This is a genomic window from Amycolatopsis sp. cg9 (assembly GCF_041346945.1).
Taxonomy (GTDB): domain Bacteria; phylum Actinomycetota; class Actinomycetes; order Mycobacteriales; family Pseudonocardiaceae; genus Amycolatopsis.
In genome coordinates, this window is record NZ_CP166850.1 from 5050150 (window position 1) to 5276862 (window position 226713).

The 226713-nt window shown below is 71.9% G+C and carries 207 protein-coding genes and 1 pseudogene (1 of these 208 only partly in view); 122 read left to right on the forward strand and 86 right to left on the reverse strand.

Features of this window, described 5'->3' with window-relative positions; all coding sequences use genetic code 11:
• Positions 1 to 353: 353 nt before the first annotated feature.
• The 3 genes and pseudogenes from AB5J73_RS24210 to AB5J73_RS24220 form a co-directional block, all read left to right on the forward strand.
• Positions 354 to 452 (forward strand): annotated as a pseudogene (locus AB5J73_RS24210) (hypothetical protein); the annotation flags it as partial.
• Between the two features lie 164 nt (positions 453 to 616).
• Positions 617 to 1234, forward strand: a complete 618-nt coding sequence (locus tag AB5J73_RS24215) for an alpha/beta hydrolase (protein WP_370972512.1) — start codon at positions 617 to 619, stop codon at positions 1232 to 1234.
• Positions 1231 to 2622: a class II 3-deoxy-7-phosphoheptulonate synthase gene (locus AB5J73_RS24220; RefSeq protein WP_370972514.1), complete on the forward strand. Its 1392-nt coding sequence runs from the start codon at positions 1231 to 1233 to the stop codon at positions 2620 to 2622. The genes AB5J73_RS24215 and AB5J73_RS24220 overlap by 4 nt, the downstream gene beginning before the upstream one ends.
• A 3-nt stretch (positions 2623 to 2625) precedes the next feature.
• Here AB5J73_RS24220 and AB5J73_RS24225 read toward each other — a convergent pair whose 3' ends face one another.
• Positions 2626 to 3408 (reverse strand): SDR family NAD(P)-dependent oxidoreductase, encoded by a 783-nt coding sequence (locus AB5J73_RS24225; protein WP_370972516.1) that lies wholly within the window; start codon positions 3406 to 3408, stop codon positions 2626 to 2628.
• A gap of 86 nt (positions 3409 to 3494) precedes the next feature.
• Between AB5J73_RS24225 and AB5J73_RS24230 the strand changes: the two genes are divergently transcribed.
• Positions 3495 to 4340, forward strand: coding sequence for a helix-turn-helix transcriptional regulator (locus AB5J73_RS24230; RefSeq protein ID WP_370972518.1), 846 nt, complete (start codon positions 3495 to 3497; stop codon positions 4338 to 4340).
• A 103-nt stretch (positions 4341 to 4443) separates the two neighbouring features.
• On the opposite strand, the gene AB5J73_RS24235 is transcribed toward AB5J73_RS24230, so the two are convergent.
• The 5 genes from AB5J73_RS24235 to pknB form a co-directional block, all read right to left on the reverse strand.
• Positions 4444 to 5694 (reverse strand): wax ester/triacylglycerol synthase family O-acyltransferase, encoded by a 1251-nt coding sequence (locus AB5J73_RS24235; protein ID WP_370973298.1) that lies wholly within the window; start codon positions 5692 to 5694, stop codon positions 4444 to 4446.
• 248 nt (positions 5695 to 5942) lie between these two features.
• Positions 5943 to 6644, reverse strand: coding sequence for a hypothetical protein (locus tag AB5J73_RS24240; protein WP_370972520.1), 702 nt, complete (start codon positions 6642 to 6644; stop codon positions 5943 to 5945).
• Positions 6645 to 6780: 136 nt separating this feature from the next.
• Positions 6781 to 8286, reverse strand: a complete 1506-nt coding sequence (locus AB5J73_RS24245; protein ID WP_370972522.1) for an SPFH domain-containing protein — start codon at positions 8284 to 8286, stop codon at positions 6781 to 6783.
• A gap of 55 nt (positions 8287 to 8341) precedes the next feature.
• A complete protein-coding gene (locus AB5J73_RS24250) occupies positions 8342 to 8551 on the reverse strand; it encodes a hypothetical protein (protein WP_370972524.1) in 210 nt (69 codons plus the stop codon).
• Positions 8548 to 10572 carry a Stk1 family PASTA domain-containing Ser/Thr kinase gene (pknB, locus tag AB5J73_RS24255; protein ID WP_370972526.1) on the reverse strand — a complete coding sequence of 675 codons (2025 nt, stop codon included), beginning with the start codon at positions 10570 to 10572 and terminating at the stop codon, positions 8548 to 8550. Before pknB ends, AB5J73_RS24250 begins: the two co-directional genes overlap by 4 nt.
• Before the next feature lie 103 nt (positions 10573 to 10675).
• On the opposite strand from pknB, the gene AB5J73_RS24260 reads away from it, so the two are divergent.
• The 5 genes from AB5J73_RS24260 (at position 10676) to AB5J73_RS24280 (ending at position 13441) form a co-directional block, all read left to right on the forward strand.
• On the forward strand, positions 10676 to 11044 hold the full coding sequence (locus AB5J73_RS24260; RefSeq protein ID WP_158104421.1) for an Rv2175c family DNA-binding protein: 369 nt from the start codon (positions 10676 to 10678) through the stop codon (positions 11042 to 11044).
• A gap of 115 nt (positions 11045 to 11159) precedes the next feature.
• Positions 11160 to 11498, forward strand: coding sequence for a hypothetical protein (locus AB5J73_RS24265; protein ID WP_370972529.1), 339 nt, complete (start codon positions 11160 to 11162; stop codon positions 11496 to 11498).
• A 6-nt stretch (positions 11499 to 11504) separates the two neighbouring features.
• The gene (locus AB5J73_RS24270) at positions 11505 to 12131 is read left to right on the forward strand and encodes a hypothetical protein (protein WP_370972531.1); all 627 of its coding nucleotides are present in this window, start codon (positions 11505 to 11507) and stop codon (positions 12129 to 12131) included.
• Positions 12132 to 12164: 33 nt separating this feature from the next.
• Entirely contained in the window at positions 12165 to 12677 is a 513-nt protein-coding gene (locus AB5J73_RS24275) for a CGNR zinc finger domain-containing protein (RefSeq protein WP_370973300.1), read from the forward strand.
• A 128-nt stretch (positions 12678 to 12805) separates the two neighbouring features.
• The gene (locus tag AB5J73_RS24280) at positions 12806 to 13441 is read left to right on the forward strand and encodes a hypothetical protein (protein WP_370972533.1); all 636 of its coding nucleotides are present in this window, start codon (positions 12806 to 12808) and stop codon (positions 13439 to 13441) included.
• Positions 13442 to 13483: 42 nt separating this feature from the next.
• Here the strand turns inward: AB5J73_RS24280 and AB5J73_RS24285 are convergent, their stop codons facing one another.
• From AB5J73_RS24285 to merB, 5 genes are read right to left on the reverse strand one after another with little or no spacing between them, the layout of a single operon-like run.
• Positions 13484 to 14263 carry an LLM class F420-dependent oxidoreductase gene (locus AB5J73_RS24285; RefSeq protein ID WP_370972535.1) on the reverse strand — a complete coding sequence of 260 codons (780 nt, stop codon included), beginning with the start codon at positions 14261 to 14263 and terminating at the stop codon, positions 13484 to 13486.
• A complete protein-coding gene (locus AB5J73_RS24290; protein ID WP_370972537.1) occupies positions 14260 to 15186 on the reverse strand; it encodes a phytoene/squalene synthase family protein in 927 nt (308 codons plus the stop codon). Before AB5J73_RS24290 ends, AB5J73_RS24285 begins: the two co-directional genes overlap by 4 nt.
• Complete coding sequence (crtI, locus tag AB5J73_RS24295) at positions 15183 to 16655, reverse strand: phytoene desaturase family protein (RefSeq protein ID WP_370972539.1); 1473 nt, start codon at positions 16653 to 16655, stop codon at positions 15183 to 15185. The genes AB5J73_RS24290 and crtI overlap by 4 nt, the downstream gene beginning before the upstream one ends.
• Position 16656: 1 nt before the next feature.
• On the reverse strand, positions 16657 to 17745 hold the full coding sequence (locus AB5J73_RS24300; protein ID WP_370972541.1) for a polyprenyl synthetase family protein: 1089 nt from the start codon (positions 17743 to 17745) through the stop codon (positions 16657 to 16659).
• 60 nt (positions 17746 to 17805) lie between these two features.
• On the reverse strand, positions 17806 to 18492 hold the full coding sequence (gene merB, locus AB5J73_RS24305; protein WP_370972543.1) for an organomercurial lyase: 687 nt from the start codon (positions 18490 to 18492) through the stop codon (positions 17806 to 17808).
• A 106-nt stretch (positions 18493 to 18598) separates the two neighbouring features.
• Here merB and AB5J73_RS24310 point away from each other — a divergent pair, with 106 nt between their 5' ends.
• The 3 genes from AB5J73_RS24310 to AB5J73_RS24320 all read left to right on the forward strand — a co-directional run bounded on the left by AB5J73_RS24310 (position 18599) and on the right by AB5J73_RS24320 (position 22361).
• Positions 18599 to 19483 (forward strand): methylenetetrahydrofolate reductase, encoded by an 885-nt coding sequence (locus AB5J73_RS24310; protein ID WP_370972545.1) that lies wholly within the window; start codon positions 18599 to 18601, stop codon positions 19481 to 19483.
• 108 nt (positions 19484 to 19591) lie between these two features.
• Positions 19592 to 21277 carry a DUF885 domain-containing protein gene (locus AB5J73_RS24315; protein ID WP_370972547.1) on the forward strand — a complete coding sequence of 562 codons (1686 nt, stop codon included), beginning with the start codon at positions 19592 to 19594 and terminating at the stop codon, positions 21275 to 21277.
• Positions 21278 to 21491: 214 nt separating this feature from the next.
• Positions 21492 to 22361, forward strand: a complete 870-nt coding sequence (locus AB5J73_RS24320; protein WP_370972549.1) for a DMT family transporter — start codon at positions 21492 to 21494, stop codon at positions 22359 to 22361.
• 17 nt (positions 22362 to 22378) lie between these two features.
• Here the strand turns inward: AB5J73_RS24320 and AB5J73_RS24325 are convergent, their stop codons facing one another.
• From AB5J73_RS24325 to AB5J73_RS24335, 3 genes are all read right to left on the reverse strand, one after another.
• Positions 22379 to 22951, reverse strand: coding sequence for a GNAT family N-acetyltransferase (locus tag AB5J73_RS24325; protein WP_370972551.1), 573 nt, complete (start codon positions 22949 to 22951; stop codon positions 22379 to 22381).
• Complete coding sequence (locus AB5J73_RS24330; protein WP_370972553.1) at positions 22948 to 23460, reverse strand: YbaK/EbsC family protein; 513 nt, start codon at positions 23458 to 23460, stop codon at positions 22948 to 22950. The genes AB5J73_RS24325 and AB5J73_RS24330 overlap by 4 nt, the downstream gene beginning before the upstream one ends.
• A 78-nt stretch (positions 23461 to 23538) precedes the next feature.
• The gene (locus AB5J73_RS24335) at positions 23539 to 24576 is read right to left on the reverse strand and encodes a hypothetical protein (protein ID WP_370972555.1); all 1038 of its coding nucleotides are present in this window, start codon (positions 24574 to 24576) and stop codon (positions 23539 to 23541) included.
• Positions 24577 to 24640: 64 nt separating this feature from the next.
• Here AB5J73_RS24335 and AB5J73_RS24340 point away from each other — a divergent pair, with 64 nt between their 5' ends.
• The 5 genes from AB5J73_RS24340 to AB5J73_RS24360 all read left to right on the forward strand — a co-directional run bounded on the left by AB5J73_RS24340 (position 24641) and on the right by AB5J73_RS24360 (position 28658).
• Entirely contained in the window at positions 24641 to 25123 is a 483-nt protein-coding gene (locus tag AB5J73_RS24340; RefSeq protein ID WP_370973302.1) for an SAV_6107 family HEPN domain-containing protein, read from the forward strand.
• Entirely contained in the window at positions 25113 to 25880 is a 768-nt protein-coding gene (locus AB5J73_RS24345) for a maleylpyruvate isomerase family mycothiol-dependent enzyme (RefSeq protein ID WP_370972557.1), read from the forward strand. Before AB5J73_RS24340 ends, AB5J73_RS24345 begins: the two co-directional genes overlap by 11 nt.
• 58 nt (positions 25881 to 25938) lie before the next feature.
• Positions 25939 to 26670 (forward strand): VOC family protein, encoded by a 732-nt coding sequence (locus tag AB5J73_RS24350; RefSeq protein WP_370972559.1) that lies wholly within the window; start codon positions 25939 to 25941, stop codon positions 26668 to 26670.
• A gap of 15 nt (positions 26671 to 26685) precedes the next feature.
• Positions 26686 to 27522, forward strand: coding sequence for an alpha/beta fold hydrolase (locus tag AB5J73_RS24355; RefSeq protein WP_370972561.1), 837 nt, complete (start codon positions 26686 to 26688; stop codon positions 27520 to 27522).
• Between the two features lie 74 nt (positions 27523 to 27596).
• Positions 27597 to 28658, forward strand: a complete 1062-nt coding sequence (locus AB5J73_RS24360) for a GNAT family N-acetyltransferase (protein WP_370973304.1) — start codon at positions 27597 to 27599, stop codon at positions 28656 to 28658.
• Here AB5J73_RS24360 and def read toward each other — a convergent pair.
• The 6 genes from def to AB5J73_RS24390 form a co-directional block, all read right to left on the reverse strand.
• Positions 28655 to 29155 (reverse strand): peptide deformylase, encoded by a 501-nt coding sequence (gene def, locus AB5J73_RS24365; RefSeq protein WP_370972563.1) that lies wholly within the window; start codon positions 29153 to 29155, stop codon positions 28655 to 28657. The two genes, AB5J73_RS24360 and def, sit on opposite strands and share 4 nt — an antisense overlap.
• A gap of 63 nt (positions 29156 to 29218) precedes the next feature.
• On the reverse strand, positions 29219 to 33901 hold the full coding sequence (locus tag AB5J73_RS24370) for a DEAD/DEAH box helicase (protein WP_370972565.1): 4683 nt from the start codon (positions 33899 to 33901) through the stop codon (positions 29219 to 29221).
• Entirely contained in the window at positions 33879 to 34679 is an 801-nt protein-coding gene (locus AB5J73_RS24375) for a DeoR/GlpR family DNA-binding transcription regulator (protein ID WP_370972567.1), read from the reverse strand. Before AB5J73_RS24375 ends, AB5J73_RS24370 begins: the two co-directional genes overlap by 23 nt.
• Entirely contained in the window at positions 34651 to 35928 is a 1278-nt protein-coding gene (locus AB5J73_RS24380) for an MFS transporter (protein WP_370972569.1), read from the reverse strand. Before AB5J73_RS24380 ends, AB5J73_RS24375 begins: the two co-directional genes overlap by 29 nt.
• Positions 35925 to 36953, reverse strand: a complete 1029-nt coding sequence (pdxA, locus tag AB5J73_RS24385) for a 4-hydroxythreonine-4-phosphate dehydrogenase PdxA (protein ID WP_370972571.1) — start codon at positions 36951 to 36953, stop codon at positions 35925 to 35927. The genes AB5J73_RS24380 and pdxA overlap by 4 nt, the downstream gene beginning before the upstream one ends.
• Entirely contained in the window at positions 36950 to 38200 is a 1251-nt protein-coding gene (locus AB5J73_RS24390; RefSeq protein WP_370972573.1) for a four-carbon acid sugar kinase family protein, read from the reverse strand. Before AB5J73_RS24390 ends, pdxA begins: the two co-directional genes overlap by 4 nt.
• A gap of 182 nt (positions 38201 to 38382) precedes the next feature.
• Here AB5J73_RS24390 and AB5J73_RS24395 point away from each other — a divergent pair, with 182 nt between their 5' ends.
• The 4 genes from AB5J73_RS24395 (at position 38383) to AB5J73_RS24410 (ending at position 42398) form a co-directional block, all read left to right on the forward strand.
• Positions 38383 to 40227 carry an Hsp70 family protein gene (locus tag AB5J73_RS24395; protein ID WP_370972575.1) on the forward strand — a complete coding sequence of 615 codons (1845 nt, stop codon included), beginning with the start codon at positions 38383 to 38385 and terminating at the stop codon, positions 40225 to 40227.
• Positions 40228 to 40356: 129 nt separating this feature from the next.
• Entirely contained in the window at positions 40357 to 40551 is a 195-nt protein-coding gene (locus tag AB5J73_RS24400) for a DUF3046 domain-containing protein (protein ID WP_370972576.1), read from the forward strand.
• Between the two features lie 240 nt (positions 40552 to 40791).
• Entirely contained in the window at positions 40792 to 41838 is a 1047-nt protein-coding gene (gene recA, locus AB5J73_RS24405) for a recombinase RecA (protein ID WP_160699362.1), read from the forward strand.
• Between the two features lie 14 nt (positions 41839 to 41852).
• A complete protein-coding gene (locus AB5J73_RS24410; RefSeq protein WP_370972578.1) occupies positions 41853 to 42398 on the forward strand; it encodes a regulatory protein RecX in 546 nt (181 codons plus the stop codon).
• Between the two features lie 49 nt (positions 42399 to 42447).
• On the opposite strand, the gene AB5J73_RS24415 is transcribed toward AB5J73_RS24410, so the two are convergent.
• From AB5J73_RS24415 to edd, 5 genes are all read right to left on the reverse strand, one after another.
• Positions 42448 to 43683 carry a hypothetical protein gene (locus AB5J73_RS24415; protein WP_370972580.1) on the reverse strand — a complete coding sequence of 412 codons (1236 nt, stop codon included), beginning with the start codon at positions 43681 to 43683 and terminating at the stop codon, positions 42448 to 42450.
• A gap of 43 nt (positions 43684 to 43726) precedes the next feature.
• Positions 43727 to 45001, reverse strand: coding sequence for an MFS transporter (locus tag AB5J73_RS24420; protein WP_370972582.1), 1275 nt, complete (start codon positions 44999 to 45001; stop codon positions 43727 to 43729).
• A gap of 19 nt (positions 45002 to 45020) precedes the next feature.
• Positions 45021 to 47009, reverse strand: coding sequence for a PEP/pyruvate-binding domain-containing protein (locus tag AB5J73_RS24425; protein WP_370972584.1), 1989 nt, complete (start codon positions 47007 to 47009; stop codon positions 45021 to 45023).
• Positions 47010 to 47213: 204 nt separating this feature from the next.
• A complete protein-coding gene (gene eda, locus AB5J73_RS24430; RefSeq protein ID WP_370972586.1) occupies positions 47214 to 47819 on the reverse strand; it encodes a bifunctional 4-hydroxy-2-oxoglutarate aldolase/2-dehydro-3-deoxy-phosphogluconate aldolase in 606 nt (201 codons plus the stop codon).
• Positions 47816 to 49705 carry a phosphogluconate dehydratase gene (gene edd, locus AB5J73_RS24435; RefSeq protein WP_370972588.1) on the reverse strand — a complete coding sequence of 630 codons (1890 nt, stop codon included), beginning with the start codon at positions 49703 to 49705 and terminating at the stop codon, positions 47816 to 47818. Before edd ends, eda begins: the two co-directional genes overlap by 4 nt.
• 253 nt (positions 49706 to 49958) lie before the next feature.
• Here edd and AB5J73_RS24440 point away from each other — a divergent pair, with 253 nt between their 5' ends.
• The 5 genes from AB5J73_RS24440 to AB5J73_RS24460 all read left to right on the forward strand — a co-directional run bounded on the left by AB5J73_RS24440 (position 49959) and on the right by AB5J73_RS24460 (position 55112).
• On the forward strand, positions 49959 to 50246 hold the full coding sequence (locus AB5J73_RS24440; RefSeq protein WP_163046790.1) for a hypothetical protein: 288 nt from the start codon (positions 49959 to 49961) through the stop codon (positions 50244 to 50246).
• Positions 50243 to 51067 (forward strand): hypothetical protein, encoded by an 825-nt coding sequence (locus tag AB5J73_RS24445; protein WP_370972590.1) that lies wholly within the window; start codon positions 50243 to 50245, stop codon positions 51065 to 51067. Before AB5J73_RS24440 ends, AB5J73_RS24445 begins: the two co-directional genes overlap by 4 nt.
• Positions 51068 to 51120: 53 nt before the next feature.
• On the forward strand, positions 51121 to 53037 hold the full coding sequence (locus AB5J73_RS24450) for a fumarate reductase/succinate dehydrogenase flavoprotein subunit (protein WP_370972592.1): 1917 nt from the start codon (positions 51121 to 51123) through the stop codon (positions 53035 to 53037).
• Between the two features lie 73 nt (positions 53038 to 53110).
• Positions 53111 to 53863: a succinate dehydrogenase/fumarate reductase iron-sulfur subunit gene (locus tag AB5J73_RS24455; RefSeq protein WP_370972594.1), complete on the forward strand. Its 753-nt coding sequence runs from the start codon at positions 53111 to 53113 to the stop codon at positions 53861 to 53863.
• A gap of 115 nt (positions 53864 to 53978) precedes the next feature.
• Positions 53979 to 55112: an amidohydrolase family protein gene (locus tag AB5J73_RS24460; RefSeq protein WP_370972596.1), complete on the forward strand. Its 1134-nt coding sequence runs from the start codon at positions 53979 to 53981 to the stop codon at positions 55110 to 55112.
• Positions 55113 to 55397: 285 nt separating this feature from the next.
• Here AB5J73_RS24460 and AB5J73_RS24465 read toward each other — a convergent pair whose 3' ends face one another.
• A complete protein-coding gene (locus AB5J73_RS24465; RefSeq protein WP_370972598.1) occupies positions 55398 to 56249 on the reverse strand; it encodes a helix-turn-helix domain-containing protein in 852 nt (283 codons plus the stop codon).
• Between the two features lie 255 nt (positions 56250 to 56504).
• On the opposite strand from AB5J73_RS24465, the gene AB5J73_RS24470 reads away from it, so the two are divergent.
• Positions 56505 to 57200, forward strand: coding sequence for a YoaK family protein (locus AB5J73_RS24470; protein ID WP_370972600.1), 696 nt, complete (start codon positions 56505 to 56507; stop codon positions 57198 to 57200).
• Here AB5J73_RS24470 and AB5J73_RS24475 read toward each other — a convergent pair.
• The 5 genes from AB5J73_RS24475 to AB5J73_RS24495 all read right to left on the reverse strand — a co-directional run bounded on the left by AB5J73_RS24475 (position 57154) and on the right by AB5J73_RS24495 (position 61379).
• A complete protein-coding gene (locus AB5J73_RS24475) occupies positions 57154 to 57891 on the reverse strand; it encodes an SDR family NAD(P)-dependent oxidoreductase (RefSeq protein ID WP_370972602.1) in 738 nt (245 codons plus the stop codon). The genes AB5J73_RS24470 and AB5J73_RS24475 overlap by 47 nt on opposite strands.
• Positions 57892 to 57972: 81 nt before the next feature.
• A complete protein-coding gene (locus tag AB5J73_RS24480; RefSeq protein ID WP_370972604.1) occupies positions 57973 to 58851 on the reverse strand; it encodes an amino acid ABC transporter permease in 879 nt (292 codons plus the stop codon).
• Between the two features lie 73 nt (positions 58852 to 58924).
• Positions 58925 to 59572, reverse strand: a complete 648-nt coding sequence (locus tag AB5J73_RS24485) for an amino acid ABC transporter permease (RefSeq protein ID WP_086862425.1) — start codon at positions 59570 to 59572, stop codon at positions 58925 to 58927.
• A gap of 95 nt (positions 59573 to 59667) precedes the next feature.
• Positions 59668 to 60594: a glutamate ABC transporter substrate-binding protein gene (locus AB5J73_RS24490; RefSeq protein WP_370972606.1), complete on the reverse strand. Its 927-nt coding sequence runs from the start codon at positions 60592 to 60594 to the stop codon at positions 59668 to 59670.
• A gap of 56 nt (positions 60595 to 60650) precedes the next feature.
• A complete protein-coding gene (locus AB5J73_RS24495) occupies positions 60651 to 61379 on the reverse strand; it encodes an amino acid ABC transporter ATP-binding protein (RefSeq protein WP_003054447.1) in 729 nt (242 codons plus the stop codon).
• A gap of 228 nt (positions 61380 to 61607) precedes the next feature.
• Here AB5J73_RS24495 and AB5J73_RS24500 point away from each other — a divergent pair, with 228 nt between their 5' ends.
• Together AB5J73_RS24500 and AB5J73_RS24505 are read left to right on the forward strand one after the other, a co-directional pair.
• A complete protein-coding gene (locus AB5J73_RS24500) occupies positions 61608 to 62282 on the forward strand; it encodes a response regulator transcription factor (protein WP_370972608.1) in 675 nt (224 codons plus the stop codon).
• A 4-nt stretch (positions 62283 to 62286) separates the two neighbouring features.
• Positions 62287 to 63684, forward strand: a complete 1398-nt coding sequence (locus AB5J73_RS24505) for a sensor histidine kinase (RefSeq protein ID WP_370972610.1) — start codon at positions 62287 to 62289, stop codon at positions 63682 to 63684.
• Here the strand turns inward: AB5J73_RS24505 and AB5J73_RS24510 are convergent.
• Positions 63681 to 64601 carry a TAXI family TRAP transporter solute-binding subunit gene (locus tag AB5J73_RS24510; RefSeq protein WP_370972612.1) on the reverse strand — a complete coding sequence of 307 codons (921 nt, stop codon included), beginning with the start codon at positions 64599 to 64601 and terminating at the stop codon, positions 63681 to 63683. The genes AB5J73_RS24505 and AB5J73_RS24510 overlap by 4 nt on opposite strands.
• Positions 64602 to 64770: 169 nt before the next feature.
• Here AB5J73_RS24510 and AB5J73_RS24515 point away from each other — a divergent pair, with 169 nt between their 5' ends.
• Positions 64771 to 66219, forward strand: coding sequence for an MFS transporter (locus tag AB5J73_RS24515; RefSeq protein WP_370972614.1), 1449 nt, complete (start codon positions 64771 to 64773; stop codon positions 66217 to 66219).
• Here the strand turns inward: AB5J73_RS24515 and AB5J73_RS24520 are convergent.
• Positions 66216 to 66869: a TetR/AcrR family transcriptional regulator gene (locus tag AB5J73_RS24520; protein WP_370972616.1), complete on the reverse strand. Its 654-nt coding sequence runs from the start codon at positions 66867 to 66869 to the stop codon at positions 66216 to 66218. The genes AB5J73_RS24515 and AB5J73_RS24520 overlap by 4 nt on opposite strands.
• Positions 66870 to 66951: 82 nt before the next feature.
• On the opposite strand from AB5J73_RS24520, the gene AB5J73_RS24525 reads away from it, so the two are divergent.
• Positions 66952 to 68076, forward strand: a complete 1125-nt coding sequence (locus tag AB5J73_RS24525) for an FAD-dependent oxidoreductase (RefSeq protein WP_370972618.1) — start codon at positions 66952 to 66954, stop codon at positions 68074 to 68076.
• Here AB5J73_RS24525 and AB5J73_RS24530 read toward each other — a convergent pair.
• From AB5J73_RS24530 to AB5J73_RS24560, 7 genes are all read right to left on the reverse strand, one after another.
• Positions 68052 to 68891, reverse strand: coding sequence for a hypothetical protein (locus AB5J73_RS24530; RefSeq protein ID WP_370972620.1), 840 nt, complete (start codon positions 68889 to 68891; stop codon positions 68052 to 68054). The genes AB5J73_RS24525 and AB5J73_RS24530 overlap by 25 nt on opposite strands.
• Complete coding sequence (locus AB5J73_RS24535) at positions 68881 to 69474, reverse strand: HD domain-containing protein (protein WP_370972622.1); 594 nt, start codon at positions 69472 to 69474, stop codon at positions 68881 to 68883. The genes AB5J73_RS24530 and AB5J73_RS24535 overlap by 11 nt, the downstream gene beginning before the upstream one ends.
• Positions 69474 to 70502 (reverse strand): hypothetical protein, encoded by a 1029-nt coding sequence (locus AB5J73_RS24540; protein ID WP_370972624.1) that lies wholly within the window; start codon positions 70500 to 70502, stop codon positions 69474 to 69476. Before AB5J73_RS24540 ends, AB5J73_RS24535 begins: the two co-directional genes overlap by 1 nt.
• Entirely contained in the window at positions 70499 to 76846 is a 6348-nt protein-coding gene (locus AB5J73_RS24545) for a hypothetical protein (protein WP_370972626.1), read from the reverse strand. Before AB5J73_RS24545 ends, AB5J73_RS24540 begins: the two co-directional genes overlap by 4 nt.
• A gap of 137 nt (positions 76847 to 76983) precedes the next feature.
• Complete coding sequence (locus AB5J73_RS24550) at positions 76984 to 78141, reverse strand: hypothetical protein (protein WP_370972628.1); 1158 nt, start codon at positions 78139 to 78141, stop codon at positions 76984 to 76986.
• 524 nt (positions 78142 to 78665) lie between these two features.
• Positions 78666 to 79343: a hypothetical protein gene (locus AB5J73_RS24555; RefSeq protein ID WP_370972629.1), complete on the reverse strand. Its 678-nt coding sequence runs from the start codon at positions 79341 to 79343 to the stop codon at positions 78666 to 78668.
• A gap of 12 nt (positions 79344 to 79355) precedes the next feature.
• Positions 79356 to 80285, reverse strand: coding sequence for a radical SAM protein (locus AB5J73_RS24560; RefSeq protein WP_370972631.1), 930 nt, complete (start codon positions 80283 to 80285; stop codon positions 79356 to 79358).
• 831 nt (positions 80286 to 81116) lie between these two features.
• Here AB5J73_RS24560 and miaB point away from each other — a divergent pair.
• Positions 81117 to 82610 (forward strand): tRNA (N6-isopentenyl adenosine(37)-C2)-methylthiotransferase MiaB, encoded by a 1494-nt coding sequence (miaB, locus tag AB5J73_RS24565; protein WP_370972633.1) that lies wholly within the window; start codon positions 81117 to 81119, stop codon positions 82608 to 82610.
• Positions 82607 to 83080: a hypothetical protein gene (locus AB5J73_RS24570; RefSeq protein ID WP_370972634.1), complete on the forward strand. Its 474-nt coding sequence runs from the start codon at positions 82607 to 82609 to the stop codon at positions 83078 to 83080. The genes miaB and AB5J73_RS24570 overlap by 4 nt, the downstream gene beginning before the upstream one ends.
• On the opposite strand, the gene AB5J73_RS24575 is transcribed toward AB5J73_RS24570, so the two are convergent.
• Both AB5J73_RS24575 and AB5J73_RS24580 read right to left on the reverse strand, forming a co-directional pair.
• Positions 83077 to 83508, reverse strand: a complete 432-nt coding sequence (locus AB5J73_RS24575) for a hypothetical protein (protein WP_370972635.1) — start codon at positions 83506 to 83508, stop codon at positions 83077 to 83079. The two genes, AB5J73_RS24570 and AB5J73_RS24575, sit on opposite strands and share 4 nt — an antisense overlap.
• 262 nt (positions 83509 to 83770) lie before the next feature.
• The gene (locus tag AB5J73_RS24580; protein ID WP_370972636.1) at positions 83771 to 85084 is read right to left on the reverse strand and encodes a DUF349 domain-containing protein; all 1314 of its coding nucleotides are present in this window, start codon (positions 85082 to 85084) and stop codon (positions 83771 to 83773) included.
• 219 nt (positions 85085 to 85303) lie between these two features.
• On the opposite strand from AB5J73_RS24580, the gene miaA reads away from it, so the two are divergent.
• The 5 genes from miaA to AB5J73_RS24605 all read left to right on the forward strand — a co-directional run bounded on the left by miaA (position 85304) and on the right by AB5J73_RS24605 (position 92774).
• Complete coding sequence (miaA, locus tag AB5J73_RS24585; RefSeq protein WP_370972637.1) at positions 85304 to 86215, forward strand: tRNA (adenosine(37)-N6)-dimethylallyltransferase MiaA; 912 nt, start codon at positions 85304 to 85306, stop codon at positions 86213 to 86215.
• A gap of 10 nt (positions 86216 to 86225) precedes the next feature.
• The gene (gene dapF / locus AB5J73_RS24590) at positions 86226 to 87053 is read left to right on the forward strand and encodes a diaminopimelate epimerase (RefSeq protein WP_370972638.1); all 828 of its coding nucleotides are present in this window, start codon (positions 86226 to 86228) and stop codon (positions 87051 to 87053) included.
• Positions 87054 to 87133: 80 nt separating this feature from the next.
• Positions 87134 to 90829 (forward strand): CHAT domain-containing protein, encoded by a 3696-nt coding sequence (locus AB5J73_RS24595; protein WP_370972639.1) that lies wholly within the window; start codon positions 87134 to 87136, stop codon positions 90827 to 90829.
• A 62-nt stretch (positions 90830 to 90891) separates the two neighbouring features.
• Positions 90892 to 91215: a CATRA system-associated protein gene (locus tag AB5J73_RS24600; RefSeq protein ID WP_370972640.1), complete on the forward strand. Its 324-nt coding sequence runs from the start codon at positions 90892 to 90894 to the stop codon at positions 91213 to 91215.
• Positions 91212 to 92774, forward strand: coding sequence for a CATRA conflict system CASPASE/TPR repeat-associated protein (locus AB5J73_RS24605; protein WP_370972641.1), 1563 nt, complete (start codon positions 91212 to 91214; stop codon positions 92772 to 92774). Before AB5J73_RS24600 ends, AB5J73_RS24605 begins: the two co-directional genes overlap by 4 nt.
• A gap of 5 nt (positions 92775 to 92779) precedes the next feature.
• Here AB5J73_RS24605 and valS read toward each other — a convergent pair whose 3' ends face one another.
• Entirely contained in the window at positions 92780 to 95293 is a 2514-nt protein-coding gene (gene valS / locus AB5J73_RS24610) for a valine--tRNA ligase (protein ID WP_370972643.1), read from the reverse strand.
• 9 nt (positions 95294 to 95302) lie between these two features.
• A complete protein-coding gene (locus AB5J73_RS24615) occupies positions 95303 to 96556 on the reverse strand; it encodes an MFS transporter (protein ID WP_370972645.1) in 1254 nt (417 codons plus the stop codon).
• Positions 96557 to 96618: 62 nt separating this feature from the next.
• Between AB5J73_RS24615 and AB5J73_RS24620 the strand changes: the two genes are divergently transcribed.
• From AB5J73_RS24620 to AB5J73_RS24630, 3 genes are read left to right on the forward strand one after another with little or no spacing between them, the layout of a single operon-like run.
• Positions 96619 to 97122, forward strand: coding sequence for an ArsR/SmtB family transcription factor (locus AB5J73_RS24620; RefSeq protein WP_370972647.1), 504 nt, complete (start codon positions 96619 to 96621; stop codon positions 97120 to 97122).
• A gap of 42 nt (positions 97123 to 97164) precedes the next feature.
• Positions 97165 to 98613 carry a GTPase HflX gene (gene hflX, locus AB5J73_RS24625; RefSeq protein ID WP_370972649.1) on the forward strand — a complete coding sequence of 483 codons (1449 nt, stop codon included), beginning with the start codon at positions 97165 to 97167 and terminating at the stop codon, positions 98611 to 98613.
• 53 nt (positions 98614 to 98666) lie between these two features.
• Positions 98667 to 99680: a hypothetical protein gene (locus AB5J73_RS24630; protein WP_370972651.1), complete on the forward strand. Its 1014-nt coding sequence runs from the start codon at positions 98667 to 98669 to the stop codon at positions 99678 to 99680.
• A gap of 76 nt (positions 99681 to 99756) precedes the next feature.
• On the opposite strand, the gene lexA is transcribed toward AB5J73_RS24630, so the two are convergent.
• Positions 99757 to 100416, reverse strand: coding sequence for a transcriptional repressor LexA (lexA, locus tag AB5J73_RS24635; RefSeq protein ID WP_370972652.1), 660 nt, complete (start codon positions 100414 to 100416; stop codon positions 99757 to 99759).
• Positions 100417 to 100777: 361 nt separating this feature from the next.
• Here lexA and AB5J73_RS24640 point away from each other — a divergent pair, with 361 nt between their 5' ends.
• From AB5J73_RS24640 to AB5J73_RS24650, 3 genes are all read left to right on the forward strand, one after another.
• Entirely contained in the window at positions 100778 to 101236 is a 459-nt protein-coding gene (locus AB5J73_RS24640) for a LysM peptidoglycan-binding domain-containing protein (protein WP_370972654.1), read from the forward strand.
• Between the two features lie 503 nt (positions 101237 to 101739).
• A complete protein-coding gene (gene nrdR / locus AB5J73_RS24645; RefSeq protein ID WP_086676168.1) occupies positions 101740 to 102234 on the forward strand; it encodes a transcriptional regulator NrdR in 495 nt (164 codons plus the stop codon).
• Between the two features lie 31 nt (positions 102235 to 102265).
• Positions 102266 to 105082 (forward strand): vitamin B12-dependent ribonucleotide reductase, encoded by a 2817-nt coding sequence (locus AB5J73_RS24650; RefSeq protein ID WP_370972656.1) that lies wholly within the window; start codon positions 102266 to 102268, stop codon positions 105080 to 105082.
• Positions 105083 to 105223: 141 nt separating this feature from the next.
• Here AB5J73_RS24650 and AB5J73_RS24655 read toward each other — a convergent pair whose 3' ends face one another.
• The 3 genes from AB5J73_RS24655 to AB5J73_RS24665 all read right to left on the reverse strand — a co-directional run bounded on the left by AB5J73_RS24655 (position 105224) and on the right by AB5J73_RS24665 (position 107341).
• Positions 105224 to 106381: a hypothetical protein gene (locus tag AB5J73_RS24655; protein WP_370972658.1), complete on the reverse strand. Its 1158-nt coding sequence runs from the start codon at positions 106379 to 106381 to the stop codon at positions 105224 to 105226.
• Positions 106382 to 106389: 8 nt separating this feature from the next.
• Complete coding sequence (locus AB5J73_RS24660) at positions 106390 to 106698, reverse strand: hypothetical protein (protein WP_370972660.1); 309 nt, start codon at positions 106696 to 106698, stop codon at positions 106390 to 106392.
• 79 nt (positions 106699 to 106777) lie between these two features.
• Positions 106778 to 107341, reverse strand: coding sequence for a TetR/AcrR family transcriptional regulator (locus AB5J73_RS24665; protein ID WP_370972662.1), 564 nt, complete (start codon positions 107339 to 107341; stop codon positions 106778 to 106780).
• A gap of 78 nt (positions 107342 to 107419) precedes the next feature.
• Here AB5J73_RS24665 and AB5J73_RS24670 point away from each other — a divergent pair, with 78 nt between their 5' ends.
• Together AB5J73_RS24670 and AB5J73_RS24675 are read left to right on the forward strand one after the other, a co-directional pair.
• The gene (locus AB5J73_RS24670; protein ID WP_370972663.1) at positions 107420 to 108031 is read left to right on the forward strand and encodes an FMN-dependent NADH-azoreductase; all 612 of its coding nucleotides are present in this window, start codon (positions 107420 to 107422) and stop codon (positions 108029 to 108031) included.
• Positions 108031 to 108345 (forward strand): multidrug efflux SMR transporter, encoded by a 315-nt coding sequence (locus tag AB5J73_RS24675; RefSeq protein WP_370972665.1) that lies wholly within the window; start codon positions 108031 to 108033, stop codon positions 108343 to 108345. Before AB5J73_RS24670 ends, AB5J73_RS24675 begins: the two co-directional genes overlap by 1 nt.
• Here the strand turns inward: AB5J73_RS24675 and AB5J73_RS24680 are convergent.
• Entirely contained in the window at positions 108335 to 110347 is a 2013-nt protein-coding gene (locus AB5J73_RS24680) for a prolyl oligopeptidase family protein (protein ID WP_370972667.1), read from the reverse strand. The two genes, AB5J73_RS24675 and AB5J73_RS24680, sit on opposite strands and share 11 nt — an antisense overlap.
• A gap of 112 nt (positions 110348 to 110459) precedes the next feature.
• On the opposite strand from AB5J73_RS24680, the gene AB5J73_RS24685 reads away from it, so the two are divergent.
• On the forward strand, positions 110460 to 111443 hold the full coding sequence (locus AB5J73_RS24685; protein ID WP_370972669.1) for a neutral zinc metallopeptidase: 984 nt from the start codon (positions 110460 to 110462) through the stop codon (positions 111441 to 111443).
• Here AB5J73_RS24685 and AB5J73_RS24690 read toward each other — a convergent pair.
• Positions 111436 to 112008 (reverse strand): TIGR03086 family metal-binding protein, encoded by a 573-nt coding sequence (locus AB5J73_RS24690; protein WP_370972671.1) that lies wholly within the window; start codon positions 112006 to 112008, stop codon positions 111436 to 111438. The genes AB5J73_RS24685 and AB5J73_RS24690 overlap by 8 nt on opposite strands.
• An 83-nt stretch (positions 112009 to 112091) precedes the next feature.
• On the opposite strand from AB5J73_RS24690, the gene AB5J73_RS24695 reads away from it, so the two are divergent.
• The 4 genes from AB5J73_RS24695 (at position 112092) to AB5J73_RS24710 (ending at position 115465) form a co-directional block, all read left to right on the forward strand.
• Positions 112092 to 113501, forward strand: a complete 1410-nt coding sequence (locus AB5J73_RS24695) for a PLP-dependent aminotransferase family protein (protein WP_370972674.1) — start codon at positions 112092 to 112094, stop codon at positions 113499 to 113501.
• Positions 113498 to 113944, forward strand: coding sequence for a hypothetical protein (locus tag AB5J73_RS24700; protein WP_370972676.1), 447 nt, complete (start codon positions 113498 to 113500; stop codon positions 113942 to 113944). Before AB5J73_RS24695 ends, AB5J73_RS24700 begins: the two co-directional genes overlap by 4 nt.
• Positions 113945 to 114046: 102 nt before the next feature.
• Positions 114047 to 114478, forward strand: coding sequence for a CBS domain-containing protein (locus tag AB5J73_RS24705; RefSeq protein WP_370972679.1), 432 nt, complete (start codon positions 114047 to 114049; stop codon positions 114476 to 114478).
• Positions 114479 to 114577: 99 nt separating this feature from the next.
• The gene (locus tag AB5J73_RS24710) at positions 114578 to 115465 is read left to right on the forward strand and encodes an SLATT domain-containing protein (protein ID WP_370972681.1); all 888 of its coding nucleotides are present in this window, start codon (positions 114578 to 114580) and stop codon (positions 115463 to 115465) included.
• Between the two features lie 3 nt (positions 115466 to 115468).
• On the opposite strand, the gene AB5J73_RS24715 is transcribed toward AB5J73_RS24710, so the two are convergent.
• Complete coding sequence (locus AB5J73_RS24715) at positions 115469 to 117025, reverse strand: DUF4139 domain-containing protein (protein WP_370972683.1); 1557 nt, start codon at positions 117023 to 117025, stop codon at positions 115469 to 115471.
• Positions 117026 to 117109: 84 nt separating this feature from the next.
• Between AB5J73_RS24715 and AB5J73_RS24720 the strand changes: the two genes are divergently transcribed.
• Genes AB5J73_RS24720 through AB5J73_RS24730 form a run of 3 tightly spaced genes read left to right on the forward strand, consistent with a single transcriptional unit; the run spans position 117110 to position 121019 of the window.
• Complete coding sequence (locus AB5J73_RS24720; protein WP_370972686.1) at positions 117110 to 118909, forward strand: Xaa-Pro dipeptidyl-peptidase; 1800 nt, start codon at positions 117110 to 117112, stop codon at positions 118907 to 118909.
• On the forward strand, positions 118909 to 119571 hold the full coding sequence (locus AB5J73_RS24725; RefSeq protein ID WP_370972689.1) for a YdcF family protein: 663 nt from the start codon (positions 118909 to 118911) through the stop codon (positions 119569 to 119571). Before AB5J73_RS24720 ends, AB5J73_RS24725 begins: the two co-directional genes overlap by 1 nt.
• Before the next feature lie 50 nt (positions 119572 to 119621).
• Positions 119622 to 121019 (forward strand): FAD-binding oxidoreductase, encoded by a 1398-nt coding sequence (locus AB5J73_RS24730; RefSeq protein WP_370972692.1) that lies wholly within the window; start codon positions 119622 to 119624, stop codon positions 121017 to 121019.
• A 1-nt stretch (position 121020) separates the two neighbouring features.
• Here the strand turns inward: AB5J73_RS24730 and AB5J73_RS24735 are convergent, their stop codons facing one another.
• Together AB5J73_RS24735 and AB5J73_RS24740 are read right to left on the reverse strand one after the other, a co-directional pair.
• Positions 121021 to 121662: a response regulator gene (locus tag AB5J73_RS24735; protein ID WP_370973306.1), complete on the reverse strand. Its 642-nt coding sequence runs from the start codon at positions 121660 to 121662 to the stop codon at positions 121021 to 121023.
• Positions 121659 to 122774: a sensor histidine kinase gene (locus AB5J73_RS24740; protein ID WP_370972695.1), complete on the reverse strand. Its 1116-nt coding sequence runs from the start codon at positions 122772 to 122774 to the stop codon at positions 121659 to 121661. The genes AB5J73_RS24735 and AB5J73_RS24740 overlap by 4 nt, the downstream gene beginning before the upstream one ends.
• 96 nt (positions 122775 to 122870) lie before the next feature.
• Between AB5J73_RS24740 and AB5J73_RS24745 the strand changes: the two genes are divergently transcribed.
• Positions 122871 to 123725 (forward strand): M23 family metallopeptidase, encoded by an 855-nt coding sequence (locus AB5J73_RS24745; RefSeq protein WP_370972698.1) that lies wholly within the window; start codon positions 122871 to 122873, stop codon positions 123723 to 123725.
• A gap of 158 nt (positions 123726 to 123883) precedes the next feature.
• The gene (locus AB5J73_RS24750; protein ID WP_370972701.1) at positions 123884 to 124930 is read left to right on the forward strand and encodes a DUF4192 domain-containing protein; all 1047 of its coding nucleotides are present in this window, start codon (positions 123884 to 123886) and stop codon (positions 124928 to 124930) included.
• Between the two features lie 204 nt (positions 124931 to 125134).
• Here the strand turns inward: AB5J73_RS24750 and galE are convergent, their stop codons facing one another.
• From galE to AB5J73_RS24765, 3 genes are all read right to left on the reverse strand, one after another.
• On the reverse strand, positions 125135 to 126124 hold the full coding sequence (gene galE / locus AB5J73_RS24755) for a UDP-glucose 4-epimerase GalE (RefSeq protein ID WP_370972704.1): 990 nt from the start codon (positions 126122 to 126124) through the stop codon (positions 125135 to 125137).
• A 99-nt stretch (positions 126125 to 126223) separates the two neighbouring features.
• Positions 126224 to 127408: a galactokinase gene (galK, locus tag AB5J73_RS24760; protein ID WP_370972707.1), complete on the reverse strand. Its 1185-nt coding sequence runs from the start codon at positions 127406 to 127408 to the stop codon at positions 126224 to 126226.
• Complete coding sequence (locus AB5J73_RS24765) at positions 127405 to 128121, reverse strand: metal-dependent transcriptional regulator (RefSeq protein ID WP_086865273.1); 717 nt, start codon at positions 128119 to 128121, stop codon at positions 127405 to 127407. The genes galK and AB5J73_RS24765 overlap by 4 nt, the downstream gene beginning before the upstream one ends.
• A gap of 213 nt (positions 128122 to 128334) precedes the next feature.
• On the opposite strand from AB5J73_RS24765, the gene AB5J73_RS24770 reads away from it, so the two are divergent.
• The 4 genes from AB5J73_RS24770 (at position 128335) to AB5J73_RS24785 (ending at position 134906) form a co-directional block, all read left to right on the forward strand.
• The gene (locus AB5J73_RS24770) at positions 128335 to 129180 is read left to right on the forward strand and encodes a sulfurtransferase (protein WP_370972711.1); all 846 of its coding nucleotides are present in this window, start codon (positions 128335 to 128337) and stop codon (positions 129178 to 129180) included.
• Positions 129181 to 129380: 200 nt separating this feature from the next.
• Positions 129381 to 130550 carry an acetoin utilization protein AcuC gene (locus AB5J73_RS24775; RefSeq protein ID WP_370972715.1) on the forward strand — a complete coding sequence of 390 codons (1170 nt, stop codon included), beginning with the start codon at positions 129381 to 129383 and terminating at the stop codon, positions 130548 to 130550.
• Between the two features lie 2 nt (positions 130551 to 130552).
• On the forward strand, positions 130553 to 133234 hold the full coding sequence (locus tag AB5J73_RS24780; protein ID WP_370972718.1) for a GNAT family N-acetyltransferase: 2682 nt from the start codon (positions 130553 to 130555) through the stop codon (positions 133232 to 133234).
• A 562-nt stretch (positions 133235 to 133796) separates the two neighbouring features.
• Positions 133797 to 134906, forward strand: a complete 1110-nt coding sequence (locus tag AB5J73_RS24785) for a serine hydrolase domain-containing protein (RefSeq protein WP_370973308.1) — start codon at positions 133797 to 133799, stop codon at positions 134904 to 134906.
• Here the strand turns inward: AB5J73_RS24785 and AB5J73_RS24790 are convergent.
• Both AB5J73_RS24790 and AB5J73_RS24795 read right to left on the reverse strand, forming a co-directional pair.
• Positions 134903 to 135922 (reverse strand): acyl-CoA dehydrogenase family protein, encoded by a 1020-nt coding sequence (locus AB5J73_RS24790; RefSeq protein ID WP_370972720.1) that lies wholly within the window; start codon positions 135920 to 135922, stop codon positions 134903 to 134905. The genes AB5J73_RS24785 and AB5J73_RS24790 overlap by 4 nt on opposite strands.
• Positions 135923 to 135931: 9 nt before the next feature.
• Complete coding sequence (locus AB5J73_RS24795; protein ID WP_370972723.1) at positions 135932 to 137095, reverse strand: acyl-CoA dehydrogenase family protein; 1164 nt, start codon at positions 137093 to 137095, stop codon at positions 135932 to 135934.
• Positions 137096 to 137165: 70 nt separating this feature from the next.
• Between AB5J73_RS24795 and AB5J73_RS24800 the strand changes: the two genes are divergently transcribed.
• The 15 genes from AB5J73_RS24800 to AB5J73_RS24870 all read left to right on the forward strand — a co-directional run bounded on the left by AB5J73_RS24800 (position 137166) and on the right by AB5J73_RS24870 (position 151465).
• Positions 137166 to 137357 (forward strand): ferredoxin, encoded by a 192-nt coding sequence (locus tag AB5J73_RS24800; RefSeq protein WP_370972724.1) that lies wholly within the window; start codon positions 137166 to 137168, stop codon positions 137355 to 137357.
• Between the two features lie 84 nt (positions 137358 to 137441).
• A complete protein-coding gene (locus tag AB5J73_RS24805) occupies positions 137442 to 138299 on the forward strand; it encodes a 3-oxoacyl-ACP reductase (protein WP_370972727.1) in 858 nt (285 codons plus the stop codon).
• A complete protein-coding gene (locus tag AB5J73_RS24810) occupies positions 138296 to 139054 on the forward strand; it encodes a glucose 1-dehydrogenase (protein ID WP_370972730.1) in 759 nt (252 codons plus the stop codon). Before AB5J73_RS24805 ends, AB5J73_RS24810 begins: the two co-directional genes overlap by 4 nt.
• Before the next feature lie 80 nt (positions 139055 to 139134).
• Positions 139135 to 139923 (forward strand): ABC transporter permease, encoded by a 789-nt coding sequence (locus tag AB5J73_RS24815; protein WP_086859821.1) that lies wholly within the window; start codon positions 139135 to 139137, stop codon positions 139921 to 139923.
• Positions 139923 to 140774, forward strand: coding sequence for an ABC transporter permease (locus AB5J73_RS24820; protein ID WP_163046676.1), 852 nt, complete (start codon positions 139923 to 139925; stop codon positions 140772 to 140774). The genes AB5J73_RS24815 and AB5J73_RS24820 overlap by 1 nt, the downstream gene beginning before the upstream one ends.
• A complete protein-coding gene (locus AB5J73_RS24825) occupies positions 140771 to 142093 on the forward strand; it encodes an MCE family protein (RefSeq protein ID WP_370972734.1) in 1323 nt (440 codons plus the stop codon). Before AB5J73_RS24820 ends, AB5J73_RS24825 begins: the two co-directional genes overlap by 4 nt.
• A complete protein-coding gene (locus tag AB5J73_RS24830; RefSeq protein ID WP_370972737.1) occupies positions 142090 to 143127 on the forward strand; it encodes an MCE family protein in 1038 nt (345 codons plus the stop codon). Before AB5J73_RS24825 ends, AB5J73_RS24830 begins: the two co-directional genes overlap by 4 nt.
• Positions 143124 to 144155: an MlaD family protein gene (locus AB5J73_RS24835; protein ID WP_370972740.1), complete on the forward strand. Its 1032-nt coding sequence runs from the start codon at positions 143124 to 143126 to the stop codon at positions 144153 to 144155. Before AB5J73_RS24830 ends, AB5J73_RS24835 begins: the two co-directional genes overlap by 4 nt.
• Positions 144152 to 145348, forward strand: coding sequence for an MCE family protein (locus AB5J73_RS24840; RefSeq protein WP_370972742.1), 1197 nt, complete (start codon positions 144152 to 144154; stop codon positions 145346 to 145348). Before AB5J73_RS24835 ends, AB5J73_RS24840 begins: the two co-directional genes overlap by 4 nt.
• Positions 145345 to 146496, forward strand: a complete 1152-nt coding sequence (locus tag AB5J73_RS24845) for an MCE family protein (RefSeq protein ID WP_370972745.1) — start codon at positions 145345 to 145347, stop codon at positions 146494 to 146496. The genes AB5J73_RS24840 and AB5J73_RS24845 overlap by 4 nt, the downstream gene beginning before the upstream one ends.
• Positions 146493 to 147725, forward strand: a complete 1233-nt coding sequence (locus tag AB5J73_RS24850) for an MCE family protein (protein WP_370972748.1) — start codon at positions 146493 to 146495, stop codon at positions 147723 to 147725. Before AB5J73_RS24845 ends, AB5J73_RS24850 begins: the two co-directional genes overlap by 4 nt.
• Positions 147722 to 148210, forward strand: a complete 489-nt coding sequence (locus tag AB5J73_RS24855; protein WP_370972751.1) for a hypothetical protein — start codon at positions 147722 to 147724, stop codon at positions 148208 to 148210. Before AB5J73_RS24850 ends, AB5J73_RS24855 begins: the two co-directional genes overlap by 4 nt.
• On the forward strand, positions 148207 to 148686 hold the full coding sequence (locus tag AB5J73_RS24860; RefSeq protein ID WP_370972754.1) for a hypothetical protein: 480 nt from the start codon (positions 148207 to 148209) through the stop codon (positions 148684 to 148686). Before AB5J73_RS24855 ends, AB5J73_RS24860 begins: the two co-directional genes overlap by 4 nt.
• Positions 148687 to 148758: 72 nt before the next feature.
• Entirely contained in the window at positions 148759 to 150186 is a 1428-nt protein-coding gene (locus tag AB5J73_RS24865; RefSeq protein ID WP_370972757.1) for an IS66 family transposase, read from the forward strand.
• A 55-nt stretch (positions 150187 to 150241) separates the two neighbouring features.
• Positions 150242 to 151465, forward strand: a complete 1224-nt coding sequence (locus AB5J73_RS24870) for a DUF222 domain-containing protein (RefSeq protein WP_370972760.1) — start codon at positions 150242 to 150244, stop codon at positions 151463 to 151465.
• Positions 151466 to 151838: 373 nt separating this feature from the next.
• On the opposite strand, the gene AB5J73_RS24875 is transcribed toward AB5J73_RS24870, so the two are convergent.
• On the reverse strand, positions 151839 to 152315 hold the full coding sequence (locus AB5J73_RS24875) for a hypothetical protein (RefSeq protein WP_370972763.1): 477 nt from the start codon (positions 152313 to 152315) through the stop codon (positions 151839 to 151841).
• A gap of 63 nt (positions 152316 to 152378) precedes the next feature.
• Here AB5J73_RS24875 and AB5J73_RS24880 point away from each other — a divergent pair, with 63 nt between their 5' ends.
• From AB5J73_RS24880 to AB5J73_RS24895, 4 genes are all read left to right on the forward strand, one after another.
• Positions 152379 to 153620 carry an aminotransferase class I/II-fold pyridoxal phosphate-dependent enzyme gene (locus AB5J73_RS24880; protein WP_370972766.1) on the forward strand — a complete coding sequence of 414 codons (1242 nt, stop codon included), beginning with the start codon at positions 152379 to 152381 and terminating at the stop codon, positions 153618 to 153620.
• Between the two features lie 116 nt (positions 153621 to 153736).
• A complete protein-coding gene (locus AB5J73_RS24885; RefSeq protein ID WP_370973310.1) occupies positions 153737 to 154711 on the forward strand; it encodes a ferritin-like domain-containing protein in 975 nt (324 codons plus the stop codon).
• 67 nt (positions 154712 to 154778) lie between these two features.
• Complete coding sequence (locus AB5J73_RS24890; protein WP_370972769.1) at positions 154779 to 155888, forward strand: FAD-dependent monooxygenase; 1110 nt, start codon at positions 154779 to 154781, stop codon at positions 155886 to 155888.
• Positions 155885 to 156757 (forward strand): aminoglycoside phosphotransferase family protein, encoded by an 873-nt coding sequence (locus AB5J73_RS24895; protein WP_370972772.1) that lies wholly within the window; start codon positions 155885 to 155887, stop codon positions 156755 to 156757. The genes AB5J73_RS24890 and AB5J73_RS24895 overlap by 4 nt, the downstream gene beginning before the upstream one ends.
• 3 nt (positions 156758 to 156760) lie before the next feature.
• Here the strand turns inward: AB5J73_RS24895 and AB5J73_RS24900 are convergent, their stop codons facing one another.
• A complete protein-coding gene (locus AB5J73_RS24900) occupies positions 156761 to 157798 on the reverse strand; it encodes a LacI family DNA-binding transcriptional regulator (protein ID WP_370972775.1) in 1038 nt (345 codons plus the stop codon).
• Positions 157799 to 157958: 160 nt separating this feature from the next.
• On the opposite strand from AB5J73_RS24900, the gene AB5J73_RS24905 reads away from it, so the two are divergent.
• From AB5J73_RS24905 to AB5J73_RS24925, 5 genes are all read left to right on the forward strand, one after another.
• Entirely contained in the window at positions 157959 to 159224 is a 1266-nt protein-coding gene (locus tag AB5J73_RS24905; protein WP_370972777.1) for an extracellular solute-binding protein, read from the forward strand.
• On the forward strand, positions 159224 to 160144 hold the full coding sequence (locus AB5J73_RS24910) for a carbohydrate ABC transporter permease (RefSeq protein WP_370972780.1): 921 nt from the start codon (positions 159224 to 159226) through the stop codon (positions 160142 to 160144). Before AB5J73_RS24905 ends, AB5J73_RS24910 begins: the two co-directional genes overlap by 1 nt.
• Before the next feature lie 9 nt (positions 160145 to 160153).
• On the forward strand, positions 160154 to 161041 hold the full coding sequence (locus AB5J73_RS24915; protein ID WP_370972783.1) for a carbohydrate ABC transporter permease: 888 nt from the start codon (positions 160154 to 160156) through the stop codon (positions 161039 to 161041).
• Positions 161042 to 161057: 16 nt separating this feature from the next.
• Positions 161058 to 162425: a GH1 family beta-glucosidase gene (locus AB5J73_RS24920; RefSeq protein ID WP_370972786.1), complete on the forward strand. Its 1368-nt coding sequence runs from the start codon at positions 161058 to 161060 to the stop codon at positions 162423 to 162425.
• 155 nt (positions 162426 to 162580) lie between these two features.
• Positions 162581 to 162811: an antibiotic biosynthesis monooxygenase gene (locus AB5J73_RS24925; protein WP_370972789.1), complete on the forward strand. Its 231-nt coding sequence runs from the start codon at positions 162581 to 162583 to the stop codon at positions 162809 to 162811.
• A 60-nt stretch (positions 162812 to 162871) separates the two neighbouring features.
• On the opposite strand, the gene AB5J73_RS24930 is transcribed toward AB5J73_RS24925, so the two are convergent.
• The gene (locus AB5J73_RS24930; RefSeq protein WP_370972791.1) at positions 162872 to 164668 is read right to left on the reverse strand and encodes a long-chain fatty acid--CoA ligase; all 1797 of its coding nucleotides are present in this window, start codon (positions 164666 to 164668) and stop codon (positions 162872 to 162874) included.
• A 127-nt stretch (positions 164669 to 164795) separates the two neighbouring features.
• Here AB5J73_RS24930 and AB5J73_RS24935 point away from each other — a divergent pair, with 127 nt between their 5' ends.
• From AB5J73_RS24935 to AB5J73_RS24960, 6 genes are read left to right on the forward strand one after another with little or no spacing between them, the layout of a single operon-like run.
• On the forward strand, positions 164796 to 165206 hold the full coding sequence (locus AB5J73_RS24935) for a polyketide cyclase / dehydrase and lipid transport (protein WP_370972794.1): 411 nt from the start codon (positions 164796 to 164798) through the stop codon (positions 165204 to 165206).
• Positions 165207 to 165217: 11 nt separating this feature from the next.
• On the forward strand, positions 165218 to 166012 hold the full coding sequence (locus AB5J73_RS24940) for a metallophosphoesterase (protein WP_370972797.1): 795 nt from the start codon (positions 165218 to 165220) through the stop codon (positions 166010 to 166012).
• Positions 166013 to 166039: 27 nt separating this feature from the next.
• A complete protein-coding gene (locus AB5J73_RS24945) occupies positions 166040 to 166474 on the forward strand; it encodes an SRPBCC family protein (RefSeq protein ID WP_370972800.1) in 435 nt (144 codons plus the stop codon).
• 4 nt (positions 166475 to 166478) lie between these two features.
• On the forward strand, positions 166479 to 167606 hold the full coding sequence (locus AB5J73_RS24950) for an ArsA family ATPase (RefSeq protein ID WP_370972802.1): 1128 nt from the start codon (positions 166479 to 166481) through the stop codon (positions 167604 to 167606).
• Positions 167603 to 168007, forward strand: a complete 405-nt coding sequence (locus tag AB5J73_RS24955; protein ID WP_370972804.1) for a hypothetical protein — start codon at positions 167603 to 167605, stop codon at positions 168005 to 168007. The genes AB5J73_RS24950 and AB5J73_RS24955 overlap by 4 nt, the downstream gene beginning before the upstream one ends.
• Positions 168008 to 168022: 15 nt before the next feature.
• Entirely contained in the window at positions 168023 to 168961 is a 939-nt protein-coding gene (locus AB5J73_RS24960) for an ROK family protein (RefSeq protein WP_370973312.1), read from the forward strand.
• 463 nt (positions 168962 to 169424) lie between these two features.
• Here AB5J73_RS24960 and AB5J73_RS24965 read toward each other — a convergent pair whose 3' ends face one another.
• Positions 169425 to 169901, reverse strand: a complete 477-nt coding sequence (locus AB5J73_RS24965; RefSeq protein ID WP_370972807.1) for an SMI1/KNR4 family protein — start codon at positions 169899 to 169901, stop codon at positions 169425 to 169427.
• Positions 169902 to 169927: 26 nt separating this feature from the next.
• Here AB5J73_RS24965 and AB5J73_RS24970 point away from each other — a divergent pair, with 26 nt between their 5' ends.
• Positions 169928 to 170773: an NUDIX domain-containing protein gene (locus tag AB5J73_RS24970; RefSeq protein ID WP_370972809.1), complete on the forward strand. Its 846-nt coding sequence runs from the start codon at positions 169928 to 169930 to the stop codon at positions 170771 to 170773.
• Here AB5J73_RS24970 and AB5J73_RS24975 read toward each other — a convergent pair.
• The 3 genes from AB5J73_RS24975 to AB5J73_RS24985 are packed head-to-tail and all read right to left on the reverse strand — an operon-like array spanning position 170770 to position 173210.
• Positions 170770 to 171909 (reverse strand): glutamate--cysteine ligase, encoded by a 1140-nt coding sequence (locus AB5J73_RS24975; protein ID WP_370972812.1) that lies wholly within the window; start codon positions 171907 to 171909, stop codon positions 170770 to 170772. The genes AB5J73_RS24970 and AB5J73_RS24975 overlap by 4 nt on opposite strands.
• Positions 171910 to 171921: 12 nt before the next feature.
• Positions 171922 to 172446: a hypothetical protein gene (locus tag AB5J73_RS24980; RefSeq protein ID WP_370972815.1), complete on the reverse strand. Its 525-nt coding sequence runs from the start codon at positions 172444 to 172446 to the stop codon at positions 171922 to 171924.
• Entirely contained in the window at positions 172443 to 173210 is a 768-nt protein-coding gene (locus AB5J73_RS24985) for an alpha/beta hydrolase (RefSeq protein WP_370972817.1), read from the reverse strand. Before AB5J73_RS24985 ends, AB5J73_RS24980 begins: the two co-directional genes overlap by 4 nt.
• 209 nt (positions 173211 to 173419) lie before the next feature.
• On the opposite strand from AB5J73_RS24985, the gene AB5J73_RS24990 reads away from it, so the two are divergent.
• On the forward strand, positions 173420 to 174181 hold the full coding sequence (locus AB5J73_RS24990) for a lysophospholipid acyltransferase family protein (RefSeq protein WP_370972820.1): 762 nt from the start codon (positions 173420 to 173422) through the stop codon (positions 174179 to 174181).
• A 17-nt stretch (positions 174182 to 174198) separates the two neighbouring features.
• Positions 174199 to 174687 carry a polyadenylate-specific 3'-exoribonuclease AS gene (locus AB5J73_RS24995; RefSeq protein ID WP_370972823.1) on the forward strand — a complete coding sequence of 163 codons (489 nt, stop codon included), beginning with the start codon at positions 174199 to 174201 and terminating at the stop codon, positions 174685 to 174687.
• Positions 174688 to 174690: 3 nt separating this feature from the next.
• Here the strand turns inward: AB5J73_RS24995 and AB5J73_RS25000 are convergent, their stop codons facing one another.
• Entirely contained in the window at positions 174691 to 175137 is a 447-nt protein-coding gene (locus tag AB5J73_RS25000) for an Lrp/AsnC family transcriptional regulator (RefSeq protein WP_370973314.1), read from the reverse strand.
• A gap of 9 nt (positions 175138 to 175146) precedes the next feature.
• On the opposite strand from AB5J73_RS25000, the gene AB5J73_RS25005 reads away from it, so the two are divergent.
• Both AB5J73_RS25005 and AB5J73_RS25010 read left to right on the forward strand, forming a co-directional pair.
• Complete coding sequence (locus AB5J73_RS25005) at positions 175147 to 175965, forward strand: DMT family transporter (protein WP_370972826.1); 819 nt, start codon at positions 175147 to 175149, stop codon at positions 175963 to 175965.
• A gap of 1 nt (position 175966) precedes the next feature.
• A complete protein-coding gene (locus tag AB5J73_RS25010; RefSeq protein WP_370961114.1) occupies positions 175967 to 176248 on the forward strand; it encodes a DUF2000 family protein in 282 nt (93 codons plus the stop codon).
• 65 nt (positions 176249 to 176313) lie between these two features.
• On the opposite strand, the gene AB5J73_RS25015 is transcribed toward AB5J73_RS25010, so the two are convergent.
• Complete coding sequence (locus AB5J73_RS25015; RefSeq protein WP_370961115.1) at positions 176314 to 177396, reverse strand: 3-deoxy-7-phosphoheptulonate synthase; 1083 nt, start codon at positions 177394 to 177396, stop codon at positions 176314 to 176316.
• A gap of 281 nt (positions 177397 to 177677) precedes the next feature.
• Here AB5J73_RS25015 and AB5J73_RS25020 point away from each other — a divergent pair, with 281 nt between their 5' ends.
• Positions 177678 to 178703: a 6-phosphofructokinase gene (locus AB5J73_RS25020; protein WP_370961116.1), complete on the forward strand. Its 1026-nt coding sequence runs from the start codon at positions 177678 to 177680 to the stop codon at positions 178701 to 178703.
• 222 nt (positions 178704 to 178925) lie between these two features.
• On the opposite strand, the gene AB5J73_RS25025 is transcribed toward AB5J73_RS25020, so the two are convergent.
• Positions 178926 to 180362: an aromatic amino acid ammonia-lyase gene (locus tag AB5J73_RS25025; RefSeq protein WP_370961117.1), complete on the reverse strand. Its 1437-nt coding sequence runs from the start codon at positions 180360 to 180362 to the stop codon at positions 178926 to 178928.
• A gap of 34 nt (positions 180363 to 180396) precedes the next feature.
• Positions 180397 to 181035: a group II truncated hemoglobin gene (locus AB5J73_RS25030; RefSeq protein WP_370961118.1), complete on the reverse strand. Its 639-nt coding sequence runs from the start codon at positions 181033 to 181035 to the stop codon at positions 180397 to 180399.
• Between the two features lie 68 nt (positions 181036 to 181103).
• Between AB5J73_RS25030 and AB5J73_RS25035 the strand changes: the two genes are divergently transcribed.
• Positions 181104 to 181454, forward strand: a complete 351-nt coding sequence (locus AB5J73_RS25035) for a winged helix-turn-helix transcriptional regulator (RefSeq protein WP_370961119.1) — start codon at positions 181104 to 181106, stop codon at positions 181452 to 181454.
• Between the two features lie 280 nt (positions 181455 to 181734).
• Here the strand turns inward: AB5J73_RS25035 and AB5J73_RS25040 are convergent, their stop codons facing one another.
• Positions 181735 to 182043 (reverse strand): ArsR/SmtB family transcription factor, encoded by a 309-nt coding sequence (locus AB5J73_RS25040; protein ID WP_370973316.1) that lies wholly within the window; start codon positions 182041 to 182043, stop codon positions 181735 to 181737.
• Positions 182044 to 182211: 168 nt separating this feature from the next.
• On the opposite strand from AB5J73_RS25040, the gene AB5J73_RS25045 reads away from it, so the two are divergent.
• The 8 genes from AB5J73_RS25045 to AB5J73_RS25080 all read left to right on the forward strand — a co-directional run bounded on the left by AB5J73_RS25045 (position 182212) and on the right by AB5J73_RS25080 (position 191616).
• Complete coding sequence (locus AB5J73_RS25045) at positions 182212 to 183429, forward strand: glycoside hydrolase family 18 protein (protein WP_370961120.1); 1218 nt, start codon at positions 182212 to 182214, stop codon at positions 183427 to 183429.
• A gap of 54 nt (positions 183430 to 183483) precedes the next feature.
• Entirely contained in the window at positions 183484 to 184149 is a 666-nt protein-coding gene (locus AB5J73_RS25050; protein WP_370961121.1) for a DUF2461 domain-containing protein, read from the forward strand.
• A 92-nt stretch (positions 184150 to 184241) separates the two neighbouring features.
• Positions 184242 to 185666: a pyruvate kinase gene (pyk, locus tag AB5J73_RS25055; RefSeq protein WP_370961122.1), complete on the forward strand. Its 1425-nt coding sequence runs from the start codon at positions 184242 to 184244 to the stop codon at positions 185664 to 185666.
• Positions 185667 to 185702: 36 nt separating this feature from the next.
• Positions 185703 to 186599 carry an acyl-CoA thioesterase II gene (gene tesB, locus AB5J73_RS25060; protein ID WP_370961123.1) on the forward strand — a complete coding sequence of 299 codons (897 nt, stop codon included), beginning with the start codon at positions 185703 to 185705 and terminating at the stop codon, positions 186597 to 186599.
• Positions 186600 to 186978: 379 nt separating this feature from the next.
• Positions 186979 to 187881 (forward strand): helix-turn-helix transcriptional regulator, encoded by a 903-nt coding sequence (locus tag AB5J73_RS25065; RefSeq protein WP_086856869.1) that lies wholly within the window; start codon positions 186979 to 186981, stop codon positions 187879 to 187881.
• Positions 187882 to 187893: 12 nt separating this feature from the next.
• Positions 187894 to 188097: a DUF397 domain-containing protein gene (locus tag AB5J73_RS25070; protein WP_160700128.1), complete on the forward strand. Its 204-nt coding sequence runs from the start codon at positions 187894 to 187896 to the stop codon at positions 188095 to 188097.
• 161 nt (positions 188098 to 188258) lie between these two features.
• Positions 188259 to 188468: a hypothetical protein gene (locus AB5J73_RS25075; RefSeq protein WP_370961124.1), complete on the forward strand. Its 210-nt coding sequence runs from the start codon at positions 188259 to 188261 to the stop codon at positions 188466 to 188468.
• A gap of 124 nt (positions 188469 to 188592) precedes the next feature.
• A complete protein-coding gene (locus tag AB5J73_RS25080) occupies positions 188593 to 191616 on the forward strand; it encodes an AAA family ATPase (protein WP_370961125.1) in 3024 nt (1007 codons plus the stop codon).
• Between the two features lie 6 nt (positions 191617 to 191622).
• Here the strand turns inward: AB5J73_RS25080 and AB5J73_RS25085 are convergent, their stop codons facing one another.
• The 3 genes from AB5J73_RS25085 to AB5J73_RS25095 form a co-directional block, all read right to left on the reverse strand.
• The gene (locus AB5J73_RS25085) at positions 191623 to 193233 is read right to left on the reverse strand and encodes a succinic semialdehyde dehydrogenase (RefSeq protein ID WP_370961126.1); all 1611 of its coding nucleotides are present in this window, start codon (positions 193231 to 193233) and stop codon (positions 191623 to 191625) included.
• A gap of 109 nt (positions 193234 to 193342) precedes the next feature.
• Entirely contained in the window at positions 193343 to 194377 is a 1035-nt protein-coding gene (locus tag AB5J73_RS25090) for a hypothetical protein (protein WP_370961127.1), read from the reverse strand.
• A 61-nt stretch (positions 194378 to 194438) separates the two neighbouring features.
• The gene (locus AB5J73_RS25095; protein WP_125315643.1) at positions 194439 to 195056 is read right to left on the reverse strand and encodes a TetR/AcrR family transcriptional regulator; all 618 of its coding nucleotides are present in this window, start codon (positions 195054 to 195056) and stop codon (positions 194439 to 194441) included.
• A gap of 96 nt (positions 195057 to 195152) precedes the next feature.
• Between AB5J73_RS25095 and AB5J73_RS25100 the strand changes: the two genes are divergently transcribed.
• Positions 195153 to 196304: an acyl-CoA dehydrogenase family protein gene (locus AB5J73_RS25100; protein WP_370961128.1), complete on the forward strand. Its 1152-nt coding sequence runs from the start codon at positions 195153 to 195155 to the stop codon at positions 196302 to 196304.
• Between the two features lie 11 nt (positions 196305 to 196315).
• The gene (locus tag AB5J73_RS25105; RefSeq protein ID WP_370961129.1) at positions 196316 to 197452 is read left to right on the forward strand and encodes a CaiB/BaiF CoA transferase family protein; all 1137 of its coding nucleotides are present in this window, start codon (positions 196316 to 196318) and stop codon (positions 197450 to 197452) included.
• On the opposite strand, the gene AB5J73_RS25110 is transcribed toward AB5J73_RS25105, so the two are convergent.
• Together AB5J73_RS25110 and AB5J73_RS25115 are read right to left on the reverse strand one after the other, a co-directional pair.
• A complete protein-coding gene (locus tag AB5J73_RS25110; RefSeq protein WP_370961130.1) occupies positions 197449 to 197979 on the reverse strand; it encodes a GNAT family N-acetyltransferase in 531 nt (176 codons plus the stop codon). The two genes, AB5J73_RS25105 and AB5J73_RS25110, sit on opposite strands and share 4 nt — an antisense overlap.
• 100 nt (positions 197980 to 198079) lie before the next feature.
• Positions 198080 to 198853, reverse strand: coding sequence for a crotonase/enoyl-CoA hydratase family protein (locus AB5J73_RS25115; protein WP_370961131.1), 774 nt, complete (start codon positions 198851 to 198853; stop codon positions 198080 to 198082).
• Positions 198854 to 198956: 103 nt separating this feature from the next.
• Between AB5J73_RS25115 and AB5J73_RS25120 the strand changes: the two genes are divergently transcribed.
• The 5 genes from AB5J73_RS25120 to AB5J73_RS25140 all read left to right on the forward strand — a co-directional run bounded on the left by AB5J73_RS25120 (position 198957) and on the right by AB5J73_RS25140 (position 201966).
• Complete coding sequence (locus AB5J73_RS25120) at positions 198957 to 199124, forward strand: hypothetical protein (protein ID WP_166641399.1); 168 nt, start codon at positions 198957 to 198959, stop codon at positions 199122 to 199124.
• 359 nt (positions 199125 to 199483) lie between these two features.
• Complete coding sequence (locus AB5J73_RS25125; protein ID WP_247012056.1) at positions 199484 to 199966, forward strand: helix-turn-helix transcriptional regulator; 483 nt, start codon at positions 199484 to 199486, stop codon at positions 199964 to 199966.
• Between the two features lie 123 nt (positions 199967 to 200089).
• Entirely contained in the window at positions 200090 to 201004 is a 915-nt protein-coding gene (locus AB5J73_RS25130; RefSeq protein WP_370961132.1) for a lytic transglycosylase domain-containing protein, read from the forward strand.
• Positions 201005 to 201221: 217 nt separating this feature from the next.
• On the forward strand, positions 201222 to 201614 hold the full coding sequence (locus AB5J73_RS25135; RefSeq protein WP_370961133.1) for a hypothetical protein: 393 nt from the start codon (positions 201222 to 201224) through the stop codon (positions 201612 to 201614).
• Between the two features lie 10 nt (positions 201615 to 201624).
• Positions 201625 to 201966, forward strand: a complete 342-nt coding sequence (locus AB5J73_RS25140) for a DUF3817 domain-containing protein (protein ID WP_125315650.1) — start codon at positions 201625 to 201627, stop codon at positions 201964 to 201966.
• On the opposite strand, the gene AB5J73_RS25145 is transcribed toward AB5J73_RS25140, so the two are convergent.
• A complete protein-coding gene (locus AB5J73_RS25145) occupies positions 201944 to 203377 on the reverse strand; it encodes an MFS transporter (RefSeq protein ID WP_370961134.1) in 1434 nt (477 codons plus the stop codon). The two genes, AB5J73_RS25140 and AB5J73_RS25145, sit on opposite strands and share 23 nt — an antisense overlap.
• Before the next feature lie 135 nt (positions 203378 to 203512).
• Here AB5J73_RS25145 and AB5J73_RS25150 point away from each other — a divergent pair, with 135 nt between their 5' ends.
• Positions 203513 to 204079, forward strand: a complete 567-nt coding sequence (locus AB5J73_RS25150; protein ID WP_370961135.1) for a TetR/AcrR family transcriptional regulator — start codon at positions 203513 to 203515, stop codon at positions 204077 to 204079.
• 21 nt (positions 204080 to 204100) lie between these two features.
• On the opposite strand, the gene AB5J73_RS25155 is transcribed toward AB5J73_RS25150, so the two are convergent.
• Positions 204101 to 205693, reverse strand: a complete 1593-nt coding sequence (locus AB5J73_RS25155) for a cation acetate symporter (protein WP_370961136.1) — start codon at positions 205691 to 205693, stop codon at positions 204101 to 204103.
• Positions 205690 to 206127, reverse strand: a complete 438-nt coding sequence (locus tag AB5J73_RS25160) for a DUF485 domain-containing protein (RefSeq protein WP_370961137.1) — start codon at positions 206125 to 206127, stop codon at positions 205690 to 205692. Before AB5J73_RS25160 ends, AB5J73_RS25155 begins: the two co-directional genes overlap by 4 nt.
• A 1011-nt stretch (positions 206128 to 207138) precedes the next feature.
• Here AB5J73_RS25160 and AB5J73_RS25165 point away from each other — a divergent pair.
• From AB5J73_RS25165 to AB5J73_RS25180, 4 genes are read left to right on the forward strand one after another with little or no spacing between them, the layout of a single operon-like run.
• A complete protein-coding gene (locus AB5J73_RS25165) occupies positions 207139 to 211266 on the forward strand; it encodes a nitrate- and nitrite sensing domain-containing protein (RefSeq protein ID WP_370973318.1) in 4128 nt (1375 codons plus the stop codon).
• The gene (locus AB5J73_RS25170) at positions 211263 to 211715 is read left to right on the forward strand and encodes a roadblock/LC7 domain-containing protein (RefSeq protein ID WP_086861520.1); all 453 of its coding nucleotides are present in this window, start codon (positions 211263 to 211265) and stop codon (positions 211713 to 211715) included. Before AB5J73_RS25165 ends, AB5J73_RS25170 begins: the two co-directional genes overlap by 4 nt.
• 7 nt (positions 211716 to 211722) lie before the next feature.
• Complete coding sequence (locus AB5J73_RS25175; RefSeq protein ID WP_370961138.1) at positions 211723 to 212439, forward strand: DUF742 domain-containing protein; 717 nt, start codon at positions 211723 to 211725, stop codon at positions 212437 to 212439.
• Between the two features lie 28 nt (positions 212440 to 212467).
• Positions 212468 to 213031, forward strand: coding sequence for an ATP/GTP-binding protein (locus AB5J73_RS25180; protein WP_086861521.1), 564 nt, complete (start codon positions 212468 to 212470; stop codon positions 213029 to 213031).
• Between the two features lie 40 nt (positions 213032 to 213071).
• Here AB5J73_RS25180 and AB5J73_RS25185 read toward each other — a convergent pair whose 3' ends face one another.
• From AB5J73_RS25185 to AB5J73_RS25200, 4 genes are all read right to left on the reverse strand, one after another.
• Positions 213072 to 213632 (reverse strand): dihydrofolate reductase family protein, encoded by a 561-nt coding sequence (locus tag AB5J73_RS25185; RefSeq protein ID WP_370961139.1) that lies wholly within the window; start codon positions 213630 to 213632, stop codon positions 213072 to 213074.
• Positions 213633 to 213708: 76 nt separating this feature from the next.
• A complete protein-coding gene (locus AB5J73_RS25190; RefSeq protein WP_370961140.1) occupies positions 213709 to 214368 on the reverse strand; it encodes a DUF899 domain-containing protein in 660 nt (219 codons plus the stop codon).
• Positions 214365 to 214811, reverse strand: coding sequence for an SRPBCC domain-containing protein (locus AB5J73_RS25195; protein ID WP_370961141.1), 447 nt, complete (start codon positions 214809 to 214811; stop codon positions 214365 to 214367). Before AB5J73_RS25195 ends, AB5J73_RS25190 begins: the two co-directional genes overlap by 4 nt.
• A complete protein-coding gene (locus AB5J73_RS25200) occupies positions 214804 to 215148 on the reverse strand; it encodes an ArsR/SmtB family transcription factor (protein ID WP_370961142.1) in 345 nt (114 codons plus the stop codon). The genes AB5J73_RS25195 and AB5J73_RS25200 overlap by 8 nt, the downstream gene beginning before the upstream one ends.
• A gap of 138 nt (positions 215149 to 215286) precedes the next feature.
• Here AB5J73_RS25200 and icmF point away from each other — a divergent pair, with 138 nt between their 5' ends.
• Positions 215287 to 218520, forward strand: a complete 3234-nt coding sequence (gene icmF, locus AB5J73_RS25205; RefSeq protein ID WP_370961143.1) for a fused isobutyryl-CoA mutase/GTPase IcmF — start codon at positions 215287 to 215289, stop codon at positions 218518 to 218520.
• A gap of 155 nt (positions 218521 to 218675) precedes the next feature.
• A complete protein-coding gene (locus AB5J73_RS25210; protein WP_370961144.1) occupies positions 218676 to 219917 on the forward strand; it encodes a hypothetical protein in 1242 nt (413 codons plus the stop codon).
• On the opposite strand, the gene AB5J73_RS25215 is transcribed toward AB5J73_RS25210, so the two are convergent.
• Genes AB5J73_RS25215 through AB5J73_RS25225 form a run of 3 tightly spaced genes read right to left on the reverse strand, consistent with a single transcriptional unit; the run spans position 219904 to position 222021 of the window.
• Positions 219904 to 220704, reverse strand: coding sequence for a hypothetical protein (locus tag AB5J73_RS25215; RefSeq protein ID WP_370961145.1), 801 nt, complete (start codon positions 220702 to 220704; stop codon positions 219904 to 219906). The genes AB5J73_RS25210 and AB5J73_RS25215 overlap by 14 nt on opposite strands.
• A complete protein-coding gene (locus AB5J73_RS25220) occupies positions 220701 to 221267 on the reverse strand; it encodes a hypothetical protein (RefSeq protein WP_370961146.1) in 567 nt (188 codons plus the stop codon). Before AB5J73_RS25220 ends, AB5J73_RS25215 begins: the two co-directional genes overlap by 4 nt.
• Positions 221268 to 221319: 52 nt before the next feature.
• The gene (locus tag AB5J73_RS25225) at positions 221320 to 222021 is read right to left on the reverse strand and encodes a class I SAM-dependent methyltransferase (RefSeq protein ID WP_370961147.1); all 702 of its coding nucleotides are present in this window, start codon (positions 222019 to 222021) and stop codon (positions 221320 to 221322) included.
• A 76-nt stretch (positions 222022 to 222097) separates the two neighbouring features.
• Between AB5J73_RS25225 and AB5J73_RS25230 the strand changes: the two genes are divergently transcribed.
• Positions 222098 to 222928, forward strand: a complete 831-nt coding sequence (locus AB5J73_RS25230) for an LLM class F420-dependent oxidoreductase (protein WP_370961148.1) — start codon at positions 222098 to 222100, stop codon at positions 222926 to 222928.
• A 7-nt stretch (positions 222929 to 222935) separates the two neighbouring features.
• Here the strand turns inward: AB5J73_RS25230 and kstR are convergent, their stop codons facing one another.
• Positions 222936 to 223556, reverse strand: coding sequence for a cholesterol catabolism transcriptional regulator KstR (kstR, locus tag AB5J73_RS25235; RefSeq protein ID WP_370961149.1), 621 nt, complete (start codon positions 223554 to 223556; stop codon positions 222936 to 222938).
• Between the two features lie 146 nt (positions 223557 to 223702).
• Here kstR and AB5J73_RS25240 point away from each other — a divergent pair, with 146 nt between their 5' ends.
• Together AB5J73_RS25240 and AB5J73_RS25245 are read left to right on the forward strand one after the other, a co-directional pair.
• Positions 223703 to 225748, forward strand: coding sequence for an acyl-CoA dehydrogenase family protein (locus tag AB5J73_RS25240; protein ID WP_370961150.1), 2046 nt, complete (start codon positions 223703 to 223705; stop codon positions 225746 to 225748).
• 76 nt (positions 225749 to 225824) lie between these two features.
• Positions 225825 to 226713, forward strand: partial view of an SNF2-related protein gene (locus tag AB5J73_RS25245; protein ID WP_370961151.1) — the 5' portion only. It continues 2285 nt past the right edge of the window; only the first 889 of its 3174 coding nucleotides appear in the window; the start codon lies at positions 225825 to 225827; its stop codon lies off the right edge, out of view.

Genomic DNA, 226713 nt, shown 5'->3' on the forward strand with positions numbered 1-226713 from the left:
CTCCGCGTCCGGCCCCTGGGCTGACGTCTGCGCGTGTCCGGACTACGGCGTTTCGCCGTCGCCCACGGCCGGGCTCGAATGCGCGAGCCTGCGCGTCCCGCTCGACTACGCGCACCCGGAGCGCACCATCGAGCTGACGCTCTCGCGGCACGCCGGCGTCCCCGGCAAGCGGCGCGGCGTCCTGCTGATGAACCCCGGTGGCCCGGGCGGTCCTACGACGTCATCGGGTTCGACCCGCGCGGCACCACCTACAGCACGCCCGTGACGTGCGCGATGACGCCCGAGCAGCGGCCGGAGCGAGAGCCGTCTCGAAGCAGTGTGCTGAAGCGTCCACAAAGGACCTGCTGCCGCACATGGCGACCGCGAACACCGCGCGCGACCTGGACCGGATCCGGGAAGCGCTGGGGGAGCGGAAGATCTCCTACTACGGCGTCTCCTGCGGCAGCTACCTCGGCGCCGCCTACGCGTCGATGTTCCCGGGCCGCGGCGACCGGATCGTGCTCGACAGCGTCCTCGGCCCGGCCGGCCCCGGATTTCGCCGCGTGGGCCGCCGCCCGCGACGACGTCCACCACCTCGGGCGGACGCCGGCGGCGGTGACGGGCGAAGTTCTCCGGGGTGGCCGCCGTGCGCGGGCCGGAGTTCCGCCCGGACACGTGGAACGGGCGCTACGACGACGCGTCGTTCCCCGCCCTCGCCGCCGAGTGGGCGGGCACCGCGCGCGTCGCCGCGGGGCCGCTCGACGGTGACACCCGCGCGGCGCTGCAGCTCCAGGTGATCTGCAACGACTCGGACTGGCCCGAGCGGCTCGGCTACTACCGGCGCGCGGTCGAACGCGAACGGGAGCGGCACCCGATGTTCGGTCCCGCGGCGGCGAACGTGAACCCGTGCGCGTTCTGGCCGGTCGAGCGAGCCGAACCCCCGGTGCGCGTCGGCGGTCCGGGGCCGCCGAACGTGCTGCTGGTGCAGAACGAACGCGACCCGGCCACCCCGCTGCCGGGCGCGCGCGAGACGCGGGCGGCGTTCGGCGCGCGGGCGCGGATGGTGGCCGTCGGCGCGGGTGGGCACGGTGTCTTCACGCGGGACAACGCGTGCGGGAACGAGGCGGGACCGGATCAGCGTGCTCGCCGCCGGCCCGCCGGTCGTGGGCCGGAACCCCGGTTTCCCGCCCGCGACCTGGGGACGGTGAACCGGCCGAAGCGCGGAAGGGCCGAAACCTTATCCTGGTCTGCGTGAACTGGACTGTGGACGTCCCCGTCGACACACTGCCCGAACTGCCGCCGCTGCCGCCCGGTCTGCGGGAGCGGCTGGACACCGCGCTGGCCCGCCCGGCCGCGCAGCAGCCGGAGTGGCCCGACCCGGAGGCGACGCGCCGGGTCCGCGGGGTGCTGGAGAGCGTGCCGCCGATCACCGTGCCCGCCGAGATCGACCGGCTGAAGGACCGGCTGGCGATGGTCGCCCGCGGCGAGGCGTTCCTCCTGCAGGGCGGGGACTGCGCGGAGACGTTCGAGTCCAACACCGAGCCGCACATCCGGGCCAACCTGCGCACGCTGCTGCAGATGGCCGTCGTGCTGACCTACGGCGCGAGCCTGCCGGTGGTCAAGGTCGGGCGCATCGCGGGCCAGTACGCGAAGCCGCGCTCGGCCGCGACGGACGCCCTCGGCCTGCCGGTCTACCGCGGCGACATCATCAACTCCCTGGTCGCCAAGCCCGAGCTGCGCGTGCCGGACCCGGGCCGGATGATCCGCGCCTACGCGAACGCGGGCGCCGCGATGAACCTGGTCCGCGCCCTGACCGGCGCCGGCATGGCCGACCTGCACCAGGTGCACGACTGGAACAAGGACTTCGTGTCGGCGTCGCCGGCGGCGCAGCGGTTCGAGGCGCTGGCCAACGAGATCGACCGCGGCCTGCGGTTCATGAACGCGTGCGGCGTCACCGACACGTCGCTGCAGTCGACCGAGATCTTCGCCAGCCACGAGGCGCTGCTGCTCGACTACGAGCGTTCGATGCTGCGCCTGGACAACGCCGACGCGGCGAACCCGAAGCTGTACAACCTGTCGTCGCACTTCCTCTGGGTCGGCGAGCGGACCCGCCAGCTGGACGGCGCGCACATCGCCTTCGCCGAGCTGCTGGCCAACCCGATCGGGTTGAAGATCGGCCCGACGACCACGCCCGAGCAGGCCGTGGAGTACGTCGAGCGGCTCGACCCGCGCTCCGAGCCGGGCCGGCTGACGCTCATCGCGCGGATGGGCAACGGCAAGGTCCGCGAGGTGCTGCCGGCCATCGTCGAGAAGGTCGAGTCGTCCGGGCACAAGGTCATCTGGCAGTGCGACCCGATGCACGGCAACACGCACGAGTCGTCCACCGGGTACAAGACCCGGCACTTCGACCGGATCGTCGACGAGGTCCAGGGCTTCTTCGAGGTGCACAACAAGCTGGGCACCTACCCTGGCGGCATCCACGTCGAGCTGACCGGCGAGGACGTCACCGAGTGCCTCGGCGGCGCGCAGGAGATCTCGGACGTCGACCTGTCGGGCCGCTACGAGACCGCCTGCGACCCGCGGCTCAACACGCAGCAGTCGCTGGAGCTGGCGTTCCTGGTCGCGGAGATGCTCCGCGGCTGACGCTCAGGCGCCGGCCCCGCCGTCGACCGGCACGATCGCCCCGGTCACCATGGCCGCGCGGTCGCTGAGCAGCCAAGCGGCCGCCTCGGCGACCTCGCGGGGCTCGGCCATGCGGCCGAGCGGGACCGACGCGGTGATCCGCTCGACGATGCCGGGGGTCGCGGCTTCCCACGCGTCGATCATGTCCGTGGCGGTGCCGCCGGGCGTGAGGCCGTTGACCCGGATGCCCTGCGGACCCCAGGTCACGGCGGCGGTCTCGGTGAGGCTGTTCAGCGCCCGCTTCATGGCGCCGTAGGCGGGCAGGGCGGGGTTGGCGCGGCGGCTGCCGATGCTCGAGGTGTTGACGATCGCCCCTCCGCCGCTCCGGCGCATGAGCGCGGCCTCGGCGGTCATGGCCGTCCAGTGCGCGCGGAAGTTCACCGCGAACTGCTCGTCGATCTCTTCCTCGGCGGTCGTCTCCAGCGGACCGGGCCGCTGGATGGCCGCGCCGTTGTTGAACGCCCCGTCGAGGCGGCCGTGGAGCTGCTCGACGCGGTCGACGGCGGCCCGGATGCTCGCGGGATCGGCCAGGTCCAGCGCGACGGCGTCGGCGTGGCCGCCCGCGTCGCGGATCTCGCCGGCGATGCGCTCGAGGGACTCGGTGCCGCGTGCGGCCAGCACGACGGCGGCACCTTCCCGGGCGAAGAGGCGGGCGGCGGCCGCGCCGATGCCGCGGCTGGCGCCGGTGATGAGCACGACCTTGCCGGTGAGCAGGCCGATGGGTGCGGGGTGGCTGGTGTTCGTCATGGTCCCGACGCTGCCCCGCCCCGGCGGCCGGAGGCAGGCACAAGCCGTACCACGATCCGGCGGCACGCCGTCCCCATACTGGACGGGTGGACAAGCAAGAGCTCGGCGCGTTCCTCCGCAGCCGTCGTGAGCGGCTGCGGCCGCAGGACGTCGGCCTGCCCGCCGGGCCGCGCCGGAGGACGCCGGGACTGCGCCGGGAAGAGGTCGCGGTGCTCGCGCACATCTCCACCGAGTACTACGTCCGCCTCGAGCAGGGCCGGGCGCCCCGCCCGTCGGGCGAGGTCCTGGCCGGGATCGCCGGTGCGCTGCGGCTGACCGGCGCCGAGTCCGAGCACCTGCACGTCCTGGCGGGCACCGCGCCGATCCGGAGCGGCTTGCACCGCCGTGACGTCCGCCCCAGCATCCTCGCGTTGCTGCGGCGGCTGCCGCAGACGGCCGCCATCGTCATCTCCGCCACGTTCGAGGTGCTGGCGTGGAACGACCTCGCGGCCGCGCTCATGGAGGACTTCGCCGACGTCGCTCCCGAGCGGCGCAACCTCGCCCGCAAGGCGTTCCTGGGGCCGGCCGAGCCGCCGTACGGGATCTCCGACGCCGCCGAGTTCCGGCTCACCGTCGTCATGGAGCTGCGCGCCACGCTGGCCCGTTACCCCGCCGACCCGGCGGTGCGCGGGCTCGTCGAGGAACTGCGGGCGGGCAGCGCCGACTTCGCCCGGCTGTGGGAGCGGCACGACGTCCAGGCGGCGCCGGTGCTCACCAAGACCTTCCGGCACCCGGCCGTGGGCGAGGTGACCGTCGACTGCGACTCGCTCGACCTGCCCGGAGACGACCAGCACCTCGTGCTCTACACCGCGCCACCCGGCTCCCGCGGTGCCGAGGCGCTGGCGTTCCTGGAGGTGGTCGGCCCGGCGGCGAACCCGGCCCGGCGCGGCTGACCGGACCCCGGCCGCGCCCCAAAGTGGCGTTCGGTGCGTCCAGCGCACCCAATGTGGCGTTCGGTGCGTCGAACGCCACCAACGCCACATTGGGGCGCTTGGGTCAGGAGGCGTCGACCAGGCGGGCCGCGGACTTCAGCACCGCGTCGCGCAGCGAGCCGATGTCCGGCACCGCTTCGCCGTTGGCCTGGAGGCCGACGTGCACCGAGTCGCGGTAGGTGGCCACCGCGATGCCGACCGCGTGGCGCGGGGCCAGCGGCACGAACGGGTAGACCTCCGCCAGCCGGGCGCCGTCGATCGACAGCCGGGCCGGTGGCAGCGGGACCGTGGTGATGACCAGGTCGAACAGCATCGGCGCGGCCAGTCCCGCGGTGCGCGTGCCCAGCCGGTGCAGCAGCGGCGGGACGCGGTCGGCGAGCAGCGGCAGCGCGCCGGCGCCGCGGCTGGGGCCCGCCGCCTTGTTGCGGGTCATCGCGCGGCGCACCACGCGCAGCCGCTCGACCGGGTCGTCCTCGCCGACCGGCAGGTCGCACAGGTAGCCGGACAGCTTGTTGCCGCCGAGCCCGCCGCCCGCCCGGCCGCGCACGCTCACCGGGATCAGCGCGCGCAGCGTGCGGCCGTCGGCGCGGTGGCCGCGGTTGACCAGCCACTCGCGCAGCGCGCCGGACAGCACCGCCAGCACGACGTCGTTCGTGGTGCCGCCGTGGGCCTGGCGCACCCGGCGCAGGTCCGTCAGCGGCAGCCGCACGAACCCGAGGCGCCGCTCGGCGGACGTCGGCGCCGAAATGGGGGACAGCGGCGGCCGCGCGGCCCGCACGAGCGACGAGGCGATCCCGGCGGTTTCGTTCGCCTGGTCCCACGCCGTGCCCAGCGCGTCCTTCACCGTGTCCAAAGTGGAGCGCGGTGCCGCGCCCGGCCGGCGCTGCGCCGGGATCCGCTCCGGCAGCTTGACGCCGTCGAGCAGCCCGGCCGCGACCGCGTACGCCCCGGCGCCGTCGGTGAGCGCGTGGTGCAGCTTGAGCAGCAGCGCGAACTTGCCGTCCGGCAGCCCGGTCACGAGGGTGAGGTCCCACAGCGGCCGGGCGGTGTCGAGCGGCTCGGCGATCCACTGCGACGCGTACGCCGCCAGGGGGTCCGGTTCGTACAGCGAGCTGAGCACGACGTGGTGGATGTGTTCCGCCGCAACGAATCCCGGGTCCTCGGTCCAGCTCGCGGAGCCCGGCGGGAACAGCTCCGCGCGCGCCCGCTGGCGCAGCTTCGGCAGCCGCGCCGCCCGTTCGGCGAGGGTCGCCGTCAGCGCCCCGGCGTCCACCGGGCCGCGGGCGGTGAACGTGAGCACCGCCCCCATGTGCATCGGGGAGGTTTCGCTTTCCAGGCAAAGGAAAGCGACGTCTAGTGCGCTGAGCGGCGAGGCTGCCATGAGCGACCTTCCCTGGTTCGCGGGTGTGCACGGCCACGTGCGTCAGGAGGAGGGGTTCCACTGCACCAGCCCGACGTGACGGCCGGGTGGTCGAAGTGTTTCCACGACGCTAACTACTCACCCCGTTCATCCATTCGAGATACCCCGGGCCGCGGTGCCCGGGGTCACAGATCAGCTGGTGTTCACTCACCCGGGGCGGGTTCGGGCTGCTCTGCCCGCACCACCGAGGTCCCCCATTCGGGGGTCAGTGCCACTTGCTTGCCGACGCGGCGCACCGGCAGGCCGTTCGCCTGCCTCTTGCCGAGCCCGGGCCAGATCTCCGCGGCGTCCTTCGCGGCGGCCCGGATCGCGCCGCCGTCGAGCGTCGTCCGGGTCTCCGGGATGTTCCGGTCCTTCCACTGCACGACGAGCTTGAGCGGGCCGGCCGGGGGCAGCGGCCACAGGAACACCTCGTGCTCGACGGCGAAGCGCGTGCCGCCGACCGCCTGCGCCCGCAGCACCGGTTCTTCCGGTTCGGACGCCGACGGCACCGAGACCGTCTCCGAGCTCGCCCGGCTGCCGTCGGCGTAGAGCACGCCGAAGAGCAGCCCGTTGTAGTCGGGCTTGCGCCGGTGGTCGATCAGCCCCTCGGCGGGGTCGTCGACCAGGCTGTCCCGGGAGTAGACCGTGACGCGCAGCGTGAACGCCTGCGGCCACACCTCGACCGAGCGCAGCGCCACGATGGTGCGGTCGGACCGGCCCAGCGGCTGCGCCAGCGGCAGCACGGCCGGGACGATGTACTCGCGCGGGGCGTCGGTCCAGTGCCGGCCGTTGAACGCGTACAGCTCCTGCTCCGGGACGGGGAACAGGGGACGCTCACGGGGACCGCCGGTGAAGAAGCTCATCGGACGGCCCGCGACACGCAGTCCGGCACCATGCGCCCACGGTAGGACAACATCACGGGAATTGCCGCCCCCGATCGGGCGTACGGCCCTTGCTTCCCGTGATCCGGGACACAAGGGCCGTACGTTCCGTGACGCGTCAGTCGCTCAGCTTCAACTCGCCGTTCTTCCGCGCGGCTTCGTCGAGCTCCTTCTCGGCCGGCTTGCCCATGGCGTCCATGAGCTGCCGGGCCAGGCCGAGACCGGTTCCGCCGAGGGACAGCGCCTTGGCGAACATGTCGGACATGCCGTCGGCGCCGTTGAGCACGACCATGTGGTCGACGTTGCCGAACGCGCTCGCGCCCGCCTCGACGATCTCCGGCCAGCGCTCGGCCAGCTGCTGCGCGACGACGGCTTCCTGGTTCTCCGCCAGCGCCGCCGCGCGCGCCTTGATGGCGTCGGCCTCGGCGAGACCCTTCGCCCGGGCCGACTCCGCTTCGGCGAGACCCTTCGCCTTCGCGGCCTCCGCGTCGGCCAGGCCGCGCGCCTTGGCCGCGGCCGCCTCCGCTTCACCGGTCGCCCGGGTCGCCCCGGCCGCCGCCTCCGCGCGGGCCTTCGTGGCCTGCGCCTCGGCCTCGGCGGCCGTCTTCACGCGGGTCGCGTCCGCTGCGGCGCGCAGCTCGGTCTCCTTCGCCTCGGCCTGCGCCTTCGCGATCGAAGCGTCACGGGCGGCGTCGGCCGTCGTCCGCGTGTCGTACGCCTTCGCGTCGGCCGGCTTGCGGACCTGCGACTGCAGCCGCTGCTCGGCCAGCGCCGCTTCCAGCTCGGCGGCGCGGGTCTCCTGGACGACGACCTCCTGGCGCGCGGTCGCCTCGGCCAGCGGACCCGACTGCGACGCCTTCGCCCGCGCCTGGTCGACCTCGGCCTGGTAACCGGCCTGCTGGATCTGGCTCTCGCGGACCGCGGCCGCCTTCTTGGCCGCGGAGACCTGCTCGACCTCGGCGGCCTCCTGGTCGCGCTGCGCCTCGGCGATGCGGGCCGACGCGGCGATCGCGGCGGCGTGCGGCTTGCCGAGGTTGTTGATGTAGCCCGACTCGTCGTCGATCTCCTGGATCTGCAGCGAGTCCACGATCAGCCCGAGCTTGATCATCTCCGTGGCCGACGACTGGCGCACCTCGCCGGTGAGCGCGTCGCGGTTGTGGATCATCTCCTCGATGGTCAGCCCGCCCACGATCGAGCGCAGGTGCCCGGAGAACAGCTCGTGGATCGTGTCGTTCATGCCCTTCTGCTGGTCCAGGAACCGGCGGGCGGCGTTGGCGATCGAGGCGAAGTCGTCCCCGACCTTGTAGATGACGACGGCCCGCACGGTGACCGGCAGCCCCTGCTTGGTCACGCACGAGACCTGCAGGTTGACGCCGCGGGTGTCCAGCGACAGCCGCCGGGCCGTCTGGAAGCCGGGCAGGACGTTCACCCCGCGGCCGGTGATGATCTTGAAGCCCAGGCTGTCCGCGGTGTCCGCGCGGTCGACGCGGACGCCGAGCCCGGAGATGATCAGGGCTTCGTTCGGCTCGGCGACCTTGTAGAGCAGCCGCAGGATGCCGAAGATCACCACCAGCGCGACGATGAGACCACCGACGGAAACCAGCAGGATTTCCACGAGACTCATGGCACCGACCCCCTCGCTCTTCTGTTGTGGGTGTGTTGGTGCCCCTTCGACGCCGTCAGCGGCTCAGCGGTTGCCACCGTTCGACATAAACCGTCCGCGGGGGTTCGAAGTCCACCACGAGCACCTGCGTGCCGGAGCGGTACGTCTCGTCCGGGTCGGCCGGGTAGGCGTAGAACGCCTCCGTGCCGCCCCGGACGTTCAGCAGCACCTCGCCGACGAGGCCGGGGCCGATCGTGCCGGTGACCCGGCCGCGGCTGCCGATCACTGCCCGAAGCCCTTGAGCTTGACCTTGGAGCCCTTCTGCACGAACGTCCCCGGCTGCGGGTCCTGGTTGAAGACGAAGTCGAACCCGCCGCCGTTGCCGCGGCCCCGGCCGCCGTCGCGGTCGGCCTTCAGCCCGGCCTGCTCCAGGATCTTCTGGGCGTCGTCGAACGAGCGGAACCGGACGTCCGGCACCTGGACGGCGTTGTTGACGAAGACGCCGATCCGCTTTTCCTTCGCCTGCGAGTTGGCCGGCGGGTCGGTCCGGGTGACGGCGCCGCCCGGGACGTCCTGCTTGAACTCCTCGCCCGCCTGGAACGGCTCGAAGCCGGCCTGCTGCAGCAGCTGGAAGGCCTCGTCCTTGCTCCGCCCGGTGACGTCCGGGACCGGCGGCAGCGGGATCGGGCCCTTCGACACGATGATGGTGACCTGGCCGCCGATGTTCAGCTGGCTGCCGGCGGCGGGCTCGGTGCGGATGACCGCGCCCTGCGGGACCTCGGCGTCGTAGTCGTCGGTGCCGCGGACCGGGGTCAGCTGCGCGGTCTTGATCGCGTTCTCGGCGTCGGGCAGCGCGGTGCCCGGCCGGACGTCCGGGACCGCCGGGCGGCCCTTGGACAGCACCACCGACACCGCCGAGTTCGGGGCCAGCGACGTGCCCTCGGCGGGCTCGGCGCGCAGCACGGTGTTCGACGGGACCGAGTTGTCGTACTCCTGGCTGAACTGCGGGGTCAGCTTCACCGCGCGCAGCGCGTCGCCCGCCGCGGCCTGGTTCAGCCCGACGAGCTTCGGCACCGTCGCGGTCTTGTCGCCACCGGTGTCGGTGAGCATGAAGACGAACGCGGTGATCAGCCCGCCGAACAGCAGCACCGCACCGGCGACGATGGCGATGAGCTTGCGCTTGTCCTTCGGCTGCTCCGGTTCCGGCTCGCTCCGGCGCCGCGGCGGGGCCGGCCGGACCGGCGGGATCTGCTGGGTGATCCCCGGCGGCGGGGTGCCGGGGTGGCTCAGCGCCCGCGTCGCGTTCGGCCGGTGCACCGGCATCGTCTTCTCGCCGTCCGGCACCTGCGGGATGCGCGGCAGCGTGCGCTCGGTGTCGGCGACGTCGCCCCGGCCGCGGGCGACCGGGATCGGCACCGTCACCGGCAGCAGCCCCAGCTGGGCGCGCACCGCGGTCAGCTCGGTGAGGAACTCGCCGGCGTCGGCCGGGCGCTGCTCCGGGTCGCGGCGGGTCGCGCGCGTGATCAGGTCGTCGAGCTCCGGCGGCAGGTCCGGGCGCAGCAGGCTCGGGCGCGGCACGTCGTCGTTCACGTGCCGGTACGCCACCGAGATCGCCGTGTCGCCGGTGTAGGGCACCTGGCCGGTCAGCATTTCGTAGAGCAGGATCCCGGCCGAGTAGACGTCGCCGCGCGCCGACGCCGCGCCGGTTTCGACCTGCTCGGGGGAGAGGTAGGCGACCGTGCCGAGGATGACGCTCGAGCTCGTCGTGCCCGCGCTCGCCACCGCCCGCACCAGGCCGAAGTCCGCGACCTTCACCGCGCCGCCGGTGTGCGGGCCGGACCGGCCGATCAGCACGTTCTCCGGCTTCACGTCCCGGTGCACCAGCCCCGCCCGGTGCGCGGAGGCCAGCGCCGACAGCACCGGCTCGGCCACGCTCAGCGCCAGGGCGACGTCCAGGGGACCGCGCTCGTCGAGCAGGTCGCGCAGCGTCCCGCCGTCCACCAGCTCCATGACCAGGAACGCCAGCCCCGACTCCGCACCCTGCGGCAGGTCGAAGCCCTGGTCGTGCACCGCCACCACGTGCGGGTGGTGCAGCTGCGCCGCGGACTGGGCCTCGCGCACGAACCGGTCGACGAACGACCGGTCGTCCGCGAACCGCGGGTCCATGATCTTGATCGCGACCGGACGGTCCAGCCGGGTGTCCGTCCCCCGGTAGACGGAAGACATTCCGCCGTGGGCGAGCAGCCGGTCCACCCGGTAGCGGCGCTCGAGGAGCGTGCCGACCAGGCTGGGATGGGTGCGTGTCACGGGTATGGATCGTACGGAACCGCACACGCCTCGTGGAGGAGACCTCGCGGGTCACCCGTGCGCACTAGCGGGTGAGGGGGCCGAATGTGGCACAGTGTCACCTGTGAGTGGGATTCCTGTCGCCGACGACGTCCTCGACACCGCTATCGCGGTCCTCCCGTTGCCCGAGGTCGCGAAGGCTCTGGGGACTTCGGCCAACAAGGTCCGGCAGATGCTGCGCGACGGACAGCTGATCGCGCTGAAGCGCGGCGGCGAACTGTGCGTGCCCAGCGACTTCTTCGTCAAGGACGGCGTGGTCAAGGGCCTGGCGGGCACCATCACCGTGCTCGCCGACTCCGGGTTCAGCCGGACGGAGATGCTGCGGTGGCTGTTCACCGCGGACGACAGCCTGCCCGGCAGCACCCCCGTCAACGCGCTGCGCACCAGCCACGGCACCGAGGTCAAGCGGCGCGCGCAGGCGATGGCGTTCTGACCTGCGCAGATAGCTGAGCGCGGCGGCTGCTTGGACCGCCGCGGCGACGCCGAGGCACGCGGGGAGCGACCAGGCGGCGAGCGGACCGGCCAGTGCAGCTCCCGCCGCCAGCCCGGTGATCTTCACGCTCGCCGCCGTCGTGAACACCTGCGCCCGGACGTGCTCTGGCGCTTCGCGGTGGCGGATCGCGAACAACGCCGTGAGCTGCGGACCTTCGGCGAACCCAGCCGTCGCCGCGGCCAGGACCAGCAGGGTCACGCCGTCGGCGCTCGCGGCCAGGACGGCGCTGGCGGCCAGGACCAGCGTGCTCAGCCACACCGTCCGGTCCGGCGCCCACGGCAGCGGTTTCTTCGCGAAGACGGCGTTGGCCGACAGCGACGTCACGGCCAGGACGGTCAGCAGCAGGGCGCCGTCCGCCGGGCCGCGGAGGTGGGCCGCGCCCAGCAGCGGGTAACAGACGGTGACCATACCGATGCCGGCGCAGGAGAGCGTCGACGCGAGCGTCGCCCGCCGCAGCGGGACGTTGCGGACCAGGACCGTGAAGCCCTCCCGCAGGTGGGTCCTCGCCTTCCGGCGCTTCCTCGGCAGGGACCACGCCACCGGCGCCGCGACGGCGACCAGGGCGACGGCCACGACGAGCCCGGCCGGCCCGCCGAGCAGCCCCGCGATCCCGGGCCCGGCCAGCGCGGCGGCGGTGAAGGTGAGCGCGTCGAGCCGGCTGGCTTCGTGCAGCCGGGGCCCGGCGACGGCGGGCAGCTGGGCGGTCCAGCCGCCGGCGATGGCCGGATTGAGCAGGCCGGTCGCGGCCGCCACGGCGACCACGACGGCGAGCGGCAGGTGCCCGAAGGTGGCGGCGACCAGCGCGATCCCGCCCGCGTACCCGGCGAGGGCGGCGGCGAGCAGCCGCCCCGGCGCCGGACTGCGGTCGAGGAAGGCCCCGAACACCGGCCCGCCCACCGCGGCGGCCGCGGTCAGCCCGGCGAGCAGCCCCGCCCCGGCGTGCGGCCCGGCGGTCAGCCCGAGCAGGAGGAGCGCGGGACCGGACAGCTCGTCGCCGGTCCGCGCGAGCGTCGCACCGGTCAGGTAACGCCTTAACATGAGCAAGACGTTACAGTGGGGCATGGCATTTCCGCACCGGGATTCCGTGCAGCGCGCGGTCGACCTGCTGAACGTCCTGCTCCCGGACCCCGATCCGGCCGCGGTGGCGCGCGTCCTGCGCGAGCACGGGGAAACCGACGTCTCGGACGTGGACGTGGCAGAACTGCACGCGGCGGCACTCGAGCTGCGGGAGGTGTTCGCGGCACCCGACGTGGCGACGGCGGCTTCGGTGCTCAACGCGCTGTTCGCGGCGTACGCACGCCCGCCGCGACTGACCGACCACGACGAGGGCTACGGCTGGCACCTGCACGTCGACGCGGCGGACGACGGCCCGTGGGGCGCGTGGCTGGTGACGTCGTCGGCACTGGGGCTGGCTTCGCTGCTGGCCGAACGCCAGGACGTCCCTGGCGGCCTGTGCGCTTCACCCTCGTGCGGCAGGCCGTTCGCCCACACGGCCGGCGGCAGCCCCCGGAGGTTTTGCTCGCCCCGGTGCGCGACGCGGGAACGGGTCGCCGCACACCGGGCGCGGTCGTGACGCACTGAGGTCATCAGCCCCGCCGAGCAGGGTCTTTCGGCCTGTTTTCGTTGCGGAGGGTAACAACGGCTCGGAGTGGTGCGACGACGCGAGGGAACGTGCCGGCGATACCCCGAATCGAGAACCGCATGACCTTCCCCGCAGTCCAGCCGCCACCCGGTCCGAAGAAGCGCCCCAAGTGGCCGTGGATCGCCGCGGCGGTGGGTGCCACCGTCCTCGTCGGCTCGATTTCAGTCGCCACCGCGCCGAAGCCGGCGCTCACGGCCGACGCGACTTCGGAGCTGACCACCCCGCCAGTCCGCACCACGGATCCGGTCGCGGCGGCCGCCGAGAGCTCCGCCGCGAAGGCGAGCTGGGAAGCCCAGGAAAGCCGGTACTCGGAGGCGGCCAAGGCGTCTTCCGCGGCCGCCGAAGAGTCTTCGAAGGCGGCGGCCAGTTCCTCGGCCGCGGCCGAGGCCCAGCGCAAGGCCGACGAGGAAGCCGAGCGCAAGGCGAACCGGATCACCTATGGCGTCACGACGACCGGCTCGGGGATCTCGATGGTCACGTACATGAAGCCGGGGTTCAACATCTCCCAAGAGACCGGCATCCGCGGCAAGAAGTGGTCGAAGACCATCGATCCCGACGGTGACACGCTGGGCATCAACATGAACGCGCAGAACGCCGGCGGCGGCACGATCACCTGCCGGATCACCCGCGGCGACGGCCGCGTCGTCGCCGAGAACAGCAGCTCCGGCGCGTACGCCGTCGTCAGCTGCGGCTGACGGTGGTCGAGGCCGGACCGGCCTCGACCACCTCGAAGCCGCTCAGCTGTTGGTCTTGTCCCGCCAGGCGATCCACTTCTCGAGCGCGCCCAGGTCGTAGTCCGGGCCGCCCACGCCGACCGTGAACGTCGTGACGCCCAGGTCCAGGAGCTTCGGGCCCAGCTCGTCCGGCTCGCCCTGCACGCCGCACGAGCGCTCGATCTCGGCCGGGTCGCGGCCGACGTCCGCGCAGTGCTGGTCGAGGATCTTCACCTTGCGCTCGACGACCTCCGGGTCGCCGAAGCCGTGCCAGATGTCGCCGTGTTTCGCGACCAGCTTCAGCGTCTTCTTCTCGCCGCCGCCGCCGATGAGGACCGGGATCTTGCGGGTCGGGGCCGGGTTCAGCTTGCCGAGGCGCGACTCGATGCGCGGGAGCGACTCCGCGAGGTCGTCGAGGCGGCCGCCGGCCGTGCCGAACTCGTAGCCGTACTCGTCGTAGTCCTTCTCGAACCAGCCGGAGCCGATGCCGAGGATGAGCCGGCCGCCGGAGATGTGGTCGACCGTGCGGGCCATGTCGGCCAGCAGTTCGGGGTTGCGGTAGCTGTTGCAGGTCACCAGCGCGCCGATCTCCACGCGGGACGTCGACTCCGCCCACGCGCCGAGCATCGTCCAGCACTCGAAGTGCAGGCCGTCGGGGTCGCCGTACAGCGGGTAGAAGTGGTCCCAGTTGAAGACGATGTCGGCCCCGAGGTCTTCGGCGGCCGACGCGGTGCGCCGGATGCTGTCGTAGTCGGCGTGCTGCGGCTGGAGCTGCAGGCCGATCCGGATGCGTCGTTCGGTCATGATCGCAGCCTACGACCGCCCCGGAACGTTTCGCGCGCCCAGACCGCGGCCAACGGGGGTAGTGCGACCACCAGCCTGCGCGACTTCGGCACCACCGCGCGTTTTGTCAGGATGTCGTAGTCCAGCGCGACGATCTCGTCGAGGATGCCCTGGTACAACGTCAGCGCCGTCCGCACGCACGGCCGCGATTCGGGGCGCAGCAACGGAACCCCGGCTTCGGCTCGCCGGTACACCGCCCGCGTCCGCGCGACGAAGTACGCCAGTGCCGCGCGGATCCGCGGGTCGGGCCGCCGCTCCTCGAGCAGCGAACGCGAGACGCCGAACGCGGCCAGCTCGTCGAGCGGCAGGTACAGCCGGCCCCGGTCGAGGTCCTCGCCGACGTCGCGCAGGAAGTTCGTCAGCTGGAACGCCTCGCCCAGCGCGATCGCCCCCGGCACCGCGTCCTCCGCCGGGCCCACCGTGCCGAACACCGGCAGCATCTGCAGCCCGATCACCGCGGCCGAGCCGTACACGTACTCGCCCAGCTCGGCGAACGTCGCGAACTCGACCGGCGAAAGGTCCATCCGCATCGACTTCAGGAACGCGGCGAACAAGTCGCGCTCGAGGCCGTAGCGGCGCACGGTGTCGGCCAGCGCCACGAGCACCGCGTCGTCCGGGGTGCCGCCGTCGAAGACGACGTCGACCATGGCGCCGACGCGGTCGAGGGCCGCCGCCGGGTCGCTGCCCGGTACCGGGTTGTCGACCAGTTCGTCGGCCATCCGCGCGAACCCGTACAGCGCGTGCGCCGCCGGGCGGGCCCGGGCCGGCAGCAGCCGGGTGGCGAGGAAGAAGGTGCGCCCGTGGTGGGCGTTGATGCGCCGGCACTCGGTGTAGGCGGCCCGCAGCTGCGGCGAGCGGATGCCCGCGGCGTCGAGTTCGTTCACCGGCCGGTGATCCGTTCCGCCGCCAGCCGACCGGAGATGAGCACCGGCGGGATGCCGACGCCGGGGGTGGTGCCGCAGCCGGCCAGCACGACGTTGCCCGCCGCGCGCACCAGGTTCGCCGGCCGGAACGGGCCGGTCTGCGTGAACGTGTGCGCCAGCGAGAACGGCGTCCCGGCCGCGAGCCCGCGCGCCGCCCAGTCGGCCGGGGTGATGGTCTCGTCGACGGTGAACTCGTCGCCGAAGCCGGTCAGCCCGCGGGCTTCCAGCGTGCGGAGCAGCTCTTCGCGGTACGGCCCGCGCAGGCGGCCCCAGTCGACCCGCCCGCGGTGGGTGTTCGGCGCCGGCGCGAGCACCGAGACGATCTCGCCGCCCCGCCCGGCCAGCCCGGGGTCGGTCGCCGTCGGGCGCGTGACCAGCAGCGACGGGTCGCTCATCAGCTTCCCCTCGCGGATGATCTCCGCGAACGTCCGCTCCCAGGCGCCGCCGAAGAAGATCGTGTGGTGGCCGAGGTCCCACTTCCCGGTGGTCCGCCCGTGCAGCACCACCGCGGACGGCGAGTAGCGCAGCGGCACCGGCCGCCGGGGCCGCGCGCCGATCAGCCGGTACGCCGTCGACAGCTCGGTGGCCAGCACGACGGCGTCGCACGCGATCCGCTCGCCCGAGCGCGTCCGAACCGCCCGCACCCGCGAATTCACCCGCTCGAGCCAGGCCGCTTCGGTGCCGAACCGGACCTCCGCGCCCGCCCGCGCGGCGGCGCCGGTCATCGCCCGGCCGATCTCGCCCATCCCGCCTTCGGGGTAGTAGACGCCGCCGACGGTGTCCATGTAGGCGATGACGCCGTACGCGCCGATCGCGCGCGCCGGGTCGAGACCGGCGTACAGCGACTGGAAGGAGAAGAGCCGCCGGACCCGCTCGTCCAGCAGGTAGCGGCCGATGCGCGGGCCGAGCCTGCCGAACCCGCCCAGCGCGGCGAGCTTCGCCAGCTCGGGGCGGGCCAGGTCGGCGGGCGAGTCGAAGTTCGTCCCGATGAACCGGTCCCGCTGCACCGCGTACAGCTCGCTCAGCCAGCGCCGCAGCGCCCGGTAACCCGCCGCCTCGCGGGCCCCGGCGAAGGCGCGGATCTCGGCCTCCATCGCGTCGCCGTCGGTGTGCAGCGCGAGGGAACTGCCGTCGGCGAAGCGCGCCCGGTACGCCGGGTCGAGCCGGGTCAGGCGCAGGTTCTTGACCAGCGGTTCGCCGACCGCGGCGAAGGCCTCTTCCAGCAGTTCCGGCATGGTCAGCACGCTCGCGCCGGTGTCGACCGCGTTGCCGTCGAAGCTCTGCTGGCCCGCCCGGCCGCCCGGGGTGTCGGCCTGCTCCAGCAGCGTGACGCGCCGGCCGGCGCCGAGCAGGTGCAGGGCCGCCGAAAGCCCGGCCAGCCCGGCCCCGATCACGACGACGTGGTCGGCCCGCCCCTCGATCGTCCGCACGTCAGTACGTCCGCTGGGTGGCCTTGACGACCAGCCCGGTCAGCGCCTCCGGCGCGGGCTCGGCCAGGTGCGCGCGCTCCAGCGCGGCCATCGCCGCCGTCGTCAGCTCGTCGATCCGCCGTTCGACCGCGTCGACCGCGCCGACCTGCTGCAACGCCATCCGGACGGTCTCGACGCCTTCGTCGGAGAGGTCGGCGTCGCCGATCGCGTCCGCGATCACGGTGGCCGCGGCCCGCTCGTCCTTCTCGGCGGCGAGCTGCAGCCCGAGCGCGACCAGCAGCGTGCGCTTGCCCTCGCGCAGGTCGTCCCCGGCGGGCTTGCCGGTGACCGACGGGTCGCCGAACACCCCGAGCAGGTCGTCACGCAGCTGGAACGCGACGCCGACCTCGCCGCCGAACTCCAGCAGCGTGGCGATCAGCTCGGGGGTGGCCCCGCCGAGCGCGGCGCCCAGGTGCAGCGGCCGCTGGACGGTGTAGGCCGCGGTCTTGAGCCGGTCGATCTTGAGCGCGGCCTCGACGGAGGCGTCGCCGGTGGCCTGCGTGCGGACGTCGAGGTACTGGCCGGCGAGCACCTCGGTGCGCATCGCGCGCCAGGCCGGGCGCGCCGCGGCGAGCGTCTCGGCGGGCAGCGGCGCGTCGGCGAACATGTCGTCCGCCCAGGCCAGCGCCAGGTCGCCGACCAGCACCGCGGTGGCCAGGCCGAACGTCGCGGGGGAGCCGAGCCAGCCCTGGTCGGCGTGCAGCTTCGCGCCCGCGATGTGCACGGTCGGGAAGCCGCGTCGCGAGTCGGAGGAGTCGATGAGGTCGTCGTGGATCAGCGCGCAGGCCTGGATCAGCTCGAGGCTGGACACCGCCTGCAGCACGCCCTCGGCGTCCGCGCCCGCCGGGTCGCCGCCCGCGCCGCGCCAGCCCCACCAGGCGAACGTCGGGCGCAGCCGCTTGCCGCCGTTCAGCACGAACCCGCGCAGCGCGTCGATGCCGGCGGCCACCGTCGGCTCGGTTCCCAGGATCTCGGTGCCCGCCCGGTCGAGGAACCCGGCCAGCGCCCGCTCGACGTGGGCGGGCAGGTCGGTGTCGGCGGGCGCGTTCATGCCGCCATCCTCGCCGAACCCGCGGGCGCGCGGGCCGCCGGGGCACCCGGATGTGGCGAATCAGACTCCGGCCGTGGTGGCCCAGAACGACCCGGTCAGGCCCGCCTCGGCGAAGTAGGCGGCCGCGCTGCCGGGTTCACGGCGCCGGTAGCCGCGCTCGAGCCGGCCTTCGTACCAGCCGCGCGCGAGCCGCCACAGCGTCACCAGGTCCAGCACACACCCCTTGTCCTGCCCGGTTCCCGCGAGCCAGGCGTCCACACAGGACTCGCAGCAGAACAGCCGCTGGTTCGCACACGTGTGCAGCACGTCGTCCCACATCCGCGCGGCGGGCACGAGGAAGTGCGCCACCTGCGCCCCCTCCGGTGGCCCGGCGCGGTCCACGACCAGCGCGTGCGGCTGGCCGCAGCCGGGGCAGCGCGTCGCGATGAGCACTTCCGGCTCGTCTTCGACCAGGTGCGGGATGGCGAAGGAGTCCCACGCGCAGCCGCCCCACCACAGCGTGTGCGAACCCATCACGGAGAACCCGAGCGGCCGCGCGGCGAAGGGGTGGGCCAGCACGACGTGCTCGTAGTCGTCGAGCACCAGGTGGTGGGCGTCGGCGAGGCGGTGCAGCGCCTGCTTCGCGACGGCCAGCGAGCCGCCCGCCGCGCCGGCCAGCTCCGGCGCGGTCGGTGCCCGGCCGTGATCGGCGAAAGCGTGGTAGACCGCGAGGCGCACGTCCTCGTCCCAGCCGGTGTCGTCCCGCACCCGGTCAGCTTAGTCCGCCGTAGCGCCTCGAATGTGAGTCGAACCGCAGTCTCGCGACGCGGACGGGGGCTCCCGCATGGCGGGCGCCGGCCCTTAACATGCAGGCATGACGTCGGTGATCGAGCGGTTGCGCGGAGACGGGCCGAAGTTCTCCATCGAGTTCTTCCCGCCCCGGGACGCGGCGGACGAGGCCGTCCTGTGGAAGGCGGTCCGGGAGCTCGAGCCGTACGACCCGGCCTACATGTCGATCACCTACGGCGCGGGCGGTTCCAGCCGCGACGGCACGATCCGCAGCATCGCCCGCGTCGCCACCGAGACGACGCTGGTGCCGATGGCCCACCTGACCGCGGTCAACCACTCCGTCGCCGAGCTGCGCAACGTCATCGGCTGGTACGCCTCGGTCGGCGTCCGCAACATCCTGGCGCTGCGCGGCGACCCGCCGGGCGACGTCTACGGCGAGTGGATCCCGCACCCCGAGGGCCTGACCTACGCCGAGGAGCTGGTGCAGCTCGTCCGCGAGCTGGGTGACTTCTGCGTCGGCGTCTCGGCGTCGACCTACGGCCACCCCCGCTCTCCCGACCTCGACACCGACACCAAGTACCTGGTCCGCAAGCTGCGCGCGGGCGCGGACTTCGCGATCGCGCAGCTGTTCCACGACGCGGAGGACTTCCTGCGGCTGCGCGACCGGGTGGCCGCGACCGGCTGCGACGTCCCGGTCCTGCCCGGCGTCATGCCGCTCACGACGATGCGGACGCTGCAGACCACGATCAAGCTGTCCGGCGCCCCCGCGCCGCAGAAGCTGCTCGACCGGCTGGAACCGCTCGCCGACGACCCCAAGGCGTTCCGCGCGGCGGGCATCGACGTCATCACCGAGCTGTGCGAGAAGCTGATCGCGGAGGGCGTGCCGAACCTGCACTTCTACACGTTCAACCGCTCGAAGGCGACGCGCGAGGTGATCGCCCGCCTGGGGCTCGTCCCGGCCCGTGCTTAAGTGCTGTGACAGCCGGGGCATTCGCCCCGGGCCGGGGGCCTCCGCCACCCGGACCCCCCGACCGAAGTCCGTACCACCGGGTCCAGGTGGCCCGGTAGCGTGCGGCGCATGGCTTCCACTGCTTCAGACGTAAACGGCATCTGCGACCGCTACGTCGACGACTACGCGGCCGCGGACCCGGTCGCCGCGACCTCCCACGGCATCGCCGGCCACGACGACCGGCTGACCGACTACTCCGCCGACGGCTACGCCGAGCGCGCCGGACTGGCCGCGCGGGCGCACGCCGCCGTCGTCGCCGCGCAGCCGCGCGACGCCGCGGAACGGGCGGCGCAGGCCGTCTTCACCGAGCGCCTCGGCCTCGAGCTGGAGATCCACGAAGCCGGCCTCGACGTGGCGAGCCTGAACGTCATCTCCAGTCCCGTCCAGGAGCTGCGGATGGCGTTCGACCTGATGCCGCTGGAATCGGAGCAGGACTGGTCGGTCGTCGCGGCCCGCATCGGCGAGGTCCCGAAGGCGCTGGCGGGCGTCCGCGGCGGCCTCCTCGCGGGCGCCGACGCGGGCCACGTCGCGGCGCTGCGGCAGGTCTCGAAGGTGGCGGAGCAGTGCGAGACGTGGGCCGGGCTGAAGGACGCGAAGGGGTTCTTCGCCGAGCTCGTCGACGGCGCGTCTTCGCAGGGCGAAGCGCTGAAGAACGACCTCGCGCACGGCGCGCGCGCCGCCGAGGAGGCGTTCGCCGAGTTCGCCGGGTTCCTGCGCGCCGAGCTGGCGCCGAAGGCCCCGGTCAAGGACGCCGTCGGCGAAGACGCCTACCGCCTGTGGTCGCGGTACTTCGTCGGCGCCGCGCTCGACCTGCGCGAGGCCTACGACTGGGGCTGGGCCGAGTTTTCCCGCCTCGAAGCGGAAATGCGCGCGGTCGCGAACCGCGTCAAGGCCGGCGCGACCCCGAAGGAAGCCGCGGCGGTCCTGGACGCCGACCCGCGCTACCGCGTCCGGGGCCGCGCCGAGTTCGAGGCCTGGATGCAGCGCCTGTCCGACGGCGCCCTGGAATCGTTGCGCGGCAAGCACTTCGAGATCTCCGACCGCGTGATGGCCCTGGAGTGCAAGATCGCACCGCCCGGCGGCGGCGTCGGCGCGTACTACACCGGCCCGAGCGAGGACTTCGGCCGCCCGGGCCGCATGTGGTGGTCCCTGCCCGCCGGTCGTGACGAGTTCAGCACGTGGCGCGAGACGAGCACCGTCTACCACGAGGGCGCGCCGGGCCACCACCTCCAGATCGCGACGGCGGTGGACCAGTCGGCGTCGCTGAACAAGTACCAGCGCCTGATGGCGTTCACGTCGGGCCACGCGGAGGGCTGGGCCCTGTACGCGGAGCGCCTGATGGAGGAACTGGGCTACCTCTCGGACGACGGCGACCTGCTGGGCATGCTGTCGGAGCAGCTGTTCCGCGCCGCCCGCGTGATCGTCGACCTCGGCATGCACCTGGAGCTGACGATCCCGGCGGGCACCGGCTTCCACGAGGGCGAGCGCTGGACGCCGGAGCTCGGCCTCGAGTTCATGCTGACCCGCACGATCACCGACGAAGCCCACCTCCGCGACGAGATCGACCGCTACCTGGGCTGGCCCGGCCAGGCCCCGGCGTACAAGATCGGCGAGCGCCTCTGGCTGACGGCCCGCGCGGAGGCCCAGGCGCGCGCGGGCGCGGCGTTCGACATCAAGCGGTTCCACGCGGAGGCGCTGAAGATGGGCGGGATGGGGCTGGACACGCTGCGGGAGCAGCTGGCGAAGCTGGACTGAGCACTCGCGGGCGGGGTCACCGGAAAACCGGTGGCCCCGCTTCGCTTTTCCCGGCTAGGTTCCCCTCGTGCACCGGATCTTCCTCGTCACCCCACCGCCCCGCGCCTGAGCGGGGTGGTTCCTCGCCGCGTGGCCTGAGCGCCCGCGGCTGCTTCGTCTTGCGCACCGCCCCGCGTCGTCGATCTTCCTTTTCCTTCGACGCAGGAGCGTTCCTTTGGTGTCTCTGCCCACGCGCGCCCGTTCTTCGGCCGCGCTCGTCCTCGCCGGTGTCCTCTGGGGCACCGGCGGCCTGGCCGGTTCGCTGCTCGGCGAACTCGCCGGCCTCCACCCGCTCGCCGTCGCGGCCTACCGGTTGCTCGTCGGCGGCGGGGTCGCCACCCTGTTCGTCCTCGTGCGGGGCGGCACCTTCCCGCGCACGGCCGAAGCGGCCAGGCGCGTCCTGGTCGTCGGCGGGCTGTTCGCGCTGTTCCAGGCGAGCTACTTCGCCGCCGTCGCGCTCAGCTCGGTCAGCATCGCGACGATGACAACGATCGGCGCCGCGCCCGTCGTGGTCACCCTCGCCGGCACGCGGAAACCCCGTGGCTGGACGCTCGTGTCGGTGGCGGGCACGCTCGCCGGCCTGGTGCTGCTCCGCTGGTCACCGGACGCCGTGGCCACCCTCGGCGGTCTGGGCTTCGCGCTGCTGGCCGCGGCGGGCTTCGCGGCGTTGACGCTGCTCACCGCGAAGCCGGTCGAGGGCCTGGAGCCGCTGCCCACGACGGCGTTCGGCTGCCTGACCGGCGGGCTGCTCCTCACCCCGCCGGCGAGCTGGACCGGCATGGCGCTGCCGCTGCACGCCGACGTCCTGCTGGTGGCCTGCTACCTCGGCGCCGTCCCGACCGCGCTCGCCTACGCCGCGTACCTGCGCGGCCTGGCCGACGCGCACCCGGTGCTGGGCGCGCTGTCGGCGGTGCTCGAGCCGCTGACCGCGGCCGTGCTGGCCGCGGTGCTGCTCGGGGAGCGGCTGAGCGCTACGGCGTGGTGCGGCGCGGCCGTGCTGGTCGCGGCGCTGGTGGTCGGCTACTGGCGGCCCGAACCGCGGTGAACCTCCGGCGCTGCCCCTCAGCGATCCTCGAGGGGCAGCGCCCGCCCGAGGATCGCGAACGGCCGGGGGTCGCCGGCGAAGTGGTAGTCGCGCAGGACGTCGACGAAGCCGGTGCGGCGGTAGAGCTTCCACGCCCGGCTGGTGCCCTCGGGCGTGGAAAGCAGCACGTTCGCGCTCGGCACGCCGTCGAGGAGGCCGCGCAGCAGGTCCTCGCCGATCTGGTGCCCCTGGTTCTCCGGCTTGACGTGGATCTCGGTCAGCTCGAAGTAGTCGGCCAGCCAGCGGTCGGCCTCGGCGGGCCCGGACCGGCGGCTCAGGCCGTGGCGCACCTGCTCGTGCCACCACTGCCCGGCCCGGCCGCGGTAGCCGTAGGCCAGCCCGAGCAGGACGTCGTCGGCGTCGAACGCGGCCATGCAGCGCCAGCCCTCGCGCAGCGCGTGGGTGAGCCACATCGGCGCCCGCTGCTCGGCGGTGCCGGCCGGGTACCGCATCGCCCGCACGTAGATGTCGAGCGCCTCGGGCAGGCGCGCGCGGAACTCGTCCGTCGAGAGCTGGACGTAACGGGAGCAGCCGGCGGGCATCGCGGTCACAGCGGTCCATCTTCCTCCGCGCCGCTGAGCGCGCCGGGGGTGCCCCCGGTCAACGCCACGAGGTCCGCGAACGTGGTCGGGTAGACGGTCTTGGGGTGCCCGGCGGCGGCCCACACGACGTCGTGGGCCCGCAGCGCGGTGTCCACCAGCGTCGGCAGCGGCCGCGGGTGCCCGACCGGAGCGACGCCGCCGATCGGCTGCCCGGTGTGCGCCCGCACGAAATCGGCGTCGGCCTTGCCGATTTCGCCGCCGGCCAGCCGCGCGAGCGTCGCCGGGTCCGCGCGGTGGGCGCCGGAGGTCAGGGCGAGGAGCGCGGTTTTGTTGGACCCCAGGCGGAAGATGAGGCTGTTGGCGATGGCGCCGACGGGAACGCCGAGCGCTTCGGCCGCCTGGGCGGCGGTCCGCACCTCGGCGGCCAGGACGCGGATGCCTTCGGCGGCGCCGTGCTGCCCGGCTTCGGCCAGCGCGGCCGCCACCTTGGCGACGGCGGGGTGGTCCAGCGAACTCATGGGCCTATGAGATCACGCCGCCGACCTGGTGTCCCGGGGGATTCCACCCCCGGGGTTGAGCGGATGCCCGGTCCGGGGTTACTCTGGAAATTGTTCGAACAGACGTTCGACATCTGGTGAGCGCGCACCGGTCAGGTGCCCGGCTCCGGGACGGGGGAAGCGTCTCGGCGCCGGGCCCCCGATCGAGCTCACGCCGCGCAGGAGGAGGGTCGCCATGTCCGTCAAGGTCGTGTCCCCCACGGACCAGGGGCAGCCCCAGCTGCCGATGTCACTGCGCCCCCCGGTAACCCCGGCGGCGCCCGGCACCCACCACGGCCGCCCCCGCCGCCCCCGCCCGAGCCCGCCGCCCTCGGCCGCGGAGCTGGGACAGCCCGAGCTCCCGATGTCGCCGAACCCGTCAGTGCCGATTCCTGCGGAACAGCCCACCGCCGCTCCGGAGCCGACGCTGGAGCCGTCCGCCACGGCCGGGACCTCGGCGGTGGCCGATGGGGAGCCCACGCAGCCGGAGTTGCCGATGCCGGTGCGCTCGCCCGCCCCGGCCCCCGCGGACTTGCCGGGGGTTGCTCCGGCGCTTGCGGAGTTGCCGGCGCCCGGCGCGGAGCCTCGGTCGCCGATGCCGGTGGGCTCGCCCGCCCCGATCTCCGCGGACTTGCCGGGGGTTGCTCCGGCGCTTGCGGAGTTGCCGGCGCCCGGCGCGGAGCCTCGGTCGCCGATGCCGGTGGGCTCGCCCGCCCCGATCTCCGCGGACTCGCCGGGGGCCGCCTCGCCGCTTGCGGAGTTGCCGCTGCCCGGCGCGGAGCCTCGGTCGCCGATGCCGGTGCGCCCGCCCGCCCCGGCCCGCGCGGACTTGCCGGGGGCCGCCTCGCCGCTTGCGGAGTTGCCGGCGCCTGGCCCGGAGCCTCGGTCGCCGATGCCGGTGCGCCCGCCCGCCCCGGCCCCCGCGGACTTGCCGGGGGCCGCCTCGCCGCTTGCGGAGTTGCCGCTGCCCGGCGCGGAGCCTCGGTCGCCGATGCCGGTGCGCTCGCCCGCCCCGGCCCGCGCGGACTTGCCGGGGGTTGCTCCGGCGCTTGCGGAGTTGCCGGTGCCTGGCCCGGAGCCTCGGTCGCCGATGCCCACGCGCCCACCTGCGGGTTCGTCGGTGGAGCCCGCACAGCCCGCCCCGATCTCCGCCGACGCGCCGATGCCCGCCGCCGCGGCTCCGCAGCCCGTGCCGCTGAGCCCGCCCGGCTCCGATCAGTCCCAGTTGCCCATGTCGCTCCGCCCGCCCGCCCCGCCCGCCGCGGCCGCGTTGCTGGCTCAGGCTCGGCGGGGGCTGGCCGAGGCCGAGCGGGAAACCACCGCCGCCGAGCGGTTCATCGGGGCTTACCTCGCCGCTCTGCGGGGGGCCGCTGCCGTGCTCGAGGCTCGGGGGCGGCCGCATCGGGGGCGGGCCCGGCCGGCCAGCAGCTGGGTGCTGCTCGACTCCGTCGCGCCCGAGTTGCGTGAGTGGTCCGCCTTCTTCGCGGGCAACTCCGCCACGCGCGCCGCCGCGCAGGCCGGGATCACCGGGAAGGTCACCGGGGAGTCGGCCGCGCAGCTGGTGCGCGTCGCCGGGTTGTTCCTGGAGCTCGTGCGCCGGCTCGTGCACGGCCTGCCGATCGGCGGGGCAGCCCATGTCGCGTGAGCACGGCCCGGTCGACCACGGGCGGCTGCTCACGGCGTTGGGGATCGAAGGCCGGGTGCTGGCCGAGGCCGTGCACGCCGCTCCGCTCGAAGCGCCGGTGCCCGCCTGCCCTGGCTGGTCGCTCGGCGAGGTGGCGCGGCACGTCGGGAGCCTCTACCGGATGGTCCGGCGCCGGCTCGCGGAAGGCCGCAGCCCCGAAGACTGGCAGCGCGACCCCGAACCGGGCCAGCCGCTCCACGAGTTCCTCGAGACGGGCCTGACCGAGCTGCTCGACGAACTCGCCGCCCACGACCCGGAGGAGCGCGCCGACACCTGGTGGCCGGCGGACCCGACCTACGGGTTCTGGCGGCGCCGGATGCTGCACGAGACGCTGATCCACCGCGTCGACGTCGAACAGGCGGCGGGCGCCGGCCCGCGCGGCGTGCCCGACGACCTCGCGATCGACGGCGTCGACGAGGCGCTCACCCTGTGGTTCGGCCAGAAGCTGCCGATGCTCGGCCTGACCGGCACGAAAGCGGGTTCGGTCGGCGTGCGCGCCGGCGCGCACAGCTGGATCGCGCGCGCCGGACCCGAAAGCACCGAAGCCTGGCGCTGTTCGGCCGAGGAGGCCGAGGCCGCGGACGACGTCGTCACGGCCAAGCCCGCGCAGGTCTACCTGTGGCTCTGGGGCCGCGCGTCCCTGACCTCGGTGACCGTGCGGGGCGTGCACGACCAGGCGGCCCAGCTCTGGGCGCTGCTGCGGCTCGCGACCCGATGAACCGGCCGGTGGGGAAGCCGAACCGGAACTGTCGGGGGTGGCGGTTAGCCTGCCTCGCATGAACACGCGCCTGGTGAACCTGGTGATCGACGCGGCGCGGCCGGAGGTCCTGGCGGACTTCTGGGCCGCGCTGCTCGGCTGGCGCGCCGTCGTCGAGGAGCTCGGCGAGATCGACGTGCGCGCTCCGGAGACCGACGGCTGGGAGCTGGACCTCGTCTTCGTCCCGGTCCCGGAGCCCAAGGTGGTGAAGAACCGGATCCACCTGGACCTGGCGAGCCGGACCCCCGAGCACCAGGCCGAGCTGGTGGCTCGCGCGCTCGAGCTGGGCGGCGCCCGGGTCGACGTCGGCCAGGGCACGGTGCCGTGGGTCGTGCTGGCGGATCCGGAGGGCAACGAGTTCTGCGTCCTCGAGCCCCGCGAGCGCTACGCCGCGACGGGCGCGGTCGCGTCGATCCTGGTCGACGCCCACGACCCGGAGCAGCTGGCGGAGTTCTGGGCGGGCCTCACGGGCTGGCCGGTCCAAGCCCGCGACGGCGACGTCCTGGTGGGGCTGCGCGCGCCGTCGGGGCGCGGTCCGTGGCTGGAGTTCCTCCGCACCGAAGACGTCAAGCACGGCAAGAACCGGGTCCACCTGGACGTCGCGCCCCCGGCGGGCGCGGACCAGGCCGCGGCGGTGCGGGAGGTCGTCGCGGCCGGTGCGGCGCCGGCGGACCTGGGCGGCCCCGCGCTGCCGTGGCGGGTGCTGACCGATCCGGAGGGCAACGAGTTCTGCGTGCTCACCCCGCGGTGACTTAGCTTGGAGGACATGGAGACCTTCGACTGGCAGGGGCGCCGGATCGCCTGGGAACGCGCCGGCTCCGGGCCCCCGCTGGTGTTCTGCCACGGCACGCCGTGGTCGTCGTGGCTGTGGCGGCCGTTCGCCGAGGCGCTGAGCAGCGAGTTCACCGTCCACCTCTGGGACATGCCCGGCTACGGCCGGTCTTCGAAGGACGCGGAGCACCCGGTCGGCTTCGACGTCCAGGCCGAAGCGTTCCGGGCGCTGCTCGCGCACTGGGAGCTCGACCGGCCGCACGTCGTCGCCCACGACTACGGCGGCGTCGTGTCGCTGCGCGCCCACCTGGTCCACGACGTGCCGTACGCGTCGCTGCTGCTGGTCGACGCCGTGGCCATCCCGCCGTCGGGCTCGCCGTTCTTCCAGCTCGTCAAGGAGCACCCGGACGTGCTCGCCCGGGTGCCGCCGTACATCCACGAAGCCCTGGTCCGGGCCTACGTCGCCAACGCGAGCCACCGCGAGCTGCGGGCCGCCGACCTCGACGAGCTCGCCGCCCCGTGGCTCGGCGACGAGGGCCAGCCGGCGCTGTACCGCCAGATCGCGGCGTACGACGAGAGCTACCTGGCCGAAATCGAGGGGCTCCTGGACCGGATCGACCTGCCCGTGCACGTCCTGTGGGGCACCGAGGACACCTGGATCCCGATCGGCATCGGCGAACGGCTCGCCGCGGGCATCCCCGGCGCGAAGTTCACCCCGATCCGCGACGCCGGCCACCTGGTCCAGCTGGACGCGCCGGTCGCGCTGGCGACGGAGCTGCGGTCGTGGCTGACGAGTGTTTCGCCGGGGTTGCCGGGCCGCGACGAACGCTGACCTGCGCGAAACACCGGCGTCCTGGCACGGCAACAACCACCGGGGACCGTGGGGGCATGGAGACCTCCAGAGCGTTGCCCCAGCCGGGCCGGACGGCCGTCGTCGAGGAACCCGCCGGCGCGTCGGCGTGGCGGGTGCGGGTCCGGATGCACGACCACCCGGGCACCCTGGCCCGGCTCGCCATCCGGCTCGCCGACCTGGAGTGCAACATCCTCGGCCTGAGCGTGCTGCCGGTGCCCGGCGGGGTGCTGGACGAGATCGTGCTGCGCCCCGCGACCGGCCTGCCCCGGCGGCGCCTGATCGAGGCCATCCGCGCCGAGGGCTGCGAATGCACCGCGATCATCGACGCCGACGTCCACGAGCTGGTCGACCCGTCCGCGTCGACGCTGCTGGCGGCCCGCCGCGCGGTCGACGACCCGGCCCGCCTCGCCGAAGTGCTGAAGGACGTCCTCGCCGCGGACGTCGTCACGCTCGTTCCCGCCACCGAGGCGAACCCGGCCCGGACCGAGAGCGGGCACCGGGCGGTGTTCCCGCTGGCCGGCGACCGCGCGCTGGTGGCGCGCCGCCGGTGGGCGCCGTTCGTCCAGCTGGAGCTGACCCGCGCCGAAGCCCTGGTGGGGCTGCTCGCCGCCGCGGCCCGCAACGCGGCCGGCCCGGTCGTGCTCGACCGCCCGGACGGCGCCGCGATCGTCCTGCGCAAGGGCCTCCCCGGCGACGCCGACGCCGTCGCCGACCTGCACCGCCGCTGCTCGATGGCGACGCTCTTCCGGCGCTACCACTCGGGCGTGCGGACGGTCCCGCGCCGCTGGCTGCACCGGCTGCTGGTGCCGCCGCGCGGAACCAGCGTGCTGGCGGTCTTCGGCCGCGAGGTGATCGGCCTGGCACAGCTCATCCCGAGCGCCTCGGGCACCGCCGAGATCTCCCTGCTGGTGGAGGACGACTGGCAGCAGCAGGGCATCGGCACCGCACTGCTGGCCCGGCTCGCCGTCCTCGCGGAGGCCCAGGGCATCACGGAGCTGACGGCGGACTCCCTGACCGGCGACGACGTCCTGCCCCGCACGGCGGCCCGGGCCGGCCTGCGGACCGAACGCGCCGTCGAGGACGGCGCCAAGCTCCGGCTGTTCCTGCCCGCCTAGCGCTTCCAGAACCAGTCTTTTTCCCGCGCTTCGCGCAGGGCGGACTTCTTGCGCTCGGCGGTGAGCCGGTCGAGGTAGAGGACGCCGTCGAGGTGGTCGGTCTCGTGCTGGAGGCACTGGGCCAGCACGTCTTCGCCTTCGACCTCGATGGGTTCGTTGTGGACGTCGACGCCGCGGACCTTCGCGTGCTTGGCGCGCCGGGTGGGGAACCACAGCTCCGGCACGGACAGGCAGCCCTCGCTGATTTCGTGCGTCTCCTCGGAGAGCTCGACGATCTCGGGGTTGACGACGTACCCGGTCAGCCCGGCGACGTCGTAGCTGAAAACCCGCAGCCCGACGCCGATCTGCGGCGCGGCGAGCCCGGCCCGCCCGGCGGGTTTGACCGAGTCGACCAGGTCCCGCACGAGCGCCTCGAGCTTCTCGTCGAACACGGTGACCGGGTCACAGGCGAACTTGAGGATCGGATCGCCGAAATAGCGCAGTTCGCGCATCGCCATGAGCAGAACATCCTTCGTGCGGTGTCGGACTGGCAGCTTAGGGCAGCGCGCGGCGCGAGCGGCTCAGGCCCGGAGACGCAGACCTGAGGGCGTCGCCCGGAAACCCGCTTCCCGCAGCACTTCCGCCAGCTCCGACGTGAGGGCTTGCTCGCCGTCCGCGCGCTGGACGGCCAGCTGGCCCAGCCAGCCCTCGCGGACCGCGGCCGACAGGGCCTGGGCCGCGTCCGACAGCGGTTGGCGTTCCTCGGTGAAGCTCAGCAGGGATCGGCCTCCTCGCTCGACGTACAGGGCCGGGACCCCGTCCACCAGGACCGCCAGCGCCCCGGCCTTGCGCGCCGGACGGTGCTTCGTGTCGCCCGTCGCCGCCGGCCAGGGGAGGGCGGCACCGTACGGCTGGGCCGGGTCCGCCGCGGCCAGGACCACCGCGCGGCCGGGCGCCGGGCGGCCGGGGCCGGACAGTGCGCGCAGGCGGTCGACCGCGCCCTTCGCCGCGAACTGGGCCGCGCCGAGCCCCTCCACGACGTAGCCGCGGATCACCTGGCCGGTGTCCTCCATGCCGCGCAGGACCTTGTAGATCCCCGAGAACCCGCCGGTGACGCGTTCGGTGTCGAGCGCGCCGCGGGTCAGGACGCCGTGGCGTTCCAGGAACGCTTCCGTGCGGGCGTGGGCTCGCCGGGTCGCGTCGGTTTCGCGGGGCGGGGTCAGCGCCCACCGGCCCGCCACGGTCGGCGGCCCGGACCGCGACGGCATCTGTGGTCGCCCGGCCCGCAGCCGCGCGTACCGGCCGCGGGGCGCCTGGCGCCGAGCCTTGTGCGCGCCGTGCCCGGCGACCTGGGCCCGCAGCGGACCGAGCGTGTCGCCGGTGACCAGCCCCGCCCACACCAGGTCCCACAGCGCCGCCACGACTTCGGCGTCGTTCGGTGCCTTCTCCACCAGCACGGTCGCGCGGTCCACCAGCTGCCGGAAGAACAGCGCGCCACCCTCCAAAGTGGACACGATGGCGTCGTGCAGCGGCCCGGCCGGGATGTCCTCGACGACCTCGGGCAGCAGCAGGTCGGCGACGTCCGTGGGAGCGAGGGCGATCCAGCCGTCCCCGCCGGACAGCGCGCCGCAGCCCGCCCACGTGACTTCGCCCGCTGTCGTCAGCTCGTCCAGCAGCGCGGGGGAGTAGCCCGGCAGCCGCCCGGGCAGGATCAGCGACTCCACCGCGCTCGCCGGCAACGGCGCCCCGGCGAGCTGCTCGACCACCGACAGCACGTCGTCCGCCGTCGGCGCCGCCCGGACGCGGCCGCCGAACCCGTGCCACGCCGGCAGGAACCGGCCCAGCGCCGCCGGTTCGACCGGCTCGACCTCGGCCCGCAGCTTCGCCAGCGACGCCCGCCGCAGCCGCCGCAGCACCGCGGAGTCGCAGTACTCGACCCCGGCGCCGTGGGTGTCCGGGTGCCCGACCGGGCTCAGTTCGCCCCGCACCAGCCGGCCTTCGCCGGTCATCCGGTCGAGGACGCCGGTGACGACGGCCAGGCCGAGCCCGAACCGCCGGGCCACCGCGGCCGCCGCGAACGGGCCGCGCCCGCGGGCGTACCGCGACAGCAGGTCGCCGAGCGGGTCCGCCACCGGTTCGGTGAACGCCTCGGGCACGCCCACCGGCAGCGCGGTGCCCAGCGCGTCCCGCACCCGGCCCGCGTCCTCGATCGCCAGGAACCGTTCCGTGCCGCCGATCCGCACCCGGATCGCCCGCCGCGCCGCTTCCAGCTCGGTGAGCCACTCCGCCTGGATCCCGCGTTCGGCCGCCTCTTCGACGGTCAGGTCGCCGAGGAACCGCAACAGGTCGGCGGCGTCTTCGGCGGAGCGCGCGTGCCGGTCGGGTTCGAGCCGCTGCAGCGACCGTTCGACCTCGCGCACGGCTTCCGGGTCGAGCAGTTCGCGGATCGCCTCGGTGCCGAGGAGTTCGGCCAGCAGCGCCGAATCCAGCGACAGCGCCGCCGCCCGCCGCTCGGCCAGCGGCGCGTCGGTCTCGTACAGGAACATCCCGACGTAGCCGAAGAGCAGGCTGCGCGCGAACGGCGACGCGGCCGGCGTCTCGACCTCCACCAGCCGCACCTTGCGGGCGCGGACGTCGGCCATCAGCTCCCGCAGCCCGCCCACGTCGTAGACGTCCTGCAGGACTTCCCGCATCGCCTCCAGTACGACCGGGAACCGCTCGTACTTCGCCGCGACCGAAAGCAGCTGCGACGCGCGTTGCCGTTGCTGCCACAGGGGAGTGCGGCGCCGCGGGTCCCGGCGCGGCAGCAGCAGCGACCGGGCCGCGCACTCCCGGAACCGGGCCGCGAACACGGCCGAGCCGCCGACCTCCGCGACGATCAGCTGCTCCACCTCTTCGGGGTCGAGCAGGATGTCGTCCGCGCCGATCGTGACGTCGCCGCCGTCGGCGTCCAGCGCGTCCGGCAGGCGCAGGACGATGCCGTCGTCGGAGTGCGCCACCTGCGCGTCGACCCCGCGGTTTTCCCGCAGCCGCGCGGCGATCGCCAGGGCCCACGGCGCGTTCACCTGCGCGCCGAACGGCGAGTGCAGGATGATCCGCCAGTCGCCGAGCTCGTCGCGGTAGCGCTCCAGCAGGAGCGTCCGGTCGTTCGGCACGTGCCGGGTCGCGGACTTCTGCTCGGCCAGGTAGGCGAGCAGGTTGTCGGACGCCCGTTCGTCCAGGCCGGCCGCGGTGGCCCGGTCCCTGGCCTTCTGGTCGTCCGATGTGGACAGTTCGCGGACGAACTTCCCCAGCGCCCGGCCGAGTTCGAGCGGCCGGCCCGGCGCGTCACCCTTCCAGAACGGCATCCGCGCCGGCTCGCCCGGCGCGGGCACCACGATGACCCGGTCGTGCGTGATGTCGGTGATCCGCCACGACGACGTGCCGAGCAGGATGGTGTCGCCGACCCGCGACTCGTACACCATTTCTTCGTCGAACTCGCCGACGCGCGAGCCGGGCTTGTCGTCGGCGCCCGGCGTCATCACGGTGAACAGGCCGCGGTCGGGGATGGTGCCGCCCGAGGTCACGGCCAGTCGCTGCGAGCCCGGCCGGCCGCGCAGCTCGCCGCTGATGCGGTCCCAGGTGATCCGCGCCCGCAGCTCGCCGAACTCCTCGCTCGGGTACCGGCCGGCGAGCATGTCGAGCACCGCGTGCAGCGCGTCGTCCGGCAGCGACGCGAACGGTGCCGCCCGCCGCACCAGCGACGCCAGGTCCGGCACCGTCCACGGTTCCAGCGCCACCATGGCCACGACGTGCTGCGCCAGGACGTCGAGCGGGTTGCGGGGGTAGCGGACCGCCTCGATCGCGCCGCTCGCCATCCGTTCCGCGACCACCGCGCACGAGACGAGGTCGCCGCGGAACTTCGGGAACATCACCCCGGAGGAGACCGCGCCGACCTGGTGCCCGGCCCGGCCGACGCGCTGCAGCCCGGACGCCACCGTCGGCGGCGCCTCGATCTGCACCACCAGGTCCACCGCGCCCATGTCGATGCCCAGCTCCAGCGACGACGTCGCCACCACGCACGGCAGCCGCCCGGACTTGAGGTCTTCCTCGACGTGCGTGCGCTGCTCCCGCGACATCGACCCGTGGTGCGCCCGGGCGATCACCGGCGGCGCGCCGGTGCTCACCCCGGACTGCCCGACGGCTTCGGCCGGGAACGCGTCGGCGGGCGTGAGCTCCGTCTGCTCGGCGGCCAGTTCGTTGAGCCGGGCCGTCATCCGCTCGGTGAGCCGGCGGGAGTTGGCGAACACGATGGTCGACCGGTGGGCCTGGATCAGGCTCAGCACCCGCTCCTCGACGGCCGGCCAGATCGACGGCCGCTGCACCGGGTTGCCCGCCATCTCCTCCAGCGTGCCCAGGCCGCCGGGCGCGATGTCGCCGGGCGGGAACGCTTCCGTCAGCGACTCGAGCGACCCGAGCGACTCCAGCGCGTCGAGCGGGCTCGGCGCGTGCCCGCTGCGCGGCGCGTCGAGGTTGCTCATGTCCTCCACCGGGACCTCGACGCGCACCTCGATGGTCTTCGCCAGCTTCGGCTGGACCACCCGCACCGGGCGGCCGCCGGCCAGGAACGCGCTCACCTCGTCGACCGGGCGGACCGTCGCCGACAGGCCGATCCGCTGCGCCGGCTTCGGCAGCAGCGAGTCCAGCCGCTCCAGCGAGAGCGCGAGGTGCGCGCCGCGCTTGCCGCCGGCGACCGCGTGCACCTCGTCGACGATCACGGTCTCGACGCCGCGCAGCGACTCCCGCGCCGACGACGTGAGGATCAGGAAGAGCGACTCCGGCGTGGTCACCAGCACGTCCGGCGGGGTCTTGCCGAACGAGCGGCGCTCGGCCGCGGTGGTGTCGCCGGTGCGCATGCCCACTTCGATCTCCGGCACCGGGAGCCCGAGCCGCCGGGTGGCTTGCGAGATGCCCGCGAGGGGCGCGCGCAGGTTCCGCTGGACGTCGACGGCGAGGGCCTTCAGCGGCGAGACGTAGAGGATCCGGCAGCGTTTCGTGGCCTCCGCCGGCGGCGGTTCCACCGAAAGCCGGTCGAGCGCCCAGAGGAACGCCGACAGCGTCTTGCCGGACCCGGTCGGCGCGACGACGAGGGCGTGCTCACCCGCGTGCGCCGCCCGCCAGGCCCCCTCCTGCGCCGCGGTGGGCGCGGCGAAGGCCCCCGCGAACCAGTCCCGGGTCGCGGGGGAGAAGAGGTCGAGCACGTCAGTGGCCACGTCGTCCATCATGCGCGGCACCACCGACAGTTTCCGATCCTCCGGCGAGGATCACGCTCTCGGCGAACTGCGGGAACGTGACGTCGACCCTCGGCTCGTCGGTGATCAGCCGGTAGTCCCGGTCCAGCGGCGCCCAGTAGGAGAAAGGGGCCTGGTCCAGCTTGGAGTGGTCGGCCAGCACGTACGCCTCGCCGCCGGCGTGCAGCATCGCGTGCTTGACCACCGACTGCTCCAGTGACGGGCAGCACAGCCCCCGGCCGTCGACCACGCCGTCCGCACCCAGGAACACCCGATCGGGTGAGATGTGCCGAAGCTGCGCCAGCACGCTCTCACCCAGGATCGCTTCGTTGGGGTGCCGCAGCCGGCCGCCGAGGACGATCAGGTCGATCCCGGCGAAGCCGGCCAGCTCGCGGATGGCGTTGACGCCGTTGGTGACCACCGTCAGCCCGTCCCGGTGCGCGAGGTGCCGGGCGAGCCTGCCGGTGGTCGTGCCGGCGTCGAGCAGCACGACTTCGCCGTCCTCGACCAGCGCGGCGGCCTCGCGGGCGATGGCGTCCTTGGCCGCCGCGTGCCGCTGGTCCTTTTCGCGGGGACTGCGCTCGGTGTCGAGCGCGCCGCCGTAGGTGCGGACGACGTGCCCGGCCCCGGCGAGGGAGGCGAGGTCGCGGCGGATCGTCGACTCGGAGACGCCGAACTCCTGGGCCAGCTCCGCGATGCCGCCGGAGCCGTCGCGGACGGCCTCCAGCAGCATCGCGCGCCGGTCACGGGTGCCTGGTCGCGGCTGGGACATGCGCCGACTCTTCCACAACCGCGGGTTTCAGCCCGAAGAACGCCAGGCCGGCGGCCACGGCGAGGAACGCGGCCAGCACGACGAACCCGGTGGTCGCGCTGCCGGTGACGTCGGTGAGCCAGCCGACCAGGTACGGCCCGGCGAAGCCGCCGAGGTTGCCGAGCGCGTTGATCAGGCCCATCGCCACGGCGACCACCTCGATGCCGAGGATCCGGCTGGGGATCGCCCAGAACGGCCCGTACGGCATGTACACGCCGGTGGCGACGACGCAGAGCAGGACCAGCTGCACGGCCGGCGGCCAGTGGACGAGGTTGCCGAGCAGGAGCCCGGCGATGGCCACGACCAGCGGCACGGTGACCGCGAGCCGCCGGTTGCCGGTCCGGTCGGACCAGTGCGCGCACGCGACCATCCCGGCCAGCGCGAGGACGTACGGCACGGCGGAGAGAAACCCGACCGCGGTGGCCGAGCCGCCCGTCATCGTCTTCACGACCGACGGCAGCCACAGGCTGAACCCGTAGAAGCCGGTGATCCAGAAGAAGTAGACACCGATCAGCAACAGCACCTGGCGGTTCGCCAGCGCCTGCCGGTAGCCCTGTTTCGCGAAGGCCGGCTTCGCGTCTTCTTCGGCCTTCAACGTGCGCTCGAGGTAATCGCGTTCTTCGGCGGAGATCCACCGGGCCTTCGCCGGCCGGTCGGCCACCGCGAACCACCAGACGACGGCCCACAGCAGCGGCGGCAGCCCCTGCAGGACGAACACCCAGCGCCACGACATGTGGTCGAGCATCAGCCCGGACAGCGGGGACATGAGGATCGCCGAGATCGGCAGGCACGTCATCCACAGCGCGTTCGCCCTGGCCCGCTCCGCCTGCGGGAACCACGACGCCAGCAGGATCAGCACCGCGGGCCACACGCCGCCTTCGAACAGGCCGAGCAGCAGCCGGGCCAGGTGCAGCTGGGTCTCGTTCCGCACCAGCCCGCACAGCACCGCCGCGAACGCCCACGCGATCATCAGGATCAGCACCGTCTTGCGGGCGCTCCACTTCGCCGCCAGCACCGCCGCCGGGATCTGCAGGACGAGGTAGCCGACGAAGAAGATGCCGCTCGCCAGCCCCTTCGCGCTGGCGGACAACGGGAAGTCGTCGCCGATGTAGGGCAGGATCACCGCGACGTTCGTCCGGTCGAGGTAGGCCAGCATGTACATGACCACCGCGACCGGGATGACGTACGCCCAGCGCTTGCGGGGGATCACCGGATGGCCGGTGGATAGATGGCGGGCAGCTTCCGCGCGTACGGCGCCAGTGTCGCGGCGGCCTTGAACGCCGCGACCATCGTGCCGTGGGACGCCCGGCCGGTGCCGGCGATGTCGAACGCCGTGCCGTGGTCGACCGAGGTGCGCAGGATCGGCAGGCCGACCGTCACCGAGACCGTGCCGTCGAAGTCGTACGTCTTCGACGCGATGTGCCCTTGGTCGTGGTAGAGCGAGAGCACACCGTCGAAGCGGCCCTGGATCCCTTGGTGGAACACGGAATCCGCCGGGATCGGGCCGACGACGTCCAGCCCGGCGGCCCGCGCGGCGGCCACCGCGGGCGCGATCGCGACGATCTCCTCGTCGCCGAACTTGCCGTTCTCCCCGCCATGCGGGTTCAGCGCCGCCACGGCGAGTCTGGGTTTCTCGGTGCCGAACACTTCGAGCGCGGTGTACGCCTCGCGGATCGCGTGCTCGATGTTCTCCCGCGTGATCCGGCTGATCGCTTCGCGCAGGGAAAGGTGCCGGGTGGCGAAGAAGATCTTCAGCCCCGACACCCAGAACATCGTGTTGTACCGGGTCGACCCGGTCAGTTCGCCCAGCATCTCGGTGTGCCCGAGGTGCCGGGAGCCCGCCGCCCAGATCGCCTCCTTGTTGATCGGCGCGGTCACGACCGCGTCGACCTCGCCGGCCAGCGCGAGCCGGGTGGCGACCTCGATCGCGCCGACGGCCGCGGCGCCCGCGGTCGCGTTGACCTCGCCCCACGGCAGGTCTTCGGTGACGACCCCGAGGTTGAGCACGTCGATCACGCCGGGGGTGAAGCGCGCGTCGGCGACCGTGGCGATCGGGTTGATCTCCACGGGCAGGCCCAGGTGCCGGGCGACGCGGTCGAGCACCGGCGCGTCACCGACCGCGACCCCGCGCGCCAGCTGCAGTGCCTCCGGCTCGGCCAGGGTCTTCAGGGTGATCTCCGGGCCGATGCCGACGGGGTCGCCGAGGGTGACGGCGAGGACGGGGAGGTCGCTCACGGGTTCTTCCTTCCGGTGGCCAGCACGTGGTTGAGGTGTTCCAGGCAGGCGACGGCGGCGTCGCGGCCGCCGATCAGCCCGCCTTTGGTGGCGAAGGGCAGCCCGGTGTGGGGCCCGCCGGACAGCCGCCCGGCGACCGCGAGGGGCAGGACTTCGGTGTCGATCTCGAAGCCCTCGGCGCCGAGCGCCTTCGTGACTTCGACGGCGATGTCGCCGCCGGTGGCGTAGAGCCCGCCGATCCGGTGCGCGCCGAGCACCAGCCGGGTCGCTTCGCCGAGCGCCGGCGGGATCCGCGCCGCGACCGCCGGGTCGACCGGCGTGCCCGGGGCGGGGGCACGGGTGCGGAGGCCGACGACCCGGTGCCCGGCCGCCAGGAGCTTCCCGGCCGCGGCGGCGACGGACGGCGGATCGGGCCGGTCCGCGTCGACGTCGACGTACCGCGCGTCCAGCACCAGCTCGGTTTCCAGCAGCTGGTCGTGGGTCCGGCCGGTGATGCTGCCGACCACCGCGAGCACCGGCGGGACGGTGTCGTGGCCGGGGGCGAGACCCAGCGCCGCCGCGAGCCGGACGCCGAACGGCCCGGAGTCGACGGAGATCCACTTCGTGCCCTCGGCCGCCAGCCGGGCGGCGGCCTTGGCGACGGTCGTGAGGTGCCGGTTCGTCGTGGCGTCGCAGACGACGATCCCGGCCGGGCACCGCAGGGCGGCTTCGACCGCGTCCACGCCCTCTTCGACGACGTCCAGCGGCAGTTCGGCGATCTCGCGGCGCGTCGGCCCGAGGAGGGTGCGGACCCGCGAAGACCCGACGGGCGCCAAGGGATCGCGGGCGGCGGGGCTTTCGGCCAGCGGCACGCCGTCGACCAGGTGCAGGCCACCGAGGGTGACCCGGCCGGCGTCCGGGAAGGCGGGGACGACCAGCGCGCGGGCGGCCGGCGCCGACGCCAGGACGGCTTCGGTCTCCACGCCGACGTTGCCGCGCAGCGTCGTGTCCACGCGTTTCACCGTGAGCTCGACCGGCCCGGCGAGCTCGATGGCGCGGCGGACGGCCTGCCCGGCGTGTGACGGCGAAGCGTGCCGGGTACCCAGGTTCACCACCAGTGCGTCGATCCTGCTGTCCGCGCGGAAGCACGGCGCGTCCGGCTCCAGCGGAGCGTTGACGGAAACCGCGCGCAGCCCGAAGCGGGCATACAGCGCTCCGGTCGCGTTGCTGCCCGTGAGGTCGTCCCCGAGGACGAGCAGCTTCGGCATCGCAACGCTCCTTTGCGTGGTTCGTGCAACTCGGCTGACCGAACTGCGCAACTATCGTGCCTCGTGATCCACCTCTCCGTCAAGCGGCGGGGGACTTTCCCGGGTCCGCACGCACGGTGACCGCGCGCATGGCAGCATCACGGCGAACGCCGTCGAGGCGGGTTTTCGTGAAGGGGAGTGCAGTGCGGATCCTGTCGGTGGACCTCGGGACGTCCAACACCGTCGCCGTCCTTTCGGCGCACGGCATGCCGCCCCGGGTCGTCGAGGTGGACGGCTCGGCCAACATGCCGTCGGCGGTGTTCGCCACCGAAGAGGGCACGATCATGGTCGGCCGCGACGCCGAGCGCCGCGCCCGCCTCGACCCGACGCGCTTCGAGCCGAACCCCAAGCGCCGCATCGACGAGCAGACCCTGCTGCTCGGCACCGACGTCGTCCCGGTGACCGATGCGCTGGCCGCCATCCTCCGCCGCGTGCTCGAAGAGACCTCCCGCCAGCTCGGCGGCGAGCAGCCCGACGAAGTCCGGCTGACCCACCCCGCGCAGTGGGGCCAGACCCGCCGCAACGTCCTGATGTCCGCCGCCCGGCTCGCCGGGATGGGCCAGAACATCCTGCTGGTGCCGGAGCCGGTCGCCGCGGCGGCGCACTTCGCGTCGTTCCCCGGCAAGTCCCTCGCGCCCGGCCAGGCGCTGGCGGTCTACGACCTCGGCGCGGGCACCTTCGACGTCGCCGTCGTCGGCGCCACGCAGAACGGCTTCACCGTGCTCGCCGAGGACGGCCTGCCCGACCTCGGCGGCCTCGACGTCGACCAGGCGCTGATGGTGCACGTCGGGCGCGAGGTCTCGCACTCGGACCCGCAGCGCTGGCAGCGGCTGCTGCGGCCCGAATCCACCGGCGACCGGCGCACCCGGCGCGCGCTGCAGGAGGACGTCAAGGCGGCCAAGGAGGCGCTGTCGCGGCACCCGCAGACCGAGGTGCCGATGCCGGAGCCGTTCAAGGACGTCCTGGTGACGCGCGGCGAGCTGGAAGGCCTGGTCCGGCCGGCGATGCTGCGCAGCGTCGAGCTGCTGTCGCGGACGCTGCGCTCGTCGGGGCTGAGCCCGGACCGGCTGGCCGGCATCTACCTGGTCGGCGGGTCGAGCCGGCTGCCGCTGGTCGGCACCATGATCGCGGAGAAGCTCGGCGTCGTGCCGGGCAGCCTCGACCAGCCGGAGACGGCGGTGGCGCTCGGTGCCCAGCACGTCGCCCGCGACGGCCTGGGCGCGCGGACGCAGAACGTCGAAGGCGCCGTGGCCGCCGGCACCGGGCCGCACCGCCCGCAGTACGCGCCGCCACCCCCGCCGCCGCAGCAGTACCAGGGTTACTTCCCGCCCAGCGGGCCGCAGCCGATGCCGTCGAACTTCCCCGCGTACTCGCCCGCGACCGCCGCCGAGAAGGCCGAGCCGAAGTCCGGCGGGAAGAAGAAGCTGCTCATCGGGATCGCGGCCGCGGTCGTCGTGGTGCTCGCCGCCGGGCTCACCTTCTACCTGACGTCGTCGTCTTCGGTGCCGACCTACACCGCGGACCAGTGCAAGACGCCGGGCCAGGCGGACGACAAGGGCCTCACCGGCTGCCTGCGCCAGCTCGCCGGGAAGATCGCCGACACCGGCGACTGCAAAGCGGGCATGGGCAACGGCCCGGCGGCGCCGGCGAAGAGCCTCGGCGTGGCCTCGACCTGCTCCGCGCCGGGGCGCGCGGGCACGCAGGTGACCTACGTCCAGGGCGACAGCGCCGACACGCTCAAGGAGTACACCGACGGCCTGCTCGCCTCCGCGGGCGGCGACCGCACCGAGGCCGACTGGGGCGGCAACGGGCTCAAGGGCCACTACTCGTCCGCGGCGGGCAAGACGTCGGCGGTGCTCGTGTTCACGGTGTCGGACCGGCCGCTGGTGGGGTTCATCTACCAGCTGAATTCGAACGACCAGGCGGCGGCGACCACGCCGGACACGCTGGCCAACTACTTCGAGGCGAGCGTCCAGCCGGGGGAGTGACGCCGGCCGGGAGGTCTTGAGTGAGTCGTTCAGGACCTCCGAGGTCCTGAAGTGTGCTGGGCCGCCGTCACCACTGGCGGGCGGCGGGCGCGAACGGACCGTTCGTGCCCGCCGGTTAGAGTGGGTCCGATGCGGATCACGGTTTTCCGGCGGCTGATGGCCGACGAGTTCGGCCCCGGACGGGCCCAGGTACTGGCCAGGGACCACGTCCTCAGCGGGCTCGGCGGGCGCACCGTCGACCAGGCGCTGACCGCGGGAATCCCGGCGAAAGAGATCTGGCGCGAGGTCTGCGACGCGTTCGAAGTCCCCTTCGAACGGCGCTGACCTGGGCGGATACGCACGGGTCCTGACCCGGGCGGGCGAAAATCCTAGCGCAAGGGTGTGTCGCTGCCGACCTCGAACACGTGTTCGTCTATGGTGTTGTCCACATCGGGTCCAGCGATCCACAGATTGGGCGCCGCGCCTGGAATTGTCGGTCCCCGCCGCTAGCGTCGGACCGGACAGCTGAAGAACCGACACAGAGCCCCCGGGGAGCCGGGGCTTCGACCAGCGAGGTGGACTTCCATGCCTGCAGCACCCGACAAGGACAAGGCGCTCGAGCTCGCGCTCGCGCAGATCGACAAGCAGTACGGCAAGGGCTCGGTCATGCGGCTCGGCCAGGACGGCCGCGCGCCCGTCTCCGTGATCCCGACCGGCGCGATCGCGCTCGACGTCGCGCTCGGCATCGGCGGGCTGCCCCGCGGCCGCGTGATCGAGGTCTACGGCCCGGAGTCCTCCGGTAAGACGACGGTCGCCCTGCACGCGGTGGCCAACGCGCAGCGCGCCGGCGGCATCGCGGCGTTCATCGACGCGGAGCACGCGCTGGACCCGGAGTACGCCAAGAAGCTCGGCGTCGACACCGACGCGCTGCTGGTCTCCCAGCCGGACACCGGTGAGCAGGCGCTGGAGATCGCGGACATGCTGATCCGCTCCGGCGCGCTCGACATCTTGGTCATCGACTCCGTGGCCGCGCTCGTGCCGCGTGCCGAGATCGAGGGCGAGATGGGTGACTCGCACGTCGGTCTCCAGGCCCGCCTGATGAGCCAGGCGCTGCGCAAGATGACCGGTGCGATGAACAACTCCGGCACCACCGCGATCTTCATCAACCAGCTGCGCGAGAAGATCGGCGTCATGTTCGGCTCGCCGGAGACGACGACCGGTGGCAAGGCGCTGAAGTTCTACGCGTCGGTCCGGCTCGACGTGCGCCGCATCGAGACGCTCAAGGACGGCGGCGAGCCGGTCGGCAACCGCACCCGCGTCAAGGTCGTGAAGAACAAGATGGCCCCGCCCTTCAAGCAGGCCGAGTTCGACATCCTGTACGGCCACGGCGTTTCCCGCGAGGGTTCGCTGATCGACATGGGCGTCGACCAGGGCATCCTGCGCAAGTCCGGCGCCTGGTACACCTACGAGGGCGACCAGCTCGGCCAGGGCAAGGAGAACGCGCGGAAGTTCCTGCGCGACAACCCGGACATCGCCAACGAGATCGAGAAGCGCATCAAGGAGAAGCTGGGCATCGGCGCACAGGTCGACGCCGAAGCCGTCGAAGCCGTGCCGGCGCCGGTCGACTTCTGAGCGGAGTGAGCTGAGTGGCGAGGGCGCCGAAGGTTCCCCCGGCGGAGCTGCCTCCCGAGGAGCGGTACAAGAAGGCCAAGGAGATCTGTTACGACCTCCTGGCCGTGCGTGCGCGTACTCAGGAGGAGCTCCGGCAGGCTTTGCGCCGCAAGGGGTTCGACGAGGAGACCAGCGAAACCCTGCTCGGCAAGCTGGACCGGGCAGGGTTGGTGAACGACGCGGAGTTCGCCGAGCTGTGGGTGAAGTCGCGGCACGAGACGCAGGGCCTGTCGCGCACCGCCCTGATGGCCGAGCTGCGGCGCAAGGGCGTCGACGACGAGGTCGCCGCCCAGGCGGCGGGTGAGGTCGACCGCGAGTCCGAGGAGCAGATGGCCAGGGAACTGGTCCGCAAGCGTCTCGGCTCCCTGGGCAACGTCGACGAACAGACAGCACTGCGGCGGCTGCTCGGCTTCCTGGCGCGCAAGGGCTACCCGCAGGGGCTGGCGTACACCGTCATCAAGGAGGAACTCCGCGAGTACGGCGCGGAGTCCACCCTCCTCGACGACGCGTTCATCGACTGACCTCGCGGCCGGTCGGCGGGGAGCCGAGCCGGGGCTTCGGCTCTCCGGGTCAGGCAGCCTGGTGCGGCAGACCGTAGTCGCCGCTGTGGCTCTGCGCCGGCGGCGTGTGCGTGTCGCCCGCCGGGCACCGGGAAGCCGCGGTTTGCGGCCCGTAGAACATCCCCTGGCACTTGTCGCACCACCGCCAGCCGGACTGCCGGCCGGGATCCGCGGCGGCGTTGTGGAATGGGCTGTAGTCCGAGCTACCACCCTGGCCGGGCAAGGCGTGGGTATCCCCGGCCGGACAACGAGAGCGGGCGACGGCGGGTCCGTAGAACAGGCCCAGGCACTTGGTGCAGCCCCGCCAGCCGCCCTGTCTGTCGGTGGCCGCGATGGCGTTCACGGGCAGCGAGTAGTCGCCGCTGTGACTCTGATCCGCCGGTCGGTGGGTATCACCGGCCGGGCAGCGCGAGTCGGTCCACCGGCCGCCGAAATAGAGTCCTTGGCACTTGTCGCACCACCGCCAGTCGCGCTGCGTCGGCAGGTCGCCGCCACCCAGCCGCTCGACCTGGACGAAGAGGGAGTAGACACCGCGAAGGTACGGATCGTCCTGAAAGGACAGTTCGACTATTCCGGAGCCGAGGCCCTGCCCGTTGCTGGTGATCAGGTAGTCGGCGGTCTCGGTGTTCAGCGCGATGGAGACCGGGTTGAAGACGAAACCGCCGGGATCGTCGGGGTTGCGCTGGATGCCGATCGGACGACGCTGCGCCTTCCCGAGCGGCGACCACAAACCGGCCAGCGTTCCGACGGTCTGGATACCGAGCGAAACCGCATCGAAGATGGGCTTGGAAACGGGCCAGATCTTGCCGAAGATCTCTTTGGCGCGCTGTCCGTACGCCTGGTCGGTCTGCACTTGCCAGGCCAGCCAGCCGTCCCAGAAGCCCGCACCGGGGTCCCATTCCCAAATCGTCGGGGTGACGATGACCATGTCCTGTTCGGGCTCCAAGGGGGACTTGTCCCCGGAAACGATCCCGCCACGATCCGACGCCGAACCCGCCTGAATCCGGTTCGGCAGGTTCCAGGTGTCGCCCATGAGCTCGCTCTCGCTGTCCAGCGTGCGCTGAACAGCCCCGTCCGGACCGACGACCTTGGTGTTGACGGCCAGGAACACCTCGTCGTGCTTGCCGTCCCAGTTGAACGCGTCATCCCAAGTCTCGTTGTGGCACCAGTAGCCATTGCATTGCTCGGCCCGACCGTGTCGGCATGTCCGCTCCGCCACTCGGTTGGCATGCAGCAGATCGATCATGTCATGCCGGTTTCCGGTGTTGAATCCTCGCGATTCGAGGGAGTCAGGTTGACGGCCGTCCGGCGGTGGTGGGCACCCTCGTTTGTCCGGATGGTCGCCGGCGGTCGGAGCGGTGCTTGCGGACCGCGAGCAGCAGTACTGCCAGCAGCCCCATCGCGGCGCATGTCACCACGGCCGACAGCACCAGGAACTCGTTCAGCTGACCGGCCGCCAGGTACGCGCCCAGTGCCACCGCCACCACGGCGCACACCGCGCGGTCCACAATGGACTCCATGGACAGGAGCGTCGCGCGGTAGCGGGAGTCCGGGATGGAGTCGTTCAGCAGCTGCTTCTGCACCGGGAACGAAATCCCCGTCGCCACCGCGAAGACGCACAGCGCGATCACCGTCGCGAAGGAGCCCACGAACACGATCACGCCCAGGCACAACGCCATCACGATGGTCAGCGTGAACACCGAGCCCACCGGGCCGATCGCGCGGCGGAGGCGGTGGGGGCGGGCCGCGCCCAGGGCTTCGAAGATCGTCATCGCGGCCAGGACCGCGCCGTACCAGTTCACCGAGAGCGACTTCGACTCCAGGATCGGCTGGAACAGGTTCACCTGGCAGATGCGGACGAGCGTGAACATCGCGATGCCCTGCACCATCAGCAGCGCCAGCCACCGGGACGACCGCAGCGCGGACACCGCGCCGCCGACGCCGGACAGGAGCGATGCCGTTTTGCCCGAAGTGCGGCGGCCGCCGGGGATCGGCGGGAGCTTGGCCGCGAACGCCAGTGCGATCCCCGCGTTGATCGCCGTCAGCCAGTACGGGGAAGGGAGGTTCCACGTCATCAGCAAGCCGATCACCGGCCAGTACACGATCTTGCCGACCAGGCTGTACGCGCGGCCGGCCCCTTCGACGCGGAGGTAGTGCTCTCCTTCGCCGTGGGCGTGCAGGTACTCGTACAGGTACGCGCTCTGCGCGCCGGACACCAGTGACCGGGCCAGCGCGATCAGGATGAAGTGCGTCAGGAACCCCGCGTACGAGCCCAGGAACACCGGCACCAGGTTCGCCACCACCAGCACACCGGCGCCCGCCGTCAGCGAGGTGCGGTAGTCGAAGCGGTCGGCGATCAGGCCCGTCGGGATCTCCAGCAGGCAGAACACGATGTAGTAGATGCTCTGGATGCCGAAGATCTCGCCGTCGGAGAGGCCGGCGAGCTTCTGGTACTGGTAGAAGATCGGCACCCACAGCAGCAGGCCGAAGAAGAACTGGAACCCGTAGGTCAGCCGGACGGCGCGCTGAACGGCGGGTTTCGCGGGCAGGCGAAAGCCCAGCATGGTGGTGTCTCCTGGAGAATCAAACGGAATACGGACGCAGCTGCACGAGGTGGATGTGGTCGCGGTCGGCGAGCCACTCGACGTCCACCGGCGAGTCGAACGTGTAGTCGGGCGAGAAGTGGCCCTGCAGGAGGCGGCCGGCGACGGCGAGCCGTTGCAGCTGCTCGTGGGCGGCTTCGTCGAGGTCCTCGGACGCGTCGCCGAGCGACACCGTGCGGCCGCCGCCCTCGACCGTCGAATACAGGTACTGCATCGGCAGGGCCGACCCCTCGACGACGTCGGTGACCCGGGGCGACACGTTGACGTACACCGTGCGGAAGTCCGCGCGGTTCATCGGGTTCGTCGTCACCAGCACGCCGCCGAAGTCGGCCGTGACCTGCTCCTGGATCACGACACCCATGTAGCAGTCGTCGAGGGAGATCCCGGCCTGCCGGCGCAGGCGGACGCTGCGCACCGACACCAGCGACGCCCAGACCTCCTTGACGCTGGCGAAGATCCGCTCGGCGGTGGTGACGTGGTTGAGCGACTCGTAGATGCCGGCGGCCGAGAACCCGGCGAGGTCTTCGGCGTTCGACGAACTGCGCACGACGAACGAGCGCACGCCGGCCAGCTGCGACACCAGCGCGGAGTCGATCTCGCCGGCCAGCGCGCCCGGCATGCGGGCCGACCGGATCAGCGTCTGCAGCTCGACGCACAGCGGCTCGATCTCCCGCGCGTCCAGTTCCAGGGCCATCTTCAGCTTGCCGATGGCCTGCTGGATCCGCGGCGACGACTCCAGGAACCGCCGCTGCAGCGAGAACGGCACGGCGATCCCGCGGGGCACGCGGACGCGCTCGTCGAGCAGGCGGCGAGCCGCGGCGGTCAGGTCGGGGACCGCCGGGCCCGAAGCGGGATCGGCGGGGACGTCCAGCAGCCGGGCCAGGTATGGCAGCAGGTTGTCGCGCGGGGGACGCGGTACCTGGTAGAAGCCGAGCAGGCGCTCCGAACCGCGGGCCAGGACGTGGTGCAGCTCGCCGAGGTTGGCCGCCTTGGTGCCGTAGCGGTAGCGGTCGGCCGCGCGCAGCCGCGCGAGGTTCACGATCGGGCTGTGGTCGGCTTCCGGCTGCTCCAGCGTGACGCGCTGGGCGTACCAGCTCGGCGGTGTCGCCGCGGCCGGCGCGGGGATCTCCCGCAGGGACAGCGCCTGGGTGTCCACTGTGTACTCGACCCACTTGCCGTCGAGGCCGCGGCGGTCGACTTCGGCGAGGGCGCCGAGCTGGACGGCGTTCGGGATCTGCCAGCCGGTGGCCAGCACGTTGGTGTGCGACAACGGCGTCGTGTGCCGGGCGTTGACGATGCCGGACAGCCGCGGGACGTCGTCGGGGACGCGGTCCATCACGATGATGTCCGTCCAGTCCAGCGTGGCCGCCCGGTACTCGGCCTCGGTGCGGAACGCGCGCAGCCGTCCGGTGGCCGTGCCGGGGTTCAGCGCCACGAACGGCGCCGTGGAGAACAGCTCGTGCGCGAAGACGCGGGGCAGCTCGTCCGCCGGGATCTCCCGGACGATCCGCTCCTGCAGCTGGTTGGCCGGCTTGAACACCAGCGGCAGCGCCGGGTCGACGTACTCCGCGACGAAGGCGTGGAACTCGCGGATCAGCGCCGCCGGCATCGTGTCGACCTCGACCGTCTCCAGCGAAAGCAGCTGCGGGTGCCGGGCGAGGATGCCGAGCAGGAACCGGCGGTCCGGTGCGTGGTAGAACGCCTGGTTGTACGAGTCGATCTCCGCGCGCACCCGTTCTCCGGGGACGCCGAGGATCTCTTCGCCGATATAGATCGCGTGAAAGGAATGGCGCGCGTCGTTCAGGAAGTGGATCACCGAGGTTTCCCGGTCCACCACGACTTTCACGAAGGAATAGCCGCCGAGGGTGCCGCCCAGCTGGTGGAGGGCGGACAGCGAAAGGCGTTCGCCGACCAGTGCGGCGACGTTCTCGGGGGCAGGACTGGGGGCGACCACATCGGTCAGGGACACCGGATCTCCTCGCTCGAAACAGCGAGGGGAAACGATAACAGGCCGGTAAATCACCCACCGGTGCCGCGATTGCTCCATTCACCGGGATTCATGACCGCCGCCACACCCGCTCGGAGCACCGTTCCAGAGTGCTGGAACGGTGCTCCCGGAATGCGGACGCGGATTCCGCCGTTCGGGCGTGGCGATGACGCGGGGTGATCTCCGCTACAGCTTCGCGGCTTCCGCGGCCAGCTTCTCGATCGTGGCGACGTCCAGCGAGGACGTCAGCCACGAACCGCCGATGCAGCCGACGTTCGGCAGCGCCAGGTACGAGGGTGCCGTGGCCGCCGTGATCCCGCCGGTCGGGCAGAACTTCAGCGACGGCAGCGGGCCCGCGATCGACTTCAGGTACGCGACCCCGCCCGACGCCTCCGCCGGGAAGAACTTCAGCGCCGAAAGCCCGCGCTCCGCCAGCCGCATCGCCTCGGACACGGTGCTCGCGCCGGGCAGGAACGGCAGGCCGGTCTCGAAGCACGCGTCGACGACCGCGTCGGTGCAGCCCGGCGTCACGAGGAACTTCGCCCCCGCGTCGGCGGCCTGCTTCGCGTGCTCCGGCGCGGTGACGGTGCCGGCGCCGATGACGATGTCCGGCACCTCGGCGGCGATGCGCTCGATCGCGGACAGCGCCGCTCGCGTGCGCAGGGTCAGCTCGATGACCCCGATCCCGCCGGCGAGCAGCGCCCGGGCCGTGGGCACGGCGTCGCCGGCGTCGTCGAGCACCACGACGGGCATCACGGGGGACAGCTCGAGCAGGTCCTGACCGGTGGTCACTGACCGACCTCCTGGGTTGCGAAAGCGGGCGTTCCGAAGTGCTCCGGAGTCAAGCCGCCGAACACCGAAGCGCCCTGGTCGGCGGGGCCGACCGCACGGCGCAACGCGGCGAACAGCTCTCGGCCGGTGCCGGTCCAGGATGCTTCGGACGGCGGCGAGTCCACAAGCTCACGCCGGGCGAGTTCTTCGTCACCGACCAGCACGTCGAGGCTGCCCGAGGAAGCGTCGAGGCGGATGACGTCGCCGTCGGCGACGCGCGCGATCGGGCCGCCCGCCGCGGCTTCCGGGGTCACCTGGATGGCGGCCGGGATCTTGCCCGACGCGCCCGACATCCGGCCGTCGGTGAGCAACGCCACGGCGTGCCCGCGGTCCATCAGCACGCCCAGCGCCGGGGTGAGGCCGTGCAGCTCCGGCATGCCGTTCGCCCGCGGGCCCTGCTGCCGGATCACCACCACGACGTCGCGGTCCAGCTCGCCCGCCTCGAACGCGGCCGTGAACGCCCCCTGGGTGGTGAACACCCGCGCCGGCGCCTGGACGACCCGGTGCTCCGGCGCCACCGCGGACACCTTGATCACCGCGCGGCCGAGGTTGCCTTCGACCATCCGCAGCCCGCCGTCCGCGGCGAACGGGCGCCACACCGGGCGCAGCACCTCTTCATCGAGGCTGCGGGTGGGGACGTCGCGCCAGACGAGCTCGCCGTCGGACAGGATCGGCTCGGCGCGGTAGCGGTGCAGCCCGAACCCGGCCACCGTGTGCACGTCCTCGTGCAGCAAACCGGCGTCGAGCAGCGTGCCGACCAGGAACTGGATGCCGCCGGCGGCGTGGAAGTGGTTGATGTCGGCGCTGCCGTTCGGGTAGACCCGCGCCAGCAGCGGCACCACCGCCGAGAGGTCGGAGAAGTCGTCCCAGGTCAGCTGGATGCCCGCGGCCGCGGCGATCGCGACCAGGTGCATCGTGTGGTTGGTCGAGCCGCCGGTGGCGAGCAGCGCGACGACGCCGTTGACGAACGCCTTCTCGTCGAGGATCCGCGAGACCGGCGTGTACTCCTCGCCGCGCGAGATCGCGACGACCCGCCGTCCGGCCTCTTCGGTCAACGCGCGCCGCAGCGAGGAACCCGGCTGGACGAAGCTGGCGCCGGGCAGGTGCAGGCCCATCACCTCGACGACCATCTGGTTGGAGTTGGCGGTGCCGTAGAACGTGCAGGTGCCGGCCGAGTGGTACGACGCCGCTTCGGCGTCGAGGAGGTCTTCGCGGGTCGCTAGGCCCTCCGCGTACAGCTGCCGGACGCGCGCCTTCTCCTTGTTCGGCAGCCCGGAGTTCATCGGGCCCGCCGGGACGAGCAGGGCCGGCAGGTGCCCGAACGACAGGGCGCCGATCAGCAGTCCGGGCACGATCTTGTCGCAGACGCCCAGCAGCAGGGCCGCGTCGAACATGTCGTGGGAGAGCGCGATCGCCGTCGACATCGCGATGACCTCGCGGCTGTACAGGGACAGCTCCATGCCCGCGCGGCCCTGGGTGATGCCGTCGCACATGGCCGGGACGCCGCCGGCGAACTGGGCGACACCCCCGGCGGAGCGCACCGACTTCTTCAGCCAGGCCGGGTACTCCTGCATCGGCTGGTGCGCCGAAAGCATGTCGTTGTAGGACGAGACGATCGCGACGCCGGGGGCGCGCGCGGCCCGCAGCGCCTCCTTGTCGGCGCCTTCCATCGCGGCGAACCCGTGGGCCAGGTTGCTGCACGCGAGGCCCCGGCGGACGGGGCCTTCTTCGTGCGCGGCGGCCGTGCGGGCGAGGTAGGCGGTGCGGGTCGCGGCACTGCGCTCGGCGATGCGCGCGGTGACGTCGGCGACGACTCGGTGCAGCGGGGTGGTGGGGGTGGGGCTCATGTCCGGCTCCGGATCACTGGTGTGTGGTGGTCCGCGGGACGGCAACGCTGACGCCTCAGGGTCGTGACACTGGCCACACTACCTCGGGAAAACGCCGAATCAAAATCGATTCAGAAGATCGACCCGCGTGACCCCGATCACCTCCCGAACCGTTAGTGTGCTAGTTGTCACACTGCACGACGCGCGGCAAAGCCGTAGGGGCGAGCGATCGCCCGGCCGGTTCCCTGTCGGCCCCACCACCACGGGAGGCATGATGTCCACCTCCGAGATCGCCGAGCTGCGGCGAACCATCGGCCAGCTCCGGCAGTGCGTCGGCGCACTGCGCTCTCGTTACGGCGACGCTTCGGCGGTGCGCCGGCTCGCGAACGACGTGGAGCGCCTCGACATCGACACCGCGGACCTCGACGGCACGCCGCTGGCCGTGCCCGCGCAGGCGAAGCCCGCCGAGCGCGTCCCGGTACCCGACACCCCCTACGACCCGGCGCTGTGGCACGGCGCCGATGACGAAGGCGTCGGCGGCTACAAGCGCGACCAGCGGTGAGCGCACCGGCTGACAACGGCGTCGGCACCGGCGTCCGGGCCCCCAAGCGGGCCCGGATCGCCGAGCGCACCCTCCGCACGGACCGGTGGTGGCTCCAGCCGCTGCTGACCGTGCTCGGCCTGTCGGCGTTCATCATCTACGCGACGGTCCGCTCGTTCGTGCGCACCGCGTACTGGGTGAACGACTACCACTACCTGACGCCGTTCTACTCGCCCTGCCTGTCCACTTCCTGCGTCGAGGGCTCGAGCCACTTCGGCCACTGGTTCGGCGACCTGCCCGGGTTCATCCCGCTCGGCTTCGTCGTGCTGCCGTTCCTGCTCGGGTTCCGCCTGACCTGCTACTACTACCGCAAGGCCTACTACCGGGCCGTGTGGTTCTCCCCGCCCGCCTGCGCCGTCGCGGAACCGCACGCCAAATACACCGGCGAGACGCGGCTGCCGCTGATCATCCAGAACGTCCACCGCTACTTCTTCTACGTGGCGCTGATCGTCTCGCTGATCAACACCTACGACGCCATCACGGCGTTCCACGGCAAGACCGGCGGCTTCGGCTTCGGGCTGGGCAACATCGTCCTGCTCGGCAACGTGGTCCTGCTCTGGGCGTACACGCTGTCCTGCCACTCGTGCCGGCACGTGACCGGCGGCCGGCTGAAGCACTTCTCCAAGCACCCGGTGCGCTACTGGATCTGGACCAAGGTCTCGAAGCTCAACACCCGCCACATGGCGCTGGCCTGGACGACGCTCGGCACGCTGGTGCTGACCGACTTCTACGTCATGCTCGTCGCCAGCGGCGCGATCTCGGATCTGAGATTCGTCAACTAGCGCACCCCTTCTTCCCGACAACGACGTCCCCAGTTCCGAGGTGGAATCTCTTCATGACCGAGGTCGAACGGCACAGCTACGACGTGGTGGTGATCGGTGCCGGTGGCGCCGGTCTGCGCGCCGTGATCGAAGCTCGCGAGCGCGGTTTCCGCGTCGCCGTCGTGTGCAAGTCCCTGTTCGGCAAGGCGCACACGGTGATGGCCGAGGGCGGGTGCGCGGCGTCGATGGGCAACGCGAACTCGAACGACAACTGGCAGGTCCACTTCCGCGACACCATGCGCGGCGGGAAGTTCCTCAACAACTGGCGGATGGCCGAGCTGCACGCCAAGGAGGCGCCGGACCGCGTCTGGGAGCTGGAGACCTACGGCGCCCTGTTCGACCGCACCGCGGACGGGCGGATCAGCCAGCGCAACTTCGGCGGGCACACCTACCCGCGGCTCGCGCACGTCGGTGACCGCACCGGCCTCGAGCTGATCCGCACGATGCAGCAGAAGATCGTTTCGCTGCAGCAGGAGGACTTCGCCGAGACCGGGGACTACGAGGCGAAGATCAAGGTCTTCGCCGAGTGCACGGTCACCGAGCTGCTCACCACCGACGGCAAGATCGCCGGCGCGTTCGGCTACTGGCGCGAGAGCGGCCGGTTCATCCTGTTCGAGGCGCCCGCGGTCGTGCTCGCCACCGGCGGCATCGGCAAGTCGTTCAAGGTGACGTCGAACTCTTGGGAGTACACCGGCGACGGCCACGCGCTGGCCCTGCGCGCGGGCGCGAAGCTGATCAACATGGAGTTCGTCCAGTTCCACCCGACCGGGATGGTCTGGCCGCCGAGCGTCAAGGGCATCCTCGTCACCGAGGGCGTGCGCGGGGACGGCGGCGTGCTCAAGAACTCCGACGGCAAGCGGTTCATGTTCGAGTACGTGCCCGACGTCTTCAAGGGCCAGTACGCGGAGAGCGAAGACGAAGCCGACCGCTGGTACACCGACCAGGAGAGCAACCGCCGCACGCCGGACCTGCTGCCCCGCGACGAGGTCGCGCGCGCGATCAACTCCGAGGTCAAGGAGAACCGCGGGTCCCCGCACGGCGGCGTCTTCCTCGACATCGCGAGCCGGCTGCCGGCCGAGGAGATCAAGAAGCGGCTGCCGTCGATGTACCACCAGTTCAAGGAACTCGCGGACGTCGACATCACGGCCGAGCCGATGGAGGTCGGCCCGACCTGCCACTACGTCATGGGCGGCATCGAGGTCGACCCGGACACGGCCGGCGCGAGCGTGCCCGGCCTGTTCGCCGCCGGCGAGTGCTCGGGCGGCATGCACGGGTCCAACCGGCTCGGCGGCAACTCGCTGTCGGACCTGCTGGTGTTCGGCCGCCGCGCGGGGCTCGGCGCCGCCGAGTACGTCGACGGCCTCGGTACCCGGCCGGCCGTCGCACAGTCCGATGTGGACGCCGCGGCGAAGATGGCGCTCGCGCCGTTCGACCCGCCCGCGGGTGCGTCGGCCGAGAACCCGTACACCCTGCACACCGAGCTGCAGCAGTCGATGAACGACCTCGTCGGCATCATCCGCAAGGCCGGCGAGATCGAGCAGGCACTGGTGAAGCTCTCGGAGCTGCGGGAGCGGATCCTGCACGTCACCGTGGAGGGGCACCGGCAATTCAACCCGGGCTGGCACCTCGCGATCGACCTGCGCAACATGCTGATGGTCAGCGAGTGCGTCGCGAAGGCCGCGCTGACGCGGACCGAAAGCCGCGGCGGGCACACGCGCGACGACTTCCCGGGCATGGACGCCGAGTGGCGGCACAAGCTGCTGGTGTGCTCGGCGACGGCGGGGGACAACCCGGTCGTCCCGGACATCGGCGTCGAGGTGAAGGAGCAGGTGCCGCTGCGGCAGGACCTGCTGGAGCTGTTCGAATTCGGCGAACTCGGGAAGTACTACACCGACGACGAGCTCGAAGCGCACCCCGGGAGCAAAGCATGAGCGAGCTTGCGAGCGAATCATTCAACACAGCGCTTCCGGCTCAGGCGGCACCGAGCGCCAGCGAGGTGTGCGCATGAGCTACAAGGCGAGTTTCCGGGTCTGGCGCGGCGACGACACCGGCGGCGCGCTGCAGGACTTCACGGTGGAGGTGAACGAGGGCGAGGTCGTCCTCGACATCATCCACCGGCTGCAGGCCACCCAGGCGTCGGACCTCGCGGTGCGCTGGAACTGCAAGGCGGGCAAGTGCGGCTCGTGCTCGGCGGAGATCAACGGCAAGCCGCGCCTGCTGTGCATGACGCGGATGTCGACGTTCACCGAGGACGAGGTCATCACCGTGACGCCGATGCGGACGTTCCCGGTGATCCGCGACCTGGTCACCGACGTGTCCTTCAACTACACGAAGGCGCGCGAGATCCCGTCGTTCACCCCGCCCGCGGACCTCAAGCCCGGTGAGTACCGGATGCAGCAGGTGGACGTCGAGCGCTCGCAGGAGTTCCGGAAGTGCATCGAGTGCTTCCTGTGCCAGAACACCTGCCACGTCGTGCGCGACCACGAGGAGAACAAGGAGTCCTTCGCCGGGCCGCGGTACCTGATGCGGATCGCCGAGCTGGAGATGCACCCGCTCGACGTCGCGGACCGGCGGGACGCGGCGCAGGAAGAGCACGGCCTCGGCTACTGCAACATCACCAAGTGCTGCAGCGAGGTGTGCCCGGAAGGCATCCACATCACCGACAACGCGCTCATCCCGATGAAGGAGCGCGTCGCGGACCGCAAGTACGACCCGATCGTCTGGCTCGGCAACAAGCTGTTCCGCCGCGACAAATGAGGTGACCCGCCTGGCAGGGTGGGGGCATGGAGATCACGTTCGTGCGGGCCGGGGAGAGCGCCGTCGCTTCGGTCGACGGTGCTCTCGCCGGCCCGGTCCGTGTCCGGCGGCTCGCGTGACGCTGCTCGCCGGGGCGCTCGTCTTCGACCCGGAGACCGGGGACGCGGCGCGGGCGGACGTCCGGCTGGACGGCGCCCGGATCGCCGAGGTCGGCCCCGGCCTCGACGGCGACGGGCGTGTCGACTGCTCGGGCGGGCTGCTGATCCCCGGGCTCATCGACTGCCACGTGCACGTCGCCTTCCCGCGGCCCGAGCCGTTGCCGCGCAGCGCGCGGATCCTCGAAGCCGTGCCGGTGCTGCGCGGCTTGCTGGCGCGCGGGATCACCACCGTGCGGGACGCCTGGGGCGCCGACGCCGGGGTCAAGCACGCGCTGCGCGAAGGCTGGATCACCGGGCCCGACCTGCTCGTCAGCCTCCGCCAGCTGTCGCCGACCGGCGGGCTCGGCGACAGCTGGGACCCGCCCGCGGGCACCGTCGACAACTTCGGCGACCCGTCGCTGCCGGACCCGGTGTTCGACGGGCCCGATGCGGCGCGCGCGGCCGTCCGCCGGATGGTGCGCGCGGGCGCCGACTGGATCAAAGTCGGCGCCAGCGGCGCCATGCGGGCCGTGCGCGAAGGCGTGGACGTCCGGCCGACCGACGACGAGCTCGTCGCCCTGGTCGACGAAGCCCGCCGCTGCGGCCGGGACGTCCTGGCCCACGCGCACACCCCCGCGTCGGTCGTCTCGGCCGCGCGCGCCGGTGCCCGCAGCATCGAGCACGGCACGTTCCTCGACGACGACGCCGTGGCCGCGCTGGCGCACGCCTGGTACGTCCCGACGCTCTCGCCGATCAGCGACAGCGAGTTCGCCGGGACGCACCGACGTTCGGTCCGCCTCGCGGTGGAAGCGGGCATCCCGATCGCCGCCGGCTCGGACCTGGCCCCGCGTCCCCATGTCGACTTGACGACCGAGCTGCGCCTGCTGGCCGCCGTGCTCGGCAACGCGGCCGCCCTGAAGGCGGCCACCTCCGAGGCCGCCCGTCTGCTGCGGCTGGCGGACGACCGGGGCCGGCTCGCGGTGGGGTTGCGTGCCGACGTGGTGCTGCTCGACGGGACGGACCTGGACGTGACCGACCTGCCGGGCCGGATCCGGGCGGTCTGGCACGACGGGAAACGGGTCGGCCAGGTGTCGTGTCCGGGGAGGTCGTGATCGTGGCGGCACGGGACCGGGTGATGGTGGTGCGGGGGAGGGACTCCGGGTTCGGGTGGACGCGGGACGACTGACCGCTCATCCCGTCCACCGGCCGGTCCGGACCGGACACTGCCCGAGTCGGCCGGCGAGCCTTCGGAGCCCGGCCCGGCAAGGGGAGGCCCGCATCCGCTGCGAGCTGCCCGGTGCGGCATCGGGGCCCGAGCACGATGGCCCCGAGGGTGCCTTCGGCCGGAGAGCGGGCAGCGCCGCCGAGTCCCCTGGCGCACCGGCAGGACCGCAGGTTCAGTTCGTCATGACGTCGAACTCCTCGGCCAGCCGGACGAGGAACGCCCGGGACTCGTGTTCCGACAGGGCCACCTGTTCCAGCCGGGTGCGGAGGACGTAGAAGGCTTCCACCGCCACGCGTTCGTCGATGAACAGGCCGGCCGCGAAGGTTTCTTCGTAGGCCACCGGTGGGTGTTCGGCGAACTCGAGGATCGTGAAACGGCTGCCGATCAGGTGGTACGGGGGTGCGGAGGCGGGGATGACGCGGATGGTGCAGTGCGGGAGGTTGGTGGCCAGGACCAGGTATTGCAGCTGTTCGTGCATCAGCGCCGGGTCGCGCAGGACCGACCTCAGGGTGTGCTCGTAGACGAAGTAGAGGCACTGCGGCGGGTTCCGGCGTTGCAGCAGCTGCTGCCGGTCGATCCTCGCCTGGACGAGTGCCTTCAGCCGATCCGTGGTGTAGCGGCCGGACAGCTCGTAGACGGAGCGCACGTAGTCTTCGGTCTGGAGCATGCCCGGCAGGGCCAGCGGGCTGTTCGAGATCACCGCGGTCGCCAGGTTTTCCTGGATGATCAGCGACTTCGCCGGGTCGACGAACTTGTCGAAGAACGGCCGCACCCAGTACAGGTCGCTCGGCGGCCGGGTCAGGTGCAGCAGCCGGTCGCGTTCGGTGGCGTCGGTTCCGCAGTGCGCGAGGTAGATCGCCGCGTCGATCGGCGAGATCCGGCGGCCGTTCTCCCAGCCGGACACCTTCGACGCCGACCAGTGGGCGCGCCGGGCGACTTCGCGCAGCGACATTTGTCTCGCTTCGCGCTGGGTTTTCAGCTCGACACCCATCTCCCGGGTGCGCACCGTGCTCTTTTCGGTCATGTCCCGCACGTTAAAGGCAAGCACCGACAAAACGGCTCCTGCCACGCGGCGGTTCACCGGAAGGGATGTTGCTGTTCTGCCTGTGTGACAACGGGTTTCGCGCGCGAAGCGTTGCGAAGCAGCTTCGCACAATGAAGCGTGCTTCGCACCTTCGCTGAGCAGTAACACCATTAACGAAGCCCATTTCCGGAATCGAACCGGGCCGCCGGGGACCGGTGGTTCGGCCGCCGGGCGCGCGGTGGTTGACTTGCTCGCATGGCTGAACCGAAACCGCGGGACCTGGCCGCGCTGCTGCTGGCCCTCACCGTCGTCACCGGCGTGGTCGACGCCGTCAGCTTCCTCGGGCTCGGGCGGGTCTTCGTGGCCAACATGACCGGGAACGTCGTCTTCCTCGGCTTCGCCGCGGCGGGGGAGACGACGCTGTCCGTGCTCGCCTCGCTGACGGCGGTGCTGGCGTTCCTGGCCGGCGCCCTCGCCGGCGGGCGGCTGGCCCGGACCGGGGACGACTACGCGACCCTTCGCCGGGCGACCGGGGTCCAGGCGGGGCTGATCGCGGTGGCCGTCGCGCTGTCGGCGACGGTCGGGAGCGGCACGCGGGCGGGCAGCGAGCTGCTCATCGTCGTGCTCGGGCTGGCGATGGGGCTGCAGAACGCGGCGGTCCGCCGGATCGGCGCGCCCGACCTGACGACGACGGTGCTGACGATGACGCTGACCGGCTTCGCGGCCGACTCGAAGGCCGCCGGCGGGGCGGGGTCGCACCCGCTGCGGAAGGTCGCCGCCGTGGCGGCGATGCTCGGGGGCGCGTTCGCCGGTGGCGTGCTCCAGCTCCACGTCGCCATGTGGGCCGCGCTGACGCTGGCACTGGTGCTCGTGCTGGCCGTGGCGGCGGTGCTGGCCACCGGCGCTAGCCGAGCGCGCGGCCGCCGTCGACCAGCAGACGCTGGCCCGTGATGAAGCCCGCTCCCTCCGACGCGAAGAAGCTCACCGCGGCGGCCACGTCGTCGGGGGTGCCCAGCCGGCCCATCGGGACGCCGGCCAGGTAGGCCGCGCGCTCGGCTTCCGGGACGTCCGCGTGGCGCTCCACCGGGACGAAGCCGGGGGCCACCGAGTTGACCGTGATGCCGTCCGGGGCCAGCTCGCGGGCCCACGACCGGGCCAGGCCGACCTGGGCCGCCTTGGCCGTCGCGTACGCCGACCGGCCGGGTGGCGGGCGGTCCGCCACCTCCGAATCGATGTGGACGATCCGGCCGTACCCGCGGGCGCGCATGCCCGGGAGCACCGCGTGGCCCAGCAGCACCGGCGACCGCACGAAGAAGTCCAGGTGCCCCAGGTGCTCCGGCCAGTCCACATCGGACAGGAAGACGTCCGGCTGCGGGCCCGTCGCGTTGACGACCAGGACGCTCACCGGGCCCAGCAACGCCGTCACCGCGTCGACGAGCTCGCCCACCTCGCGCCGGTCGGTCACGTCGGCGGCGAAGGCCGCGGCCCGGCCGCCCTCGGCGAGGACCTCCTCCGCGGCGGCCTTGAGGTCGGGATCGTCGTGCCGGCCGTTCACCGCCACGGCGAAGCCGTCGCGGGCCAGGCGCCGGGCGATCGTGCGGCCCAGGCCTCGGGAGCTTCCGGTCACCAGTGCGACACCCATGGGCCCCGACGCTAGGGGAGATCGGCGGACATGGAAAGGCCCCCGACGGGTACGCCGGGGGCCGTTCCGCAGCCGGGGAGGTCAGACCGTGCCACCGCCGGCGGCCGAGCCGAGCGCGATCTGCTCGACCTTGCCGCCCGTCCCGCCGATGACCTTCTTGTTGCGCCGGTTGCGCCGCTCCAGGTACGTCGCCAGCGCCGTCAGCAGCAGGCACATCACGACGTAGATGGCGGTCGCCACGATCGTGGACGGCACGATCGGCCGCCCGAACGTGCCCTGCGAACCGATGTACCGCGCGTAGTACAGCAGCTCCTGGAACGTGATGATGAAGCCGAGCGCGGTGTCCTTCAGCAGCACGACGAGCTGGCTGATGATGGTCGGCAGCATCGCCCGGATCGCCTGCGGCAGCAGGACCAGGAACATCACCTGGGTCTTGCGCATGCCCAGCGCGTACGCGGCTTCGCTCTGCCCCTTCGGCAGCGACTGGATGCCCGCGCGGAAGACCTCCGCCAGCACCGAGCCGTTGTAGAGCGTCAGGCCGAACACCACGCCGAGGAACGGCGTCATCGGCACGCCCAGCGTCGGCAGGCCGAAGTAGAACAGGAACATCAGGATCAGGGCCGGGATGGCGCGGAAGAACTCCACGACGAACCCGGCGATCCGGCGGATCCACGCGTGGTCGGACAGCCGCCCGGCCGCGAAGATCGCACCGAAGACCAGGGCCAGCACGGCCGCGGCCGCGAACGCCTCGAGCGTCTGGAGCACGGCGTTGCCGAGGTCGCGCTGGACCTGCGCGTACTGCAGCCACTCCCACTTGCGGGCGGTGAACTGGCCGCTGTCGTAGAACCGCCACCCGATGTAGGCGATGAACGCGACGACCACGAGGGTGCCGACGACCGCGTAGGTGCGGTACCGCAGCCGGGCCTTCGGGCCCGGGACGTCGAACAGGACGTTGCTCATGCGCCCACCTCGCTGACGCTCGCTGCGGCCTGAGCCGCAGGCGCAGTGTTGAATGATTCGCTCGCAAGCTCGCTCATCGGGCCACGCTCCAGCGCTTCTCCAGGCTGCGTTGGACGAACGACAGCACGGTGACCAGGATGATGAAGCCGAGCGCGACCCACAGCAGGCCGACCAGCTGGTTCTCCCCGCGTTCGGACAGGTACGAGCGGATCGCGCCGGCCTCCGCGACGGAGAAACCGGCGGCGATGGTGGTGTTCTTCAGCAGCGCGATCAGGGTGCTGATCAGCGGCGGGACGACCGAGCGCAGCGCCTGCGGCAGCACGACCTGGCCGAGGATCTGGCCGAAGGTCAGCCCCAGCGCCCGGCCCGCCTCGGCCTGGCCGACCGGCACGGTGTTGATGCCCGAGCGCACGACCTCGCAGATGAACGCCGAGGTGTAGACGGTCAGCGCGATCACGGCGGCCGGGAAGTAGTCGACCTTGACGATGTCGAGCAGCGGGTAGGCGAACACGAAGAACGCGAAGACCAGCGTGAGCGGGGTGTTCCGGGCGATCGTCACGTACGCCGTGCCGACGGCGCGGAAGACGGGTACCGGGCTCACCCGCAGCATGGCCAGGATCGTGCCCCAGACCAGGCTGCCGACGGCCGAGAGCACGAACAGTTCGATCGTGCGGAGGAAGAACGGACCGAACAGGTCCAGGTTGTTGAAGAGGACGTCCATGAGCCTTCCCCGCGTCCGTTTCAGGCGGTGGTCAGGTGGTGGATGTGGGAAGGCCGGTGGACCGGGAACCCCGGTCCACCGGCCTCGGTGTCACGTCAGTACTTCTCGAGGGTCGGCTTCTTGGCGGCCGAACCCGACTTGCCGAGCGTCGCGGCGTAGATCTTGTCCCAGGTGCCGTCGTCCAGCGCCTTCTGCAGGATCTCGTTGACCTTGTCGCGCAGGACCTTGTCGTCCTTGTTCAGGCCGATGCCGTACTTCTCGGTGGAGAACGTCTGGCCGACGACCTTCAGGTTGTCCGGGTCCTGGGCCGCGTAGCCCTTGAGGATCGCGTCGTCGGTCGTGACCGCGTCGACGTCCTTCGACAGCAGCTTCTCGACGCACTGCGAGTACTTCTGGAACTCGACGATGTTGCCCGGCTCGGTCAGGTTCTCCGAGCGGATCTTCTGGATCGGGGTCGAGCCGGTGACCGAGCAGACCTTCTTGCCCTTGAGGGTGTCCTTGCCGGTGATCGAGGAGTCGTCCTTGCGCACCAGCAGGTCCTGGCCGGCGACGAAGTACGGGCCGGCGAAGGAGACGAGCGCCTTGCGCTTGTCGGTGATCGAGTAGGTGCCGACGTAGTAGTTCACGTCGCCGTTCGCGATCGTCTGCTCACGGGCACCCGAGTCGACCGTGCGGAAGGTGATCTTCTCCGGGTCGAAGCCGAGGCCGGCCGAGACGAGCTTCGCGATCTCGATGTCGAAGCCGCCGAACTTGCCGGTCGTCGGGTCCTTCTGGCCCAGGCCGGGCTGGTCGTCCTTGGCGCCGACGGTCAGCGCGCCCGCCGACTTCATCTTGGCGAACACCGGGGAGCCGGCCAGGTCGACGCCGGTCGCGACCGGGTAGGTCGGCAGCGCGGCGGCGCTCGAACCGCTCTGGTCGCCGGCACCCGGGGTGCTCGGCGTGCCTTCCTTGCCGCAGGCGGTCAGGGTGGTCAGCGTCAGGCCACCGACGAGCACTCCCACCGCGAGGGTGCGGATCCTCATGTGAATCTCTCCTGTGTGTCGTCACCCGCGGCACGACGGCGCCGCGGAACGTTCTCTCAGTGGGTCAGGATCTTGCCGAGGAAGTCCTTCGCGCGCTCGCTCTTGGGCGCGGTGAAGAACTCCTCGGGCGTCGTGTCCTCGACGATCTCGCCGTCGGCCATGAAGATCACCCGATCGGCTGCCCGCCGGGCGAAGCCCATCTCGTGGGTGACGACGAGCATCGTCATGCCGTCCTTGGCCAGGCCCGTCATCACGTCGAGGACCTCCTGGACCATCTCCGGGTCCAGCGCCGAGGTCGGCTCGTCGAACAGCATGACCTTGGGCCGCATCGCCAGCGCCCGCGCGATGGCGACGCGCTGCTGCTGGCCGCCCGAGAGCTGCGCCGGGTACTTGTCGGCCTGGTTGGCGATGCCGACGCGCTCCAGCAGCTCCATCGCCGTCTTGCGCGCTTCGGCCTGCGACGTCTTGCGGACCTTCACCGGCGCGAGCATGACGTTCTCGACGATGGTCTTGTGCGCGAACAGGTTGAACGACTGGAACACCATGCCGACGTCGGCGCGCAGGGCGGCCAGCGCCTTGCCCTCGGCCGGCAGCGGGACGCCGTCGACGGCGATCTCGCCCGAGTTGATCGGCTCCAGCCGGTTGATGGCCCGGCAGAGGGTCGACTTGCCCGACCCCGAGGGGCCCAGCACCACGACGACCTGGCCGCGGGGCACCTCGAGCGTGATCTCCCTGAGCACGTGCAGGTCGCCGAAGTACTTGTTCACGGCGGACGCCTTGATCATCGGCGCCGCCACCTCCGCGGTCATCTGGCCTCCAGGATCGATCGAATGCGGCGTGGGTCACCACGCGATGGCGAGAACCTACCGTTGCTCTACCTGCTCGCAAGACGGCTTGACCCATTCTTAGGGTTTCAAGTGGGTATCGATGTCCGATTCGGCACCCCGCGCGCCGAGGTCCTAGAGTTCGTCGCTACCGGCGCGGTGAAGCAGGTCACCAGGGAGGGTGGACGGGTGCGGGTGCTGCTGGTGGAGGACGACGACCGGGTCGCGGGCGCGCTGATCCCGGCGCTGACCCGCCGCGGCCTGGCGATCGCCCGCCTGGCCACCGGCGCCGGCGTGCTCGAGCGGGTGCAGGAAGTCGACGTCGTCCTGCTCGACCTCGGCCTGCCGGACATCGACGGCGTCACGCTGTGCCACCAGATCCGCGCGGTCAGCGACGTCGCGATCATCGTCGTGTCGGCGCGCGGCGAGGTCGACGACCGGATCAAGGGCCTGCGCGCGGGTGCCGACGACTACCTGGTCAAGCCCTACGACGTCGAGGAGCTGCTCGCCCGGGTCGAGGCGGTGCGCCGCCGCCGCGGCGAGCACGCCACGGCCGAGCCGGTGGTGATCCGGGTCGGGGACGTCACCGTCGACGTGTCCCGGCACGAGGTGCTGGTCGACGGGCGCGCGGTCGCGTTGTCCCGCAAGGAGTTCCAGGTGCTCGCGCTGGTCGCGGGCGCGCGCGGCGCGGTCTGCTCGCGCGAGCACGTGCTCACCGAGGTGTGGGGCCACCGCGGTCCGGCGGAGAGCCGCTCGCTGGACGTCCACGTCGCCACGCTGCGGACGAAGCTGGGCCGCCCGGCGCTGATCGAGACGGTCCGCGGGGTCGGCTACCGGCTCGGCGGCCAGGTCGACCGGAGCTGACGGGGTGCGCGTCCGGCTGCAGGGCATCGTGCTGACGCTCGTCGCGTTGCTGGTGTTCGGCCTCGGCATCCCGCTGGCCACCACCATCGCCGCCGGCGCGCAGCAGGACCTCTTCCTCGACCGGCTGACCGACACCGCGCGGTTCGCGTCGCTGGCGCAGCGCCCGCTGCTGGACGACAAGCCGTTGCTGCTCGACCCGGACCTGCGCCGCTACACCGAGGTGTACGGCGTCCAGGTGCTGGTCTTCGACCAGGACGGCAAGCCGGTGGTCAGCTCGCTGGGCCCGAACGCCGCGCGGCTCGACATGCGCGCCGAGCGGATCAGCGACCCGGTCCACGAGGCGCTGGCCGGCCGCCGCTCCCAGCCCGGCGGCGTGCTGATGCCGTGGGACGACACCCCCCTGGTGCTGGCCGAACCCGTGCTCGCCGACGGCGAGGTGCGCGGCGCGGTGCTGACGGTGTCCGACACCGGCGCCGAGCGGGCCGACGTGCTGTGGTGGTGGCTGCTGCTCGCCGCGGGCGGGATCCTCGCCTTCACGCTGGCGCTGGCCGTGGCGATCCCGGTGGTCCGGTGGATCCTGCGGCCGGTGCACCGGCTCGACGACGCGACCGGCGCGCTGGTGGCGTCCGTGGTCAGCGGCCGCGAGGCCGAGCCGGTGGGGGAGAGCGGCGGGCCGCCGGAGCTGCGGCAGCTCGGCCGGTCCTTCGACCGGATGGCCGAGAGCGTTTCCGGGGCGCTGGCCGCGCAGCGCGCGTTCGTCGCCGACGCCTCCCACCAGCTGCGCAACCCGCTGACCGCGCTCAAGATCCGGCTCGGCAACCTCGAAGGCCACGTCGACGACGAGCCGGCCGCGGCCGACCTGGAGGCCGCCCGGGTCGACGCGGGCCGGCTGCACCAGATCCTCGACGGGCTGCTGTCGATGGCCCGCGCGGAGGCCTCCGGCGGCGAGCTGGACCCGGTGGTGCTGGACGAGGCCGTCGCCGAGCGCGTCGCCGACTGGTCGGTGGTCGGCGAGGCCCGCGACGTGCAGCTGGTCGTCGACACCCCGGGCGACGGCGTGTGCGTGCGGATGCCGCCGCGCGGCGCCGAGACGATCTTGGACGCGCTGCTCGACAACGCGCTGAAGTTCACCGCGGCGGGCACCGAGATCCGGGTCGCCGTGGAGCGCGACGGCGACCGCGTGCGCCTGTCGGTCCGCGACCACGGGCCGGGCGTGCGGCCGGACGAGCTGGACCGCGCGCTCGACCGGTTCTGGCGCAGCCCGGCCCACCAGAACGTGCCCGGCTCGGGGTTGGGCCTGGCGATCGTCAGCGAAATCGTCGCGCACTCGGACGGCGAACTGACCCTGGACCTGCCCGAGGGCGGCGGCCTCCGGATCTCGATGACGTTCCCGGCGGCTTAGGTCTTCTGCGCCCGGTAGTAGCGCAGCGCACCCGGGTGCAGCGGGATCGGCTGCGTCTCGATGCCCGGGTGGACGTCGATCGACAGCGCCGCCGGGTTGGCGCCGGCGAGCTGCTGCCGGGCCGCGAACAGGCCGCTGACCAGCGCCTCGGCGACGTCGTCGCGCATCGACGTGCGCACCACCAGGAAGTTCGGCACCACCAGCGTGGTCACCGGCCGGATCTGGTCGTAGGTGCTCGCCGGGATGGTGGCGGTGCCGTAGACCTCGCTGATCGCCTGCATCTTCGGCATCAGGTCGGCGATGTCGACCAGCCGCAGCCGGCTCTTGTTGTCCGCCAGCTTCGGGGTCGGCAGCCCGCCGGACCAGAAGAACGCGTCGACGTCACCGTTCAGCAGCGCCGCGACGGAGTCGTCGAGCCCGCGGGTGATGGTGCTGACCGCCCCGGTCAGCTCGGCCGCGCCGAGCAGCTTCCCGGCGATGTACTCGACCCCGGAGGCGGGCGAGCCGATCGCGATCCGGTGCCCGCGCAGCTGCGCCACCGACCGGATGTCGGAGTCCGACCGCACGACGACGTGCAGGTAGTCGTCGTGGATCCGCGCGAGCGCGGCAAGCCCGGGATTGTCCCGGTACTGGTCCGCGGCGACATCGGCGGCGACGAAGGCGACATCGGCCTGCCCGCTCAGCACCCGGTTCACGTTGTCGGGCGACCCTTGCGTCTGCAGCACCTGCGGCCGCTCGATGTCGAGCCCGGCCTGCCAGGCGGTGGCGAGGGTCTGGGCGAGCTTGTCGTAGACGCCCCCGGAGTTCCCCGCGGCGATCCGGAGGTGGACGTCGGCGAAGCCGCCGGTGCAGCCGGAGAGGGCCAGGAGCAGGACGGCCGCCAGTGCCAGTGCGCGTGGTCGCCGGGTCCTGGTCACGTGCCGATCGTGCCAGACGCTGCGCCTGCCGTCAGTCCGTCAGCCCACTGAGGACCTCCGTTGCTTCGTGCCGAACGCGCGCGGCGGACGGGGACCATGCGTGGTCGCGGGCCGGGCACCGCAGTTCATGAGACGAGGTTCGGGGACGTGCGAACCTAACGTCGGGTCCATGAGTTCTTCCGCGTACCTGTCCACCGCCTCGACCCGGTGGGACGCGCGCCTGTGGGGGGTTCTCCTCACCGTCTCGATCGTCACCGCGCTCGATGCGCTCGACGGGTCGATGGTCGGGGTCGCGCTGCCTGCCATCCAGGCCGAGTTCGGGTTGTCCACCAACGCCCTGCAATGGGTCATCAGCGGGTACGTGCTCGGCTTCGGCGGGCTGCTGCTGCTCGGTGGACGCACCGCCGATCTGCTCGGGCGGCGGCGGGTCTTCCTCGCCGCCGTGTCCCTCTTCACGCTGGCTTCGCTGTTCGGCGGGCTCGTCGACGACGGGACGCTGCTCATCGCGAGCCGCTTCGTCAAGGGGGCGGCCGCCGCGTTCACCGTGCCCGCGGCCCTGTCCATCGTGACCACCACGTTCCGGGAGGGGCCCGCGCGGAACAAGGCGATCAGCATCTTCGCCGTGTTCGGGGCCAGTGGGTACTCCGCCGGGCTGGTCTTCTCCGGGCTGCTGACCGAGCTCGGGTGGCGCTGGACCTTCCTGCTGCCCGCGCCGCTCTCGGCGGCGGTGGTCGTCGTGGCCTGGAAGCTCGTTCCCGCGTACCGGACCGAGCCCGCCGGGGGCTACGACCTGCCCGGTGCGCTCACCGGGGTCGGGGGTTCGCTGCTGCTGGTCTACGGCGTGGTCGAGGCTCCCGAAACCGGCTGGGTCGCGCCCCGCACGCTGATCACCTTCGCGGTCGCCCTCGTGCTGCTGGTGGCGTTCGTGCTCATCGAGAAGCGCAGCCGCCACCCCCTGCTGCGGCTGGGCATCTTCCGGTCCGGTCCGCTCGCACGGGCCAACCTGGGGGCCGCGCTGTTCTTCGCCTCCTTCATCAGCGTCCAGTTCGTCGTGATGCTCTACTTCCAGCGCGTGCTCGGCTGGTCGCCGCTGCAGACGGCGCTGGGGTTCCTGCCGGCGGCGATGATCGTCGCGTTCGGCTGCCCGCGCGTCGATCCGCTGATCGAGAAGGTCGGGACGACCCGCGGGATCTTCGCCGGGGTGGTCGCCCACGTCTTCGCCTACGCGCTGTTCCTGCGCGTGGACGAGCACTCGGGGTACGTCGGCTCGGTGCTGCCCAGCATGGTCCTGCTCGGCCTCGGCTTCACGCTGGCCTTCCCGTCGTTCAACATCCAGGCCACGGCCGGGATCCCGGACGGCGAGCAGGGCCTGGCGGGCGGCCTGGTCAACACCTCGCTGCAGGTCGGCGGCGCGATCGGCCTCGCCGTCGTGACGGCGGTGCTGACCGCGGCCGGTGGCGGCGAGGTCTCGCCCGCCGCGCTGCTGCGGGGCTGGACGCCGGCGATCGCCGTCGTCACCGGGTTCACCGTGGCCGGCCTGTTCGTCGCGCTCGCCGGGCTGCTGGTCCGCCGCCGGGTCGTGGTGCCGGACGTCGAGCCGGAGCTCGAAGCCGTCTAGCGGAGGGTCGCGACGCCGGCCAGGAAGATGTCGACGCCGGCGAGGAACTGCTCGCGGTCGTCGTGCTCGCCCAGCCGCGCCGCCGCCTTGTGCACGAACGGGTAGCGGGCCGGGTCGAGCCGGGCCCACTGGGCGGCGACGCCGGTCAGGAACGCCGACCGGTCGACGTCGCCGGCGAGGAGGCGGGCGTTCGCGGCGTTCTGCCCGGCCACGCCGAGGACGTAGTTCACGAGCGCGCCGGCGGCGTCGAACAACGCCTCCCCGGGGACGTCGAGCGCGTCGAGCAGCCCGCCGATGCGCTCGTAGACCTCGAGGAGCGCGGGGCGCCACGGCTCCCGGGACAGCTGGGCGCCGACCCACGGGTGGGCGTCGATCGCGTCGAACAGGCCCAGCGCGACCGTGCGCAGCGCCTCCCGCGGCTCCGCGCCGCCCACCACGCCGGTCAGCACATCGGCGATGACGTCGTCGGTGGCCGCCGCGAGCAGGTCGCTCTTGTTCGCGATGTGGTGGTAGATCGCCCCGTAGCCGGTGCTCAGCCGGGCGGTGAGCGCCCGGAAGGTCAGCGCCGCCTCGCCGCCTTCGTCGAGGAGCCCGGTCGCCGCCTTGACGATCACTTCCTTGGACAGGCCGTCCGTACGCCGCTTCGTCACAAGGCCATCATCGCATGGTTGGATCGGCGATCCAAAGTCGTGCTAGCTTGAATTGGAACGGCGATCCAATCGAAGGAGCACCATGCGCGGAGAAGTCACGATCATCGGAGCGGGCCCGGGCGGTCTCGTGCTGGCCACCGTGCTGCACCGGCACGGCATCCCCGTCTCGGTCCACGAAGCGGAACCCTCGCCGGCCGCGCGCCGGCAGGGCGGGATGCTCGACATCCACCCGTGGAACGGGCAGCCCGCGCTCGAAGCCGCCGGTCTGACCGACGGGTTCCGCGAGCTGGTCCTGCCCGGCCGCGAGTCCTACCGGGTCCTCGACCGGGCCGGGACCGTGCTGCTCGACCGGCCCGACGACGGCACCGGGGAGCGGCCCGAAGTGCAGCGCGGCGACCTGCGGCAGCTGCTGCTCGACGCGCTGCCGCCGGACGTCGTCCGGTGGGGGCACAAGGCCGTCGGCGCGCGGTCGCTCGGCGGGGGCCACCACGAGGTGAGCTTCGCCGACGGCACCGGCGTCACCACGAGCCTGCTGGTCGGCGCGGACGGCGCGTGGTCACGGGTGCGGCCGCTGCTGTCCGCCGCCACCCCCGAGTACGTCGGCGTTTCGGTCGTCGAGACGTTCCTCTTCGACGGCGACACCCGCCACCCCGCCGCCGCGGCCGCGGTCGGTGCCGGATCGCTGTTCGCGCTCGCGCCGGGCAAGGGGATCCTCGCCCACCGGGAGCGCGGCGGGACCCTCCACACGTACGCGCAGCTGCGCAAGCCCGAGGACTGGCTCGCCGGCCTCGAACCCGCTGAGGTGACCGCGCGGGTCGCCGGGGAGTTCGACGGCTGGGCCCCCGAGCTCACCGCGCTGATCACCGCGAGCGACACCCCGCCGGTGCTGCGCCGCCTCCACACGCTCCCGGCCGGGCACCGCTGGGAGCGCGTGCCGGGGGTGACCCTGCTCGGCGACGCCGCCCACCTCCTGCCCCCGAACGGCGAAGGCGCCAACCTGGCCATGCTGGACGGCGCCGAACTCGGGGAAGCCCTTGCCGCGCAATGGGACGACGTCGAGACCGCGCTCGCGGAGTACGAACGGCGCATGATCGAGCGCGCGGCCGCCGAGGCCGCGGACGAAGACATCCACGAGGTCATGTTCGGCGCCGAAGCGCCGCACAGCATGGTCGCCCTGCTGGCTCAGCCGGAGGTCAGCACGCGGTAGGGCTTCGGGAAGAACGCCCAGTGGTCCTCGCACCAGACCAGCCCGTCGTACGAGAGACCCGCGGAGGCGCCGGGGGAGTGGTACCGCCACGCGGCCCACACCCGCGACGGCACCAGCCGCTCCGCCACCGACCGGTAGCCGCCGGGGAACGGCCGCGACAGCGCGTTGTCGTCCACGAGCGCCCCGGCGGGGGCGAGGTGGACGCGGATCCGCGGCCGCCCGACCGGCCGCCGGAACCCGATCCCGGCGTCCCACGCCCGCTCGTACCGCTGCCGGGCGGCCGCCACCGTCCCGGACACGAACACCCAGGCGTAGTCGGCCTCCCGCGGCCGCAGCTCCCGCAGCGCCGCGCCCGCCGGATCCGCGGCGATCTCCCGGAGGACCGGCTCCAGCCGCGCGGACAGCACGGTCGTCGAGATCGCGGCCCGCACCCGCGGGTCGTCCTGCTCGGTGGCGAGGGACGGGTCCGCGCCCGGCGCGCCGCGCTGCTGCAGCTGCGTCTCGAACAGGATGAACGACGTCCGGCGCAGCGCCTGGGCGGCCGGGCCGTCCGCCTCGGCCGCCGCGATCCGCGCGTAGAGGTCGGCCAGCGGCCCGGTGCCGGACAGCCGGCCGCGCTCCCGTTCCACGAGGGTAAGGAACTCTTCGCGGTCCAGGCGGGCGGAGCCGGTCACCAGCTCGCGGGCCGGCTCGGGCCGTTCGAGCCAGCCGCCGTCGCGGTCGAGCCGGAACGCCGTGACGCCGCCGCCGGCGGTGCGGACCACCTTCGCGGGGACGTCGCCGTCGCGGAAGAACGCGGGCAGGTCACCGGTCATCGGACGCGTCCTCGGCGAGCCCGCGGAACTCGGCGCGCCAGCTGCCGAACCAGTCGCGGAACCACGGGTGCCGGGCGGCGAGCGGCAGGATGTCGCGGACGGTTTCTTCGTAGTAGGCACGGCGCTTCGCCGGACGCGGGTGCGTATCGAGCCGCTGGACGTTGCTCAGCCGGTCGGCGAGCTTCACCAGGAGCGCGTCGTCCGGGGCGTCGCGCAGGCTCGCCAGGTAGGCGGCCCGCGTCCCGCCCTCGGGCTTGGTCACCCAGCCGACCAGGGTCGCCACCCGCTCACCGAAGCGGTCACGGACCTCGTCGAGCGAGCAGGGGGTGTCCTCGACCACGTCGTGCAGCACGGCCGCCCGCAGGACGTCGACGTCGGTGACCCCGAGGGCCTCGACGAGCACGCGCGTCGCTTCCAGCAGGTGTTCCAGGTACGGCTCGCCGGCCGGCCGGGTCTGCTCCCCGTGGTGGCGGACCGCGAAGGCGACGGCCTCGTCCAGCGCCGCCAGGTCCGCCTCCGGGAGCCGGTCCGCCCAGCCGGCCCGGACGGCGGGCCAGCCTTCCTTCGCCGCGAAGGTCCGCATCACCGGCCCGCCCCGAACTTCTCGGCCCACAGGTCGAAGCTGTGCGTCAGGAGCCGGTTGCGGAACGCCGCTTCCGGCTCCGCGGCGGCCTTCGCGTAGGCCTCGGCGATGGCGCCGTCCACGTCGAGCGTGCGCCGCCGTTCCTCGATCGCGAGGAGCCACTCGTGTTCGGTGATCCGCCGGCCTTCCCCGGCGACCTCGCCCGGGACGAGCCGGCCCGTTTCCGCGTCGAGCCGCCACGCCGTCACCGGGGGCGTCAGGTCCACGCGCACCGGCTCGGTGCCGTAGCGGAAGAACGCGCGCCGCCGCTGGGCCGCCTGCCACATTTCGTAGGTGACGCGCCGGGGCTCTCCCCGCTCGTACGCGGCGAAGATCTCCGGTTTGTCGTGCCGCTGGTAGAACGAGTTGCGGAGCAGCCCCTCGCGGCGCGCCTCGACCGCGTCGACGAACTCGTCTTCGTCGTCCAGCGGCCAGGTGTCGTCGTCGTCCACGCCGCGGGCGCACTGCCGGGCGCGCCGGGTGTCGGCCTCGAACTCGCCGGTGTAGCCGTTGAGGCCGTACCCCTCCGCGCGGCGGCCCAGCACGGGGTCTTCCGGGCCCTCCCCCCACGGGAAGATCTCGACGAGCTGGCCCCAGCATTCGAAGTACCGGTCCGGCTCGGCGGAAACCGCTGCCGCGGCGGCGGGTCCGGCGGCGGGCGGGGGAACGGGTGGGGTGGCCGCCGGGCGGCGCCACGGGTACACGGGGCCGTACACGTCGAGGAACCGGCGGAATTCGGTCCAGCCGGTCCAGTACGCGAGTTCGGCTTCGTTCGCCGCGATCCCGGCCGGGCGGAAGTCGGCGACCGCCACGCGCAGATCGGTTTCCTCCAGCGCCGCGCGGACGGCGGCGCGCGCCTGGTCCGCGTTCGCGTAGTCGCGCCCGTCGATGACGAACGCGGCGATCGGTCCCGAGGGCGGCCCGTCGTCGATCCACACGAACGTCAGGTGCTCGTGGTAGTCGAGCGGCCCCAGGTCCAGCGACTTCACCGGGTCTCCTCCTGGTCGAGCGCGGCCGCTTCTTCGAGCAGTCCCTTGACCCTGGCCCGGTCGGACTGCGACAGCTCGACGTACGGTTTGAAGAGCGTGTTGTGCTCCAGGTCGGCGGCGATGGACGCCCGCCGGGTGGTCAGCTGCAACTCGAAAGTATAGGGAACCCCCGCCACGTCGATCCGCACGACGAGCGGGATGACGCGGTACGCCGGGTTCTTGTCCTTCGGCTCGGCGTACATGTTCTCGATCTCCAGGATGCGGCCGTCGTTGCCCACGCCGAAATGCGTCTTCGCCGCTTCGAGGACTCGCTCCAGGTCGGCCATGCTGTCGGTGGTGATCCGCGCGCCCACCGCGTCGATGACGTCGCCGGCGCGGTAGTCCGGACGGCCGGGGCGCTTGTCGGAACCAGCCGACATCCGCTTGACCTTTTCCAGGATGCCGTCCGCGTCCTTGGTCCGGACGTTGACGTCGGCGCCGGGCACCACCTGCTCGACGAACGCGCGCACCTCGGCATCCACCGCGGGGTGCACGTTCTCCCGCAACCGCTTCGCGTAGTCGGCCAGCTCGGCCAGCTCCCGGCGGGTCGGCCTGGCGCCGACGTCGCGGGCCGCGTCGACCTGCTTGGCCTGCTCGACGAGGACCTTCTTGCGGTCCTGGCCGGCTTCGCGGTTGATCGCCGGGTCCACCGACTCGAACAGCGGTCCCCGGCCGGGGGCGGCCGCCCGGTACTCCTCGAGCGTCCGGGTGCCGATGACGCGCCGGTCGGCGAGGTCGCGGAGGATTTCGATGGTGGCGTCGCGGGTCTGCGGGTCGGCGAGCGACTTCGCGAGGTTCGTCGGGTGCAGCACCGAATCGGCCACCAGGCGCGCCGCGATCGAGGCGACCTCGGGGTGCTCGGTGAGGAGCTGGTGCAGCCGGCTGGCCGCCATCTCCCGGTTCCACGCGGCGCCGTAGTCCCGGCGCCCGTACGCCTCGGTCGCGGCCGTGATCAGCGCTTCGACCGGCGTCGCCGACCGGCCCGCGAGCACCGCCGCCGACGCGAAGTCGCGGCGGATCTCGTACAGCGGGTGCTCGGTGACCGAGGGTGCCTCGAAGGACTTCAGGCTGAACTTGAGCTCCGCCACGTGCCCGTCCGGCAGCCGCACGTTCATGAGGACGCTGCGGTTGCCGCTCGGCGTGGACTTGGCGACCCGGTCCTTGATCCGCACGATCTCGATCCGCGGATCGCTCCTCAACGCGTCGAGCGCCCGGTAGAGCTTGTCGACGCTGTCGAAGCGGATCCTCGCGCCGACGACGTCGACCAGCATCGAGGCGTCGCCCGTTTCGTGCTCTTTCACGTACTCGGCGACCTTCCGCAGGCTGCGCCCGCGGTCCTTGACCTTCGGCCGCCAGGACGCCTCGCCCCCGGTGTCGGCCGCGATGTCGGAGACGATCCGGTTGAGCTGCTTCTGGGCCGCCGGGGCTTCCGCGCGCAGCCGGTCGACGCTCTCCCGCTGGTAGGCGGGATCCTTGCGGCGGGCCAGGTCGAAGCCCCGCTGGAGGTAGCCCTCCTCGGTGGTGCCCGCCTTGATCGCCTTGCCGATGTCCACCTGCTCGGCCCGGCCGAGGACCTCGTTGGGGTGTTCGGACTTCAGGCCGCGGACGATCGCGTCGACCTTCGCCTGGATCTCGGGCGTGCGCTCGCCGCGGCGGACGGCCTCGTCGATGCCGGCTGTCGCGAGCCGGCCGCGCACGTCGGCGAGCGCGGCGTCCAGCAGGAGGACGGAGTCGGGGTGGGACAGCAGGCTGTCGCGCGCGACCGGGTTGGCGGTCAGCGCCAGGTCCAGCTCGGGCCACTCCTCCCGCAGCCGCTTGAGCTTGGCCCGCGCTTCCACCCGGTCCGGCCGCCGGTGCGCCGACTCCAGCGGGCCGGCCGCGCTCTCCTGGACGGCCGACTCCAGGCCGGCCTTGCCCATCTCGGCCAGGATGTCGCCCGCGTCGCCGTGGTAGGTGCCGAAAGCCTTGCCCAGGCCCAGTTCCGCGCCTTTTCCGGTCGCGCCGCCGAGGAACGACGACGTGCCGCGCAGGGCCGCGCGCGCGGCGTTCGACCCGCTCAGCGCGTCGCCGAGGGTGGGGCGCGTGCCGCCCACCGCGCGGCCGGCGGGGATCGACTCGAAGGCGTGCGACGTCACGGTGCCGGCCGCGCCCGCGAGCGCGCCGGTCAGCGTGGATTCGAGCAGCGTGGCGAAGCCGGCCCCGAAACCCTTGCGCCAGGTCGCTTCGTCGAGCAGCGCGCCGCCGAAGCCGCCCATGCCGCCGGTGGTGGCGCCGATGACCAGCAGGTCGCCGAGCGTGCTGCCGGTGATGCCGCCCATCGTCCGGCCGAGGCCGGTGACCGAGCGCATCGAGGTCATCCCGGCGACCAGGCTCTGGGTGCTGCCGCGCGCCAGGAGCGACAGTTGCTGCCCGACGCCCGCGGTGAGCGCTTGCACCGCGGTCATGCCGAGGTCGACGGCGGCCTGTTCCCAGCCGTACCGGCCGCCGCTGACGGCGCTGTGCACGGCCATCGACGTGAGGCCGGTCAGCCCGGCGATGGCGGCGATCAGCAGCGGGCTCGCCGCGCCGCCGGTCGCGACCGTGGCCACGGCGGCGGCGATCGCGCCGAGCACCATGACCGCGGTGGTCAGGTAGCTCGCGAAGCTGTCGATGCGGGCGGCGTAGTTCTCGGCGGCCAGCTTGCTGACCCGCACGGCGGAGGCGAACTCCCGCGGGTCCGCGCCGGCGTACTTGCCGTCCTTGTCGAACATGCCGCTGCCGGCCGCGACGGGCCGGCCGGCGCTGTCGGTCCAGACCGGGTTGCCCTTGTCGTCGACCTTCACGGTCGCGCCGCCGAGGGAGGCGGTGAGCCGGGTCTGCGCCGAGGCCAGCGACTTGTCCGCGAGGCTGTCGCCGGCCAGCCAGCGGCCGAGCCAGCCGGTCTCGTCGCGCTGCTGCTGGATGCGGAACGCGGCGACCTCGGCGCGTTCGCGGTCGTTGCGGGGCACGCCCAGCAGCGCCACTTCCATGCGCAGCCGGTCGTCGCCGGAGAGCTCGGTGAACCAGCCCTGGCCGCCGAACGTGCCGAGGTCGTCGTCGAGCGCGGTGCCGGTGAGGTCCTTGTACTCACCGCGCATCGCGGTGATCTCGTCGCGGTCCATCCGCTCGACGAAGCGGAACATCAGCTCTTCGTCGGTGCCCGCGCCCTTCGACGCGTACTGGATCGCCAGCGCGGCCGTCTTCGGCGTGGGGTAGTCCTCGCGCGCGAGCCGGACGGCCAGCTCGCCCGCGTCCTTGTCGTCGCCGGCCGCGGTGCGCAGCTGTCCTTCCAGGTAGGTCTTCGCGGACTCGGGGGTCCCGGCCTGCTTGGCCCCGCCGTAGTCGGCGGCGTACTTCTGGAAGACCTGGCCGCGTTCGGCCAGTGCCTGGTCGCGCTCGGCCTGCGCCCGGGCGCGTTCCGCCGGTGGCAGGGTGGCCGGGATCGGCTTGAGCCGCGGGTCGACCAGCGCGGCGTCCAGCTTGAGCAGGTTCGGCCCGCCCGGCCGCTGGGTCTCCACGCCGAGGCGGGCCGCCCGCGCGGCGACGGTGTTTTCGCCGCCCTGGATGAGCGCGACCCCGAGGTTCCGGTTCGCGCCGGTGATCTCGACCGTCTCGGTCGTCGAGGTGCCCTCGGGCCCGGCGGTGACCACCTCGATCGAGGCGAGCGCGTACTTCTCGACCGCGGCGGCGGCCTGCTGCGGCGTGATCGCGGCCGCAGGGCCGCGCGCGGGGCCGCCGACGAGGCCCGCGAACTCCTGCTGCACCGCCACCCGGCGCTGGTCCGCGGTGGCCGGCGCCCGGCCCCGCTCGGTCGCGGCTTTGCTGTAGGTGATGAGGACGTCGTGGATCGCGTCGACGTCGCCGGCCTTGCGCGCGTCGTCGAGCTTGTCCTTCATCCGGAAGGCGTCGGCGAGATTCTGGTTGCCTGCCGAGAGCGCGTCGAACACCTTCAGGTCGGTGCCGCCGAGGCTGTCGCGCACGTCGGCGAGCGCCTCGGCGCCTTCCTTGCTGCCCTTGAGCTGATCGAGCTCTTCGGGCTTGAGGTTGCGCATCAGGTCCTCGATGCGCGATTCCTCGTCGTTGTACCAGTGGGTGGAGGCTTCCAGCTCGGCCGCGGCCCCCGCGGCCTGGTCACCGCGCAGGTAGGCCTGCGCGGACGTGAGGTCCGCGCCGCTGAGCTCGTCGGTCAGCGCCGTCTCGAGCGAGCCGTGCTTGTTCGCGTACAGCCAGCTCAGCGCGCGTCCCTGCGTGGCGGTCATCCCACGCAGCGCCCGCGACACCTCTTCTTCGTTGGTGCCCCAGCCGTCGAAGGCGTCCTCGAGCAGGTGCTCCCGCTTTTCCAGGTCGCCGGCCACGTCGGTGGCGGCCTGCTCGACCGGGACGGCCAGCGCCGTGGCCGGCGTCAGGTACGGCGTGAAGGCCGTGCTGATGAAGTCGTTCCGCTGGCCGACGATCGTCGTCTTCCACTCGGTGAACGGCGCGGTCATCGACGCCTTGGTCTTGCGGACCGCGTCGCCGAAGAGCCGGTTCAGCGGCATGGCCCACGCGTCCGCGACCTGGCCGACCCCCTTCGCCGTGGCCGCGAAGGCCGCGTAGTGCCCGTGCACGAAGTCGCTCATCCCGCGGGCGCCGCCCGCGCCGGTCTCGCGCAGCGCACGCGCCGCCGCCACGCGTTCCTGCCCGGCGGCCTGGAGCGCGGCCCGTTCGGCCCCGGCGACCGCCTCGCCGGTCGACGCGTCGGCCCGGGTCACCATGCGTTGCTGCGCGAGACCGAGCTGGTCCACCTTCGGCGCGGTGTCTTCGGCGGCCTTCTCCACGGATTGGCCGAGCTGCTCCGCGGAGACCGCCGCCGGCTCGAGCCCGTCGTGGACGGCGATGATCGTGCGGTCGAAGGCGGGCAACCCGGTCGCCGCGGCCGTCTCCAGACCGGCCAGTTCCGCGCCGGCCTGCGCCTGGGAGCTCCGCAGCAGGGCGTTGGCGTCGCCGACCAGCTGCGTCCGGGCCGCCCGGTGCCGCAGCTCGATCGACTCACGGGCGTCGCCTGCCATCCGCCGCAGCGCCTCGTGCCCGCTCGCGGCCTGCTTGCCGAGCGCGCCATAGGCGGTGCGGCTCGCCTTCTGCACCGCGGCCCGGCCCTTGGTGTCGATCTCCTCCTTGCGCGTTTTCAGCGCCTTGGCGAGCTCGCTCTCGTCGAACTGCTGCCGGACCTTGGGAATCTCGGCGCGGTAGGCCTTCGCCTGCGCGTCCGACGCCTGGTTCACCGACGTCACGACCGCCGCGGCCAGCCCCGGGACGGCCGCGCGGCGCGCCTCGTTCTCGGCCGCCACCAGCGGCGTCTCCCCGCCGGGGAACAGCTTCGAAGCGGACGCGCCGTAGGCCTGGACGGCCGCGACCGCCTGCCCGGCCGCGGTGGTGATCGCTACGGCGGTCTCTTCGAGCAGGCCGGTGTAGCCCACGGCCAGGTCGTCGACGATCGCGGTGACCTGCTCGCCGGCGGTGTCCGCGTTGGCCCGCACCCGGCGCAGCGCCCCGGCGGTGGCGGAGCCGACCAGCCGGCGGCCCCGCCGCACGGCGAGATCGAGCCCGGCGGTGCCTTCTTCGTAGGCGGTGTCGACGCTGCCGAGAGCCTGGCCGCGCAGCTCGTCCAGCTCCCGTTCGCCCTGCCCGGCCCGCGATCGCGTCCGGCCGTCGACCCGGTTGTGCCGGTCCACGGTGCCGCGCCCGAGCCGTTCCAGCAGCGCCCGCTGCGCGTCGTGGGCCCGCCGCGCCCGCTCGACGAGCCCCGCGAACACCCGCGCGGCCGCCGCACTGGGTTTGACCGCGGCTTTCAGCGGGGGGAGCGTGGCCGGCGCGTCGAACCGGTGGGTGAACGAGGGGAGCACCAGCCGCGCCGGGCCGGCCAGGCGCACTTCCGGCGCCCGAGCCGCGGAGCCCGGCTTCTTCTTGCCGGGCCGGTCGTCCGCGCCCCCCTGGTCGAGCTTGGGCCTCGACGGCACCGCCGAGACCGCTTTCCGGGCCGGTTGCCGGGCGGAGGCCGCGACGGCCTGGTTCCCGACCAGCCCCTGCCCGGCCAGCATCGCCGTCCCCGGCGGCCTGGCCCCCGGCGGCGTCCCGCCCAGCGCCGCGGACACCGCCGCGTTCCCGGCCGCCGCGTTCCCGGCCGGCGCGGGTCCGGCCGGCGCGGGTCCGGCGGGTGCGGGCTCCGCCACCGGCCCGCGCGAGTCCGGCACGACGGACACCACCGGTGTCGCCGGCTGCGGCGCTTGGACCTTGACGGGCGCGGGCATAGGGCCAGCAGGATGGCATCCGGGCCGTCGCATCGGCGCCCTCGCGGCGTTACGGCGGCGTCACCGTCGGCGCTGAGCAGCGCACCAGGGGCCGTTCGGACCCACATGCCGACCGTCCGCAGCGGCCGGCGACCACATCAGGTCCGAGCTGGCCCCGGAGCGGCTACCCCCTCTGTTCCGTACAGGGCTCGGATTCGACGCAGCGACCTCATGGTTGCCTTGGCGTCACCGCGCAACCGCAGATCCGCCACGCCGTCAGAGTTCGCGCCCCACACGGCCAGGTCGCTCAACGTCGACCGCGTAGCCAAGATATCCGTGAGGACCTGGTTCGTGCGGCGCACTTCTGCGCGACTCTTCCGGCGAAGCAGCTCATACTGACGTTCTATGTCACCGAATGCGGTGAGCGCGGAGTCGGCAAAGGTCGGCACGGGATGTGAACGCATTCTTCGTCGATACGTGACACTCGTCCCGAGGATCAATGAGTATTCCAGGTCCGGATGTGACTCGAGAAGGTTGCGCAGCAGCAGGAGTTTCGTCAGTTCGCGTTCCCACATGATCGACGCCACCTTCTGTGGCCCGCCCGGTTTCCCCAGATGCTCACTTTCGACGTACTTGGCAATGAGCCATCCTCGAACTGTGTGCTCGACAATGGATCGAGCCTGATGTGTCTCCGGGTGGCCCTGGTTGATGTCGTGGTAGGAGCGAAAGCGATAACCCATGACAGCCGAAGCGTTACGCAGGAATTCACTGTTTCCCAGATTTCCCACCACTTCGAAAAAATGGTTTTCGAATACGCTTCCCGCGTGTTGTTGGAGCATGTCGGCGGTGACGACCGTCACTCGCTCGGTCAGGCGGCCGAAGATCGCCGTGATATTTCGCTGGATCTTTCGTTCGCCTTCGGCGTTTGCCCGGTCTCGCCAGCCGCTCCAGGGTACGATCACCGCCTCTTTGATCGATCTGTCTGCCAGTCGCGCCCGGAGATACTCAAGGTAGAGAAGATCCATGACCGGCACGTTCGGCCGTAGGCTCAGTTCGAAGATGGCGAGGTCGACCTCTTTTTCCTGCTCGCGGAAATAGGCGGGCAAGACCGCGCCGGGTGATGGTCTCGTCAGTCCGACGGCCAGTGTCCGTCCGCGTGCGCTGTCCAGTCGCGATCGAATCTTGCTTCGCCAGACGGGCAGTGCCTTCCCGAGGTGGTTGTCCCAACTTTTCTGCACCAGTACGCCGAGGATCGCGCCGAGGAGAATGGTCAGCACACCGGCCCAGCCTCCGAGTGATTCCATAAAATCGATCACGATCTTCTCGGATCCTTTCCGTGGGTGCGGAATCGACGTCGATCCGGTCGTACGATGCCCGGCGTGCCGCGTAAGGCCTGTCCGGCATCGTGTTCGCCTCGAGTCTGCGGCAGGAGACACCACAAGTCAGGACGCGCAGTGCGTCGAGCACCACGTGCTCCGCCGGAAGGGCGAAGGGTTCTCGACGGGTGCGCATGTTCAGATTGTGCCTGCTCTCGCGCCTCAACGGGTAACTCGTCCTCGTCTGATTTCGACGTCGTCGGCAAGAGGCCGAGTGGCTCGCCCTCCGCGTGGCCGGGGGTGGCGCCCGGCCACGCGGTCGGGAGGTCGGTGATGACAAATCCTGGACATATCGTGGACACGTCGAGGGGTGTCACGATCCCGGCTCGGGACAGCGGGCGTGGCGGTAGGGCCGGTCCGCCTCCGGGGGCGACGAGGGGCACTCCTGCCTGGCTGGGCGTGCCGGCGCGTCGAGCGGCCGGCGTCCCAAGATCCGTCCTCGATGAGGACGAGCCGAGTGTCCACTACTCCAAGCTTTCCTCGAGAATTCGTGTCATTCGATCTCGAAGCCACGGATGCATGGTTGACTGCTTCAGCTGCATGATCGTCCACGAATGAATCCTGCCGACGTCACGTTTCCGGACAAGTTCTCGGAAGTGATCCAGGACAGGAGAATCCGGAAAATTTTCGATCATGCGGATGGAACAGTCTTCTTCGAATTCCGTGCTGAACCCCAGTTTCGACAGTTCGGCACATTGCACGAGGCTTTTCGGCCATATCTTTTCGTGGTACGAGCTCAAGCTTTTGGCAAGCGTCAGGCTCGTCTTCGCGAGGATGTAAGACTCGAAGTGAGGTTCCGTGCGGAGTGCGTTGAAGCGCACCAGCTCGGTCAGTGCCAGCAGTTGGGAATCTGCGGGAGCGACCTTCTTCAGTGGGTCGAAGTGCTTCACGGATACTCGAATCGGCCATCCGCACTGGACCATTCTTTTCGCCACGTCCGCCTCCCAGAATCGATGATCGCGGGCATCGTCGGGCAGCATGAGGTCGATATCGCTGAAGGTTCTCGAGCCATCCTCGATGAGGTGAAAGTTGTGTCGGGCGAAGGAGCCTTTGAGTTGGAAGCGGCTGTTTGCCTCTCGGACGCTCGTCAGTACCGATGTGCTGAGCTCATGACGCCGCTGGATCCAGTCCGGTATTCTCATCGGGTGATCCCTTCACTGCTCCAGTGCTATCGGGCAGAACTGGCTTCCCGCTGAACACGGCAGCACAGAGGCGCGGTGCGTCATTGCCGATTCTATGACGCTGGTGATGGTTCTGCGGGTGGCGTCGACGTCAGCGGTGAACGTCGAAAAATGGCCGCTCGGAAGTTGGCGATCGCCCACTTGCACGCAACACGCATATACTGCTCCGCGTCCCAGGTCGACAGAGGGAAATGCTCTCTCCGAAAGTTTGCAGGCGACTGCTCCCGGTGCGGTGAAGCGGAATGTCCTGAACGTTTCTCCCCATTCGCTCCTGAGGTTGCTCGCCACCTTCGAAAAGATCTGCGCGTCCTGCTGGCGTGAGTTCTCGAGTATCAATTTGATGTGGTGGACGCCGTCTCTTGCGAGCTCGCCTATGGAGTGGTGTACGACCGACTCTTCGTGTGCCGCGTCCGCAAGCACAAATGTTGCTTCGACCTCCGATATGGATGCGAGCTTGCGCCGGTTTTCGGCCCAATGTTCGCGACTTATGGAAACGCCGAAAATGGACGAGGGGTCAGCGGTGTTGTGCACGCTGATGGTGAATCGTTCCGGGGGGTGATGCTTAAAGAAAGGGAGTTGTGCGTCGATGTCGATGGCGTTCGTGAGCACGCGATATCGAAGGCCGAATTCCAAGAAAGGCTCGATGATTTCCGGCAGGTTCGCAAATATCGTCGGTTCGCCCCCGGTGAATCTGACCTCCCGGAAGCCGAGATCGGCCAGTGCTTCGGCTGTCGCGCGCGCTCTACGTAGTACGAGGTTGCTTGCGTGGGCTTCCTGTGAAAGGCTGGGGTGGACGTAGCAAAATGCGCAAGCCGCGTTGCACAAGTTGGGTACGAAGACGAAAGCTGTCCCGTTGCTGTGCGTGGCGACCGCGGTTGCGGTGCTGGGTGACGTCGTTGCCATTCGGCCTTCCTGCGGCTGACCACGTCAGCATTTGACCCGATCAGAGAATATGTTGAAATGTGCCGACCGATCACTTTGTGCATGTGCCGTTCGGGGCTTCGTGTGGATGGTGTTCAGGCTCGAGTGAGCTGCGCTCCGGGAGTGGGGTTGCGCAAGGGTAGTGGTTTCGGCTCGCGTGCCCCGCGAAGGACTCGCGTGCCATGCGGATATGTCGCACTTCCAGGTTCGATGCACGCTGTGATGTCACGGACTGTGACGACTTGAACCCTCGATGGAGGGATGACATGGCGGTCCTCGCGCTCGAGGTCCGGCGTCGCCGTAGCTTCGATCATCCGGCCAACCTCCTGCAACGTGACGACGAGTCGTTTGTGCGGCGACCTTTGTTGCCGGGCGTGGAGCGGCTCGCACGACTTCGTCCGGCGCTCGCCGTTCGGTTGATAAGGCGACCGAGGTGGGGCCCTTGCCGGAGTGTCCGATTTTCCGGCCGAAATCGGACTCGGGCGGCTCGAGGCCAGTCGAGTGCGAGCGTGGCGAGTTCGTCGAGGGTGTCCGCATCGGCGACGGGCCCAGCTGTGCCGACGCACCCTCGGCATTTCCAGCCGGCGGTCGCCTTGCGGGCGGACTCGGAGCCGGGCTTCTGATCCGGACGGCGTCCACACTTGGACAAGGTAGACCTGTCCTGCGTCGTGCGACGTGAGGACCGCGTCGATTTCCGGGCCTGCCTTCGGGCCCCGTCGCGGGTCCTCGCGTGGGCCCGGCGCGAGCCCTTCGGACGAATAGCCGGACAGGTGGCGGATTTGCCCAGCTGGCCGGGGGTTACCCTGAACGGCGATGACCGAGAACCAGGCACCCAGGGCGTACCAGATCCGCACCTTCGGCTGCCAGATGAACGTGCACGACTCCGAGCGGCTCGCCGGCCAGCTCGAAGACGCCGGGTACGCGCCCGTCGCGGACGGGGCGAAGCCCGACCTGATCGTGTTCAACACCTGCGCCGTCCGGGAGAACGCGGACAACAAGCTGTACGGCACCCTCGGGCACCTGCGGCCGGACAAGGTCGCGAACCCGGACCTGCAGATCGCCGTCGGCGGGTGCCTGGCGCAGAAGGACCGCGGGGAGATCGTCAAGCGCGCTCCCTGGGTCGACGTCGTCTTCGGGACGCACAACATCGGGTCGCTGCCCACGCTGCTCGAACGCGCCCGGCACAACGCCGAAGCCGAGGTCGAGATCCTCGAGTCCCTCGAGACCTTCCCCTCCACGCTGCCCGCGCGCCGCGAATCTTCCTACGCGAGCTGGGTGTCCGTTTCGGTCGGGTGCAACAACACCTGCACCTTCTGCATCGTGCCCGCCCTGCGCGGCAAGGAACGCGACCGGCGGCCCGGCGAGATCCTCGCCGAGGTCGAGGCGCTCGTCGCCGAGGGCGTGCTCGAAGTCACCCTGCTCGGGCAGAACGTCAACTCCTACGGCGTCGAGTTCGGCGACCGGCTCGCCTTCGGGAAGCTGCTGCGCGCGGCCGGCGGCATCGACGGGCTGGAGCGCGTGCGCTTCACCTCGCCGCACCCGGCCGCGTTCACCTCGGACGTGATCGACGCCATGGCCGAGACCCCCAACGTCTGCCACCAGCTGCACATGCCGCTGCAGTCCGGGTCGGACCGGGTCCTTCGCGAGATGAAGCGGTCCTACCGCTCGGCGCGCTTCCTGAAGATCCTCGACGAGGTCCGCGCGGCGATGCCGGACGCCGCGATCACCACCGACATCATCGTCGGCTTCCCCGGGGAGACCGAAGAGGACTTCCAGGCGACGCTGGACGTCGTCGAGCAGGCGCGGTTCTCCAGCGCGTTCACCTTCCAGTACTCGATCCGCCCCGGCACGCCGGCCGCGACGATGCCGGACCAGCTGCCCAAGGCCGTCGTGCAGGAGCGCTACGAGCGCCTGGTCGAGCTGCAGAACGCGATCTCCTGGGAAGAGAACAAGAAGATCGTCGGCCGCCGGGTCGAGCTGCTCGTCGCCGCGGGCGAGGGGCGCAAGGACGCCGAGACGCACCGGATGAGCGGCCGCGCCCGCGACGGCCGGCTGGTGCACTTCACGCCGGCCGGTGCCCACGTGGACCGCGCGGTGCGCCCGGGCGACGTCGTCGAGACGGTCGTCACCTACGGCGCGCCGCACCACCTGGTCGCGGACGGCGACCTGCTGTCGCACCGGCGCACGCGCGCCGGCGACAACGCGGAGGCCGGGCTGCGGCCCAAGACGAGCGGTGTCACGCTGGGCCTGCCGGGCTTCGGAGCTCCGGCGGCCCAGCCCGAACCGGTGAGTGGGTGTGCGCTGTGACCGAGCCCCAGGGCAACGGTGACCTGGCCGAACTGGCCGCCGAAATCGACGAGGCGGGTGCGCACGCGTCCCGGACGGTGGAGCTGGGCCGCCGCGGGTTCACCATCGCCGTGTTCTCGTTCGTGCTGCTGATCTGCCTGATCCTCCCGTGGGTCGGCGACCACGCGGGCTGGCAGGTGCTGGCCGGCCAGGGCGGCGGCATCCCGCAGCTGTTCGCGGCGACGTCGACCGCCGTCGGCATCCTCGCCTCGGCGCTGGCGCTGGTGACGCGCCGGTGGTGGCTGGCCTGGGTGTGCGCCGCCGGCGGCTGGTTCGCTTCGGTGGACGGGCTGCTGGCCATCTGGTCGCAGCAGTCGTCGCACGCCAGCGGAGCCGCGGGCGGCGGACCCGGGATCGGCCTGATCATCGCCTGGCTCGCGATGATCTGCCTCGCCGTGCAGTGGATGCGCACGGCGTTTTCGCGTTCTTAGATCACGACCAGGCCGATGACGCTGGAGACCGCGCTGACGTAGAGCTCGGTCTCCGGGTGGTAGACGCGCAGCGTCACGCTGGCCCGCACGCTGAAGCTCAGGCTGAACACGAAGTTCCCGTTCGGCCGGCAGGTCCCGGTGCTGAGGTTGACCCAGACGCCGGCTTGCAGCTGCTGCACGATCACCGGCTCGCCACCGGCGACGCTTTCCTGCCCGCCGAGGTCGGCGAACGAGCCCTTGATCTTCGTCTCTTCGCCGACCTTGACGCGGTTCTTCTCGACCTTGGCCTCGACCTTGGCCTTGTGCTTCTTGCTGCCCTGGACCGCGGCCGGCACAGGCCCGCCGGCCGCCAGCGCGACGGTCGGAGCGGCGAGCGCGACGGTGCAGGCGACGACCAGTGCGGACACGAAGTTCGATGGCTTGCTCATGATCGAAGTGGAGCACCGCGAGCTGCGGAAAGCGCCCGAAAACCCCCGGCAGGGGAGTGCGGCACACCGCTTCGGGTGACGCGTTAACCGTCCGCTTGCCGCCGACACGCAGCCCCCGCCCTCCCTGGGGGGGGCGTGCCCTTGTCCAGCCTATCGGCCCTCACCGACGGGACGGCCCGTGAACGCAAGCAGAAGGCCGGCTTGTCCACAACGGAGCAACCCTGTGGACAAAGCCGGCCCGAGCCTCAGCGGCCCCCGAGCCTCAGCGGTCCGCGACCGCCGCCTCCGCGGCCTGCAGCCACTCGCGCCACTGCGCGGCCTGCTCGTCGGCCTTCTTCGCGCGCCGCTCGTCGCCCGCCGCACGTGCCTTCGCGGCCTGCGACTCGAACTGCTCGACGCGCTCCCGGAACTGCGCCGCGCGCGCCTGGGCCTCCGGGTCCGTGCGGCGCCAGCGGGTGTCCTCCGCCGACTTCACCGCGTCCTGGACCGCCTTCAGCCGGCCGTCGAGCTCGCGGATCCGCTCGCGGGGGACCTTGCCGATCTCGTCCCACTGCTCCTGGATCTTGCGCAGCGCGCCCTTCGCCGCCTCCAGGTTGGCCGCCGCGTCGATCTTCTCGGCCTCGATCAGGAGCTCTTCCTTGCGGGCCGCGTTCTGCGTGAACTCGGCGTCGCGCTCGGAGAACACCGCGGAGCGGCGGGCGAAGAACTTGTCCTGCGCCGCGCGGAAACGCTGCCACAGCGCCTCGTCGCTGTCCTTCGGGGCCCGGCCGGCCGCTTTCCACTCGGTCATCAGGTCCTTGTAGCGGCCGGCGGTCTCGCCCCAGTCCTCGGACTCGCTGATGGCCTCGGCCTCGGCGATGAGCTCTTCCTTGCGCTGCTTGGCCGACGCGCGCTGCTTGTCGAGCTCGGCGAAGTGCGAGCCGCGGCGGCGGTTGAACGCCTCGCGGGCCTTCGAGAATCGCTTCCACAGCTCGTCGTCGGTCTTGCGGTCGACGCCCTTGACCGTCTTCCACTCGTCCAGGATCGAGCGCAGCCGGTCGCCCGCCGCCTTCCACTGGGTGGAGTCGGCGGCGATCTTCTCCGCTTCCTCGGCCAGCTCCTGCTTGCGCGCGACCGCGGCGGCACGAGCCTCCTCGCGCTCCGCCTTCGCGCTGGCCAGCGCCTTCTCGGCGTGCGCGATGACGTACTCCAGCCGCGCGGCGAGCGCGGCCAGGTCGCCGACCACGGCGGACTCGGCCAGCCCGTCCCGGATCTGGGTGGCGCTCGACAGCGCGTGCTTCGGGTCGCCGGCCCCGGAGATCAGGCGGGTCTCCAGCAGCTCGACCTCGGTGCGCACGTCGTCGAAGCGGCGGGCGTAGTGCACCAGGCCCTCGTCGGGGGTGCCGGCCTGCCAGACGCCGACCGCGCGTTCACCCTCGGCGGTGATGACGTAGACGGTCCCCTCGTCGTCGATCCGGCCCCAGGTGGCGGGCGTGGGCTCGGCGGGCGGCACGGGCGGGGCGGCGTGCCCGGCGTGCAGCGCGTGCGGCACCGGGTGCGGGGCCGGGGTACCGGTGGAAGTGTTCTCCTGGGCCATCGCAGGCTCCTTATCGCCTGTACGCCCGCTCGCGCGGGCGCCCCGCCGCGTAAGCGGGGCCGGGTAATGCGGTCGTCACGGGCCGTGCTCGGATGCTACGGCCCCCACGCGGCATTCAAGCAGCTCAGCGCGCACCGTGGTACTGGATGAGCCACTCGAAGCTCGTGATCCTACTTCCGGTGGACGCTCCGTGTCGGCCCGCCGGTATCGTCAGCCGCCGTGAACAGCCAGATCGTCCCGGTCGCGGTGGTCGGGCCGACGGCCACCGGCAAGACCGCGCTCGCCGTGGAGCTGGCCCTGGAACTCGGCGGCGAAGTCGTCAACGCCGACGCGCTGCAGCTCTACCGCGGCATGGACATCGGCACCGCGAAAGCCACCGAAGCCGAGCGCCGCGGCGTCCCGCACCACCTGCTCGACGTGCTGGACGTGACCGAGACGGCGTCGGTCGCCGCCTACCAGCGCCACGCGCGCGCCGAGATCGAGCGGCTGCTGGCCGCCGGCCGGGTGCCGGTGCTGACCGGCGGGTCCGGCCTGTACGTCCAGGCCGTGCTCGACGACCTGCGGTTCCCGGGCACCGACCCGGCCGTCCGGGCCCGGCTGGACGCGGAGGCGGAGCAGCTAGGCACCCCCGCGCTGTACACCCGGTTGGGTGAACGTGATCCGGCCGCGGCGGCGGCGATCCTGCCGACGAACACCCGGCGGATCGTGCGCGCCCTCGAAGTCATCGAGATCACCGGCGAGCCGTTCTCGGCGAACCTGCCGAAGCCCGGGCCCGCCCGCTACGGCACGGTCGTGATCGGCGTCGACCGGGAGCCCGCGGAGCTGGACGAGCGCGTCGACGAGCGCGTCCGGCGCATGTTCGCCGCCGGGCTGGTCGACGAAGTGCGTGAACTCGGGAAGCGGGGCCTGCGCGAGGGCAAGACGGCGGCGCGGGCGCTCGGCTACCAGCAGGTGCTCGCCGAACTGGACGGCGACGGCGACTTCGAAGCGGCCGCCGCGGCGACCGCGCAGGCGACGCGGCGCTTCGTCCGGAAGCAACGTTCCTGGTTCCGGCGCGACCAGCGGATCCACTGGTTCGGCGGCGCCGATCCGGGGCTGGCCGCGCGCGTCCTGGATACCCTGGGCCGGTAATCTTGCCCCTATGGGCGGAATCGAGTTCCTCAAGGGGCACGGCACGCAGAACGACTTCGTGCTGCTCCCCGATCCGGCGGGCCGCCTCGAGCTGACCGAGGCGAGGGTCGCCGCGCTGTGCGACCGCCGCCGCGGCCTCGGGGCCGACGGCGTGCTGCGCGTCGTCCGCGCCGCCGCGCTCGACGAGCCCTCCGCGGGCGAGTGGTTCATGGACTACCGCAACGCCGACGGGTCGATCGCGGAGATGTGCGGCAACGGCACGCGCGTCTTCGCCCGCTACCTTGTCGAAGCGGGCCTGGCGACCGAGGGCGAGTTCGTCATCGGCACCCGTGCCGGCGACCGCCCGCTGGTGGTGCACCCGGACCGTTCGGTGACCGTCCAGATGGGCCCGGCGACGATCACCGGCACGTCGGTCACGGTGGTGGCCGGCCGCCCGTTCTCGGGCGTCGCGGTGAACGTCGGCAACCCGCACCTGGTGTCGGTGCTCGACGACGACGTCGCCGAGCTCGACCTGCGCGACCAGCCCGACTTCGACCACGACTTCTTCCCGCACGGCGTGAACCTCGAGTTCGTCAACCGCCTCGGCGACGGCGCGCTGCGGATGCGCGTGCACGAACGCGGCGTGGGCGAGACGCGGGCGTGCGGCACCGGCACGGTCGCCGCGGTGGCGGCCGCGTTCCACCTGGCCGGCACGGACACCGGCTCGTCCACTGTGGACATCCCCGGCGGCCGCGTCGAGGTCACGGTGTCGCGGGGCGCGTCGACGCTGTCGGGCCCGGCGGAGATCGTGGCCCGCGGCGAGATCGACGAAGCCTGGTGGGCCGCCGCCGGTTCCTGACGGGCACCGGTCGTAACGAACCCGGCGACGCGGACGACGTTGAGCCGGGAAAAACGGCGGCTTCCGGAAGAGGTGGCGAGATGCCGGACCACGATCCTCGCCCCAGCCGATCCGCCCGGCGGGCGCGGGCGCGCGGGCAGCTGGCCGACGGACTCGCGTGGACCTCGGCCGGGCTCCTGCGCCGAGGGCTTTCCGGCGGCCCCCTCGCCCTGCGGGTGGCGCCGTGGCTCTGCGGGCTGGCCGCCCGCGTGACTCCCGAGTCACACCCGGAGCGGGCCTGGCGGTGCTCCGCGGTCGGTCTGCTGCTGGAAAAGCGGTTCGACCGGTCTGGCGCTCCGGAGGTGCTGGACCGGGCCCTCGACTGGCAGCGGAGCGCGCTGCGGGGCGCTCCGCCCGGTCATCCGGATCGGGGGCTCTGCCTGAACAACTCCGTGACGACGATGCTGAACCGGCCGGACCTCGTCGACGAAGCGCTGGGCAACGCGCGCGAAGCCGTCGAGCTGGCGACGGCCGGGACCACTGCTTTCCACGGCCGGTTGTCCACCTTGGCCCTCGCGTTGCTGAGGCGGCACGAGCTGGTCGGCGACCCGGACGCCTTGGCCGAGGCCGCGGCCTTCCTGCGCCCGGTCGTGCGGGACGCCGGCGGCCGCGGCGACTTCGGTCCGGTGCAGACGTTCCTGTCGGTGCTCGAAGAATGCCACGAGATCTCCGGGGATCCGGGCCTGCTGGAGGAAGGCGTCGCCCTCGCCCGGGACGCGCTGGCCCACGAGGAGCTCCGGGGCGCCGAGCGCGCCATGGTGCTCGACTCCTTCGCGGGGCTGCTCCGCTGGATCTACGAATACGGCGAGGACCTCGGGGTCCTCGACGAAGCTGTCGGTCTTCAACGCGATGCGCTCGCCTTGCTGCCGCCGGGCAACGTGAACGACTCGCGCATGCGGGCCCACCTGGGGATTCTCCTGCGGATCCGGCACGACCACACTCGCTCACCGGCGGACATCGAGGAAGCCGTCGTCCTCGCCGAGGAGGCGGTGGCGGCGTCCGGCGACGAGCCGGTCGAGCGCGCCCGGAGGATCTCCCAGCTGGTCAACGCGCTGCAGTCGCACTTCGTGAGCACGGCGGATGAGCGGCTCCTCGCGCGGGCGACCAGGTGGGGACGGCAGGCCGTGGACCTCCTGCCACCGGATCACCCCGAGCACGCCGACCACCTCTCGAACCTGGTGAACGTCCTCGCCGGTGGCAGCTCGCACGAGCAGGTGACCGAGGCGATCGAGCTCGCCCGTGAGGCGCTTCGCCGAACACCCGGCGACCACGCGAACGCGCGGTCGCGCAAGGTCACCCTCGCCTCCCTCCTGTGGCTCGCTTGCTGTTCGGACGGGCGGGAGTCTGCTCTGCGGGAGGCACAGGATCTCGCCGGGCAGGTACTGTCCACAGAGGACGGTGATGACCACCATTCGGTGCGGCGGGCGGCCCGCCGGGTGCTCGCCGATGCCCAGCTGTTGAGCTACCGGTTGAACGGTGACCCGGCCATGCTCCTCGGCGCCGTGGCGGCCTTCCGCGCGGCCGCCGCCGAAGTCTCGGCCGATCACCGCCGCCACGCCACGGTCCAAGCGGACGTCGCCGACGCGCTGTGGGACGAGTACCAGCACTCCGGCGAGTCCGCTGTTCTCGACGAAGCCGTCGCGGTCTGCCGCGCCGCTCTCGACCGGCTGGCGCCCGGGGACAGCGCCCGGAGCCAGCTGCTCAGCGTGCTGGGGAATTCACTGTGGGCCCGCGCGGAGCAGCCCGGCTCGCACGGTGTGCTCGACGAGGCGATCGCCTGCCTCGAGGAGGTCGCGGAGCTGTTCCCGCCGGGAGCCGGGAACCGGTGGATCGCGCTCAACAACCTCACTTCCATCCTCCGGTACCGCCAGGACGTCGACCACGGCCGCGACACGGCGTCTCCGCCGGACGTCGAACGGCTGGCCCGCGCGGCCGTGCGGGAGTGCCCACGGGAGCACCCGGACCGCGGCATGGTGCTGTCCACCCTCTCGCTCGTCCTCGCGGTGACGGCTGAGGAAGAGGCCGTCGTGGCCGCTCGTGAGGCGGTGCGGACAACGCCGGCCGGGTTTCCGGTCCGGGGTCGCTACCTCGTCAACCTCGCCGAGTTGCTGAAGGCGCGCTGGGAGCGCCGGAAGACCGACCGGGTGGCCTGGCAGGAGGCGGTGGACGCCTTCCGGGAAGCCGCGGAGTCCCCGGTGTCCGCCGCGCACATCCGGGTCGACGCCGCGGCGTCGTGGGGCGGGCTGGCCGCCGGAGCGGGGGAGTGGAAGGCGGCGCTCGAGGGATACGAGTACGCGATCGAACTGCTCCCGCGGCTGGTGCCGCGCAGCCTGCCCCGCACCGACCAGCAGCGCCACCTCATGCGGTTGAGCACTCTCTCGGCCGACGCCGCGGCGTGCGCGGTTCGGCTCCACGACCCGCTGCGGGCGCTGGTGGTGGCTGAACACAGCAGGACCGTGCTGGCGGCCCAGCTGCTCGAGTCGTGGCCGGAGCGGGAGGCGGTCGCGCGGCTCGCGCCGGAACTGGCGCGGCGGCTCGACCTGCAGGCGACAGAGCTGGGCCGGCACGAGCACGACGACGCGGACCGCGCCGGCCGGAGGCGTGCCGCGGAGGGGTGGGAAAAGCTTGTGGAGCGGGTCCGGGAGTTTCCGGAGCTCGCCGGTTTCCTGCGTCCGCCCGGTGCCCGGGAGTTGCTCGGTGCCGCGTCCGATGGCCCGGTCGTCGTCGTGAACTCCAGCAGGTTCGGGTCGCACGCCCTGGTCGTCGAGCGAGCCGGGGTTCGGGCGCTGCCACTCCCGGATCTCGAGCCCGCCGCGGTCCGGCACCAGGCGGGCCGGTTCTTGGGCGCCGTGGACGACGTGGAAGACATCGAGAACCCGTCCGGACCCCGCGAGGGCAACCAGGTGATGACCGAGATCCTCCGGTGGCTGTGGCGGACGGTCGCCGAACCGGTGCTGGGGTCGCTGGACCGGACGGCGCCGGTCGAGGCAGGCGGGACGTGGTCGCGCCTCTGGTGGTCACCCACCGGGCTGCTCTCGGTGCTGCCCTTGCACGCCGCGGGGACCGAGGGGCCCGGGAACTCGGTGCTCGACCGGGTGGTCTCCTCGTACGCCCTGTCTTTGCGGGTGCTGCTGCAGCGACAGCCGGCCCCGGTCCCGGCGGATCCGCGGCTCCTCGTGGTCGACCCCGATCAAGGCGACGACCTCGGTGGAGCCGCGCTCGAGGGCGGGTTCCTCGAGAAGTGCTTTCCCGGCCGTACCACCCGGTTGACGGGCGCGGAGGCCGACCGGGAGCGGGTGCTGCAGGAGCTGCCCGCGCATTCGTGGGTCCACTTCGCCTGCCACGCCATCAGCGAGCTCGAGGACCCGTCGGCCTCGCACCTGGTCGTCCACGACGCGGCCGAACACCCGCTCCGGGTCCGGGACGTCGACCGAGTCCACCTGCCGGATGCCGAGTTCGCGTACCTCGCCGCGTGTGACACCGTCGGGGTCAGCGCGCTCCCCAACGAGGCCATCCACTTGGCGGCCGCGTTCCACCTCGCCGGCTTCCGGTCCGTGGTCGGCACCCTGTGGTCGGTGTCGGACCGTGTCTCGGTGCGGTGCGCGGAGCAGTTCTACGCCGAGGTGCCCGGCATCCGGAGTCACGCGCTCGCCCTGCACGGGGTGGTGCGAGACCTGCGGAGGCGGTGGTCCCGCCATCCGTCGGTGTGGGCGGCGCTCGTGCACATCGGCCACTGACCCGTGAGGACGCCCGCACGCGCCGGGCCACGACCTGAACGTACGAGGGAGACGAGGAGCCCATGACCGTTGACCGCGAGCTGGCCCGGGAAGCGTCCGAAGCCCTGAACTGGACCGTGCGGCTGCGGTTGTCACCGACGGAGTGGTCCTACGCCGAGCAGATCATGACCGCGCTCGGCGAAGCGATGGCGCACGAAGACGAAGCCGCGCTGCAGGACGCCACTCAGGCGTTGGACCGGCTCGCCCGGCGCGTCTCGGAGAAACTGGGGAAGGAGCCGGACCGGGAGCCCGCCTCGCCGAAGCAGCGCGACCGCGTGGCCGAGCTGGTGCACAAACTCGACACGGATCCGGGAAAAGGCGAGAAGCCGCCGGCGAAGCCGAAGTGAACCTGCACGCACCCGCGCTGCTCTGCTACGTGTTCCTGCCGCTCGACGGCCCGCACAGCGGGGCCGCGCAGGCCCGGGTGGGTTCGTGGTGGCGCCACATCCGCACGGCCTGGCGGTTCGACGCACCGATCGAGCCGCTGGGGGTGCCCGCCGATCCGGCTCCGGGTGCGCTCGTCGGCGGCAGCCGGCTCGTCGCGGCGTGCCAGGGCGAGGGCGGCATCCGGCAGGCGGCCATTCGGGCCGAACACGACGTGCTGTGCCTCACCGTCATGTTGGCGCCACCCCCGGAGACCGAGGTGGAGGCCGGATGGGCGGCAGCCGGACGGCAGCTCGCCGAGCTCGACCTCGCCACGGAGGAACCCGAACTGGTGGGCGTGGCGCGGATTCACCTGGCCTTGACCGACGGGCCGCCGCGGACGGCCGGTCCCCTCGTGCGGGCGGCGGCGCCGGCCCCGGGCGCGGTCGGCTGGTCTCGGCGGTTCGACGGCCTGGAACTCGCTTCCGGTGCCGAGGCGGCGCTCTGGGAGTCGCACGGGGCGCCCGACGACCGCGCCTCCCGCCAGTTGTACCTGGTCGCCCCCACGGCCGCCGAGCGCGAAGTCGACCACCTGGTCTGGACCGTCGGCGACGGCGAGCTCGTGCCCTTCGCGCGGCACGCCATGCACCTGGCGCGGCTCAGGTACCAGCTTCGCGTGTTCGAACGCAGTGAGGGACGCCGGCAGATCCGCACCCGGCTCGACGAAAGCGAGGACCGGGTCCGGGCCGCGGCCACGCCGAGCCCGGAGGCGGTCGCGCACCTGGTCGCTGCGCTGCGCGAGGCCGAGACGATCTCGGCGCGCGTGGAACGGATGCGCCGGACGGTCCGCGCGATCGCGGACCGGGCGGCCCTGCCGGCCGGCATCGTGCCGGCCGGCGGCACCGCCGGGCCGCTCACCGACGACCTGGTCTTGACCTCGTGGTTCGCCACCCGCCTGGACGACGAGGTGGCACGCCTGACCGACGCGTGCGCGCACGCCCGGGACGTTCTCGGCGACGACCGCGGACGGGTTTCCGAGCCCGTGCGGGGAATCCCGCCGTCCGGTGCGCCGGACGGCGGGAAGCCGCTGGTGTTCATCAGCTACATCCACGACTCCCCGCAGCACAAGGCGGCGGTGGCCGAATTCGGCCGCCTGCTACTGGCCGCCGGGGTGGACGCCCGGCTCGACCAATGGGTCACCGGCCGGCGTCAGGACTGGTACCGGTGGATGCTCGGGCTCGTGTCCCACGCCGACTTCGTCATCGTCGTCGCATCACCGCTTTGCCGGCGCGTCGGTGACGGGCAGGTGCCCAACGATCGCAACCTGGGCGGCCAGTCGGAGATGACCGCCCTGCGGGAGCTGCTCCAGCAGGACCGCGAACGGTGGACGCCGAAACTGCTGCCCGCGGTGCTGCCCGGGCACGACTGGCGGGACCTGCCGCTCTTCCTCCAGCCGTCGACCGCGGACCACTACGAGATCGGCGAGCTGACCCCGGCCGGGATCGGCGAGCTGCTGCAGGTCATCACGGCCGGGGCGGCTTGACGGCCTCAGATCTTCGCTTCCACCGCGAACTCGCCTTCGCGCGTCTCCACCGAAGAGATCGCCCCCGCGATGCGGATGTCCGCCTGGATGTCCGCGAACCGGGCCAGTACGTCAGCCGGTCCCGTGACGGTCAGCGTCTCGACGGTGGTCCGCATCGACACCTTCGCGTCGGTCTTCGCCCGCCGCACCGCCGCGATCACCTCGCCGGCCAAGGCGAGCAGCTCCGGGTCGCCGTCGGACGACGTCCTGGTGGGCCATGCGGCCCGGTGCACCGAGCCCTCCTGCCACCACGACCAGACCTCCTCGGTCGCGAACGGCAGGAACGGCGCGAACAGCCGCAGCACCGCCGACAACGCCGTCACCAGCGCCGCCTGGGCGGACGACGCTGCCGCCGGGCCGAGGTCGCCGTACGCGCGGCCCTTCACCAGCTCGACGTAGTCGTCGCAGAACGTCCAGAAGAACGTCTCCGTCACCTGCAGCGCCCGTGCGTAGTCCAGCGCCTCCAAAGCCGCCGTGGCCGAGGAGACGACAGCGTCCAGCGAAGCCAGCAGCGCCCGGTCGAGGGGTTCCGCCACCACCGCGGAAGCGGACGGCACGCCCAGGCCCAGCACGAACCGGCTCGCGTTGAGCAGTTTCGTCGCCAGACGGCGGCCGACCTTCATCTGGCCTTCGTCCACCGCCGTGTCGACGCCCGGGCGCGCGCTCGCCGCCCAGTAGCGGACCGCGTCCGAGCCGAAGCGCTCCAGCAGATCGATCGGGGTCGTCACGTTGCCCTTGGACTTCGACATCTTCTTGCGGTCGGGGTCGAGCACCCAGCCCGCGATCGACGTCTCCCGCCACGGCAGCACGCCGTGCTCCAGCTCCGCGCGCACCGCCGTCGAAAACAGCCAGGTGCGGATGATCTCGTGCGCCTGCGGCCGCAGGTCCATCGGGAACACGCGCGAAAACAGGTCGTCGTCGAGGCTCCACCGGCCGACGATCTGCGGCGTGAGCGACGACGTCGCCCACGTGTCCATCACGTCGGCCTCGGCGACGAACCCGCCCGGCACGCCGCGTTGCTCGGCGGTGAAGCCCGGCGGGACGTCGCTGCTCGGGTCGACCGGCAGGTCGACCGGCAGCAGGCGGGCGTCGTAGTCCGGTTCGCCGTGCGCGTCGAGGCGGTACCACAGCGGGATCGGCACGCCGAAGAACCGCTGGCGGCTGACCAGCCAGTCGCCGGCCAGGTTCTCCACCCACGACGAGTACCGGACGCGCATGTGCTTCGGCACCCAGTTCAGTTCCTCGCCCCGGGCCAGCATCTTCTCCCGGAACGCCGGGTCGTTGCCGCCGTTGCGCAGGTACCACTGCCGGCTCGCGACGATTTCCAGTGGCTTGTCGCCCTTTTCGTAGAACTTCACCGCGTGCGTGATCGGCCGCGGCTCACCCCGCAGCGCACCGGCTTCGCGCAGCAGGCGGACCAGGATCTCGCGTCCCGTGTGGACGGTCTTGCCCACCAGCGGCGCGTAGGCGTCGGCAGGCACGCCGTGGGGCGCGTCCGGGAGGAACCGCCCGTCCCGCCCCAGCACCACCCGCGTCGCCAGCCGCAGCTCGCGCCACCACGTGACGTCGGTCGTGTCGCCGAACGTGCACACCATCGCGATGCCGCGGCCCTTCTCGGGATCCGCGAGGTGGTGCGCCACCACGGGCACCTCGACGCCGAACACCGGCGTCCGCACGGTCTTCCCGAACAGCGGCTGGAACCGCTCGTCGTCCGGGTGCGCGACGAGCGCGACGCACGCGGGCAGCAGCTCCGGCCGGGTCGTCGCGATGACGACGTCGGCGCCGTCCGGACCGGTGAACGCGAGGTCGTGGAACGCGCCCGGGCGTTCGCGGTCCTCCAGCTCGGCCTGGGCCACGGCGGTGCGGAAGCTGACGTCCCAGAGCGTCGGAGCCTCGGCCTGGTACGCCTCGCCGCGCTCGAGGTTGCGCAGGAACGCGCGCTGCGAGATCAGCCGCGACTCGCGCCCGATCGTCTGGTAGGTCATCGTCCAGTCGACCGACAGCCCGAGCCGCCGCCACAGCTCCTCGAAGACCTTCTCGTCGGTTTCGGTCAGCGTTTCGCACAGCTCGACGAAGTTCCGCCGCGACACCGCGACGACGTCCTTGCCCGGCTTCTCCGGCGGCCGGAAATCCGGGTCGTAGGGCAGCGACGGCTCGCAGCGGACGCCGAAGTGGTTCTGCACCCGGCGTTCGGTCGGCAGGCCGTTGTCGTCCCACCCCATCGGGTAGAACACCTCGAGCCCGCGCATCCGCTTGAACCGCGCCAGCACGTCGGTGTGGGTGTAGGAGAAGACGTGCCCGATGTGCAGCGACCCGCTGACCGTCGGCGGGGGAGTGTCGATCGAGTAGACCTCGTCACGGGTCTTCGCGCGGTCGAAGCGGTAGGCGCCGGTGGATTCCCATACGGGTACCCACTTGGCCTCCAGACCGTCGACACCGACCTTGTCCGGGACTCGCGGGCGCTCGTAAGGGTTGCTCATGAAACAACTCTAGGCGGCGGTGGCACCTGCTTTTTCGACGGTCGGCAGGTCGTGCATCTTCCGCAGCGGCGAGCAGACGACCCACAGCGCGGCGGCCACTTCGCCGGCCACGGCGACCCAGACCGCCCCGCGCAACCCGAGGCCTTCGCCGAGCGCGCCGCCCAGCAGGCCGCCGAGCGGCAGCGTGCCCCAGACGAGGAACCGCACGCTCGCGTTCATCCGGCCCAGCAGCCGGTCGGGACAGATCGCCTGCCGGTAGGAGACCTGCGCGACGTTGTAGACGATCACCCCGAACCCGTAGACGAACTCGCCGAGCGCGGCGAACGCGAGCCGCCAGTCCGCGCCGGTCCACGGGATCAGCAGGTGCGCGGGCCAGGACAGCAGCGGGACCAGCCAGATCGTGCGGGCGTGGCCGATCCGCCGGGTGAGCGCGCCGGAGAAGACCGCGCCGAGGATGCCGCCCGCCCCGCCGATGGCGAGCATCACGCCGACGAGCGCGGGGGACAGCCCGATGGTGCGGGTGAAGAACAGCACCTGGACCGCCACGAACGCGCCGCCGAAGAGGTTCGCCGTCGCCGTGCACGCCACGCTCGAGCGCAACGGCTTGTCGGAGAAGACGAACCGCAGCCCTTCCGCGATCTGCGGCACCAGGCGGGTGTGCCCGGTGCGGTCCGGTTCCGGCTCCACCGCGCGGATCCGCAGCAGGCACAGCGCCGACGTCAGGTAGCCGAGGGCGGTGCCGAGCACCGTGTTGGCCGCGCTGATCAGCTGGACCAGCACGCCCGCGCCGCTCGGCCCGGCGACCTGCGCGACCGACTGGACCGCCTGCAGCTTCGCGTTGCCCTCCAGGAGGCGTTCCCGGCCGACGAGCGAGGGCAGGTACGACTGGTAGGCGACGTCGAAGAACACCGTGGCGACGCCGACGAGCAGCACGACGACGACCAGCTGCGCCAGCGTCAGCACACCGGCCCACCAGGCGAGCGGCACGCTCAGCAGCAGTGCGAAGCGGATGAAGTCGGCGGTGAGCATGACCCGGCGGCGGCGCAGCCGGTCCACCCACACCCCGGCGGGTAGCCCGAGCAGCAGGAACGCGACCGTCTGGGCCGCGGTCAGCAGGCCCATCTGGAACGGTGTCGCGGCCAGCGTCACCGCCGCGAGCAGTGGCACCGCGGTGTAGCCGACCGCGGTGCCGAACTGGCTGGCCGTGTCGCCGGCCCAGAGCCGCCGGAAATCGGCGTGGAAGAACAGTGACCCCCTGCGCATGGCGACGAGTGTGCCGCGAGTGATTGGAAAGTGTCAATCACTGTTCGCTCTAGGCTGTGCCGGTGCCACCGGAGAAACGACGTACCGCCACCGAAGCCGAGGCCGCCGCGCTGGCGTCCGGAATACGGCTGCGCATCATCCGGTTGACCTTCTCGGAGGCGCTGACGAACAAGGAGCTGGCCGAACGGCTGGGCCGGGATCCGGCGACGACGCTGCACCACGTGCGCAGGCTCGTCGACACCGGCTTCCTCGCCGCGCAGCCCCCTCGCCGCGGGACCAGGGGCGCCCGGGAAATCCCGTATCTTTCGACGGGCCTTTCGTGGACACTCGACTCATGCGGTGACAAGGACGTGGAGCAGGCGGTTCTCGAGGCCTATCTGGCCGAGATCGCCGACACCGGATTCGAGGGCGTGCACCAGACGCGCCTGGTCGTCCAGGTGGCCCCCGAGGAGCGGGCGGAGCTGGAAACGCGGCTCAACGCCCTGCTCGAGGAGTTCCGCGCGCGCCCCCGCCGTCCCGGCGCCGAGCGCACCGCGGTCTACCTCGCCACCTATCCCAGCACGTAAAAGTTCGGTTCCCGCGGCGAAACGTGGGAACATGGAGGCACGATGACAGAACTGACACACACCGAAGACCACGACGACGACCTGTACGACGGCGACCCGTCGACGGGTGAGATGGAGCTCGAGGACCGGGCGTCGCTCCGCCGGGTCAGGGGACTGTCCACGGAGCTCGAGGACGTCACCGAGGTCGAGTACCGGCAACTGCGGCTGGAACGCGTCGTGCTGGTCGGCGTGTGGACCGAGGGCACGGCCCTGCAGTCCGAGGCGTCGCTGGCCGAGCTGGCGCGCCTGGCCGAGACGGCGGGCTCCGAAGTCCTCGAAGGTCTCATCCAGCGGCGTCCGAAGCCGGACCCGGCCACCTACATCGGCTCGGGCAAGGTCAAGGAGCTGCGGGACATCGTCGGCTCCACCGGCGCCGACACCGTGATCTGCGACGGCGAGCTCTCGCCGGGCCAGCTGCGGCAGCTCGAGGAGAAGGTCAAGGTCAAGGTCATCGACCGGACCGCCCTGATCCTCGACATCTTCGCCCAGCACGCCCGGTCCAAGGAGGGCAAGGCGCAGGTCGAGCTGGCGCAGCTGCAGTACCTGATCCCGCGGTTGCGCGGGTGGGGTGCGTCGCTGTCCCGGCAGGCCGGTGGCCGCGCCGGTGGCGCGAACGGCGGCGTGGGCCTGCGCGGTCCCGGTGAGACCAAGCTCGAGACCGACCGGCGGCGGATCAACAAGCGCGTGGCGAAGCTGCGCCGCGAGATCGCCGCCATGGACACCATCCGCGAGACCAAGCGCGGGCGGCGGCTGGCCAACGAGGTGCCCAGCGTGGCGATCGTCGGCTACACCAACGCCGGCAAGTCGAGCCTGCTCAACGCGCTGACCGGGGCCGGGGTGCTGGTGGAGGACGCGCTGTTCGCCACCCTCGACCCGACCACGCGGCGCGCGCAGACCGCGGACGGGCGCGGCTACACGCTGACCGACACCGTCGGGTTCGTGCGGCACCTGCCGCACCAGCTGGTGGACGCGTTCCGCTCGACGCTGGAGGAGGCCGCGGACGCGGACCTGCTGCTGCACGTGGTGGACGGGGCCGACCCGGCACCGGAGGAGCAGGTCAGCGCCGTGCGCGAGGTGCTCGGCGAGATCACCCGCAAGCGCAAGGAGCCGCTCCCGCCGGAGCTGCTGGTGATCAACAAGATCGACGCGTCCGACGAGGTCAGCCTCGCCCGGCTGCGGCACGCGCTGGCCGGCTCGGTCCAGGTCTCGGCACGGACCGGGGCGGGCATCGCGGAGCTCGTCGAGGTGCTCGCCGACCGCCTGCCGCGGCCGGAGGTCACCGTCGAGGTCCTCGTGCCCTACGCGCGCGGTGAGCTCGTCGCGCGGGCGCACGCGGACGGCGAAGTCCTCGAAGAGGAACACGCCGAAGACGGCACGCGCCTGCTGGTGCGGGTCCGGCCGGACCTCGCGGCGGCTTTGCGCGAGTTCGAGACCAACTCGACCAGGGCCTGACACGTCTCCGTAGTGTGCGATCCGCTGGGGTCGCACACTACGGAGGTGGCTGGGTGCGCTGGGTTGTCGCGTTGGTCTTTTTGGCCGTGTTCGGCGGGGCGGTACCCGCTTCGGCGGCCGAGACGCCGCAGCCGTTGTGCACGATGAAGGATTCGCGCATCGGCGAGCTGTCCGGCCTGGTCTCCGACGGCTCGAAGTTCTACGCCATCAACGACGGCGGCACCAAGGTCCAGGTGTTCGTGCTCGGGCGGGACTGCAAGGTGCAGAAGGTCCTCACGGACAAGACCGACCCGTTCGACGTCGAGGACCTGGCCCGCACGCCCGACGGGCGCTTGTGGCTGGCGGACACCGGTGACAACCAGAAAGGCCGGCTGACGGTCGCCCTGCTGGAGATGAGCACCGAGGGCAAGGTGACGCTGCACCGCCTGACCTACCCCGACGGCCAGCACGACACCGAAGCGCTGCTGATGGACAAGTCGGGGACGCCGTACCTGATCACCAAGGACATCCTGGGCGAGGCCCGCGTATATCGGCCGTCCGGGCCGATGGCGAGCCCGGGGCCGACCAACCTGGAAAAGGTCGGCTCGCTGAAGATCGAGACGACGGACACCCAGGGCGGCCCGGTCGGGTCGATCGGCTCGGTGCTGGTCACCGGCGGCGCTTCGATGGCCGACGGCAGTGTCGTGGCGCTGCGGACCTACACGGACGCATACGTGTACGCGGTGCCGGACGGGGATCTCCTGGCCGCGTTGCAGCGCAACCCGGTCCGGATCCCATTGCCGGGGGAGAAGCAGGGCGAGGCCATCGCGTTCGACCCCGACGGGACGTTGGTTTCCGGCAGCGAAGGAGTGGGTCAGCCCCTCCGCACGGTGCGGGGCGCGGCGGCGCTGGCCGCGCAGTCCGGCGCACCGGCGGAGGGGACGACCTCGACCGGCGCGGGCGCGTCGTCCGGCTCGGCGGGGGACGGGGCCGGGCTCCCCGTCCTGCCCGCTGCCGGGATCACGCTCGCGGTGGTCGGCGTCGGCTGGTTCGGCTTCAGCAAGCTGCGTCGCCGTTCTCGCCGCTGACCTCCGGCTCCCCACGGCCGAAGATCATCCGATCCGGTGAACCTCCCGGGCCGTGCGAAAGCCCGGGAGCACCTTCCTAAAGACGGCGGAGCACCGCCACGACCTTGCCGAGCACCGTCGCGTCGTCACCGGGGATCGGGTCGTACGCCTCGTTGTGCGGCATCAGCCAGATGTGGCCGTTCTTGCGCTTGAACGTCTTGACCGTGGCCTCGCCGTCGATCATCGCCGCGACGATCTCGCCGTTGTCGGCGTCCGGCTGCTGCCGGACCACGACCCAGTCGCCGTCGGTGATGGCCGCGTCGACCATCGAGTCACCGGTGACCTTCAGCAGGAACAGCTCGCCCTCGCCGACGATCTCCCGTGGCAGCGGGAAGACGTCCTCGATGGCCTGCTCGGCCAGCACCGGGCCACCGGCGGCGATCCGGCCGACCAGCGGCACGTACGCCGCCTTCGGCATGACCGGCTGCTGGTCCATCTCGATGCCCATGGGGTTGTCGTCGGTCGCCGAGAGGACACCGACCGCGCGCGGGCGGTTCGCGTCCCGGCGCAGGTAGCCCTTGCGCTGCAGGGCGCGCAGCTGGTGGGAGACCGACGACGTCGACGTCAGCCCGACCGCTTCGCCGATCTCGCGGACGCTCGGCGGGTAGCCGAACCGGCTCACCCACGAGCGGATCACGTCGAGGACCTGCTGCTGGCGGACGGTGAGGGTCTCGTCCACGTCGTACACCTCGGGCATGGCGTGCACCTTGCCCGAGCCACCGGGGGACCCACTGGTCCTGCCCGCCTTGTTCTCCTTCGCCACTGCGTCGCCTCCCAGACGTTCGCTGCACGTATCTGCGCGCCGGCTGCCACCCGCCGGGTGCGGGCAGCCTCGCCGGGCGGCATCTGCCCGGCAGATGCCCTGGTCACCGACGTTAGCCCCCGGGCACGACGATTTCAAACATCTGTTCGATCGACACGCCGTGTCCGCTCGATTTTGTCGGTGGTAGGTGGTAGACCTTCGCACGGGCGTTCGATAGAACGCCTGTTCGACCTTGATCCGCGGGCCGGCTCCGGCCCCGGAAACGGGCGGACACCAGGGTTTCGAGGAGGTTCGGATGTCCATTCTGGCCGAACGCGGGCACGCCCGCCCGGCGACCCCGGTCCCGGCGCCACCCCGGCCCGTCCGCGTCCTGCGCGGCCGCCGCGGCGAGGTGGACCGCCCGCCGACGCGCGCACGGGTCGTGGCGGGCCGCCGCCCGGCCGGCTCACCCTGCGCGGCCCCGCGCCGGGTGCCGGTCCGGTGGCCGTGGCTCGCCGCACTCGCGGTCGCGAGCTGCCTGGTGGTCGCCGGCCTGGGCCTGCTGGGCGGCGGCCCGTCGGGAGCCCCGGTGCCCGAGCGCACGGCGACGGTGTCGGTCGAGCAGGGCGACACGCTGTCCTCCCTGGCCGCGCGCTTCGCCCCGGACAGCGAGCCGGGTGCGGTCGTGGCCCGGATCAAGGAGCTCAACCGCCTGGACCGCGCCGTCCTGGTGCCCGGGCTGCCCTTGACCGTCCCGGTCGCCGATGTCCCGTGATGCGCTCTGCCTTCTCCGGGGGTGCCGAGTCGAGGTGGCCGCGAAACGGCGTTATCGGCTTGCGACGGCGCGGGCCGGGATTTCACCCGGCCCGGTGAATTCGCCGGCAGGGCCGATCCGGTGCCGCCGCGACGGCTTGTCGTGCCGGTGAAACGGGCTCGGGCTGCTTGAGTCCACTCGCGACGGGTGACGGCGCGGTGAGGTTCGCGCCCGCGGCCGCGGGACGGCTCACCCAGGTGGGGCCGACACGCCAGCGCGGCTTGCGCGAGTCCGCCCCGAGTTCTACGCTCGCCCGCTATATGTAGTAGTTACACCGCTGTAGTTGGTCCACAGGTTGGGGTAGACTGGGCGGCAGTTGTCCACAGCTGGCCGTCTTTTACCCACCGGATGTCCACAAGTCGATCACCAGGTGCAGGGGTACCGGGCGGTCGCGGCACGGCCACGCGTGGTGGCCGGGGGACGTCGACCGGGGCGGCGAGCTCGGAGGGGAAGGTGATCGGCGGATGAGGTGCCCGTTCTGCCGGCATGCGGACTCTCGGGTCGTCGACTCCCGAGAGGTGGATGAAGGCCAGGCGATCCGCAGGCGGCGCTCGTGCGCGTCGTGCGGACGGCGGTTCACGACTTCGGAGACGATGGTGCTCGCCGTCGTCAAGCGGTCCGGGGTCACCGAACAGTTCAGCCGGGACAAGGTGGTGAGCGGCGTCCGCCGCGCCTGCCAGGGCAGGCCGGTCGACGACGACGCGTTGCAGCAGCTCGCGCAGCGCGTGGAGGAGTCGATCCGCTCCGCCGGTCTGGCGGAGATCCCGAGTCACGAGGTCGGCCTGGCCATCCTGGGCCCGCTGCGTGAGCTCGACGGGGTCGCCTACCTCCGGTTCGCCAGCGTCTACCGCTCCTTCTCGTCGGTCGAGGACTTCGAGAAGGAGATCGCCGATCTTCGTGAGGCCATGGCGGGTTCTGCTGCTCCGGAGGAGAGCGATCAGCGCGAAGACGGCGATTGACCGTCCCGCTGCGGGAGTGAGGGTTCGACCGATGACCGAAACCGTGGGAACCGGGGCCGGCGCGGCCGCCGGCAAGAAGAGCAAGGCAGCCGGCGGGCTGAGCGTGAAGCGCGTCTTCACCACCGAGGGGCAGCACCCCTACGACCAGGTGACCTGGGAACAGCGCGACGTCGTGATGACGAACTGGCGCGACGGCTCGGTCAACTTCGAGCAGCGCGGCGTGGAGTTCCCCGAGTTCTGGTCGGTCAACGCCACCAACATCGTCACCAGCAAGTACTTCCGCGGCGCCGTCGGCAGCCCGCAGCGCGAGCGCAGCCTCAAGCAGCTCATCGACCGGGTCGTGAAGACCTACGTCAAGGCCGCGCGCGACCACGGCTACTTCGCCTCGCCGCAGGACCTCGAGATCTTCGAGCACGAGCTCACCTGGATGCTGCTGCACCAGGTCTTCAGCTTCAACTCCCCGGTCTGGTTCAACGTCGGCACGTCGTCGAAGCAGCAGGTCAGCGCCTGCTTCATCCTCGCCGTCGACGACACGATGGAGTCGATCCTCAACTGGTACCGCGAAGAGGGCCTGATCTTCAAGGGCGGCTCCGGCGCCGGGCTGAACCTCTCCCGCATCCGCTCCTCGAAGGAGCTGCTCACCTCCGGCGGCACCGCGTCCGGCCCGGTCTCGTTCATGCGCGGCGCCGACGCGTCCGCGGGCACCATCAAGTCCGGCGGCGCCACCCGGCGCGCGGCGAAGATGGTCGTGCTCGACATCGACCACCCGGACATCGAGGAGTTCGTCCAGACGAAGGCCCGCGAAGAGGAGAAGATCAAGGTCCTCCGCGACGCCGGGTTCGACATGGACCTCTCCGGCGCGGACATCTCCTCGGTGCAGTACCAGAACGCGAACAACTCGGTCCGCGTGTCGGACGAGTTCATGCAGGCGGTCGAGAACGGCACCGACTTCGGCCTGCGCGCCCGGCTCACCGGCGAGGTCATCGACCGGACCGACGCGAAGAAGCTGTTCCGCGGCGTCGCCCAGGCCGCGTGGGAGTGCGCCGACCCCGGCATCCAGTACGACGGCACGATCAACGACTGGCACACCTGCCCGGAGTCCGGCCGGATCACCGCGTCGAACCCGTGCAGCGAGTACATGCACCTCGACAACTCGAGCTGCAACCTCGCGTCGCTGAACCTGCTCAAGTTCGTCACGCCCGAGGGCACGTTCGACGCGCCGCTGTTCGCCCGCGCCGTCGAGTTCGTCATCACCGCGATGGACGTCTCGATCTGCTTCGCGGACTTCCCGACCGAGCCGATCGCCGACACCACGCGCAAGTTCCGCCAGCTCGGCATCGGCTACGCCAACCTCGGCGCGCTGCTGATGGCGCTGGGCCACGCCTACGACTCCGACGGCGGCCGCGCGCTCGCGGCGGCGATCACGTCGCTGATGACCGGCGTGTCCTACCGGCGGTCGGCGGAGCTGGCCCAGGTCGTCGGCGCGTACGAGGGTTACGCGCGCAACGCCGAGTCGCACCAGCGCGTGATGCGCAAGCACGCGGCGGCGAACGAGCTCGTCCGCACCTACCACTCGAACGACGCCGCGGTCCGCGCGCTGGCGACGCAGGAGTGGAAGAAGGGCATCGACATCGGCACGAAGCACGGCTGGCGCAACGCGCAGGCGTCCGTGCTCGCGCCCACCGGCACCATCGGCTTCATGATGGACTGCGACACGACCGGCATCGAGCCGGACTTCTCGCTGGTCAAGTTCAAGAAGCTGGTCGGCGGCGGCTCGATGCAGATCGTCAACCAGACGGTGCCGCGCGCGCTGGAGGCGCTGGGCTACCCGGCCGAGCAGGTCGAGGCGATCGTCGAGTTCGTGGCGCAGAACGGCCACGTCGTCGACGCGCCGGGCCTGCGCCCCGAGCACTACGAGGTGTTCGACTGCGCGGTCGGCGAGCGCTCGATCGCGCCGATGGGCCACGTCCGGATGATGGCCGCGGTGCAGCCGTTCCTCTCGGGCGCCATCTCCAAGACCGTCAACATGCCGGAGTCGGCGACGGTCGAAGAGGTCGAGGAGATCTACTTCCAGGGCTGGAAGCTCGGGCTCAAGGCCCTCGCGATCTACCGCGACAACTGCAAGGTCGGCCAGCCGCTGTCCACGGCGAAGAAGGACAAGGCCGTGGCGGAGCCGGAGAAGGTCGTCGAGTACCGGCCGGTGCGCAAGCGCCTGCCGAAGAAGCGCCCGAGCCAGACGGTGTCGTTCACGGTCGGCGGCGCCGAGGGTTACCTGACGGCGGGTTCGTACCCGGACGACGGCCTCGGCGAGATCTTCGTCAAGCTCGGCAAGCAGGGCTCGACCCTGGCGGGCGTGATGGACGCGTTCTCGATGTCGATTTCGGTGGGCCTGCAGCACGGCATCCCGCTCGAGTTCTACGTCTCGAAGTTCTCGAACCTGCGCTTCGAGCCGGCGGGCATGACCGACGACCCGGACATCCGCATCGCGACGAGCGTGATGGACTACCTGTTCCGCCGCCTGGCGCTGGACTACCTGCCGCACGATAAGCGTTCGCAGCTGGGCATCCTGTCGGCGGATGAGCGTTCGGCGGAGGTCGAGGCGAGCTACGGCACGCCGTCGAACGTCGACCTCGCGGCCCTGCAGTCCACAGTGGACTCATCGCCGGAGCCGCACGCGGAGGAAACCGGGCACGCCCACCGCGAAGCCCAGACGACGACGGAACTGATGGAGCTCCGCCTCGGCAAGGCGGCGGACGCCCCGCTGTGCATGACGTGCGGAACGAAGATGCGCCCGGCCGGCTCGTGCTACGCCTGCGAAGGCTGCGGCGCGACCTCGGGTTGCAGCTGACGGCTTCGGCCGACCCGGGCGAGCGCCGCCCGGGTCAGCCGAACGCCCGCTGCAGCTCGGAAATCGGCGGCAGGTCCCCGACGAACCCGAACCGGCCCGCCGGCTGACGGAATCCGGCCTCGGCGATCCCGAGGTCTCCGGCTACTCCGCGCCGTGGGACAGCCCCTGGATGATGAAGTTCCGCGCCAGCCCGACGTGGTGCAGGCGCTCGATTTCCGCCTGGTCGAACTCGATGTCGACGTATGGGACCTTGATCGGGCCGCGGGGCGGGCCGAAGACGTACGGCTTGAGCACGCCGATCGTGTAGTACGTGCGCCGCCGTCCGCCGGCCCGGGTCGCGCGGCCCAGGACGCGGTACCGGAAGTCGTTCATGGCGTACCACCAGTCTTGGCTCTGCGTGGCGCCGGTCCCGTCGTCCTGGACGTCGGTGTTCTGCCAGCCGGTGTCGAAGTAGCCCTCGTCCGGCGCCGACCGCAGCGCGTTCCCGACGATCGTCTCGAACAGCGGGAGGTCGCGGCGGATTTCGGCCGGGCTGACGTACTTCGTGGTCCCGGAGCTCCGCAGCCAGTGGCGCAGGTGGTCGGCGCCGTGGGGCCGCCCGGTGAGGCTCAGGATCCCGGCGGCGTCGGCCAGGACGACCCGCAGTCCTTCGTCGTCTTTCGTCGCCACCAGGTCGCCCCGCGGTTGCTCCGGGGTGTCCGTGTGCGCCTCTTCGACCGGCTGGAATCGGTCGACCTCGGCCACGACCTCCTGGAACGCGGCCTTGGCCTGCCGCAGGTGCTCGTCCGCGTCGGCGACCGCCGGGATGCGGTCCACCGAAGGCGACGGCGGGTGCCACAGCAGCGACGCCGTTTTCCGGTCGACCACGTCGGCCAGGTGGAGCAGCTTGTAGACCGTGCCCTGCGCGTTCATCATGCGCACGATCGGCGGGCTGTCCCACGGGAACAGCTCCGGCTCGTGGTCGAACGAGACGCGGCCGTCGTCGTGCACGGTCGCCCAGATCTCCGGCTTGGGCAGCCCGGCTTGCCAGATCCCGTGGTGCGCCGCCTGCAGCAGCACGGCGTTGGCGTCGACGTACTTCTGCGTGGCGCTCAACCGGTCGGCGGCCTGGTGCGCGGCGGCGCGCGCCGCGTCACCCCCGCCGCCCCGCCACGCCGGGTCGTCGACCGGCCGCACCACGGTCCGGTCGAAGTCGGCGACCTGTGTGCCGAGCGCGTCGGCGAGCGAGCGCCAGCCTTCCGCGCACTGGTTGAGCCGGCCGATCGGGAAATCCTTGAGTGCCCGGTAGTTCGCCAGCATGGCTCCCCCTAGCCCAAGATCGCTCGCAGCTTCTCGCTGTGCGTCTTTTCCGCGCCGGAATAGAGTTTCGACGCTTTGTCGATGTTCTGGCCGAGATCACGGATGTTCTCGGCGAGCGCGTGCAGGGAGGCTTCCCACGGCGAGATCATCGAACGGACGCCGTCGCCGATTTCCCAGTCACCGTCGGGAAGTCTCAGCGGAGAAGCAGCCGGGACGGCGTCACCGGTCTCCGTGACTCCATGGCCGACGCGCGCCGCCGCGGCGGCGATTTCCCCCAGCACGGCCGGCTCGACTGTGTACCCACCTTCGATCGACATCGGAGCCCCCAACTCGTACGTCGAATTCCGGGCAAGTGTACGCCCGCGGCGCCATCGACGTCGCGAAATCGCGGACGTGCTAACCGCCCTCGCGGGGCTCCAGCAGGCGGGCCAGCTGCTTCAAACCCGCAGTGATCCGCTCCACCGGCACGCCCCGCGACGTCTGGTGCAGGAACAGCTCCGGCGCCAGCGGAGCCAGCAGCACATCCGCCAGCACGTCGGGATCCGCGGCCCCCGCCGCCTCCGCCAGGACCCGCACGTGCGTGCGCCAGAACCCGTACGCGCCCGTCGTGAACCGCGAGTGGCCGACCTCCGCGCCCAGCACCAGGGGCGCGTGCCGCGCCAGCAGCTCGACCATCGCCTCGTAGAACGCCGCCAGCCGTTCGGCCGGGGGTGCGCCCGGGCCCAGCGGGGGCTCGCCGCGCAGCAACGACTCCTGCAGGCGGCGTTCGTGCTCGTCCAGCAGTGCCACCGCGATCGAGGCCCGGTCCGGGTAACGGCGGTACAGCGTTCCGCGGCCGACGCCGGCGGCCCGGGCGATGTCCTCCATCGTCACTTCGGCCGCGCCGCGGGCGGTGAACAGGCGCTCGGCCGCCGCCAGGATCTTGGCGCGGTTGCGGGCCGCGTCGGCGCGTTCGGGCATGTCCGCGAGCCTAGGGAATAAGCGGACGAGACGTCCAGTTGGGTGGAAGTGGACAAGGCGTCCACTTGAGGAGGAACCGTGACCCACCTGCTGCACCTCGACTCCAGCGCCCGCCGCCGATCGTTCTCGCGAGAGCTGTCCGCTTGCTACGCCGCCTCCTGGGACGGCACCCGGACCTACCGCGACCTCGCCGCCGAGCCTGTGCCGGTGATCGGCGAGGCCTGGACCGAAATCTGCGACGCGCTGCTCACGAAGGGGATCACCGACCCCGAGCGCTACGCCGAGGTCGTCGAAACGTCCGCACAAAAGCGAGCCTGGGCCGTCGTCGAGCCGCTCCTGGCCGAACTGCTCGAAGCCGACGTCGTCCTGATCGGCGCGCCGATGTACAACTTCTCGATCCCGGCCGCGCTCAAGGCCTGGATCGACCAGGTGACGTTCCCGCGGATGTCCCTCCGGGGCAAAGCGTTCGTCATCGCCGGTGCCCGCGGCGGAACCTACGCCGAGGGCACGCCGCGAGCCCCGTTCGACCACCACGAGCGCTACCTGCGCGACTTCATCGCCGGGCACTACGACGTCGACGACGTCCGGTTCGTGCACGCCGAGCTCACCAACGCCCTGGTCGACCCGCACCTGGCGGCGCGTGAAGGCGAGCGCGTCGCTTCGCGCGAAGCCGCGTTGAAGGCGCTCTGATGGGCTGGGTGACGCTCGTCTTCGCCGGGCTCGTCGAGATCGCCTGGTCGCAGAGCATCAAGCCGACGGAGAACTTCACGCGGCCGTGGCCGACGCTGCTGTGCTTCGTGCTCGGCGCGGCCGCCGTCTACCTGCTCTCCCGCGCGATGGACGCCGTCCCGGTGGGCACGGCCTACGCCGTGTTCACCGGGATCGGCGCCGTCGGGGCGATCGTGCTCGGCGTCGTCGTGAACAAGGACCCGCTGAGCGTCGGCCGGGCGGCCGCGCTGGCCCTGATCGTCGGCGGCGTCGTGCTCGCGCGGGTCACTTCGTGAGCTGCTCCCACAGGAACTCGAAGACCAGCGCCCACTTGAACGCCAGCTGCTCGTTGTCCGCCGCGGCGCCGTGGCCGCCTTCGATGTTCTCGTGATACCGGACGTCGTGCCCCTGCTCACGCATCCGCGCCACCATCTTGCGGGCGTGGGCGGGGTGCACGCGGTCGTCGCGCGTCGACGTCACGAACAGCGACGGCGGGTACGCGCGTCCACTGTGGACGTTCTGGTACGGCGAGTACTTCGCGATGTACTCCCATTCCGCGGCCTCGTCCGGGTCGCCGTACTCGGCCATCCAGGACGCGCCGGCCAGCAGCAGGTGGTAGCGGCGCATGTCCAGCAGCGGCACCTGGCTGACGATCGCGCCGAACCGCTCCGGGTAGCGCGTCAGCATGACGCCCATCAGCAGGCCGCCGTTGCTGCCGCCCTGGATGCCGAGCTTCGCCGGCGTCGTGATGCCGCGCTGGACCAGGTCCGCGGCCACCGCGGCGAAGTCCTCGTACACGCGGTGGCGTTCAGCCTTGATCGCCTGCGTGTGCCAGCCCGGTCCGTACTCGCCGCCGCCGCGGATGTTCGCGACGACGTACGTGCCGCCGCGCGAGAGCCAGCCGCGGCCGATCATCCCGCTGTAGGACGGCGTCAGCGACACCTCGAAGCCGCCGTAGCCGGTCAGCAGCGTCGGGCCGCCTTCCGCGCCGGACGGCCGGACGACGAAGTACGGGATCTTCGTGCCGTCCTCCGACGTCGCGAAGTACTGCGCGACGCTCATGCCCGAAGCGTCGAAGAACGCCGGAGCCTGCTTCAGGACTTCGGCCTCTTCGCCGACGTGGCCATAGCTCAACGTCGACGGCTGGAGGAAACCGCTGGAGTTGATCAGGTACTCGTCGCTGACGTCGGGGTCGGTGTCGAAGATGTCCGCACTGCCGAACTCCGGCCCGCCGGAGAGGGGCTCCTCGGTCCAGCCGTCCGGGCCCGGCGTGAGCGTGCGCAGCTCGGTGCGGACGTCGCGCAGCGTGCCCAGCAGCAGGTGGTTGCGCGTCCAGGCCCAGTAGTCGAGCGACGTGTGCTCGTCCGGCGTGAACAGCGTGGCGAAGGTGCGGTCGCCGGCCAGGAAGTCGTCGAACCGGATGCCGATCAGCGACCCGGCCGGGTGCTCGGTGCCGTCGACGAGCCACGCCGTCCGCGGCCGGACCAGCAGCCATTCGCGGTGCACGGACGCGCTCGCGTCGTCGGGCACGTCGATCTTGACCAGCGCGTCGGGTGTCCGCAGGTACAGCTCCGAGCGGTAGAAGTCGATCGCGCGGCTGACGAAGTCGCGCTCGAAGCCTTCGGTCGGGTCGTGGGAGGCGCCGATCGAGACGTCGTCGGGCTTGCCCTCGTAGACCGTGACGGCGTCTTCGAGGGGCGTACCGCGGCGCCACTCCTTCGCCAGCCGCGGGTAGCCCGAGCTGGTCAGCGTGCCGGGGCCGAAGTCCGTGCCCAGGTAGACGCGGTCCTCGTCGATCCAGCCGATCCGCGTCTTGGCCTCGGGGACGGTGAAGCCGTCCTCGACGAACTCGTGCGCGTCGAGGTCGAACTCGCGCACCACGGTCGCGTCCGCGCCGCCGCGGGACAGCTCGACCAGGCCGCGCCGGTAGCCCGGCCGCAGCACGGTGGCGCCCTGCCAGACCCAGTTCTCGCCCTCGGCCTCGGCCAGCGCGTCGACGTCGAGCAGCAGCTCCCACTCGGGCTCGGCCTGCCGGTAGGACTCCAGCGTCGTCCGCCGCCACAGGCCGCGCGGGTGGCTCGCGTCCTGCCAGAAGTTGTAGAGGTACTCGCCGCGGCGGCGTACGTACGGGATCCGGTCGTCGGCGTCGAGCACTTCGCGCAGCTCGTCACGCACCTCGGCGAAGCGCGCTCCGGTGGTCAGCTCGGCCAGCGTCTCACCGTTGCGGGCGCGCACCCAGTCCAGCGCGTCGTCGCCGGTCACGTCTTCGAGCCACAGGTACGGGTCCTCCACACTCATGCCCCCAGTCTTGCCCGAGCGCGGCCCGGACGGCCACCGGGTGGCGTTTTCGTTTCGTGATCCCTGCCTCCCGGGTGATCCGTATGCTGGTGCCACCGAGCAGGGGGAGACCGTGAACGACGCCGAGCCGTCACCGCCGGGGACGGCCCGGCCGCCCGAGCCCGCGTGGGTGCCCGAGCCGAATCCGTGGGCCCCGAACTGGGCCGCCGCGCCGCCGGTCCCGATCGCCCCGCCGCGCAACCGGCTCTGGGGCGCCGTCGCCGGCGTCCTGATCGTCGTGCTGACGTTCTCCCTGATCGCGGCCACCATCCCGCGGCGGGTGGACGGGCGCGCCTTCGCCGCCCAGGGCGCCGACACCGGCCGGGCCTACGGCGGCACCGGCTCGACGTCGAAGGCGAAACCCGTGCCGGAGCTGGCCCGCAACCCGCTGCTCGGCGCCGGCATCAGCCCGGGCCCGGCCACCTGCGCCCTGCCCGACCTCGGCCGCGCTCCCGAGCAGCTCAAGGCCTACTACCGGGCGCTCGCGGACTGCCTCGAACAGTCGTGGCGCCCCGCGCTGGAGAAGGCGAACGAGCCGACGCTGACCGCGACCGTGTCGGTGACGCTGCCCGAGCACAGCGCGTGCGGCGACGCGCCGACGGAGAACGAAGCCGTCGCCTACTACTGCGGCGGCGACACCACGATCTACGCCCCGACCGACTGGATGCTGGCGGACGCCGGGCTCAACAAGGCCCGGCACATCGCGACGATCGCCCACGAATACGGCCACCACGTGCAGCGCGAGAGCGGCATGCTGTCGGCGGCGGCGGACAAGATGACGTCGCCGAACGAGGACAGCGCGGCCGACAAGGAGGTCGTGCGCCGGATCGAGCTGCAGGCCAACTGCTTCGGCGCGCTCTTCCTGGCGGCCGTCGCCGGTTCGGGCTCGATCAGCCGGTCGCTGGCGAACGCCGCCGTCGCCGACTACGGCCGGGCCAACGACAGCGACACCCACGGCTCCCGCGCGCACCAGCTGTCCTGGGCGAAGGCGGGCTACGACGGCAAGACGACGAAGGCGTGCGACACCTGGAGCGCCCCGGTCGCCGAGGTCAGCTGACCACCCAGGCGGGGTCGCGGCCGAGCAGGGCCAGGAACCGGTCGAGTTCGCTCGCGCCGGCGGGGACCTCGACGCTGCGGGCGAACGAGTTGTTCTGCTCGCGGCCTTCGTCCGGGATCCGCTCGGCGAGCTTGAGGGCGACGTGCACGGCTTCGGCGTCCGGTTCGTAGGGCAGGCCCAGCGTGCGGGCCAGGTCCCAGCCGTGCGCGACGGTGTCGACCAGGTGCATGTGGGTGGCGACCGTCCCGGGGAACGTGCCGAAGTGGTTGATCGTGAGCTGCCGCTCCAGCACGGCGTCGTCGGCGAAGGCGTCGAGGAAGTCGTCGACGGAGGCCTGGTACGCGGCCGCGGCGTCGTCACCGAGGTCGCCCGCGTCCCAGTCCGGCGCCGAGCCCACGCGGGCAGCGGTGGCGAAGGCGTGGTTCTCGCTGACCTGGTGGCGGAGCAGGTCGGCCAGCGTCCAGCCCGCGCACGGAGTGGGGCGGGCGAGGTCGGCGGGGGTGACGGCGGCGACGATCTTGTCGAGGACGAGCAGGGCACGGCGGTCGAGTTCGCGGAGATCCATGCTGCGCACGCTAGGCGGGCCAGCGGACCACGAACAGTGCCAAATCCGCGCAGAGTCCGGTGGGCCAATCTAGGCTGGCGCCGGTGGAGATCCACATCGACCTGACCGGCGCGCGCGGGCACCGCGACGCGATCTACCGGCAGCTCCGCGCGGCGATCCTGGCCGGCCGGATCCGGTCCGGCGAGGCGCTGCCGCCGACCCGCGAGCTGGCGCAGCGGCTGGCGGTTTCCCGGACGACCGTCAGCGCGGCTTACGACCGGCTGACCGCCGAGGGGTTCCTGACCGGCCGCGTCGGCGCCGGCACGTTCGTCACGGCGTCCGCGGCCGCGCGCCCGGAGCCGTCGCCCGTGTCCGGCGTGCGGCCGCTGCCGGAATGGGACGCGGTTCCGCTGCCCCCGGCGCCGTTCGCCCCGGCGCCGGAGTTCGACTTCCGGCCCGGCGTCCCCGACCTGACCCGGTTCCCGTTCGACACCTGGCGCCGGCTGGTCACGCAGCGGCTGCGCGCCGGCCAGGCCGACCTGATGACCTACGGCGACCCCCAGGGGCTGGCGCCGCTGCGCGAGGAGATCGCGCGGCACGCCGGGGTGTCGCGGGACGTCCGGGCGAGCGCGGCGCAGGTCGTCGTCACCGCCGGCGCGCAGCAGACGACCGACCTGGTCGCGCGGGTGCTGCTCCGGGACGGCGACCTCGCCGCCGTCGAGGACCCCGGCTACCCGCCGCCGCGGCTGGTCCTCGCCGCGCGCGGCGTCCGGGTCGCGCCGGTGCCGGTGGACGCGTCCGGCATCGTCGTGAGCGCGATCCCGGCCGGCACGCGGCTGGTGTACGTGACGCCGTCGCACCAGTACCCGCTGGGGCTGTCGATGTCGCTGGACCGCCGGCTCGAGCTGCTCGACTGGGCCGAGCGGAACGACGCGGTGCTCGTCGAGGACGACTACGACACCGAGTTCCGCTACACCGGCCGGCCGCTGGAACCGTTGCACAGCCTCGATTCCCGGGGCCGCGTCGTCTACGTCGGCTCGTTCTCGAAGGTGCTCTCGCCTGCGCTGCGGCTGGGTTTCCTGATCGCGCCGCCGTCGCTCGTGCCGGCCTTGGTCAAGGCCCGCTACCTGACGGACTGGCACACGCCGAACGTCGAGCAGGCGGCGCTGGCGGCGTTCATGGCCGAAGGCGGCTTCGCCCGGCACGTCCGGCGGATGCGGAAGGTCTACCGCGAGCGGCACGAGCTGCTGACCCGGTCGCTGGCTTCGTTCGCGGACTTCCTGACGCCGCTGCCGTCGTCCGCGGGCCTGCACCTGAGCGCGGCCGCGGCGTCGGATTGCGGTCCGCTGGTCCGCGCGGCCCGACGGCGTGGCGTGCGGCTGTACTCGTTGGGGGACTTCGGGGTGGGGGAGCGGCGGCACGGGCTGGTGTTCGGTTACGGTGCGGTCGCGGCCGAGCGGATCGGGCCGGGACTGGCCCGGCTGCGGGAGCTGGTGGACGAGGGAGCGGCATGACCGACGACGTGATGGTGGCGATCGACGCCGGCCTGCGGCAGCACATCGGCGGCGACCGCGCCGGCGCGTACGAGACCTTCACGCAGCTGTGGAATTCGATCGGCCAGGACGGCGACCCGCTGCACCGCGTCGCGCTGGCCCACCACATGGCCGACGTCTGCGACGACCCGGCCGAGGAGCTCGAGTGGGACCTGCGCGCACTGGCGGCGGCGGATTCGCTGACGGACGCGCGGGCCCAGGAGTACCACGCGTCCCTGGCGGTGCGCGGGTTCTACCCGTCCCTGCACCTCAACCTGGGCGAGGACTACCGCAAACTGGGTGACCTGGCGGCCGCCCGCGAACAACTGGCCCTGGCCCGCGCCCGCCTCGACGCCCTCTGCGACGACGACTACGCGGCCGGAATCCGCTCGGCTTTGGACGGCCTGGCCGAACGCCTCGGCTGAATCGGTTCGAATACCACGAAAACGCCCCGTTTGCCGGACTTTCGCGCGGTGCCGGGGGGACCTACCCTGTGGTGATCCAGCTCACCGACGGGAAGGATCGCCATGCGGATTGCGGATCTGCTGCGCACGAAGGGGACGGCGGTCGCGACGGTCACCCCGGACACCACGGTGACCACACTGCTGACCGGCCTGGCCGAACACAACGTGGGCGCGATGGTGGTCGTCGCCCCCGACGGCTCGATCGCGGGAATCGTCTCCGAACGCGACGTCGTCCGGCGCCTGAACGAGCGCGGCCCGGCCCTGCTGGACGGCCCGGTCTCGGAGATCATGACGAAGCTGGTGGCGAGCTGCTCGCCGGACGATTCGGTGGACCAGCTGTCGGTCCTGATGACCGAGCGCCGCATCCGCCACGTCCCGGTGCTGGCCGACGGGCGGCTGGCCGGGATCGTGTCCATCGGGGACGTGGTGAAGAACCGGATGGAGCAGCTGGAGCAGAGCCAGGAACAGCTGCAGGCGTACATCGCACAGGGTTAGTCTCGGGCGCGCGGGGTCCGGCCGGTCCGCAAGGGCCGGCCGGGCCTGCTCGTCTCGCTATGCTTGACCGCCGCATAGCCACGAGACTCAGGGGGAGAAGTGGTCTCCGCACCGGACGCCGCCGTCGTGCAGTCACCCGCCGAAAAACTGATTCACCTGGATCACGAGATCCGGCGGCTGGAGTACGAACTCCTCGTGGCCCGGCGCCGGAAGCGCTGGGGGAACGTCCTCGTCGTCACGGGCCCGCTCCTGCTCGTCGGGCTGTGGATCGCCAGCGGATTTTCCCAGTTCGACATCCGGTCCGCGAACTCCCAGATCTCCACCGTGGTGGGACTCGCCGGACTGGTGATGGTGGCCAAGGCGTGCCACCTCAAGTTCCGGCCCGGCGGGCCGGCCACCCACAACGGCCAGGAATTTTGGGGTGACCGCAAGCTCGAGGCCGAGCTGGACCTGGAACTGACGCTGCTGCGCGACAAACGCAAGCTGTCGGTCAGTGAGGGCGAGCTGACTCTCAAGCAGCGACGACTCGCTTACAAAGCCGAAGCCTTTTCCGACGTCGACCGATTCCGCGCGGAGAACAAGCGGTACCGGCGAATCCAGAACGCGCTGCAAGGGGTTCTCATCATCGGTTCCCTGGCCACCACGGCGATCGCCGGGATCTCGTTGATCTCACCCCTGGCGAAATGGGGCACCATGGCGACGAGCTTCCTGGTCGGCATCGCCAGCGGGTTCATCGCCGCCTTCAAGTACCGCGAGCGCGGGGCATATCTCCAGCAGACCGCGGACGCCATCGAATCCGAGTGGGAAGCGCTCGACCTCGGCGTAGGCCGGTACAAGCACTACGGCCCCGACGACGAGTCGCAGGAAAAGGCACTCGGGGATTTCGCCGAGGAGGTCTACCGCCTCAAGACCGAGCAGAAGAAGCGGGAACAGAACCTCGACCAGCCGCCGTCCGACGAGCGGTCCGGCCCGGCGGCCGGAAGCTGACGTTCATTCCCGCCACCCCGACAGCTCCACGCCCTTCGCCACATCCACCCGGTAAGAAAGCTTCACCTCACCCGTCTCCCCGGCCCCCAGCTCAAGCTTCCACGTGAACTCGCCCAGCGCCGAAGTCTCCACCGGCTCCGGCGAAGTCTTCACGTCCTTCACCGTCACCGCGTCGTCCCGGGAAACCGGTGCCTGGTCCAGCACCGTCACCACGGCCTCCCGAGGCCCGTGGTTGGCCACCGAAATCCGGTACTCCGCCTCCCGCCGCTTCTGCCCCGACAGAGTCGCCTTGGACGCCGTCCGCCGCACGAGTTCCCGTTCCACCCGGATCCGGTCATCGACGCCCAGCGCCAGTTCGATCTCTTCCCCGGGCGCCCACGGCTCGAGCACCGTCGTCCCCACGAACTCGGCCTCGTGGAACACCGAAGCCCGCCCCGGCCGCAAGGCGTACTCCGAAGAATTGACCACGACCGCGCGCAGGTATGCCTCCTCGGCCAGCACCGGAGCCGTCACGTACCCCAAAACCGCCGTGAGCGACAGCGAAGCCAACGTCGTCCGGTGCCCCTGCGCTCCCGACGGCACCGCCACCGGCCGCGAGGGCCGGTACGTCACCGCCGTCGTCCCCTGCTCGACCGATGCCGGCTTCGGTGCCATCGCGGGAGCGGCCATCGCGAACCGGGCCGTCCGCGCGCCTTCGGGAATCCCGCCACCCGAACCGCCGTACGCCGCGGCCGGCGCCGCCGGGACCGGGTGGACGCGGTCCAGGTACCACGGCGAAAGCTCCGGTACCACCACCGAAACCGCGGGCCGCGCGGTCGACAAAGCGAGTTCGCACTCCGGCCAGTCCTCACCCGTGTACTGGCTGACCAGCCCGTACGACACCACGGTCACGTCGGTCCCGCGCACCCGGACGTCGTACCCCGGTTCCCAGCTCGCCCCGGGGACCACATAGGACAGTTCCAGGTCCGCCGAACCGGACGGATCCGAGATCTCCAGCTCCACCACCACCGAGGTGCTGTCCTCTTCGGACCGCGCACTGTGCGCTTCGATCCGCCGGTCCAGCGCCGCGAGGTCCTCGCGCAGCCGGGCGATCCGCGCCGCGAGCACCCGCCGCGCCTTCAACGCCGAAGCCAGCCGCGCGCTCAACGCGTCCGTCACTTCGCCCACCCGCGCGGGTTCGGCGGTCCCGGCGGCCAGCGCCTTCGCGAAGCTGCCCCCACTCCGCTTCGCCAGCGATGTCAGCAGATCCACCTTCATCGCTTCGGCCGCTTCGTCGTCCACGACGCCGTCGAGCGTCGCCTGGTCCGCGCGTCGCTGCTCGACGAGGGCGCGCAACGCCGCGTCGGCCGGGGACGCGTGCCGCTCGGTCCGCACGTCGACGCCGGTGATCAGCGCCGGGCCCGTGCCGGTGACGCGCACCGAAGCCGGGTCGAGGGCCAAGGGGAGGCCGGCGAACGTCAGGCGGGACCCGCGGTCGAGCGGGGCCGAGCCCCGGCGGGTGATCCGGGCTTGCTGCGGGTAGACGGTCACGGCGGCGATCGGCGCTTCCACGGTCGGCATGCCTCCGACGTTAGTCTCTTGACACCCCCGAGGCCGGGACGGAAGTCTCGGAACCCGTCCGCTTCGCCCGGCTTGGGGGTTTGTGTGAAAGCCGCAGTCGTGCTCGCCGCCGTCCTCGCGCTGCCGCTGACCGCGGTCGCCGCGGAAGCCGCCGATCCGCCCGCCCCGGTGTTCTCCGGTGGCCAGGCGCAACCGGTGTTCGACCCGGCCGACGTCGTCCGCGAGGACGTCTGGGTCACCGCGCCGGTCGACAGCGACCACGACGGCGCCGACGACCTCGTGCACGCCCAGGTCGTCCGCCCGCGCGCCACGCAGCAGGGGATGAAGGTCCCCGTCGTCTACCAGGCCAGCCCGTACTACGCGGGCGGCAACGACGTCGCGAACCACGACGTCGACGTCGAGCTCTACGCGCCGGGGTACGCCCGCGGCCCGGAAGGCCCGCGCGTCGCCGCGCACGGCGTCGGCCCGGCCACCCCGATCACCTGGCGCTACCAGGACTACTTCACCGCCCGCGGCTTCGCCGTCGTCTACGGCGAATCGCTCGGCAGCGGCCTCTCGACCGGCTGCCCGACCACCGGCGACGTCAACGAGACGATCGGCGCGCGCTCGGTCGTCGACTGGCTCAACGGCCGCACGACCGCGAAGGACGCGAGCGGCGCCGCGGCGACGGCCGGCTGGAGCACCGGCAAGACCGGCATGATGGGCGTCTCCTACAACGGGACGCTGCCCAACGCCGTCGCGAGCACCGGGGTCGAAGGCCTGGAGACGATCGTCCCGATCGCCGCGATCTCCAGCTGGTACCAGTACTACCGCAACGACGGCGCCGTCGTGGCGGCCGGCGGCTACCAGGGCGAGGACGCCGACGTGCTCGCCGAGTACGTCCACACCCGCGCCGACCGCCAGGTCTGCCGCCCGGTGATCGACGGCCTGACCCGCGACCAGGACCGCGTGACCGGCGACTACACGCCGTTCTGGGACGTCCGCAACTACCGCAACGACGTCGCGAAGGTGCACGCGTCGGTGCTCGCGGTGCACGGCCTCAACGACTGGAACGTCAAGACCGACCAGGTCGCCGAGTGGTACGACGCGCTCAAGGCGCACGGGGTCGAGCACAAGATCTGGCTGCACCAGTCCGGGCACGCCGACCCGTACTCGCTGCGCCGCGACGTCTGGCTCGCAACGCTGAACAAGTGGATGTCGCACTACCTCTACGGCGTCGGCAACGGCATCCAGAACGAGCCGAAGGCGACGATCCAGCGCGAAGACCTGTCGTGGACCGACGAGGCCGACTGGCCGGCGCCGGGCACCGCCGACGTCCGCGTCTACCCGTGGCCGGGCGGCCGGTCCAAGGGCGCCATCGACACGCGCAACCCGGTGCCGGGCAAGGCGGCCGTCGAGACCCTCGCCGACGACTCGTCGAAGACCGTCGAGCAGCTGGCCGGCCTCGCTTCCTCCGGGAACCGCCTGCTGTACGCGACTTCGGCGGCGAAGCAGTCCGTGCGCCTTTCCGGCACCGCGCGCGCCGACCTGGCGCTGGCCTTCGACCGGCCCGCGGCGAACGTCTCGGCGATCCTGCTCGATCGCGCCCCCGACGGCTCGTCGCACGTGATCAGCCGCGGCTGGACCGACCCGCAGAACCGCACGTCCCCGGCCCGCACCGAGCCGATCACGCCCGGGCAGACCTACCGGATCGGCGTCGAGCTGATGCCGAAGGACTACGTCCTCGCCGCCGGCCACCGGCTCGAGTTCCTGCTCGCCTCCAGCGACCACGACTACACGCTGCGGCCGAAGCCGGGCGCGGGGCTGGCGCTCGACCTGACGAGGACGTCGGTGACGCTGCCGGTGACGGGCGGCAAGCCCGCGCTGCGAGCCGCGTTCGGCTGATGCTGCCGGAGCACCTCCGCGCCGACGTCCGGACGTTGTGGGAGTACCACGACCTGCGGCACGAGCCGCGCCGGTCGGACGTCGGCGTCGGCCTCGGCAGCCGGGACCCGGGCGTCGCCGTCCACACGGCGGAGCTGTTCCACGCCGGGCGGTTCCCGCTGGTGGTGTTCACCGGGGCGAACGCGCCGACGACGGTGGACCGCTTCCCGCGCGGCGAAGCGGTCCACTACCGCGACATCGCGCTGGACCTCGGCGTGCCGGACGACGTGATCCTGGTGGAGCCCGAGGCCCGCAACACCGGCGACAACATCGCGTTCACCCGCCGGCTGCTGGCCGGGCGGGGGATCCGGTCGGTGACGCTGGTGACGCGGCCGTACCAGCAGCGCCGGGCCTACGCGACGGCGAAACGGCTCTGGCCCGGCGTCGACGTCGTGTGCGCGTCGAAGGCGGCCTCGTTCGAGGACCACGTCACCGGGGAAGAGGACGTCGAGCGCGTGATCGGCATGCTCGTCGGCGAGACCCAGCGGATCACCGAGTACGCCGAGCGCGGCTTCGTGATCCCGCAGCACGTCCCGGCCGGAGTCGAGCGGGCGTCCGGCCGGCTGGCCGACGCCGGGTTCACGCAGCGTTTGCTCCCCCGCCCCGATGATCACCCCGTGTAACGATCACCGCAGGTCAGGCGACTCAAAGGCACCCAGCGAGAGGAGCCGCCATGACCTCGACCGCCGAACCCACCCTGGAGAGCCTGCGCGCCCGCCTGACCGGCCCGGTGCTCACCGCCGGTGACGCCGGCTACGACACCGCCCGGTCGGTCTGGAACGGGGAGATCGACCGCCGGCCCGCGGTGGTGGTGCGGCCCGCCGGGGCGGCGGACGTGGCGGCGGCGCTCGCGTACGCGCGCGAAGCGGCGCTCGACGTCTCGGTGCGCGGCGGCGGGCACAACTACGGGGGAGCCGCGGTCGTCGACGGTGGCCTCTGCCTCGACCTCAGCTCCCTCGACGCGATCACCGTCGACCCGGCCGGCCGCACGGCCCGCTGCGGCGGCGGGGCGACGTGGGCGCAGCTCGACACCGCCACGCAGGAGCACGCGCTCGCGGTGCCCGGCGGCACGATCAGCCACACCGGCATCGGCGGCCTCACCCTCGGCGGCGGCTTCGGCTGGCTCACCGGCAAGCACGGGCTCTCCTGCGACAACCTGCTCTCGGCCGAGGTCGTCACCGCCGACGGCCAGGTCCTGCGCGCGTCCGCCGGCGAGCACCCGGACCTGTTCTGGGCGCTGCGCGGCGGCGGCGGCAACTTCGGCGTCGTCACCGAGTTCGAGTTCCGGCTGCACCCGGTCGGCCCGATCGTCTACCTGGGGCTGTTCTTCTGGGGTCTCGAGGACGGCACCGCCGCGTTGCGCCAGGCCCGCGAAGTGCTCGAGGCGTTGCCGGGCGAGATGGGCGTGCTCGTCGCGGGGCTCAACGCGCCGCCCGCGCCGTTCGTCCCCGAGGCCCACCACTTCCGGCCCGGGTACGCGCTGATGATCGCCGGGTTCGCGGGGGAGGAGCAGCACGCCGAGGCGATCCGCGCCGCGCGGTCCGGGCCGGCGCCGCTGTTCGAGTTCGTCTCGCCGATCCCGTACGTCGAGCTGCAGCGGATGCTCGACGACGCCGCGCCGTGGGGCATCCTCGCCTACGAGAAGGCCGCCTACGCCGACGGGTTCACCGACGAGGTCATCGAGGTGATCGCGGACTTCCTGCCGCGCAAGGCGTCGCCGCTGTCGATCATGCCGATCTTCTCGATGCGCGGGGCCTTCACCGAGGTCGCCGACGACGCGACGGCGTTCGGCGGCCCGCGGCGGGACAGCATCCTGATCAACATCGACTCGCTCGCGTTCGAGCCGGAGCCGTACACCGTGGACCGCGCGTGGGTGCGCGAGTTCTGGACGGCGCTGGTCCCGCACGTGTCCAACCCGGCGGGCTACGTCAACTTCATGGCCGAGTACGAGGAAGACCGCGTCCGGACGTCGTACGGCCCGGAGAAGTACGAGCGGCTCGCGCGGATCAAGGCGCGGTACGACCCGCGCAACGTGTTCCACCACAACGCGAACATCCCGCCCGCGAAGTGAGTCAGCCGGCGATGCCGGCCCGGTAGGCGAAGGCGACGGCCTGCGCGCGATCGCGCAGGCCCGCCTTGGCGAACAAGTGGTTGACGTGGGTCTTCACGGTCGCCTCGCTGACCACCAGGGTGCGCGCGATCTCGGTGTTCGACAGCCCCGCCGCGATCAGCCGCAGCACCTCGACCTCGCGCGCGGTCAGGCCGTCGACCTCCTTGACGCGCCGGGGTGCGCCCCGGGTGGCGGCTTCGACGAGCCGCCGCTGCAGTTCGCCGTCCACTGTGGACTGCCCGGCGGCGGCCGAGCGCAGCGCCCTGGCGATGGCCTCGGCGTCGGCGTCCTTGGTGAGGAACCCGCGGGCGCCGGCGCGCAACGCGGCCAGCAGCGACTCGTCGTCGGCGTACGTGGTCAGCACGACGACTTCGGTGCCGGGGTGCTCGGCGCGGACGCGCTCGGTGGTCTCCACGCCGTCGCAGCGCGGCATCCGCAGGTCCACCAGCACGACGTCGGGGTGGTGCTCGGCGACCAGGGCGAGCGCGGCGAGGCCGTCGGCGGCGGCACCGACCACCTCGACCCCGGGCAGCAGCCCGAGCAGCGTGACCAGGCCTTCCCGGACCACGGCCTGGTCGTCGGCCAGCACGACGCGCAGGGTCACGCCGGCACCGTCAGGTGAATCCGCCATCCGTCCTCCCCCGGCCCGCTCTCCACGTGCCCGTCGAGCAGCGCGACCCGTTCGCCCATCCCGCGCAAACCGTAGCCTGCCGCGGGTGCGTCCGGCGGCCGCCTGCCCTGCCGGTCGGTCACCGTCAGCCGCACCGATCCGTCGGCGTAGTCCAGCTTGACGTCGACATCGGCGTGCGCGGCGTGCTTGCGGGTGTTGGCCAGCGCCTCCTGCACCGCGCGGACCAGCGCGGTGCCGACCGCCGGGTCCAGTTCCCGCGGCTCGCCGTCGACCTCGAGGTCCGCGCGCGCCCCGCTGTCCAGCCGGTAGGCGGCCAGCAGGTCCGCGATCGCGCGTTCCGCCGGCACGGCGTCCTCGCGCAGCGCGGCGACGGCCTGGCGGGCTTCGGCGAGGCCTTCCGACGCCAGCTGCTGGGCCCGTTCGAGCTGGGCGACGGCGTCCGGGCTCGCCCCGTCGCGCACCAGCATCAGCCGGGCGCCCTGCAGGTTCAGCGAGAGCCCGGCGAGCGAGTGCGCGAGGACGTCGTGCAGTTCGCGGGCGATGCGGGCGCGTTCGGCCAGCGCGGCCGCGCGGGCGTGCTCCTCGTTGGCCGTCTGCGCGCGGGCCAGCGCCAGCTCGGTCTGCTCGATGCGGGCGATGCGGGCGCGCCGGTTCAACCCCATCAGCACGATCACGGCGAGGACCGCGTACGTCGACAGGGCGCTTTCCCAGAGGTCCTGGCGGAGCACCCAGACCGCGGTGATCAGCGCGGCGTTCAGCACGACCGCCAGCACGATGGGCACCGGGGACTGGCGCAGCACCACGAAGAACGTCGTGCTGAACATCGCGACCGACGCCCAGCTGCCCGGCAGGACCACCCACAGCGCGCCCGCGGACGCGATCACGGCGAGCGCCAGGACCGCCGACGACGTCCGGGCGCCGAGGTCCTGGACCCACGGCATCGGGATGGACAGGGCGAGGGTGACCCCGATCAGCACCCAGGCGAGCGCGTCCGCGCGGGGCATCGCGGTGACCATCGGCACCGCGATGAGGGCCCAGCGCAGCCAGCCCTGCGCCGAGGGGAACCTGGCTCGTCGGGGCATCATTCCGGGTGTCCTCCGCGGGTGCTTGTACGGAAAATGTACCGACGCGGGCTTCCCTTCGTGGAGTCAAGTTGTCCCGTTCGTCAGGAGGTTCCGCCCATGTCCAGGTTGCGACGGCTCGCCGTGCTCGCCGCCGCCGCGGCGCTGCCCGCGCTCGGCCTCACCCTCGCCGGCCAGGCGACCGCCTCGGCCGCGCCGAACTTCCAGGTGCCGTTCAAGTGCGGCGTCACGGTGACCGCGGCGACGTTCAGCGGCCACAGCCCGGCGTACTCCGTCGACTTCCAGAAGGACGGCATCACCGGGATGCCCGTGCTCGCCTCGGCGTCCGGCACGGTGACGCGCGTCGCCGACGAAGGCAGCACGAGCTACGGCAAGTGGATCGAGCTGGACCACGGTGGCGGCTGGCGCACCCGGTACGCGCACCTGTCGGCCCAGGAGGTCTCGGTCGGCCAGTCGGTCGCCGGCGGCAGGGAGATCGGCAAGGCGGGCGCGACCGGCGGGGTCACCGGGCCGCACCTGCACTTCGAGGAGCGGCTGGACGGCGTGGTGCAGAAGGCGAAGCTGAACGGCGTCGCCGTGCCGTACTACGGCCACACGAACTTCACGAGCAAGAACGGCTGCGGCGGCAACCCGTACTCCGCCGAAGAGGTCTGCGGCTCGGGCTTCTCGGTCATCGACCAGCAGGGCCTGGCGAACTCCTCGGGCACGGCGTACCTGCTGTACAACGCCTCGACCCAGGCGAACTGCGTGACGACGCTGAAGGCGACGTCGCTCGGCACGGCCAGCCCGGTCGCGGCGTTCCTCGAGGTCCAGGGCTCGACCCGGGTGACCGACTCCGGCAGCTTCACCTACTACGCCGGGCCGGTGAAGAAGACGGCCGGGTCCACCTGCGTGAAGTGGGGCGGTTCGGTCGGGAGCAACACCTACGAAAGCGGCTTCGAGCACTGCGGGTGACCCGCGCCGGTCGGTGGGGCCGGGCAGCATAGCCCGCCCCACCGACAGGAACGGCCCGCGCGGCCGTCCCCGGGCCGGATCCGTCCACATCGGTCCCGGCCATCCACAGATTTGCCGCGACCGCCCCAGCCGGCCCCGTCGTGCCCCACGGTGGAGGCATGACCACTGCCACCCCGGCCGGCCGGTTGCCGGTCGACCTCCGAGACCCCGCGCTGCTGCTGGCCGCGCTCCCGTACCTGATCGGCTTCCGCCCCGAGAAGTCCGTCGTCCTGCTCGGCCACCGCGCTCCCGAGGGCGACCGCACAGGCCTGGTCCTGCGCGCCGACGTCCCCCGGCGGGAAGACCGCGCCCGCCAAGCGCGGGCGATCGCTCCACGGTTCGCGGCGGGCCGCCACGCGGGCGTGACCGTCGCGCTCGTCGGTAGCCGGCGAAGACCCGGCAGCCCGCCGCCGCACGCGGGCTTCGTCAAGCACCTGGAGACGGCGCTGGGCGAGTACGGCCTCCCGGTCCTGCACGCGTTGTGGACACCGGGCATCACCACGAACGCGCCGTGGGCCTGCTACACCGACGAGGACTGCGCCGGCCGGCTCCCGGACCCCCGCGCGACGGTGGTGGCGGCCGCCGCCACCGAGGCCGGCCGGGTGGTGTTCGACAGCCGCGCCGAGCTGGCGGCGCTCCTCGACCCGCGCTGCCCGGAGGCCCTCGCCCGCCGGGCGGACTTGCTGACCCGGCTGCCCGAACCGGTCGACTTCGACCCGGCGTCGGAGATCAGGGCCGCGTTGGCCCGCCAGCGCCGGGGCGAAGGACCGCCGAGCGACGAGGAAGCCGTCCGGCTGGCGAGCGCCCTGACGATCCCGGAGATCCGCGACGCGTGCCTCAGCACGGCGGTCCCACCGCACAGCTCGACAGCCCGGGAAGCGGAGTGCCTGTGGCTGACGCTGGTCCGCGAGCTCCCGGCCCCGGAACGCGCGGAGCCGGCCGCCTTGCTGGGCTATGCGGCCTACCTGCGCGGCGAGGGCACGTTCGCGGGCATGGCCCTGGAGAACGCGCTGACGGCGGACCCGGGCCACGTCTTGGCGGACCTGCTGCTGAAGGTGCTGGACCGCGGCATGCCCCCGGAACAGTTGCTGGGCCTGGCGAGCTGCGCCGAACCGTCCGGCTTCGGGCCGATCCTGCCGGACCCCGAGCCGAGCCGTGCCGGATGAGCCGCGGTCCCCGGCGGACTGTCGCGAGTGGACGCTCCGCGGCCGGGGGAGCGGTTTGCCCGCCACCCACGGCGGCTCAGCCCCGGCCGGCCCGGGCTCCCAGGCGTCGGTGGCCGGCCGCCACGAGCGGGGGAGGCCGTCGCGGTGCTGCCGGCGCGGGCGCTCTGTACGCGAGAGCCCCGAGCTTCAGGGCCGGCCGGTGCCTCAGCCCTGGGCGGCGCGGCGGGCCTGGGTGAACTCCCAGGCGTCGCGGACGATCCCGGTCAGTTCGGTCCGCTCGGGCTTCCAGCCGAGCTCTTCCCGGGCGCGGTCGCTGGCCGCCACGAGCACCGACGGGTCGCCGGCGCGGCGCGGGGCCACCGCGGCCGGCACCGCGTGGCCGGTGACCTCGCGGCAGGCCTCGATCACCTCGAGGACGGAGAACCCGGTGCCGTTGCCCAGGTTGTAGATGCGGTGCTCGCCCGCGGTCGCGTGCTTCAGCGCCAGCAGGTGCGCGTCCGCGAGGTCCACGACGTGGATGTAGTCGCGCACCGCGGTGCGGTCCGGCGTCGGGTAGTCGTCGCCGAAGATCGAGATGTGCTCGCGGTCGCCGGTGGCGACCTGCAGGACGAGGGGGATGAGATGGGTTTCCGTGGCGTGGCGCTCGCCGAAGGCGCCGTACGCGCCGGCGACGTTGAAGTAGCGCAGGCTCACCGCGGCCAGGCCGTGCGCGGTGGCGAAGCTGGTGATCGCGGCGTCGATGGCGAGCTTCGTGGCGCCGTAGGTGTTGGTCGGCCGGGTCGGCGCCGACTCCGGGATCGGCGACTGCTCCGGCTCGCCGTAGGTCGCCGCGGTCGAGGAGAACACCAGCCGGGGCGTGCCGTGCTCCTGCATGGCCTCGAGCAGCCGCAGCGACGTGACGACGTTGCCTTCCCAGTACTTCGCCGGCTCCGTCATCGACTCGCCGACCAGCGACTTGGCCGCGAAGTGCAGCACGCCGTCGAAGCCCTCGCGCAGCAGGCTGCCCGCCACCTCGGCGGCGTCGCCTTCGATGAACCGCGCGTCCGGGTGGACGGCGTCGGCGTGCCCGGTGGACAGGTCGTCGACCACGGTGACCTGGTGCCCGGCTTCGACCAGCCGGGCTGCGCAGACACTGCCGACGTACCCCGCTCCGCCCGTCACGACCAGCTTCAGGGCGTTGCTCTGCTCCGACACGTCCAGGCCTTTCTGCCGAGGGTGGTGATGCGCTCCAGTCTTCCCCCTCGGCGACGCGCGAGTCCGCGCGGGGGTTGCCCCGGACGGACCCGCGCGGCCTCAGACCTCGTCGCGGCCGGCGCCGCGGGAGGGCACCGCGGTGAACATCCGCGGGCGTCGGTAGCCGGCTTTCTCGTACGCCGCTTCGACGGCCGCCTTGACCCGGTCCAGGTCGGCGTCGCGGACCAGCGCGATGGCCGAGCCGCCGAAGCCGCCGCCGGTCATCCGCGAGCCGAGGGCGCCGGCTTCCCGCGCCGAGTCGACCGCGAGGTCCAGCTCGGCCGTGGAGATCCGGTAGTCGTCGCGCATGCTGACGTGCGAGGCGTCCAGGTACGGCCCGATCTCGGCCAGCCGCCCGGCGCGCAGCAGCTCGACCGTCTCGAGCACCCGCTGGTTTTCGGTGACGACGTGCCGCACCAGCGGCACCAGGTCGTCCGGCAGCCGGTCGAGGGCCTCGGCGAGGCCGTCGACGGTGACGTCGCGCAGCGCCTTCACCCCGAGCAGCTCGGCCGCTCGCTCGGTGCCGCGGCGGCGCTCGCCGTAGCCGCCTTCGGCGTGCGAGTGCTTGGTGCGGGTGTCGATGATCAGCACCTGCAGCCCGGCCTCGGCCAGGCCGAACGGCACCTGCTCCTGCTCGCCCGACCGCACGTCGAGGAACAGCACGTGCGACTCGGTGCAGCAGAGGGACGCCGTCTGGTCGAGCAGGCCGGTGGGCGCGCCGACGAAGTCGTTTTCCGAGTGCTGCACCCACCGCGCCACCTGGGGCCGCGTCGGGACGCGGTCGCCGGGAGCGCCGAGCTCCAGGCCGGCCAGGCCCAGCAACGCCAGCGACACCGCGCACTCGAGCGCGTGGGAGGAGGACAGCCCCGCCCCGGACGGCACGTCCCCGGCGATCACCAGGTCGGCGCCGCCGGTGAAGCCCTGGTCGCGCAGCACCCAGGCGACGCCCGCCGGGTACGCGGCCCACCCGTCGACCGTGCCCGGCGCCAGGTCGGCGATCTTGAGTTCGCCGGAGCGCTGGAGCTGGCCGTCGTCGCCGAGGGTGGCCACGGACAGGACGCCGTCCTCGCGGGGCGCCGCGGCCGCGGCCAGGCGGTGCGGCAGGGCGAACGGGAGCACGAAGCCGTCGTTGTAGTCGGTGTGCTCGCCGATCAGGTTGACCCGCCCGGGCGCCGACCAGACGCCGGTGGGCGCGGTGCCGTGGACCGTGCGGAACGCCGCCACGGCCTCCGAAGCGGGGCTCACCTGGCCTGCGCCAGGACGGCGTGCAGCGCGGAGGTGGCGACCTGGGCGGTGGTGTCCCCGCCGGTGACCTCGATGGTGCCGCCGTTGGCCTTGCCGATGGTGACCGTGCCGCCCGGCACGATGCCGACCGACTTGAGCTCGGTCATCAGCGACTCGTCCAGCTGGACGTGCTCGGCGATGCGCCGGATCTCGACGCGGCCGCCACCGGTGCGGGCGAACTCGTCGAGCCGGACGAGGTCGGCCTCGGCCGGCGGCGCGGGGTCGCCGTCGCCCAGCTTGTCCAGGCCCGGGATCGGGTTGCCGTACGGGGAGGTGGTCGGGTGGTCGAGCAGCTTGACCAGCTTGCGCTCGACGGCTTCGCTCATCACGTGCTCCCACCGGCACGCCTCGTTGTGCACGTGCTCCCACTCGAGCCCGATCACGTCGACGAGGAGGCGCTCGGCCAGGCGGTGCTTGCGCATGACGGCGATGGCCAGTTCGCGGCCGTGGTCGGTCAGCTGGAGGTGCCGGTCGTCGGCGACCACGACCAGTCCGTCGCGTTCCATCCGGGCGACGGTCTGGCTCACGGTCGGGCCGCTCTGCTGCAGGCGCTCGGCGATGCGGGCGCGCAGCGGAACGACACCTTCTTCTTCGAGCTCGTAGATCGTACGCAAGTACATCTCGGTGGTGTCGATGAGATCGTTCACGCTGTCCCCTTCGTCCGCGTTGCTCATCGTAGTCGTTGGCACCGACAGCGGCGGCGGGCCTGGCGGATACTGTGCCGTCAGTTACCGAGCCGACGGCAGCCGCGGCGGAAACCGCCGCCTCGCGCGGATCGGCTGCGGGCCGGGTCCGCCTGCGTCAGGCTGGATCGGCGCCGACTCGCCGGTAGGGGAGATGTCCGCACCCCGGCGCGGCCGGGCGCCGGGCCGCTGCAAGATGGGGGCATGCGTCCGCTGATCAGCACCACCGACCTCGCCGCCGCGCTGGCGGGCCCGGCCGCCGAACGGCCCGTCGTCCTCGACGTCCGCTGGCGGCTCGCCGGCCCGCCCGGCGCCGAGTCCTACGCGGCGGGCCACATCCCCGGCGCGGTGTTCGTCGACCTCGACCGAGCCCTCGCGGCCGAGCCGGGCGAAGGCGGCCGCCACCCCCTGCCCACCCCGGCCGACCTGCAGCGCGACCTGCGCGCGGCGGGCGTGCGGACAGGTCACCCGGTGGTGGCCTACGACGACGCCGACGGCTCGGTGGCGGCCCGCGCGTGGTGGCTGCTGCGCTGGGCGGGCCACGAAGAGGTGGCGGTCCTCGACGGCGGTTACGCGGCGTGGTCGGCCGAAGAACACCCGGTCAGCATCGAGCCGGCGGACCCGGCCCCGGGCGACATCACCGTCCACCCGGGCGCGATGCCGGTCCTCGACGCGGACGAAGCAGCCGCCCTGGCCCGCGACGGCCTCCTCCTCGACGCCCGGGCAACCCCGCGCTACGCGGGCGAGACGGAACCGGTCGACCCGCGCGCGGGCCACATCCCGGGCGCGGTGAACGCCCCCTTCTCCGGCCACATCGCCGACAACGGCCGCTGGCACGCCTCGGCGGAGCTGGCAGCGCGCTTCGCGGACCTGGGCCTGCGCCCAGGCGAGCCGGTCGCCGCCTACTGCGGCTCAGGGGTGACGGCGAGTTCGGTGGTACTGGCCCTGGAACTGGCCGGCCACCCGGGCGCAGGCCTGTACGCGGGCTCCTGGTCCCACTGGTCCCGCAACCCCGACCGCCCCGCGGCGACAGGCCCCCTGCCCGGCTGACTGCTTGCCCACAGGCGCGACGGGCCCCGCCGCCCAACCGGCGGCGCCCGGACGCACTCGCGCAACGCGCCGCGGTGCTCGGCCGACTGGTGGGCCTGCCTGCACCCCGCCCGCCGCCAGGCCCCCGACCGGCGTCCACACCCCGACCGGCTGTACTTCAGGGACACACAGTCCCCCGAACGGCACTACAGTCGGACACTATGTCGCCGGCCGTCGTTTGGGACTCCGCCCTTCTCGGTTATGACCTGGGTGGGGATCACCCGTTCAACCCCGTCCGGCTGGAGCTCACCGTCCGGCTGGCCACCGAGCTCGGGGTGCTCGACGACGTCCCGCTCCTGGTGCCGACCGCCGCCGGGGACGAAGAGCTGCTCCGGGTGCACGCTCCCGAATACCTCGCCGCCGTGCGGGAGGCGCCGCTCGTCGGGTGGGATGTCGGGCACGGGCTCGGGACTTCCGACAACCCCGTCTTCTCCGACATGCACGACGCCTCCGCGCTCGTCGTCGGGTCCACCCTGCTCGCCGCCCGCAAGATCGCCGAGGGCGAGGCCACCCGCGCGGTCAACATCGCCGGCGGGCTGCACCACGCCATGCGCGACCAGGCGTCCGGGTTCTGCGTCTACAACGACTGCGCGGTCGCCATCTCGTGGCTGCTCGACCACGGCTTCGAGCGGATCGCCTACATCGACACCGACGTCCACCACGGCGACGGGGTCCAGGCCGCCTTCTACGACGACCCGCGCGTCCTCACCATCTCGCTGCACCAGCACCCCTTCACGCTCTGGCCGGGCACCGGCTACTCCGCCGAGACCGGCCGCGGGAAGGCCGACGGGACCGCCGTCAACATCCCGTTGCCGCCGCGCACGCGCGACCCCGGCTGGCTGCGCGCCTTCACCGCCGTCGTCCCCTCGCTGCTCGCCGACTTCGAACCGCAGCTGCTCTTCACCCAGTGCGGCGTCGACTCGCACGAGGAAGACCCGCTCGCCGACCTCTCGCTGTCCGTCGACGGGCACCGGACCATCTACACCACCCTCCGCGACCTCGCCGAGACCTACGCCGGCGGCAAGTGGATCGCCGTCGGCGGGGGTGGGTACCAGCTGATCCGCGTCGTGCCGCGGTCGTGGACGCACCTGATCGCCACCGTCCTCGACCGGGACGTCGACCCGGCGACGCCGCTGCCGCCGGGCTGGACCGCCACCGTCGGGAAGGCCGCGCCGCACGCCGAGCTCCCGCGGGCGATGACCGACGACCGCGACACCGGGTTCAAGCCGTGGGGCGACGGCGAGGACGATCCCGTCGACATCGCCGTCCGGGACACCCGCCGTGCCGTGTTCCCCTTGCACGGCCTCGACCCGGACGACCCCAGGGACTGATCATGACCGGCCGGGACCCCTTCGACTACCCCCGCGACTGGGAGGCCGACGTCGTGCTGTCCGACGGCGGCACCGTCCACCTCCGTCCGATCGTGCCCACCGACGCCGACGGGCTGGTCGCCTTCCACGGCAAGCTGTCCGAACGCACGCGGTACTTCCGCTACTTCGGCGCCTACCCGCGGATCCCGGAGAAGGACCTCAAGCGGTTCTCCACCGTCGACCACCACGACCGGGTCGCGTTCGCCGCGTTCCTGGGCGACGACATCGTGGCCGTCGGGCGGTACGAGCGGCTGGACAGCGGGCCGTCGGCGGAGGTCGCCTTCGTCGTGAGCGACGCGCACCAGGGACGCGGGCTCGGCTCGATCCTGCTCGAACACCTCGCCGCCGCCGCGTCGGAGTGCGGGTTGCGCCGGTTCGTCGCCGAGGTGCTCGCCGAGAACGCCGCCATGGTGCGGGTCTTCCGCGACGCCGGCTACCAGGTCAGCCGCGAGATCGAGGAAGGCGTGCTGCACCTGGAGTTCGACATCGACCCGACCGAGGAGTCGCTCGCCGTCGCGCGGTCGCGGGAGCAGGCGGCCGAGGCGCGCAGCGTGCACAACCTGCTGCACCCGGCGTCGGTCGCGGTGATCGGCGCTTCCGCCGAGCCGAACAAGGTCGGCCACGTCGCCTTCGTGAACCTGCTGGCTGCCGCGTTCACCGGCACGGTCTACCCGGTCAACCCCGAGCACCGCGCCATCCGCGGTGTCCGGGCGTACCCGTCCGTGCTGGACATCCCGGACCCGGTCGACCTGGCCGTCGTCGCGGTGCCCGCCGAGGCCGTCGAGTCCGTTTTGGACGCTTGCCTGGCCAAGGGCGTGAAGACGCTGCTGATCCTGTCGAGCGGCTTCGCCGAAGCCGGGCCGCACGGCCTGCACGCCGAGCTGCGGCTGGTCGGCGAAGCGCGGGCGCACGGCATGCGCGTGGTCGGCCCGAACGCCCTCGGCGTGCTCAACACCGCGCCCGGCATCCGGCTGAACGCCACGCTCGCGCCGCGGCTGCCGGGCCGCGGGCGCACGGGGTTCTTCTGCCAGTCCGGCGCGCTGGGCACCGCGATCCTCGCCGACGCCGAAGCGCGCGGCCTCGGGCTGTCGACGTTCGTCTCGGCGGGCAACCGCGCCGACGTCTCGGGCAACGACCTGCTGCAGTACTGGGAAACCGACCCGGACACCGATCTCGTGCTGCTGTACCTCGAGTCCTTCGGCAACCCGCGCAAGTTCGCGCGGCTGGCCCGGCGGCTCGCGCGCACGAAACCGATCGTCGCGGTGAAGTCGGGGCGGCACGCGGTCCGCCCGCAGCTGGCCGCGACGTCCACCGAGATCGACGAAGCCAGCGTCCAGGCGCTGTTCGAACAGGCCGGCGTCGTGCGGGTGGAGTCGCTGGCGCAGCTGTTCGACACCGCGCTCGTGTTCGCCCACCAGCCGCTGCCCGCCGGGCCGCGGGTCGCGATCGTCGGCAACTCCAGCGCGATCGGGCTGCTGGCCGCGGACACCGCGCGGATGCAGGGGCTGCGGCTGGCCTCGGACCCGGTGGACGTCGGCCCGCAGGCGAGCCCGGAGGACTTCGCGAAGGCGGTCGGCGAGGCGCTGACCTCGCCGGAGACCGACGCGCTGGTCGTCGTCTTCGCACCGCCGATCGCCATCCCCGGCACCGCGTACGCGCGCGCCCTGCGGGAGACCGTGGTCGAACTGGGGCAGCGCAAGCCGATCGTCTCGACGTTCCTCGCGGCCGAAGGCGTGCCGGACGAACTGGCGGTGTTCACCGGCGACGGCGTCCCGACGCGCGGTTCGATCCCGTCGTACCCGAGCCCGGAACGCGCGGTGAACGCGCTCGCGAGGGTCGTCCGGTACGCGGCGTGGCGGCAGCGCCCGCAGGGCACTTTGGTGCGGCCGCAGGGGATCCACACCGAGCAGGCGCAGGGTCTCGTCCGCGAGCTGCTGGAAACCGAGAGCGGCAAGACGACGCTGCTGTCCGACACCGACGTCGTGCGGCTGCTCGGCTGCTACGGCATCGACGTCGTGCCGTTCCGCATAGTGTCCACTGTGGACGAAGCGGTCGCGGCGGCGGCGGAGCTGGGCTACCCGGTGACGCTCAAGGCGGTCGACGAACGCCTGCGCGGCCGCCCCGACCTGGCCGGGGTGCGGCTCGACCTGGCTTCCGGCGATTCGGTGCGCACCGCCTACGAAACGCTGCGCGAGATCTCCGGCGACGACGACGTCTACGTCCAGCGGATGGCGCCGAAGGGCCTGTCGTGCGTGATCGGGCTGCAGGACGACCCGTCGTTCGGCACGCTCGTCTCGTTCGGGCTGTCCGGGCTGGTCAGCACGCTGCTGGGCGACCGCGCCTACCGCGCGGTACCACTGACCGACGTCGACGCGGCCACCCTGCTGCGCGAACCGCGAACGGCGCCCCTGCTCACCGGCTACCGCGGCGACGAGCCCGCCGACCTCGCCGCGCTGCAGGACATGGTGCTGCGCGTGGCCGCGCTCGCCGAGGACAACCCCGAGGTGCGCTCACTGGTGCTCGACCCGATCCTGGCCTCACCGGACGGCGCTTTCGTCGCCAACGCGCGCCTGGTGCTGGGCCTCCCCCCGACCCGGCCCGACACCGGCCCGCGCCGCCTCCGCGCGATCAACCCCGTGGACTGACATGGCCCCACCGAACGACCCAGCCGGACACCGGCCCGCGCAGCCGGCCCGCCCACCCGACCCGGCTTACGTGACCGACCCGGCCGCCGCGGCTGATCCGGCGACGCCCGCTGGCCCCGCTGCATCGGCTGAACCGGCGACGCCGGCCGGTCCAGTCCCCGAGACCGACTCGGCGAGGCCGGCCGGCTCGGCCGCGTCGACTGGCCCGGCTGATCCGGCGACGCAGGCCAGTCCCGCTGCGCTGCCCGATCCGGCTGGGTCGCCCGGTTCGGCCGCGTCGGCGGGTTCGGCTGGGTCGCTCGGTTCGGCCGCGTCGGCGGGCCCGGCTGGTCCGTCCACGCCGGCCGGCCCCGCTGAGCTGCCCGATCCGGCTGGGTCGCCCGGTTCGGCCGCGCCAGCGTGCCTGGCTGGGCCGCCCGATCCGGCCCCGGCGGCTGACCCGTCCACGCCGGCTGATCCGGCGACGCCGGCCGGCCCGGCTCCCGAGACCGGCTCGGCGACGACGGCCGGCCCAGCCACGTCGCCCGCCCCCGGGACCGGCCCGCCGACCCTCACCGGGCTCCTGTCCCGCCACGCGGCGGACCTCCCCGGCGCCGTCGCGCTCGTCGCCCACGGCGACCAGGTCGAAGCCGCCGCCGTCGGCTCGGCCGATGCCCAGCGCACACTCCCGATGGCGCGGGACTCCCTGTTCCGCATCGCCTCCCTCACCAAACCGATCGTGGCCGCGGCGCTACTACTGCTCGTCGACGAAGGCGAACTAACCCTCGACGACCCCGTCGCGCGGTGGCTCCCGGAGCTGGCGTCGCCCGTCGTCGTCCGGACCCCCGGCGGCCCGGTGGACGACGTGGTGCCCGCCGTCCGGCCGATCGCCGTGGGCGATCTGCTGACCTTCCGGTGCGGGTACGGGCTCGCCGCCGACATGACGCTGCCCGCTGTCGATCTGCTGCTGCAGGTGCTCGGCCATCCGGCGGCGCCGCCGCGCGGGCTCGCCGCGGACGGGTGGCTGGCCGCGCTGGCGCAGGTGCCGCTGCTGCACCAGCCGGGCGAAGCGTGGCTCTACGACACCGGCTCGGACCTGCAGGGTGTGCTGATCTCGCGGGTCACCGGCCGTCCGCTGCCGGAGTTCCTGGCGGAGCACCTGTTCGAGCCGCTGGGCATGGCCGACACCGGGTTCACCGTGCCGACGGCGGCGCTGGGCCGGCTGACCAGCGCGTACCGGCGCGGTGCGGACGGGCTCCGGCTGATCGACTCGCCGGAAGGCCGGTGGAGCACTCCGCCGTCGTTCCCGTCCGGGTCCGGCGGGCTCGTCTCGACCGCCGACGACCTGCTCGCGTTCGGCCGCTTCCTGCTGGCCGAAGGCACGGCGGGTGAGCGGCGGCTGCTGTCGCCGCGGTCGGTGCGCGCGATGACGACGAACCACCTGACGCCGGCGCAGCGGGCCGCGGGGCGGGAGTTCCTGCGGGGCCAGGGCTGGGGGTACGGCGGTTCGGTGGACGTCGAGCCGCGGCGGCCCGGTGAGGTGGCGGGCCGCTACGGCTGGGTCGGCGGTGCCGGAACGGCGTGGCACGTCGTCCCGTCGACCGGCACGGTTTCGGTGCTGCTGACCCAGGTCGAGCTGACCAGCCCCGAGCCGACCCCGCTGATGCGCGAGTTCTGGGCGTACGCCGCTTAGCCGTCCGCGAGTGCGTCGCCCAGGGCCAGCAGCTGCGAGGTCGCCGAGCCGAGCTCGAACTCCAGGCGCTTCGCCGCCGTGAAGTAGCGGTGCACCACGTGGTCGACGTCGATGCCGACGCCGCCGTGGACGTGGACCGCCGTGTGGGCCACCCGGTGGCCCGCCTCCGCGGCCCAGAACTTCGCCGTCGCCACCGCCTCCGTCGCGGGGAGGTCCGAAGCCAGCCGCCACGCGGCCTGCAGGGTCGTCAGCCGGACCGCTTCGACGTCGACGTACGCGTCCGCGAGGCGCTGGCGGACCGCCTGGAACCCGCCGATGACGTGGTCGAACTGCCTGCGCTCGCCGGCGTACGCCGCGGTCAGCTCCAGCGCCCGTTCGACGACGCCGAGCTGCTGCGCGCAGACGCCCACGGTTCCGCGCAGGCGCAGCCACCCGGCGATGTCTCCCAGCGAGATCCCCGGGGCGTCGGACAGTTCCAGCAGGCACGCGTCCGCGTGATCGGTGGTCCGCTGCGGCCGCACCGAGACCCCGGGCGCGGCCGCGTCGACCAGGAAGACCTCGTCCGCAGCGGCGACCAGGAACCCGTGCGCGAACGCGCCGGACGCGACCGCGGGCGCGGTGCCGGACAGCTTGCCGCCGGCGGAGGTGAACCCGGACAGCGCCACGGCCAGGACGCGCTCGCCGCGCAGCACCGGCAGCACCCAGCGGTCCACCAGCTCCGGCGTGCCGAACTCCGCCAGCGCCGACGCCGCCATCGTGATCGACGGCAGGTAGGGGACCGCGGCCACGGCGCGGCCGATCTCGGTCAGCACCGCGCACTGCTCCAGCAGGCCGAACCCGCCGCCGCCGAGCGACGACGGCAGCGCCGCGTCCAGCACGCCCGCCTGGCCGAGCGCCGTCCACAGCGGAGCGTCGAAGCCGCCGGTGCCGTGCGGGTCGTGGGTGGTCTTGCCGGCGAGGATCCGCCGGCTCAGCGCGGCGAGGTCGGCCGACGCCTCGGAGGGGGTGAAGTCCATGAGGGGCTCCTAGCGCGTGACGGGCAGGCCGAGTGCGGTGGCGGCGATCATGTCCCGCTGGATTTCGTTGGTGCCGCCGCCGAAGGTGAGGATGAGCGCCGACCGGTGCAGCCGTTCGATCCGCCCGGCCAGCAGCGCGCCCGGCGACCCTTCGCGGACGACGGCGGCCGCACCGAGCACCTCCATCAGCAGCCGGTAGGCCTCGATCGCGAACTCCGTGCCGTACACCTTCGTCGCCGACGCCTCCGCCGGGCCGAGCTCGCTCGCCGCGGCCGCCCAGGCGATCCGCCAGTTCCGCAGCTTCAGGTACTCCGCGCCGGCGTGCACCCGCGCGAGGTGCAGCCGCACCCATTCCTGCTCGATGGCGCCGGTCTCCTTCGCCCACGCCAGGACGTCGGCCAGCGCCTTGCGCACCGGCGCCGCGGACGTCAGCGCGACGCGCTCGTGGTTGAGCTGGTTGGTGATCAGCGGCCAGCCCGCGTTCTCCTCGGCGACGCGCGCGGACACCGGCACGCGCACCTCGTCGTAGTACGTCGCGCTCGTGCCCGCGCCCGCGACCGTGTGCACCTTGGTCCACGAAAACCCCGGCGACGACGTCGGCACGATCAGCATCGACAGCCCGCGGTGCTTCTTCGCCTCCGGGTCGGTCCGCACGGCGAGCCAGACGTAGTCGGCGTACTCGATCAGGCTGGTCCACATCTTCTGCCCGGTGACGACGTACTCGTCGCCGTCGCGGACCGCGCGCGTCTTCAGCGAAGCCAGGTCCGTGCCGGCTTCCGGCTCGGAGTAGCCGATCGAGAAGTGCAGCTCGCCCGCGGCGATCTTCGGCAGGTAGGAGGCCTTCTGCTCGTCGGTGCCGTAGCGCATGATGGTCGGCCCGACGGTGTTCACCGTCAGGAAGGGGACCGGCACCCCGGCGACGGCCGCTTCGTCGGTGAAGATGAGCTGGTCGAGCATCGGCCGGCCCTGCCCGCCGTACTCCTGGGGCCAGCCCAGCGCGAGCCAGCCGTCCTTGCCCAGCTGCCGCACGATCTCCTTGTAGGCGGCGCCGTCGCCGTATTCGCCGCCGCCCGACCGGAGGCCTTCACGACGCTCGGGCGTCATCAGCTCGGTGAAATACTCCCGAAGTTCGACGGCCAGCGCGCGCTGCTCCGGCGTGTAGTCGATCCGCACCCGTCACCCCGATCCGGCGTTATAGTAGAACCTGTTCTAGTTGTACCAGGGCCGGCGCGGTGGAGGAAGCATGGAGATCGGCGTTGATCGACTGGCTTGCGAGGCGAACGCGGTGTGCGTGGGCTTCGCCCCGGACGTCTTCGACCTCGACGACGACGAGAACCTGGTGGTCCAGCCGGGCCCGGTCCCGGCCGATCAGGTAGAACGTGTTTCCGATGCAATCAAGGGATGTCCGAAGAACGCCCTGTTCATCGTCGGTTAGCGCCGTTCACTGAAAGGCTTGCCCAAACCGAGAACAGATTCTAGTCTAGGCCCGACATCTGGGACTCGACGAGGAGGCCTCGCGGTGAGCCTGACCGGCAGGATCGCGATCGTCACGGGCGCCGCCGCGGGGCTGGGCCGGGCCGAAGCGCTCGCGCTCGCCGCCGGCGGCGCCGCGGTGGTCGTCAACGACATCGGCGAACCGAAAGACGTCGTCGAAGAGATCGAAGCGGCGGGCGGCACGGCCGTCGCGGTCGCCGGCGACGTGGGGGAGCGGGCCACGGCCGACGCGCTCACGCAAGCCGCGCTCGACCTCGGCGGGCTGGACATCGTGGTCAACAACGCCGGCGTGCTGCGCGACAAGATGCTCTTCTCGATGTCCGACGACGACTGGGACACCGTGCTGCGCGTCCACCTGCGCGGGCACTTCCTGTTGTCCCGCAACGCCGCCAGGCACTGGCGCGAGAAGTCCAAAGCGGACGGGAAGCCGGTGTACGGCCGGCTGGTCAACACGGCGTCGGAGGCGTTCCTCATCGGCTCGCCCGGCCAGCCCAACTACGCCGCGGCGAAGGCGGGCATCACCGCGCTCACCATGTCGGCCGCCCGCGGCCTCGCCAAGTACGGCGTCCGCGCCAACGCGATCTGCCCGCGCGCGCGGACGGCGATGACCGAGGGCGTGTTCGGCGCCGCCCCTGCCGAAGGCGCCGATCCGCTCTCGGTCGAGCACGTCGCCCCCTTCGTCGCCTACCTCGCCTCGCCGGCCGCCGAGCACGTCAACGGCCAGGTGTTCGTGGTGCACGGCGGCACGGTCTCCCTGGTCGAAGCGCCGCGGATCGAGCGGCGCTGGAGCCTGGCCGAGCTCGAGACGTCGGTCAGCGCGTTCTTCGCCGAGCGCGATCCCGGCCGGATGTTCGCCGCCACCGAAATCCTGGAGGAGTCGTGAGGCTGGACGGGAAGATCGCCATCGTCACCGGGGCCGCGCGCGGCCAGGGCGAGGCCGCGGCCCGCGCGTTCGTCGCCGAGGGCGCGAAGGTGCTGGTCGCCGACATCCTCGACGACGAGGGCAAGCAGCTCGCCGCCGAGCTCGGTGCGCAAGCCGTCTACCAGCACCTCGACGTCGGCAGCGAGGACGACTGGGCGGCCGCCGTTGAGCGCGTGGTCACCGAGTTCGGGGCGCCGAACGTGCTGGTCAACAACGCGGGCATCCTCCACTTCTCCGAGCTGGGCAAGACGACGCTGGCCGATTACGAACGCGTGATCCGGGTGAACCAGATCGGGGCGTTTCTCGGGATGCGCTCGGTCGTTGAACCGATGACCGCCGCCGGCGGTGGCTCCATCGTCAACGTGTCCTCTGTGGAGGGTCTGGCCGGGATGCCGTACCTGATCGCCTACACCGCGAGCAAGTTCGCGATCCGCGGGATGACCAAGGTCGCGGCGATGGAACTCGGCAAGAAGCACATCCGGGTCAATTCCGTGCACCCCGGTGCGATCGATACCCAGATGGTTTCGACCGCGGCGGGCGGCCAGAAGGTCGACATGTCCTACGTCGGCAAGAAGGTCGCGCTCGGCCGCGTCGGGCAGCCGGAGGACATCGCGAAGCTGGTGCTGTTCCTGGCCAGCGACGAAAGCGCGTACTGCACCGGGGCGGAGTTCGTCGCGGACGGGGGAGCCACGGCCTCGCACGCGTTGAACTTCTGATCGGTTAACACCGCTAACGAAAATCGGTCGCCGGGTATGGAGAACACTCGGAGGTCAGCGACGACCTACTGGGAGGTGTGGTGAGCGAAAGTACCGGCACGCTCCCGGGAACCGCGGCCCTGACCCAGGTCGGCCGCCTGGCGACGCTGTCGTGGGAGGTCCTCCGGGCGATCTTCAAGCGGCCGTTCCAGTTCCGCGAGTGGATCCAGCAGTGCTGGTTCTTCGCCAGCGTCACGATCCTGCCGACCGCGCTGGTGGCCATCCCGTTCGGCGCGGTGATCGCGCTCCAGCTCGGCTCGCTGACCGCGCAGATCGGCGCCCAGTCGTTCACCGGCGCGGCCAGCGCGCTCGCCATCGTGCAGCAGGCGAGCCCGCTGATCACGGCGCTGCTCGTCGCGGGCGCCGGCGGCAGCGCGGTGTGCGCGGACATCGGCGCGCGCAAGATCCGCGAAGAGATCGACGCCATGGAAGTGCTGGGCGTCAACCCGATCCAGCGCCTCATCGTGCCGCGCGTGCTCGCCGCGATGGTCGTTTCGGTGCTCCTCAACGGCTTGGTCAGCGTCGTCGGCGTGCTCGGCGGCTACTTCTTCAACGTCGTGCTGCAAGGCGGCACGCCCGGCGCGTACCTGGCCAGCTTCAACGCCCTCGCCCAGGTGCCCGACCTCTGGGTCAGCGAGATCAAGGCGCTGCTCTACGGCTTCGTCGCCGGGGTCGTCGCGGCGTTCCGCGGGCTGAACCCGGCTGGCGGGCCGAAGGGGGTCGGCGACGCGGTCAACCAGGCCGTCGTCATCACGTTCCTGCTGCTGTTCCTCATCAACGTCGTGCTCACCGCGATCTACCTGCGGATCGTCCCGCCGAAGGCCATGTGATGACGGCGGAGCCCCTCGACACCACCGACCGGACGCTCGAGTACATCGCGCGGCCGGGGCAGAGCCTGGAAGGCCTCGGCAAGCAGCTCGCGTTCGCCGCGAAAGCGCTCGCCTGGTCGCCGCGCACCATCCGCCGCTACGGCCGGGAAACGCTGCGGCTGCTCACCGAGGTCTGCTTCGGCACCGGCGGTCTCGCCGTCATCGGCGGCACACTCGGCGTGATGATCGGGATGACGCTGTTCACCGGTCTCATCGTCGGCCTGCAGGGCTACTCCGCGCTCAACCAGCTCGGCACGGCCGCGCTCACCGGCTTCATCTCCGCCTACTTCAACACCCGCGAGGTCGCGCCGCTGTCGGCCGGGCTCGCGCTGTCCGCGACCGTCGGCTGCGGCTTCACCGCGCAGCTCGGCGCGATGCGGATCTCCGAGGAGATCGACGCGCTCGAAGTCATGGGCGTGCCGAGCATGCCGTACCTGGTGACCACGCGGGTGCTCGCCGGCGTCGCCGCGGTGATCCCGCTGTACGCGGTCGGCCTGCTGTCGAGCTACCTCGCGTCCCGCCAGATCACCATCTGGCTCTACGGCCAGTCCGCGGGCACCTACGACCACTACTTCACGCTGTTCCTGCCACCCGGCGACGTCCTCTGGTCGTTCGGGAAGGTGATCGTGTTCAGCGTGCTCGTGATCCTGTCCCATTGCTACTACGGCTTCAACGCGAGCGGCGGCCCGGCCGGCGTGGGCGTGGCGGTGGGCCGCGCGGTGCGGACGTCGATCGTGCTGATCTCGGTGCTGGACTTCTTCTTGTCCCTCGCGATCTGGGGCGCGAACACGACGGTGAGGATCTCCGGATGAGGCGCGAGCTCTGGCAGCGGCTCCGGTACCAGGTGCTGGGGCTCGCCTTCCTGCTCGTGGCCGCGTTGTTCATCGCGTTCACGCTCGCCGTGTACAACAAGGCGTTCACGCCGGTGACGCTGGTGAAGCTGGAGACCGACCGGGTCGGCAGCCAGCTGCGCACGGGCGGTGACGTCAAGGTCCGCGGCATGCTCGTCGGCGAGGTCCGGTCGGTGCTCGCGAAGGGCGACCACGCCGAGCTGGAGCTGGCCCTCGACCCGGACAAGACGCACGTCATCCCGAAGAACGTCTCGGCACGGCTGCTGCCCAAGACCCTGTTCGGCGAGCGGTACGTCGCCCTGCAGCTGCCCGAGACCTCCGATGGCCCGATCCAGGCCGGCGACGTCATCCCGCAGGACCGCAGCAGCGCGGCGATCGAGCTGCAGAAGGTCCTCGACGACGTGATGCCGCTGCTGCAGGCCGTCCAGCCCGAGAAGCTGTCGAGCACGCTGACGGCGGTGTCGACCGCGCTCGAAGGCCGCGGCAAGCAGCTCGGCCAGACCCTCGTGCAGCTGAGCGACTACCTCGGCAAGCTGAACCCGTCGCTGCCGGACGTCAAGGCCGACATCACCGGCCTCGCGAACGTCGCGGACACCTACGACAAGGCGGCGCCGGACCTGCTGCAGGCCCTGTCCGACCTGACCACGACGAGCCGGACGATCGTCGACCAGCGCGCGCAGCTGAGCGACCTCTACGCCACCGTAACCGCGGCTTCCGTGGACCTGACGAACTTCCTGCAGGTCAACAAGGACAACCTGATCCGGCTCACCACGGCGATCCAGCCGACGCTCGACGTCCTCGCGAAATACGCGCCCGAGTACCCGTGCCTGATGCGGCAGCTCGCCGAGTCGGTGCCGCGCGCGGAGCTGGCGTTCGGCAAGGGCACCGCGCACCCCGAGGTCAGCCGGGTCACCATCGAGTTCGCCGCCAGCCGCGGCAAGTACCTCCCCGGCGTCGACGAGCCGAAGTACGAGGACAAGCGCGGCCCGCGCTGCTACCCGAGCGTCCCGCACCCCGGGGTGTGGCCGCAGTACCCGCCGGACGGCGCGATCAAGGACGGCTCCACCAAGCCCCCGCCGCCGAAGTACCCGCCCGAGGAGCTGCCCGCCGGCGGCGGCGCGATCGGCGGGGACGGCACGATCGTCGGCTCGGCCTACGAGAACGACCTGATCGACCTGCTCGCCTCGCCCGCGCTGGGCACCGCGCCGGGTGACGTGCCCGGCTGGGCGGGCCTGCTCGTCGGGCCGCTCTACCGCGGGGCGGAGGTGGAGCTGAAGTGAGGAGCTTCGTCCCCGCCCTGATCAAGCTCGCGGTCTTCGCCGTCGTCACCGTGCTGTTCACCGGGATCCTCGCGGCCACCATCGCGAACACGAACTTCGGCGAGACGTCCGGGTACCTGGCGAAGTTCACCGACGCGTCCGGGCTCAAGGAAGGCGACGACGTCCGCATCGCCGGGGTCAAGGTCGGGCAGGTCGACGCGATCGAGGTGGTCGAGGGCGAGCGCAACCTGGCGCAGGTGCGGTTCGACGTCGAGCACGCCTACCGGCTGCCGGAGACGGTGACCGCGACGATCAAGTACCGCAACCTGGTCGGCCAGCGCTACCTCGCGCTCGGCACCGACGTCCCCGGGCAGCAGGCACTGCCGGACGGCGGCACGATCCCGCCCGAGCGCACGAAACCCGCGTTGAACCTCACGGTGCTGTTCAACGGGTTCAAGCCGCTGTTCAAAGCCTTGAGCCCCCAGGACGTCAACCAGCTCTCGGCCGAGATCATCAGCGTCTTCCAGGGCGAGGGCGGCACGATCACCAGCCTGCTGCAGCACACCGCGTCGCTGACCACGGCGATCGCGAGCAAGGACCAGGTGATCGGCCAGGTCATCGCGAACCTCAACACCGTGCTCGGCACGGTCAACGCCCACGGCCCGCAGCTCGGCGACCTCATCGAGCAGACGCAGAAGCTGGTCAGCGGCCTGGCCGAGCAGCGCAAGCCGATCGGCGACGCGGTCAGCGCGCTCGGCGACCTCGCGGTGTCCACAACGGGCCTGCTCGCCGACGCGCGGCCGGCGCTCAAGGACGACGTCGCCCGGCTCGGCGTGCTTTCGCAGAACCTCGGCGACTCCGGTGAGCTGCTCAACCACCTGCTCGAGGTGCTGCCGGGCAACCTGCAGAAGTTCACCCGGACCCTGAGCTACGGCAGCTGGTTCAACTACTACCTGTGCGGGATCACCGGCACCATCGGCATTTCCTCGCTCGACATCACCCTGCCGATCGTCCCGATCCCCGGCACGCAGCGCGCGGAGAGGTGTGGTCCGTGAAGCCGCTGAAGGAACGCAACCAGGCGGGAGTCGGCGCGGTCGCGCTCGTGCTGATCGTGCTCGTCACGGCCACCACGTACTTCTCCGACCAGCTCCCGTTCTTCGGCAACGGCACGACGTATTCGGCGTACTTCGGCGAGTCCGCCGGGCTGGCGCCGGACAACGAGGTCGAGGTCGCCGGCGTCAAGGTCGGCACGGTGTCCTCGGTGAAGCTCGCGGGCAAGCAGGTGCTGGTCAAGTTCCGCGTGAAGGACGTCCGGGTCGGCGACGCGACGACGGCGTCCATCGAGATCAAGACGCTGCTGGGGGAGAAGTACCTCGCGCTCGACCCGAAGGGCGGCGGCACGCAGGAGCCGGACGCGACGATCCCGCAGGCCCGCACGCGCACGCCGTTCCAGCTGCAGGACGCCTTCGAGCAGCTGTCGACGACGGTCGGCGACATCGACACGAAGCAGCTCGCGGACAGCTTCAACGCGTTGTCGGACAGCCTCAAGGACAGCCCGCAGTACCTGAAGGACACGCTGACCGGGCTGTCGTCCCTCGCGAAGACGGTCTCGTCCCGAGACGCGGACCTGCACACGCTGCTGGCCAACACGAGCCAGGTGTCGAAGACGCTGTCCGACCGCAACGCCCAGCTGCAGCGCGTGATCAGCGACGGCAACCTGCTGCTGGGCGAACTGCAGAACCGCAAGAAGGCGATCAACGCGCTGCTCACCGGCACCCAGCAGCTGTCGCAGCAGCTGACCGGGCTCGTCCAGGACAACCGCGCGCAGCTCAAGCCGACGCTGGACAAGCTCGGGAAGGTGACCGACATCCTGCAGCGCAACCAGGGCAACCTCGACAAGAGCCTGCAGCTGATGGCGCCGTTCGCCCGCGTCGGCGCGAACGCCACCGGCAACGGCCGCTGGTTCGAGGGCTACCTGTGCGGGCTGCTGCCGCCGACGATCAACGCCGGCGTCGTGACCATCAACCCCGAAGGCTGCACCCCGCCGATCGCGGCGCCGAACCAGGGGGTGGGCGGCCGATGACGATCCGCACCTACCGCGGCCGCAGCCTGGTGACGTGGCTGGCGTTCGCCTGCGTGCTGGCGTTGCTGCTGACCGCGGGACTGTGGCTGGTGTTCCGCGCGGCCACCGGCACGACGCTGTCGGCGTACTTCGGCAAGACCGTCGGGCTCTACGCGGGTTCGTCGGTGCGGGTGCTCGGCGTGCCGGTCGGGCAGGTCACCGACGTCACGCCGCAGGGCGACGCCGTGCGCGTGGACATGCGCGTCGACGACGACGTGTCCCTGCCCGCCGACGTCGGCGCGGTCGTCGTCGCGCCGAGCCTGGTCAGCGACCGGTACGTCCAGCTGACCCCGGCCTACGACAGCGGTCCCGTGCTCGCTTCGGGGACGGTGCTCGCGAAGAACCGCACGGCCACGCCGGTGGAACTGGACGACCTGTATTCGAGCCTGGACAAGCTGTCGACGGCGCTGGGCCCGAACGGCGCCAACAAGGACGGCGCGCTGTCCGGTGTCCTGGACACCGCCGCGAACACGTTGAAGGGCAACGGCGCTTCGCTGAATTCGACGGTCGGGCAGCTCGCCGAACTGGCGAAGACCTTGGACGGCTCGAAGGACGACCTGTTCTCGACCGTGCAGAACCTCAACTCCTTCACCGGCGCCCTGGCCCAGAGCGACCAGCAGCTCAACGAGTTCTACGGGCGCGTCGCTGATGTCAGCCAGTTCCTCGCGGCGGACTCTTCCGACGTCGGCGCGGCTTTGCAGTCCCTCGGCGGGGCGCTCGGCGACGTCCAGACGTTCGTCAACGACAACAAGGCGGCGCTGGAGTCCAATGTGGACAAGCTGGCGTCGCTGTCGAAGGTCCTGGTCGACCAGCGGGCCGCGCTCGCCGAGGTGCTCGACATCGCCCCGACCGGCGCCACCAACTTCATCAACTCCTACGACGCCGCGTCGGGCACGATCGCCGTCCGCGACAACCTGAACGAGCTGACCAACCCGCCGATCCTCACCGTCTGCCGGCTGATCAGCTCGTTCACGCCGAAGCAGCTCCCGGACACCTTGGGGAACATCTGCAAGCAGCTCGCGCCGGTGCTGGACGGGGCGTTGAAGCTGCCGACCATCCCGCAGGTGCTCAACTCCCTGCAGAACGGCACGCTCCCGCCGTTGCCCCTCCCGCTCGTCGACGTCATGGAGCAGCTTTCGGGTGGTGCGAAGTGAAGCGGTTCGCAGGGGTGCTCGCCGGGCTGCTCGTGCTCGCCGGCTGCAGCGACGGCGGGTTCAACGGCCTCTACGGCACGCCGCTGCCCGGCGGCGCCGACGTCGGCGACCACCCGTACCACGTGACCGCGCTGTTCACCGACGTCCTGGACCTGGTGCCGCAGTCGAGCGTCAAGGTCAACGACGTCGCCGTCGGGCGGGTCGACAAGATTTCCCTGACGCCGGACACGCGGTCGGCACTGGTGGCGATGACCGTGAACGGCGACATCGCGCTGCCCGCCAACGCCCGCGCCGAGCTGAAGCAGTCTTCACTGCTGGGGGAGAAGTTCGTCGAGCTGAGCGTGCCGGCGGCCGAGCCGGCCGCCGGAAAACTGGCTGACGGCGCGCAGATCCCGCTCGGGCGCACCAACCGCAACCCCGAGGTCGAGGAGGTGCTCGGCGCGCTTTCGCTGCTGCTCAACGGCGGCGGCGTCGAGCAGATCCAGAAGATCAGCCACGAGCTCAACGACGCGCTTTCGGGCAACGAGCCGGAGATCCGCGCGCTGCTGTCCCGGGTGGACGAACTGGCCACGCAGCTCGACGGGCACCGGACCGAGATCGTCCGCGCGATCGACGGGCTCGCGAAGCTGTCGAAGACGTTGACCGGGCAGACGCAGAACCTGTCGAACGCGCTGGACAACCTGGCGCCGGGCTTGAAGATCGTCACCGACCAGCGCGACCAGCTCGTGGGCATGCTGAACGCGCTGAACACGCTGTCCGGCGTCGCGGTGGACACGGTCACGAAGAGCCGCGACCAGCTCGTCGCGAACCTCAAGGCGCTGCAGCCGACGCTGACCAAGCTCGGCGAGGCGGGCCAGAACCTGCCGAACGCGTTGCAGATCCTGCTGACCTACCCGTTCCCGGACTACGCGGGCAACGTGATCAAGGGCGACTACGCGAACGTCGAGGCGAACGTGAACCTCGATCTCGACACGCTGATCCAGAACTTCACGAACTCGTCGCAGCCGCCGATCGCGCTGCCCCAGACCATCGGCGGCCAGGCGCCGGTCGCGCCGCCGCTGCCGCTGCCCGACCTGGGTTCCGGCCCGCAAGCCGCCGGACCCAACCTGCTGGGCGGCCTGCTCGGGCTGATCGGGGGTGGCCGGTGACCTCCCGCAAGATCCGCATCCAGCTGTTCGCGTTCGTCGTCATCGCGGTGGTTTCGGTCGTCTACGCCGGCGGCCGGTACGCCGGGCTGGACCGGCTGTTCGGCAACCGCGGCTACGTCGTCACGGCGCAGCTCACCGACTCCGGCGGCATCTTCGTCAACTCCGAGGTCGCCTACCGCGGGGTGACGGTCGGGCGCGTGACCGGCATGACCCTGACCGAGCACGGCGTCGACGTCGCCCTCGACATCGACGCCGGCGCCCCGGACATCCCGGCCGACGCGCACGCCCAGGTGGCGAACCGGTCGGCGGTGGGGGAGCAGTTCGTCGACCTGCTTCCCTTGCACGACGGCGGTCCTTTCTTGACGGACGGCTCGGTGATCACGGCGGACAAGACGTCGCTGCCGCCGTCGCCGGACACCGTGCTGTCGCATTTGGACGACCTCGTGGCGAGCGTGCACCCGGACTCGCTGCGGACGGTCGTCGACGAGACGTACAACGCCTTCGCGGGTGCCGGCCCGGAACTGCAGCAGCTGCTGGACAGCACCGGCTCGCTGACCGCCGTCGCCACCCAGTACATCCCGCAGACGCAGGGGCTGTTCGCGAACTCGCGGGTCGTGCTGGACACGCAGCAGCGGCAGGCCGCGAACATCACCGACTTCGCTTCCGGCCTGCGCACGATTTCGGGCCAGCTCAAGAAGTCCGACCCGGACCTGCGGCGGGTGATCGCCGAAGCGCCGCAGCTGAGCCGGCAGATCAGCGACGTGCTCGCCGCGTCCGGCACCGATCTGGGCGTGCTGTTCGCGAACCTGCTCACCACGGCGCAGATCACGACGTCCCGGAAGGACTCGATCGAGGAACTGCTGGTGGCGTACCCGATCATCGGGGCGTTCTCGCCGTCGACGTCCCCGGACGGCACCGGTCACCTGGGCGTGGTGTTCAACTTCTTCGACCCGGCTTCGTGCACGAAGGGCTACGAAGGGACGAAGCAGCGTCCGGCGAACGACGAGTCCGAGGCGCCGGTGAACATGAACGCCTACTGCGCCGAGCCGCCGGGCAGCCCGACCGGCGTGCGCGGCTCCCAGAACGCGCCCTACGCGGGGAAGCCGCCCGCGATCCCGGCCGCGCCTTCGCAGACCGCCGCTTCGGCCCCGCAGCCGCTGCCGGGGATGCTGAGCCTGCTGACGGGCCCGTCGTCGGGCGGCCTCGGCCGGCTGCTGGGCGCGCCGTGAAGCTCCGCCTCCTCGTGGTCCTCGCGGTCCTTTCGGTGCTGGCGGCCGCGTTTTCCGGCTGGTCGTGGTGGCGAGCGGCGGCCGACGACTCAGCCGCCCGCGGCCGCGAGCGCGACGCCGTGCTCGCTGCGGCGGGACCCCAGCTGGTCACGCTGAACACGATCGACTACCACTCGGCGGCAGCGGACGTCGACCGCTGGATCTCGGCGGCGACCGGCCAGTACGGAAAGGACCTGTCGGGCGACCGCCAGCTGCAGATCGACCGCGCCACCACTGCTCGGACGGTGTCCACGGCCTCCCTGGTCCAGGCGGCGGTGACGGAGATCGACGTCGCCGCGGGTTCGGCCCGGCTCCTGGCGGTGCTGGACGTCCGGGTCTCGACCGGAGGCGGTCCGGTGTCCCCGCGGCTGAACCGGCTGACGGTGGACGTTTCGCGGTCTGCGTCCGGCTGGAAGATCGCCGGTGTGCAGGCGGCGGGCTCGTGATCCGCGTGCTGTCCGCGATCGTCGTGGTCGCCTTGGGCTGTGCGGTGTGGTTCGGCGTGGAGACGGCGTCGTTGTCCCCCGGTTCGAACCAGGCTCTGGTGGATTCCGCGGCGACCGCTTCGGTTTCGGCTGAGGTGAGCGATGCGGTGAAGGCGGTGTTTTCCTATGACTACGCGAATCTGGCGCGGACCGAGCGCGCGGCTTCCCAGGTGCTGACCGGCGACGCGGTGGGGCAGTACCAGAGCCAGTTCGCTTCCGCTCGTACTCGGGCGGCGGCGGAGAAGCTCGTCCGGACCACGACGGTCCGGGCTGCCGGGGTGCGTTCTCTCGTCGGCGACGATGCTTCTTTGTTGTTGTTCCTGGATCAGCAGACGGTGGGTCCGGGTGGGGCGCTTTCGTCTTCGGTGGCTCAGTTGGCTGTGACGGCTCGTCGGGTTGATGGGCAGTGGAAGATTTCTTCTTTGACTGCTCTGTAGGTTTTTGCCACCTGATCGGTAACTGTTCAGGTCGTTTTCGGGCTGTGAGCGGGCCTGTGGGATGATCTTGTTGTGGGGGAAGGTGTTCGTCCGTCGTATGACGAGCTGGCCGCGCTGGTCGCAGCGCAGGCGGTAGAGCTCGCGCATGCGCGGGAGGAAATCGCCGCGTTGCGGGCCGAAGTCGCTGCGCTCAAGCGGCGGTTGGGCACGAACTCGGGTAACTCCTCGATGCCGCCATCGTCGGACCGGTTCGCCAAACCCGCCCCGAAGTCTTTGCGTAGCAGGACCGGCCGCAAGCAGGGCAAGCAGCCCGGTGCGCCTGGTGCGAACCTGTCGCTGGTCGAGAACCCGGACAGGATCGTCGAGCATGCGCCGTCGGCGTGTTCAGGATGCGGTGCAGGTCTGCGCCGCACTGATCGTGCGGGGGTGATGCGGCGGCAGGTGGTGGACCTGCCCGAGGTGCGCCCGTCGTTGACCGAGCACCGCCTGCAACGGCTGCGCTGCCGCGGCTGCCACCAGGTCACCACCGCGCCCGCGCCGGCCGAGGCGACCGCACCCGCGTGTTACGGGCCGAACGTGACCGCGCTGGCGGTGTATCTGCTGACCTTCCAGCACATCCCGGTCGCGCGGACCGCGCAGCTGCTGGCGGACCTGATGGGGTTGCCGGTGTCGACCGGCTGGGTCGCCGGTGTCCTCACCCCCGTCGCCGCCAACCTCGAAGGGTTCGCCGAGCAGGTCGAGCAGGCATTGCGGGCAGCGCCGGTGGCACATTTCGACGAGACCGGCATCCGGGTCGACGGGAAGAACTGGTGGCTGCACGTGGCTTGCACCCCACACCTGACCGCCTACATGCCGCACCGGCAGCGTGGTGGCGAGGCGATGGACGAGTTCGGGATCCTCAACTACTTCCGGGGTGTCGCCGTCCATGACGGGCTGATGTCGTATCAAGATTTCGGACGCAAACACGCCCGCTGCAACGCCCACCACCTGCGCGAACTGGTCGCGGCCGGCGAAGCACACCCCGAGCACACGTGGCCCACGATCGCGATCAAAACCCTCGAAGTACTCAACACCGCTGCCCATGCCGCGCGAGACGACGGCCTGGACGCCATCCCCGCCCACATCGTCGATCCGCTGATCTCCCGGTTCGTCCGCACCATCCATCTCGGCCTGCTGCTGCACCCACCGAGCCGGCATCGTAAGCAAAGCAAGACCCGCAACCTGCTGGTACGCCTGCGCGACTACCAGCACCAAGTGCTGCTGTTCGCTCGCGACCTCACCGTCCCGTTCACCAACAACCAAGCCGAACGCGACCTACGGATGATCAAGGCCCAGTTGAAGATCTCCGGCGGCTGGCGCACCCAGCACGGCGCCCAGGTGTGGTTGCGCGTGCGCGGCTACATCTCCACCGCCCGCAAGAACGGCCTGCACATCATCACCGCACTCCGCGACGCCGTCACCGGAAACCCTTGGCTGCCAACAACTATCGAAATGGCCTGAACAGTTACCCTGATCGAGTGATGAACACGCGTTCGGGCGCCGGTAATCTTGGTGCGTGGACACAGAAGCGGTGTGGCAAGCGGACGCGGAGGTCTTGGCCGACCGCCTCCGTACCCTGCTCACCGTCGTACGGTCCGCTGAGGCGGAAATTGGTGCGGTGCTCGTGGAAATCGAGTCCCGCGGGGTGCAGGAACTGTTCGGATACCGTTCTGTGGCGCGGCTTTACGAGCATCTCGCCGACGTCCCCCGTGCTGCCGCAGTGCGGACCGTCGCCCGTGCCCACGCCCTGCACCCCAGCCGCTCTCTCGACGCCGCGCCTGCTCTCGCTCCCGCCACCGGTACCGCCGCCCTCACCGGAGGGCTGAGCACCCCGATGATCGACACCATCATCACCACCCTCACCGCAATCCCTCCTGAGCACCGCGACACCGCCGAAGCAGACCTACTGGCCTTCGCCGCCGACAACGGCCACAAACAAGTCGCCGCCCTCGGCGCGCGGATCGTGGCCCACCTCGACCCCGACGGACCCGAACCTGCGGACACCGAGCCCGCCACCCCCACCCGCGAACTATCGCTGCGCCGCAAACGCACCGGAACCTGGGAACTGTCCGGCCGCTTCGACGACGAGACCGGCACCCGCGCCCACGCCCTGCTCGACACCCTGGCCGAACGCCGCCACGCCGACGACGGCCCCGACCTGCGTTCCCCGCAGGAACGCTACGGCGACGCGTTCTCCGACGCTCTCGACCTGGCCCTCGACTCCCCAGAACTGCCGACCCAGGCCGGGGAACGCGCCCACGTCATGGTCGCGGTCTCCCTCACCGACCTACAGTCCGGCCTCGGCACTGCGACCCTCGGCGACACCGGCCTGCTCTCCGCCGCCGAAGCCCGCATCCACGCCTGCGACTGCAAACTCATCCCCGCCGTCCTCGGCACCACCAGCGAACCCCTCGACCTCGGCCGAGCCCGCCGCCTCATCTCACCCGGACTGCGGCGGGCGCTGTTCCTGCGTGACCGGGGTTGTGCGTTCCCCGGCTGCCACCGCCCACCCCGACATTGCCAAGGACACCACATCCGGCACTGGGCCGACGGCGGCCCCACCGACCTGACCAACCTCGTCCTGCTCTGCGGACACCACCACCGGCTGCTGCACCGCTCCGGCTGGCAGGTCCGCATCGCCACCGACGGTCACCCCGAGTTCCTGCCGCCACGGTTCCTGGACAAACGCCGAAAACCCCGGCGCAACAACCTGCATCAGCCACTGCCATTCGCAGCCTGACAACCGAACACAGGACAGGCCCGCAGCCACCGGCTACGGGCCTACCCGCACGTCCACGATCACCCGCCCATGCCCGCGTCTTTCGTGCCGGGGCCTTCGCGCGTTCCTCCGGCGCCGATCACCGACCGGCTCTGCTCCAGTCGCCCGACCGTCTTGCGCCTTCATGTGGATGATCGCCCGCCACGTGCAGCGGCCTCCGAGCCCTCACAAGACCTCCGGCGCCAGTCCTGCACTTCGCGCCCACGATCCGCCAGTTACGCACTCGCCCGAGCCCCCACCCAGTTCCGACCGTCCACCAGCCCGCGATCAACCCGCCACGCACTCGTCCCGACCGCCACCGAGCCCAGCCCCGCCCCGAGGCGCACCGGAAACCTCACCCGTCCCACACCGAAGCGCCCTGCCGCAGCACCTCGACCCCCGCAGAACCCGAAACCGGCCACAACTCCACCACGTACCGGTAATGCTCCCCGAACTCGTGCTCGTTCCACGTCGCCGACGGCGGCCCGGCCGGCACGTACGAAACCCGAGCCCGGTACAACCCCGGCAACACCGAAAAGAACTTTTCCTGCGACGGATAGTCCGCGGGCCCGGAAATCACGACTTTCCCGCTCGGAACCGGAAGATCCGCTTCCACCACGTGCTCCGCGTCCGAAAGCAGCGAAGGCGCCGACGGCAGCAACGTGACCGATGACTCCACGATGTCCGAGCGGGCCGTCACGATCGCGATGCCGCCGGCCTCCGAGGCGATGCGGTGGTCGAGGGCGGCGGGGGTCCAGCCGCTGCCGGTCAGGCGGGAAGCCGAGTCGCGCAACGAGAACTGGCGCTGGTCGGCGTGGACGACTAGGTGCACACGATCCACCCTAGCCAGGACCCGCCCCGAAATGGTATCGACGCCGGGTTTAGCGTTGACGCCATGACCACTGCTTCCGTCGACGTCGACACGGCCCGCAGCGACTACGCGGCCCTGGTCGGCCGAGGCCTCTCCCTGGACATCACCCGTGGCAAGCCGTCGCCCGAGCAGCTCGACCTTTCGAACGCGCTGCTGAGCCTTCCCGGCGACGGCTCCTTCAAGGCCGAGGACGGCACCGACGTCCGCAACTACGGTGGCCTGAAGGGCCTGGCCGAGCTGCGCCGCGTCTTCGCCGGTGCGCTGCAGGTTCCCGCCGAGCAGCTGCTCGCCGCCGGGAACTCCAGCCTCGAGCTCATGCACGACGCCGTCGTGCAGGCGCTGCTGAGCAAGCTGCCCGGGGCCGAGCGCCGGTGGGCCGACGAGCCGCAGGTGAAGTTCCTCGCGCCCGTTCCGGGGTACGACCGGCACTTCGCGCTGACCGAGCGGTTCGGCATCGAGCTCGTCCCGGTCGCGATGACCGACGAGGGCCCGGACATGGACGCCGTCGAGACGCTGGTCGCCGAGGACCCCGCCGTCAAGGGGATCTGGTGCGTGCCGAAGTACAGCAACCCCACCGGGGTCACGTTCAGTGACGACGTCGTGAAGCGGCTCGCCACCATGCGGACCGCGGCGCCGGACTTCCGGATCTTCTGGGACAACGCCTACGCCGTGCACCACCTCACCGACGACGAGCCGGAGCTGGCCGACCTGCTGGCGCTGGCCACCGAGGCCGGCAACGCCGACCGCGTGTTCGTCTTCGGCTCGACCTCCAAGATCACCCTGGCCGGGGCCGGCGTCGGGTTCTTCGGTGCCTCCGAGGCCAACCTCGCCTGGTGGACCGGCAACATCGGCAAGCGCACCATCGGCCCGGACAAGGTCAACCAGCTGCGCCACGCCCACTTCCTCAAGGACGAAGCCGGCGTCCGCGCGCACATGCGCAAGCACGCCGAGATCATCGGGCCGAAGTTCGCGGCCGTCGACCGCATCCTCACCGAGGAGCTGGCCGACCTGGCGTCCTGGACCAAGCCGACCGGCGGCTACTTCGTCACGCTGACCGTGCCCGCGGGCACCGCGAAGGAGGTCGTCCGGCTGGCGAAGGAGGCCGGTGTCGCGCTGACCCCCGCCGGGGCGACGCACCCGCACGGGGCCGACCCGGCCGACGCCGTCATCCGGATCGCGCCGACCTTCCCGAAGCTCGCCGAGGTCGAAGAGGCCGTCCGCGCGCTGGCCGTCTGCGTCCGGCTCGCCGTCGCCGAACGCGGCTGACCTGCGGGAACGGAAGAAGGAAGAACTTTTTCCCGATTTGACCGAGCCGGGGGCCGTCCAGGTACGTATCACCGTTGGGTGAGGTGGACGAACTCGTCACGAGAGGACGTCCCCCGGTGTTCGGAAAACGCTACACACGGCAGCTGATCGAGCGCAGCGCGGAGAACGCGACCGACCGCCGCCGCTTCCTCAAGGCTGCGGGAGCGGCGGGGCTCGGCGTCGCGGGCGCCGGTGCGCTCGGCACAGCGCTGTCGCTGGGCCTCGGCTCGGCCGGTGCCACGCAGCAGTACGGCGCGCAGGGCGGCGACGCCGCGAAGGAGGCGGCGAGCGACGCCGCCGTGCTGAACTTCGCGCTCAACCTGGAGTACCTGGAGGCGAACCTCTACTCGTTCGCCGTCTACGGCTACGGGCTGAACGAGAAGTACGTCAACGGCATCGGCAACCTCGGCAAGGTCTCCGGCGGGCACGCGGTCAAGTTCAAGAGCGAGCACACCAAGCAGATCGTGCAGGAGATCGCCGGCGACGAGGTCGCGCACGTGAACTTCCTGCGCAAGGCGCTCGACAAGGCGGCCGTCGCGCAGCCGGAGATCGACTTCCAGAACAGCTTCACCGCCGCCATGCAGGCCGCGGGGCTGATCAAGGAAGGCCAGACGTTCGACCCGTTCGCGAGCGAGAACAACTTCCTGCTCGCCGCGTACCTGTTCGAAGACGTCGGCGTGTCCGCCTACAAGGGCGCGGCGCCGCTGGTCAACAACAAGACGTTCCTCGACGCGGCGGCGGGCATCCTCGCGGTCGAGGCCTACCACGCGGGCATCGTGCGCGGACAGCTGTTCGAACGCGGCCTCGGCGACGTCACGAACAAGATCTCCGACGCCCGCGACAGCCTCGACGGCAAGGCCGACGACGACGAAGGCGTGCTCAAGGACGGCAAGGCGAACCTCGTCCCCGCGGACGCCAACGGCATCGCGTTCGGGCGGTCGGCCGACCGCGTGCTCAACATCGCCTACCTCAACCCGGACAAGGTGTCCTCGGGCGGCTTCTTCCCGCGCGGCCTCAACGGCGACATCGCCACCAGTGGCGCGAAGGAGTGAACCCCGCGTGCCGCCGTCACGGTAACGTCGTGGACGGCGGCACGCGGAGTCCACGAGGGGGAGCAGGGTGCGGGTACTGGTTGCGGGTGGCGGGATCTCCGGCACGGTCACGGCGATGGCGCTGAAGCTCGCCGGGCACGAGCCGGTCGTGTTCGAGGCCTACCCGGCGGGCGGGGACGACATCGGCGCGTTCCTCACGATCATGCACAACGGCATGGACGCCCTGCGCGCGATCGGCGCCGACCAGCCGGTGATCGACAGCTCGTTCGCCGCCCAGGGTGTCGAGCTGGTCCTCCCGACCGGGGAGACCGCCGGGCGCCGCGAGTTCGGCACCGAAGGCCTCGACGGGCCACGCACCCTGACTCGCGCGACGCTCTACCGCGTCTTGCAGGACGAAGCCGCGCGCCGGGCCGTCCCGCTCGAACGGGGCAAACGCCTGGTCGGCGCGAAGCCGGACGGGGGCGGTGTCTCGGCCGAATTCGCCGATGGCACCACCGAAACGGGTGACTTGCTGGTCGGCGCGGACGGGTTGCACTCGGTGGTCCGGAAGCTGATCGACCCGGACGCCGCCGCGCCGCGCTACACCGGCCAGACCATCGTCTACGGCTACACGCGTGCGCCCGGGCTGCCGTCGGCGGCCGGGATCTACCGGATGGTCCGCGGCAGCAAGGCGGCCTTCGGGTTCACGACCGACCCGGACGGCGCCACGTACTGGTTCGCCCGCGTCCCCGACGCCGAGCGCTCCCGCGAGGAGGTCGCGGCGGTCACCCCGGCGGGGTGGCGCGAGTTCGCGCACGCGGCGTTCGCCGGGGAACCGTTGCCCTGCGCGGACATCATCGCCGCGACGGGCGGCGAGGTGTTCGGCGGCCACTCCTACGACGTCCCGCGGACGCGGATCTGGTCGACGCCGGAAATGGTGCTCGTCGGCGACGCCGCCCACGCCGCGGCCCCGGCGGACGCCCAAGGGGCGTCGATGGCGATCGAAGACAGCGTCGTCCTCGCGCAGTGCCTGCGTGACCTGCCGGACCCGGCGTCGGCGTTCGCGGCGTACGAAGAACTCCGCCGTGAGCGCGTCGAGAAGCTGGTCGCGTCGAGCGCGGGCGAGGACGTCGGGGAAAAGCCGGGCTGGGTCTACGCGCACCACATCGACTGGGACGCGAAGGTCACCGCCCGATGAGCCTCGGCCCGCCGCCCCGGCGCCTCGAGGTCACCGCCGACCAGGTGCGACAGCTCGTCGCCGAGCAGTTCCCGCAGTGGGCGGGGCTCCCGGTGCGGCCAGTGGCGAACGGCGGCTGGGACAACCGGACCTTCCACCTGGGCGACGCGATGTCGGCGCGGCTGCCCAGCGCGGCCGAGTACGCGCTGGCGGTCGAAAAGGAACAGCGCTGGCTCCCGGTGCTCGCGCCGCGGTTGCCGCTGCCGATCCCCGTCCCGCTGGCCGAAGGCAAACCCGGCGCGGACTACCCGTTCCCGTGGTCGATCCTCCCGTGGCTCGACGGAGAGCAGGCCAGGGCGGATCGGATCGCCGACCCCGTCGCGTTCGCCTCCGATCTGGCCGGGTTCCTGGCGGCGCTGCAGGACGTCGACCCCGTCGGCGCGCCCGGGCCGGGCAAGCACAACTGGTTCCGCGGCGGCACCCTGCTCACCTACGACGCGCTGGTCCGGCACCGGCTCGACGACCTGACCGGCGAAATCTGGCGGGCCGCGCTCGACGCGCGGTGGGACGGCGTGCCACGCTGGTTCCACGGCGACGTTGCCGCGGGAAACCTGTTGCTGCACAACGGAAAACTGACCGCGGTCATCGACTTCGGCAGCTGCGGCACCGGCGATCCGGCCTGTGACGTGGCCATCGCGTGGACGCTGCTGACCGCCGACGGCCGCCGGGTGTTCCGCGAGCGGCTGGCGATCGACGACGCCACGTGGGCCCGCGGTCGCGGCTGGGCGCTGTGGAAGACACTCGTCACCCTCGCCCGCGCGCGTGGCCGCGAAGCCGCCGAAGCGCAGCGCGTCCTCGACGAGATCCGCACCGAGTACCGAGGCAGCTGAGGTTCAGGCGCCGCAGGAGTCGCGGATGACCAGCTTGGTCGGCAGCCGCACCGGTTCCGGGGCGCCCACGTTCTCGATCATCGCCAGCAGCGCGCCGGCCGCCGCCGTGCCGAACCCCGGCTTGTCCTGGGCCACCGTCGTCAGCGCCGGGTCCACCAGGGACGCCACCTCGATGTCGTCGAACCCCACCACCGCCAGGTCGTCCGGCACCCTGAGCCCGGCCGCGCGGGCCGCCAGCAGGGCGCCGACCGCCATCTCGTCGCTGGCCGCGAACACCGCCGTGGGCGGGTCCTTGCGGGCCAGGAGCCGGCGCATGCCGACGAAGCCGCTCTCGCGGTAGAAGTCCCCGGTCACCACGTAGTCCTCGCGCACCGGCAGCCCCGCCTCGGCCAGGCCGCGCCGGTAGCCCTCGGTGCGGGCGGCGGCGGGCGCGTTGCCGCGCGGGCCGGTGATCGTGGCGATCCGCTGGTGCCCGAGGGCGGTCAGGTGCCGGACGGCCTCGGCGGCGCCGGCGGCGTTGTCCGAGGTCACGTAGGTCGCCCGCGGGCCGGAGAGGGCCACGTCCACCGCGACGCACGGCAGCCCCGACTGGGCGAACGTGCCGAACGCTTCGGCGTCGGTCCCGCTGTCGATGAGCACCAGCCCGGCCAGGTGGTGGCGCCGGGTCATGCCGACGTACCCGACCGGGTCGGCCAGCGACACCCCGGGGTGGCGGTTGCGGGCGTCGTCGCTCGTGGCGAGCAGCAGCAGGTGGTAGCCGTGCGAGCTGAGCGCGGATTTGAGGCCCAGCAACAGGTCCTGCAGGAACGGGTGCCGCCAGCCGGGCCGCCGGTGGTCGGTGTCCCAGACCAGCCCGATCATCGCCGAGCGCTGCCGCGACAGCGCCCGCGCCGACTCGTTCGGCGAAAAATCGAGTTCCCGGGCGACCCGCTCGACGTGGGCGCGGGTCGCCTCGCTGACCGTCGCGGGGCGGTTGAACACCCGCGAAACGGTCGCGACGGAAACGCCGCAGAGCTGCGCGATCTCGCGGGCGGTGACCATGCTGACCTCCGATGCTGTAACCGGTTACATCTGTAGCACATGATCTCAGGCAGCGTAAACGCCGAGGTGCGTTATCTTTTCGTTACTTGACGAACCCGGGTTGGGAGCGCTCTCATGGGTCCCGCGTTTTCCGACCGGCCCGCAGAACAACGGAGATCTCATGCGCCCGAAAACGACACCCCGACTCGTCTTGGCGGTCGTCTGCGCCGCTGTCACCGCCTTGAGCGCCTGCGGGAGCGGTGACGCGGCCGGCGGGAAGGTGAAGCTGAGCCTCGGCCTGTTCGGCAACTTCGGCTACACCGACCTGATCAAGGAGTACCAGGCCGCGCACCCCGGCATCGAGATCACCGAGCGGACCGCGGCCTACTCAGACCACCACAAGAACCTCGCCGCGCACCTGGCCACCGGGGGTGGCGCCGCGGACATCGAAGCGATCGACACCGGCTACGTCGCCCAGTTCAAGGCGACCCCGGACAAGTTCGTCGACCTCAACACCGTCGGCGGGGACAAGGTCAAGGACCGCTGGCTGAGCTGGAAGTGGTCGGCGTCGCTGGCCAAGGGCGGGCAGCAGATCGGCTACGGCACCGACGTCGGCGGCCTGGCCATCTGCTACCGCCGCGACCTGTTCGAGAAGGCCCAGCTGCCCGCCGACCGCGACGCCGTCTCCGCGCTCTGGCCCACCTGGCAGGCGTTCTTCGAGACCGGCAAGCGCTTCCAGGCCAAGGCGCCGAACGGCGTCAAGTTCATGGACGGCGGCCCGACCGTGCTCAACGCGATCTTCGGCCAGGCGCCCGTCGGCTACTACGACCAGAACGACCAGCTCGTCGTCGACAGCAACCCGGCGCTGCGCACCGGCTGGAACCAGGTCGTCGACGCCGTCAAGGCGAACCTCTCCGCCGGCCTGCTCTACAGCACGCCGACCTGGAACACCGGCTTCACCCAGGGCCAGTTCGCCACGGTCACCTGCCCGGCCTGGATGATGACCAAGATCAAGGACCAGGCCCCGGACACCGCGGGCAAGTGGGACGTCGCGACCGTGCCCGGCGGGGGCGGCAACTGGGGCGGCTCGTACCTGACCGTGCCGAAGTCGGGCAAGCACACCAAGGAAGCCGCCGAGCTCGCCGCCTGGCTGACCGCGCCCGAGCAGCAGGCGAAGGTCTTCACCAGCAAGGGCCTGCTGCCCTCGACGCCGTCGCTCTACGACGACCCGAAGATCACCGGCTACACCAACCCGTTCTTCAACAACGCTCCCGTCGGCAAGGTGTTCACCGACGCGGCGAAGAAGCTGAACCCGCAGTACCAGGGCCCCAAGGCCGGGGACGTCCAGACCGAGTTCGGCAACGCGATGCAGCGCGTCGAGCAGGGCAAGCAGGACGGCGCGGCGGCGTGGCAGCAGCTGGTCGGTGACGTGGCGAAGCTGAAGTAATGGCACTCACCCTGGCCGACCGGCGGCACAAGTGGGACGTCAAGCTGTCGCCGTTCGGCTTCATCAGCCCGTACTTCCTGATCTTCGGCGTCTTCGGGTTGTTCCCGCTGCTGTACACGGCGTTCGTGTCGCTGCAGAAGCGGAACCTGCTCGACGCCGAAGGCGCGCAGTTCATCGGGTTCGGCAACTACGAGCAGCTGCTGTTCCACGACCCGTACTTCTGGAACGCGATGGGGAACACGGTCAGCCTGTGGCTGCTGACCACGATCCCGCAGATCCTGTTCGCGCTCGGCATCGCGCACCTGCTCAACCGGCGCCTGCGCGGGCGGACGCTGTTCCGGATGGGCATGATCCTGCCGAACATCACCTCGGTGGCGGCGGTGACGATCATCTTCGCGCAGCTGTTCGGCCGGGACTTCGGCCTGGTGAACTGGGTGCTGAGCTGGTTCGGCGCCGGCCAGGTCGACTGGCAGGCCGGCACGGCCAGCTCCCACACCGCCATCGCGGCGATGGTGGTGTGGCGCTGGACCGGCTACCACGCGCTGATCTTCCTGGCGTCGATGCAGGCGATCCCGTCGGCCATGTACGAAGCCGCGACGCTCGACGGCGCCCGCGGGTGGCAGCAGTTCTGGCGGATCACCGTGCCGCTGCTGCGGCCGCAGATCATCTTCTCCACGGTGATCGCGACGACCGGGAACATGCGGCTGCTCGCCGAACCGCTGCTGTTCAACCCCGGTACGGCGGCCGCCACCGGCGGCTCGGACCGGCAGTTCCAGACCGCCGCGCTCTACCTCTACGAGCAGGGCTTCACCAAGTACGACTTCGGCTACAGCTCGGCGATCGCGCTCATCCTGGCCGTGGCCACGATGCTCGTCGCCGGTGTGTCGTACCTGGTCACCCGGCGCATCCAAACGGACTGAGGAGCCGACATGACCACCGTGCTGACGCCGGCCGCACCCGCGCCGCCGGCCGCGGCGCCCGGCCGGATCCGGCGCATCGGGCGGCGGATCGCGAGCCCGTGGACCTACGCCGCGCTGATCGCGATCCTGGCCGGCTCGGCGTTCCCCGTGTACTGGTCGTTCGTCGTCTCCTCGCAGACGACGGAGGCGGTCGGGAGCGTGCCGCCCGTGCTCGTGCCCGGCGGGCACCTGTTCGAGAACATCGCCCGCGTCTTCGACGAGACGAACTTCGCGCTGGCGCTGGGGAACTCGCTGATCGTCGCGGGCACGATCACCGTGTCCGTGGTGCTGTTCTCGACGCTCGCCGGGTTCGCCTTCGCCAAGCTGAAATTCCGCGGGCGGACGTTCCTGCTGCTGCTCGTGGTCGCCACCCAGGCGATCCCGACCGAGCTCGGCGTCGTCCCGCTCTACATGATGATGGCCGACTTCGGCTGGGCCGGGCAGCTGCAGGCGGTGATCGTGCCCGGGCTCGTCACCGCGTTCGGCGTGTTCTTCATGCGCCAGTACTTCGAACGCGCGCTGCCGCTGGAGCTGCTGGAAGCCGGGCGGATGGACGGCTGCGGCTCGCTGCGGCTGTTCTGGCACGTGGCGCTGCCCGCCGCCCGCCCGGCCGCGGCGGTGCTCGGGCTGTTCACGTTCATGCAGGCGTGGAACGACTTCTTCTGGCCGCTGGTGGTGCTGGTGCCGGAGAACCCGACGGTTCAGACCGCACTGTCCAGCCTGGCCAGTGGCTACACCACCGACTACACGCTCGTGCTCACCGCCGCGACCATCGGCACCGTCCCCGTCCTCCTCGTGTTCCTGCTGTTCGGCCGCCAGATCGTCGGCGGCATCATGCAGGGCGCGCTCAAGGGCTGACCTCCCGGAGATCACCGTGACCACCAGTTTCCCGCCCGGTTTCCGCTGGGGCGTCGCCACTTCGGCGTTCCAGATCGAGGGCGCCACCACCGCGGACGGCCGCGGACCGTCCATCTGGGACACCTTCGCCGCGGTCCCCGGCGCGGTGGCGGGCGGCGACACCGGGGAGCCGGCGGCGGACCACTACCACCGCTGGCCCCAGGACCTCGCCCTGCTCGCCGGCCTCGGCGTGGACGCCTACCGGTTCTCGGTGTCGTGGCCGCGCGTGCAGCCCTCCGGCCGCGGCCGCGTCGAACGCCGCGGGCTCGACTTCTACCGGCGGCTCGTGGAAGGGCTGCGGGAGAAGGGGATCGAGCCGTTCCTGACGCTTTACCACTGGGACCTGCCCCAGGCGCTGGAGGACGAAGGCGGCTGGCGGTCCCGCGACACGGCGTTCCGGTTCGCCGACTATGCGGCCCTGGTCCACGCGGAGCTCGGTGACCTGGTCGAGCACTGGACGACGCTGAACGAGCCGTACCCGTGCGCGGTCGCGGGCTACGGCGAGGGCCGCCACGCACCCGGCGCGAAGGAGGGGCACGGCGCCCTCGCGGCGGCCCACCACCTGCTGCTCGGACACGGCTCGGCGGTGCGCGCGATGCGGGCGCAGGCACCGCCGCACCACCAGTTCGGCATCGTCCTCAACCAGTCCCCGGTGGTCCCGGTGTCCGGTTCGGCCGCGGACGCGGCGGCCGCCGCCCGCCAGGACACGCTGCTGCGCCGCCAGTTCACCGACCCGCTGTTCGGCGGCCGCTACGCGCCGGGCCTGGCGGCGATGTTCAGCGGCGTCTCGGACTTCGCCTTCCGCCGCGACGGCGACCTGGGGACGATCGGGCAGCCGCTGGACTACCTGGGCGTCAACTACTACTACCGCCTCCACGTCGCGGACGCCCCGCTCCGCGAACCGGACCCGGCGGCACGGACGGTGGCCGACATCGGCGTCGACACCTCGCGGCTGCCGGACGTCCCGCGCACGGGCATGGGCTGGCCGGTGGAGCCGGAGGGCCTGACGGAGGCATTGGTGGGCCTGCACAACCGCTACCCGGGGCTGCCCCCGGTGTACGTCACGGAGAACGGCTGCGTCTACCCGGACCGCAGCGACTTCGCCGACTACGAGCGCATCACGTACCTGAGCGAGCACATCGAGGCGGCGCGCACCGCCGCGGCGGCGGGGGTGGACCTGCGGGGGTACTTCTGCTGGTCCCTGCTGGACAACTTCGAGTGGGCGCACGGGTACAAGCACCGGTTCGGCCTGGTGCACGTGGACTACGCGACGCAGGCGCGGACGCCCCGGGCGAGTTACCGCTGGTACCGCGACTTCGTGACGGCCCAGCACACGACTCGGTAAAGCGCTGGTCCGCCGGGCCGGGCCGACCCTACGGTGACGCCATGAGCGATCACCCGGAAGCGCCCGTCGGGGCGTTAGAACCGCCGTACTACGTGGCTGTCTTCACCACTGTGCGAACCGCGGAGCAGAGCGGGTACGGCGAAACGAACGCCCGCATGGAAGAACTCGTCCGGGAGGTCCCCGGCTACCTGGGGATGGACCACGCGCAGACCCCGGGCGGACTGGGCATCACCGTCGGGTACTTCCGCGACGCCGACGCCCTCGGCGAGTGGCGCCGCAACGCCGAGCACCGCGGAGCGCAGCAGCGCGGCCGGGCCGAGTGGTACCAGAGCTACACCCTGCACGTGGCGAAGGTGGAGCGCAGCCACGGTTTCACCCGGCCCTGAACGCCATGAGGGGCACCTTCCTGGCTCTCAAGTCCAGGAAGGTGCCCCTCAGGCAGCTCGCTACTTCTTGTACAGGCCTTCGATGTCGTTCGCGTAGTTCTTCGACACCACGTTCCGCTTCAGCTTCAGGCTCGGCGTGATCTCGCCGCCGGCCTCGGTGAAGTCGTTGGACAGCACCGTGAACTTCTTGATCGCCTCGGCCTTCGACACCTGCTTGTTCGCCTCGTCCACCGCCGCCTGGATCTCGGCGAGCAGGTCGGCGTCCGAAGCGAGGTCCGCGACCGTGGCCGAAGAAGGCTTGCCGTGCTGGGACTTCCACGCCGGGAAGTACTCCTCGTCCACCGTGACCAGTGCCGCGATGAACGGGCGCTGGTCGCCGACCACCATGGCCTGGCTGACCAGCGGGGCCGCCTTGATCGTGTCCTCGAGGCCGGACGGGGCGACGTTCTTGCCGCCCGCCGTCACGATGATCTCCTTCTTGCGGCCGGTGATCTTCAGGAAGCCGTCGGAGTCGAGCTCGCCGAGGTCGCCGGTGTGGAACCAGCCGTCGGTGAGCGCTTCCTTCGTCGCCTCCGGGTTGTTGTAGTACGCCCGGAACACGACGTCGCCCTTGAGCATGACCTCGCCGTCGTCGGCGATGCGGACCGACGTGCCGTTGACCGGCTTGCCGACCGTGCCGACGCGGAACGCCGTCTGCGTGTTGACGTTCGCCGCCGCGGACGTCTCGGTCAGGCCGTAGCCCTCGAACACCGGGACGCCGATGCCGCGGAAGAAGTGCGCCAGCCGCGCGCCGAGCGGGGCGCCGCCGGACACCGCCGCGACGCAGCGGCCGCCGAGGGCCGCGCGCAGCTTGCCGTAGACGAGCTTGTCGAACGCCAGGTGCTTCAGCTTGAGGCCGAGCCCGGCGCCGCCCTTGTCCTGGGCCTGGCTGTACTCGACCGCGACCGCCTCGGCGGCGTCGAAGATCTTGCCCTTGCCGTCGCCGTGGGCCTTCTGCTTCGCCGAGTTGTAGACCTTCTCGAACACGCGCGGCACGGCGACGACGAACGTCGGCCGGAACGTGCCGAGGTCGGCGACCAGGTTCTTGACGTCCGGGGTGTGCCCGAGGGTGACCCGGGCGGTGAGCGCGGTCACCGCGATCGCGCGGGCCAGCACGTGCGCCAGCGGCAGGAACACCAGCAGCGAGTTGCCCTGCTCCATCAGCTGCGGGAACGCCTCGATGTCGGCGCGGATCTCGGCCAGCAGGTTGCGGTGGGTCAGCTCGACGCCCTTGGGGCGGCCGGTGGTGCCCGAGGTGTAGACGATCGTGGCGAGCTCGTCGGCGCTGACCTCGCGGCGGCGCTCGTGCAGCTCGTCGTCGGACAGCGAAGCGCCCAGCGCGGCCAGCTCTTCGACGGCGGGGGAGTCGCCCTCGATCTGCCAGGTGTGGTCCAGCCCGGTGAGCCGGTCGCGGATCTCCTCGACCGCGCCGCGGTGGCCGTTCGTCTCGACGAACACGCCCTTGGCGGCCGAGTCGGAGAGGATCCAGTACACCTGTTCGGGCGACGAGGTGTCGTAGATCGGCACCGTGACCGCGCCCGCGGCCCAGATCGCGAAGTCGATCAGCGTCCACTCGTAGCGGGTCTTCGACATGATCGCGACGCGGTCGCCGCGGCCGATCCCGGCCTGGGCCATGCCCTTGGCGACGGCCAGCACCTGGGCGGCGAACTCCTTGGCGGTCACGTCCAGCCAGCTGCCCTCGACCTGGCGGCGGAAGCTCACCACGTCGGAGAACCGCTCGGCGTTCGCCCAGACGACATCGGACATGTTCTCGTCGTCGGCCACCGGCTTGCCGGCGGGAGCGCTGTATTCGCGCACGTGGACCTCCGTGTTCAACGCGTGCGGCAGGCGACACCGCTGTTACCCGCCAGTCAACTTAGCGTGGTGAGCACCTTAAGACCATGCTGATCGCCGTCGCACGGCGAGGGCGTGACATTCTTCGCACGTGAACGCACCGCCCGCCATCGACGTCGTCGACGAGACGTTCCTCGCGGTCCCGCCGTCCACCGTGGCCGCCGCTTTCGCCGATCCCAGGTCGTGGACGCGCTACTGGCCCGACCTGGTCCTGGAGGTCTACACCGACCGGGGGGACAAGGGCCTGCGCTGGACCGTGCGGGGCGCGCTCGTCGGTACGATGGAGGTCTGGCTCGAGCCGGTGCTCGACGGCACTCTGCTGCACTACTTCCTGCGGGCGACCCCCGCCGACGCGGCGGGCGCGCCCCGTGCGCTGGCGCCGCGCGACCTGCGCCGGGAGTTCGACCGGCGGGCCCGCGCGGCCAAGGCGATCGCGCTCGGGCTCAAGGAGATCCTGGAGGACGGGCGCGAGCCCGGGGTGCCTCCGCGCGGCGAAGACTGAAGGGACCAGGGGTGCGGGTACACGTCGTCTCGGACGTGCACGGCAACGCGGACGCGCTGAAGCGGGCGGGGGACGGGGCCGACGCGCTGGTCGTGCTCGGCGACCTGCTGGACTTCGTCGACTACCGCGACCACGACAAGGGCATCATGGGCGCGCTGTTCGGCGCCGAGAAGGTGGGGGAGTTCGCGCGCCTGCGCCGCGAGGGCACCCGTGACGAAACCGTTGCCTTCTCCCGGACGCTCTGGGCGAGCCTCGACGACCCGGCCGCCGCGGTCGACGAGGCCATCCGCGAGCAGTACGCGGCGCTGTTCGCGGCCATGACCGCGCCCACCTACGCCACCCCCGGCAACGTCGACACGCCCTCGCTGTGGCCCGAGTTCACCGGCGAGGGCGTCCAGGTCCTCGACGGCGAGGTGGCCGAGATCGGCGGCCTCCGGTTCGGGTTCGTCGGCGGCGCGCTGTTGCCCGACGGCGTCGTCCCGCGCCGCCGCAAGGGCGCCGCCTGGCGCCCCTACCTGCGGGATCGCGAGGACTACGACAAGAGCGTCGCCGCGCTCACCGACATCGATGTCCTCTGCACGCACGGCCCGCCGGCGCTGCCGGAGCTGACCTACGACGTCGTCGCGCGCCGCAACGAGATCGGCTCCACCGCGCTGCTGGAGCTGATCCGGGAGCAGCGGCCGCGCTGGTCGGTGTTCGGCCACGTGCACCAGCCGCTGTCCTCGCGCGTCCGGGTCGGCCTGACCGAGTGCCGTAACGTGGGTCACTTCAAGGAGACCGGGCAGCCGTACGTGCTGCGCTGGTGACCGACCGCGGCGGCTACGCTTCGTCCCATGGCCGAGCAGTCCACACAGTCCATCGAGGTCGACGCCGAGCCCAGCCGGGTGATGGCCGTGATCGCCGACTTCCCCGCGTACCCGGAATGGGCCAAGGCCGTCCGGCAGACCGAGGTCCTCGACACCGACGCCGGTGGCCGGGCCAAACAGGTCAAGCTGACCCTGGACGCGGGCCCGATCAAGGACGTCTACACCCTCGAGTACGACTGGGACGGTGACGGCCTCGGCGTCAGCTGGCACCTGGTCAAGGGCCAGATGCAGAAGGCGCAGAACGGCCGGTACGCGCTCGAGGACCTGGGCGGCCGGACCCGGGTCACCTACACGCTCTCGGTCGAGCTGGCGCTCCCGATGATCGGGCTGCTGCGCCGCAAGGCCGAGAAGATGGTCATGGACACCGCGCTGAAGGAGCTCAAGAAGCGGGCCGAGGGGTAGCCGCGTGCGGATCCTGCTGTTCACCGGCAAGGGGGGTGTCGGGAAGACGACGCTGGCCGCCGCCACCGGCGCCGCCCTGGCCGCTCGCGGCAGGAAGACGCTGGTCGTGTCCACCGACCCGGCGCACTCGCTCGGCGACGCCTTCGGCCACCCCCTGGGCGCCGAACCGTCCGAAGTGGACGCCCTGCTGTCGGCCGTCCAGATCGATTCGCGGACGCTGGTGGACACCACCTGGCACCGGCTGCGCGCCGAGCTCCAGGCCGCACTGGCCGGCGCGGGGCTCGACACCTTGGACGCCGAAGAGCTCACCGTGCTGCCCGGCGTCGACGAGCTGCTCGCCCTCACCGAGGTCCGCCGGCTCGCCGAAGACGGGCCGTGGGAGACCATCGTCGTCGACTGCGGGCCGACGGCCGAGACGCTGCGGCTGCTCGCCCTCCCGGAAGCCGTCTCGGGCTACCTGACGCGCGTGTTCGGCCGCCGCGTCACCGAGTCCGTGCGCCGGCTCGGCGTCCACCTCGACGGCTTGCGCGCGCTGCTCACCGAGCCGTCGGTGACCACGGTCCGGCTGGTCCTCACCCCCGAGCGGGTGGTCGTCGCCGAAGCGCGCCGCACGCTCAGCTCGCTGGCCCTGCGCGGCATCGCCGTCGACGGCCTGATCGCCAACCGGCTGATGCCCGCGCCCGGCTTCTGGCGCGGCGGCGCCGCGTCGTGGCTGCGCACCCGCCGCACCCAGCAGGACGCCGTGCTCGCCGAGCTCTCCGGCGCCGGGTTCGAGCGCGTGTCCCGCGTCGAGCACCGCGCCGTCGAACCGGTCGGGCTGCCCGCGCTGCTGGAGATCGCCGCGGAGCTGTACCGCGACGGCGACCCCCTGGCCGGCGACGGCACCCCGGTCACCCCGCTGCTGCGGGTCCGCCGGGCACCGGACGGGTACACGCTGCGCATCGCGATCCCGCTCACGCGGGACGCCGAGGTCGACCTCGCCCGCGTCGACGACGACCTGGCGATCACCGTGGACGGCTTCCGCAGGCTCATCGCCCTGCCGGAGTCGCTGCGGCCGTGCCGGATCACCGGCGCGGAATCCGACGCCGACGGCCTGGTCGTGAGCCTGGCCGGGAACCGGGGACGCGGGTGAGCGAAGAGGAACCCACGGACGGGCCGCGGCTCGTCGAGGAGCTCCGGCTGCTCGTCGAGATGGTCGTCGAGAAGGCGGCGCCCTGGCTGCAGGAGGTGGTCGCCGCCGGGCACGGCACCCCTGAGGAGGGGAACGCCGGGGCTTCGGCGTGCGGCTGGTGCCCGCTGTGTGCGATCGTCGCCGTTGTGCGAGGTGAGCGTCCCGAGCTGGTGGCGAGGGTGGCCGAGCAGCTCGCGCAGCTGGTCGCCCTGCTGCGCGCGGTGCTGGCGGACCGCTGGGAGCCGGAGGAGGGCGTCCACATGCCCGGGTTCCGGCCCGCGCCGCGGCCCCCGGCCGACGCGTCGGTGTCGGTGCGGGTCCAGCACATCGCCGTCCGCAGGCGTGACGAGTGGGAGAACTGAGTGCGGACGATAGGGGTGGACGTCGGCGGGACGAGCGTCCGGGCCGGCGTGGTGGACGAGCGCGGCTCCCTGCTCGACACGGCACGCGTCGGGACGCCGAGCGAGGAAGGCGCCCTCGAGGACGCCATCGCGGGCGTCATCGAGGACCTGCGCAACCGCCACGAGGTGGCGGGCGTCGGCCTGGCCGTGGCCGGGTTCGTGGCCCGCGACCGCCGGTCGGTGATGTTCGCGCCGCACCTGGCCTGGCGCGGCGCGCCGGTTGCGGACCGGATCGAGAAGCGCGTCGGCCTGCCGGTGCTGCTGGAGCACGACGTCAACGCGGCGATGGTCGGCGAGCACCGCTTCGGCGCGGCCCGCGGCGCCCACGTGGCGGCGCTGGTGGCGCTGGGCACGGGCATCGGCGCGGGCCTGCTGCTGGACGGCAAGCTGTTCCGCGGCGCGTACGGCGTCGCGCCGGAGCTGGGCCACCTGACGGTGGTCCGCGGCGGCCGGCCGTGCCCCTGCGGCAAGTACGGCTGCTGGGAGCGCTACTGCAGCGGCACGGCGCTGGCGGCGACGGCGGTGGAGCTGCTGGCCCGCCACCCGGGCCGCTCGACGGTGCTGGCCCAGCAGGTCGCGGGCGACCCGGGCTCGGTGACCGGCCGCCGCGTGGCGGGCGCGGCCCGCGACGGCGACCCGATCGCCCAGCTGGCGATGGCCGAGCTGGCCAAGTGGCTGGGCGAGGGCCTGGCACTGGTGGCGGACGTGTTCGACCCGGAGATCATCGTGATCGGCGGGGGCGTGTCGGAGTCGGCGCCCCTGTTCCTGGACGAGGCCCGCGAGCACTACGCGGGCGCGATCACGGGAGCCCGGCACCGGCCCTTGGCGCGGATCCGCACGGCCCACCTGGGCGACGACACGGCGATCGTCGGCGCGGCGGCGCTGGCCCTGGAAGCGGCCAAGACCCCGGTCTGACCGCGCTCGCCAAGGTCGCGAATGAGTCATTCGCGACCTCCAGCGTCCCGAATGACTCATTCGCGACCTCCAGCGTCCCGAATGACTCATTCGGGACCCTCGTGGCCCGGAACCGTCGGTGGCTCCCGATAGCGTGGCGATCGGGGGCGGGCCCGCGAGCGTGGCGATCGGGGGCGGGCCCGCGAGCGTGTTCGCCCGCCCGGGACGCTGGGTATCTCCCGGCCATGGGGATCGCGATCGGGCTCGGCGGCCTGCTTCTGGTGGCCGCGGCGGCCGTGCTGCGCTGGAAGGCGCGCCGGCGGTGGGTGCCCCTGGTGGCGTTGCTCGTGGAAGGCGTGGGCTGGGCGCTCGCGGCGCAGTTCCTGCTCAAGCCCCTGGTCCCGGGCCCGGTGCTGGCCGTCGTGCTGCTGAGCGGCATCACACTGGCCATCCTCCTGACCGCGGTCATCGGCGGCCGGCGGCGTTACTCCTCCGGGAAGCTCCCCGACGGCACGAGTCCCTCGGCGAACGCCCGGAACGTCGGCGCCAACGCCAGCTCGGCCTCCAGCTCCACGTCGAACCACGTCACCGACGGCTCCGAAGACCGGCGGTAGTCCAGCGCGACCCACGTGTGGCCGTCCCCGGACAGCACCACCACCTGGCGAGGCAGGTCCCACTCCGCGCTCAGGTAGGGCGAATCCAGGATCGACAGCCGCCCGCCGACGCCGAGGAGCTGGTCGAACGGCACGTGCGTGGCGCTGTACGACGTCGGCGCGCTCGTCGGGAAGGCGTCGAACGAAGCCGCCACCGCGCCGCCGTTGCGCAGGCCCAGCAGCTCGCCCAGCTCGATCGGCAGGCGGACGCCCAGCTCGCGGCCGGCGTGGGCGAAGGTGCGGGCGCTCAGCGGCTCGCCGGGACCGCGGTCCCAGAAGGTGGGCTTGAGCTGGTCGAACCGGGTCACGCCGGGAATTGTGACAGGCTGGCCGAGTGAGTCACCAGTCCGCGAGCGTCTTCGTCAAGTGTTCCTGCGGGCACCTGCACTGGGGCCGCTACGGCGCCGCCGGGTTGCTGCTCGTCGATCCCGCGCGCGGGGTCCTGCTGCAGCGCCGGGCCTGGTGGGTGCACCACGGCCGCACCTGGGCGCTGCCCGGCGGGGCCATCGAGGCGGGCGAAACGGCGCTCACCGCGGCCGCCCGCGAAGCCTTCGAAGAGGCCTCCGTGCCCGCCGAAGCCTTCCGGACCGTCTCCGCCTCCGTCGTCGACCACGGGGACTGGAGCTACACCACCGTGCTCGCCCTCGCCGAAGGCGCCGAGGCGCGGGTCGCCAACACCGAGAGCGCGGAGGTGCGCTGGGTGGATCCCGAAGACGTCCCCGGTTACCCCCTGCACCGCGACTTCGCCGCCGCCTGGCCGGACCTGCGGCCCCGCGTCGGGCGGGAGCTCGTCCTCGTCGTCGACGGGGCCAACGTCGTGGGCTCGCGGCCGGACGGCTGGTGGCGCGACCGGCACGGCGCCGCCGAGCGGCTGCGCGACCAGCTCGCCCGCCTCGCCGAAGCCGGCCTGACCGATCCGGACGACCCCGCCGTGACCTGGTGGCCGCGGATCGTCCTGGTCGTCGAAGGCAAGGCCAAGCACGTCACGGGCGTGCCCGGCGTCGAGGTCGTCTCCGCGGACACGGACGGCGACTCGAAGATCGTCGAGGTCGTCGCGAAGCAGGCCGATGCCAGGATCCTGGTCGCGACGGCCGACCGCGAGCTGAAAGGGCGCGTCGAAGCGCTCGGCGCGGCGATCCTCGGCCCGGGCACCTTGCGCACCCGGCTGGACCGGCTCTAGTCCTTCGCGATCCCGTCGCGCATCTCGGAGACCAGCGACGCCATCACGGCCTTGAGGCTGCCCTTGTGCCGTTCCGCGACCGCCCGCTGCCGCCGGTAGCTCGGCCCGTACTCCAGGATCGTCTCGACGTCCCGCAGCTCGGCGACGCAGCCGAGCCGCCGCGCCACCGGCTCCAGCCGGTCCAGCAGGTCGGCGATGTCGTCGGTGACCAGCCGTTCGCGCCCCGCCGCGTCGAGGATGACGATCGCGTCGGTGCCGTAGCGGGCCGCGCGCCACTTGTTCTCCTGGACGTGCCACGGCGGCAGCGTCGGCAGGATCTCGCCGTCGTCGAGGCGCTGGCTGAAGTCGTCGACCAGGCACTGCGTCAGCGCCGCGATCGCGCCGACCTCCTCCAGCGTCGGCAGCCCGTCGCAGACGCGCATCTCGATCGTGCCCAGGTGCGGGGCCGGCCGGATGTCCCAGCGGATCTCCGAAAAGTGGTCGATCACGCCGGTGGTGAACATGTCGTCGACGTAGTTCTCCAGCTCCGCCCACTTCCGGAACTGGAACGGCAGCCCGGCCGTCGGCAGCTGCTGGAACATCAGCGCCCGGTTCGACGCGTACCCGGTGTCCTCGGCGCCCCAGTACGGCGACGACGCCGACAGCGCCTGCAGGTGCGGCGCGTAGTTGAGCAGCCCGTCCAGGATCGGCAGGACCTTCTCGCGGTGGTCGACCCCGACGTGCACGTGGACGCCGTAGATCAGCATCTGCCGTCCCCACCACTGGGTCCGGTCGATCAGCTTGGCGTAGCGCTCCTTGTCGGTGACCTTCTGCTGGTACCAGTTCGAGAACGGGTGCGTCCCGGCCGAGAACATCTCGACGCCGAGCGGGTCGGCGACGCCGTGCACGACGTCGAGGGACTCGTTCAGGTCGGCCTTGACCTCGGCGATCGTTTCGCAGACGCCGGTGATGATCTCGATGGTGTTGAGCAGCAGCTCCTGCTTGATCTTCGGGTGCTCGGCGGCGCCGTCGGGGCGGACGGCCTCGAGGATCCGCTCCGCCACCGAGGACAGCTCGCCGCTGCGGCGGTCGACCAGGCCGAGCTCCCATTCCGCGCCGACGGTCGATCGCCGCGAAGGGGTGAAGTCGATGCGCATCGCCGTGGCGCGTCAGACCTGGGCGCCGTTGCTGGGATCGGCGCCGGGCGGCGGTCCCTGCCGGACGCGCAGCAGCAGGAGCGCGATCGCCGTCGCGAGCGCGAGGATGCCGAGCGGGGTCGCCACCGTCGGGCCGACGCCGATCGCGCCGGGCAGGATCAGCAGGAACAGCCCGGCCAGGAACAGCAGCAGGATGAGGAACGCGCCCATCTTCGGCCGCGGCAGCGGCGGCGGCTCCGGCGGGACGTAGTGCTCGTCGTCGCCCGCGGGGTCGTCGGAGAACATCGTCGTGTCCCACGACGTGCCCCCGGACCGCCAGCCGGGCTCGGGCGGGGAGGGGTCCGCGGCCGGCGGCTCGGCGGGCCGTTCCGGCGTCTTCCGCTGCTCGGTCGCCGTGCCGGTCTGCTGGGGCCCCGCGGCGTCGGCGGTGTCGGCAGTGTCGTCTTCGGGGAGCCCGAACCCGTCGGCCCGCAGGTCGGCGACGATCTCGGCGAACGTCGCGTCGACGTCCTCCGGCCCGTCCTTCCCCCGGCTCATGCGGTCTCCTCAGGCTGTGCGGCGTGCGCCTTCGCGAACTCGACGCTACGCGTGAAGATCACCTCGGCGTCGTTGTCCTGCGTCGCCACGTGGTAGCTGTTCTCCAGCACCACCTCGGTGACGTCGGTGCTCGAGACCCCTTGCAGCACGAGCTGCGAGTTCACCGGCTCGACGACGTGGTCGACCGACGAGTGCAGCAGCAGCACCGGCTGCGTGACCTTGCCCAGGTCCGCGCGCACGACGGCCCACAGCTTCGCCAGGCTCGCGGCGGCCCGGACCGGGGTGCGGGGGTAGGCCAGCTCGGTCTCGCCCGGCTTCTTGATGTCGTTCGCGATCGCCGGCACCGACGGCACGATCCGGCCCAGCACCGGCAGCAGCTTCGTGTCCCACTTCAGCCGCGTCACCGACGGGTTGACCAGGACGATCCCGGCGATCCGGTCGCCGAACTCCTCGGCGAGGCGCAGGGTGAGCGTGCCGCCCATGGAGAGGCCGCCGACGAAGACCGTCTTGCACGCCGAGAGCAGCTCGAGGAGCGCTTCCCGGACCGTGCCGTACCAGTCTTCCCACGTCGTGCGGTTGAGGTCCGGCCAGCGGGTGCCGTGGCCGGGCAGGAGCGGGCAGCGCACGGTGAACCCGGCGCCGGCCAGGTGATCACCCCAGGCCCGCATGCTCGCCGGGGTACCGGTGAACCCGTGGCAGAGCAGGAACCCGGTGTCGGCCGAACCGGTGTGGCCGAACGGTTCCGCGCCGGCGAGCACGCCCATGCGATCGCCTTCCGTGTGAGCGGTGGATCCGTCCATGCTCTCACGGCTCGCGGGCGTTGTGGGGTTCCGCCCGGACCCGGAATTCGCTGTGAGATCGATCGCTGCCCGCCGGTAACCGGGTGGTCTCCGTTGTGCGGCGGCCGCCCGGGTTCGTAGGCTGTCTCGCGCGGGTGGCAGGGGTTGAGCAGCGATGGAGGACTGAGGCACCGGTGCTGTACTGGCTCATGAAGTGGGTATTCATCGGACCGCTGCTCAAGACGCTGTGGCCGACCAAGGTCGTCGGCGCGGAGAACATCCCCGAGACCGGCGGCGCGATCCTGGCCGGCAACCACCTGGCGGTCGCGGACTCGTTCTTCATGCCGCTGCGGGTCAAGCGCAAGGTCACCTTCCCGGCCAAGTCGGAGTACTTCACCGAGCCCGGCTTCAAGGGCCTGCTCAAGAAGTGGTTCTTCACCGGCGTCGGCCAGTTCCCGATCGACCGCTCCGGCGGCAACGCCGCCCAGGCCGCGCTCGACACGGCGACCCGCCTGGTCAAGGCCGGCCACCTGCTCGGCATCTACCCCGAAGGCACCCGTTCCCCGGACGGCCGCCTCTACAAGGGCAAGACCGGCGTCGCCCGCATCGCCCTGGAGTCCGGCGGCGTCGTCGTCCCGGTGGCGATGATCGGCACCGACAAGGTCAACCCGATCGGCTCCAAGATGTGGTGGCCCCGCCGCCTCGAGGTCCGCTTCGGCACGCCGCTGGACTTCTCGCGCTACGAAGGCCTCGCCGGCGACCGCTTCATCGAGCGGTCGATCACCGACGAGATCATGTACGCGCTGATGGAGCTCTCCGGCCAGGAGTACGTCGACATCTACGCGGCGAAGGCCAAGGAGCTGCTGGCCGCCGAAGCCGCCGGGGTGAAGCCCGCGGTGCCCGCCCAGCCGTCCTCCCGCGACGCGGCCCGGGTGCCCGACTCCAAGGTCGGCTGACCCACTACTGTTCACCAGTGCGTTTTTTCTACGACACCGAGTTCATCGAAGACGGCGTGACGATCGACCTGGTCTCCATCGGTGTCGTCGACGAACGGGGCCGCGAGTTCTACGCGGTCTCGACGGAGTTCGACCCGGCCCGCGCGGGCCAGTGGGTCCGCGACAACGTGCTGGACAAGCTCCCGTCCCCGGCCGACCGGGCGTGGCGCAGCCGCGAGAAGATCCGCACCGACCTCCTGGAGTTCTTCGGCAAGCCCCCGGGCGGCATCGAGCTGTGGGCCTGGTTCGCGGCGTACGACCACGTGGCGCTGGCCCAGCTGTGGGGCCCGATGCCGGCCCTGCCCCGCCAGCTGCCACGCTTCACGCGCGACCTGCGCCAGCGGTGGGAGGACGCGGGCAAGCCGAAGCTGCCCTCGGCCCCGACCGACCAGCACGACGCCCTGGCGGACGCGAAGCACAACCTCGCGCGCTGGGAAGTCATCGAGGAGTACTTCCACCACCGCTGACGGTCATTCGACCGGGGTGACCACCGTGCGGCGGACGTGGCTGAAGATCACCGACGTCCGGACGTCGACGATCTCCTTGCGCTGGGTGAGCCGGTCGAGGACGAACCCGCTCAGGTGGTCGTTGTCGGCGACCGCGATGTGCAGCAGGAAGTCGTCGCTGCCGGACATCACGAACACCGACAGCACCTCCGGCAGCCCCGCCACGAACGCGCGGAACGATTCGATCACCGCGCGGTCGGGCGGGCGCAGCCGCACCGCGACCATCGCCTGCACCGGCCGGCCGATCTTCTTCAGGTCGACTTCGACGTGGTGCCCGCGCACGATCCCGCGCCGGGTCAGCTCCCGCACCCGTTCCAGGCACGTCGACGGCGCGATGTGCAGCTTGCGGGCCAGCTCCTTGTTGGTCTGCTTGGCGTCCTCCTGCAGCAGGGTCAGCAACGCCGAATCCAGTGCCTCTCGGTGGCCGCCGTCCTGGCCGCCGCGCTGATCTGGAGCAGCTCGTTCGCGGTCACCAAGGTGGCGCTGGCGGAGGTCCCGCCGATGACGCTCGGCGCGTCGCGGTTCGTGCTCGCCGCGCTCGTCCTCGGCGTCGCGGCGCGCCGCTTCCCCCGGCCGTCCACCCGGCAGCGCTTGTCCATCGGCGGCGCCGGTCTGCTCGGGATCACGGCGTACTTCGCGCTGGAGAACGCCGGCGTCGACCTGGCGACGGCGTCCGACGCGACGCTGATCGTCGCCGCCTACCCGATCATCACCCTGGCCCTGTCCGGCCGCGCCGCGTTGTCGGCGGTCCGGCTGGTGGGCATGCTGGTGGCTCTCGCCGGGGTCTGGCTGGTGGTGTGGGACCAGCCCGGCGGCCACCACCTGTGGGGCGACCTCCTGCTGGTCGCGGGCGGCTTCGCGTGGGCGGCCTACAACGTGGTCGCGCGCCGGGACGGCTCGGGCGCGTCGCCGATCGTGGTGACGTACTACCAGACGCTGGCGGGCGCGGGTGGGTTCGCCCTGCTGTCGCTGACCGAGGCGGACCGCTGGACCGTCCCGTCCGGCGGCACCCTGCTGCGGATCGGTTTCCTGGCCGGGTTCTGCTCGGTGGCGGCTTTCCTGCTGTACAACCACGGGCTCCGCGGGCTGGAGCCGAGCGTCGCGGTCAACCTGCTCAACGTCGTCCCGGTGGCGGGGCTCGGCTGGGCGGTGGTGCTGGCGGGGGAGAGCCTGGCCCTTTCCCAGCTGCTCGGCGGAGCCGTCGTGCTCGCCGGCGTCTTCCTCGGGAGCCGGAAGTGAAGTGCGCGGTCGTGGTCGGTACGGAGCTGCCCGCGGGTTTGGCGGCCGACGTCGAGGACGCGGACGGCGTCACGCACGCCAGGATCATCCACGTGCCGCTGCCGATCCTGACGGCCTCGCGGTCGCCTTCAGCGCGCTCGCCCAGAGCTGCCGCACGTACGAGGAGTACACGGCCAGGATGGCGGCCACGGCCACCGCGGACATCGAGGGCGTCGGCGTCGCCCTGCACGGCCCGCGCAAGCGCGTCGACCGGCTGGTCGGGGCACTGCCGCTGCTGCGCTGACGGCCGAAAACTGTCGGGGTCCCCCGGTAACGTGAAAACCGGGGGACCCCCAGGCCGGGGACCTCTCAGCGGCGCGCCCGGACCGCCTCGGCCAGCTCGTCCAGCAGCGGGGCCGTGTCGTCCCACGCCAGGCACGCGTCGGTGATCGACTGGCCGTACGTCAGCTCCTCCGCGTGCCCCAGCGAAAGGTCCTGCCGGCCGCCGGTCAGGAAGCTCTCCATCATCAGGCCCGAAATCCCGCGCTCGCCCGCCGAGATCCGCGCGGCCAGCTCGCGCACCACCGCGCCCTGGCGGACGTGGTCCTTGCCGCTGTTCCCGTGCGAAGCGTCGATGATCACCCGCTCCGGCAGGCCCGACTTCGCCAGCCGCGAAAGCGTGTCCGCGACCGTCGCCGCGTCGTAGTTCGGGCCGGTGTTGTGGCCGCGCAGGATCACGTGGCAGTCCGGGTTGCCCGACGTCGTCAGCAGGGCCGCGAGGCCGTCGGTGTTGATGCCGGGGAAGACGTGGCTCGCGGCCGCCGCGCGGGTCGCGTCGATCGCCACCTGGACGTCGCCCTCGGTGGAGTTCTTGATGCCCACCGGCATCGACAGCGCGCTGCACAGCTGGCGGTGCACCTGGCTCGCCGCCGTGCGCGCGCCGATCGAACCCCACGTCACGATGTCCGCGATGAACTGCGGCGTGATCGGGTCGAGGAACTCGCAGCCGACCGGCAGGCCGAGCGCGGACACGTCGAGCAGCAGCCGCCGGGCCATCCGCAGGCCCTTGTTGACGGCGAACGTGCCGTCGAGGTCCGGGTCGTTGATCAGGCCCTTCCAGCCCAGCGTCGTGCGCGGCTTCTCGAAGTACACGCGCATCACGACGTGCAGCTCGCCGCGCAGCTCCTCGGCCTTCGCGGCCAGCCGGCGCGCGTAGTCGAGGGCCGCCTCGGGGTCGTGCACCGAGCACGGGCCGACGACGACGAGCAGCCGGTCGTCCCGGCCTTCGAGGATGTCGACCGTCTCGGCGCGGCCCTGCCGCACCACCTTGGCCACGGCGGCGTCGACCGGATGGTCTTCGCGCAGCAGCGCGGGCGAAATGAGCGGACTGATCGACGTGGTGCGCGCGGCGTCGAGGTCACCGATGGTGGCGGGCCCGGCGGAGAGCGTCATGGCGGGGGTGTTCCTTCCTGGTGGACACCGACCCGCGGGGGACTCGCCGAGCCGGTTGGAGATCCGGCTCGGGGTGGCGGTCAGCGCAGGTTCACGCCGCCGTGCCCACCCGGGGCCGGCTTCGTAAACCAGAAATAGCGCTGCACGGCGCCAACGTAGCACACGCCGGACGTGGACCGATTCGGCAGGTGGTACGGGCTGCACCGATCAAGACGGAAGCCGCTACTCTGGCGAGCGACGAAATGTGACTGTCATCTCCAGAGAACAGACGGAGGCTTCTCATGCGTGTCGGTGTGCTGACCGGCGGCGGCGACTGCCCGGGACTCAACGCGGTGATCCGCGCCGTGGTGCGCAAGGGCATCGAGGTGCACGGCTGGGACTTCGTGGGCTTCCGCAACGGCTGGAACGGCCCGCTGACCGGGGACAGCCGTCCGCTCGGTCTCAACGACGTCGAGGACATCCTGACCCGCGGCGGCACCATCCTGCGGTCCTCGCGCACCAACCCGTACAAGGTCGAGGGCGGCGTCGAGAAGATCAAGCAGGTCCTGGCCGACCAGGGCGTCGACGCGCTGATCGCGATCGGCGGCGAGGACACCCTCGGCGTCGCGAAGCGGCTGACCGACGACGGCGTCGGCGTCGTGGGCGTGCCCAAGACGATCGACAACGACCTGGGTGCCACCGACTACACCTTCGGCTTCGACACCGCGGTCTCCATCGCGACCGAAGCGATCGACCGGCTGCACACCACCGCCGAGTCGCACCACCGCGCGCTGGTCGTCGAGGTCATGGGCCGCCACGCCGGCTGGATCGCGCTGCACTCCGGCCTGGCCGGCGGCGCGAGCGTGATCCTGGTGCCGGAGCGGCACTTCAACGTCGACCAGGTCGTCTCCTGGGTCGAGCGCCGCTTCGAGAAGGAGTTCGCGCCGATCATCGTCGTCGCCGAGGGCGCGCTGCCCGAGGGCGGCGAGGAGAAGCTGCTCACCGGCGAGAAGGACGCCTTCGGGCACGTCCGCCTCGGCGGCATCGGCACCTGGCTGGCCGACGAGATCGCCCACCGCACCGGCAAGGAGTCCCGCGCGGTGGTCCTGGGCCACGTCCAGCGCGGCGGCACCCCGACGGCGTACGACCGCGTGCTGGCGACCCGCTTCGGCCTCCACGCGGTGGACGCGGTGGCCGACGGCGACTTCGGCGTGATGGTCGCCCTCAAGGGCACGGACATCGTCCGCGTGAAGCTGTCCGAGGCGACGGCCGAGCTGAAGACCGTCCCGGTCGAGCGCTACCAGGAAGCCGAAGTCTTCTTCGGCTGAGCCTTCGCCCACGAGGGGCACCTTCACGGCTTTCAACGCCGTGAAGGTGCCCCTCGTGGCATTTCAAGGGCGCTGCCGCACGGCGTCGACGATGCCCTGGCTCACCACCGTGCCGGTCGTCCCCGTCCCCGGCTTCACCTGGTGAACTCATGAACCGCCTGCCTGTAGTGAGGCCATCTGTCCCGTCGCCGGCGGAACAGGCGATTCGGGTTCACGGTTTCCTCAGATCCGCGCGAGCCGTTCCAGGACGCCGACCGCGGCGGCGATGTCGTCGGTCAGGGGCCGGTCGTCGGTGCTCTCGTCCAGCACCTCCGACGCCAGCTCGAACGCGTCGCGCACCGGCAGGTCCACCAGATCCGCGTCGCGCATCCGCAGCGCGCGGACCGCCGCGACCAGCTCGCACGCCAGGACCTGCTGGTAGGCCTGGCACGCCGCCGTCGCCGCGCGGGCCGCCTGCGTCGAGAAGCTCGCGTGGTCCTCGATGCCGCGGGACACCACGGCCGTGCCGAGCGTTGCCGGCAGTGCCGCCTGCCGCAGCTCGGTCAGCGCGTCGTGCGCCACGTACTCGAGGATCATCACGCCCGAGCTGCCCGCCGGGCCCGCCGCGAGGAACGGCCGCAGCCCGGTGAACTCCGGCTCGACCAGGTCGCCCAGCCGCGCCACCGACAGCTCCGCCACCTGGTGCACGGTCGCGCGGGCCTGGTCCAGCGCCGTCGACACGTACGCCGTGTGGAAGTGCGCGTGGTGGTAGGCGTCGCCGTGCACCGTCGAGATCATCGGGTTCTCGGTGCTCGCGTTGATCTCGACCGCGAGCACGTCCCGCAGGTAGTGGATCGCGTCCAGCGCCGGGCCCTGGACCTGCGGGAACGCCCGCAGCCCGAACGGGTCCTGGATGCGGCGCCCCGGCTTCGGCGTCTGGTGCATGCCCAGCAGCCGCCGCATTTCCGCGGCGCAGGCGACCTGCCCCGCGTGCGGCCGCGCCTCGTGCACCGGCGTCGCGTAGGCCTCGGGGTTGCCGTCGAGCGCGACGTACGTCAGCGCCGCGACGGCGTGGCTCGCCCGGGTCAGCGCGTCCAGCCGCATCGCCGCGAGGGTCGCTTCGGCGAGCGTCGCGGCGTTGCTGCTCATGAACGCCAGCGCGTCGCCGGCGAGCACCGGCACCGGCGGCACGTGCCCGGTGACCCACGCTCGCTGGCCGGTCAGCGCCAGCGCCGTCTCCGCCAGCGGCGCGAGGTCGCCGGTGCCGATCGCGCCGAGCCGGTGCACCAGCGGCAGCGCGCCGGAGCGGACCGCTTCGGCCAGCGCGCCGATCAGCTCGGGGCTGATCCCGGACCGCCCGGCGAGCAGCTGGTTCAGCCGGATCAGCATCATCGCCCGGACCTGCCCGGCCGGCAGCACGTCGCCGCTGCCGCCCGCGTGGCTGCGCAGCAGGCGCAGCCCGTGTTCCCGCGAGCTTTCGACGGTGTCGTCCTTGTTGGCCCCGACGCCGGTGGTCCGGCCGTAGACCACGCGCCGCGTGCTCAGGTCTTCCGCGAGCTTCCACGCGTGCTCGGCCGCGCGCTGCGCGGCGATCGAGACGTCGATGCCCAGCGGGCCCTCGGTGCGCGCCGCCGTCACGACGTCCGCGCACCGGAGGGTCCGGCCGTCCACCCGGATCAAGGGCAGCCTCCTTTCGACTGCCCTCACTATGCGGCTAGGGCGCGGGTGGCTGCCAGGGCGGCATCGGCCAGTCCCACTGCGGGACCGGTTCGTGCGGGTTCGGCTCGGCGCCCGGGGCGGAGAAGACGACGGCGAGCCGGCTGCCCCACTCGACGTAGCCGGCGAAGGCCGCGCGGAATTCGGGGTCGCCGGGCAGCTCCGCCTCGTCGGCGGCGTCGAGCAGCAGCGACACCCACCGGCGGCGCTGCTGCTCGGTGATGCCGCGGCCGAGGTGGCGGCCGATCATGTGGGCGTGCCCGCCGTGGCTCCCGGAGTAGGCCGGCGGCCCGCCGAAGACCTCGCCGAGCCAGACCGCGACGTGCTCGGCGTGGTGCGGGTCCATGCCGCGGAACACGGGTTCGAGCAGCGGGTCTTCGCGCACGTGGCGGTAGAAGATCGTCAGCAGGCGCACGAGGGCTTCGCGGCCGCCGGCCCAGTCGTAGAGGGAGGGGGTGGTGGTTTCGTAGCGCTCGGGTTCGCCGTCGGGCGTGAAGCCTTCGATGCCGCCGAAGGCCGGCGTGGCGCGCACCAGGTACCGGCCGGGCGCGCGCTCGACGTGGTGCCCGGCCGCGGCCTTTTCGAAGTCGGCCCGCGCGGCTTCTGGCACGGTGTAGCGGAAGTAGTCGACGATCACCCGGCCAGGCAACCAGCGGCCGGGTGGTGGCGGCAAGCACGTACTTTCCGGTGCGTAGGGAGCACGACGTGAAGCGGTACCACTGCGCGACGGAACTGGCGGTCGACCTGATCGGCGGCAAGTGGAAGCCGGTGATCCTGGCGCACCTGAAGGAAGGTGCCCACCGCTACGGCGAACTGCGGCGCCGGATGCCGGGGGTGAGCGAGAAGATGCTGACCCAGCAGCTGCGCGAGCTGGCGGCGGACGGCCTGGTGCGGCGGGTGGAGTTCGCCGGCCGGGTGCCGCGGGTCGAGTACCACCTGACGGAGGTGGGGGAGGAGCTGCGCCCGGCGTTGACGGCCCTGTACGAGTGGGGCGAGCGCCGCGCGGCCGAGCGCGGCATCACGTTCGAGCCGCTCCCGGAAGCCGAGCGCTCTTGACGCCGCCCCGGCCGCCCGGTTGCCCTTTCGAGCCGTCCTGGCCGCGCGAGTGGCCCGTTCGAGCCGCCCCCGGGAGCCCTGACGCCGCCCAGCCGCGCGAGTGGCCCGGTTGAGCTTCCCTTGCCTGATCCGGCGCCCGGCGTTTCAGGCCGGTGTTCCCGGTGAGGTCGGGTGGTGCCGGCTGCTGCTGTGGTGTCGCGAATGACTCATTGGGGACCTCCGAGGTCCCCAATGAGTCATTCGCGACCTCGGCGGAGCCGTTCGTGACCTCCGGGTCAGGTCAGCGCGGGTCGGTCGAGTCCAGCCGGCGCTCCAGCGCGTCGAGGCGCTCGCCCCAGAACCGCCGGTAGGGCGCCAGCCACGCGTCGACCTCCGCCAGCGGCTCCGGCCTCAGCGCGTAGCACCTGCGCTGCGCCGCCACCCGGACCGTCACCAGGCCGGCCTCCCGCAGCACCCGCAGGTGCTTCGACACCGCGGGCTGGCTGAGCTCCAGCTCGTCGACCAGTTCGCCGACCGAGCGCTCGCCGTCGCGGAGGAGGTCCAGGATCGTGCGGCGGCGGGGTTCGGCCAGCACCTCGAAGGTCTGCATCACCCCCGAAATGTGCTCCGCCGGGCATATTCCTGTCAAGGAATGCACGACCCGACCACCGGGCTGCTTGGTCTGAACCATTGACCTAATGGTCTAGTCCACTTACGGTGGTGTGGTCCTCACCACTCCGGCAACGCAGCCGTGAGTAATTCTCCGGAGGGAGAACGCATGTCCCGCAGGAAGAGCTTCTCGGCGCTGCTGACGGTGGCCGCCGTCGCGGGCCTGGTCGCGGGGGCGGCGACCGCCCCGGTGGCCTCCGCCGCCACCGAAGCCACCCAGGCGTCCGTCGGCAAGGTCGTCGGCTACTTCACCGAATGGGGTGTCTACGACCGCAACTACCACGTCAAGAACATCGAGACGTCGGGTTCGGCGAGCAAGCTGACGCACATCAACTACGCCTTCGGCAACGTGACGAACGGCGGCTGCGCGATCGGCGACGCCTACGCCGACTACCAGAAGACCTACGACGCCGCGGGCAGCGTGGACGGCGTCGCCGACACCTGGGACCAGCCCCTCGCCGGCAGCTTCAACCAGCTGAAGAAGCTGAAGGCGCTGCACCCCGGCCTCAAGGTGATCTGGTCCTTCGGCGGCTGGACCTGGTCCGGTGGCTTCGGGCAGGCGGCGCAGAACCCGGCCGCGTTCGCGGACTCCTGCTACAACCTGGTCAACGACCCGCGCTGGGCCGGTGTCTTCGACGGCATCGACATCGACTGGGAGTACCCCAACGCCTGTGGCCTGAGCTGCGACACCAGCGGTGCGGCGGCGTACAAGAACCTGATGGGCGCGCTGCGCGCCAAGTTCGGTTCGCAGCTGGTCACCTCCGCGATCACCGCGGACGGCACCGACGGCGGCAAGATCGACGCGGCCGACTACGGCGGCGCCGCGCAGTACGTCGACTGGTACAACGTGATGACCTACGACTACTTCGGCGCGTGGGCCGCGCAGGGCCCGACCGCCCCGCACTCGCCGCTGACGTCGTACGACGGCATCCCCACCGCGGGCTTCCACTCCGACGCCGCGATCCAGAAGCTCAAGGGCAAGGGCGTCCCGTCGGACAAGCTGCTGCTGGGCATCGGGTTCTACGGCCGCGGCTGGACCGGTGTCACGCAGGACGCCCCGGGCGGCACCGCGACCGGCCCGGCGCCCGGCAAGTACGAGCAGGGCATCGAGGACTACAAGGTGCTCAAGACGTCGTGCCCGTCGACCGGCACGGTCGCCGGCACCGCGTACGCCAAGTGCGGGAGCAACTGGTGGAGCTACGACACCCCGTCGACCATCGCCGGCAAGGTCTCCTACGCCAAGGCGCAGGGGCTCGGCGGCGCGATGTTCTGGGAGCTGTCCGGTGACACCACCGACGGCGAGCTGATCACGGCCGTCGCGAAGTAGCGCGCACGGGGGCACCGGCGAAACTCGTCGGTGCCCCCGTTTACTGTCGCGGGCGTGAAGTTCAGCGGATTCGGCGAGTACGCCGTCGACTTCTACGACGGCCTCGTCGAGGACAACTCGAAGCCCTACTGGGACGACCACGTCGAGACCTACAAGTCCGACGTCCGCGCCCCGATGGAAGCACTGCTCGCCGAGCTCGCGCCGGAGTTCTCGGACGGCTTCGGCGAGCCCAAGGTGTTCCGCCCCTACCGGGACGTCCGGTTCGCCAAGGACAAGACGCCGTACAAGACCCACTGCGGCGCGGTGATCGAGCAGGGCCGCGGCGGCGGCGCCTACTACGTCGAGGTCGGCCCCGAGGGCCTGCGCGTCGGCGGCGGCTGCTTCCACCTGGCCGCCGACCAGCTCGCCCGGTTCCGGCAGGCCGTCGACACCGAGCTGCACGGCGAGGCGCTCGAGAAGATCCTCGCCAAGCTCGAGAAGTCGGGCTGGGAGGTCAAGGGCGACCGGCTGAAGTCGAAACCCCGCGGCTTCGACGCCGATCACCCGCGCCTCGACCTGCTGCGCTACCGCTCGGTGTACGCGGTGCGGGCCTGGGAACCGGACGACGTCCTGCACGAGCGGGGCGCCCTCGAACGGGTGAAGAAGGCCTGGCGGCAGCTGCGCGAGTTCAACGAGTGGGCCCGCGACCGGATCGGACCCAGCGCGCAACCCCGGCGTTGACCAGCTGGACGGGACAGGTTTCTGAACAGTTTTTCTGAACTTTTCGGGATCGGTACAGACGAACGCGCGAAGAGGGACTACCCTGTGCAGACGTGAGCCGACGCGCGAAGATCGTTTGTACCCTGGGCCCTGCCACCGCTACACCGGAGAAGATGCGGGCCCTCGTGGATGCCGGCATGGACGTGGCCAGGATGAACTTCAGCCACGGCAGCCACAGCGACCACAAGCAGGTCTACGACCTGATCCGGGCCGCGGCCGCGGAGAGCGGCCGCGCGGTCGGCATCCTCGCCGACCTGCAGGGGCCGAAGATCCGCCTCGGCACGTTCGCCGGCGGGCCGGTCGAGTGGCACAACGGCGACGTCGTGCGGATCACCGTCGAGGACGTCGCCGGTACCCACGACCGCGTCTCGACCACCTACAAGGGCCTGGCGCGGGACGCCAAGCCCGGTGACCGCCTGCTCGTCGACGACGGCAAGGTCGGCCTGGTGGTCAAGGGCGTCGAGGGCCCGGACGTCGTGTGCGAGGTCACCGAGGGTGGCCCGGTCAGCAACAACAAGGGCGTCTCGCTGCCCGGCATGGACGTCTCCGTGCCGGCGCTGTCCGACAAGGACATCGAGGACCTCGAGTTCGCGCTCGAGCTGGGCGTCGACTTCATCGCCCTCTCCTTCGTCCGCTCGCCGGCCGACATCGACCTGGTCCACCAGGTGATGGACCGGGTCGGCAAGGGCCGGCTGCCGGTCGTCGCCAAGATCGAGAAGCCCGAGGCCGTCTACAACCTCGAAGCCATCGTGCTGGCCTTCGACGCGGTGATGGTCGCCCGCGGCGACCTCGGCGTCGAGTTGCCGCTGGAGCAGGTGCCGCTGGTCCAGAAGCGCGCCATCCAGATCTGCCGCGAGAACGCGAAGCCGGTCATCGTGGCGACGCAGATGCTCGAGTCGATGATCAACAACTCCCGGCCGACCCGCGCCGAGGCCTCCGACGTCGCGAACGCGGTGCTCGACGGCGCCGACGCGCTGATGCTGTCCGGCGAGACCTCGGTCGGCCGGTACGCCATCGAGGTCGTGCAGACGATGGGCCGGATCATCGAGGCGGTCGAGACCGACTCGCCGGTCGTCCCGCCGCTCTCGCACGTCCCGCGCACCAAGCGCGGCGTGATCTCCTACGCCGCCCGCGACATCGGCGAGCGGCTCAACGCGAAGGCCCTGGTCGCCTTCACCCAGTCCGGTGACACCGTGCGCCGCCTGGCCCGGCTGCACACCCGGCTGCCGCTGCTGGCGTTCACGCCCGAGGAAGAGGTTCGCAGCCAGCTCGCGATGACGTGGGGCACCACTACCCGGATCGTCCCGAAGGTCGACTCGACCGACCAGATGATCCAGCAGGTCGACCACGCGATGCTGGAGATGGGCAAGTACCAGAAGGGCGACCTGGTCGTCATCGTGGCCGGTTCCCCGCCGGGGACCGTCGGGTCGACCAACCTGATCCGCGTGCACCGGCTCGGTGAAGACGACCACGCTTGAGGGACCGACCGCTCAGTATGGACGTAAGGTCCTGCCATGACTGAAATGGCCAGGACGGCCGCCACCGAACTCGACCAGCCCGGTGGCGGCCAGCCGGTGCTCGACCGCCTGATCGCGCTGCTCGACCTGGAGAAGATCGAAGAGAACATCTTCCGCGGCGTCTCGCCGGCCCACTCGCCGGTGCGCGTGTTCGGCGGTCAGGTGGCCGGCCAGGCGCTGGTCGCGGCCGGGCGCACGGTCCCCGAGGAACGCCGGGTGCACTCGCTGCACGCGTACTTCATCCGCGGCGGCGACCCGAGCGTGCCGATCGTCTACGAGGTCGACCGGATCCGGGACGGCCGCTCGTTCACCACCCGCCGGGTCGTCGCGGTCCAGCACGGCAAGGCGATCTTCTCGCTCTCGGCGTCGTTCCAGAAGGACGAACCGGGCATCGAGCACGCCGAGACGATGCCCGAAGGCATCCCCGCGCCGGAGACGCTGCCGACGCTCATGGAGCGCGCCGAGGGCTACGCGATCGGCGCGCACAGCCGGCCGCGGCCGATCGACGTGCGCTACGTCAACGAACCGCCGTGGATCACCCGCGAGACCGGTGAGCGGCCCTCGCGCAACCAGGTGTGGATGCGCGCCGACGGGAAGCTGTCCGAGGACCAGCTGCTGCACGTCTGCGTCCTCACCTACGCCTCGGACATGACGCTGCTCGACTCCGTGCTCGCGCGCCACGGCGTCTACTGGGACACCGACAAGGTGCTCGGCGCGAGCCTCGACCACGCACTGTGGTTCCACCGGCCGTTCCGCGCCGACGAGTGGTTCCTCTACGACAGCGCTTCGCCGACGGCGTCCGGCGCCCGCGGCCTCGCCACGGGCCGGTTCTTCGCCGAGGACGGCACGCTCATCGCGACGGTCGTCCAAGAAGGACTCCTGCGCGTCCTCTGAGTGCGGCTCGGAAATCACCCCTACGGGCGACAAATTGGCGGAATATCCCCCGCCGCAAAAGGGCAGTCAGCCGGGTGGAGAGGGCCGGGACCGATCGGGGGACGGCCCCGGACCTCTTCTCCCGATGATCACGCGGCGAGCCGCGGATCCATCGTCTACGCTGCTCAACAGGGCCGGGCGGGGGCTGGGGGCGGAACCGCCGGGCCTCGCGCGCGTCCTGGGCAGTGCAGGCCGTGAGCATACAAGAGCATTCTGCAAATTGCAGATTTCCGCCCGGACGGCCGGGCGGGAATAGTGCCGGTGTTATTGCACGACCGCCGTGGTTGGATACTGGCAGCGACCGAACGGCTACGACGCCGTCGACATCCGGAGGTGCGCGATGGCAAGGGGACAGAGCCCCACGGTTCGCCGCCGGAGGCTCGCGGGCGAGCTGCGCCGGCTGCGGGAAGCCGCGGACCTGACCATCGACGAGGTCGGCGAAAAGCTCGAATGCTCCGCCTCGAAGATCAGCCGCATCGAGACCGGCCACGTCGGCGTCACCCCGCGTGACGCCCGCGACATGCTGGCCCTCTACGGCATCACCGGCGACGAGCAGGAAGCGCTCGTCCAGCTGGCCAGGGAGGCCCGCAAACGTGGCTGGTGGCACGCCTACAACGAGGTCTTCACCGGCACCTTCGTCGGGCTCGAGGCCGACGCCAGCTCGCTGCGCGCGTTTCAGGCGCTGCTGGTGCCCGGGCTGCTGCAGACCGAGCGGTACGCCCGCGCGGTGATCCGCGCGCTGCGGCCGGACGCCGAGGACGCCGAGATCCGCCGCCGCGTCGCCGCGCGGATGGCGCGCCAGGAACTGCTGTCGGAGACCCCGCCGCCGGAGTACTGGGCGGTGATGGACGAGGCCGTGCTGCGCCGGGTGGTCGACGGCCCCGAGGTGATGGCCGAGCAGCTCTACCGCATGGTCGCGGTCGCCGAGAAACCGAACGTGACCGTCCAGGTCGTGCCGTTCGGCGCCGGCGCGCACCCCGGGATGGAAGGCCCCTTCCTGATCATGGGCTTTCCCGAGCAGGCCGATCCGGACGTCGTCTACGTCGACGACAGCACGTCCAGCGGCCTCTACCTGGAGGAACCCACAGACGTCCGGCGCTACGGGCTGATGTTCGACCATCTGCGCGCGGCCGCACTGAAGCCGGACGACTCGGTGGATCTGATCGCCGAGGCCGCCGGACGGTTCGCCGAACAGGCTGCCGTTCCGGCTCCGGTGCACCATCTGGAACCGAGGACACAGTAAGGAGTGGGGACCATGGAAGCAGATCTGTCCGGGGCGCGGTGGCGCAAGAGCAGCCACAGCGGTGGCGGCAACGACTGCGTCGAGGTCGCGTTCGTCGACGGCGGCGCCGCGGTGCGCGACTCGAAGGACCCCGAAGGTGGTGCGTTCCGCCTGCCCGCGTCGGGCTGGCGGGGGCTGCTGGCCGCGGTGCGGACCGGCGGCCACACGCACGGCTGAGGCCGTCCACGAAGACCCCTTACCCCCGCCGAGCTGGGCTCGACCGGGAGTAAGGGGTCTTTTCGCGTTCAGGGCTGCGTGATCACCCGATGCCTGAGCCACCCCCTCAGGACGAACCTGAGTGCTACCAACCGGTGAACTCGGGGACAAAGGGGAACACGATGCACAGCGATCTGATGCTCGACGCGGTCCGCGCCGAAGCGGCGTACCGGGCCGAGGAACTGCGGAAGGCCGGGCGCAGCGCCTGGGCCGTCCGCGCCCGCCGCGCCGCCCGGCACTTCCGGGCCGCGCGCACCGACGTCGACGTACCGGCGCAGGAGCGCCGCGAAGCCACGCGGGAGACCGCGGGCGTCGGCGAGACCGCCCGGTAGAGGCGGCGAGATGGTGTCCAAGGCGATAAGCGGTCGGAAACTGTCGGTGACATCCGGGGCTTCGCCCCAGGTTGGGGGCTTCGCCACCCAAACCCCCGCGAGATTGTCGGTGGGGTAGGCAACAATGCTCCTCGTGCCCCGACTCGGCTCCGGAATCCCGCTCGTCGCCCGTACCCACGAGATGCGGCGGCTCCGCGCCGCCTTCGCCAGGGCTGAACGTGGCGAAGCCGGCGCGGTGCTGCTCTCGGGGGACGCCGGGGTCGGCAAGACCCGGCTGCTGACCGCGCTCGGCGAGCACGTCGACGGCTGCGGTGCGCTGGTGCTCACCGGCCGCTGCATCGACGTCCGCGAAGGCGGTCTTCCTTATCTTCCGTTCGCCGAGGCGCTCGCCCCCCTCGGCGCGGCGACGGACACGGCGGTCGCGGCCGCGGTGCGGGCCCGGCCCGCGCTCGGGCGGCTGCTGCCGCAGGGGCAGGGTTTCGAGGAGCCGCGGGCGGCCGAACACCCGCCGATGACCTCGAACGACCGGGAGACCATGGTGCGTCCCCGGCCCGAGCAGGATCTCGGTCAGCTGCAGTTGTTCGACGCGGTACTGGGGGTGCTGACCGAGGTCGCGGAGTCGCGCCCGGTGGTGATCCTGCTGGAGGATCTCCACTGGGCCGACGCGTCGACCCGCAACCTGCTGTCCTTCCTGCTGAGCCGGCTGCGCGCGCAGCGGCTGCTGGTCGTGGGCAGCTACCGCGAGGAGGACGTCCACCGGCGCCACCCGCTGCGCGGTCTCCTGTCGGAACTGGTCCGCCTCGCCACCGTCGAGCGCGTCGACCTGCACCCCTTCGGCGCCGCCGACGCCCGCAAGTTCGTCGAGGCGCTGGCCGACGAGCCGCTGCCGGCGGACGTCGTGGCCGACATCGTCAGCCGCTCCGAGGGCAACCCGTTCTTCGCCGAGGAGCTGCTCGCCACCAAGACCGAGTGCAACGACCTGCCCGCCGGGCTGGCCGAGGTGCTGCTGTCCCGGCTCGAGCGGCTCTCGCCGGACACGCGCCGGGTGGTCCGCGTGATCTCGGTGGCCAACGAGCCCGTGATGCACGCCGCGCTCGCGGAGATCTCCGGGCTGGGGGAGCTGGAGCTCGACGAGGCACTGCGCGAAGCCGTCCAGCACCACGTGCTCGTGGTGCTCTCCGACGGTTCCTACACGTTCCGGCACGCGCTGCTGCAGGAAGCGGTGTACGGCGACCTGCTGCCGGGGGAGCGGTCGCGCACGCACGCCGCGTACGCCGCGCGGATCCAGGCCCGGCCGCAGGGCCGCGGGCACGACGCGAAGCTGGCCTACCACTCGATGCAGAGCAGCGACCTGGTCACCGCGCTGCCGGCGTTGCTGCGCGCGATGGACGAAGCCGAGAAGCTGGGTGCGCCCGGCTCGGCGCTGCAGCACGTCGAGCAGGCGCTGTCCATCTGGGACGCCGTTCCGGCGGCGGACCGGCCCGATGGCTACGACGAGCTGCGGCTCCTGCACGAAGCGTCGTACTTCGCGGGCACGTCCGGCGAGCCCGACCGGGCCGCGGCCTTCGCGCGGTCGGCCACCCGGGCCCTGACCCCCGACACGGCGGTGGACCGCGCGGCCAAGACGTGGCGGCGGCTGGCCGAGTCGCTGCTGGCCTTGGAGGGCACGCTCGACGAGGCGACGGCGGCCATCGACCGGGCCTGGGACCTGGTGAAGGACGGCGAACCGAGCGGGACGCGGGCGTGGGTGCTGGCCAGCCGGGCCGGGTTCCTGCGGATCCTCGACAAGCCCGAGGAGGCGCTGGACAGCGCGCTGACCGCGGTCGCCGACGCGCAGGCGGTCGGCGCGGCGGGCGCGGAGGCGTCGGCGCTGGTCACCCTGGGCACGCTGGCCGATTCCGCGGGCGACGCCGCCGAGGCCCGTGAGCGGCTGCGGCAGGCCGAACGCAAGGCGCGGGACGCCGGGGCGTTGAACACCGAGATCCGCGCGACCTACTTCCTGGCGCTGAGCCACGACGACCAGGGCGAGTTCGCCGAAGCGCTGGCCCACGCGGCCCGCGGCGTCGCCCGGGCCGAAGAGGCCGGGCTGAGCTGGAGCGTCTACGGGCTGGAGCTGCGCGCGCGGCAGCTGATGCTGCGGTACCTGATGGGCGACTGGCCGGACGAGAGTGCCGGGCGGGCCGGGCGCGGGGTGTCCAGCGCGGTCGCCGCCCGGATCCTGGCCATCTGGTCGCTGTTCCTCGTCGCCCGCGGCCGGTTCGACGAAGCCGCGAAGCTCGTCGCCGGGCAGCGGCAGCACTGGACGGCGGACATGCAGATCCCGCTGTCGGTGGGCGGCGCCGGGATCGAGCTGGCGTACTGGCGCGGTGAGCACGCCGAGGCCGTGCGCCGGGCCGAAGACCTCATCGGCTGGCTGGAGCGGATCGAACCCGGCCTGCTGGCCGGCATCCGGGTGGCCGCGCTCGGCGTTTCGGCCGCGGCCGCACTGGCCGCCGAGGCCCGGGTCCGCGGCGACTCGGCGGCGGTGGACGCGGCGGTGGCGGCGGGCGAGCGGATCCTGGCGCACGGCCGCATGTGCTCGGTCGTCGGGCAGCCGCGCTCGGGCACGCTCGGGCCGGAGGGCCGGGCCTGGCTGGCCCGGCTCGAAGCCGCGGCGTCCTGCCTGTCCGGCCGGGGTGACGCGGCGAAGTGGGCGGTCGCGGCGGAGGCGTTCGGCTACGGCGCCGTCTACGAGCAGGCGATCTGCCGCTGGCACGAGGCCGAAGCACTGCTGGCCGGCGACACCGGCGCGGGTGACGCGCTCGAAGCGGCCCACGCGGTCGCGGTCCGGCTGGGCGCGCTCCCGCTGCGCGACGCGGTCCGGGACCTGGCGCACCGCGCGCGGGTCGAGCTGGACGGCGTCGAACCGGCCGCGCCGGCCCGCCCGGTCACCGACCCGCTGACCGATCGCGAGCGCGACGTCCTGGAGCGCGTGGCGCTGGGCCGCACCAACCGGCAGGTGGGGGAGGAGCTCTACATCAGCGAGAAGACGGTGAGCGTGCACCTGTCCCGGGTGATGGCGAAGCTGGGCGCGAGCCGGCGTGCGGAGGCCGTGGCGATCGCCTACGACCGGGGGCTGCTGACCGCCCCGGCCTCCGAACACGCGTGAGGCGCCTCAGCGGGGGAGCCGGCGGAGGGCCTTGATGCCGAACGTCATCCCGCGCGACCACAGCGAACCCGGCACCGCGCGGGGCGGGCGCAGCGCCAGCCCGCGCTGCAGCGCGATCGACTGCGACTCGGTGTACTTCAGCAGGCCTTCGGCGCCGTTGCGGCGCCCGACGCCCGAGTCCTTCATGCCGCCCATCGGCACGCCGACGCTGCCGAACGTCGCCGCGTACCCCTCGTTGACGTTGACCGTGCCGGCCTTGAGGCGCGCGCCGACCTCCCAGCCCGCGCGGCCGTTGCGGGACCAGACGCTGGCGTTGAGCCCGAACGGCGTGTCGTTGGCCTGGTCGATGGCCTCGGTGACGTCGGTGTAGCCGTAGATCGAGACGACCGGCCCGAAGGTCTCCTCCGCGAACGGCAGCATGTCCGGGGTGACGCCCGACAGCACCGTCGGCTCGTAGAACAGCGGCCCGAGGTCGGGCCGGGCGCGGCCGCCGGTGAGCACCGAAGCACCCTTCTCCCGGGCGTCCTCGACGTGCGCCGACACCGTCGCGAGCTGGTCTTCCGACGTCAGCGAGCCCATCTGGGCGTGGTAGTCGAGCGCGCCGCCGAGCTTCAGCGCCGCGGTCTTCGCCACGAAGGCGCGGGTGAACTCCTCGCGGATGTCCTCGTGGACGTAGATCCGCTCGACCGACACGCACAGCTGGCCCGCCGAGGAGAAGCACGCCGTCACCGCGCCGGTCGCGGCCTTCGCGACGTCGGCGTCGGGCAGCACGATCATCGGGTTCTTGCCGCCGAGCTCCAGCGAGTACGACGTGAGCCGCTTCGCCACCTGCCCGGCCAGTTCCTTGCCGGTCGGCGTGGAGCCGGTGAAGCAGAGGTAGTCGGATTCCTCGACCAGCGCGGTGCCGATCTTCGAGCCGCGGCCGAGCACGATCTGCCAGGTCCCGGCGGGCAGCCCGGCTTCTTCGGCGAGTTCGTGCAGCCACAGCGCCGAGAGCGCGGTCTGGTTGTCCGGCTTCTGCACGACGGCGTTGCCCGCGGCCAGCGCCGGCAGGACGTCCATCGCGGTCAGCGCCAGCGGGTAGTTCCACGGCGAGATGATCCCGACGACGCCCTTGGGGTGCCGGATCTCCCCGGCCCGGGTCAGGCCCGGGATGACACCGGCGACGCGCCGCGGGGCGAGGATCTTGGCCGCGTGCCTGCCGTAGTAGGCCGCCACCAGCGCGGTCGCGCTGACCTCGTCGAACGCGTCGAGCCGCGCCTTGCCCGCTTCGACCTGGACCAGGTCGAGCACCTCGTCCTGGCGGGCGAGCACCAGGTCGTGCAGCCGGGTGAGCACGCGGGCGCGCTCGGCGGGGGAGCGGTCCGCCCAGGCCCGCTGGGCCGTGCGCGCGCCGGCGAACACCGCGCGGACGTCGGCGTCGGTGGCCTGGGGCAGCGTCGCGATCGGCTGCCCGGTGAAGGGCGCGGTCATCCGGATCGGCGCCGAGTCCGCCCCGCCGGCCACGCGGGCGACGAGCTGGGCCGCCCGCGCCGAGCCGGGCGCCCCGGCGACGCCGCCGACGGTCGGTGGCAAAGGGGTGTCTTCGACCGTGTTCGCGGGGGTCGTGCTGGTCATGACGTCTCCGTTCCGCGGCGTCCGGAGTCCGCGCGACGCCGCGCAGGGGTTACCGACGAGTACACCATACCGTCGGTACGTCAGATGTCCAGTCTGATGTGAATATCTTTCACGTATTGGGCGGGTTCAGCGGCGGGAGCTGGTAGGTCGGCTCGGTCGGCTCCTGCTTCGGCGGCGGGTGGGCCTGGGTCGCGCCGCCGTAGGCATCGTCAAGCCGCGACGACAGGTCGCCGGACACCGGCTCGTCGTCGCTTCGTTCGGAAGCCGCGCCGCCGTAGGGCTGGGCGCCGAAGGACTGGGACCGCGGCGTGCCGTGCGCCGGGGTGGGCGGCCCGGCTTGGGGCTGGGCCGGGAACGGCTGGGACTGGGGAGCGCCGTACGGCCCGGCTTGGGGCTGCGCCGGGAAGGGCTGGGACGGCGGTGCCCCGTAACCCTGGCCGCCGTAACCCTGCCTCGGAAACTGCGGCGCACCGTACTGCGGCGGCGGAACCGGGTAGGGCTGCGACTGCTGCTGGTACGGCCCCGGCGGCCCACCGGGACCGGCCGGCGCGGGCGCGGGTGCCCGCCGCCCGGCCAGCACCGCGAACACCAGCGCCACCAGCGCGACCGCCCCGCCGCCGAGCAGCAGCCAGAACCCGGTTCCGGTCGCGTAGTGCGACTGGACCGTGCCTTCGCCGGACTCGTAGCTCAACGTCGCCGACACGTCCATGCCGAGCATCCACACCGCCGCGGCCACCCCGGCGCCGCCGGCGACCAGTGCCGTGCGGGCGCCGTCGCGGACGCCCGGGCCCGCCGAGCGGCGCCGGCCCGCGAAGGCCAGCCCGGCCCCGGCCAGCAGCACCACCGCGCCGGCGGTGAGCGGGATCCCGTAGCGCGCGACGTGGGTGTTCTCGTAGAACTTCTTCGCTTCCTCGCCGGGTTCGACGGAGAACGAACGCGTCCAGGCGCTGATCGTCTGGCTGCTCTCGCTCTTGCCGTCGACGACCTGCTCGAACGACGTCTGCGGCAGGAACGACCCGGCCACCACGAGGGCCGCGGCCACAGCGCCGAACATCCCGGCGAGCAGCCGGAAGAACCCGCCGGGGTCGGCGGGCGGCCGCGCGGGCGTCGGGCCGTAGGGATACGGGTGCGGAGCGGCGGTCATGGTGACTCCCCTCTGTCCGGGGGATTGGACCACGATTCGACCACCGCGGATAAGGGGTTCGTCAGCTCGGAGCAGTGGCGGCGTCCTGGTAGAGCAGGACGGCGATGCGCTTCCACTCCTCGAGGAGCTGCCGCCGCCGGTCCGGGTCGCCGCCGAGCTCGGCGTCCAGCGCCAGCCCGCGGGTGAGGTTGACGGTGAGCCAGAACAGCATTTCGGCCCGCTCGGGCGGGAGTTCGCCGGCGACCTGGGTGACGTGTTCGAGCGTGGCGCGGCCGAGCGCGCGGTCGACCGGGCGGATGGCCGCGCGCAGCTCGGGGTCGGTGCGGGCGGCGACCCACAGCTCGGTGACGGCGGTCGAGAGCGTGCCCGAGTAGCCGGTCCACAGCAGGTCGATCGCCGCGGCGACCCCGGTGCCGCCGCCGGGCAGCTCGTCCAGCGACGCCGCGAGGCGCCGGCGCAGCTTGGTCGTCAGGTGCTCGACCGCGGCCGCCATCAGCTCGGCCTTCGCGGTGAAGTGGTGCTGCACCGCGCCCTTCGAGACGCCCGCGCGGGCGCAGATCTCCTGGACCGACGTCCGCGCGTAGCCGAGGTCGACCAGGCAGTCGATGGTGGCGTCGAGCAGCGCCGTGCGGGTCTGCTCCCGCCGCTGCGCCTGAGTTCGGTGCGCCGTCGAAGTCACCTCGGTCTCCCTGCTTTACCTACAGGCCGGTACGGATGTACATTCCGCGGAGAACTTACATGCTGACCGTCATGTTTTCCAGCAGGAGGGTGTCCCGTGCCGCTGCAACTGCCGAAGAGCTCCTGGAGCACGACCGAGCTCGAAGACCTCCGCGAACTCTTGCGGTCGTTCATGCAGAAGGAGCTCGTGCCGCACCAGGAGCGCTGGGCGGCCGAGAAGAAGGTCGACCGCGAGCTGTGGAACAAGGCCGGCGAGGTCGGGCTGCTCTGCCTGTCGATCCCCGAGGAGTACGGCGGCGGGGGCGGCACCTTCGCGCACGAGGCCGTCCTCTACGAGGAGCAGGCCCGCTCCGGCGACAGCGCGTGGGGCGTCACCGTCCACAACGGAATCGTCGCGCACTACCTGAGCGCGTACGCCTCCGAAGAGAAGAAGCGCGAGTGGCTGCCGAAGATGGCCAGCGGCGAGCTGGTCGGCGCGATCGCGATGACCGAGCCGGGCACCGGCTCCGACCTGCAGGGCATCAAGACCCGCGCGGTGCGCGACGGCGACCACTACGTCATCAACGGCGCCAAGACGTTCATCACCAACGGTTTCCACGCCGACCTCGTCGTCGTCGCGGTGAAGACCGACCCGGACGCGGGCGCGCAGGGCGTCTCGCTGGTCGTGGTCGAGACCGACACGCCGGGCTTCCGCCGCGGCCGCGTCCTCGACAAGGTCGGGCTCAAGGGCCAGGACACCGCCGAGCTGTTCTTCGACGACGTCCGCGTGCCCGCCGCCAACCTCCTCGGCGACGCCGAGGGCCAGGGCTTCTTCCAGCTGATGCTGCAGCTGCCGCAGGAACGGCTGATCATCGCGGTCACCGCGGTGGCCGGGCTGGAGGCCGCGGTGGACCTGACGCTCGAATACACCAAGGAGCGCACGGCGTTCGGCCGCCCGATCTTCGGCTTTCAGAACACCAAGTTCACCCTCGCCGAGGCCGCGACGGAAGCGGCCGTCTCGCGCGCGTTCCTCGACCAGTGCATCGAACGGCACCTCAAGGGCGAGCTCGACGTCCAGGGCGCGGCGATGGCGAAGCTGTGGACCACCGAGCGGGTCAACAAGGTCATCGACGACTGCGTGCAGCTCTTCGGCGGCTACGGCTACATGACCGAGTACCCGATCGCGCGCGCGTGGGCCGACGTCCGGATCTCCCGGATCTTCGGCGGCACCAGCGAGATCATGAAGGAAATCATCTCCCGCTCGCTGTGAAAGGACCCGACATGAAGGCAGGTCCGCTCAGCGGCCTGAAGGTGGTGGAGCTCGCGGGTCTCGCGCCCGGGCCCTTCGCCACGATGATCCTGTCCGACCTCGGCGCCGACGTCGTCCGCGTCGACCGCGCGCAGCCGGGGGAGGACGTGCTCGGCATCTCGACCGACCCCCTCGCCCGGGGCCGCCGGTCGGTCGGCATCAACACCAAGACGCCCGAAGGCGTCGAGCTGGTGCTCAAGCTGTGCGACACCGCCGACGTCCTCATCGAGGGGTTCCGGCCCGGGGTCGCCGAGCGGATCGGGCTCGGCCCGGACGTCGTGCACGCCCGCAACCCGCGGCTGGTCTACGGCCGGATGACCGGCTGGGGCCAGGACGGCCCGCTGGCCACGGCGGCCGGGCACGACATCAACTACATCGGCATCGCCGGCGCGCTCGAACCGATCGGGCGCGCGGGCGAGCGGCCGGTGCCGCCGCTCAACCTCGTCGGCGACTTCGGCGGCGGCGGGCTGCTCCTCGCCATGGGCATCCTGGCCGCGCTGTACGAACGGACGACGTCCGGCCGCGGGCAGGTCGTCGACGCGTCGATGGTCGACGGCGCCGCGCTGCTCACCACGAGCCTGCACGGCATGGCCGCGGCCGGGCTGTGGGGCGGCGGCCGCGGGGACAACATGCTCGACGGCGGCGCCCCGTTCTACGACACCTACGAGACCGCGGACGGCAAGTACGTCGCCGTCGGCGCGATCGAGATGCGGTTCTGGGGCGACCTGGTCAAGGTGCTCGAGCTGGACCCGGCGGAGCTGCCGCTGCACATCGACAAGACGCAGTGGCCGAAGCTGCGCGAGATCCTCGCGGCCGCGATCGGCAAGCACACCCGCGACGACCTGGTCGCCCGCGCGGAAGGCACCGACGCGTGCCTGACCCCGGTCCTCGCGCCCGGCGAAGCCGCGGCGCACCCGCACAACGCGGCGCGCGGCACGTTCGTCGAGATCGGCGGCATGGTGCAGCCCGCCCCGGCGCCGCGGTTCGACCGGACGCCGCCGGACACCCCGGAAGCCCCGCGGGCCAAGGGATCCGACACCGAAGCCGTGCTGGCGGAACTGGGCGTCACGGACCTCGGCGCGCTGCGTGCGGCGGGCGCGATCGCCTAGTCCCGCGCCAGGTCGGAGCGCACGACCGAGTAGATGACGTGGTCGCGCCACTCGCCGTTCCGGAAGTCGTAGCCGCGGAGGACGCCTTCGCGGGTGAACCCGGCCTTCTCGAGCGAGCGCTGTTCGGCGCGGTTGCCGACCTCGGTCGTCGCTTCGACGCGGTTCAGCTGCGTGTGCGCGAAGAGGTATTCGGCGAGCAGCCGCTGGGCCTCGGTGCCGTAGCCGTGGCCGCGCGCCTCCGGTGCCAGCACCAGGCCGACGTTCCAGCAGTAGGACGCCGGCCCGGTGCGGCTGCGGTGCCACGAAACGAGCCCGAGCACGCGGCCGCCGAGCGCGGGCACGAGCATGCCGCTGTCGGCGGTGAGCATCCCGGTCTCGTGCCACCGGCGGCGCAGGTAACCGGGGTCGTGCCAGCCGAACCACTGGTGCTCGCCCGCGGCGGTGGGGTCGTTGGTCAGCCGGTCGAGCAGCTCGAGATCGGCCTCGGCCACCGGCCGGAGCACGACTCTGGAGACATCGTCGTCCATCCGGCGACCCTATCGGCGTCGCGCACGGTGAGCTCCCACCGGACGCGCTGAAGGGGACTTTCGTCGCGTCGGATGCGGTGAACGTCCCCTTCGGCCCGCGTCAGCCGAAGCTGCCGTGGCGGCCTTCGCCGCTCGTGAACCGGGCCGCGCCGTCGACCGCCTCCGCCGCCAGCACGCCCGTGCCCATCGCGGCCCGGAACTCCGCCGTGAGCGCGTCCTCTTCGGACTGTCCCCACTGCGCCAGCGCCGACCGCCGGTCGCCGCGCAGGCAGGCCTGCGGGAACGCCGCCAGCTGCCGGGCCAGCTCCTGCGCCGCCGAGACCGCTTCGCCCGCCGGGACCAGGCGGTTGGCCAAGCCGATCGAAAACGCTTCGTCGGCTTCCACCGGCCGTCCGGTCAGGATCAGGTCCATCGCCCGCGACTGGCCGATCAGGCGCGGCAGGCGCACCGTCCCGCCGTCGATCAGCGGGACGCCCCAGCGGCGGCAGTACACGCCGAACACCGCCGTCGCGTCCGCGACCCGCAGATCGCACCACAGCGCCAGTTCGAGCCCGCCCGCGACGGCCGGGCCGTGCACCGCCGCGATCACCGGCTTGCCGAGCGCCATCCGGGTCGGGCCCATCGGGCCGTCCCCGTCCGGGTGGGTGCGGTTCACCCGGTCGGTGCCGATCGCCTTGAGGTCGGCGCCCGCGCAGAACACGCCGCCGGCGCCGGTCAGCACCGCGACGGCGGCGTCCGGGTCGGCGTCGAACGCGCGGAAGGCGTCGGCCAGCCCGGCCGCGGTGGGCCCGTCGACGGCGTTGCGCGCGGCCGGCCGGTCGATGGTGATCGTGGTGACGGGTCCGTCGTGCTCGACCAGCACGTTCCGGGGCATCGGCGCTCCTCGAGGGTTGACCGGCGTGTCTTCCGGGCACGCCTTCCCTAGAGTATTGGGGTGGCCACTCCCGGGACGGGGACGGCGAGCCGGGAGGAAGCGCATGTCGGGCGGCATGAAGAAGGTCCTGATCGTCGGGGTGGTGGCGATCGTCCTGTTCTTCCTGATCACCCAGCCCACCCAGTCCGCCGACTTCGTGCACCGCGTGCTCGGCTGGCTCAAGGACGGCGCCGAAGCGATCGTCACGTTCTTCCGGACGCTCTTCTCCTGATCTTCGCGACCCGCGTACCGGCACCGCATCGGCGGCGCCGGTGGCTACCGTGCGTGTTAGCGGACGGTAAATCACCCAGTGTCACCAATCCCGGATTTCGGACTCCAGCACTCGACCATCCGGGTGGATTGCGGCTGAAAACGCGCAGGTCGGCGAATTCGTGGCAGCCGGGGTCTGGCGAAGGGGACCACCCCGGCCCTACGGTGCTCACATTGCGTGATCGGGTGGTTCGCCATCCCCCCGGAGAACCCCGGTACGCAGGCAGTTTCCACTCAGCAAGGTGCAGGTTGGTGCGTGCGGCACCACCGCGTGGGACAGGCGTCAGGGCCTGTCCGTCGGGGACCTACAAGGAGGCAGGGATGACCGGAGATCCCGGAGTGGACGCGCTGATCCGGCAATGGGCCGCCGAGCGCGAGCAGACCCCCGAAGAGCAGGAGGTCGACCGCATCGCGAACGCGTGGCTGGCCGACGCGCCACCGCAGGCCCCGGGCATCCCCGGCCAGCGCGCCCGGACCGGGCAGTCCCGGTTCGTCCCCGTCGAGTCGGCCGACCCCGGCTACCTCGCCGCGATGCGCAGCCGGCTGCCGGACGTGCCGGAAGAGCTCCTCACCGCCGCCGCGGGCTGGTGGCAGATGGTCGGCGGCGTCGCCGAAGCCGAAGAGTGGTGGGACGCCGGCATCAGCCCGCTCGACCAGCGGGCCCTCGACTACCGGGCGGCCGGGCTCGCGCCGTCCGACCTGAGCCGCCGGCTCGGGCCGATGACCGTCCTGCAGCACCTCCGCCGCGGCAGCGCCCCGGCCTGGTGCGTCGCGCGCCTCGCGCGGCAGCAGAAGTCCGCCTGACGGGACGCTTTTCACTCGGCCGGGTGATCCGGCGTGGTGAGCCGATCGGGACGACCCGCGTAACGCTAACCTGCGCGGGCTCGTTGACACTTCGTCGACACCACGCTGGAGGACCGGAGTTACGTGCGCACCAGGACCGGAAAGAACGAGGACGACCCCATCGACGCGAGCGTCGAAGAAGCCGCCCCCGCCGCACCGGCACCGGCGCCGCGCTCCGCGAGCGTGGCGGTGCTCACCCGGCTGATCGTGGTCCTCGCCGTGCTGGCCGTGGCCGGCGGGGGCATCTGGCTCGTCACCCGCGCGGCGACGCCCGAGGCGAGCCCGCTCACCACCGAGATCCCCGCCCTGCAGGTCAAGGCGGCCGACGTCCGCCCGGGGTCGGTCGCCCCGGCCGGGGGCGCCGTGGCGGGCGGGGCCGAGCAGCAGACCTCCCCGCAGCAGGCCCGCAGCACCGGCCCGGCGACGCTCTCGCAGTGGGCGAGCCAGGTCGCGGCGGTCACGAACGTCCCCGCGCGGGCGCTGCAGGCCTACGGCAACGCCGAGCTGGCGATGCGCGCGGACCAGCCGAAGTGCAAGATCTCGTGGGCGACGCTCGCGGGCATCGGCCGCATCGAGTCGAACCACGGCCAGTACGCGGGCGCGGTCCTCGGCGCGGACGGCCGCCCGTCCAAGCCGATCATCGGCGTCCCGCTCGACGGCTCGGCCGGGGTCCAGGCCATCGGCGACACCGACGGCGGCCGCTACGACGGCGACGCCGGGGTCGACCGCGCGGTCGGCCCGATGCAGTTCATCCCGAGCACCTGGCGCAAGTGGGCCTCGGACGGCAACGGCGACGGCCTCGGCGACCCCCAGCAGATCGACGACGCAGCCTTGGCGGCGGCCCGGTACCTGTGCGCGGGCGGCCGGGACATGGCCGGCCCGAGCGGGTGGTGGGCCGGGATCCTGTCGTACAACAACTCGACGGAGTACGCGCAGAAGGTGTTCGGCCTGGCCGACGGCTACGCGAAGGGTGCGCAGTCGATCCGCAAGCAGGGCTGAGCGCCGCGGTCCGGGCTGTCCCGATGCCCGGCGAGGGTCGCGAATGAGTCATTCGCGACCTCCGGGGTCCCGAATGAGTCATTCGCGGCAGTTCGCGGCAGCCTCCCCGCAGGCCTGGTCAAAGGCGTGTGAAGCCCGGCGGACCTGGGCTGAGAGCGGCGCCACCCGGTAGGCGGTCGGCCGTCGCCGCTCAGCAGGTCGGTGCTAGCGTCGGAGCGTGCCAGCTTCCCCTCCGCCGGCCGCGTCCCCCTGGGGGCGCCGGATCGCGATCGCCGCGACGTGCTTGGTGAGCCTGCTCGTCTGCTGCGGGCTCGCCTGGTGGCAGTGGGACCGCTTCACCTCGGCGAACGGCACCTTCCAGAACCTCGGCTACGTCCTGCAGTGGCCGCTGTTCGGGCTCTTCCCGGCCTTCATGTTCTGGCGGATCCGCAAGCTCCGCCTGAAGGCCGAAGCCGACGGCACCGCGGACGAGAAGCCGGCGCCCGTCGCCGAAGTGCCCGCTCCTCGTCCCCGCCCGGACACCCCGGTGCCGGACGAAGACGAGGAACTGGCCGCGTACAACCGTTACCTGCGCGAGCTGAACGCCCGCGACCAGCAGGCCGCAGAGTGAGGACGACCCGATGACCACCAGCACCGAAGGCGCCCGGACCGCGGTGCCGCTCGCCGGCCCCCTGCTCCGGTTCCGGACCGCCGCCTACGTCACCGGTGTCGGGCTGCTCGGCCTGTGCTTCGTGATGGTGCTGCGCTACGGCTTCGACAACCCGACGCCGTCCGCGGTCTACTCGCCGATCCACGGCGTCCTCTACATGATCTACCTGGTGCTGACCATCGACCTGGCGATCAAGGCCCGCTGGTCGATCAAGGGCACCGTGCTGGTGCTGCTGGCCGGCTGCGTGCCGTTCGTCTCGTTCCTCGTCGAGCGCCGGGTGACGCACAAGGTCAAGGCCGGGCAGAAGCTGTAGCCGCGGCCTGGCGGCGGAACGTCAGTGCCACCAGGAACGTGCAGGCCGCGAACACCGCGGCCGTCCCGAACGCGGCGGTCATCCCGTCGACCGTCAGCTGGGCCCCGGTCGAGCCCGCCGAGCGGGTCACCGAGCCGAACACCGTGATCAGCACGGCCAGGCCGAGCGTGCTGCCGACCTGCTGCATCGTCTGCAGCACGCCACCCGCGGCACCCGCGTCCTCGCTGGGCACCGTGGCCATCACGATCACGTTGAGCGGCGCGAACGCCAGCCCGGCGCCGAGCCCCATGAGCAGCAGCGGACCCAGCAGCGCCGGGAAGTACGCGCTGCTCGTGGTGAGCGTGGCGAGCCAGCCGACCCCGGCGACCATCATCAGGGAGCCGGTGATCGCGAGCGGCTTCGGCCCGTAGCGGGGGAGCAGCCGCGGCACGAGCCGGCTCATGGTGAAGATCAGCGCCGCCATCGGCAGGAAGGCGAACCCGGTGGCCAGCGCGGCGTAGTGCCGGATGTCCTGCATGAACTGGGTGAGGAAGAAGAACATCGACATCATCGCCATCGGGCCGAGGAAGAAGTTGACGTAGGCCGCGCTGCGGTTGCGGTCGGCGAACAGGCGCAGCGGGACCAGCGGCAACGCGGTCCGGGCTTCGATCACGACGAACGCCGTCAGCAGCGCCAGGCCGCCGGCGAGCGACCCGAGGGTCACCGGGCTGCCCCAGCCGTCGGACGCGGCGTGGGTGAAGGCGAACACGAGTGCGCCGACGCCGAAGGTGCCGGTGATCGCACCGGGCAGGTCCAGGTGGGCCCGCCGGCGCGGCGGCTCGGGGACGAACCGCGGGGCGAGGAGCACGATCGCCAGCCCGAACGGGACGTTGATGAACAGCGCGGCGCGCCACGAGATCCATTCGGTGAGCAGGCCGCCGACGATCAGGCCGATCGCGAAGCCGCCGCTGGACATCGCGGAGAACAGCGCCAGCGCCCGGACGCGGGCCTTGGCTTCGGTGAACGTCGTGGTGACCAGGGCCAGGGTGCTCGGGCCGGCCATGGCGGCGCCGACGCCCTGCAGGACGCGGGCGGCGATGAGCAGCGCGGCCGAGTCGGCGAGGCCGCCGGCCAGCGAGGCGAGGGTGAACAGGGCGGTGCCCGCGACGAACATCCGGCGCCGGCCGAACAGGTCGCCCGCCCGGCCGCCGAGCAGCAGCAGGCCGCCGAAGACGAGGCTGTAGGCGGTCATCACCCAGGACAGGCCGGTGGGGGAGAACCCCAGGTCGGCCTGGATGCGCGGGAGCGCGACGTTCATCACGGTGGCGTCGAGGATGAGCATGAGCTGGCAGGTCAGGATGATCGCGAGGACCAGCCCGCTGCGGCGGGCCGGGGCAGGCTCGACCGCACGATGGATCGTCTGCTGCGACAAGAGATACTCCCCCAAGGAGTACGAAGTTAAGTGGAGAGCTTCTCCACTTGGGCATGAAGCGATAATATGGAGAGCGTCTCCGGATGCGCAAGTAAATTCGGAGAATCTCTCCGGTTAGTTGGCGAGGAGGCCGGGATGCCGGGTGGGGACGCGGGGCGTCCGATGCGGGCGGACGCGCGGCGCAACTACGAGCGCATCGTCGCGACGGCGAAGGAGCTCTTCACCGCGCACGGGGCCGACGTGCCGCTGGACGACATCGCGAAGAAGGCGGAGGTCGGGGCCGGGACGCTCTACCGGCACTTCCCGACGCGCGAGAAGCTGTTCGAAGCGGTCTACCGCGACGAGATCGAAGTGCTCGCCGATCGCGCGTTCGCGCTGCACGACGAGCTGCCGCCGTGGGAGGCGCTGGAAGCGTGGCTGACCGCCCAGGTCACCTGGGTCGTCGAGCGGCACAAGCTGGCCACGTTCCTCAAGGAGTCGATCGATTCCGGCTCCGAAACGTTCCAGTACTGCCAGAAGCGGCTGCGTGAAGCGACCGGCGTGCTGGTCGACGCCGCGCAGGACGCCGGGCTGATCCGCGCGGACATCCAGGGTGTCGACGTGCTGCGGCTGGGCCACGGCGCGGGGATGGCGGTGCGCAACTGCAGTCCCGAGGACGGCAGGCGGGTGCTGGCCGTGATCCTGGACGGCCTGCGCGTCTGACGCAGGCCGCCCAGGCGGGGCTCAGCTGCCGATGCCGGTGAGGGAACGGACTTCCATCTCGGCCTGCTTGGCTTCGTCGGCCTTCGGCTTGCCGACCAGCGTGCCGACGAACCCGCACAGGAACGAGAACGGGATCGAGACCAGGCCCGGGTTCTTCAGCGGGAACCAGGCGAAGTCGATGCCCTTGAAGATCGAGTCCGGCGAACCCGACACGACCGGCGAGAAGAGCACCAGCAGCAGGCACGCGATCAGGCCGCCGTAGATGCCCCACAGCGTGCCGGTCGTGTTGAACCGCTTCCAGAACAAGGAGTAGAGCAGCGTCGAGAGGTTCGCCGACGCCGCCACCGCGAACGCCAGCGCCACCAGGAACGCGATGTTCTGCCCGTTCGCCAGGACGCCGCCGACGATGGCGAACACGCCGACGACGATCGCGGTCAGCCGCGCCACGCGGACCTCGTCGGCCGGCTCCGCCTTGCCCCGCTTGAAGATGTTCGCGTAGACGTCGTGGGCGAACGAGGCCGACGCGGTGATCGTCAGCCCGGCCACGACCGCGAGGATCGTCGCGAACGCCACCGCGGCGATGATGCCCAGCAGCAGCGTCCCGCCGACGTGCAGGGCCAGCAGCGGGGCCGCCGAGTTCTCGCCGCCGGGCGCGGCCTTGATCTCGTCCGCGCCGACCAGCGCGGCCGCGCCGAAGCCGATCACCAGCGTGCACAGGTAGAAGAGGAACATGCACGCCGTCGCCCAGACGACGCTTCGCCGCGCCTCGCGGGAGTTCGGCACGGTGTAGAAGCGCATCAGCACGTGCGGCAGCGCCGCCGCGCCGAGGACCAGCGCCAGCGCCAGCGACACGAAGTCGAGCTTGGTGGTGCCGTTCTTGCCGTACGAGCCGCCCGGTTCGAGGAGCTTGTCGCCGAGCGGGCTGTTTTCGGCCGCCGAGGAGAGCAGGTTCGAGAACGAGAAGCCGAACTTGCCGAACAGGAACACCGTGAGCAGCGCGCCGCACAGCAGCAGGATGGTCGCCTTGATGATCTGCACCCACGTGGTGCCCTTCATCCCGCCGACCAGCACGTAGAGCACCATGACCAGGCCGACGACGCCGATCACCAGCGCCTGGCCGAGCTTGGAGTGCACGTTCAGCAGCAGCGCCACCAGGCCGCCGGCGCCCGCCATCTGCGCCAGCATGTAGAAGAAGGAGATGACCAGCGTCGACGTCGCCGCCGCCGCGCGGACCGGGCGCTGCTTCATCCGGAAGCTGAGCACGTCGCCCATCGTGAAGCGGCCGGTGTTGCGCAGCAGCTCGGCGATCAGCAGCAGGTCGACCAGCCAGGCGACCAGGAAGCCGATCGAGTAGAGGAAGCCGTCGTAGCCGTGGATCGCGATGGCGCCGGCGATCCCGAGGAAGGACGCCGCCGACAGGAAGTCGCCGGAGAGGGCGATGCCGTTCTGGCGGCCGGTGAAGGCGCTGCCCGCGGCGTAGTAGTCCGACGTCGACGAGTTCCGGCTGCTGGCCCGGTAGACGACGTAGAGCGTGATCGCCACGAAGAGGGCGAACACGGCCGTGTTGACGATCGGGTTGCTGGCGGGCACCCCGCCCGCGGCGAGGGCGGTCACCGGCGCGTCCCTTCCGGGGCGCCCGCGCGGGCGCGCAGTTCGGCCACGCGCGGGTCGACCTGGCGGCGCGCGTAGCGGAGGTAGAGCCAGGTGACCAGCGCGGTGCTGGCGAACTGGCCGATGCCGAGCACGATGCCGACGTTGACCTGGCCGAACACCTTCTGGCTCATGAAGTCGTGCGCGTAGGCGGCCAGCAGCACGTACGTCATGTACCAGGCGAAGAAGGCGAGGCTCATCGGGAAGACGAACCCGCGGAACCGGCGGCGCAGCGCGACGAACTCGCGGCTGGCCTGGATCCCGGCGTAGTCGGGGCCGGTGGGGGCGGCGGGGCGCCGCTGCGGGGCGCCGGACGGGCGCTCCCCGGTGAAGAGGGCCGGCATCCGGCCGGTCTCCTCGAGGGCGTTGCCCGTCGCTGGTCGCGCGACGTCGTACATGGGTGCCTCCGGCAGAGAGCCTGGCGTGGCGGCGGGACCCGGTGCCCGCGGCGGGCGCCGGCCGCCCTTGCGGTCTGCGAGGCGAACATCGTAACTACGCCGTCCGGCGGAGTCCGAAGGCGGCCGGGCGGTTAGGGGGCCCGGTACGCACGGTATTCGTTTTCTTGTCGAAAGTGTCGAATACGCTTTCGGTGGCAAGATCACGGGCAGATCACCCGGAATGATGAGAAAAATTGTGACGCGACGTTGTCGCGTTCGGCCTACGCTGCGGCGAACGAAGTAATCCTGCCGGACGCGGGTGACCGACTGTCACCCGGGGTAGTCGCAGTAGGGTTTCGTAGCGCCGACGAGGGTCCTCCGCGGGCGGCGTGGCGGGGAAGATCCACTGGTCGGCGCGGGTTCTCGAAAGAAATCACCAGGTCGAGCGACGGTGGCCCGCAACGCCACAAGATCGGGCACATCTTGAGACTTGACCCACCCGTTGGGGGTACTGAGTGTAGATCGTCCGAGGTATGCTGCTGCCCTGCCTGGGCTAATCGGGTGACGGCCGGATGCCCGGGTGAGGCGTGTCCGGTAACCGGAATTCCCTCTTCGGGGGCGGCGAGGGGGAATGTCCCGCGCGGTTCTCGGCCGGGAATCCACTTTCTGCAGGTCAGCGCCCGAGTGGACGACGAAATTGACCGGCCGGGCATCGGGGGTACGATTCTTTGGCCCAGCTGACCGCAGCGATCGATTGGCACCGATAAAGTTGATCTCGACAACCGTGCAGAACGCAACTTGCGACGTGCACGTGCACAGTCCCTTGCACGGGACGTCGGGGCGGTGCCTGCCCGGAGACGGGCGCGCGGGCGGCCGGGCTGCCGGGGGCGAGCGAGGGCGACGGCGAAGTGGCAGGGTGCGGACGGCGCGGCCGTCCGGGCGCCCGCCGCGAGCCGGCACGCCGCGCCGCCTACGCGGATCCATGACGCCGGACAGGGAGTCACTCACGTGACCGTTGCAGGAGAAGGTCAGGTGCCCGTGGGGGAGCTGCTCGGCCGAGCACCCCGGCGGTCGAAGGGGAAGGCGGCTTGGCACGCGCTCGTGCACTGGCGCGACTGGAGCCTCCCCGTCAAGCTTTCGGCCGTCACCGTCGTGCCCATCGTCATCGCGCTGGTGCTCGGCATCACGACGATCGCGGCGCAGGTCGGCCGCTCGGACGAGTACCAGCGGCTCGACCGGCTCGTCGCGCTCGGCGGCCAGGTGCGCGCGCTCACCGGCGCCCTGCAGCAGGAGCGCACGGTCACCGCGGCGATGCTGACCGAGGGCACCGTCGGCGGCACCCCCGAACTCGCGAAGGCCCGCCAGGCCACGGACGCGGCGGTCGGCCCGTTCACCGCCGCGCAGGCCCGCGCGGCCGCGATCGAGCCGGGGGTCGCCGGCGCCGCGGGCGCCGCCACCTCGCAGCTCGGCAACCTCGGCTTCCTGCGCCGCCAGGTCGACGGCGGCCAGCTCGACCCCGGCCAGGCCATCACGGCGTTCTCCGACCTCGCCAAGCCGCTCGTCGCCCTCGACACCGCGGCCACCGCGGGCGCCGGCGACGGCACGCTCGGCGGCACCCCCGCCGGGCTGCACGAACTCCTCGTCGCGGGCGAGCAGGTGTCGGTCAGTCAGGCGCTGGTGTCCTTCGGCATCGCCCGAGCCGGGCTGTCGCCGAGCGAGCTCGCCACCCTCCGCGCCGCCGAGCTGCGGCTCGGCGACCGCCTCGTCGACTTCCGGTCCGCGGCGGGCGACACGCTGCAGCGCGACTTCGCGGCCATCGCCGAGGGTTCGCAGGCGCAGAGCCGCGCGCGGATGGTCGAGTCGGTGCTGAACGCGCCGAGCGGCGCGGTCGACGACGCGTTCCGCACGCTGTCGGCCCAGGACTGGAACGCCGCCTCCGCCGCGATGCGCGCGCAGATCGGGCAGGTCGCCGACCGGCTCGGCGGGGCGGCGTCGGCGACGTCGGAGGAGCTGGTCGACGAGTCCAGCAGCGGCGCCGGCCTGCTCGCCGTGCTGCTGTTCGCGGCGATGGTGCTCGCCGTCGCGGTCGTCTTCCTCATCACCCGCCAGCTGCTGCGGTCGCTGAAGGTGCTGCGCCGCAGCGCGCTCGACGTCGCCGAGACCGCGCTGCCGGAGGCGGTCCGCAACATCCAGGAGGGCCGCGCGCAGGGCACCGACGTCCGCCCGGTCCCGGTGCAGACCGACGACGAGGTCGGCGAGGTGGCGCGCGCGTTCGACAAGGTGCACCACCAGGCGCTGCGGTTGGCGACCGAACAGGCCGCGATGCGCACCGGCTACGGCAGCGTCTTCGTCAACCTCTCGCGGCGCAGCCAGAGCCTGGTCCAGCGGCAGCTGCAGCTGATCGAGCAGCTCGAGCGGGACGAGGAGGACGCCGACCAGCTGGCGACGCTGTTCCAGCTCGACCACCTCGCCACCCGGATGCGGCGCAACAACGAGAACCTGATGGTGCTCTCGGGCGCCGAGCCGGGCCGCCGGTCGGGGAAGCCGGTCGGCACCACCGACATGCTCCGCGCCGCGGTGTCGGAGATCGAGCAGTACCAGCGGGTCCAGGTGCAGCCGCCGCCCCCGGCGCGGATCGTCGGCTACGCGGCGAGCGACCTGATGCGCCTGGTCGCCGAGCTGCTGGACAACGCCACGGCGTTCTCCGCGCCGGAGACTTCGGTGACGGTGGCGTCGCGGCTGGGCGAGGACGGCTCGCTCAACATCGACATCCTCGACAAGGGCATCGGCATGAACGAGGCCGAGGTCACCGAGGCGAACACCCGGCTGACCGAGGCGGGTTCGGTCGACCTGGCCACCTCGCGCCGGATGGGCCTGTTCGTCGTCGGCCGGCTGGCCAGCAGGCACCGCATCGGGGTGTCGCTGCACGGCGGCAAGGACATCGTCGGCGTCCGCGCCACGGTCGTCGTCCCGGCGGACCTGGTGATGCCGGTGACCGACGGCCCGGCGACCGGCCCGATCGGCGCGCTCCAGCAGCACCCGGCCAGCCCCGCGGCGGGCAACCAGCTGCCGCGCCGCCAGGTCAACGGCAACTCCCGCCCGCGCCCGGTGGTCCCGCGGCAACCGGCGATGGGGGAGGAGCGCTGGCCGTCCGCGAGCGACCTCGCGGGCTTGAGCGGCGGCGGCCCGGCCACGCGCCCGCCGTCCGACCTGGAGATCTCCGGGACGGCGTTGTTCGCGCCCATCCCGAAGGGCGACGACGCGCCGCCGCCACCGCGCCCGACGCTGCCCGCGGTGCTGCCGGTGCCGGTGCAGCCGCCGAAGCCGGACGAGCTGCCCGCGGGCAAGGACCTGTTCTCCGCCAACGAAACGACGCTGAGCGACTGGTGGCAGCAGGCGACCACGACCCCGGCCGCCCCGCCCGCCCCCGAGCCGGCTCCGGATCGCTCGGAGACGACGCCGATCTTCGACGAGATGCTGTCGGCGTGGTTCCGCGAGGACAAGCCGGCCGCTCCGGCTGCCCCCGCCGCTTCGGAAACCTCGGCCCCTTCGGCCACCTCGGTCACCGACGAGGAGCCGGCCGCGGCCGAACCGGCGGAAGCCGAGCCGCAGGAGCGGCGCAGCTGGGACTTCGCGAGCGACGAGAACTTCCGCACGGTCCAGGCCCGCTCCCAGGCGGCCCCGACGGCGTTCACGGACGCGGGCCTCCCGCGCCGCCGCCGCGGCGAGCAGCTGATGCCGGGCAGCGCGGTCCCACCCCCGGCAGCCCCCACCCCGGTCCCACCCCGCCCGGAACTCCCGGTCCGCGACCCGGCGGACGTCCGCGGCCGCCTGAGCAGCTTCCAGCAGGGCGTGACCCGCGGCCGCCAGCAGGCCCGCCAGTCCAAGCCCCCACAGGGCGGCGCGGACCAGGCGACGCCCGGGGGAGCGCAGCCGACTGCGACCCACCCGGCAGCGGGCGCACCGCAGCAGGGGGGCGGCGTTCCGGCACCGGGCTCGGCACCGCAGGCGCCGGCCGCTCCGGCCGGCCACCAGCCAGGCTCCGCGCAGCGGGCGGCGGGTTCGTCGGCCGAGGGCCAGCCGGGCAGCTCGGCTGGGCACGAGCCGGGCTCGGCGCAGCACGCAGCGGGTGCTCCGGGCGTGGGCCAGCCAGGTTCCGCGCGGCAGGCGCCAGGTTCCTCCACTGGGCACGAGCCGGGCTCCGCGCAGCAGGCGGCGGGTGCCCCGGCCGCGCACCAGCCGGGCACGAACGAGCCGACGGCGCCCCAGCCGGGCACGCCGCAGCAGGTCGCGGGCGCGTCGGCCGCGCAGGCGAGCGCGGGACCGGAGGCACCTCACCCGTCGGGTTCACCGGAGGCGGGCGCCCCTGCCCCCGCCTCGCAGCCGAACACCGCGCAGACCGGCCGGCAACGAGCCACCGGGGCCTTCCCACAGCCGGGCGAGCCCCAGCCCAACGGGCTGCCGCAACCCCGCCGCCAGCCGCCCGCGGCTCCGAACGGGCTCGCGCACCCGGGCCAGCCCAACGGTCTCGCGCACCCGGGCCGGCCCCAGCCCAACGGTCTCGCGCACCCGGGCCAGCCCAACGGGCTCGCCCACCCGGGCCACCCCAACGGGCTCCCGCACCCGGCCGCGCCGCAGTCCGGCGAAACCGTGCCCCACCCCAACGGGCCGTCGCACCCCGCCGCCCGGCCGGGGCACCCCGCGGCCCCTCAGGAGCCCGAGCCGCCGGCCCAGCCCCCGTCGGTGTTCGACGAAGGCGCCGCCGACGGCCGCCCGAGTACTCCGCCGTCGTCGCTGCCCTCCCGCCGCGGCGCCGCACAGGAGACCCCGGAGACCCCGGCGCCGCGCGAGGAAACCTCCGCCGTCGAAGCCACCGCCGAGTGGAACTTCGGGACCGATGACGGCTGGCGGGCCGTGCAAGCGGTGTCCCAGTCGACACCCGCCACTTTCACTTCGGCAGGATTGCCCCGGCGCCGTCGCGGGGAGCAGCTGCTTCCGGGCAGCGCCGGACCGCCCACCGGGGCCACGGCCCCCCGACCACAACGGGACGCGCACGACGTGCGCGGCCGCCTGCGGAGCTTCCAGCAGGGCATCGAGCGTGGACGCCACCGCACCGCACAGGCGGCCGAGACCAACCACGAGACACTGGAGGGTGAATGAACTCGCCGAGTAGCGCCCAGCCGACGCAGAACCAGTTCGGCTGGCTGGTGAACGACTTCGCGGAGCGGGTGCCCGGCGTGGCCCACGCCGTGGTCGTCTCGGCGGACGGCTTGCTGCTGACCGCGTCGAACCGGCTCCCGCTCGACCGGGCCGACCAGCTCGCCGCGGTCGCCTCGGGCCTGGTCAGCCTCACCCAGGGCGCCGCCCGCTGCTTCGAGGCCGGCGCGGTCAACGAGACCGTCGTCGAGATGGAGCTCGGGATCATGGTGCTGATGTCGATCAGCGACGGGTCCTGCCTCGCCGTCCTCGCCGCCCCCAACTGCGACATCGGCCAGGTCGCCTACGAGATGACGATGCTCGTCGACCGGGTCGGCCAGATCCTCACCCCGGAGCTGCGCGCCCAGCTTCAGGGCTCCGGTGGGTCGCTGATCGGCGAACCGGTGGGATGATGGCGCGATGAGCACGGGGTCCGGATTCGACGGCGAACCACCCGAGGGGCAGTACCCCGCCGGGCGCGGGGACGACGGCACGTTCGCCGACGTCCTCAACGGGTTCACCCTGGATTCCGGCCGTGCCCGCCGGAAGCGCAAGAAGAGCAAGGAGTCCCCGCCACCCCCGGCCGCCGGTGCGCACGCGGCCGCGGAACCGCCGGCGCCCGCGCCGTCGGCCGACCAAGGAGATCGCGTGACCTCTTTAGTCTCTCCACCCGGCAGTACCGACGGGGACAGCCCGCGACCTGGTGGTTTGTTCGACCCCGGGCCGCCCAGCGGCGAGTTCGTGATGCCCGCGGTGTTCGAACAGCCGCCCGCGCCGGAGGAGCTGACGGCCATCGTCCGGCCCTACGCGCTGACCGGCGGCCGCACCCGGGCAAACTACGCCCTGGAGCTGGAGACACTGATCTCCGCGAAGGACTACGCTGCCACCGGTGGCTTCCCCGAAGTGGCCGCGGAGCAGATCGAGTGCATTTCGATCATGGAAGAGTGCCGGACCCCCCGTTCGGTCGCCGAGATCGTGTCGGCCTTGCGGGTGCCACTGGGCGTGGCCCGGGTACTGATCAGCGACGCGGCCGACGCGGGGCTGGTCACGGTGCACAAGACGATAACGGGCAATGACGGCGCCGAGGCACATCTGGTGTTGATGGAAAGGGTTTTGAGTGGACTCCGTCGGCTATAAGGCACCGCGGGACACCGCGCCCCCGACCATGACATCCGCCAAGATCGTGGTGGCTGGCGGTTTCGGAGCGGGGAAGACGACCTTCGTCGGGTCGGTGTCGGAGATCGTGCCGCTGACCACCGAGGCGATGATGACCGACGCCAGCGTCGGCGTCGACAACCTCGACCACACGCCGGGCAAGTCGACGACCACGGTGGCGATGGACTTCGGGCGCGTCTCCCTCGACGCGGACCTGATCCTCTACCTGTTCGGCACGCCCGGTCAGCAGCGGTTCTGGTTCATGTGGGACGACCTCGTCCGCGGCGCGATCGGCGCGGTGGTGCTCGCCGACACGCGCCGGCTGGCGGACTCGTTCGCCCCGATCGACTTCTTCGAGGACCGCGGACTGCCGTACATCGTCGGCGTCAACACGTTCGACGGTGTCCTGGAGCACGACATCAACGACGTCCGCGAGGCGCTGTCGATCGACCCGAACATCCCGATCGTCCGCTGCGACGCGCGCGACCGCGAGTCGACCAAGCAGACGCTCATCACGCTGGTCGAGTACGCCATGCGGCAGTGGATCGCGCTCCGGGCGGCGAACGCCCGCTGACGCCGCACGGGCCCGGGGAACGCCCCGGGCCCGGCGCCGGTCACGCCCGGCGGTAGCGCAGCAGCACGACCCGGTCGTCGAAGGTGCGCGACCCGGCCAGCTCCAGGCCGAGCCGCGCGGTGCCCTCGGCGAACGGGCGCTTGCCGCCGCCGAGCACGACCGGGTGCACGAACACCTGGTACTCGTCGATCAGGCCCCGCGCGGTCAGCGCGGCGGCCAGCTCCGCGCCGCCCATGAGCAGCAGGTCCTTCCCCGGTTCGGCCTTCAGTGACGCCACGGCCGCGGAGAGGTCGCCGCCGACGACCCGGGTGTGCCAGCCCGGCTTCTCCAGCGTCCGCGAGAACACGACCTTCGGCGTCTCGCGCCAGACCGGTGCGAAGGCGATGTCGTGCGGGTCGTCCGAGATCGACTCGGCCGCCGGCCAGAACGCCGCCATCATGTCCCACACCTTGCGCCCGTAGGCGAACTCACCGCACCGCGCGCTCAGCTCCCGCGAGTACCCGGACAGCTCGGGCCCCATCACGGGCCAGTCGAACTCGCCGTCCGGGCCCTCGACGCAGCCGTCGAGCGACGTGTGGACCATGTGGATGAGCTCGCGCATTTCCGCCTCCTCGTGCTTCGTGTCACCAGCAGGTCGGGGCCGCGCCGGCGGACCGGACACGCCCGCCGGAAAAACTTCAGTATTCGTCGTGTCGGCGCCACCAGGCACCGGGACCGTCGTCGCCCCGGCTCTCCTCTTCCCACGCCTCCTGGCGGCCCAGCGGCGTGACGTCGAGGTACCGGTGCGAGGCGAGGAACATCTCGCCGCCGCGGCCGGTGGTGAAGTACGTCCGGTAGACGTCGTCGCCGTTGCGGAGGAAGACGCTGATCCCGAAGCCCATGCCGACGCCGCAGTCCTCGGTGAAGTCGCTGCCGTGCGAGGACACGAACGGCACGTCCCAGCCCATCCGGCTCTTGTAGGACTCGATCTCGGGCAGCGTGGCCGGCGCGACGACCTGGAGCGTGACGTCCCGGTCGTGCAGGTGGGCCAGGTGCGGCATGTTGTCGACGAGCAGGGAGCAGCCGGGGCAGCCCGCTTCGTCCCCCGGGTGCAGCATGAAGTGGTAGACGATCAGCTGCGGCCGTCCCTCGAACAGGTCCAGCAGGCTCTTCTCGCCCTCGGGCGAGGTGAACACGTACGGCTTGGTGAACGGCACCATCGGCAGCCGGCGGCGTTCGGCGGCGAGGTGGTCGGCCGCCTTCATGTGCTCCTTCTCCTTGACGAGCAGTGCGTCGCGCGCGGCCTGCCATTCCTCCGGCGAGACGATCTCGGGCAGGGCGTGCTGGGTCGCGGTCATCGGTCTTCCTCTCCTCGGTGGTGGATGAAGCCGGCCAGGTCGTCGAAGCTGGAGGTCCAGCCGCCGTGGTGGCCGTCGCGGTCGGCGACGGCCGGGAAGCCGGTCTGGACGAAGGTCATCTCCGTCTTGCCGCCCAGATCGGCGAAGTCGATCGACACGAGGGTCTCCGCGCGCAGGTCGCCTTCGGTGTCCCAGGTGAAGGTGAACACGAGCCGCTCCGGGGCGGTGATCTCGCGGTAGGTGCCGTGCATCCAGTGCTCGTCGCCCTCGGGGGAGCGGATGCACGCCCGCCAGGCGCCGCCCGGCCGCGTCGCCAGGGTGACCGCGGAGCCGGTGTAGCCGTGCGGCCCCAGCCAGCTCGCCAGCTGGTCGGGGTCGGTCCAGGCGGCGAAGACCAGTTCGCGGGGCGCGTCGAAGACGCGGGTGATGGTGAGGTCAGGCATCCTCGCTCCCGTTCCGCAGGGTGCGCAGGTGCTCCTCGAGGCGGTCGAACCCGCCGTCCCAGAACGGGCGGTAGGCCGCCACCCAGTCGGCGACGTCCGCCAGGGGTTTCGCCGCCAGCCGGCAGGGCCGCCACTGGCGCGTGCGGCCGCGGGTGATGAGCCCGGCCTGCTCCAGCACCTTGAGGTGCCGCGAAACGGCGGGCAGGCTCATCGGGAACGGCTCGGCGAGCTCGTTCACCGTCGCTTCGCCCGCCGAGAGCCGGGCGAGGATGGCGCGCCGCGTCGGGTCGGCGAGGGCCGCGAACGTGCGGCTCAGGTGGTCTGCGGGAATGGTCATTTCAGCACCTTGTTAATTAACGACTACGTTAAACGTAGTCCTCAGCTGCGCACTGTCAAGGTTGTCGTGAGCGGTGCTGAGAGCCGTGTCACTGGTCCTCGGGTTTCCAATAGTAGGAAGCCAAAGTATTTTTAGGGGATGAGCAGTGAGCTGTACCGCCCCGTGCACCCCGTCCGGTTCGTCACCGCGTCGAGCCTCTTCGACGGCCACGACGCATCGATCAACATCATGCGGCGGATCCTGCAGTCGCAGGGCGCGGAGGTCGTGCACCTGGGGCACAACCGCTCGGTCGACGAGGTGGCCACCGCCGCCATCGCCGAGGACGTCCAGGGCGTCGCCATCTCCGCCTACCAGGGCGGGCACGTCGAGTACTTCTCGTACCTGGTCGAGCTGCTGCGCGAGCGTGGCGCCGGCCACATCAAGGTCTTCGGCGGCGGGGGCGGGGTGATCGTGCGCGAGGAGATCGACCTGCTGCACTCGCGCGGCGTCGCCCGCATCTTCTCGCCGGAAGACGGCTACGAGATGGGCCTGCCGGGCATGATCAACTCGATGATCGAGGCCTGCGACACCGACCTCGCGGCCGAGGGCCCGGCACTGGACAAGGTGCTCGCCGGCGACGTCCCCGCGCTCTCGCGGGTCATCACCCAGCTGGCGGCCGACCGGCTGCCGGGCGAGCTGCTCGACGGCATCACCGAAGCCGCGGCCGGGCGGACGGTGCCGGTACTGGGCATCACCGGCACCGGCGGCTCCGGCAAGTCGTCGCTGACCGACGAGCTGGTCCGCCGCTTCCGGCTCGACCAGGAGGACAAGCTGCGGATCGCGGTGCTCGCTGTCGACCCGTCGCGGCGCAAGGGCGGCGGCGCGCTGCTCGGCGACCGCATCCGGATGAACTGCCTCGACGGCTCCCCGGTGTACTTCCGCTCGCTGGCCACGCGCACGACGTCGGGGGAGATCCCGGCCGGGCTGCGCGAATCGATCCTGGCCTGCAAGGCCGCCGGCTACGACCTGGTGATCGTCGAGACGCCGGGCATCGGCCAGGGCGACGCCGGGATCGTCGACTTCGTGGACGAGTCGCTGTACGTGATGACGCCGGAGTTCGGCGCCGCGTCGCAGCTGGAGAAGATCGACATGCTCGACTTCGCCGACGTCGTCGCGATCAACAAGTTCGAGCGTCGCGGCGCCGAGGACGCCCGCCGCGACGTCGCGCGCCAGCTGGTGCGCAACCGCGAGGCCTTCTCGGAAGGCCCCGAGGACATGCCGGTGTACGGCACGAGCGCGGCGAAGTTCAACGACGACGGCGTCACGGCGCTGTACCAGCACCTGCGCGGCATGCTGGCCGAGCGCGGGCTGACCGTCTCGGCGGGCACGCTGCCCCGCGTGGAGGGCAAGGTGTCCACGGACGCCTCGACGATCATCCCCGGCAACCGCGCGCGGTACCTGGCCGAGATCGCCGACTCCGTGCGCGGCTACCACGCGAAGACCGAGCAGCAGGTCGCCGCGGTCCGCAAGCGGAACGCGCTGGCGCTGACCAGGACCGAACTGTCCAAGGTGGACGCGACGACCGACGCGCTCGACGGGCTGCTCGCCGCGGCCGAGTCCGATGTGGACGGCGAGTCGGCAAAGCTCCTCGAGCGCTTCCGTGAACTGGCCGAGGAGTACCGCCAGGACGAGCTGGTCGTGAAGATCCGCGACAAGGAGCTGCGCACGCAGCTGTGGCGCGACACGCTGTCGGGCAACCGGATCCCGCGCGTCGCCCTGCCGCGGTACAGCGAGGACGGCGAGCTGCTGTCGTTCCTGCGCCGAGAGAACCTGCCGGGCTACTTCCCCTACACCGCGGGCGTTTTCCCGTTCAAGCGCGAGGGCGAGGACCCGGCCCGGATGTTCGCCGGCGAGGGTGACGCGTTCCGCACCAACCGCCGGTTCAAGCTGCTCTCGGCCGACTCCGAGGCGAAGCGGCTCTCGACGGCGTTCGACTCCGTGACCCTCTACGGCCACGACCCCGACACGCGCCCCGACATCTACGGCAAGGTCGGCACCTCGGGCGTGTCCATCGCGACGCTCGAGGACATGAAGGTCCTCTACGACGGCTTCGACCTGACCGCGCCGAACACGTCGGTGTCGATGACGATCAACGGCCCGGCGCCGACGATCCTGGCCTTCTTCCTCAACACCGCGATCGACCAGAAGGTCGAGGCGTTCCGCGCCGAGCACGGCCGCGACCCGTCCGACACCGAGGCCGCCGAGCTGCGCTCGTGGACGCTGCAGAACGTGCGCGGCACGGTGCAGGCCGACATCCTCAAGGAGGACCAGGGCCAGAACACCTGCATCTTCTCCACCGAGTTCAGCCTCCGGATGATGGCCGACATCCAGGAGTGGTTCATCGAGCACCACCTGCGGAACTTCTACTCGGTCTCGATTTCCGGCTACCACATCGCCGAGGCGGGCGCGAACCCGATCTCGCAGCTGGCCTTCACGCTGGCGAACGGCTTCACCTACGTCGAGTCGTACCTGGCCCGCGGCATGGACGTCGACTGCTTCGCGCCGAACCTGTCGTTCTTCTTCTCCAACGGCATGGACGCGGAATACTCGGTCCTGGGCCGGGTGGCCCGCCGGATCTGGTCGGTGGCGATGCGCGACCGCTACGGCGCGAACGAGCGGTCGCAGAAGCTCAAGTACCACGTGCAGACGTCCGGCCGGTCGCTGCACGCGCAGGAGATGAGCTTCAACGACATCCGCACCACGCTGCAGGCCCTCTGCGCGCTTTACGACAACGCGAACTCGTTGCACACCAACGCGTTCGACGAGGCGATCACGACGCCGTCGGAGTCGTCGGTCCGTCGCGCGATGGCGATCCAGATGATCATCAACAAGGAATGGGGCCTGTCGAAGAACGAGAACCCGCTGCAGGGCTCGTTCGTCATCGACGAGCTGACGGACCTGGTCGAGGAAGCGGTCCTGGCCGAATTCGACCGCATCTCCGAGCGCGGCGGCGTCCTGGGCGCGATGGAGACGGGCTACCAGCGCGGCAAGATCCAGGACGAGTCGATCCTGTACGAGCGCAAGAAGCACGACGGCTCGCTCCCGATCATCGGCGTCAACACGTTCCGCAACCCGAACGCGGGCGAGGACGACATCGAGGTCGAACTGGCCCGCGCGACGGAGGACGAGAAGAAGTCCCAGCTGAACCGCCTGGCCGACTTCCACCACCGCCACCACGAGGAAGCCCAGCAGGCCCTGAAGGCCCTGCGCGAAGCCGCAACCCGCGGCGGCAACCTGTTCGGGGTCCTGATGGACGCCGCGCGGGTGTGCTCGCTGGGCCAGATCACGGAGGCGTTCTTCGAGGTCGGGGGCCAGTACCGGCGCAACGTCTGAGCTCTGCGGCCGTCGAACGTCGCTGATCCGCTGCCAAGACGCCGCACAAGCGCGACTCTTCCTTGTTTGTATACCTGAAGTTCGTCTTTGCGTAACGTGCTGGACAGTTTCGGCGACTGTGACGGCAACTGCGCGAAGGCGGGGTGGAGGTATGCATGATCCAACTGAGGATCGGTCTGTGGCGAGCATGGGCCTTCGTGCAACAGCGGCCGCTGAAACTGACGGTGGGCATCTTCCTCCTGATTGTTGAGATACTGGTGCCGCGCTCGGCTTCGTTCTGGATCCTTGTCGGGCTGACCATTGCCGTTGCCGCCAAGGAGCTGATCGACATCTCCGAGAAGGTGTACAAGGACCTCAAGAAGATCCTCACCATCGAGTCGAAGCTCCGGCAGAGACCTTTGCAGCTCCCCTACAAGAGTCCTTATGACTCGTGGGAGAAGATCGAGTTCGAGGGCTCTCAAGCGGTCCACGACCCGGTGCTGGACGCCGAGTTGACGACCGACCCGTTCATCACGCTGGAGAAGCAGCACAAGATGTGGCGTCCGCCTTCGGCGGAGCACGAGACGGTGCGCAAGCTCAAGGTTCCCACCCTCGACTTCGACGAGGACAAGGTTCGCCTGGAGTCGGACCTTGAGGCGGGCATCACGACGGCCAAAGTCCGGCGGACCACTTACTCGGCGTTTCTCGTGACCAACCGCCTGGCGCTTTACGAATACCGCGAGCACCACGCAGCGCACGAGTACCTGGAGTTCCCGGATCTGGGTCCGGATGGCCGAGGGCCGCTTCCCCGGCTCCCGTTGAGCACCTGCTCCAACCACATCGGCGCCGATGTCCTGGCCATCTCCGAGGGGCGGTTGCTGCTGCAGCGGCAGGCCAACAAGAACATCATGAACGGGGGCCTGATCATCGGTTCCGGTAGTGGTTCGGCCGACTGGCAGGACCTGGTGGCCGAAGAGGGACGGCGGAGGAGCCGGCCGGAGCCGCCGCCTCGGTGCCGCGACCTGTGTTCTTTCGTGAAGTACACGATGTGGCGCGAGATGGTCGAGGAGATGGGACTCCGTGGCGACCAGCGCCACGGACCCGAGAACATCAAGATCATCGGCTACTGCCGGGTTACCGCTTGGGGCGGCAAGCCCCAGTTCTACGGGGTGGCTTCGCTCGGGCCGGTCGAGCCCAAGGTGAGGGGAATGGAGCGGCGCTACGTCGACGACCAGCTCGCTGAACGCTTCGACCCGAAAGACGGCGTCCCTGGGCTCTTGGGAGCGCTGGACGCCGTCGAGCGCCGCTACGGCAGCAATGGTGAGCTGGCGTTTCCGCTTTACATCACCATTCAGTTGCTGCGCCAATGGTTGCACCGGGACGCGCCGGCCGCAGCGGCGTGGCTCAAGCTGGGGTGACGCGGCCGAGCCGCACGTAGGCCCGGTCGTCGAACGAGTTGGCGGCCGGGCGCAGCCCCTTCGTCTCCGGCGGATCGATCATCAGCGGGTCTCGCGCCAGGCGCTCGGCCAGCAGGCGCTCAGCCTCGGCCAAGGTGGGTGCGGGCTCCGGATAGCCGTCGGTCGTGATCACGACTTCCCGGGTGCCCCGCGGGAGGGGGATCACTTCGACGAAGCGGTCCGGCACCGGACGGCCGTCCAGCGCTCCGAAGCCCGCGGGGTCGTCTTGGTGGTTGCGCAAGCCGGTCAGTGCCTTGAGCAGTTGCTGCACGGCGGCGCGGCCGGGATCTTCAGCGCACAGGTCGGCTACGGCGGCGCCTGCGGCCAACCTGTGTCTGAGGACGAGGGCGCGGGCCTCGGCGACGATCCGCTCGCCGGAACGACGTGGTCGCACCGGCTCGCCGTCCAGCATGAGCCGCGCCTCGCCGACTCGCCACACCTCCTGGCGTCCGGTGTGCAGCACGCAGAAGGACACGGCGGAGCCCGATCCCGCCGCGACTCCGTCCGCGGCCAGCAGTTTCTCCACCACCTCCGTCGCCGAATCGACGACTTCACGAGCGGGGCAGGTTCGTGCGATGCCGGCCAGGTGCCCTGCGATCGCTTCGGCCAGGGCCGCCCCGTCGGGGCCGGTGTCCCAGGACTTCCGCGTGGCTCCGTCCGCGACGCCGACCAAGTACCGGCCCTCGATCAGCCGATCGGCACAGGGTTCCGCCGCGGACCGCGGCACGAGCCCCGATTCGATGATCATGCCCACAGCGCCGTCACCAGACGGGTGACCGGGTCGTCGTCGCCCGCCAGCTGTGCGCAACTGTCGCGCAGTGCCACGGCCGAGAAACTCGCCTTGGCGGTTGTGATGAAGTGAAGAAGCAGGTAGGCGGCGACGAAATGGGCAGCCACCCGCTCCGCCGACGCCCGGGGGAGCGAGAGCTCGGCCCGCAGCGTTTTGGTCATCATCTCGATCGGAAAACCCGGCTGTCCCTCGGTCGCCGCCTCGATCGAAGCGAATCCGTACCTGAGTGCCACCTCCGCGACCGAGCGACCCGTGGTGAGGTCCGAAGCCACGGACGTCGCGTCGAGACCGCGCGTCCAGTTCGCGATGTGCGGAGCAGCCGAGAACGTGCGGGTGACCATGATCAGCGGATTTCCGCTTTCGCCCAGCAGATCTGTCAGGTTTGCCGCACGTACCCGGTGATCCATTTCGGCGGCCGAGCGAACCTGGTCCTCGTGCTGCTGCACGTTCGCGCTCAAGGAATTGTCGGCGACCATGCTGTCGGCGAGCTGGCGCAGTAGGCCACTGGTCTGCGAAAGCATTCGACGATCGTAGCGTCAGGCTGACGGCAGGCCCATCCGTTGCGCGCCCCGATCACCCGGCCGAACGTACCGCCTTCAGCTGCCAGACCGGGACCAGCACGTGCCCGTCCGCGTCGGTCGCCATCGCCGTCAGCCCGGCCGGGTCCGCGTCCAGCACCACCCGGACGCTCTGCCGCAGCTCCTCCAGGTCCATCGACGTCGTGTAGAGCGTCGGCTCGAGGACCTCGATCGTCCAGTCCTTCCCGACCGTCTCCCGCAGGTTGGCTTCGCTGATCAGGTACGGCGCCGGGAACGCGTCCGGGACCTCCGGCGAGAAGCAGAACAGGTGCAGCCGCGCGCCCGGCCGGGTCGCGCGGGTCAGCGCCGCGAGGTAGCGGTGCCGCTCGTCCTCGGCCAGGCAGTGGTAGAGCGCGCTGTCGAGGACCGTGTCGAAACGGCCTTCGTAGCCTTCGAGCTTCGTCGCGTCGGCGACCGCGAACTCGATGTCGAGGCCCTTCGCGGCGGCGCGGGCGCGGGCCTGCTCGATCGCCGACGGCGCGCCGTCCAGCCCGGTCACGCGCAGGCCGCGCGAGGCGAGGAACGCGGAGTTGTCGCCGAGGCCGCAGCCGATGTCGAGCATGTCGCCGCCGAACTCGCCGGCGTCGGCCAGCGCGACGACCGCGGGCTGCGGTGCGCCGAGGTCCCAGGGCATCTTGCGGCCCATCGGCGTGGCGCCCTGGTAGAGCTCTTCGAAGTCGACGTCCTGTACGTCCATGACAGCCCCCTTATTCAACGTGCGATGAGATGACTCCATCGTGCACCCGCTGTCAAGGCGGTGGTACTCCTGGAGCATGAAATTCGGGATCTCGACGTTCGTGACCGACGAGGGCATCCGCCCCGACGTGCTGGGTGCGGCGCTGGAGGAACGCGGCTTCGACTCGCTGTTCCTGGCCGAGCACTCGCACATCCCGGCGAGCCGGGAAACGCCCTACCCCGGCGGGGGAGACCTGCCGCGGGTGTACTACCGCACGCTCGACCCGTTCCTGGCACTCACCGCCGCGGCCACCGCGACTTCGGAGCTGCTGCTGGGCACCGGGATCGCGCTGCTGATCCAGCGCGACCTGATCCACACCGCGAAGGAGGTCGCGTCGCTGGACCTGATCTCCGACGGGCGCGCGCTGTTCGGCGTCGGCGTCGGCTGGAACCGCGAGGAGATGCGCAACCACGGCACCGACCCGAAGACCCGCGGCGCGCTCATCGACGAGCAGCTGGCCGCGCTCAAGGAGATCTGGACGAAGGACGAGGCCGAGTTCCACGGCGAGCACGTCGGCTTCGACCCGATCTTCAGCTGGCCGAAGCCGGTGCAGAAGCCGCACGTCCCGATCTACATCGGCGGCGAGAGCGAAGCGGCCCTGAACCGGCTCGCCAAGTACGGCGACGGCTGGCTGCTGCGGGGCTACACGAAGTACCAGGAGGCGCAGCGCGTCCGCCGCTGGCTGGCCGAGCAGGGGCGGGAAGACGTCCAGTTCGCGGTCTTCGGCGGCCCGACGATCCCGAAGGTGATCGACGGCTTCCGCGAGGCCGGCGTCGAGCGGTACACGTTCCTGCTGGACACGCTGCCGGAAGCGGAGACGCTGAAGGCCCTCGACGAGCTGGCCGAGGTGGCCGACGCGCACCGCTGAGGCGCGGCTACTTGTCCAGCAGCAGGTGGACCGACAGTTCGAGGCGGTTGGCGACGTCGGCCGCCGAGGCGCGGCGGGTCACCCAGGCCACCAGGTTCGCCATCCAGACGTCGGCGACGACGTGGAAGATGTCCCGGTCGGCCTCGGTGGGCTCGTCGATGCCCATCGCCTTGGCGAACATGTTCTCCATCAGCAGCCCGACCTGCTCGACCTCGGCGGCCGCGGACGTGTCGGCGAACATGAACGCGCGCACCATGGCCTCGGTCAGGTGCGGGTCGCGCTGCATCAGGCGGGTGTTGCGGCCGAGCACGAACATCAGCCGCTCGGCGGGCGTCTCGCCTGGGATGGCCTGCCGCTCGAGCTTCTCCTGCGCACGCTCGAATTCGCGCGCCAGCCCGGAGACGAGCAGGTGGATCTTCGACGGGAAGTACCGGTAGAGGGTGCCGAGCGCGACGTCCGCCTTCTCGGCGACGGCCCGCATCTGGACGGCGTCGTAGCCGCCCTTCGAGGCCAGGGCGAGGGTCGCGTCGATGATCCGGCGCCGCCGGTCGCGCTGGGCGGCCGAGCCGAGCTCGTCGGCACCGATCGCGCTCAGGCCGTTGGCGCGCGCCTTGGTCTTGCCGGGCATCGGAGTCCCCCCTTGCGTCGGAACTTGTTCCAGTTCATGACGTAGAGTACCTGTCCTGGCGAAACGTTCAACAATCGACCCACTGGCCGAAAAACTGTAACACGTTCTACACTCGCGAGTAGTGTCCCGTCCCGCGAGGAGGCCCGATGCCGGTCGCGCTCACCGACGAACAGGCCGCGCTGGCCGAGGCGATCCACGCCTGGTCCGCCGCGCACCACCCGCGAGAGGCGGTGCGCGCGGCCGAAACCGGGATTCCCGCCGGGTTCGCCGCTCTCGGCCTGCTCGGCGTCGCGCTGCCCGGTGAAGTGGGCGGCGCCGACGGCAGTATCGCCGATCTGGCCGCCGGCCTCGCCGCCGCGGCCGGGGAACTGGTCCCGGGTCCGCTGCTCGGCACCGCGCTCGGCGGCCTCCTGCTCGCCGGGGTCCCCGCCGCCAAGGAACTGCTCCCGGCGCTGGCGGAGGGGGAGGCGACGCTCGCCGTGCTGCTGGACGCGCCGCCGCTCGACGGCGGCGTCACCGGCCCGGTGCCCGGCGTCGACGCCGGGACGTGGCTCCTGGTGCCCGCCGAGGGCGGGCACGTGCTGCTCGCGCCGGGCACGCCGGGAGTCACGGTCGAACCCCTGGCCGCGTTCGACTTCTCGCGTCCGCTCGCGCGCGTCCGCTTCTCCGGCGTCCGCGCCGACGTCCTCACCCTGCCGCCGGTCACCCCTCTCGCGGCGACGCTGGCCGCGGCCGAAGCCGCCGGCGTGGCGCGGCGGTGCCTGACCGTCGCGGTCGACTACGCCAAGGTCCGCGAGCAGTTCGGCAGGCCGATCGGCGCGTTCCAGGCGATCAAGCACCTCTGCGCCGAGATGCTCTGCCGCGCCGAAGCGGCCGAAGCGCTGGCCTGGGACGCGGCGTCCGGGCAGCACCCGCTGTCGGTGGCGAGCGCGGCCGTCGTCGCCCTCGACGCCGCCGTCGCGAACGCCGAGGACTGCGTCCAGGTCCTCGGCGGGATCGGGTTCACCTGGGAGCACGACGCGCACCTGTACCTGCGCCGGGCGGTGGCCCTGCGGCAGTGGCTCGGCGGGACCGGGACGTGGCGGCGGCGGGCGGCGTCGCTGGCGCTGGACGGGTCGGAGCGCACCCTGGACATCGACGTCGGCGACGATCCCGCCCTGCGTGCCGAGGTGACGCGGATCGCGGCGCTGCCCGCGGGCGAGCAGCGGGCCGCGCTGGCCGACGCCGGGTTGCTGACCCCGCACTGGCCCGCGCCCTACGGCCGGGGTGCCGCCGCCGCGGAGCAGCTGCGGATCGACGGCGCGCTCGCCGGGGCCGGGATCCGCCGGCCGGACCTGGTGATCGGCGCGTGGGCGGTGCCGACGATCCTCGAACACGGCAGCGACGAGCAGCGCGACCGGTTCGCCCGGCCCACCCTCCGGGGTGAGCTCACGTGGTGCCAGCTGTTCAGCGAACCCGGCGCGGGCTCCGACCTGGCCGCGCTGCGGACGGCCGCACGCCGCGTCGAAGGTGGCTGGCGGCTGTCCGGCCAGAAGGTGTGGACGTCGCTCGCGCGCGAAGCCGACTGGGGGATCTGCCTGGCCCGCACCGACCCGGACGCGCCCAAGCACAAGGGCATCACGTACTTCCTGGTCGACATGCGCGCCGAGGGCATCACCACGCGCCCGCTGCGCGAGATCACCGGTGACGCCGTGTTCAACGAGGTGTTCCTGGACGACGTGTTCGTCCCGGACGCGGACGTGGTCGGCACGCCGGGCGGCGGCTGGCGGCTCGCGCGCACGACGCTGGCCAACGAGCGGGTGGCCATCGGGAGTGGTTCCGCCGTCGGGGAGAGCGTGCAGACCCTGGTGTCCACAATGGATGCTTCGGCGCTCGGCGACGTCGCGCTGGACCGGCTCGGTTCCCTGGTGGCCGACGGGGTCGCGGGCTCGGTGCTGGACCTGCGGGCGGCGTTGCGGCGGCTCGGCGGGCAGGACCCGGGTGCGGAGTCGAGCGTGCGGAAGCTGCTCGGGGTGCGGCACCGGCAGGACGTGGCCGCGTTCGCCGTCGAAGCGGCCGGGACCGGCGCGCTCCTCGCGGACGGGGCGGCGCAGCGCGAGTACCTGCTGACGCGGTGCCTGTCGATCGCGGGCGGGACCACCCAGGTGCTGCTTTCGCTGACGGCCGAACGGCTTCTGGGCCTGCCGCGCTGATCGCCGGGGCGGCGCGAAAGGACCGTTCGTGCCGCCCGGCCCGAAACTGTCGGTGGCGTGTTCTAGCGTTGCCGTCGTGGAGTTCAGCGCAGACACCCAGGCCACCTACCTCCCCGCGGACCCCCCGCGGGAAGGCGTGCTGGCCTTGTGGGGCGACGACGTGGCCGGCGGGACCACGATCGAGCTCGTCCTGCCCCGGGGCGCCAAGTTCGCGCGGACGAAGGTCGACGCGGAGCTGGTGCCGCTCGAACGCGCGCTGCCCCGGCTGCTGTCGGTGGGGGAGGAGGCCAGCCCGGCCGTCGCGGCGTGGTCGGCCGCGGTCAACGCGGGGGTGAACCTCGTCGCGCGGGGCCGGCTGCGCCCGGCCGTCTCCCCGGCCGGCGCGGCGGCCTGGCGGATCGGCCCGCTCGACGCGGCGGACGAGGAGCTGCTGCGCGGGCTCGCCGGCGCCCTGCCACCGGAGGCGTACGCGCTGCCGCTGACCGGCCTGAAACGCATCCGGCTGCACTCGCCGGACTCCCTGGTCCGCGCCTTGTGGGACGCGACGGCCGACCTGCTGGTCCGCAGCCCGGCCGCCCCGGTCGGCGCCGGCGACCCGGCGTTCGCCGCCCGCGAACCGGCCCTGCTCGGCCCGGACGGCGCCGCCTGGCTGGCCGAGCTGGAGGCCCGCGAGCCGCGGGGCGTGCAGGTGCTGCTGCGTGTCGAGGGCCTGGACGACGACACGTTCGCCGGCGTCCTGGCGGTCCGGAGCATGGCGGAGCCGAGCCTGGTGGTGGAGGCGGCGACGCTCTGGGACGCTCCGGACGCGGTCCTGAACCGCCTCGGCGACCAGGTCGAAACGCAGCTCCTGCTCGGCCTGCGCCGCGGCGCGCGGGCGTGGGCGCCGCTGGGCCGCGTGCTGGCCGAGCCTGCGCCCGCCTCGCTGGTGCTGTCCGACGAAGAGGTCGTCGACCTGCTCACCGACG

What these genes read in the sequence shown, in the direction of transcription:
- AB5J73_RS24225 (WP_370972516.1), bottom strand. Translation starts at nt 3,408, where the DNA reads ATGACGAACACCAGCCACCCCGCACCCATCGGCCTGCTCACCGGCAAG.
- AB5J73_RS24235 (WP_370973298.1), bottom strand. Translation starts at nt 5,694, where the DNA reads ATGCACATGGGGGCGGTGCTCACGTTCACCGCCCGCGGCCCGGTGGAC.
- AB5J73_RS24240 (WP_370972520.1), bottom strand. Translation starts at nt 6,644, where the DNA reads ATGAGCTTCTTCACCGGCGGTCCCCGTGAGCGTCCCCTGTTCCCCGTC.
- AB5J73_RS24245 (WP_370972522.1), bottom strand. Translation starts at nt 8,286, where the DNA reads ATGAGTCTCGTGGAAATCCTGCTGGTTTCCGTCGGTGGTCTCATCGTC.
- AB5J73_RS24275 (WP_370973300.1), top strand. Translation starts at nt 12,165, where the DNA reads ATGGCATTTCCGCACCGGGATTCCGTGCAGCGCGCGGTCGACCTGCTG.
- AB5J73_RS24280 (WP_370972533.1), top strand. Translation starts at nt 12,806, where the DNA reads ATGACCTTCCCCGCAGTCCAGCCGCCACCCGGTCCGAAGAAGCGCCCC.
- AB5J73_RS24285 (WP_370972535.1), bottom strand. Translation starts at nt 14,263, where the DNA reads ATGACCGAACGACGCATCCGGATCGGCCTGCAGCTCCAGCCGCAGCAC.
- AB5J73_RS24300 (WP_370972541.1), bottom strand. Translation starts at nt 17,745, where the DNA reads ATGAACGCGCCCGCCGACACCGACCTGCCCGCCCACGTCGAGCGGGCG.
- AB5J73_RS24310 (WP_370972545.1), top strand. Translation starts at nt 18,599, where the DNA reads ATGACGTCGGTGATCGAGCGGTTGCGCGGAGACGGGCCGAAGTTCTCC.
- AB5J73_RS24315 (WP_370972547.1), top strand. Translation starts at nt 19,592, where the DNA reads ATGGCTTCCACTGCTTCAGACGTAAACGGCATCTGCGACCGCTACGTC.
- AB5J73_RS24330 (WP_370972553.1), bottom strand. Translation starts at nt 23,460, where the DNA reads ATGAGTTCGCTGGACCACCCCGCCGTCGCCAAGGTGGCGGCCGCGCTG.
- AB5J73_RS24340 (WP_370973302.1), top strand. Translation starts at nt 24,641, where the DNA reads ATGCCCGCCGCCGCGGCTCCGCAGCCCGTGCCGCTGAGCCCGCCCGGC.
- AB5J73_RS24345 (WP_370972557.1), top strand. Translation starts at nt 25,113, where the DNA reads ATGTCGCGTGAGCACGGCCCGGTCGACCACGGGCGGCTGCTCACGGCG.
- AB5J73_RS24350 (WP_370972559.1), top strand. Translation starts at nt 25,939, where the DNA reads ATGAACACGCGCCTGGTGAACCTGGTGATCGACGCGGCGCGGCCGGAG.
- AB5J73_RS24355 (WP_370972561.1), top strand. Translation starts at nt 26,686, where the DNA reads ATGGAGACCTTCGACTGGCAGGGGCGCCGGATCGCCTGGGAACGCGCC.
- def (WP_370972563.1), bottom strand. Translation starts at nt 29,155, where the DNA reads ATGGCGATGCGCGAACTGCGCTATTTCGGCGATCCGATCCTCAAGTTC.
- AB5J73_RS24370 (WP_370972565.1), bottom strand. Translation starts at nt 33,901, where the DNA reads ATGATGGACGACGTGGCCACTGACGTGCTCGACCTCTTCTCCCCCGCG.
- AB5J73_RS24375 (WP_370972567.1), bottom strand. Translation starts at nt 34,679, where the DNA reads ATGTCCCAGCCGCGACCAGGCACCCGTGACCGGCGCGCGATGCTGCTG.
- AB5J73_RS24390 (WP_370972573.1), bottom strand. Translation starts at nt 38,200, where the DNA reads ATGCCGAAGCTGCTCGTCCTCGGGGACGACCTCACGGGCAGCAACGCG.
- AB5J73_RS24400 (WP_370972576.1), top strand. Translation starts at nt 40,357, where the DNA reads ATGCGGATCACGGTTTTCCGGCGGCTGATGGCCGACGAGTTCGGCCCC.
- recA (WP_160699362.1), top strand. Translation starts at nt 40,792, where the DNA reads ATGCCTGCAGCACCCGACAAGGACAAGGCGCTCGAGCTCGCGCTCGCG.
- AB5J73_RS24415 (WP_370972580.1), bottom strand. Translation starts at nt 43,683, where the DNA reads ATGATCGATCTGCTGCATGCCAACCGAGTGGCGGAGCGGACATGCCGA.
- AB5J73_RS24420 (WP_370972582.1), bottom strand. Translation starts at nt 45,001, where the DNA reads ATGCTGGGCTTTCGCCTGCCCGCGAAACCCGCCGTTCAGCGCGCCGTC.
- edd (WP_370972588.1), bottom strand. Translation starts at nt 49,705, where the DNA reads ATGAGCCCCACCCCCACCACCCCGCTGCACCGAGTCGTCGCCGACGTC.
- AB5J73_RS24440 (WP_163046790.1), top strand. Translation starts at nt 49,959, where the DNA reads ATGTCCACCTCCGAGATCGCCGAGCTGCGGCGAACCATCGGCCAGCTC.
- AB5J73_RS24450 (WP_370972592.1), top strand. Translation starts at nt 51,121, where the DNA reads ATGACCGAGGTCGAACGGCACAGCTACGACGTGGTGGTGATCGGTGCC.
- AB5J73_RS24455 (WP_370972594.1), top strand. Translation starts at nt 53,111, where the DNA reads ATGAGCTACAAGGCGAGTTTCCGGGTCTGGCGCGGCGACGACACCGGC.
- AB5J73_RS24465 (WP_370972598.1), bottom strand. Translation starts at nt 56,249, where the DNA reads ATGACCGAAAAGAGCACGGTGCGCACCCGGGAGATGGGTGTCGAGCTG.
- AB5J73_RS24470 (WP_370972600.1), top strand. Translation starts at nt 56,505, where the DNA reads ATGGCTGAACCGAAACCGCGGGACCTGGCCGCGCTGCTGCTGGCCCTC.
- AB5J73_RS24475 (WP_370972602.1), bottom strand. Translation starts at nt 57,891, where the DNA reads ATGGGTGTCGCACTGGTGACCGGAAGCTCCCGAGGCCTGGGCCGCACG.
- AB5J73_RS24480 (WP_370972604.1), bottom strand. Translation starts at nt 58,851, where the DNA reads ATGAGCAACGTCCTGTTCGACGTCCCGGGCCCGAAGGCCCGGCTGCGG.
- AB5J73_RS24485 (WP_086862425.1), bottom strand. Translation starts at nt 59,572, where the DNA reads ATGGACGTCCTCTTCAACAACCTGGACCTGTTCGGTCCGTTCTTCCTC.
- AB5J73_RS24490 (WP_370972606.1), bottom strand. Translation starts at nt 60,594, where the DNA reads ATGAGGATCCGCACCCTCGCGGTGGGAGTGCTCGTCGGTGGCCTGACG.
- AB5J73_RS24495 (WP_003054447.1), bottom strand. Translation starts at nt 61,379, where the DNA reads ATGATCAAGGCGTCCGCCGTGAACAAGTACTTCGGCGACCTGCACGTG.
- AB5J73_RS24515 (WP_370972614.1), top strand. Translation starts at nt 64,771, where the DNA reads ATGAGTTCTTCCGCGTACCTGTCCACCGCCTCGACCCGGTGGGACGCG.
- AB5J73_RS24525 (WP_370972618.1), top strand. Translation starts at nt 66,952, where the DNA reads ATGCGCGGAGAAGTCACGATCATCGGAGCGGGCCCGGGCGGTCTCGTG.
- AB5J73_RS24530 (WP_370972620.1), bottom strand. Translation starts at nt 68,891, where the DNA reads ATGACCGGTGACCTGCCCGCGTTCTTCCGCGACGGCGACGTCCCCGCG.
- AB5J73_RS24535 (WP_370972622.1), bottom strand. Translation starts at nt 69,474, where the DNA reads ATGCGGACCTTCGCGGCGAAGGAAGGCTGGCCCGCCGTCCGGGCCGGC.
- AB5J73_RS24545 (WP_370972626.1), bottom strand. Translation starts at nt 76,846, where the DNA reads ATGCCCGCGCCCGTCAAGGTCCAAGCGCCGCAGCCGGCGACACCGGTG.
- AB5J73_RS24555 (WP_370972629.1), bottom strand. Translation starts at nt 79,343, where the DNA reads ATGAGAATACCGGACTGGATCCAGCGGCGTCATGAGCTCAGCACATCG.
- AB5J73_RS24560 (WP_370972631.1), bottom strand. Translation starts at nt 80,285, where the DNA reads ATGGCAACGACGTCACCCAGCACCGCAACCGCGGTCGCCACGCACAGC.
- miaB (WP_370972633.1), top strand. Translation starts at nt 81,117, where the DNA reads ATGACCGAGAACCAGGCACCCAGGGCGTACCAGATCCGCACCTTCGGC.
- AB5J73_RS24575 (WP_370972635.1), bottom strand. Translation starts at nt 83,508, where the DNA reads ATGAGCAAGCCATCGAACTTCGTGTCCGCACTGGTCGTCGCCTGCACC.
- AB5J73_RS24580 (WP_370972636.1), bottom strand. Translation starts at nt 85,084, where the DNA reads ATGGCCCAGGAGAACACTTCCACCGGTACCCCGGCCCCGCACCCGGTG.
- dapF (WP_370972638.1), top strand. Translation starts at nt 86,226, where the DNA reads ATGGGCGGAATCGAGTTCCTCAAGGGGCACGGCACGCAGAACGACTTC.
- AB5J73_RS24595 (WP_370972639.1), top strand. Translation starts at nt 87,134, where the DNA reads ATGCCGGACCACGATCCTCGCCCCAGCCGATCCGCCCGGCGGGCGCGG.
- AB5J73_RS24600 (WP_370972640.1), top strand. Translation starts at nt 90,892, where the DNA reads ATGACCGTTGACCGCGAGCTGGCCCGGGAAGCGTCCGAAGCCCTGAAC.
- valS (WP_370972643.1), bottom strand. Translation starts at nt 95,293, where the DNA reads ATGAGCAACCCTTACGAGCGCCCGCGAGTCCCGGACAAGGTCGGTGTC.
- AB5J73_RS24615 (WP_370972645.1), bottom strand. Translation starts at nt 96,556, where the DNA reads ATGCGCAGGGGGTCACTGTTCTTCCACGCCGATTTCCGGCGGCTCTGG.
- hflX (WP_370972649.1), top strand. Translation starts at nt 97,165, where the DNA reads ATGACAGAACTGACACACACCGAAGACCACGACGACGACCTGTACGAC.
- lexA (WP_370972652.1), bottom strand. Translation starts at nt 100,416, where the DNA reads ATGCCCGAGGTGTACGACGTGGACGAGACCCTCACCGTCCGCCAGCAG.
- AB5J73_RS24640 (WP_370972654.1), top strand. Translation starts at nt 100,778, where the DNA reads ATGTCCATTCTGGCCGAACGCGGGCACGCCCGCCCGGCGACCCCGGTC.
- nrdR (WP_086676168.1), top strand. Translation starts at nt 101,740, where the DNA reads ATGAGGTGCCCGTTCTGCCGGCATGCGGACTCTCGGGTCGTCGACTCC.
- AB5J73_RS24650 (WP_370972656.1), top strand. Translation starts at nt 102,266, where the DNA reads ATGACCGAAACCGTGGGAACCGGGGCCGGCGCGGCCGCCGGCAAGAAG.
- AB5J73_RS24655 (WP_370972658.1), bottom strand. Translation starts at nt 106,381, where the DNA reads ATGCTGGCGAACTACCGGGCACTCAAGGATTTCCCGATCGGCCGGCTC.
- AB5J73_RS24660 (WP_370972660.1), bottom strand. Translation starts at nt 106,698, where the DNA reads ATGTCGATCGAAGGTGGGTACACAGTCGAGCCGGCCGTGCTGGGGGAA.
- AB5J73_RS24665 (WP_370972662.1), bottom strand. Translation starts at nt 107,341, where the DNA reads ATGCCCGAACGCGCCGACGCGGCCCGCAACCGCGCCAAGATCCTGGCG.
- AB5J73_RS24675 (WP_370972665.1), top strand. Translation starts at nt 108,031, where the DNA reads ATGGGCTGGGTGACGCTCGTCTTCGCCGGGCTCGTCGAGATCGCCTGG.
- AB5J73_RS24680 (WP_370972667.1), bottom strand. Translation starts at nt 110,347, where the DNA reads ATGAGTGTGGAGGACCCGTACCTGTGGCTCGAAGACGTGACCGGCGAC.
- AB5J73_RS24690 (WP_370972671.1), bottom strand. Translation starts at nt 112,008, where the DNA reads ATGGATCTCCGCGAACTCGACCGCCGTGCCCTGCTCGTCCTCGACAAG.
- AB5J73_RS24700 (WP_370972676.1), top strand. Translation starts at nt 113,498, where the DNA reads ATGACCGACGACGTGATGGTGGCGATCGACGCCGGCCTGCGGCAGCAC.
- AB5J73_RS24705 (WP_370972679.1), top strand. Translation starts at nt 114,047, where the DNA reads ATGCGGATTGCGGATCTGCTGCGCACGAAGGGGACGGCGGTCGCGACG.
- AB5J73_RS24715 (WP_370972683.1), bottom strand. Translation starts at nt 117,025, where the DNA reads ATGCCGACCGTGGAAGCGCCGATCGCCGCCGTGACCGTCTACCCGCAG.
- AB5J73_RS24725 (WP_370972689.1), top strand. Translation starts at nt 118,909, where the DNA reads ATGCTGCCGGAGCACCTCCGCGCCGACGTCCGGACGTTGTGGGAGTAC.
- AB5J73_RS24730 (WP_370972692.1), top strand. Translation starts at nt 119,622, where the DNA reads ATGACCTCGACCGCCGAACCCACCCTGGAGAGCCTGCGCGCCCGCCTG.
- AB5J73_RS24740 (WP_370972695.1), bottom strand. Translation starts at nt 122,774, where the DNA reads ATGATGCCCCGACGAGCCAGGTTCCCCTCGGCGCAGGGCTGGCTGCGC.
- AB5J73_RS24745 (WP_370972698.1), top strand. Translation starts at nt 122,871, where the DNA reads ATGTCCAGGTTGCGACGGCTCGCCGTGCTCGCCGCCGCCGCGGCGCTG.
- AB5J73_RS24750 (WP_370972701.1), top strand. Translation starts at nt 123,884, where the DNA reads ATGACCACTGCCACCCCGGCCGGCCGGTTGCCGGTCGACCTCCGAGAC.
- AB5J73_RS24765 (WP_086865273.1), bottom strand. Translation starts at nt 128,121, where the DNA reads ATGAGCAACGCGGACGAAGGGGACAGCGTGAACGATCTCATCGACACC.
- AB5J73_RS24770 (WP_370972711.1), top strand. Translation starts at nt 128,335, where the DNA reads ATGCGTCCGCTGATCAGCACCACCGACCTCGCCGCCGCGCTGGCGGGC.
- AB5J73_RS24775 (WP_370972715.1), top strand. Translation starts at nt 129,381, where the DNA reads ATGTCGCCGGCCGTCGTTTGGGACTCCGCCCTTCTCGGTTATGACCTG.
- AB5J73_RS24780 (WP_370972718.1), top strand. Translation starts at nt 130,553, where the DNA reads ATGACCGGCCGGGACCCCTTCGACTACCCCCGCGACTGGGAGGCCGAC.
- AB5J73_RS24790 (WP_370972720.1), bottom strand. Translation starts at nt 135,922, where the DNA reads ATGGACTTCACCCCCTCCGAGGCGTCGGCCGACCTCGCCGCGCTGAGC.
- AB5J73_RS24800 (WP_370972724.1), top strand. Translation starts at nt 137,166, where the DNA reads ATGGAGATCGGCGTTGATCGACTGGCTTGCGAGGCGAACGCGGTGTGC.
- AB5J73_RS24820 (WP_163046676.1), top strand. Translation starts at nt 139,923, where the DNA reads ATGACGGCGGAGCCCCTCGACACCACCGACCGGACGCTCGAGTACATC.
- AB5J73_RS24825 (WP_370972734.1), top strand. Translation starts at nt 140,771, where the DNA reads ATGAGGCGCGAGCTCTGGCAGCGGCTCCGGTACCAGGTGCTGGGGCTC.
- AB5J73_RS24840 (WP_370972742.1), top strand. Translation starts at nt 144,152, where the DNA reads ATGACGATCCGCACCTACCGCGGCCGCAGCCTGGTGACGTGGCTGGCG.
- AB5J73_RS24880 (WP_370972766.1), top strand. Translation starts at nt 152,379, where the DNA reads ATGACCACTGCTTCCGTCGACGTCGACACGGCCCGCAGCGACTACGCG.
- AB5J73_RS24895 (WP_370972772.1), top strand. Translation starts at nt 155,885, where the DNA reads ATGAGCCTCGGCCCGCCGCCCCGGCGCCTCGAGGTCACCGCCGACCAG.
- AB5J73_RS24900 (WP_370972775.1), bottom strand. Translation starts at nt 157,798, where the DNA reads ATGGTCACCGCCCGCGAGATCGCGCAGCTCTGCGGCGTTTCCGTCGCG.
- AB5J73_RS24905 (WP_370972777.1), top strand. Translation starts at nt 157,959, where the DNA reads ATGCGCCCGAAAACGACACCCCGACTCGTCTTGGCGGTCGTCTGCGCC.
- AB5J73_RS24910 (WP_370972780.1), top strand. Translation starts at nt 159,224, where the DNA reads ATGGCACTCACCCTGGCCGACCGGCGGCACAAGTGGGACGTCAAGCTG.
- AB5J73_RS24915 (WP_370972783.1), top strand. Translation starts at nt 160,154, where the DNA reads ATGACCACCGTGCTGACGCCGGCCGCACCCGCGCCGCCGGCCGCGGCG.
- AB5J73_RS24925 (WP_370972789.1), top strand. Translation starts at nt 162,581, where the DNA reads ATGGAAGAACTCGTCCGGGAGGTCCCCGGCTACCTGGGGATGGACCAC.
- AB5J73_RS24945 (WP_370972800.1), top strand. Translation starts at nt 166,040, where the DNA reads ATGGCCGAGCAGTCCACACAGTCCATCGAGGTCGACGCCGAGCCCAGC.
- AB5J73_RS24975 (WP_370972812.1), bottom strand. Translation starts at nt 171,909, where the DNA reads ATGCGCATCGACTTCACCCCTTCGCGGCGATCGACCGTCGGCGCGGAA.
- AB5J73_RS24980 (WP_370972815.1), bottom strand. Translation starts at nt 172,446, where the DNA reads ATGAGCCGGGGGAAGGACGGGCCGGAGGACGTCGACGCGACGTTCGCC.
- AB5J73_RS24985 (WP_370972817.1), bottom strand. Translation starts at nt 173,210, where the DNA reads ATGGGCGTGCTCGCCGGCGCGGAACCGTTCGGCCACACCGGTTCGGCC.
- AB5J73_RS25015 (WP_370961115.1), bottom strand. Translation starts at nt 177,396, where the DNA reads ATGACGCTCTCCGCCGGGCCCGCCACCATCGGTGACCTCGACGCCGCG.
- AB5J73_RS25020 (WP_370961116.1), top strand. Translation starts at nt 177,678, where the DNA reads ATGCGTGTCGGTGTGCTGACCGGCGGCGGCGACTGCCCGGGACTCAAC.
- AB5J73_RS25040 (WP_370973316.1), bottom strand. Translation starts at nt 182,043, where the DNA reads ATGCAGACCTTCGAGGTGCTGGCCGAACCCCGCCGCCGCACGATCCTG.
- AB5J73_RS25045 (WP_370961120.1), top strand. Translation starts at nt 182,212, where the DNA reads ATGTCCCGCAGGAAGAGCTTCTCGGCGCTGCTGACGGTGGCCGCCGTC.
- tesB (WP_370961123.1), top strand. Translation starts at nt 185,703, where the DNA reads ATGACTGAAATGGCCAGGACGGCCGCCACCGAACTCGACCAGCCCGGT.
- AB5J73_RS25065 (WP_086856869.1), top strand. Translation starts at nt 186,979, where the DNA reads ATGGCAAGGGGACAGAGCCCCACGGTTCGCCGCCGGAGGCTCGCGGGC.
- AB5J73_RS25070 (WP_160700128.1), top strand. Translation starts at nt 187,894, where the DNA reads ATGGAAGCAGATCTGTCCGGGGCGCGGTGGCGCAAGAGCAGCCACAGC.
- AB5J73_RS25075 (WP_370961124.1), top strand. Translation starts at nt 188,259, where the DNA reads ATGCACAGCGATCTGATGCTCGACGCGGTCCGCGCCGAAGCGGCGTAC.
- AB5J73_RS25080 (WP_370961125.1), top strand. Translation starts at nt 188,593, where the DNA reads ATGCTCCTCGTGCCCCGACTCGGCTCCGGAATCCCGCTCGTCGCCCGT.
- AB5J73_RS25085 (WP_370961126.1), bottom strand. Translation starts at nt 193,233, where the DNA reads ATGACCAGCACGACCCCCGCGAACACGGTCGAAGACACCCCTTTGCCA.
- AB5J73_RS25090 (WP_370961127.1), bottom strand. Translation starts at nt 194,377, where the DNA reads ATGACCGCCGCTCCGCACCCGTATCCCTACGGCCCGACGCCCGCGCGG.
- AB5J73_RS25105 (WP_370961129.1), top strand. Translation starts at nt 196,316, where the DNA reads ATGAAGGCAGGTCCGCTCAGCGGCCTGAAGGTGGTGGAGCTCGCGGGT.
- AB5J73_RS25110 (WP_370961130.1), bottom strand. Translation starts at nt 197,979, where the DNA reads ATGGACGACGATGTCTCCAGAGTCGTGCTCCGGCCGGTGGCCGAGGCC.
- AB5J73_RS25115 (WP_370961131.1), bottom strand. Translation starts at nt 198,853, where the DNA reads ATGCCCCGGAACGTGCTGGTCGAGCACGACGGACCCGTCACCACGATC.
- AB5J73_RS25120 (WP_166641399.1), top strand. Translation starts at nt 198,957, where the DNA reads ATGTCGGGCGGCATGAAGAAGGTCCTGATCGTCGGGGTGGTGGCGATC.
- AB5J73_RS25125 (WP_247012056.1), top strand. Translation starts at nt 199,484, where the DNA reads ATGACCGGAGATCCCGGAGTGGACGCGCTGATCCGGCAATGGGCCGCC.
- AB5J73_RS25140 (WP_125315650.1), top strand. Translation starts at nt 201,625, where the DNA reads ATGACCACCAGCACCGAAGGCGCCCGGACCGCGGTGCCGCTCGCCGGC.
- AB5J73_RS25150 (WP_370961135.1), top strand. Translation starts at nt 203,513, where the DNA reads ATGCCGGGTGGGGACGCGGGGCGTCCGATGCGGGCGGACGCGCGGCGC.
- AB5J73_RS25160 (WP_370961137.1), bottom strand. Translation starts at nt 206,127, where the DNA reads ATGTACGACGTCGCGCGACCAGCGACGGGCAACGCCCTCGAGGAGACC.
- AB5J73_RS25170 (WP_086861520.1), top strand. Translation starts at nt 211,263, where the DNA reads ATGAACTCGCCGAGTAGCGCCCAGCCGACGCAGAACCAGTTCGGCTGG.
- AB5J73_RS25175 (WP_370961138.1), top strand. Translation starts at nt 211,723, where the DNA reads ATGAGCACGGGGTCCGGATTCGACGGCGAACCACCCGAGGGGCAGTAC.
- AB5J73_RS25180 (WP_086861521.1), top strand. Translation starts at nt 212,468, where the DNA reads ATGACATCCGCCAAGATCGTGGTGGCTGGCGGTTTCGGAGCGGGGAAG.
- AB5J73_RS25185 (WP_370961139.1), bottom strand. Translation starts at nt 213,632, where the DNA reads ATGCGCGAGCTCATCCACATGGTCCACACGTCGCTCGACGGCTGCGTC.
- AB5J73_RS25190 (WP_370961140.1), bottom strand. Translation starts at nt 214,368, where the DNA reads ATGACCGCGACCCAGCACGCCCTGCCCGAGATCGTCTCGCCGGAGGAA.
- AB5J73_RS25195 (WP_370961141.1), bottom strand. Translation starts at nt 214,811, where the DNA reads ATGCCTGACCTCACCATCACCCGCGTCTTCGACGCGCCCCGCGAACTG.
- AB5J73_RS25200 (WP_370961142.1), bottom strand. Translation starts at nt 215,148, where the DNA reads ATGACCATTCCCGCAGACCACCTGAGCCGCACGTTCGCGGCCCTCGCC.
- icmF (WP_370961143.1), top strand. Translation starts at nt 215,287, where the DNA reads ATGAGCAGTGAGCTGTACCGCCCCGTGCACCCCGTCCGGTTCGTCACC.
- AB5J73_RS25210 (WP_370961144.1), top strand. Translation starts at nt 218,676, where the DNA reads ATGATCCAACTGAGGATCGGTCTGTGGCGAGCATGGGCCTTCGTGCAA.
- AB5J73_RS25215 (WP_370961145.1), bottom strand. Translation starts at nt 220,704, where the DNA reads ATGATCATCGAATCGGGGCTCGTGCCGCGGTCCGCGGCGGAACCCTGT.
- AB5J73_RS25220 (WP_370961146.1), bottom strand. Translation starts at nt 221,267, where the DNA reads ATGCTTTCGCAGACCAGTGGCCTACTGCGCCAGCTCGCCGACAGCATG.
- AB5J73_RS25225 (WP_370961147.1), bottom strand. Translation starts at nt 222,021, where the DNA reads ATGGACGTACAGGACGTCGACTTCGAAGAGCTCTACCAGGGCGCCACG.
- AB5J73_RS25230 (WP_370961148.1), top strand. Translation starts at nt 222,098, where the DNA reads ATGAAATTCGGGATCTCGACGTTCGTGACCGACGAGGGCATCCGCCCC.
- kstR (WP_370961149.1), bottom strand. Translation starts at nt 223,556, where the DNA reads ATGCCCGGCAAGACCAAGGCGCGCGCCAACGGCCTGAGCGCGATCGGT.
- AB5J73_RS25240 (WP_370961150.1), top strand. Translation starts at nt 223,703, where the DNA reads ATGCCGGTCGCGCTCACCGACGAACAGGCCGCGCTGGCCGAGGCGATC.